The sequence below is a fragment of the Caulobacter sp. 17J80-11 genome, from assembly GCF_014349105.1.
In the GTDB taxonomy this organism is placed as follows: domain Bacteria; phylum Pseudomonadota; class Alphaproteobacteria; order Caulobacterales; family Caulobacteraceae; genus 17J80-11.
Genome location: NZ_JACSJI010000005.1, coordinates 1 through 221,077, shown reverse-complemented (window position 1 = coordinate 221,077; position 221,077 = coordinate 1). Strand labels below are relative to the sequence as shown.

Here is a 221,077-nt window from a genome sequence, read left to right as displayed (position 1 = left end):
GCGACCATGGCGCCATGGAGCTGCAGGTGGCCGACACCGGCGTGGGACTGTCGCCCGACGACCTGCAGCGTGTCGGCCGCCCGTTCGAACAGGCCGGCCCGGCCGGCGCGCGCGGCATGGGTACGGGGCTGGGCCTGTCGCTGGTGCGCGCCTTCTCCCAGCTGCACGGCGGCGAGACCACCATCGAGAGCACGCTGGGCGAAGGCACGGCGGTGACCGTGCGCCTGCCGGTGGTGAAGCGTGAGGCCGGCGGCGCCTCGACCGGCGCCAAGATCATCCCGCTGCACGCGCCGCGCTAGGCGGCGGACCTCACGCCCTGGCGCTCGCCACCACAGGCCCCTCGATGACCCGCGGCGGGTTCGGAATGAGGGTCGGCGCGTGCTCGGCCACCCACGCGCGCGCGATCTGGACCGATTTGTCCGCCCCCTCCCGGGTCTCGAAGACGCTCAGGGAAGCCATCACGCCGTCGCCGGCGTCGATCCAGTAGTAGGCGACGAAGCCGGGGACATCCTGAAGGAGGGGCACGAAGCTCTCCGCAACGAGACGCCCGGCTTCCGCGTCGTTAGTGATCCCTTCGTAGCGCCGCACAGCCGCGTACATGAGCAAGCTCCCTCACTGGCTCAGGGCGGATCGGCACGGCCTGCCTCCGCGCCCTCGGACGGTCGACAACCGCCGAGGTCTCGTGACGGATGCGCCGGATCGGGAATGTCCGCTTTTCATTCCGAGTCGCCGTCGAGTCCCTGGCCCTTCGGCGAGTTCAGGACGACGGCCGGAGGGTCGGCGGATGCAGCCTCAGGCTGGGAGGCGTCAGAACTTGTCGGCGAAGATGAAGCCGACGGCGCCGACCAGGCAGACGAAGGCCGCCGCGTGGTTCCACTTCAGCGGCTCGCCCATGATCCAGACGGCGAAGACGGCGAACACCAGAAGCGTGATCACCTCCTGCATCACCTTGAGCTGGCCGACGGAGAAGCCCGACGTGTAACCGATCCGGTTCGCGGGGACGGCGAACCAGTACTCGATGAAGGCGATGGCCCAGCTGGCGATCACCACGATCCACAGCGGCTTAGACGTGAACTTCAGGTGGCCGTACCAGGCGAACGTCATGAAGATGTTCGACGCGAACAGCAGGAGGATGGTCTTCACGGCGCCTACTCCGCCGCCGGCGCCGCAAGCTTGGCCAGGGGGCGCACGGCCGTCTCGACCGGCGCCAGTTCCGGCAGGGCCTTGCCCTCGTGGTCGACCTGCAGCTCCTCGAAGCGGCGGGCCTGGGTCAGGACCTGGCTCTCCAGCGAGCCGACGAAGGCGTTGTAGCGGTCGACGGCGGCGGAGAGCGCCTTGCCGACGCTGCCGGCGTGGCCGCCCATCACCGACAGGCGCTTGTAGAGCTCCTTGCCGAGCTCGGCGACCTTGCCGGCGTTGGCGGCCTGCTCCTCCACCCGCCAGCCGTAGGCCACCGCCTTGCAGAGCGCGAACAGGGTGGTCGGCGTGACGATCAACACCCTCTTGTCCATGGCCTCGGCCATCAGGTCCGGCTGGCGGTCCAGCGCCGCGGCCAGGAAGCCGTCGCCGGGCACGAACATGGCCACGAAGTCGGGCGAGCCCTCCTCCTTGAACTGGTCCCAGTAGGCCTTGGCCGACAGGCCCTGCATGTGGGTTTTCAGGCTTTGGGCGTGGCGCACCAGGGCCGCCTCTCGCGCCGCGTCGTCGACCGCGTCCTGGGCCTCGAGGAAGGCGTTCAGCGAGGCCTTGGCGTCGATCACGAACACGCCGCCGCCGGGCATCATCACCTTCACGTCGGGGCGGCGGCGGCCCTCCTCGGTGTCGACCGAGAACTGCTCCTGGAAATCGAAGCGGCTGTTGAGGCCCGCGGCCTCCAGCACGTTGCGGAGCGTCTCCTCGCCCCAGCGGCCCTGCACGCCGGCGCCGCGGCGCAGGGCGGCGGACAGCTTGCGCGCCTCGGCCTGGGTGGCGGCCGAGGCCTCCATCAGCGAGGCGATCTGGGCCTTCAGCCCGCCGGTGTCCTCGGCGCGGGCTTTTTCGACGGCGGCGACCTGGGCCTCGAACTTGGCGAGGGTCTCGGCCACCGGCTTCAGCTGGGCCTCCATGCGCTCGCGCGCGACCCGGTCCTGCGCCTGGAACGTCTCGGTGGCGCGCTGCACCAGCTTGGTCGCCACCGTCTCGGCCGAGGCGGCCGCCTGGGCGCGCAGCATCTCGGCCAGCTGCTCGGGCTGGCTCTCGGCGGCGCGCAGCCGCTCCTCGGTGCGGGCCAGCTCGACCGACAGCTCCTGGGCCAGCGCCCGCTGGCGGCCCAGCGCCAGGAAGGACCACAGGAAGGCCCCGCCCGAGAGGGCGGTCGTGCCGGCGAGAAGGTAGACGAGCGCGTTCATGCTCCGTTCCGTAGCCGGAGTCGCGCCCGCGGTGAAGCCGGCGCGACGCCGCGCGACCGCCTCAGCTCAGGCGCGCCTTCACGGCCGCGCGGTCGGCCGCGGACAGATCCAGGGCCAGCGCCATGCGCCATTGGGCGCGCGCCTGATCGAGCCGGCCGGCGCGCTCGAGGGCGTCGCCCCAGGCCAGCCGCAGCGCGCCCCAGTTCGGCGCGCGTTCGGCCGCCGCCGCGTAGCGGGCCAGGGCGGCCTCCGGCTTGCCGAGCCGCGAGAGGGCGTCGCCGTCGAACTTCAGCGGATCGGCGAAGCGGGGCCCCTTGGCCATCGCCAGCTTGAACTGGCGCCGCGCGCCCTCGGCATCGCCGCGCGCCAGTAGGGCGCGGCCCCAGGCGGCGTGGGCGGCCGGCAGGTCCGGCCCCATCGCCACCGCCCGCGCGAAGGCCGCGTCGGCGCCTTTCGGATCGCCGGCGCGGGCGGCGATCGCGCCGCGTTCGATCTGGCAGGCGTAGCAATCGGCCGGCGTGGCGCCGATCAGCGCCTTCGCCTCGGCCGCCTGGCCGGTTTCGGCCAGGGCGCGCGCCAGCAGCGGAGTCAGGGCCGTTTGCGGTTCGCCGACGATGGCCGCCGTGGCCGGCGCCGCGGCCGGGCGGCGGGCCAGGGCCACGACCGCGGGCCAATCCTCGACCGCGCGCGCCAGGCGCAGGTCCGTGAGCAGAACGGTGGCCTCGACGTAGGATGCGTCGGCCATGGTCGACAGCCCCTGCGCGCGCAGTCGGCGCATGGCCGCGCCGTCCCGGTTGCTGGCGTGGGAGGCGCCCGCCCATAGCAGGGCGCTGCCGGCGCACCGGCGACAGGCGATCACCGGCTGGTCGACGGTCGGATCGCCCGCGATGGTCAACAGGCGCGCCGCCTCGGCGTAGTCGCCCAGCTCCTCGGCGACCGTCGCCTCGGCCGAATTGCGCGAGAGGTGCGCGACCCACGGGGCGAGATCGGCGGCGCGGCGGCCGTTCAGCAAGGCCGCCGTCCGTCGCGCGCCCTCCAGCGCCGCCTGGTCGTGACCGACGGCGCCCTGGCGTTCATAGAGCCCTTCCCACGCGGTCGGCAGCTCCGGGTCCAGCCGGCGGGCCAGGTCGAATTCCGCGAGGGCGGCGCGATGGTCGTCTTGCATGGACGCCAGCGCCGTCCGCGCCCGGGCGCGCTGGGTGCGCGAGCCCGAGACCGCCAGCCGGTCGAAGATGGCCGTCGCTTCGGCGGCGCGGCCGTGCTGGTGCGCCCAGGCGGCGTACCGCTCCGGCTGGGTCATGCGATAGACCTGCTCGGCCGCTTTCAGGACGAGGGCGTCCAGCTCGGCCTCGGAGCCCTCCAGGCGCACGCCGGGCTGGCCGCCGGCGCGGGCGATCACCGCCACGCCGGTGGGCGTGCGGGTGACCTCGCCAGAGATACGGACCTCCTCGCCCAGCCAGCCGCGTAGGTAGGCCTGGAGTTCGCCCAGCGACACGCCGGTGCTGGGGATCTCGACCCGGGCCCGCTCGCCCCAGCCGTTGTCGTAGCTGTCGGCCGCGCGCGACGACAGGGTCTGGTCCTGCAACTCGGTCAGGCCGTCGACCAGCCGGCTGGCCACCGCCTGGCCGGTCAGGCCGCGCCCGGCCAGGTCGGCGGGGGTGGAGAACGGCTCGACGATCAGCGAGCGCGACCCGGCGGCGTCGAAGGCCATGGCGGCCAGCACGCCGGCGGCGACCAGGCCGGCCAGGCCGGTCAGCAGCTTCAGGCCCAGGCCCGCGCGTTCGGAGGCCAGCTGCCAGCGCAGGTGATGGCGCTCGGCCCGGATCAGTTCGATCTGTTCGAGGATCAGCCGGCGCGCCGGGCTCTCAGGCGCGGGATCGTCCTGCACCATCTCCAGCGCGATCTCGATCGGGTCGGACGTGGTCGGATCGGGCTCCGGCTTCGGCGCCGGCTTGGATGCAGAGCGGCGGCGCGGCGCGCGGACGGTGTCGGTCATGGCTCCCCCCGAAGCTGACCGCCCCTAATAAGCGGCGCCGCCTAACGGGGTCTAGGCCCGTGCCGCGGCGGAGCACCTCAGCGGCGCAGGGCGACTTCTTGCCAGGCCGAGCTTTCAGTCCCACGGCGCGGACGAATCCGGCTCCGGGCCTTCGTCGGGGCCGACCGGCTCGGGCTCGAGTTCGGGCGAGGGCGCCGGTTTTTCTGCGCTCGGGGCGGGCGCCGCCGCGCCAAGCCGGCGCTCGATCAGCATCAGGGCGTTGCCGTCGGGATCGTGGAAGGTCACGCACGACAGGCCCGGATGCGGCTGCCGGACCGGACCGACACGACGGGCGCCCAGCTGGACAAGGCGGGCGCGCGCCCGCTTCAGGTCGTCGGTGGCGAGGCTCAACACCGGATGCGGGGCCGGCGCGAACTGGAAGGACTCGTCGTTCTGGTGGGCGTCCAGTGTGATCCACGGCCGCTGGTCGGGATCGTTCAGGGTGTAGTAGCCGCGCTCCAGCTCGTCGGCCTTCACCGGCTTGCCCAGCAGGGCCGCGTACCACTCGGCGGCCTGGCGCAGGTCACGCACGTGGATGAAGACGCCGTCGACGACGCTGGAGATCATGGACAGGCTCTTACGCCGACGGAAACGAGGATCGAGGCCCCGTTGCTAGCGAGATTCGCCCGCTGACAAAGTAGCGCGCAGCCCCTCCGCGAAGGCCTCGATGAGCCGCCGCTTGGGCGAGCCGCCGTTCCAGACGCACCAGTAGCCGTACTCGGCCGAGGCCTCGCGTTCGAACAGGCGCACCAGTCGACCCGCGGCCAGATCCGGCTCGGCCAGCCGCACGCGGGCCAGGGCCACGCCGCAGCCGGCGACGGCCGCGTCCAGCACCGCGCCGGCGTCGTCTATGGCCAGGCCCGTCGGCAGGCGCGCCTCGTCGATCCCGACCGGGTCCAGCCACAGCCGCCAGGCGCTCTCCGGGTGGCGGATCACCGGACAGTCCAGCAGGTCCTCGACCGTGCGCGGCGGGCGGCCGCCGCGGAAGTCGGGGCGAGCCACCGGGACCAGGCGCTCGTCGGCCAGGGCCAGGGCCTGCACGCCGGCCCATCCGCCGGGACCGAAGCGCACCGCCACGTCGGCCTCGCCGGCCGCCAGGTCGGCCAGGGCGCTCGAGCAGCGGAGGTCCAGCTCCAGTCCGGACAGAGCCGTCTGCAACTCGGCCAGGCGGGGGATCAGGATGCGGCTGGCCACCGCGGGCATGAGCGACACGCGCAGCCGTTCGCGACCGTGCGCGGCCGGCGCGAACGCGTCGCCCAGCAGGTTGAGGCTGAGGCGCACGCGCGCCGCCAGGCTGCGGCCGTCCGCGGTCAGGGTCACGCCGCGCCCCCTGCGCTCGAACAGGGTCTGGCCCAGCCTGGCCTCCAGCTTGCGGATGGCGTGGCTGATCGCCCCGTGGGTCAGGTTCAGCTCGTCGGCGGCCTTGGCGAAGCTCTGATGACGGGCGGCGGCCTCGAAGGCGGCGACGGATTGCAGCGAGGGCGGACGCACGGGCATGGGGCGAGCCTAGCAGCTAACGCGCCCGTCGCGACGCAGACTCGCCGAAACAGGTGAATTCGGCTCACGCAAGTCGCGAACAACCCTCCAGACCGCTCGAGCGCCGGCGAGGCTAGGAAGGCTCCTGCGCAACGGGGCCGCCGCATGCAGATCACCGCTTACGACCACGTCGGCCTTCGGGTCGTGGACCGCGCCCGGTCCCTGGTCTTCTACGAGAGCCTGGGCTTCGTCCTGGACGCGCCGCATTCGAACGAGCGGGCCCTGGAGCTGGTCGCGACGGGCGGGGTGCGCATCAACCTGATCCTCAACGGCGAAACCCCGCCGGACGGGCGCAACGTGCTGATGGACGTCGACGCCCGCTGGCCCGGCTACACCCACGCCGCCTTCGTGGTCGACCGGCTGGACGCGCTGCTGGCCTGGGCGGCGGCGCGGGGCGTTCCGATCACCGAGGGCCCGGTCGACTGGGGCCGGCGGCGGACCTGCTTCCTGCGCGACCCGGACGGCAACGTGCTGGAATTCAACGAGCTGACGCCGGCCGCAACCGCCCACACCCTGGTGACCGGCAACAAGAACTACTCGTCCTGGTCGATGCGGGCCTGGATGCTGATGAAGTTCGCCGGCGTGCCGTTCGAAGAGGCGGGCGTGCTGCTCTATCGCCCCGGCTCGCGCGAGGCGGTGAAGCGCCTGGGCGGCGAGACGGGGCTGGCGCCCGTGCTGCTGGCCGGCGACCACGCGATCTGGGACACCCTGGCCATCTTCGAATACGTGGCCGAGCTCAATCCGGCGGTCTGGCCTCGTGATCAGCTTGCGCGCGCCCGGGCGCGCAGCTGGTGCGGCGAGGTGCATGCCGGCTTCAACCACCTGCGCGCGGCCATGCCGGCGAACGTGCGCGGCCGCAACCGCAAGGCCGAGATCACCCCCGAGGTCGAGGCGGATATCGCCCGCGCCGCGCACATCTGGTCGCAGGCCGGCGGGGAGGACGGGCCCTGGCTGTTCGGAGCGTTCAGCGGCGCCGACGTCATGTTCGCGCCGGTGGCGGCGCGCTTCGTCACCTACGGCGTGCAGTTGGACGGCCGCGCGCGCGAGTACCATCAGGCCCTGCTGGCGCACCCGCTCTCTCGGGAATGGGCCGCCCTCGGGCAGACGGAAGCCGACGTCATTCCCGACGCGGAGCTGCCGGAGGCGTAACGCCTGGTCAGGGCGTCAGGCCGGCCGGCGCGCGCGCAGGGCCTGGGCGATGGTGCCGTCGTCCAACCAGTCGAGCTCGCCGCCGACCGGCACGCCGCGGGCCAGGGTGGTGACCGCCACCTGCAGCGGCGCCAGGCGCTCGGCGACGTAGTGGGCGGTGGTCTGGCCGTCGACGGTGGCCGGCAGGGCCAGCACCACTTCCGCCACGCCCTCGGCGCGCACGCGCTCGACCAGCGGACCGATGCGCAGGGCTTCGGGGCCGATCCCGTCCAGCGCGGACAACAGGCCGCCCAGCACGTGGTAGCGGCCGCGGAAGGCCCCGACCCGCTCCATGGCCCACAGGGCGCCGGCCTCCTCGACCACGCAGATCAGGGTGCGGTCGCGCTCGGAATCCGAGCAGATGGCGCAGGGGTCGCGGGTGTCGGGCGCGCCGCAGACCGAGCAGGGGCGAACCCGCTCGGCCGCCACGGTCATGGCTTCCGCCAACGGCACGAGCAGCTGGTCGCGCTTCTTGAGCAGCGCCAGGGCCGCGCGCCTGGCCGAACGCGGGCCCATGCCCGGCAGCTTGGACAGGAGCCCGATCAGGCGTTCGATTTCAGGTCCGGCGGAAGCGGCCATTCACCCTCGGAATTAGAACTTCAGACCCGGCATGCCGGGCATGCCGCCGGCGAACGGGCCGGCCGCCTCGCGCATCAGCTCGGCCTGGGCGGCGTCGAGCTTTTTCTTGGCGTCGGCGTGGGCGGCGACGATCAGGTCGGACAGGATCTCGCCCTCGCCCGGGGCCAGCAGGCTCTCGTCGATCTGCAGGCCCTTCAGCTCGCCGGTGCCCTGCAGGGTGACGGTGACCATGCCGCCGCCCGAGGAGCCCTGGGCGGTGGTGTCCTGCATCTTCGCCTGCGCGGCCTGCAGCTTCTCCTGCATGGCCTGGGCCTGCTTCATCAGGGCGGAGAGGTCTTTCACGCGAAACTCCTGAGCATCCGTACGACCGGCGTTCTATCGGCGAGCGCTGGCGAAGCAAGATTGATCAATCGTCGTCTTCGTCGTCAGTGGTTCCGGCCGAAGGCGCGGCGGTGGGGGTGACCACCATGCGGCGCAGGCCGACGATCTCGGTCCCCGGGAAGGCGGCCATCACGTCGCGCACGAAGGGGTCCTGCACCAGCCGCTCGCGCTCCTCGGCCTTCTCGCGCTTTTCGCGCTCGAGCAGGCTCTCCGCGCCGCCGCCGCCTTGAGCTGCGATCAGCCAGGGCCGGCCGGTCCATTCGCGCAGGCGCGAGGCCAGCTTGCGGGTCAGGTCCTCGGGGCAGCCGGGGGCGGGTTCGAACTCGATCGCGCCGGGCTTGAACGACACCAGGCGGACGTACTGCTCGACCTCCAGCTTCAGGCGGATGTCGCGCTTCTCGCCCAGCAGGGCGACGACCTGGTCGAAGCTGGTGAGTTGCGGCAGCGCCTGAGGCTGGGCCGCGGCCTTCACCTGCATCTGGGCGCGGGCGCCGCCGCCCCCGCCCGACGGCGCGGGCGCGCCGGGACCGCCGCCGGTCAGCGGCTGGCCGGACTGCAGGCGCTTCATCGCCTCCTCCGGTCCCGGCAGGTCGGCGGCGTAGGCCAGCCGCACCAGGGCCATTTCGGCCGCGGCGGCCGGATCGGGGGCGCGGCGGACCTCGTCGTAAGCCTTCAGCAGCATCTGCCAGACCCGCGCCAGGGCGCCGGCGGAGATGGTGGCGCCCAGCGCCGTCAACCGCTGGGCCTGTTCAGCCGGCAGGCGGGTGGCGTCGGGGCCCAGCGTCTTGCCGATGGTGGCGGCGTGGGCGTGCTCCAGCAGGTCAGACATGACCTGGGCCGGATCGGCGCCGAAGCCGAACAGGGTGCGGAAGGCTTCCAGCGCTTCCCCGGTGCGGCCGCCCATCAGGCTCTCGAACAGACCGATGGTCTGGCCGCGGTCGGCCAGGCCCAGCATGTCGCGCACCACCTCGGCCTTCACCATCTGGCCGCGCTCGGCCTGGACCAGGGCCTGGTCCAGCAGCGACAGGCCGTCGCGCACCGAGCCCTCGGCCGCGCGGGCCAGCAACGCCAGGCCCTCCTGCTCGACCAGGGCCCCTTCGCGCGAGGCCACTTTCTCCAGGTGCGGGCCCAGCACGTCGGGCTCCACCCGGCGCAGGTCGAAGCGCTGGCAGCGGGACAGGATGGTCACCGGGACCTTGCGGATCTCGGTGGTGGCGAAGATGAACTTGGCGTGCGGCGGCGGCTCTTCCAGCGTCTTCAGCAGCGCGTTGAACGCCGCCGTCGACAGCATGTGGACCTCGTCCAGCACGTAGACCTTGTAGCGGGCCTGGACCGGCGCGTAGCGCACGCTCTCCAGGATGTCGCGGATGTCGTTGACGCCAGTGTGCGAGGCGGCGTCCATCTCCATCACGTCCATGTGCTGGCCGGCCATGATGGCCTGGCAGTGCCGCCCCTCGACGGTCAGGTTCACGGACGGCTGGTGGACGGTGTCGGTGTCGTAGTTCAGCGCGCGCGCCAGCAGGCGGGCGGTGGTGGTCTTGCCGACCCCGCGGACGCCGGTGAGCATGAAGGCGTGGGCGATGCGCCCCGTCGCAAAGGCGTTGGTCAGGGTCCTGACCATGGCCTCCTGGCCGATCAGGTCCTCGAAGGTCTTCGGACGGTACTTGCGGGCCAGCACCGTATAGGCGTCGGCCTTGCCGGCGGGCTCGGCCGCGGCGGCCGGCGCGCCGAACATCTCGGCGGTGTTCTCGTCCCGCTCGGCTTCGACGTCCGGCGAATAATCGGTGTCGGTCATGGGCTCGGCGCGCTCGACTCAGCACTCGCCCCAGGCGCGGGCGCGCGCATCGTAAAGGCCTCAAGGCTTGAGAAAAAGCCTGGGCGCCCGGCTTTCGCCAGCGTGCGGACCGCTTGTGGGGAAGGTGGAGACTGGACGCGACCCGAAGGGGATCTCGTTACGGCTGCTTCCTTCCGGACCTGACCGGGTTGGCGAGGCCTCCGCCCGCGCCAGTCTCCGCGGCCTATATCGTCTCCAACGCGGGAAGACGCAAGCGCTCTGGACGAGAGGTCGCGGGCGAAATCTTCACCCGGCCGCGCGGTAGCCGCGCACGACGTAGCGGCACTTCACTTCCTCGCAGCGCTGGAAGCCCAGGTGCAGGGTATAGTCGCCCGGCGCCAGCTGCGCCTTGAAGCCGGGGACGCCACGGGTGACGACGTGGCCGTCGGCGGCCTTCAGCAGCAGGCCCACGTCGGCGCAGTCGCCGCCGCAGCCGGCGACGAAGGCGTAGGCGCCGCGCGAGGTCACGCTGACGTCGATGGCCTTGACCTCGGTCGCGGTGGCGGCGCCTTCGAAGGTCATGCCCTCGACCGGCCGGCCGAAGCCGAAGGCGTCCATCTCGGCGACCTGCGGGGCGGCCCAGGCCGAGACCTCGGGCGCGGCGACCACGGCGGTGGACAGGGCGAACATGGCCGCGGCCACGGCTAACACCTTCAACGACATTCCATCCCCCTCTTCCCCCGCACACGAACGCTAGCGAACGATGTTCCGCGAGACTAGCGCGCGAAGGACACAGGACGATGACGTCGGCGACGCTTCGCGCCGCGCCGGAACGGCGCTATGGGAACGGCATGCCCTTGACCGCCTACGCCAACACCTTCTCCGGCAATCCGCTCGACCGCGCGGGCGACCGCCGGGTCGACCCCGCCTGGCTCGCCGCCCACATGGCCAGCCCCGACGCCCTGGCGGTGGCGGTCTGGAACGGCCGGCCGCTGGTGGAGACCGGCGGCGACGCCGGCGCCCGTTTGGCCTACCTGCGCGCCGACCTGGTCTCGGAAGCCGCCGGCGGCGACGAGCGCATGGTGTTCCTGGGCCTCTGGAAGAACGCGCCGGTGTTCGCCGCCGAGTTCGAGGGACCGGCCGATCCCGCCGAAGGCCCGCTGCGGGGTCTGGGGCGCTTCGAGGAACTTCGGGGCCTGGCTCTGACGCTGCCGGCGCACGAGGCGGCGATCGCGGCCACGGCGAAGAGCCTGCTGGAATGGCACCGCCGGCACGGCTTCTGCGCCGCCTGCGGCCAGAAGAGCGACATCGTCGACGGCGGCTGGAAGCGGCTCTGCCCGGCCTGCAAGGCCGAGCACTTCCCCCGCGTGGACCCGGTGGTGATCATGCTGCCGGTGCTGGGCGACCGCTGCCTGATGGGCCGCCAGAGCGCCTGGCCGCACGGGCGCATGTCGGCCCTGGCCGGTTTCGTCGAGCCGGGCGAGTCGATCGAGGAGGCCTGCGCGCGCGAGCTGAAGGAGGAGGCCGGCCTGATCTGCACCCGGGCGGCCTATCACTCCAGCCAGCCCTGGCCGTTTCCCTCGACCCTGATGATCGGCCTGATCGCCGAGGTCGAGAACGATCACGCCACGCCCGACCAGACCGAGCTGGAGGAGGTGCGCTGGTTCACCCGCGACGAGCTGCGGATCATGCTGGAGCGCGGCGAGTTCGACGGCATTCACCCGCCGCCGCCGCTGGCCATCGCCCACCACCTGCTGAAGGCGTGGGTCGGCGGGTTCGGGGGCTGATCGGCCCCCGGCCTTACTTCTGGATGTCCATGATCTGCAGGATGGCCGGGCCCAGGATCACCACGAACAGCACCGGCAGGAAGAACAGGATCATAGGCACGGTCAGCTGGGCCGGGAGGGCCGCGGCCTTCTTCTCGGCGGCGGCCAGGCGCAGTTCGCGGTTTTCCTTGGCCATCACGCGCAGCGCGGTGCCGAGCGGCGTACCGTACTTTTCAGCCTGAACCATGGCGGTGGCCACCGACTTGATGCCCGGATGGTTGGTGCGCTTGGCGAACCCCTCGTAGGCCTGACGGCGTTCGGGCAGGTAGCTCAGCTCGGCGACCAGCAGCGACAGCTCTTCGGCCAGCTCGATGGAGCTGCGGCCCACCTCGGCGCTGACCTTCTGCAGGGCGGCTTCGACCGACATGCCGGACTCCACGCAGATCAGCAGCAGATCGAGCGCGTCGGGGAAGGCGGCCATGATCTTGTCGCGACGCTTGGAAGCGACGTTGGCGATGTAGAGGTTCGGCGCGTAGTAGCCGGCGACGAAGGCCCCCATGACGAAGACCAGCTTCGTCATGGCCGGCAGGTTCCCCACCTTCAGGACGTACAGGTAGAAGGCGGCGAAGCAGGCCAGCACGAACGGCGTGGCGAAGCGGAAGAAGTAGAACAGGGTCACCGGCCGCGGCCCGCGGTAGCCGGCCTGGGCCAGCTTGTCGACGACCTTCGGGTCTTCCAGCAGGGTCTTCAGGTTCAGCCGGTTGACGACGTTGGTGTAGAAGCCCTCGTCCTGGTGGCGCAGGCCGCCGTCCTTGGCCATGGTCTGGCGCGACCGGCGCTTCAGCTCCTCGCGCCGCGAGGCCACCGACTTCATCCGGTCTTCGAGCTTCTCGCGCCCGAACATGGGCGCCATCAGGCTCACGACGGTGCCGAACACGAGCAGCGCCACCAGCGCTGCGATGATGTTGTCCCGGTTGGTGAGGACGCTGACGATGTTCATGTTCCCGCCCTCAGATCTTGAACGAGATCATTTTCTTCATGACCAGCACGCCGGTGGTCATCCACAGGACGCCGCCCAGCAGCATCAGGTTGCCGCGCGGGTCGGTGAACAGCATGCCGATGTAGCCGGGGTTGACCAGCGACACCATGAGCATCACGCCCGGCGGCAGACAGCCGATGATGCCGGCCGAGGCCGTCGCTTCCGACGACATGGCCTTGATCTTCTCCCGCATCAGCGCGCGCGAGCGCAGCACCGTCGACAGGTTTCCCAGGGCTTCGGCCAGGTTGCCGCCCGCCTTCTGCTGGATCGCGATGACGATGGTGAAGAAGCGCAGCTCCGACGTGGGCATGCGCTCGTACATCTTCTCCAGCCCCTGCTCGAGGCTGACGCCCATGCCGATGTTCTCGACCAGGCGCTGGAACTCCGGGCCGAGCGGGGCCGTGCTCTCCCTGCCGATGATCTTGAGACAGTCGTGGACCGGCAGGCCCGACTTGATGCCGCGCACGATGACGTCGACGGCGTTGGGGAACTCGGCGGTGAACTTCTTGGCGCGCTTCTTGGCGAGGAAGCCGAGCACCCAGCGCGGCAGGCCCAGCCCCGCGGCGAACCCGCAGCCCAGGCCGATGAGCGGCTTGTGGCTGACCAGGGTCAGGACGGCGGCGATCGCCAGGCCGACGCCGAGGCTGATCAGCCAGAAGGTGCGCGGCGCCATGGCCACGCCGGCCTGACGCAGCTTGGCGGCGATCGTGACCCGCGCCTTGCGGTCGCGCTCCTCGACCTCCTTGAGCTGCGCCATGATCTGCTTGCGGCGGCTCTCCGGATCGCCGGCCTTGCCCTCGCGGCGCGCGGCGGCGCCCGGCTTGGTCCGCCGGCCCGTGTCGGGCGCGGTGAAGGTCTGGGCGCGCTTCAGCGCGGTCTCGGAGCTGTCGCCGCCGCCGGCGAAGGCGAAGCCCAGGCCGGCGATGGTGACGAAGCCGAGGACGGCCGCGAGGATGGTCATCAGCATGCGCGCTACTCCGCCGCGTCCAGGGCCTCGGCCAGCTCGCGCTCCAGGCCGTAGTAACGGGCGCGGTCCCAGAACCGCGGCCGGGCGATGCCGGTGGAGCGGTGACGGCCCAGCACGCGGCCGTCCTTGTCCTCGCCGTTGATCTCGTAGACGAACAGGTCCTGGGTGATGATCACGTCGCCTTCCAGGCCCAGCACTTCGGTGACGTGGGTGATGCGACGCGAGCCGTCGCGCAGGCGGGCGGCCTGCACGATCACGTCGACCGAGCCGACGATCATCTCGCGGATGGTTTTGGTGGGCAGGCCGTAGCCGCCCATGGTGATCATCGATTCCAGACGGCTGACGGCTTCGCGCGGGCTGTTGGCGTGCAGCGTGCCCATCGAGCCGTCGTGGCCGGTGTTCATGGCCTGGAGGAGATCGAACGCCTCCGGGCCGCGGACTTCGCCGACGATGATGCGTTCGGGACGCATACGCAGGCAGTTCTTCACCAGGTCGCGCATGGTGATCGTGCCCTGGCCTTCGAGGTTCGGCGGGCGGGTTTCCAGGCGCACCACGTGCGGCTGCTGCAGCTGCAGTTCGGCGGCGTCTTCGCAGGTGATGACGCGTTCGGTCGGGTCGATGAACGCGGTCATGCAGTTCAGCAGCGTGGTCTTGCCCGAACCCGTGCCGCCGCTGATCAGGATGTTGCAGCGCGACGCCCCGATCACGCCGAGCACGCGCGCGCCTTCCGGACTGATCGAGGCCCACTCGACCAGGTTGCGCATCGTAAGCTTGTCTTTTTTGAACTTACGAATGGTCAGGGTCGGGCCGTCGAGGGCCAGCGGCGGCGCGATAACGTTGACGCGGGAGCCGTCGGCGAGACGGGCGTCGCAGATCGGGCTGCTCTCGTCGACGCGGCGGCCGACCTGCGACACGATCCGCTGACAGATGTTCATCAGCTGGGTGTTGTCGCGGAAGCGGATGTTGGTCAGCTGGACCTTGCCGCCGACTTCGATGAACACCCGGTTGGCGCCGTTGACCATGATGTCGGCGATGTCGTCGCGGGCCAGCAGGGGCTCCAGCGGACCATAGCCGAGCACGTCGTTGATGATGTCCTGGACCAGGTTTTCCTGTTCCGCGACGGACATCTGGACGTTCTTGATCGACACCAGCTCGGCGACGATGTCGCGGATCTCCTCCGCGGCCTGCTTCGGGTCCAACTGGGCCAGCTGGGCCAGGTCGATGGTGTTCAGCAGCGCGTTGAAGATCGTGGTCTTCGTCGCGTGGTAGTAGTCGCTCTGCTCCCGGACGATCTCGGTGACCGTCTGGGCCGCGCGCAGCTGTTCGAAGGCGGCGGTGGCCTTCGGGCCGCCGGCGCCGCCCTTGGGCGCTTCGCCGCCGGCCGGCTTCGGCTTGGGCGCGAGAGCGTCGAGCTTCGGCTCGGCGGCCGGCGCGGCCCGTTGCGCTGAAGGCGACGGCTGCGCCGGGGACTGGGGAGCCGCACGCGCCGCGGCCTGGCCGAAACCGGCCGGCTGCGGATCGCTCCCGTTAGTGCGCTTGCCGAACACCCTCGCCGGCTCCCCTTACCGCTTGAAGATCTTGGAAAGGACCGACGGCTTGGCGGCCGCCTTGGTCGGCGCCGGCAGGGCCAGGATCTCGCGCTTCGAGACCACCTGGGCCAGATGCGCGAACCCTTCGGCCGGCTTCGACTTGGAGCCGATCTCCAGGATCATCTGGCCGTTGTTGGCGGCCTGGCCGAACAGCTTGGCGTCGAACGGCATGACCAGGCACGGCGGCAGGCCGAGCGCGTTGCCGAATTCCTTGATCGGGATTTCCGGACGGCCGGGGACGCCGACCTGGTTCAGCACCAGGCGCGGCGGCGCGTCGTTCGGCCGGGCCGCGCGGGCCAGGTCGATCATGTTCTTGGCGTTGCGCAGGGAGGCCAGGTCGGGCGTGGCGACCACCACCACCTCGTCGGCGGTGATCATCATGCGGCGCATCCAGGCGTTCCACTGGTGCGGCAGGTCCAGCACCACGAAGGGGGCGGTGCCGCGGATGCGGGTGGCGACCTCCTCGATGGCCTCGGGCGAGACGTCCCAGTCGGAGTCGAGGCTGGCCGGCGCGGCGAACAGGCTGAGCCGGTCGGTGCAGCGGACCATCATGCGGTCCAGCAGCACGGGATCCAGACGCTCCGGCTCGTTCAGCGCGTCGGCGACGCCCTGCACCGGGTCCTGGTTGAAGTCGAGGCCGGCGGTGCCGAACGGCAGGTCGAAGTCGACGATCACCGTCTGGGCCGACAGCCGCTCGCTGATGGCGTAGGCGGTGTTGTGGGCCACGGTCGAGGCGCCCACGCCGCCGCGCGCGCCGACGAAGGCGATGGTGCGGCCCACGAACGGCGCGGCCGGGTCGTTGTAGAGCGAGCCGATGGCGCTGATCAGCTGCATCGGCTGGACCGGCGCGACCAGGTACTCGCTGACGCCGCGGCGTATCAGCTCGCGGTACAGCGCGATGTCGTTGGCGGCGCCGATGACCACCACCTTGGTGCCCGCGTCGCACTGCTCGGCCAGCTCGTCGAGCTCGGCGATCATCTGCGCGGCCGAGGTCATGCTCTCGACGATGATCAGCGAGGGCGTGGCTTCGTGGCTGTAGGCGGTCAGCGCGGTCTGCAGACCGCCCATGCGCACCGTCGTGCTGGCGCGCGACAGGCGGCGGTCGCCGGCGGCGCGCTGGGCCGACTCGAAGGTGTCGCTGCGCTCGGCGAAGATATGGATGCCGATGCGCGGGACGTTCACCTGGCCCAGGGCCGACTCGGCCCCGGCCTGCATGTCGCCGACCGGGTTGAAGGCGTGGCCGCCGTGCGAGGACGACACCGGGGCCGCGATCTGCAGGGCGCCCGCGCTCGGCTGCAGCTGCGACGGCGGCGGCAGGATCTCGACCTCGGCGGCGCCGGGCTCGTCGTTGCCCACCGGCATGATGCGGGTGCGCGGATCGTCGGCGCCGGGGAAGACCAGCTCGTCGTCGACGTGGAAATCGTCTTCGTAGGGGTCCACGGTGCTATAGGCCCTGCTCATCTGCTCCGCCTCACTGCACGACCTGGGCGACCTTGCCGTCGGCGTTGGTGTCCTTCGCCGAGGCGGTGATCTCACCCTTGCGGTACTTATCGAGCACCACGCTGCGGCGGCCGGCGTCGGCGGGGTCCGCCGCGGCGGGGCCGCCGATGTCGCGCGGGTTGGCGATCTGCGCGGCCAGGTTGGCCGTGACCGAGCAGCCGAAGTCCGCATAGCTGCGGTTGTCGCGGGTGGCCGTCAGGTCGTTCCACTCGCGCCCGCACTGCGGGACGACCGCGGACACCACCTTGAAGCTGGCCAGAACGGGGGCGGCGGCGGGATCGGCGGCGGTGTAGGCGCCGAGACGCACCCGCTCGGCCGGCACGCCGGCCTGCTCGAGGGCGGCCTTGACGTTCCAGGCGCTGCGCGTGGCGGTCTCGTCGCCGCCGGTGGCGCTCTGCACCGTGATCACCTCGCCGCCTGAGCTGTAGAAGCGCTGCGCCAGGTCGGCGACCGCCGCGCGCTGGGCCGCGGACAGCCCCTCGGCGTGCGGCGCGAGCGCGATCTGGTCGACCGTCGACGCCGTCTGCAGCTTGAAGTTCTCGCTCGGCAGCGCCGGGGCCGGGTGGTCGCCGGCGGCGGTCGCGCAGGCGCCCAGCAGCATGGACAGCCCCAGGATCGAAGCTTTGCGGATCATGCCCTCGCCCCCTCTACTCGATGACGTAGCCGACCGGGCCCTGGTAGGCCTCGGGCGGCGCCGCGGCGGCGTCGCCGCGATAGACCTTGTTCAGACGGCCCAGCAGGATGGTCGACGCGTCGCTGGCCATCTGCAGGTTCTGGCCGGGCGACTGCAGCCGGTCCGGATCCGTCGCCCGGACCAGGTACGGGGTGACGATCACCACCAGCTCGGTCTCTTCGTTGAGGTAGTCGCGCGAGCGGAACAGGGCGCCCAGCACCGGCACCTCGGTCGCGCCCGGCAGGGCGTCGAGGTTCTGCTTGGCCTTCTGCTGCAGCAGGCCGGCGATCATCAGGCTGCCGCCGGACGGCAGTTCGACGGCCGTCTCGGCGCGGCGGACGCTCAGCGCGGGAAGCACCAGCGTCGTGCCGCCGCCGCCGGCGGTGAAGGCGCCCTCCTGCGAGAGCTCCGACACCTCGGTCGAGATCTTCATCGAGATCCGGCCCTCGGACATCACCACCGGGGTGAAGCCGAGGCCGACGCCGAACGGCTTGTACTCGACCGTGACCTTGCCGGTCTGGTCGATCGCGACCGGGACCGGGAACTCGCCGCCGGCGAGGAACTTGGCCGACTCGCCCGAGATCGCCGTCAGATTCGGCTCGGCCAGGGTGCGCACCAGACCGGTGCGCTCGAAGGCCTGGAAGCAGGCGTCGATGTTGGCGCCGGACACGAGCTGATAGGCCGAGCTCACCGCGTTGGTGACGTCCTGGATGCTGCCCGGGGCGGGCGTGCTCGTGGTCGTCGTCTTATCCGTGTTGGTGATGGCCGTGGTGCGGGCCCCGTTCTGGCCGTAGCACACGCCGCCGCCGCCCATGGCGGAGCCGTTCACGCCGTAGGTGTTCACGCGGCCGAAGGCGTAGGAGTGAATGCCGTTGTTCGAAACGACGTCGGCCGACAGCCCCAGCTGCTTGATCACCGAGCGCCGCATCTCGACGACGCGGACCTTCAGCGTCACCTGGTCCTCGCCGGCGATGCTGAGCATGTTGATCACCTGCTCGGGCTTGGCGACGAACTGCTCGGCCACCCGGCGCACCCGGTCGGCTTCGCCGGCGTTGGCGACCGTGCCGGTCAGGATCAGGCTGTCGTTGACCGGCTCGACCGTGACCTTCGCCCCCGGAACCACGCGGCGCAGGGTGTCCTCCAGCGCGCCGGTGCTCTGGTCGACGCGGATCGCCAGGCTGAGGATCTGGCGGCCGGCCCCGTCGAAGAACACCGCGTCGGTCTGGCCGGACTTGACGCCCAGCACGTAGATGCGGCGCGGGGTGCGCAGGACGGCGTCGGCCACGGTCGGATCGGAGACCAGCACGTCGCGGGCGTCCACCGGCAGTTCGACGATGGCCGACTTGCCGCGCGGCAGCGACAGCGACTGGGCCGCGGCCCCGTTCCCGCCCAGCTGGACGCTGACCGTGGACTGGGCCAGGGCGGCCGAGGCCGGCGCGACGGCCGCCAAGGCGACGGCCAGGGCCGCGGAAGTACGCAGGAGTTTGGAGAAATTCCGGCTCATCACATCACCGCCACGTCGGTAACTTCGTTGCCGCGGAACACGCGGACCGATCGCACCGCAGCCGACTGCGCGTCGCGCGCCACCTGCGGGGTGCGGCCGGAGGGACCGCTGGCGTCGGCGTAGGAGCGCAGGGTCAGCGAGAGCTTGCCTTGCGCCTGGGCCAGGGCCAGGGCTTCGGAATCCGGGGGAGCCAGTTCGAGGGTCGCGGTCGCGCCGACCACCGTGGTGGCCCCCTTGTCAGGCTGGGTCACCTGGTCGATGGCCAGGACCCGGACGTTACGCAGGACGGTCTCGCTGACATAGGCGTTGCGGCTGCCGCTCTGGCCCTTCACCTCGACCTCGTGCGCCAGCAGCACGTCGACCCGGTCGCCGGGGAGGATGAAGCCGCCGGCCGCGGTTTCGACCGACACCGACACCGACATGGCGCGCATGCCGGGCTGCAGCACGACCGCGAGGTAGCCGCTTTCACCGGCCCGCACGAGCTTGCGGGCGACGATCGGCTCGCCGGCCATGAACGCCTCGCGCACCACCGCGCCGACGAATTGCGCCTTGGGGCTGTCGCCGGTGAGGACGGCGGCCACCTTGTCGACCGTGCCGTCCGGCTTCTTGGCGGCGACGGCCGCCGTCTTGGTCTTGGCGTCGGCCTTTTCGGTCTTGTCGGGTTTCGCGGCCTTGTCGTCGGCCTTGTCCTTACCGTCCTTGCCGTCCTTCGCGTCCTTGTCCGCGTCGGCGGCCGGCTCGGCGTCGCCCAGAGGCTTGGCGACCTCGACGGAGCCGTCGGTGACGAAGGCCTGGTTGACGGCCTCGACCGGCCAGTCCTGCCAGTCCATGTCGGCTTCGGTCAGGCGGTCGCCGATCTTCAGGTCGCGCTTGGCCACCAGCACGCGCGCCATCGGCTTCACGTTGGCTTGGGAAATGGGGACCGCGGCCTCGGCCTGGGAAGTCGGCTTTCCGGACAGCGCCCCGCGGACGATCAGCGCCAGGCCGACCGCGGCCACAGCCGCCACCGCGAGAATGACAATTCGAACAGGCTTCATTCGGTACGCCCCCTCCTGGGGCTCGCCCGCCTGCCTGTGCGAGGCCCGCGGAACAACGCCTTTTCCAGTCTTTGGGAGGGTCGCCCCTCAGGGGTTAACGCCCACCTAAATCCCAAGGCTACGCAAAGATTTACGAGGGCGCCGGACGGGGCCTCAGAAGGCGGCCGACCAGCTGGTGACGAGGTCGGAGACCGGGTAGGCCGCAAGCGCGCCGATCGCGATGGCCACGCCGTAGGGGATGTCGCCCTTCGGCTGCAGCAAACGCCCGACCCAGCCCTGCCCCTGCACCGCGTAGGCGTGGGCGACGAAGCGGGCCTGGATCAGGATCAGCGCGAAGGCGCCGCCGGCCAGGGCCGTCCAGGTCAGGAATTCCGGCAGGGCGCTGAAGCCGAGCCAGAGGCTGGCCGAGGCCAGAAGCTTGGCGTCGCCGCCGCCGATCCAGCGCAGGGCGAACATCCCCATCGCGGCGACCAGGACCCCGAGGGCGATCGCCAGGTGGGACATCATCTCGACCGGCGCGAGCCCCGCCGCCAGCGCGGTGGGGAAGAAGCCGCCGATCAGCACGACGGACATCCAGTTCGGGATGGTCATGGTGGTCACGTCGCGCAAGGCGGCGGCGATCGCCACCACCGGGAATACGCAGAGCAACAGCGCCGTCACCAGGTTCAACACGCGCGGGCCTCCCGTGAATTCGTCGGGGGCAGTCTAGGTTCGAGGAGTAAATTCGAACCTAAGCCCCAGTAAGCGAAAGGGCCGCGGCGGTTTCCCGCCGCGGCCCCCTAAACGCACGACCCGGAAGCTTACGCCGGCGGGTTGGCCATGCCGGTCTCGGCGGCGGTGAAGGTCGCCTTGACCTGCTTGCCCAGGGCGCCCACGGCGCCGATGATGGCGACGGCGATCAGAGCCGCGATCAGGCCGTATTCGATGGCCGTGGCGCCCGACTCGTCCTTGATGAAGCGGGTGACGAACTTGGTCATGTGACTTCTCCTGTTCAGCAAGCAGACAGCGAGGACTTCCTCACCGGGGCCCGAGCTGTCTTGCTCGCTTGCCCCCAAACGCACGATCAACTTGCACCACCCTGCGTTAACGGGTGGTGAAAACTAGAAGTCACTCAAATTATTTCTATGGTGAATAGATATTTACAGTTAAATTCTGATAACCATGCGTTTAATTTCTCAACGATTCCATGGGGCGACGCGGCCGACGCACGACGAACCGCGCGGTTTCAGTTTTTTTTGACGAATGACCGGTGATCCTTCGCTCGCGCGGGCCCGCCCGCGTAAGATTCAAAAGGAGTGGCCCGATGCGCCGCCTGATGTTCGCCAGCCTGGCCCTGATCCTCGCCGCCGTCCCCGGCGTCGCCTCCGCCCTGAACGTGCCGCTGAACCACACCGAGCGCCTGAACCTGTCCGGGGCCGCCGCCTCGGTGATCGTGGGCAATCCCAGCGTGGCCGACGTGACCGTGGTGGACGAGCGCACGCTCTACGTCGCCGGTCGCGGCTACGGCGTCACCGAAGTGGTGGTGATCGATAGCCTGGGCCGCACGATCTATAAGGGCGAAGTGGTGGTCACCGCGCCGTCGTCCGGCCAGGTGTCGGTCTATCGCGGCGCCGCGGTCACCGAGATGACCTGCGCCTCGAAGTGCGTCTCCACCGTCGCGGGCGCGAAGGCTCCCTGATCTCGTCGGCCGGCGGAAGCGCGCGCATGACCTGCCTCGTCCGCAAATACGCCGCCCGGGCGCGCGCCTTCGCGCGCGACCTGATCCGCCGCGACGACGGCGCGACGGCGGTCGAGTTCGCCTTCGTGATCGGCCCGTTCCTGTTCATGCTGTTCGCGACGCTGGAGCTGGCGCTGGTCTTCTCGGTGTCGGTGATGCTGGAAAACGCGACGGCCGACGCCGCGCGGCGCATCCGCACCGGCGAGCTGCAGACCGCAGGCGGCGCGACCAAGACGACCTTCCGAAACGACATCTGCGCGCACATGCCGTGGATGGAGACCCAGTGCCGCGAGCGGCTGCAGATCGACGTGCGCACCTACCAGCAGTGGGCCGACGCCCAGCCGGTCGATCCGATCCAGAACGGCAAGCTCGACGACAAGGCGCTGATGTTCGACGCCGGCAAGGCCGGCAGCATCGTGCTGGTGCGCGCCTACTACAGATGGCCGCTGCTCACACCGTTCCTGAACCAGGCGCTCGCGCGTCTGGACGGCGGCGTCGCGGTGATCCAGTCGACGGCCACCTTCCGCAACGAGCCGTACTGATGATGCGCCGTGTCCGATCCTGGCTGACGCGGCTGGCGCGGGCGGAAGAGGGCGTCTCCGCGGTCGAATTCGCCCTGATCGCTCCGCTGATGATCCTGTTCTATTTCGGCCTCGCCGAACTGAGCCAGGGCTACATGGCGCAACGCCGGGTCAATCACGCCGCGGCGGCGATCGCGGACCTGGTCGCCCAGCAGCAGGCGGTCAACAACCAGGACATGCAGGACATCTTCCTGGTCGGCGGCCTGACCATGGCCCCCTTCCCCACCGACACGCTGAAGCTGCGGATCAGCAGCGTCGTCGCCGACGCCAAGGGCGTGCCCAAGGTCGCGTGGAGCGACGGCAGCCACATCGTCGCCCGCACCAAGGACGAAGTGGTGACCGTGCCCGCCGGCCTGATCGCCGCCGGCGCCAGCGTGATCATGGCCGAGGTCGAGTACGACTATCACTCGACGGCCGGTCAGGTGATGCCCTCGCTCACCCGGCTGAAGCACACCTACTACCTGGCGCCGCGCCTGTCGCAGACGGTCACCCGCAAGTAAGCGCCACGGCGCGCGCCAGCGCGTCCTGAGCCGGGTGGGGCGCGACCGCCCGGCCGTCCAGCCCGGCGACCGGGCGAAGGCCGATCAGGCTGTTGGTCAGGAACAGGCCCGCGGCGGCGTCCAGCCGTTCGCGCGAGGCCAGAACCTCGGCCGTCTCCAGCCCCAGCCCGCGGGCGGCGCGCAGGACCTCGGCCCGCACGACGCCGGCCAGCACCCCGCAGTCCAGCGCCGGTGTGACCAGCCGTTCGCCCTCGAACCAGAACAGGTTGGCGACCGCGGCGCAGGCGACCTCGCCCTGCCCGTTCAGCATCAGGGCCTCGTCGGCCCCGGCCGCGCGGGCCTGCCGGCGCGCGAGCACGTTGTCGAGATAGTTCAGCGTCTTCAGCCGCGAAGTCGGCGAGCCGGCGTTGCGGCGCACCTCGACCGTGGCCAGAACGGCGGGCGCGGCTGGGGGCGTCGATGATGCGGCGGCGGCGTAGAGCACGGGACGCACAGGATCCGGCCGATCCAGCCCGCGTCCGCCCGATCCGGCGCTCCAGGTCAGCCGCACCGCCGCGCGGCGGGGGGCCAGCCCCGCGGTCTCGATCGCCGCGAGCGCGGCCGCGCGCAGGGCGTCGCGGTCCGGCGCGGGCAGGGCCAGGATCGCGCAGCCGGCGGCCAGCCGGTCCGCGTGCGCCTCGAACTGCATCAGCTCGCCGCCGCGCCAGAGCAGGGTCTCGAACAGGCCGTCCCCCAGCAGAAAGCCGCGATCGTCGATCGGTACGCTCATCCGCCCTCCGTCAGCGCCCGGCGCAGGGCGTCGATCTTGGCCTCGGTCTCGCGCCGCTCGGCGGCGGGATCGCTGTCGGCGACGATGCCCGCCCCGGCCGAGGTGCGGAAACGCCAGCCGTCGCGCTCCACGAAGGCGGCGGTGCGGATCAGCACGCTGGAATCAAACGCGCCGTCGAAGCCGGCCCAGAACAGCGAGCCGCACCACGGCCCGCGCGGCGGCTCGTGGGCGGCGATCACCTTCATGGCCTGCACCTTCGGCGCGCCGGTGATCGAGCCCGGCGGGAAGGTGGCCGCGAACAGGTCGGCCAGGTCGCGCCCCTCGGACAGCCGCCCACGCACGGTGGAGACCAGGTGGTGGACGTTGACGTAGGTCTCGACGCGGAACAGCTCCGGCGCGCCGACCGAGCCGACCGCGCAGACCCGCGCCAGGTCGTTGCGCATCAGGTCGACGATCATCAGGTTCTCGGCCCGGTCCTTCTCGCTCGCCAGCAGGGCGTCCGCCGCCGCCGCGTCGGCGGCGGGATCGGCCCCGCGCGGGGCGGTCCCCTTGATCGGCCGCGCCTCCACCGTCAGCCCGCCGTCCTGCGGCCGCACGCCGAGAAAGCGCTCCGGCGAGTTCGAGACCAGCGCCCGCCCGGGCAGGGCCAGATAGGCGGCGAAGGGGGCGGGGCTGCCGCTCAGCAGGCGACGGAAGACGTCGAACGGCACGGCGCCGTCGCGCAAGCGCCCTCGCCAGCTGCGCGCCACGTTGGCCTGAAAGATTTCGCCCGCGCCGATCCGCGCGATCACGTCGGCGACGGCGGCCTCGTAGGCGCCTCCCGAGCCCTCAGGCTCGAACGACGCCGCGGGCGCTCCGGACGGCGCGTCTTTGGCGACGCCGTCGGCCGCCAGCCACTGCAGCGCCTCGTCCGCGCGCCGTTCGGCGGTTTCCGCATCCGCGCCACGCCCGACCGCCAGGACCTCGCCGCGCGCATGGTCGAAGGCCAGGACGGCCGGATAGCGGATCAGCTCCAGGTCGGGCCAGTCGGGGTCGCGCGGCAGGTCGACCGGCTCGAACCGCGCGCCCAGCTCGTAGGCCGCCAAGCCCACCACGCCGCCCTGAAAGGGCGGACCGTCCTGCGCCGCCGTCCGGGGCCCCAGCAGGTCGCGCAGACGGCCGGCCGGATCGGCCGCCTCGATCCGCTCCACCCGGTCCGGGTCGAGCGCCAGATAGGACCAGCGCCCCTGCGGGCCGCCGTCGGAGATCAGCGCCAGGGTGTAGGGGCGCGCGGCGAACGGCGCGGCGGCCGAAGCCGGATCGCGCCAGCCGGTCCGCCGGATCGCCGTCGCGTGCATGTCCGCGGACTCGCTCACCCGCAGAGGCGGGCCTCGATGCGGGCGCGCAGCTCGGCCCCGACGCCCAGCACGTCGCGCAGATAGGCGTCGAGCGAGCCGTGCCGCTCGCGCACCGCCGCGAAAGCCGCGGCCAGATACTCCGCCTCGACGCCCAGGAAGGCGCGGGTCGCCGCGTCCGACGGCCGCCGGCCGAAGTTGCGCTCGATCACCGCGGCCACCTCGGGCGCGCGCGCCTCCAGGTTCACCGCCGTGTTGGTCAGCAGGTAGTCTTCAAGCGCGTCCGCCTCGCCCACCCCGGCCAGATGGTGGGTCAGGGCGGCCAGCAGGCCGGTGCGGTCCTTGCCGGCGGCGCAGTGGATCAGCACCGCCCCATCGCTCTCGGCCAGGGCCGCGAAGTAGCGGGTGAACAGGTCCACGTGCCGCGCGTCGAACGGCATGGTCCGATAGGTCTCGGTCATGAAGCCGCGCACGCTGTCGGGCGTCAGGTCGGTCGAGCGCAGGAAAGCGATGTGCGGGGCCTCGCCGAGGTCGGCGTCGCGGCTTTCGATCACCTGGCCGGCGAAGCCCTGCGGCCGGCGCGAGGGCTGGGCCGCGCGCTCGCTGGCGCGGCGCAGGTCGACCACCACGTCCACGCCCAGGGCGCCGAAGGCGGCGAGGTCGGTGTCGCTGGCCCGGGCGTGGTGGCCCGAACGCAACAGCCGCCGCCGTACGAGCCGACGCCCCGCCGCGGTGGCGTAGTCGCCGTAATCCCGGAAATTCTCGACGCCGTCAAAGGCCAGCAAACGCGTGCTCATGCGCCGTTAGATAGCGGCGCGCGGGGCGCGGCGCGAGTTGAACCTTCAGCTTGTGGCGAAAGCTTCGTTTTCCCCCGGGGGTTGTGCTACAAGCTTGGCGGGGCTGACGCCCTCGGGGGCCGGGGATGGACTTGCGAGGGACATTTTCGCGCGTGCTGCCGGCGCGTCCGATGCGGACGGCCGAGGCGGCTGCAGCGATCGCCGCCGCAAGCGGCGTCGCCACCCTGCTGCGCGTCCTGCTCGAACCCATTCTCGACGCCGGCCAGATCATCTACTCGACCTACCTGCCGGTGGTGTTCCTGGGCGCGCTGTGGGCCGGCTGGCGGGGCGGGGTGTTCGCCTACGTCGTCGCCCACCTGTGCGTCTGGGCCTTCCTGGCGCATCCGGACCTGCCGCTGCACGCGCCCGCCCCCAATGACGTCACGCGTGGCGCGATCTTCGCCCTGCTGTGCGTGATGATGACGGCGATCGGGCTGCGCATGCGCCTGCTGATCGCCGACGCGGACGCCCGCGAGCGCGAGCTGAGCCGCGCGCAGGCGCGCCAGAAGCTGCTGATCGAGGCGGTCTCGGCCATCATGTTTCGCGCCAGCGCCGACGGCGAACCGCAGGAACCCGAGCGCGGCTGGACCGAGTTCACCGGCCGCCCGTGGGTCAACGCGGGCGAAATGGCCTGGAACCGGGCGATCCATCCGGAAGACTGGAAACCCAGCCGCCAGGAATGGGAGCGCTGCCGCGAACTGGGCCTGCCGCTGCGCACCGAGCTTCGGCTGTGGAACGGCGCGCGGTCCGACTGGTCCTGGGTGAACGTCACCCTCGTCCCGATCCGCGAGGGCGAGCAGGTGGTCGAATGGCTGGGCGTCGTGCGTGATGTCCACGTGCGGCGCGAGGCGCAGCGGGTGCAGGAGCTGCTGCTGGGCGAGCTGGACCACCGCGTGAAGAACCTGATCCTGGTCATCCAGGCCATCGCGCGCCAGACCGTGCGCGGCGCGCGCGACCTGCCCGGCTTCGAGGAGGTGTTCAACCACCGGCTCGACGCCCTGGCCGCGGCGCACGGCCTGCTCACCCGCGAGCGCTGGAACGGGGCTCGGCTGGGCGACCTGGTCAAGCGGGTGTTGATGTCCTTCGACCTCGACGAGGGCGGCGCGGTGCGCACCGACGGGCCCGACGTGTTCCTGCAGCCCAGCACGACGGTGGCGCTGTCGCTGGCCCTGCACGAGCTGGCCACCAACGCCTCGAAGTACGGCGCCCTGTCGGCCGGGGGCGGAACGGTCGAGCTCACCTGGCGGATCGATCCCGTCGGCCGGTTCCGGCTGACCTGGATCGAGAGCGGCGGCCCGCGGGTCAAGCCGCCGACCCGGAAGGGCTTCGGCACCTTCCTGATCGAAGAGGCGCTGGCCACCGAGACCGGGCGGCGCGTGCAGCTGGACTACCCGCCCGAAGGCCTGCGCTGCGAGATGTCCTTCGACCTCGGCCACGCCGAAGCCGACCTGGCGGAAGTCGCGGCCTGAGCCGACGCCGGCCTCAGCGCTGCTCGGAGACCAGCCGGCTCATGGCCTCGAGGTACTTCACGAAGGCGGTCCGGCCGGTGTCGGTCAGCATGGCGCGGGTCAGCGGCTTGCGGCCGGCGAAGCTCTTGTCGATCACGACGTAGCCCGCCTCCTCCAGCTTGCGCAGGTGGACCGAGAGGTTGCCGTCGGTGACCTGCAGCTTGGCCTTCAGCTCGTTGAAGTCGGCCGTCTCCGCGCCCGCCAGGAAGGCCATGATCCCGAGCCGCACCCGGCCGTGGATCACCTCGTCGATGTCGTCGATGTCGAACCCGTCCATGGCGCTCACACGATATCGGAGGGTTCTTTGCGCATCAGCAGCATGCCGGGGACGGCCGCCAGGAGCAGCAGCGCGGCGGCGTAGGCGAGGTACTGCTCGGGCTCGCCGGCGAACCAGGCCAGGGCCGGCGCGCCCACGAAGGCGCCGATCGCCACGACGTTCAGCCACTTCTGGCCGCTCATCGCCGCCGAGACGCTCCAGCCCAGGCCGTAGAGCGCCAGGATCATCGACGGGAACAGCATCCAGACGAGGTGCGTCTGCAGCCGCCAGTCGGCGACCATGAGCGCGACCCACAGTGCGAAGATCGCAAAGCCGGCGGCCGACCAGGCCGTACCGAAGGCGCGATTGGCCGGAGTCGAGGCGCCCGGCTGGCGCTTCACGCGCCGGGTCAGCACGACCAGGGCGACCACGAAGGCGACCATGGCGAAGCCCCAGACCACGAAGTAGCCCATCGGCCCGACGGCCAGTCGGCCGGTCCCGATCGCCCAGTTGGCGACGCTGGCCCCCGCGAAGATCGCGCCGGCGTTGGCCAGGATGGCGCCGCCCAGCAGGGGCGCGCGGCGGCCCTCCTCGGCCATCGCCTTCATGAAGGCGATGTCGTCGCGGATGGTCTGGATCTGGTCGTCGGTCATGGATGCTCTCCCCTTGTCGCGAGGAGTAGCTCAAGCACTTTGCAATGTAAAGTCATTTGTCGCCGGTCAGCGGAACGGCGGCTCGTCAAAGGCGCGCAGCTTGCGCGAATGCAGGCGCGAGCCCTCCTGGCGCAGCAGGTCGACGGTGGCGATGCCGATCTGAATGTGCTCGGAAATCGCCCGCTCATAGAAGCGGTTGGCCTGCCCGGGCAGCTTGATCTCCCCGTGCAACGGCTTGTCCGACACGCACAGCAGGGTCCCGTAGGGCACGCGGAAACGATAGCCCTGGGCGGCGATGGTCGCCGACTCCATGTCGATGGCCACCGCCCGCGACTGCGAGAAGCGCAGGGCCGACAGCGAGTAGCGGAGCTCCCAGTTGCGGTCGTCGGTGGTGACCACCGTGCCGGTGCGCAGCCGCCGCTTGAGGGTGTCGCGGTCCTCGCCGGTGACGATCTCGGCCGCGCCCTGCAGGGCCTGCTGCACCTCGGCGATCGGCGGGATGGGGATCTCCACGGGCAGGATGTCGTCCATCACGTGGTCGTCGCGCAGATAGGCGTGGGCCAGCACGTAGTCGCCGATGATCTGGCTGGGGCGCAGGCCGCCGCAGTGGCCGATCATCAGCCAGGCCTGGGGGCGCAGCACCGCCAGGTGGTCGGTGATGGTCTTGGCGTTGGAGGGCCCCACCCCGATGTTGACCAGGGTGACGCCGCGTCCGCCGGGCGCCATCAGGTGCCAGGCCGGCATCTGGTGGCGCCGCCACGCGCCCTCGGCCACGACCCGCTCCGGATCGGCCGTCTCGGCCGTGACCATCACGCCCCCCGCCCCGGACAAGGCCTCGTACGGCCCGCCCTCGGCCAGCCGCGCGCAGGCCCAGCGCACGAACTCGTCGACGTAGCGGTGGTAGTTGGTGAACAGCACGTATTGCTGGACGTGCTCGGGCGGCGTCCCGGTGTAGTGGCGCAGGCGCGCGAGCGAGAAGTCGGTGCGAAGGCCGTCGAACAGGGCCAGCGGCCGCGGCTCGTCGGGCGCGGGGAACCAGATTCCGTCGGCCACCTCGTCGCCGATGTGGGCGAGCTCGGTGGTCGGGAACCAGCGCGCCAGATCCGAGGTGATCGCCCCATCCAGGGCGACGTCGCCGCCGTCCAGCACGTAGGGGTAGGGGATTTCCTGAAGCGAACGCCCGACCTCGAAGGAGACGTCGTAGTCGCGCTCCAGCAGGCTCAACTGCTCCATCAGATACTCGCGGAACAGCTCCGGCCGGGTGACGGTGGAGGCGTAGACCCCGGGCTTGTTCAGCCGCGCATAGGCCCGGTTCAGCCGGGGGCCGGCGGTTTCGGCCGCATAGGCGATGCGCAATTCCGGATACGAGAACACGCCGGCGGCCCGGGCGGCCGGATCGGGGCGCTCGCCGCGATCGAGATAGGCCCTAAGCGCTGATCTCAGCGCGTCGACGGAGCGGGCGTAATGGTCCTGCAGGCGGTCCACCGCCGCCTTCGCGTGTGAGTAGTCCGACATTGTCGGAGACTAGAGCGCGTTCGCGACAAGGGGAATCCGTTTTTCAGTCCAGCTGGGCGGTTTGGGAACCACTACCGCTCCGAGCCGTTTCAACCGTTGCGCGTAGAGAAGCTTAGCAGGAGTCCGGACCGATGGCCGGCACGCCTCTGCCGTATGTGCTGAACCGCGCGGCCGCCGCCTTGTCGCTGGCCGTGCTGGTGACGGGCCTTTGGCTCCTCGCCGACGGCCTGCACGCGTTGCCCCGAACCGCCGGCTGGATGGTGCTGGGGGCGGTGATGGTCGGCGTGTCGCTGTTCGGCCGCGGGCCCATCCTGGCCATGTTCCCCAAGGCCGCGCCCCAGGCCGACGCGCCCGAAGGCCGACCGGACAACGTGGTCGGGGCCGGGGGCGCCCACCTTCATGTCGAGCGTTACGGGCCGGCCGACGGCTGGCCGATCGTGCTGGTGCAGGGCTTCGAGACCGACCGCACGATCTGGTCGCCGACGGTGTCGGCGCTCGCGGGACAGTGGCAGGTGGTGGTCTGGGACCAGCCGGGCCTGGGCCGCTCCGAGCGCCCTTACGACGAGATCTACGGCCTCGACCGGGCCGCCGCCGACCTGGCCGCCGTGCTCAAGCTGCTGGACGGCCGCCCGGCCCTGCTGGTCGGCTGGTCGACCGGCGCCGCCGCCGTCCTGGCCTACTGCCGCGACCACGCCCGCACCCTGGGCGCCGAGGTGGCGGGCGTCGCCCTGCTCAACCCGACCACCGCCCCGCCCGCCACCGGCGCGATGGTGCGGGCCGACATGATGCTCGCGCCGGTCGTGCAGGCGATGAACTGGGCCGGCTATCTGAACGGCGCCCTGCATCTGGCCGCCCGTTCGACGGCGCTCGGCCAGGCGCCCTCGCGCGAAGCGGCCGACGCGGCCGCTCGGCAAACGGCCGAGACCTCGCCCTGGGTGCAGGCCAAGGGCGCGCTCGCGCTCCGTGACGCGGACCTGAGCAGCGGACTGGCGCGACTGACCACGCCGGCCCTGGCGGTGGCGGGCGGCTACGACGTGGTCGCGCGCCCCGACGAGGTGCGCGCCTTGGCCGAGGCCCTGCCCGACGGGGAGTACGTGCTGCTGGAGGAGGTCGGTCACGCCGGCCCGCTGGAGCGCCCGGACCTCTACGCGCGCACGCTTTGCGCTTTCGCGGAGAAGGTGTTCGGGCGGCTGGAGCAGCTGGCGCGCCCGCGCCACGCCGAGGTCCTGCGCCGGCCGTCCGCGCTTTACGAATTCCGGCCCGAGCCGCGCAACTTCGACGACGGGTTCGAGCCGGTCCCGGTCAAGGACGACGACGAGCGCCCGTTTGAAGGCTACGGCCCGACAGCCGGGCGCGCCTGATCAGCCCGCCGGCTGCGCCGTCCAGCGGCCGAACAGCTCCAGCATGTGCGCCTTGGCCGCGCCATCCCAGGTCTTGATGTGCGCACAGCCCCGCCGCACCACCATCTCCTTGGGCTCGCCGGCCGCGCGGTACAGCCGCCGGGCCTGGGCCAGCGGGATCTGCTGGTCGGCGTCGCAGTGGACGATGAACACCGGCGCCCTCACCCGCCCGATCCATTCCTCGCTGCGATACTGGTCCTTCAGCAGCCAGCGGCTGGGCAGGAACGGGTAGTAGGTTTCCGCCACGCCGACGATCGAGGCGTAGGGCGAATCCAGCACCAGGCCCGCCGCCGGCCGCTCGCCGGCCAGGTGGACCGCGACGCCGGTGCCCAGGCTCTCTCCGAACAGGGCGATCTTCGAGCCCTGCGCGTGGCCGGCGGCCCAGTCGTAGGCGGCGCGCGCGTCGGTCAGCAGGCCGGTCTCGCTAGGCGCGCCTGTGGAGCCGCCGTAGCCGCGCCAGTCGATGGCCAGCACGCCGAAGCCGGCCTCGGCCAGATCGCGCAGCCGCTCGGCGCGGGTGCTGAGATTGTAGCCGTTGCCGTGGAGATAGAGCACCACGCCCTTCGCCGGCGCCGGCGGCTTCCACCAGCCGACCAGCGTCTCGCCGTCCGGCGTGGCGATCGCCACCTTCTGGAAGTCGGTCAGACCGACCTCGGCCGGCGCGACGTCATGCCGGTCGGGGAAGTAGGCCAGCGAGCGCTGGTTCGCATAGAACCAGCCGCAGACGCCGAGGTAGGCGAGCGCGACCACCGCCGCGCCGATCGCCACGAATTTCAGGATCCCGCCCCGCACGGACTTCGCCACGCCCCTACTCCACGATCCGGCTGTGCTTCTTGGTGTCGCGCATTCCGACATAGACGAGCAGCGACAGGGCGATCATGCCGGTGACGTAGCCGTAGAACCAGGTCTCGTGGCCGGCCTGCTTGAACCACAGGGCGACGTACTCGGCCGTGCCGCCGAACAGGGCGTTGGAGATGGCGTAGGGCAGGGCCACGCCCAGCGCCCGGATCTCGGTCGGGAACATCTCGGCCTTCACCACCGCGTTCACCGCCGTGTAGCCCGAGGTGATCCCCAGCGCGGCCACGAGCAGGAAGAAGGCCGCCATCGGGTCGCTCGCGCCGCCCAACGCGCGCAGGATCGGCCAGGTGAACAGCGTGCCCAGCACCCCGAAGGCGATCAGCACGGGCCGGCGGCCGACCTTGTCGGAGATCGCGCCGACCAGCGGCTGGATCAGCATCATGACCAGCAGGGCCGCGGCGCTGATCTGGCTCGCCTGCTCCTTGCTGAAGCCCGCGGTGTTGGCGAGGAACTTCTGGGCGTAGATCGTGAAGGTGTAGAACGACAGGGTGCCGCCGGCGGTCAGGCCGATCACCGTCAGGCTCTCCTTCGGGTGACGCAGCCACAGCCAGCGCGTGCGGCCCCGCTCCTTGGTCTCGACCGCCTTGTAGGAGTCGGTCTCGTCGATCCCCCGCCGCAGCCAGAACACCGACACGGCCAGCAGCCCGCCGATCACGAACGGCACGCGCCAGCCCCAGGCTTCCAGCTCCGCCTTGGGCAGGATCGCCTGCAGGACCAGCAGCACGCCCAGCGCGGTCAGCTGACCGGAGATCAGCGTCATGTACTGGAAGCTGGACCAGAAGCCGCGCCGGTCGCGGCCGGCCATTTCGCTGAGATAGGTGGAGCTGGTGCCGTACTCGCCGCCCAGACTAAGGCCCTGCACCAGCCGCGCGAGGGTCAGGATCACCGGCGCCGCCACCCCGATGCTCGCATAACCTGGGCAGAAGGCGATGATCAGCGAGCCCAGGCACATCAAGGCCACCGACAGGGTCAGCGACGCCTTGCGCCCGCGCCGGTCGGCGTAGCGGCCCATCAGCCAGGCGCCGACAGGCCGGGCGAGGAAGCCGACGGCGAACACCGCCGCGGCGCTCAGAAGCTGAGCCGTCTGGTCGCCCTTGGGGAAGAACACCCCGGCGAAGTAAAGGGCGAAGGCCGAGTAGGCGTACCAGTCGTACCACTCGACCAGATTGCCGGCCGAGCCGCCGAGGATCGAGCGCAGCCGCCGAAGCCCGCCGCTCTCCGCCGCCGTTCGCTGGAGTTCCGCCGTCGCCATGCGCACGCCCCCCGGATGCATTCCCGGGGAGCCTAGTGTCTTTCGCGCACGGGTGAAACTTGCGGCGCCGCCGGCGCGCAAGACTTACTCCGCCGGAACCTGATCGCCGCGCTTGGACATCAGCTTGTCGAACTCGCCCCAGACGCCTTCGGCGCCGTGCCATTGGCCCTTGGTCGCGGCCTTGGAGTACTCGGTGGCGCGCGCCTCGAAGAAGTTGGCGTGCTCCACGCCCGACAGCAGCGACTGCAGCCAGGGCAGCGGGTTTTCCTTCACGCCGTAGACTTCCGGCAGCTCCAGCTGACGCAGGCGCCAGTCGGCGATGAAGCGGATGTAGGCCTTGATGTCGTCCGGGGTCATGCCCTGCACCGGGCCCTGCTCGAAGGCCAGGTCGATGAACCGGTCCTCAAGGCCGACCACGGTCTTGCACATGTCGACGATGTCGTCGCCCACCGACTTGGTGACCGCGCCGGTCTCCTTGTTGAAGGCGTGATAGAGCTTGATGATGCCTTCGCAGTGCAGGCTCTCGTCGCGCACCGACCAGCTGACGATCTGGCCCATGCCCTTCATCTTGTTGAAGCGCGGGAAGTTCATCAGCATGGCGAAGGACGCGAACAGCTGCAGGCCTTCGGTGAAGCCGCCGAACATGGCCAGGGTGCGGGCGATGTCGGCCGGCGTGTCCATGCCGAAGGTCTGCATGTAGTCGTGCTTCGCCTTCATGGCCTCGTATTCCATGAAGGCGCCGAACTCGGCCTCGGGCATGCCGATGGTTTCGAGCAGCAGGGCGTAGGCCGCGATATGGACGGTCTCCATGTTCGCGAAGGCCGACAGCATCATCTTCACTTCGGTCGGTTTGAACACCCGGCCGTAGCGTTCCATGTAGTTGTCCGCGACTTCCACGTCCGACTGGGTGAAGAAGCGGAAGATCTGGGTGAGCAGGTTGCGCTCGCCGTCGTTCAGCTTCGCCGCCCAGTCCTTGCAGTCCTCGCCCAGCGGCACCTCTTCGGGCAGCCAGTGGACCTGCTGCTGGCGCTTCCAGAACTCGTACGCCCACGGATAGCGGAACGGCTTGTACGAATAGCTCGGGGTCAGCAGACCAGGGGTCGAGGCGGTGACCAGGGCGTTCATGGCGGCGAATCCGATTCGTACGGCGGGACGTGCTAGAGATAACGCCGACCGGACCCGGCCGCTACGGCTCGTGGTGTCACGCCGCCAACCATCAACATCTAGTAGGGGGCTGTGGACAGATGGCCGAGCCGTTGAAGCTTTACAGCGCCAAGGGTTCCGGGTCCGTCGCGGTCGAAGCGGCCCTGACCCTGCTGGGTCGCCCTTACGTAATCGTGGCCGAGGCCCCGACCTGGACGCAGGCCGGACGCGAGGCGGTGCGCCCGGTCAACGCGATGGAGCAGTTGCCGGTGCTGATCACCCCGCAGGGCGAGGTGATGACCGAGAGCGCCGCCATCCTGATCTGGCTGGGCGACCTGCACCCGCAGGCCGGGCTGGCGCCGCCGCCGGACCATCCCGACCGGGGCGCCTACCTGCGCTGGATGGTGTTCGTCCCCGCGGCGATCTACGCCATGTACTACCTGCTCGACGACCCGGCCCGCATGGTCGACGGCGAGGCGGCTCAGCACGAGCTGCGCGAGCGCGCCCTGGAGCGGATCAAGTTCTGCTGGAAGGTGATGGAGGCGCAGGTCGAGCCCGCGCCGTTCGTCTTCGGGCCACAGCTGTCCTTGCTGGACGTCTATCTGACCGTGGTTTCGCGCTGGAACCCGCGCCGCCGCTGGTTCGAGGAAGCCTGCCCGAAGCTGGCCTCGGTCGCGCGGCGAGTGGACGCCCTCCCCGAGCTGCAGGCCCTGTGGGCCGAGCGCATGCCGTTCGAGCCCGGCTGGGAAGGCTAGAGCCTTCCCGCTTCGAACGGCGTCATTCGAAGCGGCGCGAAAGCTCTAGATTCTTGGAGTTGGAGCGCGATGGCCGCCGAAACCGGCGTCCACTTTCGGCTATCGCGCTCTAGATCGCGAACTGGATCCGCGCCTGCAGGATGTCGGCGATCTGGTCGTCGTCGTTGAAATCCGGGTCCGCCACCGCGTTGATGTACTCGAACATGAAGCGGATCTTGCTCGTCCGCCACCAGGTCACGCCGACCGAGGCGTCGCGCTCGACCCCGCCGCTGACGGTCTTGTCGGTGAGGTCGATCATGCTGTAGCGGGCGCGGATCTCCCAGGCGCCCTTGCTGGTCTTCGGCGTCACCGGGCCGAACAGGCCCGCGCTCTTGCTGTAGCGGCGCTCCTCGCCGGTCGGGATCCAGCTGCCCTCGACGTACCAGCCGTCGAAGTCCGGATCGGGCCGGTTCTCGCGGTCCAGCATCATGCGCACGTACTGGCCCTGGGCCATCAGATTGCCGCGGCGCCAGGCGGCCTCCAGGCTGACGTTCACGAACTCGTTCACGCCGCGCAGATTGCCGGTGTTCACGAAGCGCACCGGCGACTGGAAGGCCTCGGGCTTGGAGTCGATGCGGAAACCGCTGCCGGCGTCGAGGAAGCGCCACTCCAACCCCACGCCGAAGTGCAGGATCTGGTTTGCGGCCAGGTCAGGGTCGTAGGTGAACCGCCCCACCAGGCTGTCGCCGTTGGTCCCGCGCGCGTCGACGTCGGAATCGATCGGATCGTTGAAGGCGCCGAAGGTGGCGGTCCAGTTGCGCCCGTAGGCCCCCAGCTCGCCGCCGACCGTGTAGCCCGGCGCGAAGGCTTGGGGCAGGGCCCGCTCCAGGAACATGATATTGTTGGAGCTCTGCAGGTCTTCCATGCTGAACGCGGGGATGAACTGGCCCAGCCGGACGTCGACCGTGTCGGCCACCTGGTAGCTGGCCCAGACGTTGTTCCAGTCCCCGTCGTCGGTGAACTCGTAGTCGACCCGGACGCGGACCTTGTCGCCGAGCTGGCCGGCCAGCTCCAGGCGGGCGCGGCGCACGTCGGCGTTGTCGACGAACTCCTCCTCGTCCTCGAACAGCATTCCGTCCAGGTGCAGGCGTCCGCCCAGTTCGAACTCAGCGGCGCCGTTCGCGAGGGACAGGGTCAGCCCGTCCTGGCCGAAGCCGAACCCGTCCTCGGCCCGCGCCGCCCCGGCCATGGCGCAGGTCGACGTCAGGACGAGCGCCACCCACCCTGATCTGCGTCCCCCGGCCATGTCCCCTCTCCTCCCGCGCGCGGCTCAGGCTGAGACGTGCAACGCTTCGAACTCGAACAGGCCGAACACTTGTTCCCCGAGCCCCCACCGCGTCGCCGCCGCCGTGAACGAATGGTCGGCGCCGGGCAGCTCGGTGAAGCTGAACCTCCCCCCGTCCAGGCCGCGGCCTTCCGAGGCGGCGCGCATGGCCTCGATCCAGCGCCGGCCGCGCTCGACGCGGTTGCGGCCCTGCAGGCGGTCCAGCCGCTTCGATTTGCGCAGCGCCGGGTCGCGGTCGACATCGCGGGCGCCGACGATCACGTGCGCGGGGACCCGCAGGAACCGCTCCGGCTCGAACCGCAGCTCCGCGGAGCCGCCCTCGAGGCCGAGCCCCCACGGATAGCGCAGGGACGGATCCGGCGCGGTGTACCAGCCGGCCGCCCCGACCACGGCCGCCGCCACCCGCTCCGGCCAGGCCATGGCGAAGCGGTGTACGAACTGGCCGCCCCCGGAAAAGCCGAACATGTGGAGCCGCCCGGCGTCCGCGCCGGTGATCCGGGCCGCCTCGTCGGCGATGGCGTGCAGCATCAGGTCCGCGCGCAGCAGCCCAGTCCCGCCCGGCAGCAGCTGCTGGTACTGGCCGAACCGGTCCCGCCGGAACAGCGGGGCGACCAGCACGCAGCCGGTCCGCTCGGCCCAGTCCCGGAAGCGGAAGGCGTGCTCGACCGCGTTGCGGGCGATGCCGTGGACGCTGACCACCATCGGGGCGTCACGCGCGGGGGCGGTGCGCGGTACGTAGAGGAAGTATTCGACCTGCGGGTGCTGCGGCAGGCTCTGCTGGACCACCTTGCCGACCGGCGCGCGCAGGCGGCGGGGCGCGGCGAGCGCATTCACGGGGATCGGGTGCACGGTCACGGCTCGACGGCTCCTGCCAGGGGGACGACGTTGGAGGCGGGGATGGCGGACGGCTTGGCTTTGGCCTTCGCCCTGGTCTCGCCCTTGGCCTTGATCTCGACCAGCCGCCCGGCCTCGAGGCGCCAGACGACGTCGGCGCGCGCCAGCCAGCTGGGGCGCTGGGTGACCATCAGCACGGTGCCGGGATAGCCCTCCAGGGCGGCGGCGATCGCCTCGGCAACCGGCTCGTCCAGATTGGCGTCGGCCTCGTCGAGCAGCAGCAGGCGCGGGCGGCCCAGCAGGGCGCGGGCCAGCAGCACGCGCTGGCGTTCGCCCAGCGACAGATTGCGCCCGCGGTCGGCGACGGCGAACCGCTCGCCCTTCGGCAGGCGGGCGATAAGCTGATCCACCCCGCACAGGGCCGCCACCCGCTCGACCTCCTCGCGCGATACGCCGGGGGCGCGATAGCGCAGGTTCTCTCCCAGACTGCCGCGCAGCAGCGGAACGTCGGCCCCGACCAGGGCGACGGCGGAGCGCAGCGAGCGGGTGGTCACCCGGCGCAGGTCGCGGCCGTCCAGACGCACGCAGCCGGAGTCTGGATCCATCAGCCGCGTGGCCAGGGCCAGCAGGGTCGACTTGCCCGCGCCGTTCGGACCGACCAGGGCCACCACCGAGCCGGCCGGCACACGGGCGCTGAGCCGGCGGAACACCCGACGCATCGAGACCTTGCGGAACTCCAGCTCGCCGCGGCCGGGCGCAAGCGGACGCGCCCGGCGGGCCTGGGAGACCAGCGGGCCGGCGGCCAGCAGGCCGGCGACCTTCTCGCGGCAGACCCGGGCCGCGTGCCACAGTTCGAACACCCGCCCGCAGCCGTGCACGGCCGGCGTCAGCAAGCCCATAAGGCTCATCGCCGCCACCACCGAACCGGGGGTCGTGCGCCCGCCGGTGACCTCAAGGACGCCGACGGCCAGGACGGCGAAGCTGGCCAGACCCATGGTCAGCTGACTGACCGCGCGCATGCGTCCGGCCGCCCGCGCCCGGCCCAGCGCGGCGGCTCTGAGGCCGGCGGTCTGGCGGGCCAGACGGCGCACTTCGCGGCGGCGCCCGCCCATCACGCGGACTGCGCGCATGGCCACCACCCGCTCGGCGACGAAGGCGGACAGCCGCGCGCGCCGTCGCCGGGCCAGGCGCACGGCCCGGTCCAGCGGCTTGTTCAGGGGAACCGACAGGGCCGCGCCGACGCCCAGGCCCGCGCCGGCCGCCAGAGCGATCGGCCAGTTCAGCACGCCCAGCGCCGCCAGGGCGGCGACCACCGTCACGCCGGCGACCGTCACCTTGGCCAGGCCGTAGCTGACCCACTGCTTGAGGGCGGCGAGGTCGCCGACGAAGCGCAGCAGCACCTCGCCGTCGCTGCGCCGCTCCAGCGCGAAGGGCGACAGCTTGGTCAGCCGGTCGAACAGAGCGGCGCGCAGGTCGGCGGTGTAGTCGAAGCCCAGCTTCTCCGCGTCGACCCGTTCACGCACCCGCAGCCACGCGCCGAACGCGATCGCGGCCACGAAACCGATGGCCAGCGGCCACAGCCCGGCGGCCGCCGAGGAGGAGCCGGCCACCACGCGGTCGAAGCCGGCGCGCACGCACATGGCGCCGCTCGCGGCCGCGGCCGCCTGGCCGAGGCCGTTGGCGACCAGCGCGGCGAACACGCCGCGCCGGCGGCCTTTCAAAACAGACAGCGTCGACATGCGCTCAGGCGGTCAGGGCGGCGACGCCGATCGGTTCGGCCCGCGGGCGCAGCACCAGGCCCGGCGCCACCTCGGGATCGGACAGCTCCTGGCTGGTCAGCACGGCCGCGCCGGTGGCGGCGACCGCCTCGCGCGCGGCCAGCGGGGAAGCGCTGAGCAGGCCGGTGACGCCGACCACCGGCAGGCCGCGCCTGCGCAGCCAGTCGACCCCGTGCGCCGCCCCCGCCGCCTCGCCGGCGGCGAACAGCACCGCGTCGACCCGTTCGGTGAAGGCCGGGGCCGACAACAGGGCGGCGGTCTCGGCCTGGAACAGGCCGTCGGCGATCTCGATCACCGCCGCGTCCACCTCGGCCGCCGCCAGGTGGTCCAGCAGGGCCGTCGCCACGCGCACAAGTTCAGCCTCCGGCACCTTGAAGGTGGAGGCGTGGCCGAGGTCGGTGAAGTCCATGGCCGGCCTGGCGCCCGCGTCGACCATGGCCCACAGGTCGCCGCCCGAGCCGGTGCCGGTGACCTTGGCCGCGCCGACCCGCAGGCCCGCGCGCTTGAGGCCGCGGATCAGGCAGGCGGCGGTGGTGGTCTTGCCGGCGTTCATGGAGGTGCCGGCGACCACGATCACGGTCGGCCGGCCGCCCGGGGCCGGGGTGGAGACGGCCCAGCGGGCCAGGTTGAGCGGCCGGCCCTCGGAGTCGGCCAGCAGGCCGCAGGGCGCGATGCGGGTGGGCGCGCCGACCTGGCGATGGCGCTTCAGCACCCGTCCCGCCAGGCCGCCGCCGGCGATCAGGTCGCAGGGGCCGAGATTGGAAGGGACCTCGGCCTCGAACTGGTCGGGGGCGTAGCGGGCGCCGTAGGCGACGACGATCTCGTCGCCCTCGTAGAGGCGACTGCGCCGGCCGTCGGGAAGCTCCAGCCGCGCGTGGTGGCCGACCTGCTCGACGCGGGCCAGCACGAGGTCGCCCGCCGCCGGGCGGACGCCGGCGACCAGCAGGCCGCGCGTTTCGGCTAGCATGGCCCGCCGGGTGGCGAACGACTGCTTCGCCTCGCCCAGGCGTGTCAGGTCCAGCGGACTTGTCATGGGTCTTGGACGACGACGGCGGTCCTTAACGGTTCGAGCCTCGTCGCGCACCAGCCGACCGACGTCGGCGATCTGCCCCTCGGCAATCATTGAACAGCCCTCTTTTTTGTCGCTCACGCTGTGCTCGTGAGGGAACCGCGGAGCCCCGTCGAAGCGGGATTCCCAACGGTCGGAAGGCCTGTTTTCACCTGCCCCCGCCTGCGGTTTCCGAGGGCTGAGACAAGCCAGCGGGGGTGTTTGTTCCTAGGTCCCGCTTCGTCGTTCGGCCGCCTCAGAGACGTAGCGTTAAGGCCCGGGCATGCCTAAAGTGCGCGCACGAGAATGATGGCGCACAAACAAAAACTCGGGAGGGAATTTTGCGCAGCACAGTAATGTCGGCCCTGGCCGTCGCCGTCCTGGCGCTCGGCTCGGCCGGACCGGGCTTCGCCCAGGACGCCAAACCGGAGGCCGCCGCCAAGGCCAAGCCGGATCGCCTGCCGGCCGACGCCAGCGTCCATGAGACGGTGAAGCTTCTGAACGGCAAGTCCGTGGCCTACACCGCCACCGCCGGCAGCCTGCCGGTGAAGGACGCCGAAGGTAACGTGATCGGCGAGGTCGCCTTCACCGCCTTCACCCAGGACGGGCCGCGCTCGCCCGACCGCCCGGTGACCTTCGCCTTCAACGGCGGCCCCGGCGCGGCCTCCGTGTACCTGGATCTCGGCCTGATCGGCCCGAAGACCGTTCCGTTCGGCGCCCAGGGTCAGTTCCCCTCGTCGGCGACGCGGGTGTCGGACAATCCGCAGACCTGGCTCGAGTTCACCGACCTGGTGTTCATCGACCCGATCGGCACCGGCTTCTCGCGCTCCTACGTCTCCGAGGACAAGACCAAGAAGGCGTTCTACGGCACCGAGCAGGACATCAAGTACCTGTCGCGGATCGTCTACGACTGGCTGCTCAAGAACCAGCGCATGGGCTCGCCCAAGTACCTGGTCGGCGAGAGCTACGGCGGCTTCCGCCTGCCGCGCCTGGCCTACACCCTGCAGAGCGACCTGGGCGTCGGCATCTGGGGCATGACCCTGGTGTCGCCGCGTCTCGACTATCACGCCAACGGCGGCCGCGACCTGTCGCCGATGGTCTGGGCCAGCACCCTGCCGTCGATGGCCGCGGCCAAGCGCGAGCGCGACGGCGCCGTCCTGACCGCAGCCGACATGACCGACGTCGAGGAATACGCCCGTAGCGAATACACGGTGGATCTGCTGCGCGGCGCGCGCGACGCCGCCGCGGTCGATCGCGTCTCCAAGCGGGTGGCCGCCTACACCGGTCTCGACCCGGCGCTGGTCCAGCGCATGGGCGGGCGGATCGACCTGCAGACCTTCGTGCGCGAGTTCCAGCGCGACAAGGGCGTCCTGGCCAGCCGCTACGACGTGAACGTCACGGCCTATGACCCCTTCCCGTGGTCGGCCCAGAACCGCGCCGGCGACCCGATCCTGGAGGGCATCATCGCGCCGACGACCAGCGCCATGGTCGACTACGTCACCCGCCAGATCGGCTGGAAGGTGGACGGGACCTATGAGGCGCTGAGCAACGAGGTGAACCGGATGTGGGAGCGCAACGACACCGCCGAGTCGTCGACCGCCCTGCGCCAGGCCCTGGCCCTGGATCCCAGCATGAAGGTGCTGATCGTCCACGGCTTCACCGACATCCAGACGCCCTACTTCCAGAGCCGGCTGATCATCGACCAGATCCCCGTGATGGGCGCCAAGGACCAGATTCAGCTGAAGGTCTATCCGGGCGGCCACATGTTCTACAGCCGTCCCGACAGCCGCGCCGCCCTGCGCCGCGACGTGCAGGCCGTCTACCGCTAAGGCCTCAAACAGGGCCACGAGCCGAGCCTCCGCTTCGCGAGAAGCGGAGGCTTTCGTGCTTCTGGAGGAGACGTGAGGGCCGGGTCAGCGGCCGAGCTTGGCCACGGCCGTGCGGGCGAGCTCCTGGACCCGGCCCCAGTCCCCGGCGTCCATCAGCTCGTCGGGCGCGAGCCAGGAGCCGCCGACGCACTGCACGTTCGGCAGGGCCAGGTAGCGGGCCGCGTTCTCGATGTTGACGCCGCCGGTCGGGCAGAACTTGGCCTGCGGCAGCGGGCCGGACAGGCCCTTCAGCAGGGCCGCGCCGCCGGCCGCCTCGGCCGGGAACAGCTTGAAACGGGTGTAGCCCTGCTCCAGCCCGGCCATCAGCTCCGAGGCCGTGGCGATGCCGGGCAGCAGCGGGATCGCGCTCTTGAGCCCCGCCTGCAGCAGCGGCGTGGTCGCCCCGGGCGAGACTGCGAAGACCGCGCCGGCGTCGGCCGACGCCTTCAGGTCGGCCGCGGTCAGGCAGGTGCCGGAGCCGACCACCGCGCCCTCGACCTTCGCGGCGGCGCGGATGCTGTCCAGCGCGGCGGGCGTGCGCAGGGTGATCTCCACCGCGCGAATGCCGCCGGCGACCAACGCCCGGGTCAGCGGCTCGGCGTGGGCGGCGTCGCGGATGGTGACCACGGCGATCACCGGCGACAGGGTCATGATTTCGTCGAGCTGCACGGCGGCCTCCTGCATCGGCGACGCCGCGACGGGGAGGTCGCAGGCACGCGTCGTCGTGGGGTGAGGTCCCCTTCTAGCGTGGGAGACCGCCGGTCCGAAAGCGGAAGCGCCGACGCGCCCCTATCAGGCCTTGGCCACCCGGTCGGTGACCTCCCACAGGCCGTCGATCACCGACTTCAGCACCGGCGTGGTCTCGTAGCCGGCGGTCAGCAGGAAGCGCAGGGCGCGCACGTGCACCTCGACCCCGGCCCACTCCCACTCGCCGCGCGAGCGCAGCCGGTCGGCCAGTTCGCACAGGCTCCAGGACGCGTCGCACAGGGGCTGGGCCCCGAACAGGCCGGCGATGTCGAGAATCTCGGCCGACAGGTCGTAGATGCGGTCGGGCGTCGTGGTGTCGCGCTCGGCGCCGGCCGCGGCCTCCAGCTTCACGACGGTGCGCTCGATGGCCGTCATGGCCCCGGCGCGGTGCGCCTCCAGGGCCGTGCCGGCGCGGCTCAGCGCCTGCTCGACGGTCAGGCCGCCGGCCCGGCGCATCTGGGCGCTCAGCCGGTGCTTCACCGGGATGATCTTCACGACGCTCATCGAGGGGCCTTGGCGGGCTTAAGCAACAGGTCGATTTCGGCCTGGGCCATGTTGGGGTCGATGGCCTCGCCGACTTCGAAGGGCAGGTCGTCGCGCCGGCGCGGCGCGATCCCGATCGGCGGACCCGCGTTCTTGAACCGGCGGTCCGGGCCGGCGTAGGCGTCGCACACGACGAAGGGCCGCTCCTCGCGCGCCACCCAGACGATCCGCTCCAGCAGGACGGCCGGGGTGATCGGCTTGGAGACCACGAAGCTGGCCCCGCAGTCGCGACTTTTCTCGATCTTCGACTGCGCGGGGTGGCCCGTGACCATGATCGTCGGCGTGAAGGCGGCCGGGCGCAGGTCGCTGCGCCGCAGCCAGCGGACGAAGTCGTAGCCGTCCATCTCCGGCATGGAGCAGTCGATCACGATCAGGTCGAGCTGGGTGGTCTTGACGATGTCCACCGCCTCGAGCGCGGAGCCGCACTTGATCTGCTGCTTGACCCCGAAGCCCTGGAACACCGAGCCCATGATGTCGAGGGCCTGGGGATTGTCGTCGACCAGCAGGACGACAGATTGATCCAGGTTGATCCTTAGCCGCGCCGGCAGGCCGAAATCACTCACCGCGGGGCTCAGAACAGGTCCAGGTCGCCGGCCCGTGCGCCGTCGCCGGAAGAGGCCGCTTCGCCGCCGCAGGCCGCCGAAAGCCGCGCCGCCAGGTCGGCCAGCGGCACCGCGCGCAGGGCCTCGGCCGGGGCCACCACGCCCTCGGCGCGATCGGCCAGGCGGCCGGCGAAGGCCGCCAGCGCCGCCAGGTGCTGGGTCAGGGCGTCGACCGCCTGGGCCTCCTGCATGGCGATCTTCAGCTCCTCGCCCTCGCAGGTGCGCACCAGCCGCTCGACCAGGTCGCCGAGCCGCTCGCACATCTCGCCGGCGCGCACCGTCTCGACCGCCAGGGCCTGCAGGGCCGCGGCGGCGCTGACCTGGGTTTCGTCCTCGCGGGCGTGCGGCGGGCGCATCAGAACAGCTCCACCGCGCCGTGGTCGACGACCGGAGCCGGAACGGGCGCGCGCACGACCTCGGGCTGGTCGGTGACCGCCTTCTGCTGGGCCCGGCCGGACACCGGCCAGAACTGCACCCGGCGCGCGCCCGAGCCGCCCAGGCTGGAGCCCACCACCGGGATGCCTTCGTCGCGGAGGAATTTCTCGGCGAAGGCGGCGTTGGCGCCGCCCACGTCGGTCAGGCCGTCGAACATGCGTCCGCCGCCGAACAGCTTCGCCTCCAGCCGCTCGCGGCGGCCGCCCCGGCGCAGGATGTCGTTGATCAGCAGTTCCATGGCGTGCGCGCCGTAGCGCTGGGCCACGCCGCCGTCCTTGACCCCGTCCGGCAACAGGAAGTGGTTCATGCCGCCGATCCCGGCCACGGGATCACGCAGGCACGCGGCCACGCAGCTGCCGAGAATGGTGGTCAGAACCACCTCGGGATCGCTGGTGACGTGCTGCTCGCCCTGCACGACATGAATGCGTTTGCCGGCCCGAGCGGCGCTCTGGGCGGCGGCGGTTGCGGTCATGTCAGTTGTCCGAACACGGCCTCGATCTTCTCCTTCAGGGTTTGCACCGTGAAGGGTTTCACGAGGTAGTTGTTGACGCCGTACTGCACCGCGCGCTGCACCAGCTCACGGTCGGCCCGGCCCGTCAGCATGATGAAGGCCGTGGTCTTCGTCGGCGGATGCGAACGGATGGCGCGCAGCAGGCCCAGGCCGTCCAGCTTGGGCATGTTGTAATCGGAGATCACCAGGTGCACCGGCTTGCTGATGATCTCGCGCAGGGCCTCCTCGCCGTCGGCGCATTCGCGCGTGTCGGTGATGCCCAGCTGTTGCAGGCCGGTGCGCACCAGCGAACGCATGGTCAGCTGGTCGTCGACGATCAAGGTTCGGATCGAAGAAGCTGCGGGCATTACTGGTCCCTCCCCGGCGCAGCCGCCGAGCACAAGTCGAGAATTGCCGGGCCGATACGGCCCAGCGGGAGTTGCTTTTCCACCGCGCCCAGCTCGAAGGCCGCGCGCGGCATGCCGTAGACGACACAGCTGGCCTCGTCCTGGCCGATCGTGCGCGCGCCTTTTTCCTTCAGGGCCAGCAGCCCCTGCGCGCCGTCTCGGCCCATGCCGGTCAAGAGCGCGGCGACGACGCGCGGGCCGTGCTTGGCCGCGGAATTGAACATCACGTCCACCGACGGACGGTGTCCGTTGACCGGGTCGGCCGGCACCAGACGGCAGCGCGGATGCGCGCCGGAGGTGATCTCCAGGTGGGTGTGGCCGCCCGGGGCCAGATAGACCCGTCCGGTCTCCAGGGGCGCGCCCTCCACCGCCTCGGTCACGTGCGCGGCCGAGGCGCGGTCCAGGCGCTGGGCGAAGCTCTTGGTGAAGGTCGCCGGCATGTGCTGGGTGATGACCGTCGGCGGGCAGTTCTCCGGGAAGGCGGAGATCACCGTCAGCAGGGCCTCGACCCCGCCGGTGGAGGAGCCGATCGCGACGATCTTGTCGCCGCCGGAATAGCCTTCGCGCTTCTCGACCACCGGCGCGCTGCCCAGCGGGCGCACGCGAGCCCGGGCGGCCGCCTTCACCTTCATGGCCAGATCGCCGAACGCCTCGGCGGCGGTCACGCCGGCGCCCGGCTTGCCGACGCAGTCCACCGCGCCGATTTCCAGCGCCGCCAGGGTCACTTCGGCCCCGGCCTGGGTCAGGGTCGAGACCATGACCACCGGGGTCGGGCGCAGGCGCATGATCTTCTCAAGGAAGGTCAGGCCGTCCATGTTCGGCATCTCGACGTCGAGGGTGACGACGTCGGGGTTGAGCCGCTTGATCGCGTCGCGCGCCTCCAACGGATCGTTGGCGAAGCCCACGACCTCGATGTCGGTGTCGCGCCGCAGGGTGGCGGCGATCAGGCTGCGCATGGTGGCGGAGTCGTCGACCACCAGGACGGAGATGCGGCTCATCGCGCGCCTCCCAGCCGGTAGGTGGTCAGGCCGCAGGTCTCGAGCCGGCCGGCCGCCGGGCCGGTGACCCGTTCGGAGTGGCCGATGTACAGCGTAGCCCCCGGCGTCATCACCGGGATGAAGCGCGACCACACCCGCTCCTGGGTGGTTTCGTCGAAGTAGATCACCACGTTGCGGCAGAACACGACGTCGAAGCGGCCCTTCATGGGCCAGTCTCCGATCAGGTTGAGTTCGCGGAAGGCGACCAGTTCGCGCAGCTCGGGCGCGACCTCCCAGCGGCGGTCGCCGCCGTGGGGCGCCTTGCGGAACCAGCGCCCGCGCAGGTTCAGCGGCACCGGCTCGACATGGTCCTCTCGATAGAGGCCGTCGCGGCCCTCGGCGACCATGTTGGGGTCGATGTCGGTCGCCAGGATCTTCACGTCGTGATCCAGCGCGTCCGGCATGGCCTCCAGCACGGTCAGGGCCATGGAATAGGGCTCCTGGCCGCTGGAGCAGGCCGCCGACCACAGGCGCACGCGTCCGCCCTGGCGCGCCCGCTCGGCCAGCTTCGGCATGACCTCGTCGCGCAGGTGCTCGAAGTGGTGCGGCTCGCGGAAGAAGCGGGTCACGTTGGTGGTCAACGCCGCCATCATGGCCTGGCGCTCGTCCAGGCCCTCGCGGCCCTGCACCAGGTCGCAGTAGTCGCGGAAGCTCTTCAGCCCCAGCGAGCGCAGACGTTTGGCCAGCCGCGAATAGACCAGGGCCGCCTTGGCCTCGGTCAAGGCGATCCCGGCATGCGAATGCAGGATCGACGCGATCTGACGGAAGTCGTCGTCGGTGAAGGCGAACTCGCCCTCGACGATGGGACGCTTGCGGGATCGGTCGCCGGTGTCGGCGACGAAGCTCATGCGGCCTCCGCCTCCTGCTCCGGCAGCACCTTGTCCAGCGCGATCAGGCTGACCATGCGGCCCTCGACCGCGAACAGGCCCTTCACGAAGGTCTTCACCTGGTCGCAGGCGACGTCCGGGGTCGGCTGCACCTGATCGTCGGTAAGCTCGATGATGTCCGACACCGCGTCGACCAGCAGGCCGACGGTGCGCTCGCCGATGCGCACGACCATGATGACGTGGCGGGCGGTCGGCTCGGCGGTCTTCAGGCCGAGGCGCGCGCCCAGGTCTACGATCGGCAGGACCGCGCCGCGCAGGTTGATCACGCCCTTCATGAAGGCGGGCGAGCGCGGCAGCGGCGTGGCCGGGGTCCAGCCGCGGATCTCGCGCACGGACATGATGTCCACGCAGAACTCCTGCTCGCCGATGCGGAAGGAGATCAGTTCACGACGCGCGCCGGCGCCGGTGGTGACGACTTCGGTCATGGTCATCCTGCCATTCGCTTTTCGGTACGCGCCGGCTTGCGCCGGGTGGAGACGAGGGCGTCGACGTCGAGGATCAGGGCCACGCGGCCGTCGCCCAGGATGGTCGCGGCAGCCACGCCCTCGACCTGCTGGTAGTTGGACTCCAAGCTCTTGATGACGACCTGGCGCTGGCCCTGGATGGAGTCGACCAAGAGGGCCGCCTTGCCCCCCGCCTCGCTCTCGATCAGCACGGCCACGCCCGTGGCGGCCGGGATCGGCTCGTCGCGGAAGCCCAGCGCCACGCCGACGTCGACCAGCGGCACGAAGGTGTCGCGCACGCGGATCACCGCGTCGCGGCCGCCCACCAGGTGGACGTCCTCGGCCTTGGGCGTCAGGCTCTCGACGATGGTGGTCAGCGGGGTGACCAGGGTCTGGCCGGCGGCGGTGACCACCATGCCGTCCAGCACCGCGAGCGTCAGCGGCAGGCTCAGGGTGAACTTGGAGCCCTGGCCGGGCACGCTCGAGATCGAGATGCGGCCGCCCAGCGCGCCGATCGAGCGCTTGACCACGTCCATGCCCACGCCGCGGCCGGAGATGTCCGAGACCGTGTCGGCGGTCGAGAAGCCGGGCAGGAAGATCAGGTTGTCGACCTCGTCGTCGGTCAGGATCGCATCCTCGGCGATGAGGCCCTTGTCGACGGCGATCTTGCGCACGCGCGGCCGGTTGATGCCGCGCCCGTCGTCCTGGACCTCGATGATGATCCGTCCCGAGCGGTGCAGGGCCGCCAGGCGCACCACGCCCTCGGCCGGCTTCCCGGCGGCGGCGCGCTCGTCGGGCGTCTCCAGCCCGTGGTCGATGGCGTTGCGCAGCATGTGGGTGATCGGGTCGGACAGCCGCTCGATCACCGTCTTGTCGACCTCGGTGCCCTCGCCCTCGGTGACCAGGCGGACCTTCTTGCCGGTCATGTCGGCGACTTCGCGGACCAGGCGCGGCATGCGCTGGAACACCGACTTCACCGGCTGGGCGCGGATGGCCATGACGCTGTCCTGGATCTCGCGCGTCAGTTGCTCGAGGTCCTCCAGGCCGACGGCCACGTTGGACGAGCGGGCCAGGCCGCTCTCGCCCACGCGCTGGGACAGCATGGCCTGCTGGATCACCAGCTCGCCAACCAGGTCGATCAGGCGATCGACGCGCTCCAGGTCCACGCGGATGGTCGCCTGGACCGGCGCGGCCGGGCCCTTGGTCTCGTTGGCGGCGGCCGGCGCCGCCGGCTTCGGCGCGGGCTTCGCCACCGGCGCGGCCGCCGGTGCCGGCGTGTCGACCGGACCGGCGGCCTGGGCCTTGGCGATCAGGGCGGCGATGTCGAATTCGACCGGATCGGCGGCCGGCGCGGAAGCCACGGCAGGCTCAAGGGGCGGCAGCTCGGCGATCGAGGCGGGCGCAAAATCCAGCGGCGGCAGGTCCAGAACCGGCAGGTCCAGGGCGGGCAGGTCGGGCAGGGCCGGCGCGGACGCGGCGTCGGCGCGCACGATCTCCAGGTCGCAGTCGCCCTCGACCCACTCGAACACTTCGCGGACGGCCGCCTCGTCGACCTCGCCGGTCAGGCGCACGGTCCAGCCGAGATAAGCCTGCTCGGCGGCCATCTGGTCCAGCGGCGGCAGGTTCGACGCGTCCAGCTCGACCTCGGTCTCGCCGAGGCGCGCCAGTTCGCGCAGCAGCAGGCCGGACTCGTTGGCCTTCAGGTACATGTCCGCCCGCGGACGGAAGGTCACACGCCAGACGTCGCCGGCCGCAGCCGCGGGCGCGTCGAGGTCGGGCAAGGCGATCGGGCCGGGCAGCAGGGCGTCGAGGTCGGGCAGGCCGGCCGGGGCGTCGAAGTCGGCAAGGGCCACCTGCATGGGCTGGAACACCAGCCCGTCGATCTCGGCGTCGTCCTCGCCGGCCGCGCCCAGCGCGTCGCCGCCGATCCAGCCTTCCAGCTCCTCGACCAGGGCGGCGCTACGGCCGGCGTCGACCTCGGGACCGCCGCGGGCCGCGCCAACATGGTCGGACAGCACGTCGGCGGCGCGCAGCAGGGATTTGACGACCTCCTCGCGGACCTCCATCCGGCCCGAGCGCAGCTCGTCCATCAGGGTCTCGAACACGTGGGCGAAGCGCACCAGGGCGTCCAGCCCGAAGGCCCCGGCGCCGCCCTTCACCGAGTGGACCGCGCGGAACACCGCGTTGATCGTCTCGGGATCGGCGTCGCCGCCTTCCATGGCCAGCAGACCCGTCTCCAGGTCGGCGAGCAGCTCCTCGCACTCCTGGAAGAAGGTGGCCTTGATGCTTTCGAAGGCGTCCACGGACGAAACCCCGCTCGGCGTTCAGATCAGGCGGCGACGCGACGGACGGCGTCGACCAGCTTTTCCGGGTTGAAGGGCTTCACGATCCAGCCGGTGGCGCCGGCCTGACGGGCGCGCTCCTTCTTGGCCGGGTCGCTCTCGGTGGTCAGCACCAGGATCGGGGTCGAGCGGTGCTTGGGGTCCGAGCGCACGCCCTCGATGAAGCCGAAGCCGTCCAGCCGGGGCATGTTGATGTCGGTGATGACCACGTCGGCGCCTTCCAGCGCCAAGGTCTCCAGCCCGTCCACGCCGTCCACGGCCTGGATCACGCGGTAGCCCGCCTCGACCAGCGCCAGCTGCAGCATGTCGCGCATGGTGCGGGAGTCGTCGACGGTCAGAACGGTCTTCGTCACGAAATCACCCCTTCGGGTTCGAATTGCAATTCAGGGTTTCCGAACAGGGCCAGCTGGTCGGCGAACTCGGTGGACACCTGGCCGAGGACGAAGGCGCGCCCCTCCTCGGCCCAGGCCGCGCGGGCGGCCAGCAGCACCTGCAGGCAGAGCCCGCCCAGCCGCGTGACCCGCGAAGCGTCGAGCGTCACCGCCCGGCCCCGCAGCAGCATCAGCGACTGGCGCAGCGGTTCCGCCGCGTTGAGGTCGAGCACCGGCGCGAGCGGCAGCACGGCGGACTCGGAGGTGGAAAGCGACATCGGTTAACCCTGACTCTGGGCCGTGTTCCGTTTCTGGACGCCACGTCGATAACGAAGGATTACCGCCGCCGAGATTTGGCGCCCCGGACCGGGTCGGCTCAGAACTCCTCCCAGCTGTCCGCCTCGGGCCGGTGCGCCAGGGCGGCGCCGCCGCGGCCGGTGTGCTTGAGGGCGGGACGCGTAGCGTGCGCCGCCGCCGGCCGGGCGCGGGCCGGGGCGTAGCCGCGCGCTTCGCGCTCGCCGATGCGGAAGCGGCCGACCGACCCGGCCAGGCTTTCAGCCTCCTGGGCCAGGGTGTGGCTGGCGGCCGTGGATTCCTCGACCATGGCGGCGTTCTGCTGGGTGACCTGGTCCATCTGGTTCACCGCCGTGTTGACCTGCTGCAGGCCGGTGGCCTGTTCCTGGGCCGAGGCGGCGATCTCGCCGACCAGGGCGTCGATCTCGGCCACCCGGCCGACGATGCGCGACAGCGCCTCGCCGGTCTGGCCGACCAGGGTGACGCCCGAACCCACCTGCTCGGAGCTGGCCGAGATCAGGGTCTTGATCTCCTTGGCGGCCGCGGCGGAGCGCTGGGCCAGGGCGCGCACTTCCGAGGCCACGACCGCGAAGCCCTTGCCGGCGTCGCCGGCGCGGGCGGCTTCCACGCCGGCGTTGAGCGCCAGCAGGTTGGTCTGGAAAGCGATCTCGTCGATGACGCCGATGATCTGGCTGATCTGGCGCGCCGACTGCTCGATCTCGCCCATGGCCGAGACGGCCTGACGCACGACCTTGCCGCTGGTCTCGGCGTCGCCGCGCGCGGCGGCGACCGCGTCGGCGGCCTGGCGGGCGCCCTGGGCGGTGCGCTTCACCGTGGCGGTTATCTCGTCCAGGGCCGCGGCGGTCTCCTGCAGGCTGGCGGCCTGCTGCTCTGTGCGGCGCGACAACTCGTCGGCGGTGCCGGAGATCTCGCCGGCGCCATTGCGCACGCCGTCGACATTGCCGGCCACCCCGATCATCGCCGACTGCAGCTGCTCGATGGCTTCGTTGAAGTCGGCCTTCAGCTGAGCGTAATCGGCCGGGAAGGACTGGGTGACGCGGTAGGTCAGGTCGCCCTGGGACAGCCGCGACAGCGCCTCGGCCAGGGCGGCGACGGTGGCCTGCTGCTCGCGCTGGGCCGCCTCGCGGGCCTCTTCGGCCGCCCGCCGCTGCTCGTCGATCGCCTCGATGTAGGTCGAAATGGCCAGGTCCATGTCCAGCAGGGCGGCGCGCATCACGGCCGAGACGGTGTCGGCCTGCCGGACCGTGTCCTTGCCTTTCCCGAACATCCCTTTGCTCTTGCCGTCGGCCAGCAGGGCGCGGATCAGGCGGTCGACCACGACCGCGTAGCCGCCGATGTACCACTGCGGTTCCAGCCCGATGCGGGCGTGGGTCTGTCCGATGACCTGGGCCCGGCGGGCGTATTCGGCGTCGAAGCGGGCGTGGGCGATGGTGCGCCAGTGCTGGGCCTGACGGGCGCGGGCGCCGGCCATCTGCCCCTCGCTCGCGAAGAACCGGGCCGTCGCCGGCGTAGCCCGCACGCGGTCGTAGAAGGCCGCCATGGCCGCGTCGATCTCCCGTTCGATCACCGGCGCCGCGTCGCGCAGCGCCGCGCGGCTGGCGTCGTCGAACTCCATGAAGTTCAGGCGATCGTGGACATTGACGGGCTTGGACATGCTGATGCTCGGCGAAACGCGCTCACGGCGAACGTGAGTAAGGCGTATTGCGGCCTTGCCGTGTGGTTAACGTCCGGCTGCCGGGGCGAACCGCGCCGACCCAGGGCAGGTCGGGCGCCCCGCAAATCCGTCGCGGCCAAGGGGTCCCCGGCCGTCAACTCCGTAAAGATCCTGAAGCCTTGCGGCCCACGTCACCGGCCCAACGCGGCTCAGAATTCGGCCTTGAGGGTGACGACGACGCGCGGGTCGGCGGCCGCGCCCAGGTCGTTCGCGTCGGCGGCCCAGCCCCGCAGGTCAAGCGACACCCGCTCGGTCATGGACCAGGTGAGGCCCAAGTTTACGACGACATAGGCGTCCTCGCCCTCGACGGTCTGGCGCGCGACGCCGCCCCCAAGCCCGAGCCGGTCCGAGATTTCCCACCCGCCGACGACCTCGACATAGGTCGCCTCGCCGCCGCCGAAATAGGCCGGAGCCCACGCCAAGGCCGCCCCGAACGTGGCCGGCCCGATCTCGCGCTCCGCCGACAGCCGGGCTTCCAGGTAGTCGTAGTCGGCGCCGGCCGGCTTGTCGGGGTAGGCGTAGAGGGCGGCGCCGACATCCCAGCTCAGGCCGAAGGCTTCAGGGCGCCAGCCGGCGTAGAGGTCGACCTCGGCCGAAGTCGGATCGCCGCCGCCGAAGTCGACGTTGGAGGCCCAGGCGCCGGCGTACCAGGCATCCCCCTCGAGGTCCGCGCCGGCGAACGCCTGCGGGGCGCCGTCGGTCTGGCTGACCCCGCGATAGACGTAGTCGCTGGCGGCCCCGAGGTTGACGCTCAGTTCCGGCGCGCGCGCCAAAGCCGCCCCGGCCCAAAGACCGAGCGCCGACGTCAGAATGAGCGCGAACAGCCCCCGCGCGAACATTCGAGCGCCCCTGCCCGCAACGTTCTCCCGGTCCGACCTTAGCCAGACCGACGTTCTGCGGGCAAAGCAAAACGGCCGCGCCCTTTCGAGCGCGGCCGTCCTGAAGTCTGAAAGCGGCCAGGCGCTTATTGCTTGGTCCAGCGGTCCAGCCAGCCCAGCACGGTGTCGTGCCACTGCACCGAGTTCTGGGGCTTCAGCACCCAGTGGTTCTCGTTCTCGAAGTACAGGAACTCGCTGGGGATCTCCTTGCTCTGCAGAGCGGTGAAGGTGCCCAGGCCCTGTTCGAGCGGGATACGGAAGTCCTGGCCGCCCTGGACCACCAGCATCGGCTTGTTCCAGGCCGCCACGTGGTTGACCGGGTTGAAGCGCTCGTAGCCCTCCGGGTTCTGCCAGGGCATGCCGCCGTTCTCCCACTCGGTGAACCACAGCTCCTCGGAGGCGTAGCCCATCATGCGCTGATCGAAGACGCCGTCGTGGTTGACCAGGCACTTCCAGGGGCCGGACCAGTTGCCGGCGATCCAGTTGACCATGAAGCCGCCGTAGGAGCCGCCGAGCGCGCAGGCGCGGTCGCCGTCCAGGAACGAGTACTTCGACAGGGCCGCGGACCAGCCCTTCTGGAGGTCTTCCAGCGGGCGGTCGCCCCAGTGCTTGCTGATCGAGTCGGTGAAGGCCTGGCCGTAGCCGGTCGAGCCGTGGAAATCGATCATCACCACCGCATAGCCCGCACCGGCGTAGGTCTGGGCGTTCCAGCGGTAGTGGAACAGGTTGCCGAAGCTGCCCTGCGGGCCGCCGTGGATCAGGAAGGCGACCGGGTACTTCTCGCCTTCCTTGTAGTTGGCCGGCTTCACGACGTAGCCGTAGACGGTCTCGCCGTTCCAGCCGGCGAAGCTGAACTGCTCGGGCTGGCCCATGGCGACGCCCGCCAGCTTGTCGGCGTTGACGTTGGTCAGCTGGGTGGCCTTGCCGCCCTTCTTCAGCGGCATGGTGAACAGCTGGGCCGGCTTGGTCAGGTCGTCCTGGACATAGACCAGGTTCTGGCCCGAGACCTGGAAGCCCGACACGTGGCCCGGGCCGGTCACCGGCGTGACCTTGTCGGTCTTCACGTCGATGGCGAAGACGCGGGTCTGGCCGACGTCGCCGGCGAGCACATACAGGGTCTTGCCGTCCGCCGACCACTTCAGGTCGTCGGCCGAACGGTCCCAACCGGCCGCCACTTCGCGCTCGGTCTTGGTGGTCTCGTCCCACAGCATGATGTGGAAGCGGTCAGCCTCGAAGCCCGGACGCTTCATGGCGCGGTAGGCCGCCAGCTTGCCGTCCGGCGACATCACCATGCCGGCGTCCCAGGCCGGGTTATGGGCGGTCAGGTCCTTCGGCGCGGCCGAACCGTCCACCGGCACGGACCACAGGTCGAAATTGGTGCTCCACGGCTCGGTCTTGCCGGCCACCCGGGCCGAGAACCAGACCTCCTTGGAATCCGGCGAGAAGCCGTAGTCGGCGTCGTCGCCGAACGGCTTGGTCGGCGCGTCGCCGTCGAAGCCCTTCATCAGCGCCACGGGCTCGCCGGTCGCCACGCCCGCGGCGTCCAGGCTGAGCGAGTAAAGGTGGTTCTGGGTGCCGTCCGCCCAGGTGTCCCAGTGGCGCACGAACAGCTTGTCGTAGAGAACGCCGGTCGCCTTCGACGCCGCCTTCTCGGCGGTGCGGTCGGTCGTGCACTTCAGGGTGTCGCAGTCCGGGAAGACGGCCAGGCCGACCACCATGGTCTTGCCGTCCGGGCTCGTGCGGAAGGCCTGGACGTCGATCGGCAGGTTGGTGACCTGCACGGCGTTCGCGCCAGTCGCGTCGGTCTTCCAGACCTGCATCGAGCCCGAGCGCGCCGACAGGAAGTAGATCGACTTGCCGTCGGCCGACCAACGCGGCGACAGCGCGCCGCCGTCCGAGGCGCCCATGCGGGCCGGCTGGGCGCCCTTGGCCTTCAGGTCGACGATCCAGAGCGAATTGACGCCCTTGTTCTTCTCCCAGTCGGTCTGCCGCAGCGAATAGACGGCGAAGCGGCCGTCCGGCGACACCTGCGGATCGGAGATCCGCTCCAGCATCACCATGTCCTTGGCGGTGAAGCCGCGCCCGTCGGCGGCGGAAGCCGCGCCCGCGGACAGGGCGAGGGCGGAAACGGCCGCGCCGGCGAGAAGCGCCAGGGCGGACTTACGGAACGACTTGGTCATCGATGGTCCCGATGCGGATTATACGTCGGGGTTCCACCTATCATGAACGGCCACGCCCGTGAAACGGCCGCGGCTGCGACCCTTGCGGCGCACGACGGCCCCGACCATGATCCGCGCCCGAATGGTTATCTCCGTCCCCGCCGAGGCCCCGGCCCGCGTGCTCGCTCCCGGCGCCCACATCGTCGACGTGCTGATCGCCGAGCGCGCGCCTCGGCTGACCGCGTCCGCGGCCTGGCCGATCGTGCGCCCGGTGCTCTACGGCCTGCTCGACTACGGCCGCGCCCGGGCCATGGCCGACGCCATCGTCGACCTGTCGGGCGACGAGGCCATGGCCTACGCCTCGCGCCTGCTGGACCTGAAGACCTCGGCCCTGTTCCTGGAGCGCGTGCCGGCCAAGGGCCGCTGCGTTGTGGTCTGCAACCACCCGACCGGCATCGCGGACGGCGTGGCGGTCTACGACGCCCTGCGCCGCGTGCGCGAGGACGCCATCTTCTTCGCCAACGCCGACGCCCTGCGGGTCTGTCCGCGGCTGGCCGAGAGCATCATCCCGGTCGAGTGGGTCGAGGCCAAGCGCACCCGCGAGAAGACCCGCGCCACCCTGCACGCCGCCAAGGAGGCGTTCGAGGCCGAGCGCGCCGTGGTCATGTTCCCCGCCGGGCGGCTGGCCAGGCGGGCCAAGGACGGCTCTCTGACCGACCCGCCGTGGGCGGCGACCGCCGCCTCGCTGGCCCGCAAGTACGACGCGCCGATCGTGCCGGTGCACGTGGCCGGGCCGTTCTCCACCCTGTTCCACGCCTTCGACAAGGTGTCGCCGGAGCTGCGCGACGTCACCCTGTTCCACGAGCTGCTGAACAAGCGCGGCAAAGCCTTCCAGCTGACCGTCGGGCCGGTGATCCCGACCTCCAAGCTGGACGTGGACGCCGCCAAGGCGATCTACGCGCTGAAGGCCTATGTCGAGCGCGTGCTGCCGGCCGCGCCGGACGCGGAGTTCGCGTGACCCTCGACCATCCGATCGACCTGCCGCTGGCCGACGCCGAGGCGACCACGCGCCTGGGCGCGGCGGTGGCCGAGCTGCTGACGCCCGGCGACGCGGTGCTGCTGACCGGCGACCTGGGCGCGGGCAAGTCCACCCTGGCGCGCGGCCTGGTGCGGGCCCTGACCCGGCCGGACGAGGACGTGCCCTCGCCGACCTTCACCCTGGTGCAGTTCTACGAAGGGCGGCTGCCGGTCGCCCATTTCGACCTCTATCGGCTGACCGATCCGGACGAGGCCTACGAGCTGGGGCTGGACGAAGCTTTGGACGAAGGGGCGGCGGTGGTCGAATGGCCGCAGCGTCTCGGCTCTCGCCTGCCCCCCGACAGACTGGATATAGACCTGAGTGAGACGGGGGAGGGCCGCACGGCGCGGCTCGTTCCGCACGGGTCGTGGAAGGGGCGTTCGCTTGAGTTCTGACCGTGAGGCGGTGAAGTCCGCGTTCCTGGCGCAGGCCGGCCTGGCCGACGCTCAGCGTCATCCCTTGCCGGGCGACGCCTCCACGCGCCGCTACGAGCGGCTGCAGCTGGCGTCGGGGACCTCCCTGATGCTGATGGACGCGCCGCCCTCGGCCGAAAGCCAGCCCTGCCCGCCGGACGCCACCCCGGAAGAGCGCAAGGCCGCCGGCTACAACGCCATGGCCCGCCTGGCGGCCGGCCGGGTCGACGCCTTCGCCGCCTGCGCCGGCTTCCTGCGCTCGCGCGGCCTGTCGGCGCCGGAGATCGTGGCGCTGAACGCAGGCGAAGGCCTGGCGGTCACCGAGGACCTGGGCGACGGCCTGTTCGCCCGCCTGATCGAGACCGGCACCGACGAAAAGCCGCTCTACTTCGCCGCGGTCGAGGCGCTGGCGTCCCTGCACGCCGAGGCCCCGCCCGCGGTGCTCGGCGCCGACGGCGCGCGCTGGCCGCTGCTGGCCTACGACGACCTGGCCCTGAAGACCGGCGGCGACCTGTTCGTCGAGTGGTTCGGCAAGTTCGACCCGCGCGTCGACCTCTCGGACGACGCCCGCGCCGAGTGGGAAGGCCTGTGGGCCCCGATCCGCGCCCGCGCCGACGCCGGGGCCAGCGTGTTCACCCACCGCGACTACCACGCCGAGAACCTGCTGTGGCTCTCAGGCCGTCAGGGCGCCGCGCGCGTGGGCATGATCGACTTCCAGGACGCGGTGCGCGCCCACCCGTCGTGGGACCTGCACAGCCTTCTGCAGGACGCCCGCCGCGACGTGTCCCCGGAGCTCGAGGCCGCCAGCCTCGACCGCTATTTCGCCGCCCGTGGCGGCGGCGTCGACCGCGAGGCCTTCATGGCCGACTACGCCGGTCTGGCGGCGCTGAACGAGGCGCGGATCCTGGGCATCTTCGCCCGCCTCGTCGTCCGCGACGGCAAGCCCCGCTACAAGGCCTTCATGCCGCGCATGTGGCGCCACCTGAACGCCAACCTGACCAAGCCCGGCATGGAAGGCCTGGCCGCCTGGTTCGAGCGGCACGTGCCTTCGGAGGTGCGCGCATGAGCGGCGGTCCCAAGACGGCGATGGTGCTGGCGGCAGGCCTCGGCACCCGCATGCGTCCCCTGACCAACGACCGGCCCAAGGCCCTGGTCGAGGTGGCGGGGCGCACCCTGATCGACCACGTCCTGGACCGCCTGGCCGACGCCGGGGTCGAGAAGGCCGTGGTCAACGTCCACTGGTTCGCCGACCGGCTGGAGGGCCACCTCTCGGGCCGCACGCGCCCGGAGATCGTCATCTCCGACGAGCGCCGCCAGCTGCTGGAGACCGGCGGCGGCCTGAAGAAGGCTCGCCCGCTGCTCGGCCCCGATCCGGTCTGGGTCGCCAACATTGATTCCGTGTGGATCGACGATGGCGACGCGCTGGGCGAGCTGGCCCGCATGTGGGATCCGGAGAAGATGGACGCCTGCCTGCTGCTGGCGCGGCGCGAGGCCTCGATCGGCTTCGAGGGGGCGGGCGATTTCTTCCTGGCCGACGACGGCCGCCTGACCTTCCGCGGCGAGGCCGCGAGCGCGCCCTTCGCCTACATGGGCGTGCACATCACCAAGCCCGGCATCGTGGCCGACCAGCCGAAGGGGCCGTTCTCCCTGACCAAGGTCTGGCGCCGCCTCGCCGACGAGGGCCGGCTGTACGGCCGGGTGCTGGACGGCTTCTGGATGCACGTCGGCGATCCACAGGCCCGCGACGCCGCGGAGGCGAAGCTGAAGGAGCCGGCGTGACGAGCGGCGTGACCCCGGGCGGTCCGTTTTCCGCAACCGGGCCGCGCTGGTTCACCGTCTCCTCCCACCGCCCGTTCGTCGACGATCTGGCGTCGGTCCTGCACGCCAGCCTGGCGCCGCTCGGCCCCGAGGCCCTGACCGACGCCATCGTGCTCACCCCCACCCGCCGCGGCGCGCGCGCCCTGGCCGACGCCTTCGTGGGCGCGGCCGGCGGGCGGGCAGTGCTGCTGCCGCAGATCCGTCCCGTCGGCGACCTCGACGAAGGCGAGCCGCCGTTCGAGCCGGGCGACCTCGCTTTGGACCTGCCGCCGGCCGTCGCGCCGCTGCGCCGCCGCTTCGAGCTGGCCCGACTGATCGTCGACCACGCCCCGCCGGAGGGCCGGGGCGAACTGGACGCCGCCGCGGCGCTGGAGATGGCCGACGCGCTCGCCGCCTTCCTCGACTCCGCCCAGATCGAGGAGCGGCTGGATCCCGACCGCATCGAGCGACTGGTCGAGGGCGATCACGCCGAGCACTGGCGCCGCTCCGCCACCTTCCTGGCCGTGGCCACCCGCAAGTGGCCCGAGCGCCTGAAGGAATTGGGGCTGATCGACCCGACCGAGCGGCGGGTGCGCCTGCTGCGCCGCCTGGCCGAGCAGTGGGACCGCAATCCCCCGACCATTCCGCTCATCGCCGCCGGCTCGACCGGCACGGCCCCGGCCACCGCCGACCTGCTGGGCGTGGTCGCCCGCGCGCCGCTGGGCTGCGTGGTCCTGCCCGGCCTCGACCTCGACCTCGCCGACGAGGCCTGGACCCTGGTCGACGAGCAGCATCCGCAGGGCGCCATGAAGCGCCTGCTGGACCGCCACGGCGTCGCCCGGGACGAGGTGAAGACCTGGCCGGCCGAAGAGACCGAAGCCGAGCGCAACCGCGGCCGCTCGCGCCGGCGCCTGGTCAACGAGGCCCTGCGCCCGGCCGAGGCCACCGCCGACTGGCTGCAGCAGATCCGCAAGCTGCAGGAAGAGGGCGTGAAGACCGGGGTCGACCCGCTGGCCGAGGGCCTGCAGGGCCTCTCGACCGCCGCCGCGCGCACCGAGGAGGAGGCCGCCGCCGTCGCCGCGCTTCTCCTGCGCGAGGCGCTGGAGACGCCCGGCCTGACCGCCGCCCTGGTCACCCCCGACCAGGCCCTGGCCCGGCGCGTGTCGGCGCGGCTGTCGCGCTGGGGCGTGGAGGCCGACTCCTCGGCCGGTGCGCCGCTGTCGAGCTTCCCGGTCGGCACGCTCGTGGCCCTGCTGGCCGAGATCCTGACCGATCCGCTGTCGCCGGCCGCCCTGCTGGGCCTCTTGAAGCACCCGCTGGTGCGGTTGGGCGTCGGCGAGGGCGAACTGGCCCGCCGCCGCGTGGCGCTGGAGGAGTTCGGCCTGCGCGGGCCGCGGCCGAAGACCTGGACGGCCCTGCAGGCCCGGCTCGAGAAGGCCGCCGACGACGCGCGCGCCCGCGGCCGCGAGGCGCGGGTCACCGCTCTGGCCCAGGCCGCCGAGATCGCCGCCAAGCTGCAAACCGCCGTCGAGACCGCGATCGGACCGTTCGCTGCCGGCGCGGCCGAGGTGCCCGAGGCGGCGACCGCCTTCGCCCGCGCGCTGGAGTTCCTGGCCCGCGACGCGGTCGGCTCGACCGGATCGCTATGGGGCGGCGGCGGGGGCGAGACCCTGGCCGCCCTGCTGGCCAGCCTGATCGAGGAATCCGCCTGCCTGCCGCCGGCGAAGGCGTCCGGCTTCAAGGCCCTGCTGGAAACCCTAATCGCCTCGGAGACCGTGCGCACCGGCGGGGCGACGCATCCGCGCCTGCGGGTGCTGGGCGCCATTGAGGCCCGCCTGATCCGCGCCGACCGGCTGATCCTGGCCGGGCTGGAGGAAGGCGTCTGGCCGCAGGGCGCGCCGATCGATCCCTTCCTGTCGCGGCCCATGCGCGCGGCCCTGAAACTGCCGCCGCCGGAGCGCCGCATCGGCCTGTCGGCCCACGACTTCGCCCAGGCCGCCTGCGCGCCCGAGGTGATCCTGCTGACCACCGAACGCCGCGGCGGCCAGCCGGCCGTGCCCTCGCGCTGGCTGTGGCGGCTGGAGACCCTGGCCAAGGGCGCAGGGCTCAGCCTGCCCGGCCGCGACGACGCGCTGGGCTGGGCCCGCGCGCTGGACCGCCCGCGCGCCGAGAAGCCGCGCTACGCTCCGCGCCCGAAGCCGACCCCGCCGGTCGACGCCCGCCCGCGCGCCCTGTCGGTCACCCGGGTCGAGCGCTGGGTGCGCGACCCCTATTCGATCTACGCCGACAAGGTGCTGCGTCTGAAGGCGCTGGACCGGCCGGACGCGGCGGCCGAGGCCCGGGCCCGCGGCGACGCCGTGCACAAGGCGCTGGAGCGGCTGGTCCAGCGCTGGCCCGAGGCCCTGCCGGCCGACGCGGACGTCGCGGTCGAGACCCTGCTGCTGGACGCCCTGGCCGAGTACGGCTTCGACGGCCCGGCCATGGCGCGCGAGGCGCCGCTGGCGCGAAACCTCGCCCGCTGGATCGCCGACTTCGAACGTCGCCGCCGTCAATCCGCCCCGCGCCGGCTGATCGAGCAAAAGGGCGAGCTCAAATTCCTGGTCGAGGGCCGCGAGTTCACCATCGACGCGCGGGCCGACCGCATCGAGCTCAGCGACGTCGGCGCCGCCGTGCTGGACTTCAAGACCGGCCAGGCCGCCTCGCGCGAGCAGGTCGAGAGCGGCTTCGCGCCCCAGCTGACCCTGACCGCGGCGATCCTGGCGGCCGGCGGCTTCGCCGAGGCCGGCGAGGTCGAGGCCTGCGAACTGACCTACGTGCGCCTGACCGGCCGTCGAAAGCCGGGCGAGGAGCTGACACGGGCCGGCCCCGGCGAGGCGGCCGAATGGGCGCGCGACGCCTTCGACGGCCTGATGCGCCGCATCCGCCGCTTCGACGATCCGGCCACGCCCTACGTCTCCTGGGCCGCGCCGCAGTACATGGGCCGTTACGGCGGCGACTACGACCACCTGGCGCGCGTGTGGGAATGGCACGTAGTCGGGGCCGACGGCGACGAAGGGGGCGAGGGATGAGCAAGCCGCACAGCCCTCAGACCCAGGCCGCCGACCCGTCCCTGTCGGTGTTCGTCACCGCCAACGCCGGCTCCGGCAAGACCTCGACCCTGGTGAGCCGCGTGGCGCGTCTGCTGCTGCGCGGGGTCGATCCGGCGGCCATCCTGTGCATGACCTACACCAAGGCCGCCGCCGCCGAGATGCAGCGGCGCCTGTATCAGCGCCTGGGCGGCTGGTCGGTCCTGCCCGACGCCGAGCTGCAGAAGGAGCTGGCCAAGCTCGACGAGAGCGAGCCGGCCCGGTTCGACGCGGCCATGCTGTCCCAGGCCCGCGCCCTGTTCGCCCGGGCGCTGGAGACACCCGGCGGGCTGAAAATCCAGACCATCCACGCCTTCTGCGAGAAGCTGCTGCGCCGCTTCCCTCTGGAGGCCGGCGTGTCGCCGCGCTTCAAGGTGCTGGAGGACGCCGCTGCGGCCGAGGTCTCCGCCGAAGCCCGCGACGACGTCGCCCGCCTGGCCCTGGCCGAACCGGGCGGCCTGGTCGGCCGGGCCTACGCCCACTTCGCCGTCGAGCTGGACGGCGGCGCTTTCGAGGGCCTGTTCGGCGCGATCGAGAACAAGCGCGCCGACTTCCAGGCCTGGTTCGACGAAAGCGGCGGCCCCGGCGCGGCGGTGGAGCGGATCTGGAAAGCCTGCGGCTTCGACCAGCCGGTCGAGCCCGAGGCGGTCGAAACTGACACCTTCGCCGCGATCGACTGGAACGCCTGGCGCCGGGTGGTCGACGCCATGGCCGAGGGCTCGGCCCAGGACCAGAAGTGCGCCGACAAGATGCGCACCCTGGCGGAAGCGGCCGAAGGCGGAAGCTTCGACTTCGCCAAGCTGGTGGACGTGTTCTGCACCGCGGCCGGCGAGCCCCGGAAGAAGCTGGCCACCAAGTCGGTCGCGCCCTGGGCCGGCGACTGGCTGGTCGGCGAGCAGGGCCGGATCTGCGAGGCCCTGGCCAGCCTGCGGGCCGCGCGCGTGGGGCGCGACAGCGCCTATGTGGCGGCCCTGGCCTACGCCTACCTGACCCTCTACGCGACCGCCAAGGCGGCCTCCGGCGGGCTGGACTTCGCCGACCTGATCGCGCGCACCCGCGATCTGCTGGTCGACCGCGCCGACGCCGCCTGGGTGCTCTACAAGCTGGACGGCGGGGTCGAGCACGTGCTGGTCGACGAGGCGCAGGACACCGCGCCCGAGCAGTGGGACATCGTCCAGGCCCTGACCGCCGAGTTCTTCGCCGGCGACGGCTCGGCCCGCGACGAGCGCCTGTTGGCCCGCTCCATCTTCGCCGTCGGCGACGAGAAGCAGTCGATCTACTCCTTCCAGGGCGCGCGCCCCGAGCGGCTGGCCCAGGAGCTGGAGAATTACCAGACGATCGTGCGCGGCGCCGGCGGCGCCTTCGAGCCGGTGCCGCTGCTCAAGTCCTGGCGCTCCACGCCGGAAGTGCTGGCCTTCGTCGACGCGACCTTCGCCGCCGAGGCCGCCCGCGCGCTCAGCCCGCTGAAGGGCGAGGCGCCGGTGCACGTGGCCGCGCGCAAGGACCACGCCGGCTGCGTGGACCTGTGGCCGCTGTTCAAGGACGAGCCGGCCGAGAAGGCCGAAGCCTGGGACGCGCCCGTCGACGCCGAGCCGAAGGAGAGCGCCCGAAAGCGCCTGGCGCGGCGCATGGCCGAGGAGATCGCCGGCCTGATCGCCCGCGGCGAGGCGGTGCACGACAAGGACGAGAACCGCTGGCGCGCCGCCAATGCGGGCGACGTGCTGATCCTGGTCCGCCGCCGCGACGCCCTGTTCGAGGAGATCATCCGCGCGCTCAAGCAGAAGGGCGTGCCGGTGGCCGGCGCCGACCGGCTGAAACTGTCCAGCCACATCGCCTTCGACGATCTGATCGGGTTGGGCCGCTTCCTGCTGTTCCCGGACGACGACCTGACCTTGGCCGCCCTGCTGCGCAGCCCGTTCTGCGACGTGGACGAGCAGTCGCTTTACGACCTTGCGTACTGCCGCAAGGGCGGCCTGTGGCGCACCTTGCGCGAGCGCGCGGGCGCGCGCCCCGAATGGGCCGCCGCCGCCGACCTGCTGGCCTGGGCGACGGAGGCCGAGGCGGGGCGCACGCCGTTCGACTTCTATTCGCGCTTCCTGAACCGGCTGGACGCGCAGGGCCGGTCCATGCGCGCCCGCGTGCTGGAGCGGCTCGGCCGCGAGGCCGAGGAGGCGGTCGACGAGTTCCTGGCCCAGGTGCTGAACGCCGAACAGCGTGGCGCCGCCGCCATGGAGACCGTGGTCGCCGCCCTGGAGCAGGCCGAGGTCGAGGTGAAGCGCGAGATGGAGGGCGCGCACGGCGAGGTGCGGGTCATGACCGTGCACGGCGCCAAGGGCCTGGAGGCCCCGATCGTCTTCCTGCCCGACACGACGGTGAAGGCGACGGCCCAGGGCGCGCCCCTGTTCCGCACGCCCGACGGCGTCTTCCTGTGGGCCCCGCGCAAGGACGACGACTGCGAAGCCTCCGCCGAGGCGCGCCGGCTGCGCGACGACCGCATCGACGACGAGAGCCAGCGCCTGCTCTACGTGGCCCTCACCCGCGCGCGCGACCGCATCGTGGTCTGCGGCCGGGTGGCGGCCAAGCGCACCCCGGCCGAGGGCTCGTGGTGGGACCTCTGCAGCCGCGCCTACGACCACGACAGTGTCGACGCCCGCGCCGTGGCGCTGTCCGACGGTATGGAAATCACCCGCTTCGGCCCCGACCCGGTCACGGCTTCAGCCGAGGCGGCGAAGGCCGCGGCCGCCCACCTCCTTCCCGGCTGGACCTGTCGGATCGCGACGCCGGAGGCCCTGCCCCGCTGGGCTTCGCCGACCAGCCTGGTCGAGGATGTCGGCCGCGCGCCGGCCCCCTCGCCGCTTTCGGCCCGGGGCGGCCTGGGCCGCTTCCGCCGCGGCGAGCTGATCCACAAGCTGTTCCAGATCCTGCCCGACATCGCGCCCGCGGCCCGGGCCGAGGCGGCCGAACGGCTGCTGGCCCGCGAGCCCGGCCTGTCGGACGACCAGCGGAGCGAGATGGCCGCGGCCGCCTTCGCCGTGCTGGAAGATCCGAAGTTCGCCGCCGTGTTCGGCCCCGGCTCGCGGGCCGAGGTGGCCATCGCGGGCAAGTCGCCGGAACTCAAAGCGGGCCTGGCCATTTCAGGCCGGCTGGACCGCCTGGTGGTCACGCCCGACCGGGTGCTGGTGGTCGATTACAAGACCAACCGCCCCGCCCCCGACCGGGCCGAGGACGCCGATCCGTCCTACCTGGCTCAGATGGCGGTTTACGCGGCGGTGCTGCGGACCATCTATCCGGGGCGGAGCGTCGAGGCGGCGCTGGTCTGGACCGACGGCGCCAAACTGACGCCGCTTTCGGCGGAGCTACTGGACGCCACCTTGGCCGCTCTGCGTGCCGCCTGAGTTGCCGAGGGTCACATGCGACCCCACATGGGCTGACGAAGAATCGCGCTAGCTAGGGCGCGAACTGTGAGGAGAGATCTCTGATGGCCACTGTGAAGGTCACGGACGAATCGTTCGAACTCGACGTCCTGAAGTCGGGCAAGCCCGTGCTGGTCGACTTCTGGGCCGAGTGGTGCGGCCCCTGCAAGCAGATCGCTCCCGCGCTGGAGCAGATCTCCGAAGAGCTGGCCGACCAGGTGACCATCGCCAAGGTCAACATCGAGGACAGCCCGTCGGTCCCGACCCGCTACGGCGTGAAGGGCATTCCGACCCTGATGCTGTTCAAGGACGGCCACATGACCTCGATGAAGGTCGGCGCCATGCCCAAGCAGAAGATCCTGGAATGGCTGTCGGAGACCGGCGTCGCCTCGGCGGCGTGAGCCCCGACCGATTTTCGCTGAAAGTTTGAGGGACGCCTTCGGGCGTCCCTTTTGCTTTTTCCCTCTCCCCTTGCGGGAGAGGGAGGGGCCCACGCGAAGCATGGGAGGGTGAGGGGTCGAGCCGAGGCCTGAAAGGTCGTGCAACCCCTCATCCTCCCACCGGCCTGCGGCCGGCGGGCCCCTCCTTCTCCCGCAAGGGGAGAAGGTTAGTTGGGCCAGGTCTCCGGCGACCGCGCCAGCACTTCTCCAGCCAGATAGAGCGAGCCGCAGATCACCACCCGGGCCCGCTCGCCGGCCGCCGCCAGCGCCTGATCCAGCGCCTCGTCGACGCTCTCGCAGGCGGTCGCCGCAAGGCCGGCCTCGCGCGCGGCCCCGGCCAGCGCCTCTGGCTGGGTGGCGGTCTCGCTCTCGAACGGGACGGTGAAGATGCGCGGGCCGAGATCGGCGAAGGCCCCGAAGAAGCCGGCCGCGTCCTTGTTGGCCAGCAGGCCCGCGATCAGCACCGGCGGACGCCCGTCGCGGCGGGTCAGGGCGGAAAGCGCGTCGGCCACGGCGCGGGCGGCGTGGGGATTGTGCCCACCGTCCAGATAGAGCTCCGCCCCGGCTGCGCGCGCCCGCTCGGCCAGCGGACCGGCGGCCAGCTTCTGGAACCGGGCCGGCCACACGGCCGAGGTCAGGCCGCGCGCGATCGCCGCCTCGTCGATCTTCGGATGGTTCAGCAGCACGGCGGCGGCGACCGCCGCGCCGGCGTTGTCGATCTGGTGCGCGCCCGGCAGCGACGGGAGGGGCAGGTCCAGAAGCCGGTCGGCGCCCTGGAACACCATGCCGCCGCGCTCGGAGAAGGCGTCGAAGTCGCGGCCCAGCACGGTCAGGGGCGCGCCGATCCGCTCGGCCTGGGCTTCGATGACCGCGAAGGCGGCCTCGGACTGGCGGCCGATCACGGCCGGTCCGCCGCGCTTGAGGATGCCGGCCTTCTCGGCGGCGACCTCCTCGATGGTGCCGCCGAGGAATTCGCGGTGGTCCAGGTCGACGGGCGCGATCACGCTGACCGCTGGCGCGCCGATCACGTTGGTGGCGTCGAGCTTGCCGCCCAGCCCGACCTCCAGGATGCAGAGATCCGCGGGCGTGTCGGCGAAGGCGGTGAAGGCGGCCGCGGTCGTCACCTCGAAGAAGGTGATCGGCTCGCCGGCGTTGGCCTGCTCGACCCGGTCCAGCACCGCGGCCAGTTCCTCGTCGCTGATCAGCCGGCCGGCCACGCGGATGCGCTCGGCGAAGCGGACCAGGTGGGGCGAGGTGTAGACGTGGACCTTCAGGCCCGCGGCTTCCGCGATGGCGCGCACGAAGGCGACGGTCGAGCCCTTGCCGTTGGTGCCGGCCACGTGGACCACCGGCGGCAGCTTGAGCTCCGGATCACCCAGCGCGCTGCAAAGGCGCTGCATGCGCCCCAGCGACAGGTCGATCTTCTTGGGATGCAGCGCCTTCAGCCGCTCCAGCGCGGCGTCGTGGGGCAGGAGGCGGTCGGTCATTCTACTCCTCCCCTGTGGAGCGCAGCGGAACGGGGGAGGGGGACCGCCCGCAGGGCGGTGGAGGGGGCGAACCGCCGCCCCGACCCGTTCGAGTTCAACGAGATGTAGCCAAACGAAAGGGGGCGCGCACCGGCTCGCCCCCTCCACCACACTTCGTGTGGTCCCCCTCCCCCGCTACGCAGGGGAGGAGAAAATCACGCCGCCCGGCGCTTGCCGCCCAGCAGCATGCCGAGCACCGCGCCCAGCACGTCGCGCATTTCGTGGCGGTGGACGACGCGGTCGACCATGCCCTTCTCGACCAGGTACTCCGAGCGCTGGAAGCCCGGCGGCAGCTTTTCGCGGATGGTCTGCTCGATCACGCGCGGGCCGGCGAAGCCGATCAGCGCGCCCGGCTCGCCGAAGTGCACGTCGCCCAGCATGGCGTAGGAGGCGGTGACCCCGCCGGTGGTCGGGTCGGTCATGACCACGACGTAGGGCAGCTGGGCGCGCTTCAGCTCCTGGATGGCCAGGGTGGTGCGGGCCATCTGCATCAGCGACAGGGCGCCTTCCTGCATGCGCGCGCCGCCGGCGGCGGTGAACACCACCAGCGGGACGCCGCGGGCGACCGCAGCTTCGGCGGCGGCGATGAAGCCCTCGCCCGCGGCCATGCCCAGCGAACCGCCCATGAAGGCGAAGTCCTGGACCAGCACGACGGTCTTCACGCCCTTGATGGTCCCATAGCCGATGGCCATGGCGTCCTGGGCGCCGGTCGCCTTGCGGGCGGCGGCCAGCCGCTCACGGTAGGGACGGCCGTCGAAGAACTTCAGCGGATCTTCCGGAACCGGCGGGGTGGGCAGCTTTTCCCACTCGGCGCCGTCGAAGGTGTAGCGGAACCGGGCTTCCGACCCGATCCGCATGTGCCGGCCGGACGGGGTGACCCACTGGGCCGCCTCCAGGTCCGGGCGGTAGATCATCTCGCCCGTGTCCGGGCACTTGACCCAGAGGTTCTCGGGCGTGTCGCGTTTCGCGAAAGCCTTGCGGACGCCGGGCGCGATCTTGGCCAGCCAGCCGCCGCGCTCACGGCGCTCGCCAGCCTTGGTCCCGCGTTCGCCGCCCTTGTCGTCGAATTTCTCGGCCATCACCATTCGTCAGGCCCCCGCCTTACTGACACGCGCAGACCGCACAGCCTTAGCCAATTGCGCAGCCCTTTCCACAACTTTCGACACTGGCGCTTCGTTCGCCGCCAGCGCCACAGCGATCTCGTCCACCAGCGCCGAGCCGACCACGGCGGCGTCGGCCACCCGCGCCACTTCGGCGGCGCGCTCGGGCGTCTTGATGCCGAAGCCCACCGCCACCGGCAAGCCCGACGCGGCCCGAACCCGCTCCACCGCGGGCGCCACGGCCGAGGCGTCGGCCTCGCGCACGCCGGTCACCCCGGCGACGGACACATAGTACACGAAGCCCGACGTCCGGCGAACCACGACCGGCAGGCGCCGGTCGTCGGTGGTCGGCGTGGCCAGGCGGATCAAGGAAATCCCGGCCGCGTCCAGTTCGTCCGCCAGCGGGTCGGCCTCTTCCGGCGGACAGTCGACCACGATCAGGCCGTCCACGCCGGCCTCGGCCGCCTCGCGGGCGAACCGGGCGTAGCCGTAGGAGAAGAGCGGGTTCAGGTAGCCCATGAGCACCAGCGGCGTCTCGGCGTCCCCGTCACGGAAACGGCGGACCAGCGCCAGCGTTCCGGACAGCGTCATGCCGGCCTTCAGCGCGCGCAGCGACGCCTTCTGGATCGGCGGGCCTTCGGCCATGGGATCGGAGAACGGGAAGCCCAGCTCGATCACGTCGGCGCCGGCCCCGACCAAGCCCTGCATGATCTGGAACGAGGTGTCGGCGTCGGGGTCGCCGGCCATGACGTAGGCGACGAAGGCGGCGCGGCCCTCCGCCTTCAGGGCGGCGAAGCGCGTGTCCAGGCGCGTCTTGGTCAAAGCTTGGTCCCCAGCGCGTCGGCCACGGTGAAGATGTCCTTGTCGCCACGGCCGGACATCATCAGCACCACCACGCCGTCCTTGCCGATCTCGCGGGCGACCTCGCCGACACGGGCGATGGCGTGCGACGGCTCGAGCGCGGGGATGATGCCCTCGAGCGAGGCGCACAGCTGGAAGGCCTCCAGCGCCTCGGTGTCGGTGGCCGACACGTACTCGGCCCGGCCGATGTCGTTCAGGTGCGCGTGCTCCGGCCCGATGCCCGGATAGTCCAGGCCGGCGGAAATCGAGTGGGCGTCGATGATCTGGCCGTCGGGGTCCTGCAGCAGGTAGGTCTTGTTGCCGTGCAGCACGCCCGGGCGGCCCCCCTTCAGCGAGGCGGCGTGGGCGCCGGTGTCGATGCCGTGGCCGGCGGCCTCGACCCCGATCAGGCGCACGCCCTCGTCCTCGATGAACGGGTGAAACAGGCCGATGGCGTTGGAGCCCCCGCCGATGCAGGCCACCACGGCGTCGGGCAGGCGACCTTCCGCTTCCATGATCTGCTGCTTCACCTCGCGGCCGATCACCGTCTGGAAGTCGCGGACCATGGCCGGATAGGGGTGCGGGCCGGCGGCGGTGCCGATGATGTAGAAGGTGTCGGCGACGTTGGTCACCCAGTCGCGCATGGCCTCGTTCATGGCGTCCTTGAGGGTGCCGGTGCCCGAGGTGACGGGGATCACTTCCGCGCCGAGCAGGCGCATGCGGAAGACGTTGGGCTTCTGCCGCTCGACGTCGGTGGCGCCCATGTAGACCACGCAGGGCAGGCCGAAGCGGGCGCAGACGGTGGCGGTGGCCACCCCGTGCTGGCCGGCCCCGGTCTCGGCGATGATGCGGGTCTTGCCCATGCGGCGGGCCAGCAGGATCTGGCCCATGCAGTTGTTGATCTTGTGCGCGCCGGTGTGATTGAGCTCGTCGCGCTTGAAGTAAATTTTCGCCCCGCCGAAGTGCTCGGTCAGGCGCTCGGCGAAGTACAGCGGACTCGGCCGGCCCACATAGTGGGTCAGGAAGCCGTCCAGTTCGGCCTGGAACGCCGGGTCGGCCTTGGCCGCCGCGTAGGCGCGGTCCAGCTCCAGCACCAGCGGCATCAGGGTCTCGGCGACGTAACGGCCGCCGTAGTCGCCGAACCGGCCGTCAGCGTCCGGCCAGGCGTAGGCGTTCGATAGCGATGCGTTCACGCGGTCTCTCGTCCTGGGCGCCCCCGCCCGAGCGATGCTCAGATCCGACCCACGGCTTCGAGGAAAGCCTTGATCAGAAGCGGGTCTTTTAAGCCCGGCCCACGCTCCACGCCAGAGGAAACGTCCACCATCGGCGCGCCGGACGCCTTCACGGCTTCGGCGACGTTCCAGGGATCCAGCCCGCCGGCCAGGAACCACGGCCGGTCGAACCGGCGCCCCGACAGGATGGTCCAGTCGAACCGCGCCCCCACCCCGCCCGGCAGGTCGGAGTCCTTGGGCGGCCTGGCGTCGAACATCAGGTGCTCGACCACCGGCTGGTAGGCGCGCGCCGCCTCGACGTCGGAGCTGTCGGAGACGGACAGGGCCTTGACGATCCCCGCCCCGGACCGGGCCGCGATCTCGCGCGCCCGCGGCGGCTTCTCGGCCCCGTGTAGCTGGATCAGGTCGGGGCGCAGGGCCCGCGCCACCGCGTCGACCTCGGCGTCGGAAGGGTCGACCATGACGGCCACCACCTTTACGCCGCCGCGCTGGCGCACCGGCTCGACCAGGCGGGCGGCGACCTCGGGCGCGACGTTGCGCGGACTCTTCGGAAAGAACACGAAGCCGAGGTGCGCGGCGCGGCCGTCCACGGCGGCGCGGACGGCTTCCGGCGTGGACAGGCCGCAGATCTTGGCGAGGGTCATCCGCGCCTCGTGTCCCTCGATCGCGCCTTCGTCAAGGCCGATCCCGGACGGAGCGCCCTGCGGTTTCGCCGCGCGACGTCGGCCTTCGCCGCAACAGCCTTGCCGGCGGAGTCACGGCGCTCCAGCGTCCCGCCATGCTGGACGCCCTGCTCCTGGCCGCCACGGTCGCCGCCTCTCCCGCCTGCTCCGCCCCCGAGCACCGGCAGCTCGACTTCTGGATCGGCCGCTGGACCGTGATCGACGCCAGGACCGGCGCGATCGCCGGCGAAAGCGTGGTCGAGCCGGCCTGGGAAGGCTGCGCCGTGCGCGAGGAGTTCCACAGCCCGGACGGCTTCGTCGGCGGCAGCCTGAACGCCTGGGACAAGGCGGCCGGCCAGTGGCGGCAGTTCGGGGCCGGCTCGACCGGGGCCGCCCGGGCGTTCGCCGGCAGCTGGACCGGCGAGGCGATGGAGTTGCACACGAGCCAGCCCCGCCCCGGCCAGAGCGACCTGCTGATCGTCATGCGCCTGCAACCGCTGTCCGACGGCGGCCTGCGCCAATGGTCCGACGTCTCGCGCGACGGCGGGGCCACCTGGAGCCCCCGCTATGACTATTTCTACCGCCCGAGGCCCTGACCCGCTTTTCGCGCGCCACGCGTAGTCCTAAATGGACCTCGGCCGCACCTCCCCGCGGCCCTCTCGCCTTTTCAGGAGCCTTCCATGGGCTATCGGGTCGCCGTCGTGGGCGCCACCGGCAATGTCGGCCGGGAAATGATGAACATCCTCGAGGAGCTGGAATTCCCGGTCTCCGAAATCCACGCCGTGGCCTCGCGCCGCTCGCTGGGCGTCGAGGTCTCGTTCGGCGAGAAAATCCTCAAATGCCAGGACATCGAGCAGTTCGATTTCTCCAAGGTCGACCTCGTCCTGATGAGCGCCGGCGGCGACGTCAGCCGCGCCTGGTCTGAAAAGATCGGCGCCCAGGGCCCGCTGGTGATCGACAACTCCTCGGCCTTCCGCATGGACCCGGACGTGCCGCTGATCGTGCCGGAGGTGAACCCCGACGCGATCGAGGACAGCTACCGCAAGAACATCATCGCCAACCCGAACTGCTCGACCGCCCAGCTGGTGGTGGCGCTGAAGCCGCTGCACGACGTCGCCCCGATCAAGCGGGTGGTGGTGTCGACCTACCAGTCGGTGTCCGGCGCGGGCAAAGCCGGCATGGACGAGCTGTGGGACCAGACCAAGGGCGTGTTCGTCCTGGGCGCCCCGCCGCCCAAGAAGTTCACCAAGCAGATCGCCTTCAACGTCATCCCGCACATCGACGTCTTCATGGACGACGGCTCCACCAAGGAAGAGTGGAAGATGGCGGTCGAGACCCAGAAGATCCTCGATCCGTCGATCCAGGTGACCGCCACCTGCGTGCGCGTGCCGGTGTTCGTCGGCCACTCCGAGGCGGTGAACCTAGAGTTCGCCAAGCCGCTGGACGAGGACGAGGCGCGCGACATCCTGCGCGCCGCGCCGGGCGTGGTGGTGATCGATAAGCGCGAGGACGGCGGCTACGTCACGCCCAAGGAAGCCCAGGGCGAGTTCCCGGTCTACGTCAGCCGCATCCGCAAGGATCCGACCATCGAAAACGGCCTGAACCTCTGGGTCGTCGCCGACAACCTGCGCAAGGGCGCGGCGCTGAACGCCGTGCAGATCGCCGAGCTCGCCCACGAGCGCGGCCTGCTCAACCGGGCGACGGCGTGAGCGACGAGCACGCGCAGGCGCGCACGGCGCTGGTCGCCGGCGTCGCCTGCTACGCGCTCTGGGGCCTGGCGCCGCTGGTCTACCAGCCGATGGGCCGGGCCGGCGCCGACGCCTGGGAGATCATGGGCCACCGCGCCGTCTGGTCGGTGCTGTGGGCCGGCCTGCTGGTCGTGCTGGCCAGGCAGGGCCCGCAGGTCGTCCGGGTGCTGAAGACCCCGCGCGTGGTCGGTCTGCTGGCCGTCTCCACCGTGCTGATCGCCATCAACTGGACCCTGTTCGTGTGGGCGGTGAACTCCGGCCGCACGCTGGAGACCAGCCTCGGCTACTACCTCAACCCGCTGCTCAACATGGCGCTGGGCGCCTGGATGTTCCGGGAACGGATCGACCGCTTCGGTCGGGCCGCCATCGGCCTGGCGGCGGTCGGCGTGGTGTTCCAGGGCGTGGCGCTGGGCCACCTGCCCTGGGTGTCCCTGACGCTCGCGGTCTCGTTCGCCGCCTACGGCGTGATCCGCAAGAAGGTGTCGGCCGAGGCCCAGACCGGCCTGTTCGTCGAGTGCCTGCTGCTGACCCTGCCCGGCGCGCTTTACCTCGCCTGGCTGGAAGGCTCGGGCCAGGGCCACTTCACCCGCAGCGCCTCGGCCGCCTTCTGGCTCAGCCTGGCCGGGCCGATGACGGTGTTCCCGCTGGTGCTGTTCAGCTGGGCGGCCCGGCGCATGCCGCTGTCGACCATGGGCTTCCTGCAGTTCCTGGCGCCGACCATCAGCTTCTTCATCGGCGTCAGCCAGGGCGAGCGCTTCGACTGGCTGCGGGGCGTGTCCTTCGCCTTCATCTGGCTGGGCGCGGGCGTGTTCGCCTTCGGCGCCTGGCGCAAGGTGCGCGAACGCAAGCTGGCGGCGGCGGCGATCGAGGCGGAGGGGGCGGCCGAAGCAGAACCGGCGACGGGACGGCCGGCGGCGTAACTGCCCCTCCAACCGTCATCCCGGAAAGCGCGCAGCGCTTATCCGGGACCCAGCAAGCTCGACATCAACACTGCGAAGCCGGCCCGCAACAAGCGCGGCGCTTGCTGGGTCCCGGCTCTCCGCTGCGCTTCGCTCCGCTGCGGCCGGGATGACGATCCCAGAGTGGGGAAAGGACGCGCCTACCGCGCGTCCTTGAACACCTTGCCGTCCTTCATGACGAAGCCGACCGACTTCAGCACCTTCACGTCGGCCAACGGGTCGCCGGCCACCGCGATGAGGTCGGCGCGCTTGCCCGGCTCCAGCGAGCCGATCTCGGAGGACAGGCCCAGCAGGTCGGCGGCGTTGGTGGTGGCGGCCTGGATGGCCTCCGACGAGGTCAGGCCGTACTGGACCAGCAGCTCGAATTCGTCGGCGTTGCGGCCGTGCTTGGAGACGCCGGCGTCGGTGCCGAAGGCGATCTTCACGCCGCGGTCGTGGGCCAGCTTCAGCGACTTGCCGGTGATGCCGATGCGCCATTCGATCTTGGCCTTCACCTCCGGCGCATAGGCGTTCGGATCCTTGGCCAGGCGTTCCTTGTAGCCGTTCACGGTCGACAGGGTCGGCACGTAGTAGGCGCCGGTCTTGAGGAACAGCTTCACGCTCTCCTCGTCCATCAGGGTGCCGTGCTCGATGGAGTCCGCGCCGTAGCGCAGGGCCAGCTTGATGCCGTCGGCGCCGTGGGCGTGGACAGCGACCTTCTTGCCGTAGAGGTGCGCGGTCTCGATCAGAGCCTTGGCCTCGTCGTCGAACATCTGAGCGCCCAGGCCCGCGCCGAGCCGGCTGTTCACGCCGCCGGTGGTGGCGATCTTGATCACGTCGGCGCCGCGGCCGATCTGCAGGCGCACCGCCTCGCGGCAGCTTTCCGGCCCGTCGCAGACGTTGTCGTGCGGAATGGCCTCGTAGAAGTCGTCCTTGAAGCCGAGCCGGCCGTCCATGTGGCCCGAGGTGGTCGAGATCGGGGTGGCGGCGTCGACGATGCGCGGGCCGGCGATCCGGCCGGCGGCGACCGCGTCGCGCAGCGCCAGGGTCACGCCGTCCTCGTCGCCGAGATTGCGCACGGTCGTGAAGCCTGCGGCGAGCGTCTTCTGGCCGTTCCAGGCCGCCTCGTAGGCGAAGTCGGCCACCGAGTCGGTGACGCTGGCCAGCTGGCCCTCGGCGCCAGCGCGGTCGGAGGTCAGGTGCACGTGGCTGTCGATCAGGCCCGGCAGGACGAAGCGGTCCTTCAGGTCGACGATCTGCACCGAGGCCGCGTCGGCGCCGAAGGCCTCGGGCCCGACGAAGCCGTCGCGCACAGCCTCGATCTTGCCGTTGCGGATCAGCACCGAAGCGTTGGTGCGCGGCGCCTGGCCCGGACGGTCCAGCAGCTTGCCGGCCTGGACGATGGTCAGCTGGTCGGCGGCGCTGGCGGCGCCGGCCGCGACAGACAGGACGGCGGCGATCGCGGCGGCGCAGGCCGCGCGGGCGGACAACTTCATGGGACTCCCCCTCGACGTATTGTTTTGCGGGAGACTAGCGCGGCTGGCGAAATGCGAAAGACGGTTTGGCGTCCAACTGAACCCACGCCTCGCACTGCGGGCGCTCGGAACAATCATATAAAGATATCTTTATATCCCGATTGCGGGTCCCGGCCGCGGCCGCTATAGAGCCCGAAACGCCGATTAGCGGAGACAGCGATGACCGATTTCGCCGTGATGGACCGTACTGCGCCGGAGACCGCCGTGACCGACTACATCGTGAAGGACATCTCGCTCGCCGACTGGGGTCGCAAGGAGATCGAGATCGCCGAGACCGAGATGCCCGGCCTGATGGCGGTGCGCGCCGAGTACGGCAAGGCGCAGCCGCTGAAGGGCGCGCGCATCGCCGGATCGCTGCACATGACGATCCAGACGGCGGTGTTGATCCAGACGCTGGAAGCGCTGGGCGCCGAAGTGCGCTGGGCCTCGTGCAACATCTTCTCGACCCAGGACCACGCCGCCGCCGCCATCGCCGCCGCCGGCACGCCGGTGTTCGCGATCAAGGGCGAGACGCTCTACGAGTACTGGGAATACGCCCACAAGATCTTCGAGTGGCACGACGGCGGCTACCCGAACCTGATCCTGGACGACGGCGGCGACGCCACCCTGTTGACCGTGCTCGGCCCGAAGGCCGAGAAGGATCCGTCGATCCTGAACAATCCGCAGAACGACGAGGAGGAAGCCCTCTTCGCCGTGATGAAGCGCTATCTGGCCGAGAAGCCGGGCTTCTATTCGGCCATCCGCGCCGCCATCCAGGGCGTGTCGGAAGAGACCACGACCGGCGTGCACCGTCTGTACCAGCTGGCCGCCAAGGGCGAGCTGCCGTACCCGGCGATCAACGTCAACGACAGCGTCACCAAGTCGAAGTTCGACAACCTGTACGGCTGCCGCGAGAGCCTGGTGGACGCCATCCGCCGCGGCACCGACGTGATGCTGGCCGGCAAGGTCGCCGTGGTCTGCGGCTACGGCGACGTGGGCAAGGGCTCGGCCGCTTCGCTGCGTAACGGCGGCGCCCGCGTGATCGTCACCGAGATCGACCCGATCTGCGCCCTGCAGGCGGCGATGGAAGGCTATTCGGTCCAGACCCTGGATGAGGCGGCCGAGCACGCCGACATCTTCGTCACCGCCACCGGCAACAAGGACGTCATCACCGTCGACCACATGCGGCGGATGAAGAACAACGCCATCGTCTGCAACATCGGCCACTTCGACTCTGAGATTCAGGTCGCAGGCCTGCGCAACTTCAAGTGGGACGAGATCAAGCCGCAGGTCCACCACGTGGAGTTCCCGGACGGCAAGAAGATCATCCTGCTGTCGGAAGGCCGCCTGGTGAACCTGGGCAACGCCACCGGCCACCCGTCGTTCGTGATGTCGGCCAGCTTCACCAACCAGACGCTGGCCCAGATCGAGCTGTGGACCAACATCAAGGCCTACGAGAACCAGGTCTACACCCTGCCCAAGAAGCTGGACGAGAAGGTCGCGGCCCTGCACCTCGACAAGCTGGGCGTGAAGCTGACCAAGATGTCCAAGGACCAGGCCGACTACATCGGCGTGTCGCCGGAAGGTCCGTTCAAGCCGGATCACTACCGCTACTGAGCGCGGCCGGCGCGAGCTTCGAAGGGCGCGGAGGGAGACCTCCGCGCCCTTTCTCGTATCCGGTGCATGCGTTGGACGGCCGCCGCGCGCGTGCTAGCGAAAGACGGCGAGCTGCTCGGGGGAGGGGCGCATGTCTTTGATGTTTAAGCCGCTACGGCGCTACGCCGACTTCCAGGGACGGGCCTGCCGCACGGAATTCTGGCTGTTCCAGTTGTTCATCATGATCCTGGCCATGGCCTTCCTGGCCGTCCTGGCGACCGTGACGATCATGAACCCGACGGAGAAGGGCGAAGTACCGTCGGTCGCCTTCACGGTGGCGGTGCTGGCCGCCGTCGTGACCTACCTGGCCCTGTTCATCCCGCGCCTGGCGCTGATCGTCCGGCGGCTGCATGACAGCGACAACTCCGGCTTCTGGGTCCTTGTCAGCCTCATTCCGGGCGCCGGCGTGGTCATGCTGGTGTTCAGCCTGCTGCCCGGCACCATCGGCCCGAACGGTCACGGCCCGGACCCGCGCGGCCGCGGCGCGCCGACGACCCGGCAGGCGACCATGACCCTGGATTCGGTCGCCTGAGCGAACACGGGGTGGCGCGCGCGGTCGGTACGGCTTAGCTGTCAGCCATGCCCCTCGCGCTGATCCTCTCCAGCTACGTGGCCGGCAGCCGGGTCGGCGGCATGGCCCAGGCGCTGGCGCTCGCGCCCTTCAAGATCGACCCCGTGGTCGCGCCGACCGTGCTGTTCGGCCGCCACCCCGGCTGGGGCCCGCCCGGCGGCGGCGCCGTGGGCGCCCAGACCTTCCGGGGCGTGGTCGAGGGCGTCGAAGCGAACGGGCTGCTGGCCCTGACCGACGTGCTGATCACCGGCTACTTCGCCTCGGCCGAACAGGTTTGGATCGCGGCGGAGGCCATCGACCGGGCCCGCGAGGCCACGCGCGACCCGCGCGCCTACGGCCCCCGCCTGACGGTGATCGTCGACCCCATCATGGGCGACGCCGACAAGGGCCTTTATGTGAAGGAGGAGGTGGCGCAGGCCATTGCGCTCGACCTGGTCCCGCGCGCCGACATCCTGACCCCCAACGTGTGGGAACTGTCGCAGCTGACCGGCCTTGAGGCCGACTACCCGCGCGACATCGCCCAGATCGCCCGCACCCTGGACAAGCCGGTGCTGGTCACCTCCGTGCCGGTCGAGGACGACGACCAGATCGGGGTGCTCTACGTCGACCGCGGCGCCTCGCTTTTGGCCTCGCACGCGCGCCTGCCGGACATCCCACGCGGCACCGGCGACCTCATGACCGCCCTGTTCGGCGCGGCGATGGTCGAGGGGCTGGCCCCGCACGACGCGCTCTATCGCGCCGTTCAGGGCGTGGCCGAGACGGCCGAGGCCTGCGTCGTCTGGAAGGCCTTCGAACTGCCGATCGTGGCGCTGGGCGAACGGCTGGCGCGACCGACCGCAAGCGTGCGAATAGAGACCCTCTCGTAAAGTCGGGCCCCTCCCCCATGACCGAAATCCACGGGACCTGTCCGGACCGCTTCGCGCGGGTGAAGGACGCCTTCGCCGCCAACTTCGCCGAGGGCGCCGAGCTCGGCGCCCGTTTCGCCGTGGCCATCGACGGCCAGGTCGTGATCGACCTCTGGGGCGGCTACGCGGACCGGCCGAAGACGAAGGCGTTCGGGCCCGACACCCTGACCCCGGTGTTCTCGACCACCAAGGCGGTCACCGCCCTGATGATCGCCGCCCTGGTGGAGCAGGGTAAGCTCGACTACGAGCAGCGCGTCGCCGAGCTGTGGCCGGAGTTCGGTCAGGCGGGCAAGGACCGGCTGACCGTCGCCCAGGTGCTCTCGCACCAGGCCGGCCTGCCGGGCTTCACCCGCGAGCAGGATCCCTCCATCTGGTTCGACCGCGAGGCGGTGCTGCGCGAGCTGTGCGCCCAGGCCCCGATGTGGGAGCCGGGCACGGCCTCGGGCTACCACCCGGTGACGGTCGGCTATCTGGCCGGCGAGATCTTCCGCCGGGCGGACGGGCGCAGCGTCGGCCAGGCGCTCCGCGAAGACTTCGCCGTCCCCTGCGGCCTGGATCTGTGGATCGGCCTGCCGGAGAGCGAGCACGCCCGCGCCGCCGACATGCAAAAGCCGCCGGCCGCGCCGAACCTCGGCGAGCTGGACCCGATCAAGAAGGCGGCCTTCCTCGACAAGGGCTCTTCGCCGGGCGGCAAGGGCACGGCCGAGTGGCGCAAGATCGAGATCCCCTCGGCCAACGGGCACGCCACGGCCCCGGCCCTGGCCCGCTTCATGAGCGTGATCGCCAACGGCGGCCGGATCGACGGCCGCCAGGTGCTGTCGCCCGCGACCCTGGCCCACGCCATCAAGGAACGCATCTTCGGACAGGACAAGGTGCTGCCCTACAAGCTGTCCTGGGCGGCCGGCTTCCTGCGCAACAAGGCCATCAAGATCTACGGTCCGGGCGAGCTGAGCGTCGGCCACTCCGGCTGGGGCGGCAGCTGCGCCTTCGCCGATCCGGAGACGCGGGTGTCGGCCGGCTACGTCATGAACAAGCAGTCCCCGCACCTGATCGGCGACCCGCGCGCCGTGCGCCTGATCGACGCCTTCTACGCCGCGCTCTGACGCGGTCGCACGCCGGCCAGCGCGACGAAGGCGACCAGCCCGCCGGCCGCCGCGCAGCCGCCGGCGACGAACATCACCGTGCGGATGGCGACATGGAACTCGTCCATCGAGCCTGACGCGCCCTGCGCCTGACCGGCCATCACCGCCGACAGCTCGGCGCGCGCCTTCGCGGGATCGCCCCCGCGGGCTGCGACCGCACGCGTGAAGCTGACCGACAGGACGATGCCCAGCACGGCCACGGCCAGCAGGCCCGCGACCCGGGCCACGGCGTTGTTGACGCCTGAAGCCAGGCCGGCGTGGCGCGGCTCGACCGCCCCCATGACCGTGGCGGTCAGCGGCGCGACCGCCGTGGTCACGCCCACCGCCATCACCAGCAGGGCGGGCAGCAGGCGGGTCAGGTAGGGCGCGCCGGGCTCGACCAGGCCGATCAACACAAGGCCGACGCCGGCCACGATCGGCCCGACGGTCAGCTGTAGCCTGGGCCCGATGCGGTCGCCCAGCCGCCCGGCCAGGGGCGAGAACACCCCCATCACCGCCGAGAACGGCAGCAGGGCCGCGCCGGCCTGGGTGGCGCTGTAGCCGGAGCTTCTGATCAGGTCGTAGGGCAGGAAGAACATCGCCCCGCCGAGCGCGAAGTAGAGCAGCAGGGTCAGAAGGTTGGTCGCCGAGAAGGCGCGCGAGCGGTAGAGCGCCAGCGGCATCATCGGCTGGCGCTCGCGCGCCTCGGCCAACAGAAAGCCGGCGAACAGCAGCACGCCCCCGGCCAGGGCCGCCCGCACCACGGGATCGCCGAAGCCCCGGTCGGGCGCGGCCGTCAGGCCCCAGGTCAGCGCGCCCAGACCGCCGGCCGCCAGGCCCGCGCCCAGCAGGTCCAGCCGCCCGGCCTCCGGGTCGCGGCTCTCCGGTACGAAGCGCAGGGTCAGCAGGACCGCGACCGCGGCGACCGGCAGGTTGATCAGGAACACCGCCCGCCACGAGATCGCGTCGGTCAGCCAGCCGCCCAGCGGCGGGCCCAGCGCCGAAGTCAGCGAAGCGAACCCGGCCCAGGCCCCGAACGCCCGGCCCCGCTCGTTCTCCGGAAAGGCCGCGCCCAGCAGGGCCAGGCTCGCCGGGGTGAGCAGGGCCGCCCCGAAGCCCTGCAATGCGCGCGCGGCGATCAGCAGGCCTGAGCTCGGGGCCAGGCCGCAGGCGGCCGAGGCCACGGCGAAGATCCCGATGCCGATCAGGAACACGCGTCGGCGGCCGAACCGGTCGCCAGCCGCGCCGCCGATCAGCACGAAGGCGCCCAGCACCAGCAGGTAGGCGTTGACGATCCACTGCGCCCCCGCGGCGCCGGCGGCGAGGTCGCGCTGGATCTGCGGCAGGGCCACGCCCACCACCGAGCTGTCGATGAAGGCCAGGCTGGAGCCCAGCACGGAGGCGCCCAGCACCAGCCGCTTGCGCCCCGGCGACAGGGCCGCTTCCGCCGGGGACGGCGGGGGCGCCGCCTGGACGACGCCGCGATCGCAGGGCGGGCGGCTGGGGCCGTACATCCGCCATCAAGCGTCCGGGGCCGACGCGGGTTGCAGACGTGCGAAGGCCCTCCCCGCCGGGCGGAGAGGGCCTTCGTTCGTTCAGCGCTCGCCTTAAGCGCCGGCGTGCGTGGTGCGGGTCGCGCCCTGCAGGGCCGGGCCGACATAGCCGGCCATGGAGGCGGCGCAGGCGGCCCGCTTCTCGGGCGTCATGTTCGGGGCCAGGACGATCTCCTGCAGGGTCATCGTCTGGCGGCCCTCGGGCTTGTAGCGGATCACCCGCTCGCCCTGGGCGTCGCTGACCCGGTAGATCAGGTCCACCCGCGAGTCGCCGTTCTGACCGCCCTCGCGCTTGAGGATGCGCATGCCGTTGCGCAGGCCCGCGGCGTAGGCCGGGCCGGCCGGATCGACGCCGTCGACCACGCCGAAGCGGGCGCTGGTCTTGGCGGTGTCGAAGCCGCGGTCGAACACCGGCGACTGGATGGTGCGAACCTCGGCGCAGTCGCCGAACAGGTCGGCCGGCAGCAGCACCCGGCCGCCGGCGTCGACGTAGTTGGCCACGTCCTTCATCAGCGAGCCGCCGCCGAGCGCCGGATAGGCCGCCTCCAGACGGGCGATGGCGCCGCCCTCGCGGCCGCGCATGGCGCGCACCACGTCGTCCAGGCCCTTCTGGCCGCCGGTCGCCTGACGCAGCCGGTGATCCCAGGTCGCGGCCAGCAGCAGGCCGCGCTGGTAGGGCTGGTCGGCCATGGCCCGGTCGGTCCAGTAGGCCTTGGCGATCTGGGCGTTGGTCGCGCCCAGGGCCGGCGAGGCCGAATAGTTGCGCAGGATGCGGTTGAAGTCGGTGACGAATTCTTCGGGGCTGTACACGCCGGCCCGCAGCAGCAGGCGCAGGGTGTAGAAGTCGGTGAAGCCCTCGCTGAACCAGTAGTCCAGCGGCTCTTCCGCGCCGCCGCGCACGCCGCCGAAGCGACCCGGGAACCAGGTGTGCTGGTGCTCGTGCGCCAGGATGTGCTTCAGCGTCGTCAGCTCGACGTTGGGCGTGGCCCACAGGGCGAAGGAGTCGCCCAGGCCCAGGCCGTACTGCACGGTCGAGCCGCCCGGCGCGTTCAGCGGGGTCAGGGCGACGAAGAAGTCCTCGCCCTTGTCGCCCCAGAACTGCGAAGAGGCCTCCGCGATCTTGCCGGCCAGGTCAGCCATGCTGGCTTCCGTGAAGCGCCATTGGCCGCTCGGGACGACCACACGCAGGCGCCCGCCCGCCACCTGGCGCTCGGTCACCTGCAGACCCTCGCCGCCGACCAGCACGCTGTCCAGCAGGTCGATCATGCGCCGGCCGTTCGGGGCGGCGTGGTCGAGGTCGGACGCCTGGGCCCAGCCGGCCGGGGCCGCGCCCCAGGAGAAGCTGACCGGGTCGTTGACCCGCCCCTTCACCTCGCCGAACAGGGTCCAGCCCACGCTGGAGAACCACTTGGGCCGGGTCACGGCGCGGAACGGCGGGCCGCCGGCGCTGACCGCCGGGTCGCCGGCGAAGTCCTGCACCACGCGGTAGCGCAGGGTCACCGGCGCGTTGGGCGCGTGGCGCAGCACGACCTCGGCCGGGCCGTTCATGGACAGGGTCGCGCCCTCGGCCCGCAGGTCGTGCACGGCCTTGTACAGCTCGTGCGCGCCGGACCACTCGTTGGGCATGGCGATCTTGGTCTCGCCGTCGGCGTCGCCCTGCAGCTTCACCTCGACGGCGAGGTCGCGCAGGGTCCCGTCCACCGTTTCGGGCGTGACCGTGTAATGGGTCGGCTGCGGCGGAACGGCCTGAGCCGAGCCCGCCGTCAGGGCGAAGCCGCCGACGGCGGCGAGAAGGATGCGCTTGGCGTCGAAACGCCCCCGGAACAACGTCATGCCGGGACGATACCGACGATCGTATTCCAAAGGTCTGTGACGCGGCGCCGCTGCGACAACCCGTGCAGGGCTTGGGTTTCAGGCGCCCGACATGGACCGCGCGCAGGCCGCGCGGGCGGCCTCGCCGAGGCCCGGGGCCAGCACGACCGTCTGGCGCGTGATCTCGCCCTGCCCCACGGGCTGGAAGCGGATCAGCCGCTCGCCGGCGCCGTCCGACACGCGCAGCACGTACTCGACCCGGGAGTCGCCCGGCTGGCCGGCCTCACGCTTGATGATCTTCATGCCCTCGCGCAGGCCTGCGGCGTAGGCCGGACTGTCGGTCCTGAGCCCGATGATCACATTGCCGGCCGCCGCAGTCTTCTCCGCGTCAAAGCCGCGATCGAAGGCGGGAAAGGTCTCGGTGCGGATCTCGGCGCAGGTCCCGAACAGGTCGGCCGGCAGCAACACCGCCGCACCGTCGGTGACGTACCGCGTATAATCGGCCGAAAGGTCGACCCCGGACATCTCTCTGTAGGTCGCGAAAAACCGATCGGACGCGAGCGTGGCGTCCGCGCTGTCGGCGCGCACGCCGTCGCGCATGCGCAGAAGCACGTCGTCCAGGTCGAGGCGCCCGCCGGTGGCCTCCCGCAACCGCCGGTCCCAGGTCCAGGCCAGGAGCATGCCCCGTTGGTAAGGGAGTTTCTCCACCGCATAGTCGGTCCAGAAGTCGGCCACGACACGCGCGTTCGGCGCCGTGCGCGCCGGTGACGCCGCATAGGCGCCGAGCGTCTCGTTCAGACGCGCCACAAACTCCTCCGGCGACCACACGCCCGACCGCAGCAGGCTCCGGTAGGCCTGGAAGTCGGTGAAGCCCTCGCTGAACCAGTAGCCGGACGCCTCCTGCGCGCCCTCCGGCATGCGCCCCAGCGCCCGTGGCACCCAGGTGTGGCTGTGCTCGTGAGCCAGCAGATACCGGTAGGCGGCGAGATCGACGTTGGCGGTTCCGTACAGCGCGAAGCCGTCGGCGCGCCCGGTGCCGCGGTAGACGCTGGCCGCCGGCGCATCCTCCAGCGGCGTCATCGCCACGAAGAAGGGCTCGGCCGTGTCGTTCCAGAAACTCCGGTCCGCGCCGATGATCTGTGCGGCCAGGTCGGCGAGCTCCGCGTCGGTGAACGGCCGTCTTCCCCGCGCCGCCACCCGCAGGCGCCCTCCGGGGATGTCCCGCTCCTGCACCGTGACGTCGGCGCCGCCGAGCGACACGCTCTCCACCACGTCGCCGACGGACAGCGGCCGCCCCATGGCGCCGTGTTCGGCGTCGGACGCCGCGGTCCAGCCGCGCGGCACACTCCCCCAGGTGAAGCTGGCGGGCCGGCCGGCGCTGTCGGCGGGCAAGGCGAACACTGTCTCGCCCAGGACGCTGAACCAGCCTGGGCTGACGACCGGCCGGTAGGGGGCGCGGGGATCCGCGGCGGCGCCGGAGGACACGCGGTAGCGCACGGTCAGCGGCGCACCCGGCCGATGCTTCAGGATCCGGGCCTCGGGGCCGTCTTCCGCCACGCTCGCGCCCGCGACGGTGAGGCCCGACAGGCGGCGCCACAACTCAGTCTCGCCACCCCACGCGTTCGGCAGTTCCAGGCGCGTCTCGCCGTCTGCGTCGCCGCGAAACCGGATTTCGATCTCCAGGGCCTGCAGATCCGGGCCCTGCATCACCGGCGTAACCCGGTAACGCACCGGATCGGGCTCGGAGGGCCGGGCCGCCGCGCTGGTGGTGAGGGCGGCCGCCGCCAGCAGGCCGATGCGGAACGACGCGAACATTGCTTCCCCCTTGTGTCGCGGAGCCTCGGCGGCCATCAAAGCGCCCGAACGCAGGTGTGTCAGCTTAACAGTTGGAGAGCCTGCGCCGAGGAGCTTAGCCGATGACCGCCCGCGACGCCGCCCTGCCCCGCCACGACTGGACGCTCGCCGAGGTGGAGGCGCTGTTCGACCTGCCGTTCATGGAGCTGGTGTTCCAGGCGGCGAGCGTGCACCGGCGCTGGTTCGACCCGAACGAGGTGCAGCTGTCGCAGCTGCTGTCGGTGAAGACCGGCGGCTGCGCCGAGAACTGCGGCTACTGCAGCCAGTCGGCTTCGTTCGACACCGGCCTGAAGGCGACCAAGCTGATGGAGCCCGACGCGGTGATCGCCGAGGCGAAGCGCGCCCGCGAGGGCGGGGCCCAGCGCTTCTGCATGGGCGCGGCCTGGCGCGAGGTGAAGGACCGCGACCTTCCCAAGCTGGAAGCCATGATCTCCGGCGTGAAGGCGCTGGGCATGGAGACCTGCGCGACGCTGGGCATGTGCACGCCCGACCAGGCCAAGGCCCTGAAGGCGGCCGGCCTCGACTACTACAACCACAACCTGGACACCGGGCCGGAGTACTACGCCGAGGTCGTCACCACCCGCACCTACCAGGACCGGCTGGACACCCTGTCGGCGGTGCGCGAGGCCGGCATGTCGACCTGCTGCGGCGGCATCGTTGGGATGGGCGAGAAGCGCCGCGACCGCGCCGGCCTGCTGCACTCGCTGGCCACCCTGCCGGCCCATCCGGACAGCCTGCCGGTCAACGCCCTGGTGCCGATCGCCAACACCCCGCTCGGCGCCAAGGCCAAGCGCGAGGGCGAGATCGACCCGATCGAGTTCGTGCGCACGGTGGCGGTCGCCCGCCTGGTCTGCCCGAAGGCCATGGTGCGCCTGTCGGCTGGCCGCGAGGGCATGAGCCGCGAGCTGCAGGCCCTGTGCTTCCTGGCCGGGGCCAATTCGATCTTCGTCGGCGGCAAGCTGCTGACCACCCCGCTGCCGGAGATGGACGAGGACAGCCGGCTGTTCGCCGACCTCGGCCTGCGCCCGATGGGGGCGAAGGCGGAAGCGGCGGCCTAACCCACCAGCACCTCGCCGCGGCGCCAGTCGCAGGCCAACTGCAGGGCGGCGAGCGCCGCCGCCTCGGGGTCGGTTTCGGAGTCGAGGGCCGCGGCGGCGCGGGCGAAGTGGGCGCGCATGGCCACGCCGCGGCCGGCGGCGGCGGCGAACAGGCCCAGCTCCCGCTCGCGAAACACCTCGGGCTCGTCGAAGCCGTCGCGCGCGGCGGTGAGCGCCTCGTAGAGCTCGCCCGCGCCGGCGCGGTCCCCGGCCTCGATCAGCCTGTGCTTGATCTCGTCCAGGCCGGCCAGGTCGCGTTCGGCGATCACCCACCCGATGTCGGGCGTCTCCACCCCCGTCTCGGTCGCGTCGCGCCAGCGGTCCATGGCCCGGATGCGCCCGGTCGCGAGCGCCTCGTCCACCCGCCCGGCCCGATACAGAGCCCGCGCCGGCGCGACGCGCAGGAAGCGCAGGTGATGTTCGGCGTCGGGGTCGCCCGCCTCGATCCGGCGGGTCCACTTTGCGACCAGCCGCTCGAGGTATTGCAGGCCCTCGCGCGCAGCGGCGTCGGCGGCGTCGAAGTCGCCGGCCAGACGGAAGGCGTCGGACGCCAGCCCGGCCCAGTCGCCGCGCGTCTCCGGCCCCTCGTGCGGCAGCGGCGCGCGGGACCGCTCCAGGTACAGCTCGGCCAGGCACCGGACATCGGCCTCCGCGCCGGCGGCGGCCAGGACCCGCAAGAACTTGGTCAGCTCTTCCGCCCAGACCACGTGCGCGGCGCTGGTCTGAGCGAGGTCGTGCTCCAGCCAGCGGACGACCGCCCCGACCGCGGCCGGGTCCGCGCCGCGGGCCAGCCGCGCCGCCGCGATCCTCGCCGCCAGGCGCAGGTCGCCGTCGGCCGGCATGAGCCGATGCGCCTCGTCGACCCCGCCCCGCCACAGCAGCCGCTCGGCTGCGTGAGCGCGGACGTCCGGGCCGGCGTCGCCACGCGCCGCCACGCGCCGCAGCAGGGCCAGCCCCGCCTCCGGATAGCCGCGGTTGAGCGCCGCCTCGCCGAGCCAGATCAGTCCCCAGGCGTCGTCCCTGGCGTGCGCCTCGGCCGCGGCGAGTACGGCGAGCAGGCCGGCCGGACGCGGCGCCAGCCCGCCAGTGCGCAGGTCGACGGTGCTGATCGCGCCGCGGATCACCTCGGCGTCGTCGCCGGCCGCCGCCATGGCGGCGCGCACGGCCGCATCCGCCAGCGGGTCGGGGTCGCGGACCAGCGTCGCCGCCAGCAGCACGCTGGCGCGGTCGCGCGCATCGGAAAGCTCGACGAGGCGGGCCAGCTCAGGCGCGCCCAGCCCGACGATCGCGGTCTCCAGCAGCTCCTCGCGGCCGTCGACGGCCGGGGCGGCGCGCTCCAGCAGGCAGCGGGCCGGATCGGGCGCGTTCGCGCAATCGGCGTAGAGCGTTCCCATCAGTCCATCGACGGGCGGCCCCGCCCGGCCTTCACGCCCGAACGCTTGGCCTTGCCCTCCAGCCGCCTCAGCTTGGAGGCGTAGGTCGGCTTGGTGGCCTTGCGCGGCTTTGGCTTCTCCGTCGCCCGGCGGACCAGCTCGACCAGGCGGGCGATCACGTCCTGGCGGTTCATCTCCTGGCTGCGGAACCCTTGCGCGAACAGCACCAGCACCCCGTCCTGCGTCATTCGGCTGCCGGCCAGACGAGTCAGCCGCTCCTTCACCTCCTCGGGCAGGGACGGCGAGTTGCGCGCGTCGAAGCGCAGCTCGATCGCGGTCGAGGTCTTGTTGACGTGCTGGCCCCCGGGGCCGGAGGCGCGGGCCGCCTTGAAAACCAGCTCGTCCTCGTCGAGCGCCAGGTTGGGGGTGACTTCGATCATCGCCGCCGCGCCTTCACCACCGCGGTGTCCAGCGCCTGCAGGAACTTCGAGCGGTCAGCCTGGCCGAACGGCTTCGGGCCGCTGGTGTTCAGCCCCATGGAGCGCAGGTGCTCGCCGATCTCGCGGCCGGCCAGGGCCGAGCCGATGGAATCCGCCGTGAACGGATCGCCCTTGGCGCCGATCACTTGGGCCCCTGACTTCAGGCAGCGGCTGGCCAGCGGGATGTCGTTGGTGATCACGACGTCCTTCGGGCCGGCCCGCTCGGCGATCCAGTCGTCGGCGACGTCGGGGCCTTCCTCGACGATCACCCGGCGGATCAGCGGCTCGCCCTGCGGGATCATCATGAAGGCGTTCGAGACCACGTGCACCGCCAGGCCGTAGCGGCGCGCGACGCGGTACACCTCCTCCTTTACGGGGCAGGCGTCCGCGTCGACGTAGATCTGGGGCTCGGCCGCCTCGGTCAGAACGCGCTCTCGCCGGTGATGGCGCGACCCAGGATCAGCGCGTGCACGTCGTGGGCGCCCTCGTAGGTGTTCACCGTCTCGAGGTTCATGGCGTGGCGCATGACGTGGTGCTCGCCGGTGATGCCGGCGCCGCCGTGCATGTCGCGAGCCTCGCGAGCGATGGCCAGGGCCTTGCCGCAGTTGTTGCGCTTCATCATCGAGATGGCTTCCGGCACCCAGGCGCCCTGGTCGAGCAGACGCCCCAGCGCCAGCGCGCCCTCGAAGCCGAGGAAGATCTCGGTCTGCATGTCGGCCAGCTTCTTCTGCACCAACTGGCGCGCCGACAGCGGCCGGCCGAACAGGATGCGCTCGGAGACGTAGTCGCGGGTGGCGTGGAAGCAGAACTCGGCCGCGCCCATGGCGCCCCAGCTGATGCCGTAGCGGGCCTTGTTCAGGCACGAGAACGGACCACGCAGGCCCTTCACGCCGGGCAGCAGGTTCTCTTCCGGCACGATCACGTCGTTCAGGCCGATGTCGCCGGTGATCGAGGCGCGGAGCGAGAGCTTGTCGCCGATCTTGGTGGTGGTGAAGCCGTCCATGCCGCGCTCGACCACGAAGCCGCGGATCTCGCCGTCCAGCTTGGCCCACACCACCGCCAGGTCGGCGATCGGCGAGTTGGTGATCCAGTACTTGCCGCCGTTCAGCTTGTAGCCGCTCGGGACCTTCTCGGCCTTGGTCTTCATCGAGGCCGGGTCGGAGCCGCCGTCGGCCTCGGTCAGGCCGAAGCACCCGACCAGCTCGCCGGCGGCCATCTTCGGCAGCCAGCGCATCTTCTGCTCTTCGGTGCCGAAGGCGTAGATCGGGTACATGGCCAGGGACGACTGCACGCTCATGGCCGAGCGGTAGCCGCTGTCGACCGCCTCGATCTCGCGGGCGATCAGGCCGTAGGCCACGTGGCTGACGCCGGCGCCGCCGTATTGTTCCGGCAGGGTCGCGCCCAGGAAGCCCATCGCCCCCATCTCGGTCATGATCTCGCGATCGAACCGTTCCTCGGCGAAGGCGGTTACCACCCGCGGCAGCAGCTTCTCGCGCGCGTACTGGCGGGCGGCGTCCTGCACCATGCGCTCCTCGTCGGTGAGGCGGCCCGTCAGGTCCAACGGGTCGTCCCAGCGGAAGGTCTTCTGGCCGGCGTCGAGCGGCATGGCGGTCTCCGTAAGCGCGGTCGCGCGCCGCGTGTCAGCGCGCGTGTCGCATGATATGGGAGTGAGTCTCCGGTTCCCGAGCGTCTACGGGAAAAACACGGGTCTAGGTAGGGGGATGGGACGCGGCTGATCCGCGCCTTGGAGAGAAGATGGCCAACGTGCTGCACCGGCTTTTCATCCAGCATCCCCGCGAGGTCGAGGAAACCTACCTCGAACACGCGGGCGCGGCCTCGCGCTACGGCTGGCGGCTGCTGAAGGCCAGCCTGGCCGCCTACACTCACGCCCTGATCCCGGGCCTGTGCAAGACCGCCGCGTCGGACTGCGTGCGCGAGATGGCCGGCGAGCTGAACGGCCGCGCCGTCACCGCCCGCGAGGAGCGCATGCGCCAGGCCGGCGTGTGGGATCCGGGCCTCTAAGGCTCAGAACAGCTTCGGCACCAGCCGGTAGGGCACGCTCGCGGCGTATGCCCGGTACGCCGGATCTTCGCCCAGCACCCGCTCCTCGGCCAGGATGCGCATGACCTGCAGCGCGGCGCCGACGCCGAACATCGCCAGGTTCCAGGCGCTGGGATTGAGCAGCAGGAAGCCGGCGTTGATGATGAAATAGCCGACGTACATCGGGTGGCGCACGAAGCGGTACGGTCCGCCGATCCGCACGCCGCGGTTGGCCGCCACCACGCCGAAGCTGCGGCGGAGCGCGATCTGGGCGGCCATGCTGACGACCAGGCCGTAGATCATGACGACCAGGCCCGTGAACTGGGGGATCAACGCCCCGTCGGCGGGCGCGGCCAGCATCGGCGCGGCGGTGCCTCCGAACGCGATGATCCAGTCCAAGGGCCGCAGGCTCAGCTGGTCGGCCGGACGCCGCACCAGCAGCAGCCCCAGGACGATCGCCTCCGACAGCAGCAGGACCACGTTGTAGGGGTTGTGCTGGACGACGGCCAGGATGCGCATCACCAGCGAAACATATAGCGCGATCAGGACGATGCGTTCGGCGAAGTCGAACACCAGCGGCCAGCGCACAGAGCGAACAGTCTTGTCCATAGCGACCCCCGTTCCCCCGGACCTAGAGAACACCATTCGCCCCGGAACCGCCAAGCCCCATCTCGACGCTGGAGTCAGGCGACGGGCGGGCCTATTCAGGCCCCATGAGTGAAGCAAAGGCAGCCACCGGCCCGTTGGCGGGCGTCACCGTGCTCGACCTGTCGCGCGTGCTGGCCGGGCCCTGGGCGACCCAGTTGCTGGCTGATCTCGGCGCGGACGTGATCAAGGTCGAGCGGCCCGGGGCCGGCGACGACACCCGCGCCTGGGGCCCGCCGTTCACCGACACCGCCGAGGGCGAGCGGGGCGACGCCGCCTATTTCATGTGCGCCAACCGCAACAAGCGCTCGGTCACGGTGGACATGGCCCGCCCCGAAGGCGCGGCCCTGCTGCGAGAACTGGCCGCCCGGGCCGACGTGGTGGTCGAGAACTTCAAGGTCGGCGGCCTGAAGAAGTACGGCCTCGACTACGACAGCCTGCGCCAGGTCAACCCGCGGCTGGTCTACTGCTCGATCACCGGCTTCGGGCAGAGCGGCCCCTACGCCGAGCGGGCCGGCTACGACTACATGATCCAGGCCATGGGCGGACTGATGTCGATCACCGGCCAGCCCGAGGGCGCGCCCGGCGACGAGCCGATGAAGGTGGGCGTGGCGGTGGCCGACCTGTTCACCGGACTCTACGCCTCGAACGGCATCCTCGCCGCCCTGCTGCACGCCCGCATGACCGGCCAGGGCCAGCACGTGGACCTGGCCCTGTTCGACGTGCAGGCGGCCATGCTCGCCAACCAAGCGACCAACTTCTTCGTCTCGGGCCGCGCGCCCCAGCGCCTGGGCAACGCCCACCCGAACCTGTGCCCCTATCAGCCCTTCGCCACCGCCGACGGCTCGATCGTGGTGGCGGTCGGCAACGACGGCCAGTTCCGCGCGCTGTGCAAGGCGCTGGGGGACGAGGCGCTGGGCGAGGACCACCGCTTCCTGACCAACGCGCTCCGCGTCGCCAACCGGGCCGAGCTGATCCCCCTGCTGACCGCCCTGACCGAGGCCGGGACCACGCACCACTGGATCAAGGCGCTGGAGGCCGCCGGCGTCCCCTGCGGGCCGATCAACACCATCGACGGCGTGTTCGCGGAGCCGCAGGCCAAGGCGCGCGGCCTGGTGGTCGAACAGGTCCGCGGCGACCTGGCCCGGCCGATCAAGACCGTGGCCAGTCCGGTGCGGCTGTCGCAGACCCCGGTCGCCTACGTGACGCCCCCGCCCGCCCTGGGCGAGCACACCGACAAGGTGCTGGCCGAGCGCCTTGGCCTGACCCCGGAGCGCATCGCCGAACTGCGCGCCGCCGGAGTGGTTTAGGCCCCCAGCCAGGTCTGGAATTCGCGCAGTCCCGAAGGCTTGAAGCGTACGATCCGCGTGCCGGCCTCGCGGTCGGCCCAGCCGAGCTCGAGGAAGCGACCCATCAGCGCCCTGGCGAGCGGGCCGCCCAGGTGCGAGCGGCGTTCGCTCCAATCCAGGCAGGTCCGGCAGAGGGGGCGTCCCCGCGGCAGGCTTTCCGGCGTGACGCCCAGGCGGGCGATCCGCACCGCGCCCGCGCCGGTCAGGTCCACCCGTTCGCCCTCGACGGCGATGGCGCCGTCGGCGGCCAGGCGGTCGAACATCAGCACGCCCAGTTCGCCGGCGAGGTGGTCGTAGCAGACCCGGGCGTGGCGCAGGGCCGGCTCCTTCGGGCCGATGCGCACGCGCCGGGCGCCGGTGGCGGCGGCCAGGCCCATCAGGCCCTCAAGCGCCCTGGCCACCTCCGGCCCGGCCAGAGAGACGTAACGGTGCCGGCCCTGCTTGCGCGGGACGACCAGGCCGCCGGCCTCCAGCTTGCCCAGGTGGTGGCTGGCGGTCTGCAGGCTCACGCCGGCCTCCGCGGCCAGTTCGCCGGCGGTGAGCGCCTGGCCCGACAGGAGGGCCACCAGCATGTTGGCGCGGGCCGGGTCGCCGATCAGGGCGGCGGCGACAGCGATGTCAGGTCCGAGCTTCATGGGCCGATCCTAGCCCAAACCGCCCACCCGTCGCTTCCACCGGCGTCGAAGCATCCGACCGCCTGGAGGACCTAGGAAGGACGCGCACAAGGAGGCCCCGAGGATGCGCGTCACCTGCTTCATCCGCTACGAGATCGAGCCGCACCAGCGCGAGGCGTTCGAAGCCTACGCCGGCCGCTGGCTGGAGATCATTCCCCGCTGCGGCGGCGACCTGCTGGGCTATTTCCTGCCGCACGAGGGGACCAGCGACGTCGCCTGGGGGCTGATCGGCTTCGACAGCCTGGCCGCCTACGAAGCGTACCGCGCCGCCCTGAAGCGCGATCCGGAAGGCGCCGCCAACTTCCGCTTCGCCCAGGAGCGTCGCTTCATCCGGCGCGAGGAGCGCACCTTCCTGACGCCGGTCGTGGCGGAGGCGGCCGCGTGATCGCCGTCCTCTTCGAGGCCTGGCCGGCCGAGGGCCGGGCGCAGGACTATTTCGACATCGCCGAGGTCCTGCGCCCGACGCTGGAGCAGATCGACGGCTTTGTCTCGGTCGAGCGCTTCGTCAGCGTGTCGGACCCCGGCAAGCTGCTGTCGCTGTCGTTCTGGCGCGACGAGGCGGCGGTGACGCGTTGGCGCGATCTGGCCGAGCACCGGCAGGCGCAGGCGCGGGGTCGCGCGGGCGTGTTCGCCGATTATCGGCTGCGGGTGGCGCAGGTGTCGCGCGACTACGGGCTGACCCGCCGCGGCGAGGCGCCGGCGGACAGCCGCCGGGCGCACGCGCTCTAGGCGTCGTCGATGTCGAGGATGCAGCGGGCGTGGTCCTCGGCCCGACGCCACGGACCGTAGTGTTCGGCGCGCAGGCGCCGGCGGCACGGCCCGATGTAGCGGTCGGCGATGACGAACGGCCGCTCCGACTGGATCACGGCCTCGAGCCGCTGCAGCAGGCCGCGCGCGGTGAGCGGCTTGGTCAGCACCTCGTCTACCCCGGCGTCGCGCGCCGCCAGCACCTGGGTCAGCCCCGAATGGCCGGTGACCATGATCATCGGCACCTGGCGTTCGACCTTGGGATCGCGCCGGGCCCGCCAGGCGAATTCAACCCCGTCGAGGCCGGGCATGGCCAAGTCGAGGATCACCAGATCCGGCCGGAAGATCGCCAGTTGGCGCAGGCCTTCCTCGCCGTTGTCCGCTTCCTGGATTTCCTGGACCCCGATGCCGCGCAGGACGGTCGCCAGGATGCGGCGCATGTGGTCGTGATCGTCGACGACGAGAACCCGGACGCGCGCGAAAACGTCGCCAGACAAGCACGATCCCCAGGCTCAACCTAAACGGGCGACCCCTGTTACGCGAGATTCGTTATCAATGTAAACCGTTGGCGCGAAAACGATCCGCGCGCTCAGCGCTCTTCGTCGAAGCGGCACTCGACCAGATTGGCCAGGGCGTCGACGGCGGCTTCCGCCTCGGGCCCGTCGGCCTCGATCTCGACGGTCGAGCCGATCGCCGCCGACAGCATCAGGAGGCCCATGATCGAGCGGGCGTCGACCGTCTGGCCGTCGCGGCTGACCCTGACCTCGGCGTCGAAGGTCGAGGCCATCTTTACGAACTTCGCGGAAGCGCGGGCGTGCAGACCACGCTCGTTGCAGATCTCCACCGTGCGCTTCAGCGGCCCGCTCATCACTTCTCTCCGGCCAGGACGTAGGAGGCGACGGAGATGTACTTGCGCCCGGCCTCCTGGGCGTGGGCGACGCAGGACTCCAGCGTCTCGCGGTGACGCACGCTCGCCAGCTTGATCAGCATGGGCAGGTTCAGGCCGGCGATCACCTCGGCGCCGGTCTGCTCCATAACCGAGATGGCCAGGTTGGAGGGCGTGCCGCCGAACATGTCGGTGAGCAGGATCACGCCGCGACCTTCGTCCACGGCCGCGCAGGCGTCGAGAATGTCCCGCCGACGACGCTCCATGTCGTCGTCCGGTCCGATGCAGATCGCCGCCACCCCGCGTTGCGGTCCGACGACGTGCTCCATGGCCGAAACAAACTCGGCCGCGAGCCCGCCGTGAGTGACGATCACGAGCCCGATCATCTGAGCCTCTTAACCACGCCCCACCTGCGCCCGGCCTGTCACAGCTCTGTCGCGCGGGGGCTTAATAGGCCGAACCCCGTTCAGGTCCAAGGGTCCTTCCGTGGGTCGAAAGCGCGCGGTCCAGTTTCGCCAGCGCTGAGGCTTCTACGGCACGTAGGTGGAAGCGCGGCACGTTAACCGTTTCCAGCTCGATCTCTTCCGCTTCGGGCAGGCGTTCGGGGGCCTCGGCCTCGCATTCGACGGCGCACGCGACCGGCGCGAGGCCGAGCGGAACGGTCGTGAGGATGCCGACCGCCCGCGCCTCGATCAGGCCCTCGATGGTCTCCGGCGCGCGGGCCCAGAGCACGCCGCCCGACGCCCAGACGCGGGTGTAGTCGTCCGACACCAGCCGCCAGCCGGCCGCCATGGCGCGCAAGGCGAGGTCGCTCTTGCCGGCGCCGGAGCGGCCGAACAGCAGGGCGGCGCGCCAGCCGGCCGGCGTGAACCGCGCGACCGAGGTGGCGTGGACGATCACCGCGCCGCTTCCGGCAGGGCGACCGACAGGCGCGCACCGCGCACCTCGCCGTCCGGACCTGTCAGGTTCTCGGCCCAGATCCGGCCGCCGTGCGCCTCGACGATCTGGCGCGAGATCGACAGGCCCAGGCCCGAATTGCCGCCGAACGCCGCCCCCTTCGGGCGCGAGGTGTAGAAGCGCTGGAAGATGGTCTCCAGGTTCTCGACCGGCACGCCGGGGCCGTCGTCCTCGACCCGCAGCAGCACCGAGCGGGCCGGATCGACGTCGGAGCGCTGCAGCGCCACCGTCACCTTGCCGCCCGGCTTGCCGAACGAGCGGGCGTTGTCGATCAGGTTGCGGAACACCTGGCCCAGCGGGCCCTCGCGTCCCGCCACGCGCAGCGGCTCGGACGGCAGCACCAGCTTCACCACCGGCTCGCCCTCGCGGGCGGCGTCGTTGTAGGCGGCCGTCAGGTCGCCGAGCAGGCGGCCCAGATCGACCGGCTTGGGCTGGTCGCGCGACAGCTCCGCGTCGAGGCGCGAGGCGTTGGAGATGTCGGTGATCAGGCGATCCAGCCGCTTGACGTCCTGCTTGAGCACGCCGGTCAGGCGATCCTTGGCCTTGTCGTCCTTGACCAGGTCCAGCGTCTCCACCGCCGAGCGGATCGAGGTCAGCGGGTTCTTGATCTCGTGGCTGACGTCCGCGGCGAACCGCTCGATGGCGTCCATGCGGTCCGACAGGGTGGCGGTCATGGTCTCGAGCGAGCGCGCCAGGTCGCCGATCTCGTCGTTGCGGGCCTCGAGGTCCGGCAGCGAGATGGCGCGCGCGCGCGACAGGCGCACCTGGTCGGCGGCGGCCGACAGGCGCATCACCGGGCGGGCCACCAGCACGTGCAGCAGCAACGACGACAGCAGGGTCACGCCCAGCGCGATGGCCGCGAACGGCAGCAGGGCGCGCCGCTGGGCCGCCACGATGGCGTCGACGTCGCCGGCCTCCAGCGTCAGAACGCCCAGGACCGCCTCGACGCGCTGCACGGGAATGGACACCGAGACCACCCGCTCGCCGGTCTCCGAGTGACGCACGTCGGCGACCCGCTCGCCCTTCAGCGCCCGCGCCACCTCGGCGTCGAGGTCGGCCCGCGCGTCGGCCTCCAGCTTGGCCTCCTTGGCCAGGTCGGGCTTGCGGGGCGGACGGGCGTCGGGCTTGCGCGCCGGCGGCAGGGCTTTGACGTCCACGTCCTCGGACACGACGTAGCTGTCGGCCAGCAGGTTGCCCTCGGCGTCGAACAGGCGCGCGCGCTGCCCCTGCGGGATGAACCGCTGCAGCACCAGCACGGCGATCGGCTCCAGCTCCGGCTGCGGCTCGCCACGGGTCGCGCCCTCGGCGATCACCTCGGCCAGCAGCTCGGCCTGGGCCGACAGGGAATCCAGCCGGGTCTGAATGAGCCCCTGGCGGAACTCGTTCATGACCAGGGCGCCGACGACGAGCACGACCAGGCCGACCAGGTTCAGGCCGACGATCAGCCGGCCGAGCCGCGACCCCCCGAACCAGCGCCAGGCCACCCGCTCGCGCGGGGCCGGCTCAGCTTTCTCGATAACGGTATCCGACGCCATACAGGGTTTCGATCGCGTCGAACTCGGGGTCGACCACCCGGAACTTCTTGCGCATGCGTTTGACGTGGCTGTCGATGGTGCGGTCGTCCACGTACACCTGATCGTCGTAGGCCGCGTCCATCAGGTTGTCGCGGCTCTTCACGAAGCCCGGACGCTGGGCCAGGGCCTGCAGCAGCAGGAACTCGGTGACGGTCAGCTTCACCGGCCGGCCGTCCCAGGTGCACTCGTGGCGCGCCGGGTCGAGGGCCAGCTTGCCGCGCTTGAGCGCCTTGTCCTGGGCGACCTCGGCCCCCACCGGCTCGAGCCCCTCGATGCCGGCGCGGCGCAGCACCGCCTTCACCCTCTCGAGCAGCAGGCGCTGCGAGAAGGGTTTGTGGATGTAGTCGTCGGCGCCCAGGTTAAAGCCCAGGATTTCGTCGATCTCCTCGTCCTTCGAGGTGAGGATGATCACCGGCATGTTGGAGGTCTGGCGCAGGCGGCGCAGCACTTCCATGCCGTCCATGCGCGGCATCTTGACGTCGAGGATGGCCAGGTCCGGCGGATCGCTCTCCAGCGCCTGCAGACCGGTCACGCCGTCGTGGTAGGCCTTGATCTCGTGGCCGGCGCTCTCCAGGGCCAGCGACACGGACGCGACGATGTTCTCGTCGTCGTCGACCAGGGTGATGTTCGCCATGTCGTCTCCGGCGCCCTGACTGCGGGCGCGCACGGCGCAAAGCTAATGGCCGCTGCGCCCTGAAGCAAACCCGCGTTTCTCAACCCGGTCTTAAGCATGCCGGTTCACCATGATCGATCGTTGATCGACATCCGGGGCACACGCGGGCGCATGGCCGGCCAGGTTCATTACGAAGTCTTCGCCCGGCGCACGCCCCAGGCGCCGTGGACGCTTCAGGGCGCCACCGAAGATCGCGCCCATGCGCTGCAGACGGCCGAGGAGCTGATGGCCGAAGGACGCGTCGCGGCCGTACGGGTGACCAAGGAGACGCTCGACCCCGAGACCATGGAGTTCGCCAGCGTCACCCTGATGAGCAAGGGCGCGCCGGACACCCGCCGACGCCGCGCCGCGGCCGAAGCGCGCACCGAGCCGGCCTGCACGGGCGTGGCCGACCTCTACCAGGCGCACGGGCGCGAAACGATCGCGCGCCTGCTGGACGACTGGCTGCGCCGCCACAAGGTCACCGCCTTCGAGCTGATGCACCGGCCCGACCTGGCCGAACGGCTGGAGGCGACCGGCATGGAGCTGCGTCACGCGGTGCAAAAGATCTCCGTGCCCGAGAGCCAGGCCACCGGCCGGCCCGTCCACGAGATCATGCGCGAGTACGAGCGGCTGGGCGCCCAGGCGATCGAGCGGGTCATCCAGGCGCGCCGGCAGGCGCAGTTCCCGAGCCTGGCCACCGAGTCTCTCTCCGCCGTCGCCCGGCGGCTGGCCAGCCACCCCGACCGCGCTTTCCTGCTGGGCGGGGCGCTGGCGGCCGACCTGGCCCCGCTGGAGACCTGGGGCGCGAAGGTGGACCGGCTGCTCGACCGCATGGACGAGGCTCCGGACGAACCGCAGCCGCGCGCCCTGTGCTTCATGGTGGTCGAGCAGATGCTCTGCGAGATCCTCGGCTCGCGCGGCGGCCTGGCCGACCTGCTCGGCGCGGACCTCGACCTGGGGGCCAGCCTGGCCGCCCTGACCCGCCTGGCCGCGGGGCCGGAGGTGGAGCTTCTGGCCCGCCACGACCCGTCGGTGTCGCGCATGCTCCCGCCGCTGGAAGGTCCGGCCGCGCGCCTGGGCCGGCGGGTCGCCGCTGGCGATCTCAAGATCTTGGCTGGCAGTGTCGCGCGCCGCGTCGTGCGCGAGCTGAACGGGCCGCGCCGGCTGCGTCCGGGCGACGCCGACGGCGAGATCGACATCCTGCGCGCCCTGGCCATGGCCCTGACCGCTGCGACCGGGCGGCTGCTGAGCCAGGACGAGGTGCAGACCGCCTTCGTGGAACGCTCGCGCGCCCTGGTCGCCCCCGACTTCGTGACCGTCTACCTCGGGCAGGGGCGCGGCGGCCTGGCGGAGGCCGAAGCCTTGCTTCGACTATGCGAGAACGTGGCCGGCGCCGCCAACAAACGCGCCGCCTCCCGCTGGCTGGCGGCCAACGTCGCGGCTCTGCGGTTCGAGACCGAGCTGCGCGGCGGGGCGGCCGCTCCGACGGCCAAGCTGGCCGCCCTGGCCGGCCTGCAGCGCGCCGCGGCCCGCGCCGATTTGTCGGAGAAGGACCTTGAGGAGATCACGACCAAGCTCGGCGAAGTCGGCGGCCTGATCGAGGCCGACGCCAAGCTGGTCGCCCAGATCGTGCGGGCCCCGGCCCCGGCCCTGCAGCGGCTGTCGATCCTGCTGAAGCTGGCCGGGGGCCAGACCGGGCCGTCCGGCCCGGTGGCCGAGCGGGCCAAGGTCGAGGCGATGAAGCTGGTGCGCACGCCCGAGGTCCGGGCCGAACTGGCCGCCGCGCCGGAACGGACGGCCGAGATGCGTCCGCTGCTGCAGGCCATCGGCCTCGCCGCGTAAGATTTTTGGGAGCGCGGCGGCCGCCGAAACGGCCCCCACTTTCGGCTGCCGCGCTCTTAGAAGAACAGCTCCCACATCAGCCGGCCGGGCAGGAAGGCCAGCAGGCCGGCCAGGATCAGGCCGCCGACGAACATGCCGGTCATCGAGCGGCGGTGCTGGGCCACCTTGTGCCGGCGCGCGGCGTAGACCGCCATCGGCAGGCCCACGATGGTCCAGCCGGACAGCAGGTGAATGAAGCTGAGGGCGCCGTGGTTGAGCTCGCGAATGAACAGCGAGCTGACCGCCGTGGTCGCCATGGCGATCACCCAGGTCCAGCCCAGCGCGCGGTGCAGCCGGTTCCCCTTCACGCCCAGCAGCAGGATAGTCCCGATCGCCAGCGCCAGCAGGGCGGTGGCCAGGTGCAGCTGGATGGCCGGCTTGGCGGCCGCGACCAGGGCGAAGTCCGGCACGTGCGGGTGGATCTCCAGACGGGCCAGGGCGTCCTGGTAGGCGTCGAACTTTCCGAAGGTGGCGGTCGTCACGATGGCGGCCACCAGGGCCAGGACGAAGACGGTTCGGCGGACGAGCATGCTGCGGGCGGGGGCGGTCACGGCGGGTCTCCAGCAAGGGGCGGGGTTTCTCCCGCGGTCCCGCTTCTCCTGGCCCGGACGGGAAGGCGCCGCAGCCGCCTCTGCACAGACCGCCGCGCCGGCTTCGCGAGCGGCGGGCGGGCGCCGTTCACGCTTCGCGGATCGCCGTCTTCAAACCGACGCCGGATCGTGGTCTTGAGGGATCGAGGGAGGCGAAGCATGCGACGGACGTCGGCCGCACCGAACGACACGCCCGGCCGGAGCCCGGCCGAATGGCTGCGCGGCGTGGGTATAGCCGCGGCCGCGGGCCTGTTCATGGGCCTGGCCGGCGCGTTCGGCTCGGACGCGGCCCCGCTGCCGCTGCGGCTGGCCTACTGGGTCGGCATGATGGTGGTCGGCGGCGTCTGGGGCCATGTCGCGGCCGGCTTCGTCCAGCGGCGCGGCTGGTTCAGCGAGCGCGTGTGGCTGCAGGCCGCGCTGATGATCGCGGTCATGACCCCGCCGCTGACCGTCAGCGTCTGGCTGGCCACAGCCTGGGCCTTCGGCTTCCCGCTGACGCCGGGCGCCCTGCCCGGGTACTTCCCGCCCGTGCTGATGGTCGCGGCTGTGATGACCGGGGTGAACCTGCTGGCCGGTCGCGCGCACGCCGGCGCGGCGTCGACGCCCGAGCAGCCGGCCGCGCCGCCCCGCTTCCTCGAGCGCCTGCCGCCGAAGCTGCGCGGGGCGGAGCTCTACGCGGTGGAGTCCGAGGACCATTACCTGCGGCTGCACACCGAGCGCGGCTCGGACCTGATCCTGATGCGCCTGTCCGACGCGGTGGCCGAACTGGAAGGGATCGAGGGCGCCCAGACCCACCGCTCCTGGTGGGTGGCGAAGGCGGCGGTCGCCGACGTACGGCGCGGCGACGGCAAGGCTCAGCTGACCCTGAAAAACGGCGTGGAAGTCCCGGTCAGCCGCACCCACGCGCGCGCCCTGCGGGCGGCCGGCTGGTACTAGCCGACCGCGGTGGCGACGTGGGCGCCGACGCCCGCGTCAACCCGTTTGACGGTCCTCTGATCTCGGCTTCCGGCGGCCAGGCCCAGCGCCCAGGCGAGCGCCAGCAGCACGAACACTCCACCGGCGACCCTGACCACGGCTGGCTCCTTTCGCGACCGGGGCGACCCTAGTCTCCAGGCGGCCGGCGCAAACGACGCCCAGGCGTCAATTCCGGCCACGATTGCGGCCGGCCTTAGCCGCCGAACCGCTCGCGGTAGGCGCTGGGCGCCACGCCCAGGCGGCGCTGGAACACCCGGCGCAGGTTCTGCTCGTCGGCGAAGCCGCACTGGCGGGCCACGTCCTTCAGCTGGAAGCCGCCGCTCTCGATGCGCCGGCGCGCCTCCTCCAGCCGCAGGTCGGCCAGCCAGGCGGCCGGGGTGCGGCCGACCTGGGCGCGGAACTGGCGCGAGAAGTGGCGCGGGCTCATGCCCACCACCTCGGCCATGCGCTCGACCGAAAGGTCCTGGTGCAGCCGGTCCAGCACCCACAGCTGCAGCTCGCCGAAGCGGTCGTTGCGCCGCTCCGCCTCCAGGAAACGGCTGAACTGCCCCTGCCCGCCCGGCCGCTTGCGATAGACCACCAGCTCCTGGGCGACGGCCAGCGCCACCGCCTTGCCCCAGTCCTCCTCGACCAGGGCCAGGGCCAGGTCCATGCCGGTGGTCACGCCGGCGGAGGTGTAGAACCGGCCGCTGCGCACGAAGATGGCGTCCGGGTCGACCCGGCAGTCGGGCGCCAAGGCGGCCAGCCGGTCGCAATAGGCCCAGTGCGTCGTCGCCTCGCGCCCGTCGAGCAGGCCGGCGGCGGCCAGCACCAGGGCGCCGCTGCAGATCGAACCGATCCGTCGCGTGGCGCCCGCCCGTTCGCGCAGCCAGGCCAGCATCTCCGGGTCGCCGGCGGCCGTCGCGTAACCGATGCCGCCGGTGACCAGCAGGGTGTCGACCGGGCCCAGCTCGGCGTAGCGGCGGCGCACCATCATCTCCAAGCCGCTGGACATGGCCACCGGGCCGGGCGCGGCGCCGACCAGCTCCACGATGTAGGCGGGGACGGCCGCTCCGCCATGCTCCGCCAGCCAGCGCGCGGTCCGGGCGAACACCTCCAGCGGGCCGGCGACGTCCAGCAGCTGGGCGTCCGGATAGACCAGCATGGCCACATGACGGGTCTGATCCATGGTCCCTCCGATTCCCTCGTCTCGGCTAGCGCCGCCCGAGGCGCCGAGCAATCGGGTGGCCGAAATTGAAGGCCCGGCGTCCTTAGCGCCACGACGGACCCGCCTTAGGCGTAAGCCGCACAGCTGAGGAGCAAACAGATGAACAGGCGCGAAATCCTGGGCGTCGCGGCCGGCGCGGGCGCGCTGGCGGCCCTGGCCGGGGCTGCGGCCGCCGGCTCGAACATCCTGCCCCGCCGCGAGAAGGTGCGCGTCGCCTTCATGCTCGGCGACTCCACCAACGTCATCGACACGGCCGGTCCGTGGGAGGTGTTCCAGGACACGTCGGTGACCGAAGGCGGGCGCGAGCGGAACCCGTTCGAACTCTACACCGTCGCCCCCACGTCGGAGCTGGTGCGCATGACCGGCGGGCTGAAGCTGAAGCCCGACTACGGCGTGGCCGACGCGCCGCAGCCCCACGTCATCGTCGTGCCGGCCCAGCGTTCGACCGAGGCGTCCCGCGAGTGGCTGAAGCGCGCCAGCGCCGGCGCGGACCTGACCATGTCGGTGTGCACCGGGGCCTTCCAGCTGGCCCGGGTCGGTCTGCTCGACGGGCTGGCCGCCACCACCCACCACGAGTTCTGGGATTCGTTCGCCGAGAAGCACCCGAACATCGAGCTGCGCCGAGGCGCCCGCTTCGTCGACAGCGGCCGGATCGCCACCGCCGGCGGCCTGACCTCGGGCATCGACCTGGCCCTGCACGTGGTCGCCCGGTACTTCGGCGAGGACACGGCCGCGGCCACCGCCCGCTACATGGAACACGCCAGCGACGCCTGGCGGACGGCCTAGGCCCGCCGGCGCGCCCGCCAGTCCTCGGCGCTCTGCCCCCAGGCGATCGACTCGACCTGGTCGTAGGGCGGCGGGCACTGGATCGGGCCCAGCCGGCGCGAGCCCAGCCGTTCGGCCACCCGGATCGAGGGTTCGTTGTTCGGATCGATGCAGTGGATCACCTCGGTCCAGCCGAGGTGGTCGAAGGCCCAGTCCATGGCCGCGGTCGCGCCCTCGACCGCGTAGCCCTTGCCGATGCCCCGGCGCGCCAGGGTCCAGCCGATCTCGTTGCCGGGCCATTCGGCCGGTTTCCAGGGGCCGAGCTGGCCGACCCAGGCCCCGGTCTCCTTCTCGATCAGGGCGAACATGCCGTAGCCGCGCATGGCCCAGCAGCCGACCATGGTCGCCAGCCCTCGCCAGGCCAGGGCCGGCGGCTTCACCCCGCCGATGAAGCGGGTCAGCTCCGCGTCGCCCATCATCTCGGCGAAGGGCGCGTAGTCCGCCTCGCACGGCGGGCGCAGCAGCAGGCGCTCGGTCTGAAGGGTGGGACCCAACATCAGGCGCGCCTCCGCAGGCGCGCGCGCCACTCGTCGCGGCTCTGGCCCCAGATGTCGACCGGCGCGGCCTCGAACGGCGCGGGCAGCTTGCCCGGCCCGAGGTTGCGCGCGCCCAGCCGCTCGGCGACCTTCTGCGAAGGGACGTTGTCCGGGTCGATGCAGTGGATCACCTCGGTCCAGCCCAGGTGGTCGAAGGCCCAGTCGATCGCCGCGGTCGCGCCCTCTGTGGCGTAGCCCTTGCCCCAGGTCTCACGGAGCAGGCCCCAGCCGACCTCGGTGCCGGGCCAGCCCTCCGGCGTCCAAGGGCCGAGGCGGCCAACCCAGCGGCCCGACGACTTCTCGATCACCGAAAACATGGCGTGGCCGCGCGTCACCCACGAGCCGGCCATGGTGCACATCGACCGCCAGGCGGCCGCGCGCGCCTGCACGCCGCCGATGAACCGCGACGCTTCCTCGTCGCCCATCAGGGCGGCGAAGCCGTCGAGGTCCTCCCCCGAGGTCGGGCGCAGGATCAGACGTTCGGTTTCAAGCGTAGGGCCGGGGGCGATCATGGGCTCTCCTGTTCCGCTGTGCAGGACTAGCGCATCGGCGCCGCCGCTCGCCAGCCATCCGCCGGTCACCACCACCGTAAGGCATGGGCCGGCCGGGCGCCGCCCCCGGCCGCCGGCCCGTCACTTCGCCCAAGCCTCCAGCCGCGCGACGATCTCAGGCGCCACCGCGCCCACCGGCGCCTTGCGGGCGGCGTCCAGAGCCGCGCGGGTCACCTGCGGATCGCGGCTGGCCGCGACCAGCAGCAGGAAGGCGCGCTGGGTGTCCGCGCCGGCGTCGGCGGCGGGGAAGCCGTTCTTCTCGATCTCGTCCTTGAGGACGTTCTTTCCCCTGAGGGCGAAGTCGCACTTGATCCCGGTCCACAGGCCGAAGGCGTAGGCGGTCTCGAACTCCTTGGGGTTCTGCATACGCTGGCGGTCGATTTCGAGCGTGAGCTGGTCGAGCACCACCAGCCACTCCCCCCGCTGCCGGATCGCGGCGGCGGCGTCGGCGGGGAAGCCGCCCAGGGTCTCGCCGTCCCGAAGGAACCTGGCCTGTCCTGGCGGCGGCAGGCTGTCGCGCACGCGCATCAGGTGACGCGGCAGCATTTCCTTGAAGTTCCTGGCGACGCCGAGCTTGCCGTCGCGCATCGCGAAGCCGGCGCCGTCGCGCCGGCCGGAGCGGTCGAGCCCGGGATCCCGATAGTTCTCGGTGAGATATCGACCCAGCTCGGAATCGAACTCCCCACGACCGCACAACGCGTCCAGGCGCTGGCGTAGCGTCGCGTCCGGCACGCCAGCCGCGCTGCCGGCGGGCAGGTCGCCGCCGTAGGCCATCGAGGTCCGCGTTTCCCAGCCGTTGAACTCGAGATTGCGGCGCAGCTCGAGATAGCTCGGCGACAGCTTTTCCGACGCGGCGGGAACCGGCGACGCGGCCACGAGCGCCGTCGCGAGGACGGCGCAGAACGCTACAGCTTTCATGAGAACTCCTCCCCTGACGCCATCTTGCCGTGTGGCGGGGAGGCCGCGCAACCGACGTTACGCGAACGGCGCAAATGAAAAGGGCGCGGGACCGAAGCTCCGCGCCCTTCAGGTCTCGCCCTGGACCGGCGCTTAGGCGGCCAGCGAGGTGTCGATCTGCTTGCAGGCGGCGACCAGGCCCTGCACCGAGGCGACCGAGGTGGCGAACATGGCCTTCTCGGCGTCGTCCATCGGGAACTCGACGATCTTCTCGACGCCGCCCTTGCCGATCACCACCGGCACGCCGACGTACATGTCCTTCTGGCCGTACTGGCCGTTCAGGTGCGCGGCGCAGGGCAGCACGCGCTTCTTGTCCAGCAGGAACGACTTGGCCATGGCCACGGCGCTTTCGGCCGGGGCGTAAAAGGCGGAGCCGGTCTTCAGCAGGGCCACGATCTCGCCGCCGCCCTTGCGGGTGCGCTCGACGATGGCGTCCAGTTCGGCCTGGGTCAGCGCGCCCTGGGCCACCCATTCCGGCAGCGGCAGACCGCCGACGGTCGAGTAGCGCACCATCGGGACCATGTCGTCGCCGTGGCCGCCCAGGGTCCAGGCGTGGATGTCCTCGACCGACACGCCGAACTTCTCAGCCAGGAACCAGCGGAAGCGAGCCGAATCGAGCACGCCGGCCATGCCGACGACCATGTTGTGAGGCAGGCCCGAGAACTCGCGCAGCGCCCAGACCATGGCGTCCAGCGGGTTGGTGATGCAGATCACGAAGGCGTTCGGGGCGTACTTCTTGATGCCCTCGCCGACCGCCTTCATGACCTTCAGGTTGATGCCCAGCAGGTCGTCGCGGCTCATGCCGGGCTTGCGCGGCACGCCGGCGGTGACGATGCAGACGTCGGCGCCGGCGATGTCGGCGTAGTCGTTCGCGCCCTTCAGGTGCGAATCCTTGCCGAACACCGGCGAGGCTTCGGCGATGTCGAGGGCCTTGCCCTGCGGCATGCCTTCGGCGATGTCGAACAGGACCACGTCGCCCAGTTCCTCGCGGGCGCAGACGTGGGCGAGCGTGCCCCCGATCATGCCCGAACCGATCAGAGCGATTTTCGCGCGCGCCATGGGGGTCTCCTGAAATGGGAAGCTTAAGGGGAGGATCGCGTCGGCGCGCGGTCTAATCCCCCGCGCGGCGCCGGGCAAGGGCGCCGCGCTGATGCGCCGGCGCCACGGCCAAGCTTGTTCAGACACTGCAACAGTTTGTGACCGCCAGTTGAACGATCTTTCTGCCCGCCTCGTCGCTTGATGACCGTTCGCGGCGGAGGGAGTGCGTCTCGCGGTAGCCGTGGACGACGTCACGCGCCCCTGCCGGGGGCTCGCCCGGTTACAATAGGAGAGCCGTATGAAGCTCCAACTTCTGGCCGCCGCGTCCGCCGCCGCGGCGCTGATCGCCCTTCCAGCCGCAGCCCAGACCGAAGCGGGCCGCTGGAGCTTTTCGCTGGAGACCGGGGCCGACTTCCCCGTCGAGGGCGAGCTGAACGGCGGCCGCAGCGTCCAAATTCCGGACTTCGGGGTGGTCAATCCCGACTTCGCCGGCGCGCCGGTGATCATCCGGGTCAATCCGGTCAACTTCAACGACGTCTACGACACCGGCTGGGCGATCGGCGGCGAGGTGGGCTACGGCCTGTCGGACAATTCCGAAGTGTTCGGCGCCCTGCGCTACAGCTCGGCTTCGGGCAGCACCACCCAGTGGGGCCGGCTGCAGGATGTCGAGACCACCCAGACGGCGGTGATCAACGCCAGCTTCGACGACCATGAGGTCTGGACCCTGGACCTCGGCTATCGCCACTACTTCGGCGAAGGCAACTGGAAGCCGTACATGGCCGGCCGCATCGGCGCGGCCTACACCAACGGCATCACCGCCGACTTCTTCACCCCGGGCGGCGAGCTCGTGGAGAACGGCGTGACCTTCTACGACGACTCCTGGTCGTGGACGATCGGCGCCGACCTGGGCGTCGACTGGTCGCTCAACGAGCGCTGGAGCATCCAGGGCGAGGTGGGCCTGCGCTACATCTCCGACCTGTCGGACGAGACCGGCCCGGGCCTGGTCAACCTCGGCCTGGCCGAGCTGAACCAGGACAGCGGCTCGACCATCACCGCCCCGGTGATGATCCGCGGCAAGTACACCTGGTGATCTGAGACGGGGCCGGCGGGCGTTCCGCCGGTCCCGCTCCTCGCCCGCTTGACCGGCGGCGCGAGACCATCACCTTGGCGGCATGTCGACGCCTGACTTCTCCCTGCACCCGAACCTCGAGGCGACCAGCGACCGGCTGGCCGACCTGCCCCTGTCGCAGGCCCGGCTGCAGCTGGACGCGCGCTTTCCCTGGATCGTGCTGATCCCGCGCCGCGCCGGCGCCGGCGAGATCGACGACCTGTCCCCCGAGGACCGCGCCCGGCTGATGGAGGAGATCAGCCTCGCCTCGGCCGCCGTTCGCGCGGTCGGCGAGGCCCTGGGCCGGCCCGTCGAGAAGCTGAATGTCGGGGCGCTGGGCCTGGTGACGCCGCAGCTGCACGTTCACGTGCTGGGCCGACGGCGCGACGACGGCCTGTGGCCCGATCCGGTGTGGGCGCGCGGCGCGCCGATCGCCTACGCGCACGGCGTGCTGGACCACGCCAAGGCCGCGGCCCTGGCCGCGCTGAAGTCCTGCCTGCTCTAGAAGCGGGTCGCGGTCACCCGCTGGACGCCGCCCGAGCCGGCGTGCAGGGAGCCGACCAGCCGGCTGTCGGTCGCCGTGCTGAGCCGCAGCTCCGACGCGTGCGCCTGACCGCGCGGGGTGAAACGGATCACCAGTTCGCCGCCCTGGCGCGTCACCGAGTCGAGCAGGTCCGAGGCGGGCGTCCCGGGCCCGGCCCGCAGATCACGCCAGGCGCCGTCGATCTCGCCGGCTCCGGGATCGCTGAGCAGCAGCACCATCAGCGGCCGTCCGTCGGCGCCGGTCACCCGCCATTCGCCGTCCAGCCGGCCCATGCGCACCTGGGCGGACTCGAACGCGCCGCGCACGCCGCGCTCGTAGACCTGCTCGGTCACCGTCTTCGGGCCTTCGTAGGAGCGGGCGTAGGCGTCGAGCTGGACCGACTGGGCCGCGACCGGGTCGCTGATCTGCGCGCCCGGCGGATCGTAGGAGACGCCAGACGGCATTTCGAACGGCCGCACCGCGGGCGGGGTGTAGAGGGGCTGGGTGTCGGTCGGGAACGTGACAGCCGGATCCGGCTCCTCGGTCGAGCCGGGGTCTTGCGCGGCGAGCAACAGCACGGCCAGGAGAAGCGGCGTCGACACGGCGGTTCACATCACATGGTTCGCCAAGAACGCTATCGCCCGACCTTGGAAGGCGCAACGGTCAGCCGATCAGGCGCAGCTCGCCGATCCGCTCGGCGATGTCCCGGAAGGCGTCCTTCAGCGCCGCGTTGGAACCGGCGTCGTAATACATGTCCTCGCGGGTGGCGCAGGCCTTGAACGCGTCCTTGGCGGCCTTGTTCGGCACCTGCAGGATGATGGTGTAGATCTCGATGCCCTTGGCCTTCATGTTGGCGCAGATCTTGAGCATCTTGGCGTTGACCGGGGCCGTGGTCGCGTCGGGATCGGTGGTGCCGAGCCGGTTCTTGCCGAGGTAGCCGTAGGCCCCGTAGTCGGACTTGTTGTACCAGGCGGAGTTCTCGCCCACGCCGTCCGGGTTTGAGCCGCCGTACAGGAAGTTCTCCCCGTCGGTCATGATCACCGCGATCTTCTTGACCCGGTCGACGTTGTAAGGGGCGCCCTCGGTGAAGGGCGCGGTCGGGGAAAGCGTCGCCCAGCCCCAGAACAGGCCCTCGGAGGTGATGGTCCCGCCGTTGTGCCAGGGAACCATGCCGCGCACCTTGGTCACCAGCACGCCCTTGTCGGTGGTCAGCGGCTGAATGGGGTCGCCGCAGGACTTGTTCGGGCCGTAGGTGCTGACGTCGGCGCCGCCAGTCTCCCTGAGAGCGTGGTCGACCTTGCCCGGGATTCTCAGGTCCTGGTCATACTTCGACGTGTCCGCCTGCAATTGCGCCCACTTCTCGTCCTTCCTGAAGTCCTTGGCCGCTTTGCTCTTGTCGTCGTCCTTGATGTAGCTGTTGGAGGAGTTGTCCTCCTTGCTCGGCTCGTCGGGCCAGAGGTAGGGCACCCACCGCGTGTCGCCCGTCCCGGGCGGCGTGTCCTCGGTGTCGTAGGGCGCCGGGCGCGCCTCGACGCATCCCTTCCAGGCGACCTTCATCTGTTCGAACAGCGACCACGGGTTGACCCGCTTGTCCGCCGCCGAGGCCGTGAAATTCTCGCCCTCGTACGTGGCGGCCGTCGCGGCGAGCACCTCCGCCGTATTGCCGGTTCCCCAAGGGTTGGTCACCGTCGGATTCTTCGGCCCGCCCTCGACCATCCAGGCGTAGTCGAAGACGCCCGGAGCCTTGATGTTGACCGAGGCGACGTAGGGCACGACCGAGACCCTCACGCCGCCGTTGGCGTTCTCGAACACGATGTCGAGGAAGTCCTCGGCGGCCGTGCGCAGGGCGTCGATCTTGCCGCCGTCCTTCATGGAGCCGGTGTTGTCGAGCACCAGGGCGACCTCGACCACGCGCTTCAGCCCGATGCTGTCGGCCGCGACGTCGGTCACGCTCGACCCGAACACGCTGGCCAGGGTCAGGGGCAGGGGATTGCTGCGGCTGCCCGTGCGGCCGGCCGCCACCCGCACGGCGTTCGCCGTGCCGCCCTTGGTGAACCTGCGGGTGTCCGGGTCCCAGTTGCCGAACTCGATGTCCGAGGCGCGCAGGACAGCCCCGTTCTGGGCCGCCGGCATGTTCGCCTCGGCGACCGCCAGGGCGGAGGCCGTGGCCTTGGTCGTGTCCGGCAGTTCCTGAGCGGCGGCGAGCGCGGCGGCGTCGGCGACGATCTGAAGTCGGGTCTTCGTCGTGTAGATCTGGGCGCCGTCCACGGCCAGGGCGCCGACCCCCAGCAGCACCCCGAGCGTCAGGGCGGCATAGGCCAGGACAGCGCCGGAACGATCCGCCGCCAGCGCCTTCAGTCGAGCCCGCCCCTTCACTTCTCGATCCTCATGGTGACCTGGGCGGTCAAGGTCGCGGGCATCGGCACGAGGTTGATGATCGCGGCTTTCGAGGACGGCGTGCTGATGGTCAGCCGCACATGGTCGTCGCCATTGATTTTGACCTTGTCGTCAGCGGTCACCGTCCATGGGGCGGGCCAGGTCACCAGCATGGTCTTGGCGAAGTCCGGCGCGGCGGCCGCCTTCACCGAGCCGATCGCCACGCTGCGCGCGGTCTCGCGCGCCGCGTTGAGCATGTTGTTGTAGGTGTAGAGCAGCAGGCCGTACTGGATGACGCCGAAGGTCAGGCTCAGCAGGATCGGCGCGACCAGCGAAAACTCGACCAGGGCCGCCCCGCGCTCGTCGCGTCCGATCCGCAACATCCGTCGCCTGCGCATGTCGTCCTCGCTTACGGCGAAGTTCGACCGCCAACCGCGCAGCTTTTCCCACTGTTCCGCTTGAAACGAAGATTCCCTTTGCCAGGCGCGCTCAGGGGCGGATTCACGGCTCCCTGAGGGCACTCAGGAGGCCGCGCTTTCGTTGACAGCCGAGTCGCACGGACTAAAACCGCGTCGCCGGTCGTATCCGGCCGAGAAGGATTGAGCGAAGCATGTCGAACGCGAGTGCGGGCGCGGCGGGCAAGACCCGCAAGAAGCCCATCGTCCGGCCGATGTCGCCGCACCTGCAGGTGTGGCGCTGGCACGTCACCATGCTGGGGTCGATCCTCCACCGTGCCTCCGGCGTGGCGCTGTACGTCGGCGCCTTCGCGGTGGTCGGCTGGCTGGCCGCGCTGGCCGCCGGTCCGGCGGTGTACGCGCAGTTCCTGCAGTGCGCCTCCTCGCCGCTGGGCCTCCTGATCTGGTTCGGCCTGAGCGCGGCGGCCTTCTATCACCTGGCCTCGGGCCTGCGGCACCTGCTGTGGGACACCGGCGCGGGCCTGTCGCCGAAGACCGCCAGCACGCTCTCCACCCTGTCGATCTGGTTCGCCGTGATCGCCACCGTCGCCTTCTGGGCGGCTCTGTTCGCCAGCGGAAAGGTCGTGCTGTGAGCTTCGAGACCGACAAGAAGAAGGTCGAGGGCCTGGGTTCGGCCCACCACGGCGCCGGCGTGTGGATCAAGGAACGCGTCAGCTCGCTGATCCTGGTCCCGCTGACCGTCTGGGGCCTGTGGGGCGCCTGGACCATCGCGAACACCGGCTACGACGGCGCCTGGGCCTTCGTGCGCAACCCGATCAACGCCGCCCTGCTGGCCGTGACCGTGCTGGTCTCGATCTACCACATGCACCTGGGCATGCGGGTGGTGATCGAGGACTACCTGCACAAGACGCTCGGCAAGGGCCTCTCTCTGTTCCTGAATTTCGTCGTCTGCGCCGCTCTGGCCGTGGCGACGGTGATTTCCATCCTTATGGTCGCCTTCGGCGGCTTCGGAGTCTGACCATGGCCGCCTACGAGTTCGTCGACCACGCCTACGACGTGGTGGTGGTGGGCGCCGGCGGTTCGGGCCTGCGCGCCGCGCTCGGCTGCGCCCAGGCCGGCCTGAAGACCGCCTGCGTGACCAAGGTCTTCCCGACCCGTTCGCACACGGTGGCCGCCCAGGGCGGCATCTCGGCCGCGCTCGGCAACATGGGTGAGGACGACTGGCGCTGGCACATGTTCGACACCGTGAAGGGGTCGGACTGGCTGGGCGACCAGGACTCCATCGAATACCTGTGCCGCAACGCGCCGGCCGCGATCTACGAGCTCGAGCACTGGGGCGTGCCGTTCTCGCGCACCGACGAAGGCAAGATCTACCAGCGCGCCTTCGGCGGCATGACCCGCAACTTCGGCGAGGCCCCGGTGCAGCGCACCTGCGCCGCCGCCGACCGCACCGGCCACGCCATCCTGCACACGCTGTACGGCCAGTCCGTTCGCAACGACGTCGACTTCTTCATCGAGTTCTTCGCGCTCGACCTGATCATGGAAGACGGCGCCTGCAAGGGCGTCACCGCCTGGAAGCTCGACGACGGCACCCTGCACCGCTTCCGCGCCAAGCTGGTGATCCTGGCCACCGGCGGCTACGGCCGCGCCTATTTCTCGGCCACCTCGGCCCACACCTGCACCGGCGACGGCAACGCCATGGTGCAGCGCGCCGGCCTGCCGCTGCAGGACATGGAGTTCGTGCAGTTCCACCCGACCGGCATCTACGGCGCGGGCTGCCTGATCACCGAAGGCGTCCGCGGCGAAGGCGGCTACCTGACCAACTCGCAGGGCGAGCGCTTCATGGAGCGCTACGCGCCGACCGTGAAGGACCTGGCCCCGCGCGACATGGTCAGCCGCTCCATGACCATCGAGGTGCGTGAAGGCCGCGGCGTGGGTCCGAACAAGGACCACATCTTCCTGCACCTGGACCACCTGGATCCGGCGATCATCCACCAGCGCCTGCCGGGCATCTCGGAAAGCGCCAAGATCTTCGCCGGCGTCGACGTGACCAAGGAGCCGATCCCGGTCATCCCGACCGTCCACTACAACATGGGCGGCATCCCGACGAACTTCCACGGCGAGGTCGTCACCAAGCACGGCGACAACCCGGACGCGGTGGTGCCCGGCCTGATGGCCGTGGGCGAAGCGGCCTGCGTGTCGGTGCACGGCGCCAACCGCCTGGGCTCGAACTCGTTGATCGACCTGGTGGTGTTCGGCCGCGCCGCCGGCCTGCGCGCCGCCGAGATCGTCGACCGCAACTCGGCCGTGCCGGACGTCGCCCAGGCGGCGACCGACGGCCACCTGGCCCGTCTGGATCGCTTCCGCAACGCCTCGGGCGGCACGCCGACCGCGGAGCTGCGCCTGCGCATGCAGAAGGCCATGCAGGAGGACGCCGCGGTGTTCCGCACCGGCGAGACCCTGCAGCAGGGCGTCGACCGCCTGGCGAAGATCTGGGACCAGTCGAAGGACATCCAGGTCACCGACCGCGGCATGATCTGGAACACCGACCTGGTCGAGACCCTGGAGTACGACAACCTGATCGGTCAGGCGGTCGTGACGGTGAACGGCGCGCTGAACCGCACCGAGAGCCGCGGGGCCCACGCGCGCGAGGACTTCCCCGAGCGCGACGACAACAACTGGATGAAGCACACCCTGGCCTGGCTCGACCAGTCCACGGGCGCGGTGAAGATCGACTACCGCCCGGTCCACGCCTACACCATGACCGACGAGGTCAGCTACATCGCGCCCAAGGCGCGGGTGTATTGAGTTTCAGGGATACCGTCTGATGGTCGAGCTCACGCTCCCCCGCAATTCCAAGGTCAAGAAGGGCAAGGTCTGGAAGGCCGCGGCCGGCGCCAAGTCGGTCAAGACCTTCAAGATCTACCGCTACGACCCGGAAGCCGGCGGCAACCCGCGCTGGGACACCTACGAGGTGGACACCACCCGTCACGGCCCGATGCTGCTGGACGCCCTGATCCACATCAAGAACGAGATCGACCCGACCCTGACCTTCCGCCGGTCCTGCCGGGAAGGCATCTGCGGCTCGTGCGCGATGAACATCGACGGGCGCAACACCCTGGCCTGCACCAAGGGCTGGGAAGAATGCGGCTCGGGCGACATCACCATCTCGCCGCTGCCGCACATGCCGGTGGTCAAGGACCTCGTTCCGGACCTGAACCTGTTCTACGAGCAGTACGCCTCGATCGAGCCGTTCCTGCAGACTGAGACCCCGGCCCCGGACAAGGAGCGCCTGCAGTCGCCGAAAGAGCGCGAGAAGCTCGACGGCCTGTACGAGTGCATCCTGTGCGCCTGCTGCTCGACCTCGTGCCCGAGCTACTGGTGGAACCAGGAGAAGTACCTGGGCCCGGCCGCGCTGCTGCAGGCCTATCGCTGGCTCGCGGACTCGCGCGACGAGGCCACCGGCAAGCGCCTCGACGACCTCGAGGACCCGTTCAAGCTCTATCGCTGCCACACCATCATGAACTGCGCGCAGGTGTGCCCGAAGGGTCTGAACCCGGCCAAGGCCATCGCCGAAATCAAGAAGATGCTGGCGAAGCGGGCGGTCTGACTTGGCGAAGATCACCTACATCGAGCACGACGGCAAAGAGCACGTCGTGGAGGTGAAGACCGGCCTGTCCGTCATGGAAGGCGCGGTGCGCAACAACATCCCGGGCATCGACGCGGACTGCGGCGGCGCCTGCGCCTGCGCCACCTGCCACGTCTATGTCGACGACGCCTGGATCGCCAAGACCGGCACGGCTTCGGCCATGGAGGAGTCGATGCTCGACTTCGCCGAGGAGGTGAAGCCGACCTCGCGCCTGTCCTGCCAGATCCGCGTCAGCGACGAGCTGGACGGCCTGGTCGTGCGCATGCCGGAAAACCAGCACTGAGCCTCTAGATCTCCCCCCGAGCGTCAGCGCTGGGGGGAGCAGGCGGCGCTAGCCGCCGAGGGGGGCTCCAGCGGAGTGCGCGGGCTCCGTCGCGCCAAGGCGAGCCCCCTCCACCACGCTTCGCGTGGTCCCCCTCCCCCACTGCTCGCTTCGCTCGCTCGGGGGAGGATGTGCGGCTCACTCCGCCGCGTCGCGCTCCATGACCGCCTGCTCGGGCAGGTGCATGGTGAAGGTCGCTCCCGCGCCCGGCTCGCTCTGCAGCGCCACCCAGCCGCCGTGCAGCTCGACCAGCGCCTTGACCAGCGCCAGACCCAGGCCCGGGCCGCCGCGGTCGCGGCCGACGAAGCGGTCGAACACGTGGGCCTGCTGGTGGTAGGGGATGCCCCGGCCGGTGTCCCGCACCGTCAGCTGCACGCCCGAAGCGGTGCGCTCGGCGGCGAGCGTCACCACGCCGCCGGCCGCGGTCGCCCGCGCGGCGTTGTCCAGCAGATGGTCCAGCGCCTGGCCGAGCCGGCGCGCGTCGGCGCGGATGGTCCCGGCGTCGGCCGCGCAGCTCACCACCAGCGCGCCGCCGCGGCCCTCGATCTCGGCCCGCACGCGCTGGGCGGCGGCCTCCAGGGCGTCGCACACGGCCACGTCCTCGATCGCCAGCGCCATTTCGCCGGCGTCGATCTGGGCCATGTCCAGCACGTCGTCGATCGAGCGGGCCAGCTGGGCGGCGGCGGTCTTGATCGCGCCCAGATGGTTGCGGGCCCGATCCGGCAGGGCCTGCCCTTGCGCCTCCAGCAGCTCGGAATAGCCGACGATGGTCGTCAGCGGCGTACGCAGCTCGTAGGAGACGTTGCCGACGAAGTCGCGCTTCAGCCGCTCGGCCTCGACCAGGGCGGCGGAGCGTTGCTCGAGGGCGCGCACCAGCTCCTTGGTGGCGGTCACGTCGTCGAAGCCGATCAGGGTCGCGCCGTCCGGCAGCGGCCGCGACTGGTAGGCGACCACGCGGCGGTCGGAGGTGCGCGCTTCGCCGGTCATCGGCGCGCGCGCCCGCGGGTCGGTGTCGGCGACCTTGCCCTTCAGTTCGGTCCACAGGGCCGCGTCGTGCAGCAGCGGCCGGCACAGCTCGGCCACGCGGTCGAAGTCGCCGGCCTCGCCGATCTGCTCGCCCGTGACGTTCCAGAACCGCTCGAAGGCCTCGTTGTGCAGGCGTAAGCGCCCGTCCGAACCGAACACCGCGACCGCGTCGTTCAGCTTGTCGAGCGTGGCCTTCTGCACCTGGATCAGGGCGTTGTACTGGGCCCGCAGCTTCAGCTCGCCGGTGATGTCGGAGAACAGCAGCAAGAGGCCGCCCATCGGGTGCGGCTGGCGAACCACGCGAAGCGTGCGCCCGTCGGGCAGGCTCCACAGGTCGTCGGGCGCCACGGCGGTCGAGCCATAGAACTCCAGCTCGGCCGCCTTCCACTTGGTGTACTCGACCGTCTCGGGCAGACGGCGGCGCTGGCGCAGGCGGTCCAGCAGCTCGCCGTGGGTCGGCCGTTCGGCCAGCCAGCCGGCCTCCAGCGCCCACAGCTCCTGGAAGGCGGTGTTGTGATAGCTGAGCCGCTTCTCCGGCCCGAAGATCGCCACCGCGTCGGCCAGGTGGTTCAGGGTCTCGTCGTGGGCGGCGACGTGGCGGCGCAGGGCCTCGCGGGTCTCCTCCGCCTCCGTGACGTCGATCGCGAAGGCGGCGACCTCGTCCTCGCCGACCGGCTCGGCGGCGACCCGGTAGGCGCGCCGCTGGCCGCCGACCGTCACCCAGCGGAAGCCCTCGCGTCGCGCGCGCAGTTGGAAGGCTTCGGACAGCAGGGCGTCGGCGCCGCGGTCGAAGGTGGCGTTCCTGGCCCGCGCGTCGTCCAGCGAGGTGGCTTCCGCCGCCTCCAGCCAGGCGCGGTTGGCCCACACCAGGGCGCCGCGGCCGTCGGTGATCCAGGCCGGGTTGGGCAGACGGTCGGCCAGACCCGCGAACTTGCCGCCGGGCACGGCGTCGCCGGCCGGGGTGATGCGCACCCAGGCGATGGCGCCGGACGGGCGGCCTTCGACCACCAGGGCGCCGCGCGAGGTCTGCACCAGGAAGCGGCAGGGCTCGCCGCGCTCCAGCAGGGTGCGCAGCTTCACGCCGTATTCGGGGGCGATGCGGGCGACGGCCTGCAGGACCGACGCGGAGTCGGCCTCGACCTCCAGGGCGGCGGCGGCGGTCTCCAGCGCCTCGTCGCCCCAGACCAGGCGGGCTTCCTCGCCCTCCACCGCGACCAGCGCGCCCTCGAAGGCGGCGGTGGCGGCCTCGGCTTCCGACAGGGCGGCCTGCACGGCGGCCAGGCGGGCTTCCAGGTCGCCGGCGCGCGCCTCCGCCCGGCGGCGGAACCGCCAGGTCCAAAGGGTGGTCGACAGCGCCAGCGCGGTCGCCCCGGCGGCGGCGGCGAACGCGATGTCTGAAGCGGCCATGGGCGCTCTGCTCTTCCGAATCAGAGGTCAGCATAACGTGCACGCGCGCCCTTGTCGGCGCGACCCGCCGACCCGATAACCGGTGTCGATGACCGTGCTCTATCCCGTCGCCGACAGTGCCGAACGCGCGCTCGCCGCCCCGGTGGCCCGCGCCGCCCGCGAACGCGAGGCCCGCACCCGCGGCAAGGGCGAGGTGCGCTTCGTGGTCGAGGAGGCCGGCCCGGCCTTCGAGACCCGCGAGGCGGCGCTGGACGCCTACGCCGGCCGGCTGGAGGACGACCGGCCGGGCAAGCGCACGGTCCTGGCCCCCGAAGACCGCTACTGCAGCCTGCGCGAAGTGTTGGCCGCCGAGCGCGGCCGCCGCCCGGCGCTGGGGCCGATCAGTCCGACCTACGAGGACGGCCGGCGCTGGCCGCAGCCGGCCAAGCACCACCGCACGGTCTGGCGGCTGTCGGTCGCCTACTGGAAGCTGGTCGGAGCCGAAGAGGCCAAGGCGCTGATCCAGGCCCGCTCGGCCCGGCGCGACCCGCAGGCCGAGACCCTGGAGCCCGACGCCCTGCGCGCCATGGCCCGCCAGCCGCTGAAGCCGGTGAAGCCGCAGCAGCCGCTGGACGTCGGCCTGTTCGAGTATCGGCCGCCCGAAGCGCCCGACACCATCATTCCGGACGAGTGAGGCACCGCCCTCGTCCTTCGACAGGCTCAGGATGAGGGCTACTCAAAGCACAGTAGAAATCCTCATCCTGAGCTTGTCGAAGGACGAGGATTTCGGATCCGAAAATTAGCCGATGCGCGCGGCGATCGCGCGCGCCAGCCGCTCGGCGTCGGCCTGCCCGGCGGCGCCCAGCCGGCCGCAGTCGGCCCGCAGGTTGGCGACGTCGGCGCCGGACGGGCCGCGCGCCTCGGCGATCACGATCCGCCACGCGCACGCCCTCACCGGCGCGGCGGCGACCCCGTCGGCGCCACGGGCCAGGATCGCGGCGAGGTCTCGCTGAGCCACGCGGTCGCCCGCCATCGCCATTTTCCAGCTTCGGGCGGCGGCCGCCTGGTTCGCGGCGCAGGCGGCCTTCGGTCCGGCGCAGGCGCTCAGGTGCGGGGATTCCGCGGCCGGCTCGGGCGTAGGCGCGGCCACGGCGGTCCCGGCGATCAGAAAGGCGATCGTCGAAGCGACGAGCGTGCGCGAATTCATGATGTCCCCCTCGGGTCCGATCACTGATCGGACCCGAAGCGGCGCGTCAGATCAATAGAAGAGGTTCTCGTCCGACTTCTGCGGGGTCGGCGCGTTGGCGGCCTTTTCGCCCTGCAGCTGGTCGTAGGGGATCGGGGCGTCGGGCAGGCCGTCCGGATCGGCGGCTCCGGCCTCCGGCGCGGGCGCGGCGGCTTCCGGCTCGGGCGCGACCGGCTGGGTGGCCGGCTCCGGCGCGAACTCCACCACCGCGGCGTCCCCACGGGCCTCGTCGTCGCCGCCGCCCGAGCAGGCGGCCAGCGCCGCGGCCAGACCCACGACGGTCAGCAGGGTGCGGGAAGCGCGCAGGATCATTCGTCGGCCTCGTAGTCAAAGTGCGCGGCCTTCATAGCGCGAACGAAGGCCCGCGTCGCGCCCTTCGCAAGCGCGGCTTAAGCCCGCATATGTGAGGCATGCGCCGACACATCGACCTGCACGCCCCGACCCTCGACGAGTTCACAGCCCTGGCCGAAGAGGCCTACGCCCGCCTGCCTGAGGAATTTCGCGCCGCGGCCGGCGAGGTGCAGTTCCGGGTCGCGGACTTCGCCGACGAGGAGACGCTGGACTCGCTGGGCATCGAGGACCCGTTCGAGCTGACCGGGCTCTACCACGGGGTCGACCTGGCGCGCCGCTCGGTGCTGGACCCGCTGCCGCACGCCTCGATGGTGTTCCTCTACCGCCGACCGATCCTGGACGAATGGGCCGAGCGCGGCGACGTGACCCTGGGCGCCCTGATCGAGCACGTGCTGATCCACGAGATCGGCCACCACTTCGGCCTGTCCGACGACGACATCCACGCCATCGAGGACGCGACGGACTGAGGCGACGGAGCCCTTGGCGCGGACGCCGGGTTGATGCCATCGTCGCGGGACGGACGGAACGGGGAAGCCTCGTGCGAATGCTGAAAGGTGCGTGTGCAGCGCTGGTGGTCGTCGCGACCGCGTTCCCGGGCGTGGCGGGCGCGGCTCCGGACGTTCCCACCGCCGCCGAGGTGGCGCGGCTGGAGTCCGCCCTGACCCTGCCGAAGGGCGCCCGCGCGCTCTACGACTATGACCGCTACTACGCGCGCTCGGTGGTCGACGGCCGCCCGGTGATCCTGGGCCTGTACCAGCGCACCTGGATCCGCGACGTCAAAGAGCACCAGCAGCGCAATCCCCAGAACTGGAACATGGCCTCGCCCCAGCGCGTGGGCGAGGTGCAGCGCGTCCGAAAGGCCGGCCTGCCGCGCGAAATTTCGGACGGCGGCTGCGAGCAGATTCGCGTCGTCTTCGACCTGGAAGCGAACAAGGTCTCCGAGGCCTCCTGCAACGGCGCGGCCCCGCCGCCGGCCCCGGCCGCTCCGACCGCCCCCGCCACCCCGGCGGCTTGACTCTCTGGTCTTACGCGCGCATAGGCGCGACCTTCCGGCGCAAACTCGTTCTGCGCCCTCCACCGCCACGACCCCGACCACCATATCGGACGAGGGCGGCGAGGCCCCCCGTCGACGTGATCGTCCACGGGGGTCGAACGTGTTTGGGCGATAGGTGGACTTGATGTTCGACGCACTTAACGAGCGACTGTCTGGCGTTTTCGACCGGCTGACCGGTCGCGGCGTGCTGACCGAAAAGGACGTCGACGAGGCGCTGCGCGAAGTGCGCGTGGCCCTGCTCGAGGCCGACGTCGCCCTGCCGGTGGTCAAGGACTTCATCTCGAAGGCGCGCGAGCGCGCGACCGGCGAAGAAGTCATCCGCTCGGTCAAGCCGGCCGACCAGGTGGTCAAGATCGTCTACGACGGTCTGGTCGAGATGCTGGGCGGCGACGAGGCCGAGCCGCTGAACCTGAACGCGGTGCCGCCCGCCGTCATCCTGATGGCCGGCCTGCAGGGCTCGGGTAAGACCACCACCTCGGCCAAGCTGGCGCTGCGGATCACCAAGGCCGAGCGCAAGAAGGTCATGATGGCCTCGCTGGACGTGCGTCGTCCGGCCGCCATGGAGCAGCTGCAGACGCTCGGCGAGCAGATCGACGTCGCCGTCCTGCCGATCGTCGCCGGCCAGCCGCCGGCCGACATCGCCCGGCGCGCCCTGCAGGCCGCCAAGCTGGGCGGCTATGACGTCCTGATCCTGGACACCGCCGGCCGCACCACGCTGGACGAGGCGATGATGGCCGAGGCGGCGGAGATCGCGAAGATCTCCAACCCGACCGAGACCATCCTGGTCGCCGACAGCCTGACCGGCCAGGACGCGGTGCGCACCGCCCGCGCCTTCCACGAACGCCTGCCGCTCACCGGCCTGATCCTGACCCGCGCCGACGGCGACGCCCGCGGCGGCGCCATGCTCAGCATGCGCGCGGTCACCGGCCTGCCGATCAAGTTCCTGGGGGCCGGCGAAAAGACCGACGCGCTGGACGTGTTCGACGCCCGCCGCGTGGCCGGCCGCATCCTGGGCCACGGCGACATCGTCTCGCTGGTCGAAAAGGCCGCCGCCGATCTCGACGCCGCCAAGGCGGAGAAGATGGCCCGCAAGCTGGCCAAGGGCCAGTTCGACATGGACGACCTGGCCGACCAGCTGAAGCAGGTCCGCAAGATGGGCGGCATGCAGGGCATCATGGGCCTGCTGCCCGGCGTCCAGAAGATCAAGAAGCAGCTCGAAGAGAACAACGTCGCCGACAAGATGCTGGGCCGCCAGGAGGCCATCATCTCGTCGATGACCAAGGCCGAGCGGAAGAAGCCCGACCTGCTGAACGCCTCGCGCAAGCGCCGCATCGCGGCCGGCGCCGGGGTCGATGTGGCCGAGATCAACCGCCTGCTGAAGCAGCACCGGCAGATGTCGGACGCCTTCAAGATGATGAGCCGCGGCGGCGGCAAGGGCCTGGCCAACATGGCCCGCATGATGGGCATGGGCGGCGGCGGCATGCCGGGCGGCATGCCCGGCGGAATGCCCGGTGGTCTGGGCGGCCCCGACCTCGCGCGCCTCAAGGCTCTGGGCGGCGGCAAGCTGCCTCAAGGAGACACCACCGAAGCCCCGGGCGGCCTGCCCGGTCTCGGCGGCGCACAACTTCCCGGTCTGGGCGGGGGCTTCCCCGGCCTGCCCGGCATGAAACCCAAGAAATAAGACGATCCCCCGAAAGGAACCCCAATGCTGAAGATCCGTCTCGCCCGTGGCGGCGCCAAGAAGCGCCCGTACTACTCCATCGTCGTCGCCGACAGCCGCGCCCCGCGCGACGGCCGCTTCCTGGAGAAGGTCGGCGCCTACAACCCGATGCTGGCCAAGGACGGCCCGCAGCCGCGCGTCACCCTGAAGCTCGATCGCATCCAGGAGTGGCTGGGCAAGGGCGCCCAGCCGACCGACCGCGTCGCGCGCTTCCTGGCCGCCGAAGGCCTCGTGAAGTGGGAGCACGGCAACAACCCGCAGAAGGCCCAGCCGGGCAAGAAGGCCCAGGAGCGCGCCGCCGAGCGCGCCCAGCGCGAAGCCGACCGCGCCGAAGCCGAAGCCGCCGCCAAGGCTGAAGCCGCCGCCGCCGCGGCCGCCCCGGCCCCGGCTCCGGAACCGGAAGCTCCGGCCGAAGAAGCTCCGGCCGCTTCGGAAGAAGCCTGAGCCTGATCTGAACGACCTCCCGCTTCGGCGGGAGCGAGGCGCGCTGCGGTCGCGGGGAAACCCGGGGCCGCAGCGTTCTTGTTTGGGGCCCGCGGAGTGAGGCGATGAGCGATACGAACCCGGAGAAGCGGCTGGTCCAGGTCGGACGCGTGGCCGGCTCGTTCGGCGTGCGCGGCGAGGTGCGCATCTCGACCTACACCGAGGATCCGATGGCGCTGAAAACCTACCGCGCGCTCAAGCGCGAGGACGGGTCGCCGGCCCTGACCATCGCCAGCGCCCGCGTGGTGAAGGACGGCATCGTCGCGCGCGTGCCGGAGATCGAGACCAAGGAGCAGGCCGACGCCCTGCGCGGGCTTCGCCTCTACGTGTCGCGCGAGGCCCTGCCCGAGCCGGACGAGGACGAGTTCTACCTGACCGACCTGATCGGCCTGTCCGCCGTGACGCCCGAGGGCGATGTGCTGGGCAAGGTGAAGGCGGTGCCGAACTTCGGGGCCGGCGACCTGCTGGAGATCGACTCGGGCGACGGCCGTCCGACCTGGTACCTGCCCTTCACCCGCGAAGCCGTGCCCGAAGTGCGCGTCGCCGAGGGCAAGGTGATCGCCGTGCGCCCGGCCGAGACGTCCGAGCGCGAGCCGGACTGAGTAAGCCAGCCGGCTTGGCGCCGCGTTGCGGAGTTCCCCCGCCACGCTTCCCGTCTTCTGCCCGACCCGGCTTTGCGGTAACCATGTTCCCCGGATTGTGAGGGGAGCCGGGACATGAAAGCCCTGCGCTGGATCGTCGTCGTTCTGATCCTGGCCTACGTGGCCTGGATCGCCGTGCCGGGCGTGGTCGCCATGTTCTCGGGCCCGCAGCCGCCGACCCACAACCGCTCGGTCGCGGCCGACCCGATCGACGTCGGCGGGCCGGGGATGAGCGAGCCGGGCGGCGGGATCGCCACCCTGGCCGAAGGCTCGGTGCAGGGCCAGGCCGCCGCCGAGGCGGTGGAGACCCACGACTTTCCGGTAATCGCGCTGTGGGCCGGGGCCATCGCGCTCTACCTGATCGCCGCCGTCCTGTTCGCCAACGGCAGCATGCGCGCCACCCTGGCCTACGGGGCCGCCTTCGCCGCCGACCTGGTGCTGAACCTGCTCGGCGGCGGCCAGCAGGGCGGCGTGTTCTCCGGCGTGCTCGACGCGCTGGCGGCCGGCGACCTGCGCTACACGGTGATCGTGGGCGCGGTGCTGATCGGCCTGTTCATGATCGCGTCGGGCCGGCCCGACCGAGGTCGGCTCGCTTGAAAAGCTCGGGCGGGTCGCGGCGAGGCTGCAGATCCGCTCACAAGCGATTATGTGGAGCCCGCGGCCACGCCGGCTCCCGACGCGGCCGTTGACGCGGCGGCGCGCGGCACTAGTGTGCGCCCGCTTTTCGAACAGGACCGAACGATGGCTGAAGCGGCGCAGTACGACGTGGTGATCATCGGCGGCGGACCGGGCGGCTACAACGCCGCGATCCGCGCCGGGCAACTGGGGCTGAAGGCGGCCTGCGTGGAAGGCCGCGAGACCCTGGGCGGCACCTGCCTGAACGTCGGCTGCATGCCCTCCAAGGCCCTGCTGCACGCTTCCGAGCTGTTTGAAGCCGCCGGCAAGGACTTCGCCTCGATCGGCATCGAGGTCGCGCCGAAGCTGAACCTCGGCCAGATGATGAAGTCCAAGGCCGAGAGCGTCACCGCGCTGACCAAGGGCATCGAGTTCCTGTTCAAGAAGAACAAGGTCGACTGGGTGAAGGGCTTCGGCCGCATCGCCGGCCAGGGCCAGGTCGAGGTGACCGCCGCCGACGGCTCCAAGACCATGCTGGCGGCCAGGAACATCGTCATCGCCACCGGCTCGGAGCCCACGGGGCTTCCGGGCGTGGCCTTCGACCAGAAGCAGATCGTGGACTCCACTGGCGCCCTGTCGCTGCCGGGCGTGCCCAAGAGCCTGATCGTCGTCGGCGCCGGCATCATCGGCCTGGAGCTGGGTTCGGTGTGGCGTCGCCTCGGCGCCGAGGTCACCGTGATCGAATTCCTCGACCGCATCACGCCGGGCATGGACGCCGACATGGCGACCGCCTTCCAGCGCGCCCTGACCAAGCAGGGCATGAAGTTCAAGCTGGGCACCAAGGTCACCGCCGCCAAGACCGGCAAGGACGGCGTCGAGCTGACCGTCGAGCCCTCCAAGGGCGGCGCGGCCGAGACCATCAAGGGCGACGTCGTTCTGGTCGCCATCGGCCGCAAGCCGTACACGGCGGGCCTCGGCCTGGAGAGCGTGGGCGTCGCCACCGACGCGCGCGGCTTCATCCCGACCGACCACTTCAAGACCGCCGCGCCGGGCGTCTGGGCCATCGGCGACGTCATCCTGGGCCCGATGCTGGCCCACAAGGCGGAAGAAGACGCGGTCGCCTGCATCGAGATGATCGCGGGCAAGGCCGGCCACGTGGACTACAATCTGGTCCCGAGCGTCGTCTACACCTTCCCGGAGGTGGCCTGGGTCGGCAAGACCGAGGACGAGCTGAAGGCCGCGGGCGTCGCCTACAAGACCGGCAAGTTCCCGTTCACCGCCAACAGCCGCGCCAAGATCAACCACGAGACCGAGGGCTTCGTGAAGGTCCTGGCCGACGCCACCACCGACAAGATCCTGGGCGTCCACATGATGGGCCCGCAGGTCGGCGAGATGATCGGCGAGGCCTGCGTGGCGATGGCCTTCGGCGGCGCCTCGGAAGACGTGGCCCGCACCTGCCACCCGCACCCGACCCGCTCGGAAGCCGTCCGTCAGGCCATGATGGGCGTCGAAGGCTGGATCATGCAGGCGTAAGCCTAGTCGAAAGCCGAGAATGCGAGGGGCGGACCGAAAGGTCCGCCCCTTTTTCGTTCTGTCGGCCCTTGTGGCCGAGCGACAGCGCCCACCTATTTACCCGGATAAAATATCGACCTATATCGCCCGGGTGAAATGTGGAGACCGTCATGGACCAGCGTGCTGAGAAGGCCGTCGTCGCGGGCGATGATCGAGCGCAGGCCTACGGTGTCTATGCGGTGATCTGCTGCGACACGGGCGAGGTCTGGATCGGGCGCGGCGGCGATCTCGACCTCCAGCAGACCGATCTATGGCGGGCCCTCAGCCAAGGGGGCAGCGCCTATTGCGACCTGCAGGCCGCGTGGGACGAGCACGGGGCGGACGCGTTCAGGTTCGAGGAGCTCGAGCGCCTGCGCGACGACTTCCCAGCCCAGACCCGTGACGGCGAGCTGAAGCTTCGCCAGACCATCTGGCTGGCCAGGCTTCACGCCCAGCCGCTCGGAGTTCACCCCCGCGGATGCGCCTTGGCGTAGGCGCTGAGCAGGCGTTCGGCGTCCACCGCCGCGTACTGCTGAGTGGTCGACAGCGAGGCGTGGCCGAGCAGCTCCTGGATCGAGCGCAGGTCGGCGCCGGCCCCCAGCAGGTGGGTGGCGAAGCTGTGGCGGAGCGCGTGCGGGGTGGCGCTGTCGGGCAACCCCAAGCGCCCGCGCAGGCGCTGCACGGTGGCCTGCACGTGGCGCGGCGACAGCGCCCCGCCACGCTTGGCGCGGAACAGCGGCTGGTCGGGGGCCAAGGCGAACGGGACCTCGGCCAGGTAGGCGTCGACCGCGGCGCGCACGGCCGGCAGCACCGGCACCATGCGGGTCTTGCCGCCCTTGCCAGTGATGCGCAGGGTCTCGGGCAGGGGCGCGTCGGCGCGGGTCAGCGACAGGCCCTCGGAAATCCGCAGGCCGCAGCCGTACAGCAGGGTCAGGACGGCGGCGTCGCGCGCGGCTTCCCAGTCCTCGCGGTCGGGATCCAGTTCGGGCTCGGCCAGCACGCCTCTGGCCTGGTCCTCGGTGATCGGCCGTGGCAGGGACGGCGGCACGCGCGGGCCCTTCACCAGAGCGATCTGCGCGTTGGCGATCCCCTGCCGGCGGTCCAACCAGCCGTAGAAGCTGCGGATGGCGGCCAGGGCCTGGCCCAGCGAGCGGGCCGACAGGGCGTCCTCGCCGCGCCGCCGGAAGGCCAGGTAGGCGCGCAGGTCCCCAGCCGACACGTCGCCGAGGTCACGGGCCGACAGCGGCCCGCCCTTGTGGCGTTCGAGGAAGCTCAGGCAGGTTCCGACCTGGTGCGAATAGGCCTCCAGGGTGCGGGGCGAGCAGCGGCGCTCGTGGGCGAGGTGGTCGAGCCAGGCCCGGACCGCCTCGCGGGCGGTCACAGGACCGGCCACCGCTCGGCGGTGCGCTCGACGACGCGGGCGAGGAAGGCGACCAGTTCGGCGCCCATCTCGGGGCTGAAGCCCTCCGGGTCGGGGGAACCGAAGGCGACCACGGCGTGGCGGGCCGGCTCCCACAGGGCCAGGCGCACCAGGGCGGCGCTCTTCACCGCTTCCGCTTCCTTGCCGAACAGTTCCTCGTCGACCGGGGCCGGCCCCAGGCGCGACAGGCCGTGCGGGCCGAGCACGGCGTCGACGTCGCCCTCTTCCAGGGAGCGCCAGCCGAACGGCACCCCGCCCGGCTTCTCCAGCGCGATCACGCCGGTGACAAGGCCGAAGCGGTTCTTGGCGGCGGCGTCGAGCCGGCGGGCGAGGTCCGCGTGATTGCGGCTCTCCAGCAGGTCGACGACCACGGCGTGGGTCTGGGCCTGGGCGGCGAAGTTGGCGCGGGCGACCTGCTCGATCGCCTTGCGCGTGCTGCTCTCGCGGGCGGCGGCTTCCTCCAGCCGGGCCAGGGCGGCGCGGCCGAAGTCGACCACGTTGCCGGCCAGGCTGGGCTTCAGCTGCAGCATCTCGAGCAGCTGCTGGTCGCCCAGCAGGTGCTCAGGGTTAGCCTGGATGAAGGCGCGCACCTGCGGCCAGGAAAGCTCCTCGCGCGCGGCGGGCGGGATTTCCGTCGGGGCCTCGGCGAACAGGTCCTGGGTGGTCACGGCGCGCGCTCTCGAAGCTAGAGGATCGACTGGCCGGTCTTGGCCCAGTCGGCCAGGAATTGTTCAAGCCCCTTCTCGGTTAACGGGTGCTTGACGAGGTCCTTGAAGACCTGCGGCGGCAGGGTCGCCGCGTCGGCCCCGGCGATGGCCGCGTCCTTGACGTGCACGGTGTTGCGCAGCGAGGCGGCCAGGATTTCGGTGTCGAAATCGTAGTTGTCGAAGATGGCGCGGATCTCGCGGATCAGCTCCATGCCCTCGGCGCCGTGGTCGTCCAGACGGCCGACGAAGGGCGAGACGAAGGTGGCGCCGGCCTTGGCGGCCATCAGCGCCTGGGCGGCCGAGAAGCACAGGGTCACGTTGGTGTGGATGCCCTGCTCGGAGAAGGCGCGGGTGGCCTTCAGGCCCTCCCAGGTCAGCGGCACCTTCACCACCACGTTCGGGGCGATCTTGGCCAGCTTCTCGCCCTCGGCGATCATCTGCTTGTGCTCGGTCGCCGCCACTTCTGCGCTGATCGGCCCCTCGACGAGCTCGCAAATCTCGGCGATGACCTCGGCCATGGGGCGGCCGGCTTTGGCGATCAACGTGGGATTGGTGGTGACGCCGTCGACCAGGCCGGTTTCGGCCAGCTCGCGGATCAGACCGGTGTCGGCGGTGTCGACGAACAGCTGCATGTCGCTTCCTTATCTCTCGCGTGGGCGCCTTCTACATAAGGCCGGGGTCACGCGCCATGCGGCCCGGAGCATGAAATGAAGGCCGCCGCCGTCCTGATGCCTTTGCCCCTGCCGGAGCCGTTCGACTACGCGGTGCCTGAAGGCCTGGAAATCGCGCCCGGCGATCACGTGGTGGTGCCGCTGGGGCCGCGCCGCATGCGAGGCCTGGTCGCCGGCGTGCGCGACATGCCCGGCCTGAACCGGCCGCTGAAGCCGGTGTTGGAGCGCATCGACGAGCCGTCCCTTCCCGCCGGCACGCTGAAATTCGTGACCTGGGCCGCGCGCTGGACCTGCTCGCCGCCGGGCGAAGTGGCGGCTCTGGCGCTCCGCGGCCTGCGCGCGCCGCCGCCCAAGCCGGAGAAGCGGCTGGTCCCGACCGGCGTGCAGCCGGCTCGCGCCACACCCGCCCGCACCCGCGTGCTGGAGGTCGCCGCGGAATTCGCCCGCGCGCCCGCCGACCTGGCCCGCGCCGCCGGCGTGTCGTCCGGCGTCGTAAAGGGCCTGGTCGACGAGGGCGCGCTGGAAGTGGTCGAGGTGATCGCGCCCGCGGCCTTCCCGGAGCCCGATCCGAACCACACGGCGTCCTCGCTCAACCCCAGCCAGGCGGCCGCGGCCAAGGCCCTGAACGCGGCGTTCGACGCCGGCGGCTTCCAGGCCGCCCTGCTGGACGGCGTCACCGGGGCCGGCAAGACCGAGGTCTATCTCGAGGCGGTGGCCCACGCCCTGGCCGCCGATCCGGCCGCCCAGGTGCTGGTGCTGCTGCCCGAGATCGCCCTGACCCAGGCGGTGATCGCCCGCTTCGAACAGCGCTTCGGCGTCACCCCGGCCGAGTGGCACTCGGGCGTGTCCCTGCCCAAACGCCGCAAGGTGTGGGAGGCGGTGGCGGCCGGCCGCTGCCGCATCGTGGTGGGCGCCCGCTCGGCCCTGTTCCTGCCGTTCCAAAGCCTTCGCCTGCTGGTCGTCGACGAGGAGCACGACAGCTCCTTCAAGCAGGAAGAGGGGCTGATCTACCACGCCCGGGACCTGGCGGTGGCGCGGGCCAAGATCGAGGGCTCCGCCGTGGTGCTGGCCTCGGCCACCCCGTCGCTGGAGACGCTGGCCAACGCCGAGGCCGGCCGCTACCGCTGGCTGCGCCTGGCCAGCCGCCACGGCGCCGCGCGCCTGCCCGACGTCGACCTGATCGACATGCGCGAGACCCCGCCCGAGCGCGGGCGCTGGCTGTCGTCCCGGCTGGTCAAGGCGGTGGGCGAGACCTTCGCCCGCGGCGAGCAGTCCCTGCTCTTCCTGAACCGGCGGGGCTACGCGCCGCTGGTGCTGTGCCGGGCCTGCGGCGAGCGCATGACCGCGCCGGACACCGACTCCTGGCTGGTCGAACACCGCTACACCGGCCGGCTGGTCTGCCACCTGACCGGCTTCTCCATGCCCAAGCCGAAGCGTTGCCCGCACTGTTCGGCCGAGGAGTCCCTGGTCTCCGTAGGCCCCGGCGTGGAGCGGGTCGAGGAGGAGGTGCGCGAGCTGTTTCCGCAGGCGCGGGTGGCGGTGTTCTCCTCGGACACCGTGCCCGACGGCGAGAGCGCGCGCGCCCTGGTGCGCAGCATGGCCGAGGGCGAGATCGACATCCTGGTCGCCACCCAGGCCGCCGCCAAGGGCCACAACTTCCCCAACCTCACCCTGGTGGGCGTGGTCGACGCGGACTTAGGCCTGCGCGGCGGGGACCTGCGCGCCGGCGAGCGGACCTTCCAGCTTCTGGCCCAGGCCACCGGCCGGGCCGGCCGCGCCGACAAGCCGGGGCGGGCCTTGCTGCAGACCTACATGCCCGAGCACGGAGTGATGCAGGCGCTGAAGGCCCAGGACCGCGACGCCTTCGTCGAGGCCGAGACCGCCGAGCGCAAGGCCGCGGGCCTGCCGCCGCACGGGCGGCTGGCCGCCATCGTGCTGTCCAGCCCCGACGGCGCGGCGCTGGAGGCCTACGCCCGGGCTCTGGCCGCCGCCATTCCGAACGCCGAGCGGCTGGAGGTTTACGGCCCGGCCGACGCGCCGCTCAGCCTGGTGCGCGGGCGCCGGCGCAAGCGGTTGCTGGTCCGCGCCGACCGCGACGTCGACATCCAGGCCTTCCTGGGCACCTGGCTGGCCCAGGTGAAGGTCCCCGGCAGCGTGCGGGTGACCGTGGACGTTGACCCGTACAGCTTCCTCTAAATCACCCTTCTCCCCTTGCGGAGAAGGGTCAGCTCAGCGCGTTCCTGACCGCCGCGCCCATGGCCAGCGGGGTGAGCGCCACGGCCGCCAGGCTGTAGGCGGCCAGGAAGGCGAAGCCCGGCGTCCAGTTCAGTCCCGCGGCGAAGGCCTCGATCGTGCCGGCCCCGAAGATCACCGGCGGCGCGAACAGCGGTAGCACCACCACCGCCACCAGTACGCCGCCGCGCCGGGCGCCGAGCGCCAGGGCGGCCCCGGTGCCGCCGACGAAGGCGAAGCCCAGGCCGCCGATCAGGGCGCAGGCGAGCGTCAGGGGCACGACCTCGACCGGCGCGCCCAGAGCCACCGCGGCCAGCGGCGCGAACACGGCCAGGGGCAGGCCGTTGGCGGTCCACTGGGCCAGGCATTTCACGAAGGCGACCGCCTCGATCGGGGCCGGGCCCAGGGTCAGCAGGTCCAGCGCCCCGTCCTCGTAGTCCCGCTCGAACAGCCGCTCGAGCGACAGCAGCGAGGCCAGGGCCAGGGCCAGCCAGGCCGAGCCCGGCGCGACCGCGGCCAGTCGCTCCGGCGACGGCCCGGCCGCCAGCGGAAGCAAGGTCGCCACGCAGGCGTAGAAGGCGCAGGCCAGCAAGGGCCCGCCGCCCCGGCCCCAGGCGAGATCGAGCTCGCGGCGATACAGTGTCCAGAGCGACTTCACGCGACCGCCGCTCCGATCTCGACCGTCTTGGCCGGCACCGGCAGCGGGTCGTGCACCGCGGCCAGGATCATGCCGCCGCCCGCCAGGTGGGCGGCCATCAGCTCGCCCATGCGGGCGCGACGCTCGGCGTCCAGCGGGGCCAGCGGTTCGTCCAGCAGCCACAGCGGGCGCGGCGCGGCGGCCAGCCGGGCCAGGGACACGCGCCGGCGCTGGCCGGCCGACAGCTTGCGGATCTCCAGATCCAGCAGCGGCTTCAGCTGCAACTTTTCGACGGCGGCGCGGGCGCTCGCCTCGGTGCCGCCCGCCCACAGGGTCTGGAAGCGCAGCTCCTCCCAGGCGGTGCGCCCCGGCTTCAGACCGTCGTGGTGGCCCAGCAGGTGCAGGCCTTGGCTGCGCGCCTCGTCCGGCTCGCGCTCGCCGTCCGCGCCCTCGAACCGGACCAGGCCGTGAAGCGGCCGCACGAAACCGGCGACCGCGCGCAACAGGCTGGTCTTGCCCGCCCCGTTGGCCCCGATCAGGGCCACGGCTTCGCCCGCCGCAAGGGCGAAGGACAGGCCCTGGAACAGCACCCGTTCGCCGCGGCCGACCGACAGGTTTTCGACGCTCACGCGCGCGATCATGCGAACGACTCGCGTGTAATACGGTACGCCTCGACGCCGGGCTGAGCTGCGTCTAAACAACGCGCGGCCGTGCGGGACTGACGCGGCGCGGACCGGGAACCTGTGCGTCCCGGTCTGAAGCGCGCGATCCCGCTCCCCGCCTTGGGGCGGCCTGGTGAAGAAAGAGGATCGTTCATGCCGTCCATCGACAGCTTCAGCACCCGTCGGGATCTTTCCGTCGGTCGGAAGAAGTACGTCTATTACAGCCTCGCCGCCGCGGAGGAAGCCGGTCTGACGGGAATTTCCCGTCTCCCGGTGTCGCTGAAGGTGCTGCTGGAGAACCTGCTGCGTAACGAAGACGGCGTTTCGGTCACCGGCGCCGACGTCAAGGCCATCGCCGCCTGGCTGGAAAACAAGGGCAAGGTCGAGCACGAGATCGCCTTCCGCCCGGCCCGCGTGCTGATGCAGGACTTCACCGGCGTTCCGGCCGTGGTCGATCTCGGCGCCATGCGCGACGCCATGACCAAGCTCGGCGCCAACCCGGACAAGATCAACCCGCTGAACCCGGTCGACCTGGTCATCGACCACTCGGTCATGGTCGACTTCTTCGGCAAGCCGACCTCGTTCAAGTCCAACGTCGAGAAGGAATACGAGCGCAACATCGAGCGCTACCGCTTCCTCCGCTGGGGTTCGTCGGCCTTCAACAACTTCCGCGTGGTGCCCCCGGGCACCGGCATCTGCCACCAGGTGAACCTGGAGAACCTGGCCCAGACCGTCTGGACCTCGGAAGAGGGCAAGGTGGTCACCGCCTATCCGGACACCGTGGTCGGCACCGACAGCCACACCACCATGATCAACGGCCTGGCCGTGCTGGGCTGGGGCGTGGGCGGCATCGAGGCTGAGGCGGCCATGCTGGGCCAGCCGATCCCGATGCTGATCCCCGAGGTGATCGGCTTCAAGCTGACCGGCAAGCTGCCGGAAGGCGCGACCGCCACCGACCTGGTGCTGACCGTCACCCAGATGCTCCGCAAGAAGGGCGTGGTCGGCAAGTTCGTCGAATTCTACGGCGACGCCCTGTCCCACCTGACCATCGAGGACCAGGCGACCATCGCCAACATGGCCCCCGAGTACGGCGCCACCTGCGGCTTCTTCCCGGTGTCGCGCGCCACCATCGACTACCTGACCGCCACCGGCCGGGCCAAGGACCGGGTCGCGCTGGTCGAGGCCTACGCCAAGGCCAACGGCCTGTGGGTCGACGACTCGACGCCGGAGCCGGTGTTCTCCGACACGCTCGAGCTCGACGTCTCGACCGTCCAGCCGTCGCTGGCCGGCCCGAAGCGTCCGCAGGACCGCGTGCCGCTGGTCGAGGCCGCCTCGCAGTTCGCCACGGCCATGAAGGACGTGTTCGGCAAGACCGATGAGAAGAGCGTCCCGGTCGCGGGCGCCGACCACGCGGTCAGCGACGGCGACGTGGTGATCGCCGCCATCACCAGCTGCACCAACACTTCCAACCCGTCGGTGCTGATCGCCGCCGGCCTGGTCGCCCGCAAGGCGCGCGCGCTGGGCATGAAGGTGAAGCCGTGGGTGAAGACCTCGCTGGCCCCCGGCTCGCAGGTCGTGACCGACTACCTCGAGAAGGCCGGCCTGCAGGACGACCTGGACGCCATGGGCTTCAACCTGGTCGGTTACGGCTGCACCACCTGCATCGGCAACTCCGGCCCGCTGCCGGCCCCGATCTCGGCCGCCATCGCCGAGGGCGACCTGGTCGCCGTGTCGGTGCTGTCGGGCAACCGCAACTTCGAGGGCCGCGTGAACCCGGACGTGCGGGCCAACTACCTGGCCTCGCCGCCGCTGGTCGTCGCCTACGCCCTGGCCGGCTCGATGAAGATCGACGTCTGGAAGGACCCGATCGGCACGGGCGAAGGCGGCCAGCCGGTCTATCTGAAGGACGTGTGGCCGAGCTCGGCGGAGATCGCCGAAATCCAGCGCAGCGCCGTGTCCGGCGACATGTTCGCCAAGCGCTACAAGGACGTCTTCAAGGGTGACAAGGCCTGGCAGGGCATCAAGGTCGCCGGCGGCAAGACCTACGCCTGGGACGACAAGTCGACCTACGTGAAGCACCCGCCCTACTTCGAGGGCATGGGCATGGAGCCCAAGCCGGTGACCGACATCGTCGAGTCCCGGATCCTGGGCGTGTTCGGCGACTCCATCACCACCGACCACATCAGCCCGGCCGGTTCGATCAAGAAGGCCTCGCCGGCCGGCGAGTATCTGATCGCCCACGGGGTCGACCCGGCGGACTTCAACTCGTACGGCGCGCGTCGCGGCAACCACGAAGTGATGGTGCGCGGCACCTTCGCCAACATCCGCATCCGCAACAAGATCACCCCGGAGATCGAAGGCGGCGTGACCAAGCACTTCCCGTCCGGCGAAGTGATGTCGATCTACGACGCGGCCATGCGCTACCAGGCCGAGGGCCGTCCGCTGGTCGTGTTCGCGGGCAAGGAGTACGGCACCGGCTCGTCGCGCGACTGGGCGGCCAAGGGCACCAAGCTGCTGGGCGTCCGCGCGGTCATCGCCGAGAGCTTCGAGCGCATCCACCGCTCCAACCTGGTCGGCATGGGCGTGCTGCCGCTGCAGTTCAAGGTCGACGGCTGGGCCAAGCTGGGCCTGACCGGCGAGGAGATCGTCACCATCCGCGGCCTGACCGACGTGAAGCCGCGTCAGGAACTGTGGGTCGAGCTGTTCCGCCCGTCGGACGGCAAGATGGCCCGCTTCCCGGTGCGTTGCCGCATCGATACCCCGACCGAGCTGGAGTACTTCAAGTCGGACGGCGTCATGCCGTACGTGCTCCGCAACCTCGCCCGCGCGGGCTGATCTGCGCGTGAGACCCCGCCTCCGGCTCCGGCTGGAGGCGGGTCATACGGCCGCGCTCACGCATTGGTGAGGCGCGCTCAAGCTCCGGATTCGTTAATCAGCGAACCATGCGTCGGATCGCGCCCCTGTTTCTGATCGCCGTGCTGGCGAGCCCCGCGGCGGCAAAGCCGTCGGCCGCGCGCGAGCCCGTGGTGGTCGAGCTGTTCACCAGCCAGGGCTGTTCCGGCTGTCCGCAGGCCAACGAAGTGCTGATGGAGCTGGCCGACAAGCCCGGCGTCATCGCCCTCACCTTCGCCGTGGACTACTGGGACTACCTGGGCTGGCGCGACACCTTCGCCAAGCCGGAGTTCACGGAACGCCAGCGCGCCTACCAGACGTCGATGAGCCTGCGCGACGTCTACACCCCGCAGTTCGTGATCGACGGCAAGCGCCAGCTCTCGGGCGGCAAGCCGGACGACGTCGCCGCGGCGGTGCACGAAGAAGCCGTCCACCGGGCCTATCCGCCCGACATGGCCTTCCCCGGCGGCGACCGCGTCGCGGTCGGTTCCGGCAAGTCGCCGCGCGGCGGGGCTCAGGTCTGGCTGGTGCGCTACGAGGACGCCGACCAGGAGGTCGCGGTCAAGCGCGGCGAGAACAAGGGCCAGGTCGTCCGCCACGGCAACGTCGTGCGCGAACTGGTCAAGCTCGGCAGCTGGAAGGGCCGTCCGGCCGTGTTCCGCATGCCCAAGGCCGAGGAGCCCGGACTGAAGACCGTCGTGCTGGTCCAGGCCCGCGACGGGCGTATCCTGGCCGCCAAGCAGCGCTGAGCGGCGCCCCCGCCCTCAGCCGCCGTTCCGCAGTTCCTCAAGCAATCGCTCGCAACAGGCGCGCTCGCGCCGCAGCCCGCGCTCGCGCCAGAACGCCCAACCGGCCGCCGCGGCCGCGCTCGCCAGGAGCGCGGCGGTGACGATCCCGAGACCAGCGTCGACCTCGCCCCAACCGAACAGGGTCAGCGCCCACAGCGCCACGACCGTGCCGGCCAGGGTCCAGGCCTGCCACAGGGCGAGGCTCATCAGCCGCCGGGTCGCGTCGACCTGGGCGAGCATCTGCGCCACCACGCCGGCCGGTTCGTCGTCGGCCCAGCGCGGCTCCCGCCGTCGCACCCGCCACGCGGCCCAGGTGAGCAGGGGCAGAAGCACCAGCAGCACCGCCGCGGCGACGATCAGGCGGGCGTCGCCCTGCACCACGCCCGTCCAGGCGAAGCCGAGGCCAGCCGCGACGGCGACGCCCGCAGCGACGAACTCGCCGCCCTGCATCAGCCGCTGGAACGCCAGGTCGCGACGCAGGCGCGTCGACACCCCCGCGATCTCCGCATCCTGAGCGCGCCAGTTACGCCGCGCCTCGTCCAGGAAATCGTCAGCCATCCAGCATCGCCTTCAGTTGCGCCTTGGCGCGGTTCAGCCGCACGCCCACGTTGGAGACGGACAGCCCCAGCGCCTCGGCGATGTCGTCGTAACTCAGGTCCTCGAGCGCCAGGGTGACAACCTGGCGGTAGGCCAGCGGCAGGCGGCGCACCGCCTCGACCAGCCGCTCTGACCGCTCCTTGCCGACCAGGCGCGCCTCCGGATCGGCCTCGCCGTCCCGCAGCGCCTCGGAGAGCTCGGCCTGCCCGGGACGGGCGGCCTGGCGGGCCACGTGGCTGACCGCGCGGTTGTGGGCGATGCGGAAGACGAAGGGCTTCAGCTTGGCCTGGTCCTGCAGGTTGGGCAGGGCCTTCCAGATCGCCACCGTGATCTCCTGCACGAGGTCGTCGCGCAGCGCGCGCTCCCGCTCGTAGCTGGCCGCGATACGCACCAGCGCCGGCCCGTAGGCGGCGATCACCTGTTCGATCGAGACCATCTCGCGCCTAGTCCCGCAGGTCGGCGCCTTCTTACAAAGAGAATCTTCGCCCGCCCGCCCGCCCGACAGGGAAGCCGACGCGGTGCTCCTGAATGCCCCTCCGGTGAAGGACATGGTCGGATCAGCTGAAAGCGGAGGCGACGCGCTGAGCGCTGGACGCCAGACGCGAAAACGCCCGCGGGACCGGAGGGGGGGAGGAGGTCGCGCGGGCGTTCGTCGCTTGGAGGAAAGTCGACCGACCGGAGCCCCGTTAAAGTCCAGGGGGGCTGGGGGGGCTGTTCAGGATCCGGGACCTCTTCGTGACCCCGACCGGCCGACGCTGTTAAGATGCTGGCGCAAACGGGCGCGCGATGGACCGAATTAGGGCCTTTTCGTGTTCGCGCCTGTTTTCTTCGTAACGTCGCTCGGCAAGCGTTGCGGGCGTGCAACGCCGCCTCAACCGCCCCGGGCTGGCGCCCGAACCCGGACGGGTTTAGGCTCGTTTCGGGATGAGCTTCGAAGCCTATTCTACGGCGGTCGCGGGGCCGGTGTTTTTCGAGCGGAAAGAGCTCGACGCCCTGATGCGCCTGTACGGGCGAATGGTCGCCGCCGGCGAATGGCGCGACTACGGCATCGCCGGCCTGAAGGACATGGCGGTGTTCTCGGTGTTCCGCCGCGCCTCCGAAGCGCCCCTCTACCGGATCGAAAAGCGCCCCGACCTGGCCCGCCGCCAAGGCGCCTGGGCCGTGGTCGGCCAGGGCGGCCACGTGCTCAAGCGCGGCCACGAACTGGGTCAGGTGCTGCGCCTGTTCGACAAGGGCAAGTTCAGCGTCGTGGAATGAAGAAGGCCCCGGCGGTCGCCCGCCGGGGCCTCTCCACGTCTCAGGTGCGCCTCGATCAGCGGCGCTGGCCGAACAGGACCAGCAGGAAGCGGAACAGGTTCACGAAGTCCAGGTACAGGTTCAGCGCGCCATAGTTGGTCGCCACGGCCAGCGAAGCCTCGTCGCCGCCCACGGCGTAGTAGGTCATCTTCAGCCGCTGCGTGTCATAGGCGATCAGGCCGGCGAAGATCAGCACGCCCACGCCGCTGAGGATCATCAGCATGGCGCCGGACTTCAGGATGAAGGCGTTGACCAGCAAGGCGACCAGCAGGCCCCAGGCGCCCATCACGAAGAAGGCGCCCATGCCCGTCAGGTCCTTCTTGGTGGTGTAGCCCACCAGGCTCAGGCCGCCGAAGGCCGCGGCGGTGATGAAGAAGATCGAGGCGACGCTCGCGCCGGTGTAGAGCAGGCCCACGGTGCCCAGCGAGGCGCCGATCAGCGCCACGATGGCCCAGTAGACGATGCCCGACGTCCTCGGCGTGACGTTCTTCATCAGGAAGCTGGCGCTGAGCAGGATGATCAGCGGGGCGAAGGCCACGATCGCGCCCAGGCCGGTGTAGCCGGCCAGCCGGCCTTCGCCGGTGATGCGGAACAGCAGGTCTCGCACCGGTTCGATCGACGAGGTCGCGAAAGCCAGCGCGCCCGACACGACCAGACCCAGGGCCATCTTGTTGTAGACGCCCAGCATGAAGCGGCGCAGGCCCGCGTCGACGGCCATGTCGCCGGTCGACGGGATCGGACGAGAATAGCCGTTGTTGAAATCGCTCATCGCGATGCAAGTCCCCTAAGCAGCCCGCCTCACGGGCCCTAGGCATGAAATATCGGGGGTCGCGCCTTCCAGCGCAAGGCGTCGCACCCTTAACGGCTAAGGCATAACGCGTTTGTCAGACGTCCCGGAACGCTTCGGCCAGCAGCTCGGCTTCGCGGGCGCGGCTGGAACCGGCCCGCCAGGCGACCACGATCTCACGCTTGGGGGCGTCGCCGCGCAGCGGCCGAACCGCCACCGCCGCGCCGTCGGCGAGACCCGCCTTGACCGCCATCTGCGGCAGGAAGCTGACCCCCAGGCCCGAGCCGACCATCTGCACCAGGGTGTGCAGCGAGGTGGCCGCGAACACGTCCTCGCCCTTAGGCGGTTCCAGCGCGCAGGCCGACAGGGCGTGCTCGCGCAGGCAGTGGCCGTCCTCCAGCAGGATCAGGTCGGCGACGTCGGACGCCTGCGGGTCGACCCGCTCGCCGGTCGCCCAGGGGTGGTCGGTGGGCGCGGCGGCCATGATCTCGTCGTCGCCGATGCGCGCGCAGTCCAGGCCAGCCGTGTCATACGGCAGGGCGATGACCGCGGCGTCCAGCGCGCCGGACTTCAGCGCCGCGATCAGGCGGGGCGTCAGGTCCTCGCGCAGGTAGAGGCGCAGGGCCGGCCAGCGGCGCTTCAGTTCGGGCAGCGCCTTGGGCAGCAGGAAGGGCGCGACGGTCGGGATCACGCCTAAGCGAAAGCGCCCGGAGAGGGGTTTGCCGGCCCCGCGGGCGGCCTCGACCAGGTCTTCGGTGCGGGCCAGCACGTCCTCGGCCCGGCGCACCGCCTCGGCCCCGACGGCGGTCAGGATCACCCCGCTGCGGGCGCGCTCCACCACCGGCGCGCCGAGGATGCGTTCCAGCTCCTGCACGCCGGCCGACAGGGCCGGCTGGGAGACGTGGGCGGCGTCGGCGGCGCGGCTGAACGAGCCGTGCTCGGCCAGGAGCTTGAGGTACTGGAGCTGTCGGAGACTGGGAAGCATGGCCGAGATATAGGCAGGATTTATGCCGGAGCCAAAAACAATCGATTGGAGTTTCGGTCCCGGGGTCTCTAAACCCCCCTCAGCGGCGGCCTCGCCGCACCACCATTCCAAGGAGATGCGCGATGATCGGCGTCGGAGAAAAGCTCCCCAATTTCGAAGTTGTCGGCGTGAAGCCGGGCTTCAACTCGCACGAAGAGAACGGCCACAGCGCGTTCGAGGCGATCACGCCGGAAAGCTTCTCGGGCAAGTGGAAGGTCATCTTTTTCTACCCGAAGGACTTCACCTTCGTGTGCCCGACCGAGATCGCGGAATTCGCCCGCCTGGGCAAGGAATTCTCCGACCGCGACGCGGTCGTGATGGGCGGTTCGACCGACAACGAGTTCGTGAAGCTGGCCTGGCGTCGTGACCACGCCGACCTGAACAAGCTGCCGATCTGGCAGTTCGCCGACAACGGCGGCCGCCTGGCCCGCGCGCTGGGCGTGCTCGACGAGACCGCGGGCGTGGCGCTGCGCGCCACCTTCATCGTCGACCCGCACAACGTCGTGCAGCACGTCACCGTCAACGGCCTGAACGTCGGCCGCGCCCCGGCCGACACCCTGCGCGTGCTGGACGGCCTGCAGACCGACGAACTGTGCGCCTGCAACCGCCCGGTGGGCGGCGAGACCCTCAAGCCGGCCGCCTAAACGGCTCGCTCGCCCGGGCGGCTCCTCCCCCAACCCCGGTCGCCGCCCGGGCCCCTTTCTTCTACCGACACTCAAGGAAACCCCATGTCGCTCGACGCCCTGCGCGAGACGCTGCCGTCTTACGCCAAAGACCTGTCGCTGAACCTCTCGTCGCTGGCGAACGAGACGGTGCTGAACGACCAGCAGAAGTGGGGAACCTTCCTCGCCTCGGCCCACGCCGGCGGCGTGCCGGAAGTGGTCCAGGCCTTCGAGGCCATGGCCGCCGGCCTGCCCGAAGAAGTGCGCGACGCGGCCCGCGCCGCCGCCGCCATCATGGGCATGAACAACGTGTACTACCGGGCGCTGCACCTGATGCACAACGCCGAGTACCGGACCATGCCGGCCAAGCTGCGCATGAACGTCATCGCCAATCCGGGCGCGCCGAAGGCCGATTTCGAGCTGTGGTGCACGGCCGTGTCGGCCATCAACGGCTGCGGCGCCTGCCTCGACGCCCACGAGAACGAACTGCGCAAGCACGGCGTGCCCTCGACCCAGATCCAGGCCGCCCTGCGCATCGCCGCGGTGGTCGCCGCCGCCTCCCAGGTCGTCCGCGCCGAGAGCGCCCGCAAGGCGGGCTGAGCGTCAGTCCGGACGCTTGTCAGTGGAAGAGCCCTCCCTTCGCCGGGAGGGCTTTTGTTTTTCACCCCGAGCCCGGTTGGGTCAGCCCCAGAAGCGCCACCACGGCTTCTTCGTCGCGCGAGGGGCCGGAGCTTCCGCCCAGCCTCCGTCCTCCAATCGGACCCACGCCCTGTCGACGCCGGCGACCGAAACCGTCATGCCCGCGCCGTGGTCCAGGAACTCGACCAGCTGTTCCGACAGCCAGTAGCCTTCGCCCAGATCGTCGAGGTGGACGTTCACCGCGTAATCGTCCTCGGCGACGCCCACGACCTCCACACCGGTCACCGACGGCGTCGTGTAGCCGTAGACCGTCCCGGTCTTGCCGGCGATCCCAAGCGCTTTGGTCTCCGCCGCCTCGCGGATCATGACCGTGTCGCCGAATGAAACTTGCTCGGTCATCTGCGCCCTTACAGCTTGCCCGTCACCGCGTAGCGCCCCAGGCGCTCGACCTGGGTCTTGAGCACGCCGTCGACCGGCGCCGCCAGGCCGGCGAGACCCTGGGGGGCGTAGCCGCCGACCGAATAGGTCGCGGTGAGCACCGTCCCCTCCCCCTTCGGCTGCAGCTTGAAGGTCATGGCCCCCGACACCGCCATCATCGACAGCGGGCCGAGCGCGCCGGCGGTCCGCAGCTCCCGGTTCGGCTGCACGAAGGTGACGGTCATGTGCTGGGCGGCGCCGTCCTTCCAGCGTTCGCACCAGCAGCCGCCGGGCTTCGGATCGATCGACAGGTTCTTCGCGTCGCCGGACCAGGTGTGGTCCGACGACCACCAGCCGCCGACGTCGACCAGGGCCTTCCAGACCGCGTCGGGTTTGGCCGCGACCTCGACCGTCTCGCGCACCTGGAAGCCGCCCGCCTGGGCGTCGACCACCTCGGCCCGAGCCGTCCCCGCCGCGGCGGCCAGCGCAGCCGCCAGGATCCACGCCCGCATGATCGTCCTCCCTGCCCCGAGCCAACCTCGGGCGAGCAAGAACGCCGGTCAAGCAAAAGGCCCCGGCGCAGCTCGCTCCGGGGCCTTCGCATTCAGGCAGACTCCTGGACGGATCAGTCCATCAGCTGCTGCGACAGGTACACGTAGTGGCGGGCCCAGCGCGCCGCGTTGGCGGTCGGGTCGGCGTCGTAGGAGTGCCCGCCGAAGTCGTCCTCGAAATAGATGTAGGGGACGCCCATCGCCTCGAGCTTGGCCGCGTACTTGCGGGCGTGGCCCGGGTGGACGCGGTCGTCCTTGGTGTTGGTGGTGATGTAGGCCTTCGGATAGGTCACGCCCGGCCGCAGGTTCTGGTAGCCGGAGTACTTGGAGATGTAGGCGGCCTCTTCCGGGATGTCCGGGTTGCCGTACTCGCCCACCCACGACGCGCCGGCCGAGAGCTTGTGGTAGCGCATCATGTCGATCAGCGGGCTCTCCACCACCACGGCGTTGAACAGCTCCGGGTGCTGGGTCATCGACACGGTGGTCAGCACGCCGCCGTTGGAACGGCCGTAGATGCCGAGGTGGCGGGCCGACGTGATCTTGCGCGAGATCAGGTCCTGCCCGACCGAGGCGAAGTCGTCGAACGCCTTCTGGCGGTCGGCCTTCAGCACGGCGTCGTGCCAGGCCGGGCCGAACTCGCCGCCGCCCCGGATGTTGGCGATGACGTAGGCGCCGCCGCGCTCCAGCCACAGCTTGCCGACTTCCGGCAGGTAGACCGGCGGCTTGGACACCTGGAAGCCGCCGTAGCCGTACATCAGGGTCGGCGTCGAGCCGTCCAGCTTGATGTCCTTACGGTGCACGACGAAGTACGGGATCTTGGTCCCGTCGGTCGAGGTGGCCCAGAACTGCTCGACCATGTCCTTCGAGGCGTCGAAGCGGGCCGGCAGGGCCTTCACCTTCTCGACCGAGCCGGTGGCGGCGTCGGCGAGCACCAGGGTGGTCGGGTCCAGGAAGCCCTGGGTGGTCAGGAACAGGCGGTTCGACGACTTGGACGTGTCGACGATGTTGACCGAGCTGTTCTTCGGCATGTCGAGGCGCTTGGCGCTCCACTTGCCCTTGGCGTAGCCGTAGACGTCGACGAAGCCGGTGACGTTCTCCAGGCCGGTCACGACCAGCCGGTCACGGGTGGAGGAGACGCCCTCGACCGCCTGTTTCGCATTCGGGCGGAAGATCAGGGCCGCCTTGGCCTGCGCCGGATCGCGCTTCAGGGCGTTCAGGTCGTAGGCGGCCAGGTCGCCGGCCTTCAGGCCGTTCCAGTCCTCCTCGACGGTGAACACCACCTGGCCGTTCACCAGGCTCTGGATGTTGGCCTTCTTCGGGAAGGGCAGCTTCACCGCGCCCTTGTCGGTGACCAGCAGGTATTCCTTCTCGAAGAAGGTCAGGCCGTGGTCGATCATCAGGGCCTGCAGCTTGCCGTCGGCGTCGCGCAGCGCGAAGGGCTGCACCCAGACGTCCTTGGCGTCGCCGCGGTAGATTTCCTTCGCCTGGTCGACGCTCTGGCCGCGCTTCAGGGTCTTCAGGACCATCGGATAGCCGGACTCGGTCAGCGAACCCGCGCCCCAGTCGCGCCCGACCACCAGGGTGTCGGCGTCGATCCACTCGGCGTACTGCTTGCCTTCCGACAGGGTGAAGCCGCCCTCGACGAAGGTCTTGGTCGCGGTGTCGAACTCACGCAGGGTCACCGCGTCCTTGCCGCCGTCGGACAGGCGCAGCAGGCAGCGCGTCTCGTTCGGCGGCAGGCAGATCGAGCCCTTCAGGAACCAGTCGCGGCCCTCGGCCTTGGCCAGGGCGTCGATGTCCAGGACGGTCTCCCAGGCCGGCTCGGCCGTGCGGTAGGACTCGATCGAAGCCTTGCGCCACACGCCGTGCGGACGCTTGTCGTCCTGCCACAGGTTGTCGACCGCGCCGGCGCGGAACGACGGATAGGGAATGCGGTCCTGAGCGGTGAAGATCGCCAGGCCTTCCTTGCGGAACGCCTCGAAGCGGGCGTCGCCTTCCAGCGTCGCCTTGGCCTTGGCGTTCTGGGCCTTCACCCACTCCATCGAGCGGGCGCCGTTGACGTCTTCCAGCCACTGGAAGGGGTCGGTCGCGCTGGCGGCCGGGGCGTTCGCGGCGGTGTCGGCGGCGGGGGTCTCGGCGTGGGCGCCCGCGGCGGCGAGCAGGGCGGCCGCGCAGACGGAGAGCAGGAGACGCATTGGTGTTTCCTCGATGATTTTCTTGCTGTCCCGGGCGGCGGCCCGGGTCAAAGGCGAAGGGCGGCGGATCGCTCCGCCGCCCCCGCTGGTCTCAGACAGGTCTTACTTGCCCGCCTTGGTGGTGGTCTCGGCCGGGACCGGGAAGCCGCGGTCGCGCATCAGGGCGTCGATCTTGACGTCCCGACCGCGGAACTTGCGGAAGCCCTCGGCCGGATCGATCGAGTTGCCGACCGACATGATGTTGTCGTGCAGCTTCTTGGCGGTGGCCTTGTCGTACAGGCCGCCCGGGCTTTCCTCGAAGGCCTCGGCGACGTCGGCGGTCAGGGTGTCGGCCCACAGGTAGCTGTAGTAGCCGGCCGAGTAGCCGTCGCCCGAGAACACGTGGCCGAACTGCGGCGTGCGGTGACGCATGACCAGTTCGTGCGGCATGCCGAGCTTCTCCAGCTCTTCACGCTCGAACTTGTCCGGGTCGATGGTCGCGTCGCCGGCCAGGTGCAGCTTCATGTCGATCAGGGCCGACGACAGGTACTCCACCGTGGCGAAGCCCTGGTTGAAGGTCGAGGTGGCCTTGATCTTCTTGACCAGCGCCTCGGGGATCGGCTCGCCCTTGGCGTTGACCGCGAACTTGTTCAGCACTTCCGGCGTGGACAGCCAGTGCTCGTTCAGCTGCGACGGGAACTCCACGTAGTCGCGGAACACGTTGGTGCCCGACAGCGACGGGTAGGTCACGTTCGAGTTCAGGCCGTGGATGGCGTGGCCGAACTCGTGGAACAGGGTCTCGGCGTCGTCCCAGGAGATCAGCACCGGCTCGCCGGGCGCGCCCTTCACGAAGTTCGAGTTGTTCGAGACGATGGTCGTGACCTCGCCCTTGAACCGCTCCTGGTTGCGATAGGCGTTCATCCACGCGCCCGAGCGCTTGCCCGGACGGGCGTACGGGTCGAAGTACCAGAGGCCGACGTGCTTGCCCTTGGCGTCGAGCACTTCCCAGACGCGGATGTCGGGGTGGGCGACCGGCACGTTGGTGATCGGCTTGAACTGGAAGCCGTACAGCTGGCCGGCCGACCAGAACATGCCCTCGCGCAGGTTCTCCAGGTTCAGGTACGGCTTCACCTCGTTCTGGTCGAGGTCGTACTTCGCCTTGCGGACCTTCTCCTGGTAGAAGCGGTAGTCCCACGGCTCGATCTTGACGCCGGCGCCTTCCTTGTCGGCGATCGCCTGCATGTCGGCGACTTCCTCGTGGACGCGCGCGACGGCCGGGGTCCAGACCTTCTCCATCAGCTCCATCGCCGCTTCCGGCGTCTTGGCCATGGAGTTTTCCAGACGCCAGTGGGCGTGGGTCTTGTAGCCCAGCAGCTTGGCGCGCTCGGCGCGCAGCTTCAGGATCTGGGTGATGATGGCGTTGTTGTCGTTGACGTCGCCGTTGTCGCCGCGATTGACGAACGCCTTCCACACCTTCTCGCGCATGGCGCGGTTGGTGGCGTAGGTCAGGTACGGATCGACCGACGAGCGGGTGTTCACGATCACGTACTTGCCGTCCATGCCGCGCTGCTTGGCCGAAGCGGCGGCGGCGGCCTTCAGGCTGTCGGGCAGGCCGGCCAGGTCGGCGGCGGACAGCTCGATGGTGGTGTTCTCGTCGGCCAGCAGGTGCTGGCTGAACTTGGTGTAGAGGCCGGCCAGCTCCTGGTTGATCTGGGCCATGCGGGCCTTGGCGGCCGGGTCCATCTTGGCGCCCTGGCGCACGAAGCCGGTGTAGGTCTGCCACAGCAGGCGCTGCTGCTCGGCCGTCAGCTTCTTCTTCTCGGGCGAGTTGTAGACCGCCTCGACCCGCTTAAAGAGCTTGTCGTTCTGGGTGATCTTGTCGCCGTGGGCGGCGAGCTTCGGATCCATCTCCTCCTCGACGGCCTGGAACTCCGGGGTCGACAGGGTCGAGCCCCAGATGCCGTAGTAGGTGTAGACGTCGTTCAGGGTGCGGCCGGAGTTCTCCAGCGCCTCGATGGTGTTCTTGAAGGTCGGCTTCGCCGGGTCGTTGGCGATGGCGTCGACCTCGCGCAGGTTCTCGGCCATGGCGGCCTCGAGCGCCGGCTTGAAGTCCTCGACCTTCACCTTGTCGAAGGCCGGGACGCCGCCGTACGGGCCGGTCCACTTCTGCAGCAGGGGGTTGGCGGCGGCCGGCGCGGTCGCGGCGGCGGCGGCGTGGTGGGCGTGATCCTGGGCCATGGCTTGACCGGCGAAAGCCACCGCGGCCGCACTGGCGCCCGCGAGCAGAAGGTTGCGCATGAGGTAGTCTCCCCGACTTGGTCTGGTCGTTTAGTTGGCCGCCAACCTACAGCGCGCAAGCGGTGCAGGAAAATGACGGACTTGTAATGGTTGCGGCCGGTCGTCGCAGACCGGCGCTTTCCGAGCCGGCGCGCCGCGACCGCGCGGCCTGTGGACGGCGCAGCAGAGCCGGTCTAAGCCGACAAGCATGGCCATCGGTGTTTTCGACTCCGGCGTGGGCGGCCTGACCGTCCACCGCACCCTCGTCGAGCGGTTTCCGACCGCCGACTTCGTCTATCTGGCGGACCAGGCCCGCGCGCCCTACGGGGGCCGCGCAGGCGAAGAGATCGTCGACCTGACCCGGGCCGGCTGCGAACGGCTGTTCGAGGCCGGCGCCAACGTCGTGGTCCTGGCTTGCAACACCGCTTCGGCCGTGGCGCTGCGGCGGCTGCAGCAGACCTGGCTGCCCGGCTACCGCAAGCAGCTGGGCCGGCCGGTCAACGTGCTGGGCATCATCGTGCCGACCATCGAGGCGGCCACCGGCCTGCCCTGGGAGCACGAGGCCGAGCGCCGCGGCGACAAGATCGAGAAGCTGGACGTGATCGGCGTGTTCTGCACCGTCGCCACCGCCGGCAGCCGCGTCTACGAGATCGAGATCGACAAGCGCCGTCAGGACCTGGCGGTGTTCTCGGAGGCCTGTTCGGGCCTGGCCGGCATGATCGAGCAGGGCGCCTCGCGCGAAGACCTGCGCGCCCTGATCCAGTCGCACGCCGACGCGCTGAAGACCCGCATCGGCCGCTGGCCGGACCGGGCCATCCTGGGCTGCACCCACTACGAGATCGTCGCCGACCTGTTCCGCGAGGTGCTGCCGCCCGGCACGCCGCTGATCGGCCAGCCGGAGGCGGTGGCCGACGCCCTATCGCGCTACTTCGAGCGCCACCCGGAATACGGCCCCGGCCAGGGCGGCGCGCGCCGCTTCCTGACCACCGGCCTCCCCGGCCACCAGTCGGGCCTGGTCGAGACCTTCTGGGGCGAGGCGGTGAAGTTCGAGGCGGCGTAATCTCCTCCCCCTGCGAAGCGGGGGAGGAGAAACAGTGTTCTTGACCCGCTCCGCCCCGGGCGCTCTGATCCCCGGGAGATGAACGCCCCCGTCCGCTCTCCCTTCGTCGCGCCGGCGCCCAAGACGCTGGCTCCGGAGAAGTTTCGCGATCCGCGGACCACCGCCAAGGGCGAGCCGCGCGCGCATGTGCAGCTGCAGCGGCTGGAGACGCTCTGGTTCAACACCGGCACGCTCTGCAACCTGACCTGCGCCAACTGCTACATCGAGAGCAGCCCGACCAACGACGCGCTGGCCTACCTGACCTCAGCCGAGGTCGAGGCCTTCCTCGACGAGATCGAGGCGCTGGGCCTGCAGACGCGCGAGATCGGCTTCACCGGCGGCGAGCCGTTCATGAACCGCGAGATCATCGCCATGATCGGCGCGGCCCTGGAGCGCGGGTACGACACCCTCGTGCTGACCAACGCCATGAAGCCCATGCGCCGGTTCGAGGCGGGGCTTAAGGCGCTGAAGGGCCGCCACGGCGACAAGCTCACCGTCCGCGTCAGCCTCGACCACTACACCGCCGCCGTGCACGAGGCGGAGCGCGGCGAGGACACCTGGGACAAGACCCTGGACGGCCTGATCTGGCTGGCGCGCGAAGGCCTCTCACTGGCGGTGGCCGGACGCCACCTGCCCGAGGAGAGCGACGCCGACGCGCGGGCCGGCTATGCGCGCCTCCTCGCTGAGCTGGGCGTGCCGGTCGACGCCGCCGATCCGGGCCGGCTGGTGCTGTTTCCCGAAATGGACGCCCGCGTCGACGTGCCGGAGATCACCGAGGCGTGCTGGGGCATCCTCCACAAGTCGCCGTCCGACGTCATGTGCGCGTCGAGCCGCATGGTGGTGAAGCGCAGGGGCGCGGACGAGCCGGTCGTCGTCGCCTGCACCCTGACGCCCTACGACCCCGGTTTCGAGCTCGGCCCCAGCCTGAAGGACGCGCTGGGCGAGGTCGCCCTGAACCATCCGCACTGCGCCAAGTTCTGCGTGCTCGGCGGCGCCAGCTGCTCCGCCAGATAGAGACCGAGATGATCCGACTGTTCGCCGCCGTCGAGCTGCCGCCCGAAATCGGCGAGGATCTGAAGCGCCGCCAGCAGGGCCTGCCCGGCGCCCGCTGGCGTCCGCTGGAGGCCCTGCACATCACCACCCGCTTCTTCGGCGAAGTGCCCGAGAACGTCGCCGCCGACCTGGACGCGGAGCTGGCCGCGATCTCCGGCGAGCCGATGGAGCTGGAGCTGGAGGGGGTCGGCGCCTTCGGCGAGGGCGAGCACCTGCGCGCCGTCTGGGCCGGGGTGGCCGAGAACGAGGCGCTGCGCCAGCTGGCCGCCCGCTGCGAGGCGGCCGCCCGGCGCGCCGGCCTGAAGCCGGACAGCAAGGCCTACAAGCCCCACGTCACCCTGGCCTATCTGAAGCACGCCGAGCCGGCTCGGGTGGCGGCCTGGATCCAGGGCCACAACCTGCTGAAGTCGCCGCCCTTCCGGGTGACCTGGTTCGGCCTCTATTCCAGCTGGCTCTCCCAGCAGGGCTCGCGCTACGAGCTCGAACGCGAGTATCCCCTGATCGGATGACCCGCCCCCTCCGCTCCGTCCTGTTCCTGCCCGCATCCAACGCCCGCGCGATCGAGAAGGCGCGCGGCCTGCCGTGCGACGCGATCGTGCTGGACCTTGAGGACGCCGTCGGCCCCGAACAGAAGGTCGAGGCGCGCGAGCGGATGTGGCAGGCCCTGCGCGACGGCGGCTTCGGCGACCGCACGGTGGCGGTTCGGATCAACGATCTGGACAGCGAGTGGGGCGAGGCGGACATGGCCGCCGCCGTGCTGGCCGCGCCGGACGCCATCGTCGCCCCCAAGGTGAGCGGCATCGGCGACCTGCGCCGCTACGACCGCCACCTGCTGGCCGCGCCCGGCCACGTGCGGCTGTGGGCGATGATCGAGACCTGCCAGGGCGTGCTGAACCTGCGCGACATCGCCGCCGAGGCGGGCACGACCCGCCTGTGCGCCCTGCTGTTCGGCCCCAACGACCTGGCCCGCGAAATGCGCTGCCGTCCCGGCCCCGACCGCGCGCCGCTACAGCCGGCCCTGGCGCAGACGGTCACCGCCGCGCGCGCCAACGGCCTGCACGCCTTCGACGGGGTCTACAACGCCTTCGAGGACGACGCCGGCTTTGCCGCGGAAGCCGCGCAGGGCCGCATGTTCGGCTTCGACGGCAAGCAGCTGATCCACCCGCGCCAGATCGAGCTGGCCCACGCCGCCTATTCGCCGACGCCGGCCGAGGCCGCCTGGGCGCGCGCCGTGGTGACCGCCTTCGAGGCGCCCGAGAACGCCGGCCGCGGGGCCATCAAGGTCGAGGGCCGCATGGTCGAGCGCCTGCACCTGGACGAAGCGCGCCGCACGCTGGCGGCGGCGTACCTGTCGATCAACGCTTGACCACGATGGACAGGCCGTCGCCGATGGTGGCGAGGGTCATGTCGACGCGCGGGTCGTCGTGGATCTCGCCCGCGAGGGTGCGCAGCGCCTCGGTGTCGGGGTCCCGCTTGGTCTCGTAGGCTACGTCGCCGCCCCAGAGCATGTTGTCGATCATCATCACGCCGCCGGGGCGCAGCAGCTGCAGGCAGAGCTCGTAGTAGTCGCCGTAGCCGGTCTTGTCGGCGTCGATGAAGGCCATGTCGAAGCCGCCCGCTTCGCCTTCGGCCAGCAGGCCGCGCAGGCTGTCGGCCGCGGGCCCGAGGCGCGCCTCGATCACGTCGGCGACCTTCGCCTCGGCCCAGTAGCCGCGGGCCCTGGCGACGTACTCTTCCGACAGGTCGAGCGCGAACAGACGCGCGCCCTCGCCGTGCATGGCCTTCAGGGCGAGCGCCGTGGCGGTGGAGGAATAGCCGGTGAACACGCCGACCTCGATCGCCCGGCGGGCGCGGATCATGCGCGCGACCACCTGCATGAAGCCGCCCTGCTCGGGACTGATCTGCATGCGCGATACGCCGCCCATGGCTTCTGTCTCGGCGCGGCAGCGGGCCAGCACCGGGTCTTCGCGCACGCCCAGGCGCTGGACGTAGGCGCGGACTTCGTCGGACAGGCCGAGGGATCGGGACATGCGGGCGGCTCCTTGCTGACGGCGCGAGCCCTGAACCCGTTCAGGCCTCCGCGCGCTCCACGTAATCGGCCGAGCGCATCTCCTGCAGGCGCGAGACGGTGCGCTCGAATTCAAAGGCGCCGTCGCCGGCGGGATAGAGATCGGCCGGTTCGCCCTCGGCCAGCACCACCAGCCTGGTCCCGGCCTCGTAGAGGGCGTCGATCAGGGTGACCAGCCGGCGCGCCTCGTTGCGCCGCTCCGGCCCCAGCTTCGGCACGCCGGCCAGGAACACGGTCTGGAAGCGCGCGGCGACGGCCAGATAGTCCTGCGGCCCGAGCGGCCGGGCGCACAGTTCTTCGAAGCTGGCGCGCAGCATGGCCCCGCAGGCGCGCGGGAACTCCAGACGTCGGCCGGCCACCTCGATCGTGGCGCCGACCTCGTGGGTGACCCGGGTCATGTCGCGCCAGAGGTGGTCGAAGGCCTTGGTGGTCTCGGGCGTGATCGGGCTGAAATAGACCTGCGCGCCCTTCAGCCGGTCGAGGCGGAAGTCCTTCGGCCCGGCCACCTCCAGCACCTCGCAGCGGCGCTTGAGCATGTCGATGAAGGGCACGAACAGCTGGCGGTTGATGCCGTCCTTGTAGAGGTCCTCGGGCGGGCGGTTTGAGGTGGCGACCAGCACCACGCGCCGCTCGAACAGGGCCTCGAACAGCCGGCCCAGGATCATGGCGTCGGCGATGTCGGTGACCTGCAGCTCGTCGAAGCACAGCAGACGCGCGTCGCGCGCGATCAGGTCGGCGACCGGCGCGATCGGGTCGTCGCCCTTGGCCGTGCCGAAGCGCTTCTTCCGCGCGCTGGCGTCGCCCTCGCGCCAGGCGCCGATCAGGGCGTGCACCTCGCCCATGAAGACGTGGAAGTGGGTGCGTCGCTTCTTCTGGACCGGGGCGGAATCGAAGAACAGGTCCATCAGCATGGACTTGCCGCGCCCCGGCGGGCCCCAGACGTACAGACCCTTCGGCGCCTTGCCCCGAGAGAAGAACGGCAGCGGGATCCAGGGATCGTTCAGGCTGTCGAGCTCGCCCTCCAGCCGCGCGAAGGCCTCCACCGCCCGGGCCTGGCCCTCGTCGGAATGGATCTCGCGCTTCTTCAGGAGGCGCTTGTAGGCGGTGCGGACGGACACGGGCATGGGTTCGCCGCATAGCAGCCGCGGCGGCTCGCGGCAAAGCGGCTCGCCTCAGGCGGTCTCGTCGAGCCGGCGAATGCGGGTGATCTGGACGTGCTCGTAGCCGGCCTCGGCGATGGTCTCGGACTGCTCGCTCTCCAGCTCGATCGCCCAGCCGGTCTCGGTGCAGAGGATCGTCGTCGTCTGGATCAGCTGACGTCCGTCGTCGCTCCGGGAGATCCGATCGCACCGGACGCGGCCAGGACCCACCGCCTCGTTCTCGAGCGTATGGGTCACCTTCACCCGCCGTCCGTCGGGCCGCTGGAACCGCTCCGCCGGCCGCTCTTCGCGTCCGGCCGGAACGGGACCGCTGGAGCGCGCGCCGCCCAATGCAATTAGATCGGCCCCGACCAGGTCGATGGCGGCGTCGGCGGACACCTGTTCCATGAACGCCTCGACCTCCGCCCGGTCGGGAGAAGGCCCCGGCGCCTCGCGCCGGAGGTTGACCAGCATCTGCGCTCGCGCCTCCGACCAGTTGGAGACGCGGAGCGGGAACCCGCGCCCGTCAGTCTCGAACACCGCGCGCACGCCGACCCAGGCGCGTTCATAGGGGTTCGGGCCGTCGCCGAGGCCGCCCTCGGCCCCGCTGATCGCGACCAGCGTGCGGGCGATCAGCAGGCCCTTCGGCTGCACCTCGACGATTTCGACCAGGATCTCGTGCCGACCTCGCCTGGCGGCGGCGCCCTTGGGCGACCGCTCGCGGACTTCCGTCTCACAGGCGTAGCGGTAGCGGTCGCCCGCTTGATCCGGCCGGGATTGAACAGTCAGCAGGTCGCCCTCGGGCCTGGGCGTGCCGCCGAAGGCGCCGAGCACAAACGACACAGGATTGCGCATCACGTCCCCCCAAGCTCCGCGAAACAGTCCCGTGTCCCGCGGCGGCTGGCAACGGGGAACCGCGCCGGGCGTCCGGACTTCCGCAGCCGTGAGCCCGCTGCGCCTGCTGTGCGACGAGATGCTGTTCCGGCTGGCCCGCTCGCTGCGGGCGGCGGGCTACGACACCGTGCTGGCCGCCGACGGGGCGCGGGACCGCGACCTGATCGAACGCTGCCGGCGCGAGGACCGGGTGCTGGTCACCCGCGACCGCAAGCTGATGGCCGCCGCCCTGCCCGCCGTGCAGGCGGTGCTGCTGGTCGACGAGGACCGCGAGGCGGAGGCGCGGGCGCTGTCGCGGGCGCTGGACATCGACTGGCTGCTGGCCCCGATGAGCCGCTGCATGGTCGACAACACGCCGCTGTCGCCGGCCGGGCCGGCCGACCTGGCGCGCGTGCCCTCGACGGTCGAGGCCGCGCCGGAGGCGGTGAAGGTCTGCCGAACCTGCGGACGGGTCTACTGGCCGGGCAGCCACGTGAAGCGGCTGATGGAGAAGCTGTCATGCTGGGCGGGCGAGCGCCGGGCCTGACGGATCAGCCCTGCTTGCGCAGCTCGTCGCGGATCTCGGCGAGCAGCGTTTCGCTGGGCGTGGGGGCCGCGGCGACGGCGGGGGCCGGCGGATAGAGGCGGTTGATCGCCTTCACCAGCAGGAAGACGGCGAAGGCCACCAGGACGAACTGGATCACCGTGTTCAGGAACGCGCCGTACTGGATGGCCACCAGCTCGTTGGTGGGCGTGGCCGGATCGTCCTTGCGCAGCACCACCTGCAGGTGGGCGAAGTCGATGCCGCCGATCAGCAGGCCCATCGGCGGCATGATCACCTGGTCGACCAGGCTGGAGACGATCTTGCCGAAGGACGCGCCGAGGACGACGCCGACCGCCAGGTCGACGACGTTGCCCCGCATGGCGAAGGTGCGGAATTCGCCGAAGAAGCTCATAGGGCGGTCAGGCCGCGTCTTCGTCGCCCGACAGGTTCAGGCGCTCGCGCAGTTCCTTGCCGCTCTTGAAGAAGGGGACGTGCTTGGCCGGTACGGAGACGGTCTCGCCGGTGCGGGGATTGCGGCCCGCGCGCGCCGGGCGCGAGCGCACCGAGAAGGCGCCGAAACCGCGCAGTTCGACCCGGCCGCCGCTCTCCAGCGCCTCGACCATACCGTCGAGGATGATGTTCACCACCCGCTCGATGTCGCGGTGGGTGAGATGCGGATGCTCGGCCGCCAGCCTGGCGATCAACTCGGACTTGATCATACGGGCTCCCCCGAAAAGGCGGGCGATCCTGCGTCAGGCGAACGCCGATCACAAGCCCGCCTCGTCTCATAACACCCGGCGGCGCCTCGGAAAAAGGCCCGATCCTGCACAACAGCCAAGCTTTCGTCCTTAACGGCGCCGCTTCCGGGGCCGGACAAACGAAAAGCCCGCGCGGATCGCTCCGCGCGGGCTTCGTCTTCAAGCCTGAGGCTTCGAGAGGAGATTACTCCTTCGAGGCGCGCTCGCGCAGGGCGGCGCCCAGGATGTCGCCCAGCGAAGCGCCGGAGTCCTGGCTCCCGTACTGTTCGATGGCCTGCTTCTCGTCGGCCATTTCGAGCGCCTTGATCGACACCGAGACGCGGCGCGCGGCCTTGTCGATGTTGACGATCTGGGCGTCGACGCGGTCACCCACGGCGAAGCGCTCGACGCGCTGCTCGCCACGGTCGCGCGACAGGTCCGACTTGCGGATGAAGGCGGTCATCGGGGCGGCTTCGTCGCCGAAGCGGACTTCGATGCCGCCCGAGGTCACTTCCGTGACGGTGACGGTCACGGTCTGGCCCTTGCGGTACACGTCGCCGGCCATCGGGTCGCCCGACAGCTGCTTGATGCCGAGGGAGACGCGCTCCTTCTCGATGTCGACGTCCAGGACGCGGGCCTTGACCACGTCGCCCTTCTTGTAGCGGGCGATGGCTTCTTCGCCCGAGGCGTTCCAGTCGATGTCCGACAGGTGCACCATGCCGTCGATGTCGTTGTCCAGGCCGATGAACAGGCCGAACTCGGTGGCGTTCTTCACTTCGCCTTCGACTTCAGTGCCGATCGGGTGAGCGGCGACGAAGGCCTCCCACGGGTTCGACTGAGCCTGCTTCAGGCCCAGCGAGATGCGGCGCTTGGAGGCGTCGACGTCCAGCACGACCACGTCCACTTCCTGCGAGGTGGAGACGATCTTGCCCGGGTGGACGTTCTTCTTGGTCCACGACATTTCCGACACGTGCACCAGGCCTTCCACGCCGGCTTCCAGTTCCACGAAGGCGCCGTAGTCGGTGATGTTGGTGATGCGGCCGGTGAAGCGGGCGTTGACCGGGTACTTGGCGTCCACGCCGTCCCACGGGTCGGCCTGCAGTTGCTTCATGCCCAGCGAGATGCGCTGGGTGTCCGGGTTGATCTTCACGATCACGACCTTGACGGTGTCGCCGACGGCCAGGACCTGGCTCGGGTGCGACACGCGCTTCCAGCTCATGTCGGTGACGTGCAGCAGGCCGTCGATGCCGCCCAGGTCCACGAACGCGCCGTAGTCGGTGATGTTCTTGACCACGCCTTCACGGACTTCGCCTTCCGACAGCTGGCTGACCAGCTCGGTGCGCTGCTCGGCGCGGGCTTCTTCCAGGATGGCGCGACGGGACACGACGATGTTGCCGCGCGGACGGTCCATTTTCAGGATGGCGAACGGCTGCTCCTTGCCCATCAGCGGGCCGACGTCGCGGACCGGACGGATGTCGACCTGCGAGCCCGGCAGGAAGGCCGAGGCGCCGCCCAGATCGACGGTGAAGCCGCCCTTCACGCGGCCGACGATCGAGCCGACCACCGGCTGGCCTTCGGCGAACACGCCTTCCAGGCGGGTCCAGGCTTCCTCGCGGCGAGCCTTCTCGCGGCTGATGACGGCCTCGCCCATCGCGTTCTCGACGCGCTCCAGGTAGACCTCGACGGTGTCGCCGACCTTCGGCGCGTCGGCGAGCAGGCCGAACTCGCGCACCTGGATGCGGCCTTCGGTCTTCAGGCCGACGTCGACGATCAGGAAGTCCTTTTCGATGCCGACGACGCGGCCGTGGACGACCTGGCCTTCGATGATGTCACGGCCGGCCAGCTGTTCGTCGAGCAGCGCGGCGAAATCGTCGCGCGAGGGAGAGAAAACGTCAGTCATAAGGGTCTTTCGGTTGTCGGAACGGAGAAGCGCGCGCAGCCATGCGGCGGCGGTCGCTTCACGCGCGGTTTTTTGGGCTCATAACCGAAGGGGGTCGCGGGTCTCGATGATCCCGCACCCTGCTTGGTTGTCGCCCGCGGCCGTCCGAGGCGCGGCACGGTGAGATTTAGCCCTGTCGGGCCCGCGCCGCCTCGACGATGCGGCGGGCCGCATCGGTCGCGGCCTCTATATCCAGATCGCTCGTATCCAGCAAGACGGCGTCGTCGGCGCGCACCATGGGCGCGGCGCCGCGGCCGGCGTCGCGCTCGTCGCGGCGGCGGATGTCGGCCAGCACGGTCTCGTAGGCGACGTCCTCGCCCTGGCCGACCAGCTGCTTCCAGCGGCGCTCGGCGCGGATCTCGGGCGAGGCGGTGACGAACAGCTTGGCCTGCGCGTGCGGGGCGATGACCGTGCCGATGTCGCGGCCGTCCAACACCACGCCGGGCTCGCGGCCCGCAAAGGCGCGCTGCAGGTCCAGCAAAGCCGCGCGCACGCCCTCGAACACCGCCACCCGGCTGGCCGCCTCGCCGGCCACGCCGCCGCGCAGGCCCGGGTCGCTCAGCCGGTTCAGGTGAAGCCCGCGCGCGACGGCCTCCGCCGCCGCCGCGTCGTCGAGGTCCTGGCCGGTCTCCAGCAGCTCCACGCCGACCGCCCGGTAGAGCAGGCCGGTGTCGAGATACTCGTAGCCGTAAAGCGCGGCCAGGCGGGACGCGACCGTGCCCTTGCCGGAGGCGGCCGGACCGTCGACCGCGATGACGAAACTCATGACTCTGAAATCTCCACGCCCCGAATCTCAGCACCCAGGCCGCGCATCAGGGCGACGAAGCCGGGGAAGCTGGTGGCGATCATGCCTGGCTCGTCGACCGTGACCGCCTGCTCGGCGGCCAGGCCCAGCACCAGGTGGGACATGGCGATGCGGTGGTCGCCGGCGGTGGCCACCTCGGCCCCGCCGCGCGGCGCGGACCCGCGGCCGTGGACGATCAGGCCGTCCGGCTCCTCCTCGACCTCGACGCCGCACGCGGCCAGGCCGCGCGCCATCAGCGCGATGCGGTCGCTCTCCTTGACGCGCAGCTCGCCGATGCCGCGCATGACCGTCGCGCCTTCGGCGAAGGCCGCGGCGACCGCCAGGATCGGATACTCGTCGATCATCGACGGCGCGCGCTCGGGGGGCACGACCACGCCCTTCAGGCGCGAGGCGCGGGCGACCAGGTCGCCGACCGGCTCGCCGCCGGCGTCGCGGCGGTTCTCGATGGTCAGGTCCGCGCCCATCTCGACCAGGGTGTCGTAGAGGCCGGTGCGCAGCGGGTTGAGCAGCACGCCTTCGACCCGCACCTCCGAGCCCGGCACGACCAGGCCGGCCACCACCGGGAAGGCGGCCGAGGACGGGTCCCCCGGCACGTCGACGGGCGCGCCGGTCAGGCTCGAACGGCGCACGGTGACGGCGCGGCCGTCCGGGCGATCCAGCACCTCCACGCTCGCCCCGAAGGCGCCCAGCATGCGTTCGGTGTGGTCGCGCGACGGCGCGCCCTCGACCACCGTGGTCTCGCCGTCGGCGTGCAGCCCGGCCAGCAGGATGGCCGACTTCACCTGGGCGGAGGCGACGGCGGAGACATGCTCGATCCCCTGCAGCCCGCCGCCGCGCACGGTCAGCGGCAGGCGATCGCCGCCTTCGAAACGCGCGCCCATGCGCATGAGCGGCTCGGTCACCCGGCCCATCGGGCGCTTCTGCAGGGAAGCGTCGCCGGTGAAGGTGGTGGCGTGGGGGAAGCCGGCGGCCGCGCCCATCAGCAGGCGCACGCCGGTGCCGGAGTTGCCGCAGTCGACCACGCCGGTCGGTTCGCGATAGCCGCCCGCGCCCTCGACCCGCCAGCGGCCCTCGCCCCGGCGCTCGACCGTCGCGCCGAAGGCGCGCACCGCGTCCGCCGTACGCAGCACGTCCTCGCCTTCCAGCAGGCCGGTGATCTCGGTCACCCCGCGGGCCAATCCGCCCAGCATCAGGGCGCGGTGGGAGATCGACTTGTCCCCCGGCGCGCGCACGGTTCCGGCCAGCTTCGCGCCCGGCCGCGCGGTCAATCGTTCCGGCCCGGCCGCGGTCACGCGCGATCCCTCCTGGTCCAAGGGGGCGAAAGAACAAACGAGGCTTTTGACAGCGGCCCGGACGCGTGGCAAGGGAGCCGCCCGCTTCCCATATCTGCCCCCTTCTCGGAGACAGGTGAGCCCTTGGCCAATCCCGAACTCGGCAGCAAACAGATCTGCCCGAACTGCCAGGCGAAGTTCTACGACCTCGGTCGTCGCCCGGCCCACTGCCCCAAGTGCGGAGAGGAGTTCGACCCCGAAGAGGCGGTGAAGTCCCGTCGCATCCGCGCCCGCGCCGTCACCCCGGACTACGACCTCGACGACGAAGCCGAGGACCAGGTGAAGGCCAAGAAGGCCGCCACCGACGAAGAGGAAGAGGACGAAGGCGCCCCCGAACTCGACGAAGCCCTGGACGAGGAAGTTCCCGGCGACGAAGACGAAGCCGAGGAAGCCGCGGCTCCGGCCGAGGACGTCGACCTCGAAGAGGACGTCGAACTTGAGGAGGAGGACGACGCGGTGCCCTTCCTCGAGGAGGAAGAGGACGCCGACTTCGACGACGAGATCGAAGGCCTGCCCGAAGAGGGCGACGAAGACGACCGCTAAGCGCGGCGAAAAAGGCGACGGAGAGCTCCTCCGTCGCCTTTTTTGTAAGCGTCTGAGAGTTATCCAAAACGTCGCACCAACTTAGTGCGAAAAGGGGCTTGATCCCCGAAATCCCTCAGCGTAGATACGCGGCCTCGCCGGACACCAGAACGGCGAGGGACTTCAAGACTACGGGGCTATAGCTCAGCTGGTAGAGCGCTTGAATGGCATTCAAGAGGTCAGCGGTTCGACTCCGCTTAGCTCCACCATCGAAGGCCCGCCGGACCGCCGGCGGGCCTTCGCCACATCTGGGCCCATCCGCCCCAGCTTGGCTTTGCCGCAACTCATAGCGACAATGAGCACTGGCCAGCGACGGCGCGTCCATGAACCTGTGGTCTAAAATCAAGCCCCCGTCGCGGGACGATACCTGGAACTATGTTCGGGCCTGGGACTACACGCAGACAAACAGCGACGACCTTTGGTCGCTCGACCCGGCTAGCGACGGAATAGGCGAAGCCCTCGACCTCGAAGCCGAGGACCCCGCCCGCGCCTTCACGCTCCTCCTCGATCTGGCTGAGCAGGGATCAGTGTGGAGCATGAGCCGCGTGGGCTGGTGCTATCGGGCCGGGCGCGGCGTCGCCCAGGACGCGACGCGTGCGGAAGAGTGGTCGCGCCGGGCCTACGAAGGCGGCTCCACGCGCGCTCTGCTGGACTACGCGCAGATGCTGGAGCAACGCGGTCAAACCGAGGCGCAGGAAGCCGTCTATGCGAGCGGCGCCGAGATGGATTGGGCCCCGGCTTCATGGCGCTTGGCGCTCATGCGGCTTCGCCGGGCGAGGACACGACAGGACTGGCTCGAGGTGCGCGCCCTGCTCGAACGGGCCGCCGAGCAGGGCAGTCCGGCCGCGCGGTGGCTGCTGTTCAAGCATATGGCCCGGGGACGGTTCGGCCTTCGCGAGATCGGCCGCGGATGGCGGATGCTGAAGGCCTGGTGCGACGAGACCCTCGTTGAGATGGAGCGGGCCGGAAAGGCGTAAGCCCCGCTATCGAGCCAACCGTCCAACAGAAAAGCCCCCGCCGCGGCGGGGGCTTTTCGCTGTCCAGAGCCCAGGCCTCAGCGCGACTCCGCCTTGGCGGTCTCGGCCTTCTTGGCGGGCCAGGTGCGGACGATGACGGCGACCAGGATGGCGCCGATCACGGCCATGGCCGAACCGCCCCACTGGACCGGGCTCATGCCCTTGGCGGCGTAGGAGCCGACGATGGCCCCCACGACGTAGACGAGAAGGGCGGAGAGGCGTTCGGCCGTGCAGACGCCGATGATGCGATCGAGCATTGGGACCCCGACGGGAAAAACTGACTGGGGCCAAAAAGCCAGATTTCGCCGGTCGCGTCGCTGCGACCCGGCCGCGCACCCGCGTTATGCGGAGCCGTGCGCGCTTGCGGCAGCGTTGAAATCGGCCCCCCGGGTTCACAAATAGGACCCTGAGGGCCCGGACGGTCCGCGCCGACAGGGCGGGCCGGGGACCGGGCTCTCGAGTCGCTTGATCGCGAGGACTCGTGAAGACCATGACCCGGCCGGCGCCGTTCGACAGCCCGTTCCTGCTCGGCTTCGAGCACACCCGCGCCCTCATCGAGCGCGCCGCCAAGGCGGCCGCGGAGAGCTATCCGCCCTACAACGTCGAAGCCGTGGACGAGAACCGCGTGCGCATCACCCTGGCGGTGGCGGGCTTCACGCCCGCGCAGCTGGCGGTGACGGTGGAGGGCAACCAGCTCACCGTGCGCGGCGAGCGGGACGCGGAGGACCGGGCCTTCCTGCATCGGGGCATAGCGGCCCGGGGCTTCACCCGCGCCTTCGTGCTGGCCGACGGCATGGAGGTGGAGGCGGCGACCCTGGAGCACGGCCTGCTGCACGTCGACGTGGCGCGCCCCGAGGCGGCCCGGGCGGTCAGGCAAATCCCCATTCGAGTCGCCGGCTGAACCGGCGGCGGCTCGAGACGTTCCTTAGTTCAGGAGGTGGTCGAAATGACGCCGATGTTCACCAACGAAGCTTTCGCGGCGCTTGGGGGACCCGATCTGGTGTACGTGCGTGAAGTGAAGGCGAAGGAAATTCTCGCCGGCACCCCCGTGGAAGCCATAAAGGGGTTCTCTCTCGACCCCGATCAGACTCTCTACGCCGTTCATAGCGCCGACGGATCTCGTCTCGCGGTGCTGATCGACAAGGAATCTGCCGTCGCCGCGGCGATGGCGCATGAATTGAAGCCGGTGTCCGTCCACTAAGACCTGACCGGCGACCTTCCCGAGACTTCGTCAGGCCGCGTTCGGCTCCGCCTCGCGGGCCAGCAGGGCGTAGACCGCGTCCGCGGTGCGCGCCTGGCGAAGCTGCTCGCGCAGGTCCTTCTGGCGCAGCAGGCGCGACACGCGGGCCAAGGCCCGCAGATGGTCGACCCCGGCGTCCCGCGGTCCGAACAGGCCGAACAGCAGGTCGACCGGACGGTCGTCGACCGCGTCGAACGCCACCGGCGTGTCCAGCTTCACGAACACCCCGACCATGCGATCCAGGCCGTCCAGCCGGGCGTGCGGCACCGCCACGCCCTGGCCGACGCCGGTCGAGCCCAGTTGCTCGCGCTCGAGCAGGGCTTCCAGCAATTCGGCAGGTTCGCGCTTCAAGCGTCGCGACGCCACTTCGGCCAGAACACCCAGGGCCTGGCGCTTGGAGGACGCGCTCACGCGCACGGCGATGCCGTCGCGCTGCAGCAACTGTGCGATCTCCATCACTCCCCCGACTGAACGCACGCCCGCGGTACGCTGGGCGCCGCTCTAACACGCGGCGCCCCTAGGTTGTTTCCCGGACACGTGGTCGCAGCCGTGTTCGCCGCAGTCAGCGCGTCCGCTCCGGGTCGATCCATCCGATGTTCCCGTCGGGCCGGCGATATACCACGGCCAAGCCGCCGTGCGCGGCGTTTCTGAACAGAATCACGGGATAGTTAGACAGGTCGAGATCCATCACCGCCATGGAGACGGTCATGGTCCGCACAGGGCGCTCGGTCTCGGCGATCACCATGGCGGCCGGCGGGACGCTGGCGTCAGCTTCGGCGAGGTGGTCGTCGTAATCCTCCTCCAGCACCTCGTCGGGGGCGCGCAGGACGGTGACCGGCGCGGTCTCCTGCCCCGACTTGCCGTTGGAGGCGTGGTGGTTCTTCAGCCGCCGCTTGTAGCGGCGCACGCGCTTCTCGATGCGTTCCAGCATCCCGTCGAAGGCCCCGTGGGCGTCGGCGCCGTAGGCGTGGCCCACCAGCTGCTGCCCCGAGGCGAGGGTGACGACCGTATCCATCCGGAACATGTGGCCTTCGCGCGTGACCACGACGTCGGCGTCGCCGCCGCGTTCGAAGTACTTGCCGATTCCGTTGGAGAGCTCCGTGACGATCCGCGAGCGTAGCGCCTCGCCGACGTCGACATGCTTGCCGCTGACTTGGACTTGCATGCCCACATCAACGCGCCGCGGAGGGGGTGGTGTCAAGCGCGGCAAGCCCTGACGGTCTTCGTACCGATGATGCGGGAACGCTCAGCAGGCTTCCTTCAGGAGCCGCTTGCGCTCGACCGAAGACGGAATGCGCATAGCTTCCCGATACTTGGCGACGGTTCGACGGGCGATGTCGACCCCGGCCTCCTTCAGGATCTCGACGATGCGGTCGTCGGACAGCACGTCGCCCTCGCCGCGCTCGCCGTCGATCAGCTGCTTGATCTTGTGGCGGACGGACTCGGCCGAGTGGGCGGCGCCGCCGTCGCTGGCGGCGATGGCCGAGGTGAAGAAGAACTTCAGCTCGAACACCCCGCGCGGGGTGGCCAGGTACTTGTTGGAGGTGACCCGGCTGACGGTGGATTCGTGCATGCCGATGGCGTCGGCGACGGTCTTCAGGTTCAGCGGGCGCAGGTACTCGACCCCGAAGGCCAGGAAGGCGTCCTGCTGGCGCACGATCTCGGCGGAGACCTTGAGGATGGTGCGGGCGCGCTGGTCCAGGCTCTTCACCAGCCAGTTGGCCGAGGCCAGGCAGTCGGAGACGAAGGTCTTCTCGGAATCGGAGCGCGAGGCGCCGGCCACCTTCTGGTGGTAGCGCTGGTCGACCAGCAGCTTGGGCAGGGTGTCGCTGTTCAGGTCCACGCGCCAGCCGCCGGCCGGGTCGGCGCGGACGAAGACGTCGGGCACCACGGCCTGCACGGCCTCGGTCCCGAAGGCGGCGCCGGGCCGGGGCGTCAGGCCCTTCAGCTCGGCGATCATCTCGCGCAGGTCCTCGTCGTCGACGCCGCAGACCCGCTTCAGGCCGGCCAGGTCGCGCCGGGCCAGCAGTTCGAGGTGGTCGACCAGGGCCGCCATGGCCGGGTCGAAGCGGTTCATCTCTTTCAGCTGCAGGGCCAGGCACTCGGGCACGCTGCGGGCCATGACGCCGGTGGGCTCGAAGCCCTGGCAGCGTTCCAGCACGCGCTCGACCACCGCCTCGGGGCAGCCCAGCCGGTCGGCGATCTCGGCCGTCTCGGCGCGGAGGTAGCCGCCCTCGTCGACCGCGTCGATCAGGGTCAGGGCGACGGCGTGCTCGGCTGGGGTGAACCCGGCCATCAGGGCCTGTTCGGCCAGGTGTTCGTGCAGCGACTTGCCGGTCGGCGCGCGCTCGAAGTCCTCGCCGCCGTCGTGGTCGAACGAGCCTCCCTTGCCGGTGCGGCTCCAGTCGGTGGCCGGCCCGGCGTCGGCGGCGCTCTCGGCGGCTCGCTCGGCGGCGCGGTCGGCGGCCCGTTCGGCCAGGGACTCGTCGGCGTAGAGATCGTCGTGGCGGGCGTCGACGGCCTCGTGGGCCTCGGCGGCGCTCTCGCCAGTAAATTCCAGCTCGCGGCTCTCGGCCTCGGCGCGCGGCGCGTCCTCGGCTTCCGGGCGGATTTCGGATTCGTCGCGCTGCAACAGCGGGTTACGTTCGAGCTCGGCCTCGACGAAGGCCTCCAGCTCCAGGTTGGAGAGCTGCAGCAGCTTGATCGCCTGCTGGAGCTGGGGGGTGATGACCAGCCCCTGCCCCTGCCTGAGTTCGAGTCGAGCCCCGAGCGCCACCTGCCGCTCCCCCTTGGCCTGTTTCTTGCGTGCACCATGGCAGGGCGTTGGTTAACGGACGGCGAAGAGCCGTGCGGCGCCCCCGCGCACCCCGCTCAGGCGCGCTCCAGCACCTTCTCGACCCAGGCCGGCAGGGTCTCGGTCGCCGGGCCGTAGACGACCTGATCGAAGCGACGCGCGTTGTCCGAGGGCTGCAGATTGATCTCGCAGGTGCGGACCTTCGCCCGGCGCGCCTCGGCCACGAAACCGGCGGCCGGATAGACCGAGCCGGAGGTGCCGATCGAGACGAACAGGTCGGCCTGGACCAGTTCGCGCTGGATCATCTCCATGTCGCGGGGCTCCTCGCCGAACCAGACGACGTCGGGGCGCAGGCCGCCCGCCTGGCGGCAGGCGGGGCACAGGGTGAAGACCGACAGGTCCTCGCGCCAGTCGCGGGCGTCGCCGCAATGCACGCAGCGGATGCGGAACAGTTCGCCGTGCATGTGGTGGACGGCCCTGGAGCCCGCCCGCTCGTGCAGGTCGTCGACATTCTGGGTGCACAGGAACACGCGGCCGCCCTTGCCCGGCAGTTCCTGCTCCAGGCGGGCCAATGCGGCGTGGGCGGCGTTGGGCTCGGCGGCCAGCAGGTTCCTGCGCCGGGCGTTGTAGAACTCGTGCACCAGGACCGGATTGCGGGCGAAGCCCTCGGGCGTGGCGACCTGCTGCAGGTCGTAGCGGGTCCAGATCCCGCCGGCGTCGCGGAAGGTGCCCAGGCCGCTTTCGGCGGAAACCCCCGCCCCGGTCAGAATAAACAGCTTCACCGTAGCCTCCGTCCGGGCGATCCTAGAGGAACGAGGCCCGGCAGGGCACGTTCGACTCATCGGCGTCTTACCGGGGATTTGCATGATGCGCGTTCGTACAGGCCTCGTCGGCCTCTGCGCGGGGCTGCTGCTGGCCGCCGCGGTCCAGGCGGCCGCGCCCCAGCCGGCCAAGCCCGTCGACATCGATCGCTTCATGGGGCGCTGGTACGAAATCGCCCGCACGCCCAACCCGAACCAGAAGGACTGCTGGGCGGCGACCACCGACTGGGCCCGCAAGGCCGGCAACCGGTTCACCTTCGTGCAGACCTGCCGGCGCGGCTCGCCCGACGGCCCCAAAAAGATCTGGCAGGGCGCGGCCACCATCGCCGACCCGCGCACCCGGGCGAAGCTCGACCTGAGCTTCCTCGGCGGCGTGATCAAGCAGGAGTACTGGGTGCTGGACCGCGCCGACGACTACAGCTGGGCGGTCGTCGGCACCCCGGGCGGCAACTACGTCTGGCTGTTCTCGCGCCAGCCGAGCGTGCCCGAGGCGGAGCGCGCCCAGCTGCTGCAGCAGGTGCGCGCGCTGGGTTACGACACCGGCAAGCTGCAGTTCGCGGCCCGATCGGACGCCAAGGCCGGCGGCTAGGGGTCACACGCGACCCGGCTTGCCCGCCGAACGAAAAGCGAACATTTTAGCAGCATGTCCGCCGCCATCGAGCTCGCCTTCAGCCGCCCCGAGACCACGCTCGCGGTCACGCGCGGGACCGCCCGGCTGATGACCGCGCTGGGCTGGGCGCCGCTGTACGAGGTGTGCCTGCCGAACGGCCGGCGCGCCGACGTGATGGCCCTGAGCCCCAAGGGTCAGCTGGCGATCGTGGAGGTGAAATCCTCGATCGAGGACTACCGGACCGACCGCAAGTGGGGCGAGTACCTGGAGTTCTGCGACGAGTTCTATTTCGCCGTGGCCCCGGAGTTTCCGCGCGAAATCCTGCCGGAGGGGCCGGGCCTGATCGTCGCCGACGGCTTCGGCGGGGCGGTGCTGACGCCCTCGCCGGTCAGCCCGCTGGCGGGCGCCAGGCGCAAGGCCCTGACCCTGGCGTTCGGGCGATTGGCGGCGCTGCGGGCGACGCCGACGGGCTGAGCCCCTTACTTCGGGGCGCGCTTGGCCAGGATCCGCTGCAGGGTGCGGCGGTGCATGTTCAGCCGGCGCGCGGTCTCCGAGACGTTGTGCCCGCACAGCTCGTAGACGCGCTGGATGTGCTCCCAGCGCACCCGGTCGGCCGACATCGGGTTTTCCGGCGGCGCGGGCTTGTCCTCGGGGCGGGCCAGCAGGGCGCGGACCACGTCGTCGGCGTCGGCCGGCTTGGACAGGTAGTCGACCGCGCCCGCCTTCACCGCCGCCACCGCGGTGGCGATGTTGCCGTAGCCCGTCAGCATGACGACCTTGGCGTCGGGGCGGCGCTCGTTGATCGCCTGCACCACCTGCAGGCCGTTGCCGTCCTCAAGGCGCATGTCCAGCACCGCGAAGGCCGGGGGCTTGGCGCGCACCTGCTCAACCGCCTCGGTCACGGTGCCGGCCTGCACGACCTCGAACCCACGGGTTTCCAGAGCCCGGCCCAGGCGCGTGCGCAGCGGCGCGTCGTCGTCCATGACCAGCACGGTCTTATCAGGCAGTTCGGAAACTACCGTACTGAGGTCCGTCATCAGCCAAGCTCCTCTCGGGGGCTCAGGTAGAACGCACACCGCGGCATCTTCGTTCGCTTGGTTCCACGCCTCAAGCGGCTAGAGGGCCGGCTCAGCCTCGAGGCGGGCCCGCGGCCAGCGCGCCTCGACCACCGCGCCGCCGTCCCGGTCGTTGCCGAAGGTCACCTTGGCGCCGGATCGCTCCAGCAGGGTCTTGGCGATGAAGAAACCCAGGCCCATGCCGTGGTGGTGCGAGCGCGAGCCCTCGCCGTGCGGGCGCGAAGTGACGTAAGGCTCGCCCAGCTTGACCAGCACGTCGGGCGAAAAGCCCGGGCCGTCGTCGCGCACCTCCACCCAGATCGACTCCTCGTCGAAGCGTCCGGTCACGCCCACCACGCTGTGGGCGAAGTCGGCGGCGTTCTCGACGAAGGAGGCCAGGGCGTGGATCACCTCCGGCAGGCGCCGGACGTCAGGCACGAACTCGCCGGGCGGGCCCTTGATCTCGGTGACGATGGTCGGGCCCATCTCGCGATAGGGCTCGACCACCTCGTCCAGCAGCTGGGCCAGGCCCAGGCGGGCGTAGACCACGTCGCCGGTCTCGGGTTTCTGGGCCAGGGTCTTGAGGATCTCGCGGCAGCGCTCGGCCTGCTGCAGCAAGAGGCGCGCGTCCTCGGCGACGGGATCGTCGGCCGGGGAAGACCGCAGCAGCTCCTTCGCCACCACCTGAATGGTGGCCAGCGGCGTGCCCAGTTCGTGCGCCGCCGCCGCGGCCAGACCGCCCAGCGCCGCCAGCTGCTGCTCGCGCGCCAGCACCCGTTGAGTGGCGGCGAGCGCCAGCTCCATGCGCGAGGCCTCGGCCGCCGCCGTCCAGGCGTAGCCGGCGGTGAAGCCCATGCCGGTGACCAGCGCCGCCCACATGCCGGTCTCGTACAGCCTGGGCAGCTCCAGCGTCCGCCCCGGAAACCAGGGCAGGGGCGCCTTGAAGAACAGCAGGAGGGTCACGACCACGAAGCCGACCAGGGCCACGCCCAGCACCTGGCGGGTGGGCAGGGTGGCGGCCGCGACGGTGACGGGGGCCAGCAACAGCAGGCAGAACGGATTGGCCACCCCGCCGGTGAGGGCCAGCAGCACGCCCAACTGGGCGGTGTCGAAGGCCAGCTGGGCCGCCGCCTCCCAGTTGCGGGCCAGGCGCTGGCCCGGCGAGACGACGCTGAGGAAGACGTTCAGCCAGGCGCTCGCGGCGATCACCCCCAGGCACCAGCCCAGCTTTATGTCGAAGCCGAAGACCAGGGCGACCATCAGGACCGCGGCGGTCTGGCCGGCCACCGCGAGCCAGCGCAGGCCGAGCAGAGTCCGCAGCCGCAGCCGGCCGCGCCGCTGGAGCTCGACGTCCCAGTCCAGCGGCTCGGGGCCCGCCGATCCGATCGGCTCGGGCTCCGCGCCGAAGCGCGGTTGGGAAATGGCCATACGCCGCCTATACAGTCGCCTGCGCCTGAAAACGACTCCACCGCCTCCGGGGGTTCCGCCGTGTCCCGTTTCCGCATGATCTTCGCCGCCGGCTGTCTGGCCCTGGCCGCCCTGCTGGGCGTGACCGTCTGGAGCGTGACGCGCCACGGGGCGAACGCGCCGGCCGAGACCGGCCAGGCCGCCGTGGGCGGCCCGTTCCAGCTGGTCGATCAGAACGGCCGGCCGCAGACCGAGGCCCTGCTGAAGGGCAAGTGGACGGCGGTGTTCTTCGGCTTCACCTACTGCCCGGACGTCTGCCCGACCACGCTGCAGACGCTCGCCGCGGTGAAGGACCGGCTGGGGCCGCAGGCCGACAAGCTGCAGATCGTGTTCGTCACCGTCGACCCGGCCCGCGACACCCCGGCGCAGTTGAAGGCCTATCTGGACAGCGACGCTTTCCCGCGCGGGGTGATCGGCCTGACCGGGACCCCTGCGCAAATCGACGCGGCTGCGAAGGCCTATCGGGCGCCCTACGCCAAGGTCGGAGAGGGTCCCGACTATCTGATGGAACACTCGGCGTACGTTTATCTGATGGGGCCTGACGGGCGTTTCGTCCGGATTCTGGGCCACGATCTGGGCCCCGACGAGATCGCCGAACAGATCAAAAAGGCCATGCGCGAGCAGCGTTGACGATACGCCGTTCGCGCTAATCCTTTTGCAGCCTCGCGCGTTTCATGATGCGCTCGTGCTTCCCATATGAGGCTGCGAGTCGGGAATTCATGCTCTACGCGCTGCACGAATACGCTTACTACACCGCTTCCCCCCTGCGGATGGCCGCGCAGATGGCGCGCGATTTCTGGGGCTCGCCCGCCAATCCCGCCTCGGACACTCAATTCGGCCGCACGCTCTACGCTTCGGCCGAGCTGTTCGCCAATCTCACCCGCCGCTACGGCAAGCCCGCCTGGAACCTCGACAAGATCGAGATCGACGGCAAGGACGTGCGCGTCCGCCAGGTCGAGGCCTGGAGCTCGCCGTGGTGCCGGCTGACCCACTTCGCTCGTGACCGCAACGACCTGCGCCGCGCCGGCCGCGCCGGCTTCGAGCCGGCCGTGCTGATCGTGGCCCCGCTGTCGGGCCACTACGCCACCCTGCTGCGCGGCACGGTGCAGGCCTTCCTGCAGGACCACGAGGTCTACGTCACCGACTGGGTCAACGCCCGCCAGGTGCCGATGCAGGCCGGCCGCTTCGACTTCCACGACTATGTCGACCACATCCGCTCGATGCTGCAGGCGCTGGGCCCCGACGTACACGTGGTGGCCGTCTGCCAGCCGGGCCCGCCGGTGCTGGCCGCGGCCGCGCTGATGGCCGAGGACGGCGATCCGTGCCGCCCGGCCTCGATGACCTTCATGGGCTCGCCGATCGACGCGCGCCTGGCCCCGACGGCGGTGAACAAGCTGGCGGTCGAGAAGCCGTTCGCCTGGTTCAAGTCGAACATGATCCACACCGTGCCGCCGCCGTATCCGGGCGTGGGCCGGCGGGTCTATCCGGGCTTCGTGCAGCTCTACAGCTTCATGAGCATGAACGAGGACCGCCACGTCGACGCCCACTGGGAGTACTTCAACCACCTGGTGGAAGCCGACGGCGACGGGCAGGCCAAGCACCTGGAGTTCTACGACGAGTACCTGTCGGTTCTGGACCTGACCGAAGAGTTCTACCTCCAGACCATCGACATCGTGTTCCAGGACCACCTGTTGCCGCGCGGCCTGCTGAAGTACCGCGACGAGCGGCTGGTGCGGCCCGAGGCGATCACCGACATCGCCCTGATGACGGTCGAAGGCGGCAAGGACGACATCTCCGGCGTCGGCCAGACCCAGGCGGCCCACGTCCTGTGCCCGCGCATCCCGACCGACATGCGCGAGCTCTACGTGAACCCGGACGTCGGCCACTACGGCGTGTTCAACGGCCGCCGCTTCCGCGACGAGATCTACCCGCGGGTGCGCGACTTCATCCGCCGCCGGGAAGCCGTGCCCGCGGCCGCCGACGCGGCGTGACCGCGCCCGCCGCGTGAGCCTGCTGAAGCCGAAACTGGCCCACGGCGACGTGGTGGAGATCGAGGGCGTGCCCGTGCGCCTGAAGGTGCACGCGCGCGCCCGGCGGGTGTCGCTCAGGGTCGACGCGCGCGGCGAGGTGGTGGCGATCGCGCCCAATCCGCGCCGCCTGCACGACGCGCTGGCCTTCGCCCGCGAGCGGGTCGACTGGATCACCTCGCGGGCCGCCGCGGTGCCCTCGGGCGTGGCCTTCGCGCCCGGCTCGACCGTGCCCGTGCGCGGCGAGACCGCCCGCCTGACGGCCGTTCCCGGCGCGTCCGCCGCCCGCCTGCTGCGCGACGACGCGGGCCTGAACATCGTCTCCGGCGGCGAGGGCGCGGCCTTCGCGCGGCGGGTCGACCGGTTGCTGAAGACCGAGGCGCGGCGGGATCTCGAGCACCGCACGGAGCTGCACGTGCGGGCGCTGGGTCTCGACCTGCCGAAGGTGGCCCTGGGCGATCCCAAGAGCCGCTGGGGCTCGTGCACGCCGGCGCGCGGCTCGATCCGCTATTCCTGGCGGCTGATCCTGGCCCCGGCCTTCGTGCTGGACTACGTCGCCGCCCACGAGGTCGCCCACCTGGTCCACGCCGACCATTCGCCGCGCTTCTGGGGCGTGGTGCGCGACCTGCTGGGCGACGAGAAGGCCGGCCGCAACTGGCTCAAGGCCCACGGCCGCACCCTGCACGCCTACGGGCGCTAAATCTCCTCCCCTGCGAAGCGGGGGAGGGGAACCGCCGAAGGCGGTGGAGGGGGCGAACCGCCTCCACCGCGTCGAAGCCACCCTTTCCCGAAAACAGAAAAGGCGAGCTCGCGGCTCGCCCCCTCCACCATGCTTCGCATGGTCCCCCTCCCCCGCTCGCTTCGCTCGCAGGGGAGGAGAATTCAGCGGCCGTCCCAGAACGTCAGGTCGCCGTATTCCCATTTCCAGGGCGCGCCGGTCTCGCCCAGCACGATCTTGGTGAGCACCGGGAAAGCCGCCTCGGCGCGGACGTCGTTGGCCAGGATGACGACGCAGCGGCGGCCCCGCTCGACGCACATCCAGACGTTGCCCGTGGTGTCGTTGTGGCCGGTCTTGAAGAAGCCCCGCCCCTGCGGACCGTCGAACACCACCACGCCCAAGCCCGCGGCCAGATCGGCGCGGCGCTCGGCCAGCGGCAGCTCCGGCTGCAGGGTCGGGAACTGCGAGGCGGTGGTGATCGGCCGCTGGGGCCGGACCAGTTCGGCGCGGCCCTCCGACGACAGGCCCTCGCCGCGCACGTAGGCCGCCGCGAAGCGGGCGAAGTCGGCGATGGTGGTGTCCATGGAGCCGGCCGCACGCACCCGGCCACGCTCGTCGTGCGGCTCGGTCCGGCCCTCCAGGTCCCAGCCGTCGGCCAGGTTGGACGCAAAGTCCGGCCGCCAGATCATGCTGGTGTTCGTCATGCCGAAGCGGTCGAACACGCGGCGCTGCATCTCCTGGCCGACGTCGAGGCCGAGGCCCCGTTCCAGCACGAACTGCAGCAGGATCAGGCCCTCGCCGGAGTAGGCGTAGCGGGTCCCCGGATCGAAGTGGAAGCGCAGCTTCTCATCCGGCTCCAGGAAGGCGAAGTTGGCGAAGCCCGAGCCGTGCGACAGCAGGATGCGCGGCGTGAGGGCCCGCCAGCGCTCGTCGCCGGCCAGGTCGCGCCAGGGACCGTACCTGTCCTCGTTCGGGTAGTCGGTGAGCGGCTTGTCGAGATAGGTGGCGATCGAGGCGTCGAGATCGATCACGCCCTCCTCGGCCAGCTGCATGACGGTGTAGGCGAACACCGCCTTGGTCAGGGACGCGCCGTACATGATGGTCTGCGGTTCGAGCGGCGCGCCGACGGCGTTGCGATCGCCGTAGCTTTTCACATAGGCGACCTGGCCGTCCTCGATCACGGCCAGGGCGAGGCCTTCGGCCCGGGTGGCGGCCATGGCGCGGACGACGGCGGCGTCGATCTCCGCGGCCCGCTTCGCCGGAACAGCCGCCGAGGCCGAAGACGCGGCGAGCACCGCCGCAGCCGCCAACGCGATCCTGATCATGCGCCCCTCCCCGATCGGCCCGAGAGTGCGCGGAAGAACGCCGGTAGTCAAAGCGATGGCGGCCCACCAAAACAGAAAGGGCGAGCCGGCGGCTCGCCCTTTCCTTCGTTCGTTCTGCGTCGTCCCGATCAGTAGAAGGTCGGGTCCGCCTGCGGTTGGGTCGGCTGCCCCCCCTGCGGCGGCGGGACCGGCTGGGGTCCCGGGTCGCCGTCCGGCGCCGCGTCGGGCGCGATCTCGCCGTCGGCGGGCGCGTCGCCGCCGCCGAACAGGCCGCCGGCCGAGCTGAGCAGGTCGCCGATCGGGTCGCCGACAGCCTGGGCGGCCTGCGGGCCGCTGGGGATGGCCGAGACCTTCAGGCGCGGCAGGGTCGAGGACATGAAGGTCTTCCAGATCGCCGCCGGCGAGCCGCCGCCGGTGACCTTCTTCATCGGCTTGTTGTCGTCCTTGCCGACCCACACGGCGGTGACGAAGCCGCCGGTGTAGCCGACGAACCAGGCGTCCTTGTAGTCGCTGGTGGTGCCGGTCTTGCCGGCCAGGTCGTAGCCGCCGATCGCCGCGCCGCGCGCGGTGCCCGAGGCCACCACCTGACGCAGCATGCGGTTCATGTAGGAGAGCGGCGGGTTGCCGATCACCGAGGTCCTGCCGGCCTCGTTCGGGCGGTGCTCGTACAGCACCTTGCCGGACTTGGTGCGGATCCGGTTGATGCCGTAGGCCTGCACCCGCAGGCCGCCGTTGGAGAACGGCGCGTAGGCCTGGGCCATCTCCACCGGGCTGACCTCGACCGCGCCCAGCGCCATCGACGGATCGGTGCCGATGTTGGAGGTGATGCCGACCCGCTTGGCGGCGCGCGCGACGTTGTCGCGGCCGACCTCGTCGGCGACGCGCGCGGCCACCGTGTTGATCGACTGGGCCAGGGCCGTCTCCATGGTGATCGGGCCGAGGTAGGTGTTGGTGTAGTTGGACGGGGTCCAGTTGCCGATCGTCACCGGTTCGTCGACCACCGGGGTGTCCGGGGTGTAGCCGGCTTCCATCGCCGCCAGGTAGACGAACGGCTTGAAGGCCGAACCGGCCTGGCGGCGCGCGTCGACCGCGCGGTTGAACTCGCTGTCGGCGTAGTCGGCGCCGCCGATCATGGCGCGCACCCGGCCCTCGCCGTCCAGGGCCACCAGGGCGGCCTGCTCGACGCCCTTCTTCTGGTCGCGCTCGACGATCGAACGCACGGCGCGCTCGGCGTTGGTCTGGATCGGGAAGTCCAGCGTGGTCTCGACGATCAGGTCCTCGGTCGGCTCGCCGACCAGGGCGCGCACTTCCTGGTGGACCCAGTCGACGAAGTACTGGGCGTGTTGGGTGGCCAGCGTGCGCGACACGCGCACCGGCTTGCTCACCGCCTCGATGCGCTGCTCGGGCGTGATGACGCCGGCCTGTTCCATCTCGTCCAGCACGATGGTGGCGCGGGTGGCGGCGCGCTTCTGGTCGGACAGCGGGCTGTAGCGCGACGGGCCCTTCATCAGGCCGGCCAGCATGGCGGCCTCGCCGACGGTCAGGTCCTTGGCGTGCTTGTCGAAATAGCGCTGCGAGGCGGCTTCGATGCCGTAGGCGCCGGCCCCGAAGTAGACCCGGTTCATGTAAAGGCCGAGGATCTCCTTCTTGGAGAACTTCGCCTCCAGCCATACGGCCAGCATGATCTCCTGGATCTTGCGCCGGTAGTTCTGGGCCGGGGTCAGGAACAGGTTGCGGGCGAGCTGCTGGGTGATGGTCGAGCCGCCCTCGACCTTGCGCCCGGCCTTGATGTTGCGGCCCATGGCGCGGGCGATGCCGATCGGGTCGAAGCCGGGGTGGTGGTAGAAGCGCCGGTCCTCGACCGCGACGAAGGCGGCCGGCACGTAGGACGGCAGGTCGTCGACGTTGACCGGCGGCGCGAACTGATTACCGCGCACGGCCAGGAGCGCGCCCGAGCGGTCGAGATAGGTGATCGACGGCTGGCGATCGACTTCGTTGAGCTTCGAGGTGTCGGGAAGACCCCAGGCGAACACGGCGAAGAAACCGATCATGAAGATCAGTCCCCAGACGCCCACCACCGTGGTCCAGTACATCACCGCCTGCAGCGGCGTGCGCTTGCCCGAACTCGGCCCGCTCATGCGTGAAACTCCAAGCAGGCCCCCGGGCCTTTCGATCATTGTTAGCCGAAGAGCCTAGCGGTCGCTACGGGCTAAACGGTGACGGAAAGACGACGGTTTCTTAGGTCCAGGACAGAAACCGGACGACTTTCGCCGCAGAATTCCGCGGACCTCGCCGACAAGGCAAGTGAAAGCCTTGTCACGTGCGCTCCCACGTCGAAGGAGGTCATGTAAGGAGCACGGATCGCCCAGTCGAACCCCTGCGACGGAAGGTCTCGGCGCGACCGCATCCCCGCTCTGAAGAGCTGGCGGCCGGAAATCGGGCGGCGTGCACATTCGTCCTCTCCCCGATCCGGGCGAAGCGGCCTAGACAGCGCCCGTGACCCGAGCCCCCGACCTCAGCGAAGCGCGCGAGATCCTGCGCCGCGTTTACGGCCACGCCGACTTCCGCGGCCGCCAGGCCGAGGTCGTTACCGAGGTGCTGGCCGGGCGCGACGCCCTCGCCGTGCTGCCGACCGGCGGCGGCAAGAGCGTCTGCTACCAGATCCCCAGCCTCATGCGCCCGGGCGTGGGCCTGGTGGTCTCGCCGCTGATCGCGCTCATGGCCGACCAGGTCGCCACCCTGCGCCAGCTGGGCGTGCGCGCCGCGCGCCTGGACTCCTCCACCCTGCCGGCCGAGCGCCGGGAGATCTGGGAGGCGGTGCAGGAAGGCGCGCTGGACCTTCTCTACATGTCGCCCGAAGGCCTGATGACCAACGGCACGGTCGACCGGCTGTCGCGCGTGCCGATGGCGCTGGTCGCCATCGACGAGGCCCACTGCGTCAGCCAGTGGGGCCACGACTTCCGGCCCGAGTACCGCATGCTGGGCCGGCTGGCCGAGGCCTTCCCGGGCGTGCCGCGGCTGGCGGTCACCGCCACCGCCGACGCGCGGACCCGCGAGGACATCAAGGCCAACCTGAAGCTGGAGAGCGCCGCCGAGTTCGTCGCCAGCTTCGACCGCCCGAACCTGGCCCTGACCGCCGAGCGCAAGCGCGGCGCCGCCCAGAAGCGCGTGCTGGAGCTGGTCGAGGAGCGCCGCGGCCGCTCGGGGATCGTCTACGCCGGCTCGCGCGAGGGCACCGAGCGGCTGGCCGAGGCCCTGCGCGACGCCGGCGTGCCGGCCACCGCCTATCACGCGGGCCTGGAGAAGGGCGAACGCGACCGGCGGTTGACCAAGTTCCTGGAGGCCGACGAGGCGGTGATGTGCGCCACCATCGCCTTCGGCATGGGCGTCGACAAACCCGACGTCCGCTTCGTCATCCACGCCGACCCGCCGTCCTCGATCGAGGCCTACTGGCAGGAGGTCGGGCGCGCGGGGCGCGACGGCGAGCCGGCCGAAGGGTTCACCCTTTACGGGGCCGCGGACCTGGCCTGGGCGCTGCGGCGCATCGACGGCCGCGAGATGGCCGAAGAGGTCAAGACCGTTCAGGTCGGCAAGGCCCGGCGGCTCTACGCCATGCTCGACGGCATGGGTTGCCGCCCGGCGGCCGTGCGCCGCTACTTCGGCGAGGTCGAGGTGGAGCCCTGCGGCCGCTGCGATCTGTGCGTCAGCCCGCCGGAAGCCGTCGACGCCACCGAGGCGGCCCAGAAGGCGCTGGCCGCCGTCCACCGGCTGGGCGGCCGTTTCGGGCGGGGGCGCGTGGTCGACCACCTGCTGGGCAAGACCAAGGAAGTCACCCCCTGGGAGGCCGGCCTGACCACCTTCGGCATCGGCCAGGAGTTCAGCCCGGCCGGCTGGCGCGAGCTGATCGAACAGCTGCTGTTCGAGGGCCTGCTGCGCGAGGATCCCAACGACGGCCGCCCGCTGGTCACCCTGGGCGACCCGGACCAGGTGAAGGCCGTCTATCGCGGCGAGCGGCGGCTGCAGATCCGCCGCGAGATGGAGGGGCACGACCCGACCACCCGCTCGGGCCGGCCGCGCAAACGGACGCGCGACGCCCTGGCGGCGGTGCCGGCCGAGGCGCAGCCGCTGTTCGAGGCGCTCAAGGCCTGGCGGCGCGAGCGCGCGGCCGAACAGGCCGTGCCGCCCTACGTGATCTTCCACGACCGCACCCTGCTCGACATCGCCAACGCCCGCCCAGGCGGCCTGGGCGAGCTGGCGCGCCTGGGCGGTGTGGGCGAAAGCAAGCTGGCCCGCTATGGCGAGGCGGTGCTGAAGGTCGTGCGCGACAACTAGCGCTCAGGACCCCATGTCCAGCCCCTGGCCCAGCGCGTCCAGCATGCCGTCGGCGGAGAACAGGCCCGGCAGCTGAGCGCCTGCCAAGGCGCAGCCGTAGATCCGCTCCAGCCGGTCCACGCTGGCCTCCCAGCTGTAATTCTTGGCGGCTCGCAGAGCCTCGTCGGAGAGCTGGGCGCGCAGGCCGGCGTCCCCGACCAGCGCGCCCATGGCCGCCGCCAGTCCGGGCCGGTCGTACGGATCGACCAGCAGGCCGTTCTTGTGGTCCTGCACCAGTTCGCACAGCGCGCCCATGCGGGTGGCGACTGCGGGCCGGCCGAGCGCGAAGGCCTCGACCACGACCAGGCCGAAGGCCTCCGGAATGATCGAGGGCAGCACCACGGCGTCGACCGCGGCCATGATCGACGGCATCTCCTGATGCGAGCGCGGCCCGAGGAAGACGACCCGTCCCTCGTCGATCAGCGGCTGCAGGGCGCCCAGCACCCGCTCTTCAAAGGCTTCGGATTCCTCCGGATCGGCGTCGATCCACAGGCGATGACTGCCGACGATGACCAGCCGGGCCTGCGGCTGCGCCGCCGCGACCTCCGTGAAGGCGGCGGCGAGATGGTCGACCCCCTTGGCCTCCTGGATCGCGCCGGCGAACAGGAAGACGACGTCGTCCGACGCGAACCCCCACCGGCGCCGCCACAGGTCGCGGTCGCCCGCGCGGGTCTGGGCCCGGAAGTTCTCGAGGTCCACGCCGTTGGGGCACACGCCTACGTTCGCCTGGGCCCTGGCGGACGTGCCGAGGCTGTCCAGGGCGCGCACGAACCGGCCGGCCAGGTACTCGCTGACCCCAAGCTGGACATGCCCGCGCCGCGCGCCCGACCAGAACCGCCGGGCGGCGCCGTCGAACTCCTGCGTGCCCGGGTCGCCGATGATGTCGTTGTGCGCCTGCACCACGACGGCGCGGGCGCGCACCAGGCGTGCGTGCGGGTGCTCGTGCAGGTGCACGACGTCGAACCGGCGGGTCCAGGTCAGGGCGGCCAAGGCGAGGTGATTGGCGAATTTCCGCGGGGCGAGCCGTCCGGCCGCCGCCGCCAGCCGCTGGACCGTGACCCCGCGCCATTGGCGCTGCGACGGCGCCTCGGCCGGCCCGGCGACGCAGACCTCGGCCCCTCGGGCGGCCTGCACCCGGGCCAGTTCCAGGGCCACCCGCTCGGTGCCGCCGACCGCTTCGGCGTCTGGATCACTCGGCAGCAAACCAATCCCGACGAAGTGCAGAATCCGCATCGGTCAGGCCCCCGGAACGCGCATGGCGCGCGCCCTCACCGCCGAGATTGCGCCGGTCCGTGAAGCTCCGGAAGCCCGCAATCGCTGCTGGCCAGACTCCCCTAGGGAAATGCCGTCACGCGAACCGGCGGGGCCCCTCGCCCGTTCTCCGGACTCCTGCTTGAGGACGCCATGCTGACCAAGTCCGACGTGAAGGAGACGCGCCTGCGCCTCCATCATCCCGACCACGGCCTGCTGTCGCGGGCCGACCGCCCGCGGACGCAGACGACCGGCGCGCTGGCGCTCGGCGCCGCGGCCTGGGGCGCGCTGGCGCTGGGCGCGATCGCGGTCGGCGCCCTGGCCATCGGCCGGCTGCGCGTCGGTCGGGCCGCGGCGGACCGGGTCAAGATCCGCCAGCTGTCGGTCGACCGGCTGGAGGTCGGCGAGCTGACCGTACGCCACTCAACGGGCCTGGGCCCGAGCGCGCTGGCCGCCACACCGGCCCAGCCGTCGCCGTCGATGTTCGACAATCCGTCCGTCCCGCCGGGGACCGCCTAGCGGTCAGACGTCGAGCAGGCCTTCGAAGCCGCCGTAGATCATGCGCTTGCCGTCGAACGGCATGTCGTGGGCGGCCATGCGGGTGTCCTGCATCATCCTGGCCCAGCCCGCGTCGCGCGCGGCCTTGTCGGGCCAGGTCACCCACGAAAACACCACGGTCTCCTCGGGCGTCGCCTGCACCGCACGTCGGAAGTCGGTGACCTTGCCCTCGGGCACGTCGTCGCCCCAGGTCTCGACCACCCGAGTCGCGCCGTACTCCTTGAAGATCGCCGCCATGGCGCGGGCGTGCGCCAGGTAGGCGTCCTTGTTGGCGGTGGGCACCGCGGCGACCATTCCGTCGACGTAGCTCATGAAGTCCTCCCGGCGCCGGGCGCGCAGCGCGGCCAGCGCCGGAGGATCGTCAGACGTCGACCTCGGCGTCCAGCGCGTTTTCCTGGATGAACTCGCGGCGCGGCTCCACCACGTCGCCCATCAGCTTGGAGAACAGGTCCTCGGCGTCGTCGGCGTGGTCGACGCGCACCTGCAGCAGGGTGCGGGCGTTCTCGTCCAGCGTGGTCTCCCACAGCTGTTCCGGGTTCATTTCCCCCAGGCCCTTGTAGCGCTGGATCGACAGGCCCTTACGGCCGGCTTCCAGCACCGCGGCCACCAGGTCCAGCGGACCGCGGATGGTGGTCGACTTGTCCTTGCGGCGGAACACGCCCGGCTTGGCGAAGGCGTCCTTCAGGCCGGCCGCGCGCTCGGCCAGGCGGCGCGCGTCCTGCGAGTGCATCAGCTGGTCGTCCAGCACCACCCGCTCGGTGACGCCGCGGCGCACGCGCGAGAACACCACCGCGCCCTGCTCGCCGCGTTCGCCGGTCCAGGGGCCGTCGCCTTCCTCGTTGTAGAGGTTCAGGCGCGCGGCCGCGGCCGCGGGGTCGCCGCCCTCGGCGAACAGGCCGGCCAGGGCCGACTGCTCGATGGCGAAGGCCGGGGCGCGGGCCGACAGACGGTCGACCAGGGACTTGGCGGCGCGGGCCTCGCGGACCGCCTGGATCAGGTCCTGGCCGGTGCGGCGCTCGCCCGAGGCGAGGTCGTACTCGGCCCCGTCGGAGCCCTCGTCGATCAGGAAGGCCTCCATTTCGGAGTCGTCCTTCAGGTAGCGCGAGGACTTGCCCTTGCTGGCTTTGTAGAGCGGCGGCTGGGCGATGTAGAGGTAGCCGCGCTCGATGACCTGCGGCATCTGCCGGTAGAAGAAGGTCAGCAGCAGGGTGCGGATGTGGGCGCCGTCGACGTCGGCGTCGGTCATCACCACGATCTTGTGGTAGCGCATCTTCTCGATGTCGAAGTCGTCCCGCCCGATGCCGGCGCCCAGCGCCGTGATCAGGGTGCCGATCTGGTCGGACGACAGCATCTTGTCGAAGCGGGCGCGCTCCACGTTCAGGATCTTGCCGCGCAGCGGCAGCACCGCCTGGTTCTCGCGGTTGCGGCCCTGCTTGGCCGAGCCGCCGGCGGAGTCGCCCTCGACGATGAAGATCTCGGACTTGGCCGGGTCGCGTTCCTGGCAGTCGGCGAGCTTGCCGGGCAGCGAGGTGATGTCGAGCGCCGACTTGCGGCGGGTCAGTTCGCGGGCCTTGCGCGCGGCCTCACGGGCGGCGGCGGCCTCGACGATCTTGCCGACGACGTGCTTGGCCTCGTTCGGGTGCTCCTCGAACCACTGGGCCAGGCCTTCGCCGACCAGATTCTCCACGGCCGGACGGGCTTCGGAGGAAACCAGCTTGTCCTTGGTCTGCGAGCTGAACTTCGGGTCAGGCAGCTTGACCGACAGCACGCAGGTCAGGCCTTCGCGGGCGTCCTCGCCCGAGACGCTGACCTTCTCGCGCTTGGCCAGGCCGGAGCTTTCGATGTAGCCGCCGATCACCCGGGTCAGGGCGGCGCGGAAGCCGGCCATGTGGGTGCCGCCGTCGCGCTGCGGGATGTTGTTGGTGAAGCACAGCGTGGTCTCGTGGTAGCTGTCGTTCCACCACAGGGCCAGTTCCAGCTCGACCCGGTCGCGCTTGCCGCGGACCACGATCGGCTCCTTCATCAGCGGGTGCTTGGACTTGTCGAGGTGGCGCACGAACGCTTCGACGCCGCCGTCGTAGAGCAGTATCTCCTCGAACGGCTCGGCCCCGCGCAGGTCCTTGAAGACGATCTTCACGCCCGAGTTCAGGAAGGCCAGCTCGCGCAGGCGGTGCTCCAGCGTCTTCCGGTCGAACTCGATCATCGAGAAGGTGTCGGTCGACGGCATGAAGGTGACCGAGGTGCCGGTCAGGTACTCGCCGTTGTCGCGCCGGGGCGCCTCGCCGGTGACCTTCAGCGGCGAGACCGCGTCGCCGCGCTCGAAGCGCATCTCGTGCACCTGGCCGTTGCGCCAGATCTTCAGCAGCAGATAGTCGGACAGGGCGTTGACCACCGACACGCCCACGCCGTGCAGGCCGCCGGAGACCTTGTAGGAGTTCTGGTCGAACTTACCGCCGGCGTGCAGCTGGGTCATGATGACCTCGGCCGCCGAGACGCCCTCGCCCTCGTGGATGTCGGTGGGGATGCCGCGGCCGTCGTCGGTGACGGTGACCGAGCCGTCGGCGTTCAGGGTGACGCCCACCAGGGTGGCGTGGCCGGCCAGGGCCTCGTCGATGGCGTTGTCCACCACCTCGTAGACCATGTGGTGCAGGCCCGAGCCGTCGTCGGTGTCGCCGATGTACATGCCCGGCCGCTTGCGCACCGCGTCCAGGCCCTTCAGCACCTTGATCGAGTCCGCGCCGTATTCGGCGGCGGCGTTGCCTGCGGTTTCGTCGGTCATGTCAGTCCAGAACTGTGAGGCGACCCGCGTCGACACGGACACCCAATGCGCGACCTTTCAGGTCCTCGAAGAGCGCCTCGTCGGTCCCGGTCAGGAAGGCCTGCAGACCCAGCGCGGTGATTTCGTCGAAGAGCGCCGCGCGCCGGGACCGGTCCAGGTGCGCCGCGACTTCGTCTAGCAATAATATAGGATTCGGCTGGGCTTTCGCACGCGAAAGTCGCGCAGCCTGGCCCAGCACCAGGTTCAGGATCAGCGCCTTCTGCTCGCCGGTGGAGCACTCCGCCGCAGGCCGGCCGCGTTCGCGGTGCACGACCTCCAGATCGGTGCGGTGCGGGCCGGCCAGCGCCCGTCCGGCGGCGGCGTCGCGATCGCGTGAACGGCGCATGGCCTCGGCGATGTCCGCGGCCAGCGCGTCATAGCCGGCCCCGGCCGCGGCGGCCCGCTCGAACGGACCGGACAGCGACAGCGCCGCCTGCGGGAAGGGCCGGTCGACGCGGGCGTCGATCTCCGCCTGCAGCGCGGCCAGGGTCGCGGCCCGGGCCGACGCCATGCGCGCGCCGGCCTCGCCCAGGCGGGCTTCCAACGCGCCCAGCCAGGCCGGGTCGGCCGGGCCGTCGACCAGCAGGCGGGTGCGTTCGCGCAGCGCCTTCTCGTAGGCGGCGACCGCCGCCGCGTGGCCGGCGTCGTCGGCGAACACCAGCCGGTCGTAGAACTTCAGCCGGTCCGAGCGCCCCTCCAGGAACAGCCGGTCCTGGGCCGGGGTCAGCCACACCGGGCGCACCAGGTCCAGCAGCCGGCCCGGCGCGACCGTCTCGCCCTCCAGCCGCACGGTGCGACGCGCGGCGGTCGGAGTCTCGACGCCGGTGCCCAGGCGATAGGGCTCGCCGTCCAGCTCGACCTCGGCGGCGACGCTCCAGGCCCGGCCGGTGCGTTCGTCCGGCGCGCGCCGGCCGACCTCGACCACGGCGGCGTTGCGCAGGCCCCGCCCGGGCGTGAGGAAGCTGACCGCCTCCAGGAGGTTGGTCTTGCCCGCCCCGTTCGGCCCGAACAGGAACACGCTCGCACCGCCGGGCGCGAGCTCGGCGCGGTCGTAGGACCGGAAGTCGGTCAGGGCGAGGCGGGAGATCGAAGAGCGCATCGGGACGCGCCCTGCGTAGCACGGTGAGAGCGAGGCGCCAGCGCAGACTTCCCGTCTCGCCACGGGCCCTATTGCTTCGGCGTCAGCCCCAGCACCTTCTGCAGGAACAGCGCCTCGGCCTCGCGGCGGCGGTCGTTGTTGGCCTTCTTCAGGAAGCCGTGGCCTTCGTCCTTGAACACCACGTACCAGGTGTCCACGCCGTTGGCGCGCAGCTCGCGGACCACCTGGTCGGACTCCGACTGCGGCACGCGCGGGTCGTTGGAGCCCTGCATGACCAGCATGGGCTTTCTGATTTTTCCAACGTTCTTCAGCGGCGAGATCTTCTCGAACACCGCCCGCATCTTCGGGTCGCGCTCGTCGCCATACTCCACCCGGCGCAGGTCGCGGCGGTAGGCCTCGGTGTTCTCCAGGAAGGACACGAAGTTGGAGATGCCGTAGCGCTCGACGCCGCCGGCCAGGCGGTCGGAATAGTGGGTCATCACCGCCAGGCTCATATAGCCGCCGTAGGACTGGCCGTAGACCACCACCCGCTCGGGATCGAGGTCCGGCTGGGTTTTGATCCAGTCCAGCAGGGCGCCGATGTCCTTGACCGAGTCCTCGCGCTTCTCGGCGTTGTCGAGGCTGAGGTACTTCTTGCCGTAGCCGTCCGAGCCGCGGACGTTGGGCTGGATCACCGCCACGCCCAGCTCGCCGGCGAAATACTGGGCCCCGGCGTTGAAACCCGGGCGGGTCTGGCTTTCCGGGCCGCCGTGGATGTCGATGATCACCGGCAGCTTAGCGGTCGCGCCCCTCGGCTTGTACACGAAGGCCGGCACCGACAGGCCGTCGAACGACTTGAAGCGCACCAGCTGCGGCTCGACCAGGGCGGCGGCGTCCAGGCCGCCGAGCTCGGAATTGGTCCAGCGGTCCAGCCGTCCCGTCGCCACGTCCCACGCCCACACGTCGCCGTAGGTCGACGGCGTCGACAGGCCGATGGCCAGCTTGCCGCCGTCCGGCGAGAACGCCAGTCCGCCGATCACGCCCGTCGGCAGCTGCGGCTGCGGGAGCGCGCGGCCGGTGCGAAGGTCGAGGATCGACACCGTGGAATAGCCGTCCTCGTTGACCGCGTAGGCCAGCAGGTTTCCGTCCTCGGACAGGTCGAAGCTCTCCACGCCCCACTTCAGGTCGGGCGTGAGCGCGGTCTCCTTGGCGGTGGCGAGGTCCAGCCGCACCAGACGCTTCACGTCCGAGCCGCGGTCCGACAGCATCAGCACGCTCTTGCCATCCGGCGTGAAGACGCCGCCCTCCCAGGCGACCTTGTCCTTGGAGGCGGCCAGCTCCTTCGCCACGCCCGTGCTCAGGTCCAGCAGGTAGCGCTTGGATTCCGCGGCCGAGACGTAGCGGCCCAGCAGCACCGTCCGGCCGTCCGGCGACACGTCCAGCGGCTGCACCTGCCCCTCGCCCTTGAACAGCACGCGCGGCTCGGCGGGCGTGTCGAGATCGACGGCCACGATGTCGGAATTGGCGGAGCCCTTCACCTGGCGCGACCAGATGGCGGTCTTGCGGTCGGGCGAGAACACCAGGCCCTGGTTGCGCGTGCCGGCCTCGGTCAGGGCGACGTCGCGGCCGTCCAGGCCCGCCAGGTGCAGCTGGAACCACTCGTCCCCGCCCCTGTCCTTGGTGAAGACGAAGCGGTCGGAGCCCGGCACGGTCTGCGCGCCGGCCACCGGCTCGTCGAAGAAGGTCAGCTGGGTGCGGTCGGCGCCCGGCGCGGTCACCCGGTGCAGCTGGTTGGTCGAGCCGAAGCGGGTGGTGACCAGCATGGAGCCGTCCGCCAGCCAGTCCTGGAAGGAGGCGGCGCGGGCGTTCTGGTAACGGCGCAGGCCCTCGCGCACCTCGGCCGGCGCGTCCGGCACGTTCTCCAGGATCTGGTTGCCGACCTCGCGGCGCTGGACCGCGGCCGGCTCGGCGCTGGCGGCCCCGGCGAGGCAGAACAAAAGAACGGCGACGGACGCGGCTGTGCGGCGCATGAAGGCGACCCCCGAATTGATTGGGCGCCAGCTAAGCACAGCGGCGGGCAAAGAAAAAACCGCTCGTCGTGCGACGAGCGGCTTTTGTCTCAGACCGGCGATCGGGAGCGGATCACACCCGCAGCGGCATCAGCACGTACTGCACGCCCTGATCGGCCGGGTCGATGACCAGGGTGGGCGAGGCCGGGTCGGCGAAGCGCAGCTCGGCGTTCTCGCCGGTGATCTGGCCGGCCACGTCCAGCAGGTAGCGGGCGTTGAAGCCGATCTCGAACGGCTCGTGGTCGTAGTCCATCTCGACTTCTTCCACGGCCTGGCCGGCTTCCATGTTGCGGACGGTCAGGACGACCTTGCCGGGCTCGACCGCCAGCTTCACCGAGCGCGACTTCTCGGCCGAGATGGTCGCCACCCGGTCCACCGCCTTGGCGAACAGGACGTTGTCGACCACCGCGATCTTCTCGTTGTTCTGCGGGATGACGCGCATGTAGTCGGGGAAGGAGCCGTCGATGACCTTGGAGGTCAGAGCGGCGCGGCCGAACTCGAAACGCACCTTGGCCGGCGAAACCTGGATGTCGACCGGGCCCGAGCCGTCGTCGAGCAGGCGGCGGACCTGGTCCACCGTCTTGCGCGGAATGATCACGCCGGGGCCGCCGACCGCGCCTTCCGGCGCCGGCATTTCAGCCAGCGCCAGGCGATGGCCGTCAGTGGCCACGGCGCGCAGCTTCGGCTGGCCGTTCTCGACCACGGTATGGAGGTAGAGGCCGTTCAGGTAGTAGCGGGTCTCTTCGGTGGAGACGGCGAAGCGGGTCTTGTCGATCAGCCGGGCCAAGTCTTCCTTCAGGATGGTGTAGCGCACGCCGGCGCTTTCCGAGGACATGACCGGGAAGTCGCCGGCCGGCAGGACCGGCAGGTTGAAGCGCGAGCGGCCGGCCGAGATGGTCAGGCGCGGGTCGTCGCCGGTGAAGCTGAGCTGGACGTCCGCGCCGTCCGGCAGCTTGCGCACGATTTCGTACAGGGTGTGCGCCGGCGCGGTGATCTGGCCTTCGGCGTCGACCATGGCGTCGGCCTCGTCCAGGATCTCCATGTCGAGATCGGTCGCGGCGAAGGACACGCCGTTACGGCCGGCCTGCAGCAAGACGTTGGACAGGATCGGAATGGTGTTGCGACGCTCCACCACGTTCTGGACGTGACCGAGGGCCTTCAGGAGCGCCGCGCGCTCGATCGTCAACTGCATCTCGACTTTGCCCCAGGGCCGCCCCCCGAATCCGGCGGCCGAAAAAGAAAGGGCTGCGATTAGTAGCCAAAATGACGCCGCAGGGAAGCCCCGCGAGGGCGGATTCCCCTTGCGGACGAAACGAAAAGGGCCGGAGCGTCGCCGCTCCGGCCGTGTCTTAAACCTGCGCCCGGTGTCAGCCGCGCAGCTTGCGCGACAGGGTCTCGACGTCGCGGGCGATCTGCTCGTCCTTGCCCATCAGCTCCTCGATCTTCTTCACCGCGTGCAGGACCGTGGTGTGGTCCCGACCGCCGAAGCGCCGGCCGATGTCCGGGTAGGAGCGGGTGGTGTGCTGCTTGCACAGATACATGGCCACCTGGCGCGGACGGGCGACCGCGCGGGTGCGGCGCTCCGACAGCAGGTCGGCCTGCTTCAGGCCGAAGTGTTCGGCCGTGGTCTTCTGGATCTCGTCGACTGTGATCCGACGCTCCACCCCGCCGCGCAGGTTCGGCTGCAGGAGACCCTGGGCTTCCTCGACCGTCAGGCGGGACAGGCGCGAGCCGGCGCCCGCGGCGAGCGTGTTGATCGCCCCTTCCAGCTCGCGGATCGAACCCGGCACGCGGTCGGCCAGGAACTCGACGACGTCCGGACGGGCCGGCAGGTCGACAATCTGGCGCCCCGCGAGGGCTTCGAACTTGCGCTCGACCACGCCCAGGCGCAGCGGCTTGTCGGCCGGCTCGATGGCGCAGACCAGGCCGGCGCCCAGGTGCGAGCGCAGGCGCGGCTCGACCTCGACCATGGCGGACGGCGGTCGGTCGCCCGACAGCACGACGCGGCGGCCGTCTTCGACCAGGGCGGTCAGGGTGTGGAACAGCTCCTCCTGCGAGGAGGGCTTGCCGCCGATGAAGTGGACGTCGTCGATCAGCAGCAGGTCGGCCCCGCGCAGCTCTTCCTTGAAGGCGGCGGTGGCGCGGTCCATCACCGCCTTGACGAAGGTCGACAGGAAGCGCTCGGCGGTCAGGTAGATGACCTTGGCGTCCGGGCGCAGGCGCTGGGCCTCCCAGGCGATGGCGTTCAGCAGGTGGGTTTTGCCGTAGCCGTACGGGCCGTGGAAGAACACCGGGTTGAAGTGGCCGTCGACCCAGGTCGCCACCTGGCGCGCCATAGCGTGGGCGAAGTCGTTGCCGCGGCCGGGCACGAAGGTGTCGAAGGTCAGCCGCTCCTGCAGGCCGGCGGCGCGCACGGCGCGCGGACCGTCGGTGATCGGGATCACGGTGGCCGACTGGGCCGGCTTCGGGGCCTCGACCGGCGCGGCGGCGGCGGCGGCCGGGGCGGACTCCGCCTCGAACTCGACGCGCGACTTCACGTCCAGCTGACGGCCGTCCGGATCATGCTGACGCCACAGCTCCGCCACGCGACGCAGCGCGTTACGGCGAACCCAGTCGCGCGCATAGGCGGTGGGGGTCACCAGGCACACAGCGCCCGCATACCCCTCGCGCACCGCCGACGGCGCCACGTAGGAGTTGAACGCGCCCTCGCCGAGCTCGCCCCGGAGGGCGGCGGCGACCTTCGTCCACACCGTTTCAGCAGGCGTCACCGCCTCAAGCCTCACAGCCATAACCAGCCCGACCCCCGACCAAGGCTCGACCGTCGACAGGACGCACCGCGCCCTGCCTGAAAATCGAACCAAAACAATATGTTCTTATTTGCGGAACGCCCCGGTCCGCCGGTCATTCATCCGTGGCGGGATGAATGCCTTGTTGGGTTTTAAAGTAGCCAGCGAGCCCGGGGGGTCAACGAAGATTCTTGCCGCATACGGCTGATAATTTCGTTGACTCGGATAAGTCCCTCGCCCGTCAGGAGAAACCGAATTTTCGCGAACATGTTCAGTGAACGTGATTATTTGCGAGTTCTTACAGACACGAAAAAAGGTCGAACGAGGCGCGCTCGTTCGACCTAAAAATACCTGTAAAATCAGGTTTTCCCGAGATCAGACTCGCGGGACGCGCGCCGCCCCAGGCTGCGCGCGTGCTTCTACCGCGAGACCGACGGAAAGAGAGTCCGAGGCGACCCAAAACGGGTCGCCCGGAATTAGGCGGCGGTGGCCAGCTTCTTCAGGCGGGCGGCCAGGCGCGAGACCTTGCGCGAGCCGGTGTTCTTGTGAACCACGCCCTTGGTCACGGCGCGCATCAGCTCGGACTGGGCCTCGACGAAGGCGGCGGTGGCCACCTTCACGTCGCCCGCGGCGACCGCTTCTTCGAACTTGCGCAGGTAGGTGCGGACGCGCGAACGGCGCGCCTTGTTCACTTCCGTGCGGCGTTCGATCTTGCGGATCGCCTTCTTGGCGCCGGGGTTGTTGGCCATCGTCAAACCTCAAACGGGCACGCGCCACGACATCGTCCGCCGCGGCGCGGGAAATTCAGGAGGCGCGGATATAGCAGGGGCGGAGCGAGAGTCAACGCGACTCTGGTCGCCGCCCCTCCGATCAGCGCCCTTTGAAGGCGGGCTTCCGCTTCTCGACGAAGGCGGCCATGCCCTCCTTCTGGTCCTCGAAGGCGAACAGGGAGTGGAACAGCCGCCGCTCGAACTGGACGCCCTGGGTGAGCGTGGTCTCCAGCGCGGCGTTGACCATTTCCTTGTTCATCATCAGCGCCAGGGTCGACTGGGAGGCGATCTTGGCGGCGACGGCCCTGGCCTCGGTCATCAGCTCGGCCAGCGGCACGACCCGGCTGGCCAGGCCCGCGCGCTCGGCTTCGGCGGCGTCCATCATCCGGGCGGTCAGGATCATGTCCATCGCCTTGGACTTGCCGACCAGGCGGGTCAGGCGCTGGCTGCCGCCGATGCCCGGGGCGACGCCCAGGTTGATCTCCGGCTGGCCGAACCTGGCGTTGTCGGCGGCGATGATGAAGTCGCACAGCATGGCCAGCTCGCAGCCGCCGCCCAGGGCGTAGCCGGCGACCGCCGCGACGATCGGCTTGCGGAAGCGGGCGATGCGGTCGGAGGCCTGGGCGAAGAAGTTCTCGGTGAACATCTCCGCATAGGTCTTCGACGACATCTCCTTGATGTCGGCCCCGGCCGCGAAGGCTTTCTCCGAGCCGGTCAGCACCACGCAGCGCACGTCGGGGTCGGTCTCGAATGCGTCAAGCGCCAGGCCCAGCTCGCCCAGCAGGGTGCTGTTCAGGGCGTTCAGCGCCTCGGGCCGGTTCAGGCGGACGACGACGTAGCCCTCTTCCTTCTCGACGATCAGGGTGGCGTAGCTGGCGGTCATGGCGGGCTCCCGCTGCAAAGGGTCGCGGCCGTCGTAAGCGCGTTCGCGCGCGCCGATCAAGAGCAGCGGTCGGCGGGGCCCTCGACCTTGAGCCCGCGTGCCCGCAGCAAGGCCGGCAGGCCGTCCGGCCCCGCCAGATGGCCGGCCCCGACCACCACCACGACATCGCCGCCGCCACGGGCGACCTCCGCCAGTCGGTCGGCCCAGCGCCGGTTCCGCTCCACGATGAGGCGCTGGTAAATGGCCGGCGCGGCCCTCTGCAGCGGGTCGAGCGCCTCGTGCTTCAGCGCGCACACGTCCCCGTCGGCCCAGCTGCGGACCAGCCGGTCGAACAGGCCGGGGTCGTCCTCCATCTCCTTCAGTGCGTATTCCAGCGAGGCGAGCTGGGCCTGGACCGGCGCGCCGTCGAACAGGGCGATCTGGTCGGAGGCGGTCTCGAAGGCGCGGCGGCGCGCGCCCTCCGGCACAGCCTTCTCCACTGCCTCCTCGACGCCGGCGTCCTGCACCGCCCCGTGAGCGCGGTGGAAGGCCACGGCCAGCGCGATCTCCGCCAGCCAGGGCTCCATGCGGTCCAGCTGCTCCAGCGGCACGTTCAGCGACTTCGCCAGCCGCGCCAGGCGCTCGCGCCCCTGCGGCGACAGCTCCGCGATCAGGCTCTGGCCGGCCGGCAGGGCGCCCAGCCGTGCGGCCTCGGCGGCGGCGGCGCCGTTCCACGCAGGGGCGGGCGGGATCTCCGTCCAGATCTCGTCGGCGGAGGCCAGCGCCCGGTCCAGGCGGGCCGAGCGCCAGTCCAGGCCCGGCGGCAGCAGGTGCACCGAGCCGAACAGGGTGATCGTCCCGTCGGCGTCCTTGATCCGCCAGATCGCCGGCTCGGCCTGCGCCGCGGGGCCGCAGGCGGCGAGAAGAGCGGCGAGCAGGACGGCGGCGAACCTCACGGGAGCGGCCTCAGCGTTGGCACACGGGGCAATAGAAGGTGGAACGCCCGGCCTGCACGATCCGGCGCACCACCCCGCGACACCCTTCCGTGACGCAGGGCTCGCCCTCGCGGCCGTAGGCGCGGAAGCGGTGCTGGAAATAGCCGAGGTCGCCCTCGACGTTGGCGAAGTCGCGCAGGGTGGAGCCGCCGGCCTCGATCGCCTCGGCCAGCACCTCGCGCACGGCCACGGCCAGGCGCTCCAGCCGCTCTCGACTGATCTTCCCGGCCGGCGTCAGGGGCGAGACGCGCGAACGGTGCAGGGCCTCGCAGACGTAGATGTTGCCCAGCCCCGCCACGACCCGCTGGTCCAGCAGAGTGACCTTCACGTTCTGGCTCTTGCCGGCGAAGGCCTCGGCCAGCCAGGCGGCGCTGAAGGCGTTGCCCAGCGGCTCGGGCCCCAGGCCGCGGAACCAGGGGTCGTCCTCCAGCGCGGCGGTCGGGATCAGGCCCATGTATCCGAACCGCCGGGCGTCGGCGTAGCCGATGCGCGCCCCCGCCCCGGTCTCGAACACCAGGTGCTCGTGCTTCTCGTCGGCCGGCGCGGCGTGGGCGAAGGCTCCGGGCGTCACCGCGCCCACGGTGAAGCGGCCGGTCATGCCCAGGTGCGTGATCCAGGTCTCGCCGGTGTCCAGCTCCGCCAGCAGGTACTTGGCCCGGCGGTGAAGGCCCAGCACCTTGGCCCCGGTCAGCCGCTCCGCGAAGCGCTCCGGCAGGGGAAAGCGCAGGTCCGGCCGGCGCTGGACCACGCGGGTCAGGCGCGCGCCCTCCAGCGAAGGCTGCAGGCCGCGGCGGACGGTTTCGACTTCGGGCAGCTCGGGCATGATGATCAGATAGGCGGTCCGAACGCTCCGGCGAAGCATCTTCTCGCCGCATTCAGGGTGTCCTAGGGGCAGGTTGCCACCGACTCATGCCCCCGAAGGGGCGAGCGTTGTTGGCTCCTTAAGGCCCGCCCGTTAGGGTGCCGGCCGACTTTCACGTACGTATCTCGAATGCCGATCGACAAGCGAACCTTCACGGACGAAGAAGCCCTGAACTTCCACCGCCTCCCGCAGCCCGGGAAGATCGCGGTGGCGCCGACCAAGCCCATGGCGACTCAGCGCGACCTGTCGCTGGCCTATTCGCCGGGCGTGGCCGTGCCGGTTCGGGCGATCGCCGCCGATCCCGACGCCGCCTACGACTACACGTCTAAGGGCAACATGGTCGCCGTCATCACCAACGGCACCGCCATCCTGGGCCTGGGCAACCTGGGCGCCATGGCGGCCAAGCCGGTGATGGAAGGCAAGTCGGTGCTGTTCAAGCGCTTCGCCGACATCGACTCCTTCGACATCGAAGTGGCCACCCAGGACCCCGACGAGTTCATCACCGTGGTGAAGAACATCGGCGCGACCTTCGGGGGCATCAACCTCGAAGACATCAAGAGCCCCGAGTGCTTCGTCATCGAGAGCCAGCTGCAGGACCTGCTGGACATCCCGGTGTTCCACGACGACCAGCATGGCACGGCGATCATCTCGTCGGCCGGCCTGATCAACGCCTGCGAGGTCACCGGCCGCCGGCTGGAGGACGTGAAGCTGGTGCTGTGCGGCGCCGGCGCGGCGGGCCTGTCGTCGCTGAGCCTGATGAAGGCGATGGGCGTGAAGGCCGAGAACACCACGGTCGTGGATCTGCACGGGGTGGTCTATCGCGGCCGCTCCGAGGGCATGAACCAGTGGCTGGCCGCCCACGCCACCGACACCCCGCACCGCACCCTGGCCGAGGCCATGGTCGGCGCCGACGTGTTCATCGGCCTGTCGGCCAAGGGCGCCCTGACCAAGGAGATGGTCGCGACCATGGCGCCGCGGCCGATCATCTTCGCCATGGCCAACCCGGATCCGGAGATCACCCCGGAAGAGGTGCGCGAGGTCCGCGACGACGCCATCGTGGCCACCGGCCGCTCGGACTACCCGAACCAGGTCAACAACGTCCTGGGCTTCCCCTACATCTTCCGCGGCGCGCTCGACGTGCGCGCCCGCCGCGTGAACCACGAGATGAAGATCGCCGCCGCCCGGGCGCTCGCCCAGCTGGCGCGCGAGGACGTGCCCGACGAGGTGGCCGCCGCCTACCAGGGCCGCAAGCTGAAGTTCGGGCCGGAGTACATCATTCCGACCCCGTTCGACCCGCGGCTGATCTGGTACATCCCGCCGTTCGTGGCCCAGGCGGCCATGCAGACCGGCGTCGCCCGCAAGTCGATCGACGACATGGAGGCCTACAAGGCCCACCTGAAGCGCCGCCTCGACCCGTCGGCCGGCCTGATGCAGCAGATCACCGCCGCCGTGGTCTCCGCGCCGAACAAGCGCGTGGTGTTCGCCGAGGGCGAGGAGCCGGCGGTGATCCGCGCGGCCTACGCCCTGCGCACGCAAGGGCTGGGCAACCCGATCCTGGTCGGCCGCGAGGAGCTGATTCGCAAGAACAGCGAAGAGGCCGGCCTGCGCTTCGAGGAGCTGGGCCTTGAGGTCATCAACGCCCGGCTGTCGCACCGCAACGCCGAGTACGTCGATTACCTGTACCGCCGGCTGCAGCGCGACGGCTACCTGCGCCGCGACGTCCAACGGTTGATCAACCTAGACCGCAACAGCTTCGCCGCGGCCATGGTCGCCTGCGGCCACGCCGACGCCATGATCACCGGCGTCACCCGCAACTTCGACCAGGCGCTGGAGGACGTGCGCCGGGTGCTCGATCCCGTGGGCCGCCCGATCGGCGTGTCGATCGTGCTGGCCAAGGGCCACACCCTGTTCATCGCCGACACCTCGATCACCGAGCTGCCCGACAGCGCCGACCTGGTCGAGATCGCCATGCAGGCGGCCCGCGCCGTCCGCCAGATCGGCCACACCCCGCGCGTCGCCTTCCTGTCCTACTCGACCTTCGGCAATCCGAAGGGCCCGCGCGGCGAGAAGGTGCACGAGGCGGTGCGCATGATGGACCGTCGCAAGGACGTCGACTTCGAATACGAGGGCGACATGCCGCCGGACGTCGCGCTCGATCCGGCGCTGTGGACCAACTACCCGTTCCAGCGCCTGACCGCGCCGGCCAACGTGCTGGTCATGCCGGCCATCCACTCGGCCTCGATCGCCACCCGCCTGGTCCAGGCGGTCGGCGGGGCGACGGTGATCGGCCCGCTGCTGATCGGCCTGGAGAAGTCGGTGCAGATCGTGCCGCTGTCGGCCTCGGTCAGCCAGATCCTGACCGCCGCCACCTTCGCCGCCTACGAAGAAGGCGCCGGCGCCCCGCCGCAAGCGTAAGCTCGGCGCGAGCCCGAAACGACAAAGGCGCGGCGGTCCCGGACCGCCGCGCCTTTTTCTTTGTGCCGATGACGGGGCTTTACGCCGCCGCGGCCGCCGCCCCGCGCTTCTCCTTCAGCACGGTCAGCCACAGGCACAGCAGGATGGCCGGCAGGCCGATCACGCCCGCGCCCACGAAGAAGATGGCGTAGGACTGCATCAGGGTGTGGCCGCTGGCCTGCAGGCCCTCGACCATCTGGCCGGAAAAGCCCTTCATGATCTTGCCCACGAAGGTGTAGGCCGAGCTCAGCAGGGCGTACTGGGTCGCCGTGTAGCCGATGCTGGTCAGGGTCGACATGTAGGTGACCAGCGCCACCCCGGCGATCGAGACGCCGAAGTTGTCGAACATCATCACGCCGGCGAACAGGGCCGGATGCGGGCCGAAGATGGCCGGCAGGGCGAAGCCGGCGATGGCGAAGGCCTGGAAGAAGCCGCCCACGATCAGGCCGCGCAGGTAGCCCAGCTTGGCGACCAGCAGGCCGCCGACCGCGATGCCCAGGATCGAGCCGGCCAGGCCGAAGCTGAGGCGCACGCCGCCGACCACGTCCTTGTCGAGGCCGAGGTCGCTGTAGAACGGCGTGGCCATGGGACCCATCACGAACTCCGGCAGGCGGTACAGCGTGATGAAGGCGAACATCAGCAGAGCCAGCCAACCGTAGGTCTTGAAGAAGGCGACCAGCGGGCCCAGGCCCGGCTCGAAGGTCCGCCACAGCACCGAGCGCCACGGCATGGGCGCCGGCAGCTCGCCGAAGCGCTCGGCGCGCTTGGCCGAGCCCATCAGGCCGAGGTCGATCAGCCACCAGATCTGGCCGACGACCGGCACGAAGAACAGCGCCATCCACCAGCCGCTCTTGCCGCGGTCGTGGCAGCGGCGGATGCCGAACAGCACCAGCGGCACGACCAGCAAGGCCAGGGCGATGAGCTGGCCCGCGTGGGCGGTCTCCGGCTTCAGGCCCAGGCCTTCGATGCCGAACCCGTCGACCAGCAGCACGCGCAGCAGCCGCAGCAGCTCGATCACGCCGACCAGCACGGCGCCGGCGACCGCCAGGAAGGCGTTGTAGAGCCAGAACTCACGCCGGCTGAGGCGCTTGGAGCCGGCCTCGGCCGTCGGCCGCGCGGTGGCGTCCGGCTCGGGCGCGCGCAGCACGCCGAACACGCCCACGGCCATGAAGGCGGCCATGACGTAGTAGGAGATCGCCCAGCTGGTGTGGTTGGCGATGATCAGGATCAGCGCGTCGGAGACGATGATCGCGAAGCGGTAGCCCAGCTGGTAGGCGCTGGACAGCATGCCCAGCTCCTCGCTGTTCTCGGCCGCCTCGATCCGCCAGGCGTCGACGACGATGTCCTGGGTGGCCGAGGCGAAGGCGACCACCACGGCCGCCATGGCCATGGGCCCTAGCCCCCCGCCAGGCGTGATGGTGGCCATGGCGATGAGGCCCGCGCCGACCATCAGCTGGGCGATCAGCATCCAGCCGCGCCTACGTCCCAGCATCTTGCCGACGATGGGCGCGTCGAGGCGGTCGACGACCGGCGACCAGAGGAATTTCAGCGAATAGGCCAGGCCGACCCAGGACAGGAAGCCGATCGCCTTGAGCGACGTGCCTTCCTCGCGCAGCCAGTAGCCGAGCGTGCCGGCGGTCAGCAGGAAGGGCAAGCCCGAGGAGAAGCCCAGCGCCAGCATGACGGCCACCTTCGGCCGTCCCAGCGCGCGGAAGACGTCGCCCATCCCTGGCTTGCGCGGCTTGGCCGGCGCGGCCTCGGCGGTGATTTCGGTCATGGGACGCCCTTCGCCTTAGGCCGCCCCCGACGCGGCCCTTTAAGACGCCAGCTTTACCCGCATGTCGCGGTTCGTCCAGCGGGCCAGGGCGTGGCGCAGGGTCGCCGGGTCGATCGGCTTGGTCAGGAAGTCGTTCATGCCGGCCTCGATGCAGGCCTTTCGGTCGGCGTCAAAGGCGTTGGCGGTCAGCGCCACGATGGGGGCCGCCTCGCCCCGGGCCCGCAGCGCCCGGGTCGCGGCCATGCCGTCCATGCCGGGCATGCGCACGTCCATCAGGACCAGGTCGAAGCGGGCGCGGGTCATGGCGTCCAGCACCTCGCCGCCGGTGCCGGCCAACTCCACCGTGCAGCCCTCGCGGCGCAGCACGGTCTGGACCAGCAGGGCGTTGACCGGATTGTCCTCGGCCAGCAGCACGCGCACGCCGGCGATGGTGGCCGGCGCCACGCGGTCGTCGTCCAGCGGCGCGAGGCCGCCGGCGGAGGAGACCTGGCCGCTCAGCGCCGCCTTCACCCGTACGGCCAAGGACGAGCGGCGCAGCGGCTTGATCAGGTAGCCGCAGTAGCCGGCGCCCCGGTATTTCTCGATCAGCTCGCGCTGCTCCGGTCGCAGCAGGACGATGGCCTTGCGGTCGCGCGGCCGGGGCACCAGCGTGCCGGCCTCGACGGCCAGGGCGTGGTCGACCAGCACCACCGCGTCGGGGGCGGCGGTCACAGCCTCCATGGACGCGGCCGCGGCGATCGTGCCGCCGGCGGCCTCGACCTGCCGGCCGGCCGCTTCGCGGACCAGGGCCGAGGGCGAGGCGATGGCCACGGTCAGGCCCTCCAGCGGGGTCTCGCGCGGCTCGGCCGCCACGGTCGGGAAGCTCGCCTCGAACCAGAATTCGGAACCGCCGCCGGCTGCTGCGGAGACGCCGACGGCGCCCTCCATGGCCTCGACCAGGCGCTTGACCACCGCCAGGCCGAGACCCGCGCTGTCGTAGCGGCAGGCGTGCTGGGGCTGGGCGTGGCCGTATTCCTCGAACACCCGCTCGCGCGCCGCCTCGGGCACGCCCGGGCCGGTGTCGCGCACGGAAAAGCGCAGCTTGGCCTTCTTGCCGCGGCCGCCGGCGCGCCTGACCGAGATCAGCGCCCCGCCGGTCTCGGTGTACTTCACCGCGTTGCCGGCGAGATTGAACAGGATCTGGCGCAGCCGTCCGTCGTCGGCCAGCACGTCGGGGACGTCGGCGTCGACCGCCCAGGCCAGCTCCAGGCCCTTCTCGTGCGCCCGGGGCGACAGCAGCTCGGCCACGCTCTGCACCAGCCGCTCGACATCGACCGGCGCGGCCTCCAGCTCCAGCCGGCCGGCCTCGATGCGGGCGAAGTCCAAGAGGTCGTTGACCAGGGAGAGCAGGTGGTCGGCGCTCTCGCGCGCGCCGGACAGATAAGCCCGCTGGGCCCCGTCCATCTTGGTGCGGGCCAAGAGGCCCAGCATGCCGATCACGCCGTTCAGCGGCGTGCGGATCTCGTGGCTCATCAGGCGAAGGAAGTCTTCCCGCGCCTTCAACCGCTCGGCGGCCGCCTCTTCGGACATGCTTCCCTCCCCCGCTCGTCGCCGGAGGCTGGCATGGTTCGCGTTAACGTCCCCTCAAGCGCGAAGCGGGTTCGCCGAACGGGCGAATCGGGAGGCTTACCCAACGACCGCGAAAACGGCCCAGGCCGGGTCGGGATCGTCCGCGCCGGGCTCGGCCGGGCGACGCACGCGGGTCCTGGCCGAACGGCTGCGGCCGCCGCGCCGGCGGGAGACCAGGCGCTGAGCGACCAGGACCGCCTGATCGCGCAGGGACCGGAAGCGGGTGGTGGCGAAGACCGCGACGGCGACGAGAGCGACGTCGACGAGCAGGGCGATGTCGAACATGGCGAACCAAGCGGTCAGCTCAGGCGCGATGAAGCTGAACAGACGCAGGCCGTCGCCCTCGAAGGCCAGGAAGAGCCCGAGACCCAGGGCGACCATGGCCGCAGCCAGCACGAGGTGTCCGGACGACAGGCGGGCCAGGCTGCGCGCGAGGCCCTCGCCGGCTTCGGTCCGGGAAAACATCACCAGCACGATCGCGATCGCGGCCAGCAGAAACAGCGACACGGGAGCCCCCTCGAACGACGCCGGTTCAGCAGGTGGGCGCCGTAGTACGGCTCCGCTTCAAGGCGCCGCCGTTCAGCCCGCCGCCCCAGCCATCGCCCCCGGCGGCGCCTCCATCCCCGCCCGCCGGTAGATCAGCGCCTCGGCGCAGCACCGGGCCGCCTCCCCAGCGCCTGCGGGTAGCCATGCCGCCTTTGTCGAATCTTCGTCGCTGGCCCGACTTTCTCTGGCTGCGCGCTGACAAGCTGAGGCGGTCGAGAGGGCGCCATGAGAACGATCGCATTGGGTTTGGGTGGCTTGCTGATTTTGGGGATCTCCCCCGCCTACGGACAGCAGGCGCCCTCGGTGTCGCCGCTGGTCGCTGGGCTCGTGGAGGCGGTCAATTCCGACGATGAGGCCGCTATGCGGTCGTGGGTGACGGCCCACCGTGCAGCGGAAGGCAGCGACACCGCTGAGGAGATTCTGGGCCTCCTCAAACAGGTCGCGGCCAGCAGTGACGACCTGACGATCGTCCAGCCGACGCGGTCGTCATCACTGGTCGGCGCCTGGGTCCAGACGCCTCAGGGGCGACGCGGCGCCGTGCGCCTGCGGCCGAGCAAAGAAGATCCGGACAAGTTCGAGGCGGTGGTGTTGAGCGCCGCGCCGCGGCCTTATCCGCGACCGCTGCTGGACCGCCCTGCGACATCCGCGGAGCTGACGGCCGCAATCACGGATCGGATCGATTTCGCCGTCGCGTCGGGGGACTTCTCAGGCGTGGTCCTGGTCATGAAGGATGACCGGGTCATCCTGTCCCGGGCGGACGGCGATACGGGCGCCGGCGAGCCCATGAGTCTGTCGACGCGGTTCCACACAGGGTCGATGGGCAAGATGTTTACGGCGGTGGCGATCGGTCAGCTGATGGAGCGCGGCGCGCTTCGCCTCGACACCACGCTGGCCGAGATTCTCCCGGACTACCCAAACCGCGACTTCGCCTCGAAGGTGACGATCGGACAGTTGCTCAATCACACTGCAGGCCTGGGCGGTCTGTTCGAGCGGGCGAGCTATGACAACAACCGCCCCTACGAAAAAGTCGGCGATCTCCTGCCGAGCTTCGCCGCCGACGAGCTGCGATTCCAGCCCGGCGAAGGCGGGCTCTACAGCAACGAGGGTTTCATAGTTCTCGGCGCCGTCATCGAGAAGCTGAGCGGCGAAAGCTACTACGACTACGTTCAGCGCGAGATTTTCGCCCGTGCCGGGATGAAGGACACCGCATTCGATCGGGCTGGAGACGCGCCCAACCGCCGGGCCGTGGGCATGAAGTTCGACGACGCGGATCCGCTCGGACTGGGCCGCCGTCGACCGAACACCGAGATCATCGGATATCGGGGCAACTCGTGCGGTGGCGTCTTTTCCACCGCCGAGGACATGCTGCGATTTCTGCACGCCCTGAAAGCAGGCAAGCTGACGTCGTCGGCAATGGCTGAGCAATTGACCACGAAGACCAACGAGGTGAGCGGCGGCTATGCCTTGGGCTTCCAAGTGCGCTCGTCTCCTGGCGGCCGGACGATACGCGGGCATTCGGGCGGCGGCCCACACTCGGGCATCAACGCCGACGCCAGATTGATCTGGGAGAACGGCTACGCCTACGCGGTCTTGGGAAACTACGACTCGCCCTTCGCTCAGACCCTTGGTCGAGACATCGCCGACATGTTGGCCTCTCAAGAGTAGCGCGCTCGATCCCAGCATCGGCTCTGGAGATCCACATCCGGGCCCCGTTCGTCCGCTCCGCCTGGGCGCCCAATGCGGGTCACCCCGCCCCGGCCATCGCCCCCAGCGGCGCGTCCATGCCCGCCCGGCGGTAGATCAGCGCCTCGGCCACGTGGCGGCGCAGCACCGGGCCGCCGCCGTCGAGGTCGGCGATGGTGCGGGCCAGGCGCAGGGTGCGGGTCCAGCCGCGGGCGGTCAGGCCGCCGGCCTCGGCGGCCTTGGTGAGCAGGCCCTTGGCCGACGGGTCCAGGGCTGCGGCCTTCTCCAGGTCGGCCTGGGAGGCGCGGGCGTTGACGGCGGCGTCCGGCGAAAGCTCCAGCTCTTCGGCCCGGGCGGCCTGGGCCTCGCGCGCGGCGGCGACACGGGCGGCGACTTCGGCGGTGCCCTCGGCCGGGGGCGGCAGGGCGAGGTCGGCGGCGGTGACGGGGGGCACGTCGACCTGCAGATCGATGCGGTCCAGAAGGGGGCCCGACACCCGGCCCTGGTAGTCGCGCTGGCAGCGCGGAGCCTTGCCGCAGGCGCCGCGGCCCGGGCCGCCCACGCCGCAGCGGCAGGGGTTCATGGCCGCGACCAGCTGCACCCGGGCGGGATAGCGCACGTGGGCGTTGGCGCGGGCGACGATCACCTCGCCGGTCTCCAGCGGCTGGCGCAGGCTGTCCAGCGCCTGGGGGCTGAACTCCGGCAACTCGTCGAGGAACAGCACGCCGTTGTGGGCCAGCGAGACCTCGCCCGGCTTCACCCGCACGCCGCCGCCGGTGAGCGCGGCCATGCTGGCCGAGTGGTGCGGGGCGCGGAACGGCCGGGCGCGGGTCAGCTCGCCCTTGGCGATCAGCCCGCCCAGCGACCAGACCATGCTGGTCTCCAAGAGTTCGCGCGCGGTCAGCGGCGGCAGGATGCCCGGCAGGCGCTGGGCCAGCATGGACTTGCCCGACCCCGGGGGGCCCGCGAACAGCAGGTTGTGGCCGCCGGCGGCGGCGATCTCCAGGGCGCGCTTGGCCTGCTCCTGGCCCTTCACGTCGCGCAGGTCCGCCGACGGCGGCGCCTCGGCCAGGTCGCCGGCCCTGGGCGCGCCCATCACCTGCACGCCGCGGAAGTGGTTGACCAGCTGGATCAGCGAGCGCGGGGCCAGCAGGCGCACGTCTCCGGCCCAGGCGGCCTCGGCGCCGTTGCCCTCCGGGCAGATCAGCCCCAGGCCCATGCTCCCCGCCGCCACGGCCGCGGGCAGAGCCCCGGCCACCGGCGCGATCTGGCCGTCCAGGCCCAGCTCGCCGACCGCGGCCCAGCCGTCCAGCGCGTCGAGCGGGATCACCCCGATCGCCGCCATCAGGGCCAACGCGATCGGCAGGTCGTAATGCGAGCCTTCCTTGGGCACGTCGGCCGGGGCGAGGTTGGCGACGATGCGCTTGTTCGGCACGGCCAGGCCCAGGCCCGCGAAGGCGCCCCTGACCCGCTCGCGGCTCTCGGCCACCGCCTTGTCGGCCAGGCCGACGACCGAGAAACTGCCCTGGGTGGCGTGCGTGAGCTGCACCTCGACGTCGACGCGACGGGCGTCGACCCCTTCGAACGCCACCGTGACGACCCGTGCGACCATGCCCCGCTCCAGATACCGGAGTTATCCACAACTCTAGGCGCGACAGCGGGGCCGTTTCAAGAACGAAATGCGAACGATAAGTGAAGGCGGCCAGGGCGACGCGTTTCGATCCACGCGTCCACCGGTGTCATCAACAGGTGTAATCGACGCCGACAGCATTGATCAACACGGGCCGGCTTCGTCATGCAGATGACACAGGCCGACCCGGCGGCGACGACTCAGCGGGCGGCGCGTATGGCCTCGATCCGCGTCCACAGGATCGCCGCCGCATCGGCCCCGCCGAACCGCTTCAACTGCTGGGCGCCGGTCGGCGAGGTCACGTTGATCTCGGTCAGATAGCCGCCGATCACGTCCAGGCCGACGAACAGCAGGCCGCGTTCCTTCAGGAACGGCCCGACCTTGGCGCAGATTTCCAGGTCGCGCTCGTCCAGCTCGACCGGCTCGGGCCGGCCGCCGACGCGCAGGTTGGAGCGCACGTGGCCCTCGGCCGGCACGCGGTTGATGGCGCCCACCGCCTCGCCGTCGACCAGGATGATACGCTTGTCGCCTTTGACCACCGCCGGGATGAAGGCCTGCATGACCACGGCGTCGCGGCCGATCGAGGCGTGCAGCTCCAGCAGCGCCTCCAGGTTCGGGTCGTCCGCGCGCAGGCGCACCACGCCCGAGCCGGCCGCGCCGTGCAGGGGCTTCAGCACCACGTCGCCGTGGCGGCGATGGAAGTCGACCAGGGCCGCGACGTCCCGCGTTATCAGGGTCGGCGGCTGCAGCTCGGGAAATTTCTGGGCGACCAGCTTCTCGGGCGCGTTGCGCACCTCCACCGGATCGTTGACCACCAGGGTCTTGGGGTGGACGTGCTCCAGCAGGTAGGTCGAGGTGACGTAGGCCATGTCGAAGGGCGGGTCCTGGCGCATCAGCACCACGTCCATCTCCGACAGGTCGCGGCTCTCGAGCTCGCCGAGCGTGACGTGGTCGCCCTTCACCGCGCGCAGGGTCGCCGCCTGGCCGCGGGCGGACAGCCGGCCGCTCTCCAGGGCCAGGGTCTCAGGACCGTAGATCCACAGGCTGTGGCCGCGGTTCTGGGCCTCCAGCGCCAGCATGAAGGTGGTGTCCGCCTCGATGTTGACGGCGCCGATCGGGTCCATCTGGACCGCCACTTTCAAAGCCACGCGCCTTCTCCTTCCGCCGCTGCCCGCGCTGCTTAGCGCGGTTTCAGGGCAGGTGGGAACGCTAGGCCGAACCGCAAGGCTTCGAGAGGCGCCTTAGTTCAGGCGCAACCGCACCCGCTCGCGCGCGGCGTGGGCGGCGATGGCGGCGCCGCCGTCCAGCTCGCGGGCCTTGGCCAGGGCTTCCAGCGCGCCGGTCAGGGCGCCCTGCTTCTCGCGGGCCGAAGCCACGTCCAGCCACGGATGGTGGTCGTGCGGATCCAGCCAGGCGCGGCGCAGGGCCGAGCGCTCGGCCCCGTCGTAGTCGTGGGCGGCCAGGGCGCGGGCGAACAGGGTGTTCTGCAGGCGGACGAGCACCTGGCGGTCGCTGACCGGGGCCATCAAGACCTCCAGCCGGTCGGCCACGTCGGGCGTCAGGCCGGCGCGCAGCGCGCGGCGGGTCAACTCCGAGGGCAGGACCAGCCGGCCCTGGCTGAACGGATCAAGCGCGACGGGGCCGTCCGAGGTCTCGACCCGCAGCAGGAAGTGGCCGGGGAAGTCGACGCCGTCGGCCTTCAGCCCGCAGCGGCGAGCGGCGTGCAGATAGAAGATGCCCAGCGTCGCCGACAGGCCGCGCCGGCGGTCGGCGACGTCGACCACGTCGGTGTTGGCCGGGTCCTCGAAGGTCAGCAGGTCGCCGGCCAGGCGCAGATCGCCCGACAGGGTTTCGGCCAGGGCCTCGTCCGGGCTCTCCAGGTCGAGCCGCTCGCGCAGGCGCGCGGCCGCGGCCTCGGCCAGGGCGCGGGCGGGCGCCGGGTCGCGGAACGGATAGTCGTGGATGGCGCAGGCGATGGCGGCTTCCAGCAGCGGAAACTTGGCGTCCGGCTGACCGCCGGCCGCGACCAACGCCTCTTCGGCCTCTTCGCGGGTCATGCTTAAGCGAACGCTCCCTGCCGTGGGCGGCGCGGACTAGCCGCGCGCAAGGTCAGGCTTGGTGAACACGCTCTTAAGATGTCGCGGAAATCGACCCGGCGCCAGCGCGATCAGGTCGATTCGAACGTCGTGATGTCGCAGGGCCGGGCGTCGCCGCACGATCCCCTCGGCCGCGCGCAGCAGCCGTTCCCGCTGCGCTTCGCCCACCGCCTCGCACGCCAGCTCCAGGGTGGCGCGGCGCTTGACCTCGACCACCGCCAGCACCCGCCCGCGCCGGGCCAGCAGGTCGATCTCGCCCTGCGGGGTGCGCAGGCGAAAGCCCAAGATCTGCCAGCCCTTGGCCATCAGCAGCAGGGCGGCGAGCACCTCGCCGAAACGCCCCTGCTCGCGCCCCCGGCGGCCGCGCTCGGCGCGGACGTGGCGGCGCTGCAGACGCCGGTCGGCGGCGGTCACACCCGCCCCTTCAGTTCCAGCGCCCGGCGGTACAGCTCGCGCCGGGGCAGGCCCAGCGCCTTGGCGACCTCGGCCGCCGCGTCGGCCGGGCCCAGCCGGGCCAGCGCCTCGCTCAGGGCCGCGTCGGCGTCGGCCGGGGTGGCGGCCTCCTCGGCGCCCGGCCCGACCACCACGACGATCTCGCCCTTGGGCTCCTGCAGGCGCGGGTCGACGGCGAGGACGTCCAGCGGGCCGCGCACGGCCTCTTCGTAGAGTTTGGTCAGCTCGCGCGTGACCGCCGCCTCGCGCGGGCCGAACACGGCGGCCATGTCGGCCAGCGAGGCGGCCAGACGCGGGCCGGTCTCGAAGAAGATCAGGGTGGCGCGGCTGGCGGCCAGCTCCTCGAACATGGCCCGGCGCGCGCCAGACTTCACCGGCACGAAGCCGGCGAACAGGAAGCGGTCGCTGGGCAGGCCGGCCAGGGTCAGGGCGGCCAGCACGCTCGACGCGCCCGGGATCGGGTGGACCTTGAACCCGGCCTCCACGGCCGCGCGCACCAGCTTGTAGCCGGGGTCGGAGACCAGCGGCGTGCCGGCGTCGGAGACCTGGGCGACGATCTTGCCCTCGGCCAAGGCGTCCAGCACCCGCGGACGCACCCGGTCGCCGACGTGGTCGTCGTAGCGCTCCAGCGGCTTCTTCAGGCCGTAGGCAGTGAGCAGCTTGGCCGCGACGCGGGTGTCCTCGGCCAGCACCAGGTCGGCGGCGGCCAGCACGTCCAGCGCCCGCAGGGTCATGTCGCGCAGGTTCCCGATCGGGGTGGCGACGATGTAGAGCCCCGGGGTGACGGGCTTGGGCGGCGGCGCGGTGAAGGTCGTCATGTCGGCGCAAGGCTTAAGGCCTCGCGCTGGAACGGGCTAGTGCACCATCACCGTGCCGAGCAGCAGGCGCGCGCCCTTGCGGCCCAGGGTGCGGTCGGTGCTGGCCTGCAGGGCCTGGGCCAGCCGGTCGGCGTCCGGCGCCGCGCCGCGGCCGAGGCCCGTCGCGAACTGCTGCAGGGTTTCCATGTAGCCGGCGCGCAGGCGCGGGGTCAGCGCCTCGACCCGGGCCTTCAGGCCGGGGTCGGGCACGTCCAGCCCCGCCTCGACCGTGAAGATCGCCGGGCGGCCGTCCGGCCGCATGACGTTGGCGGTCAGGGCGGCCAGCTGGACGAAGCTCTCGCCCCCGCCCTTCTTCTTGTCCTTGGCCCCGGACGCGCGCGCGGCCCCGGGCAGGGCGGCGAGCAGGGCGGGCAGGACGAGCAGCAGGCGGCGGCGCATGGCGGATGCTGTGACGGCGGGAGATTGACGCGGGGTTTACGACCTCGGGTTCAGGCGGCGACCGCCACGCCCTCCTCGCGCAGCACCTCCAGCGCCGGCTCCAGCAGCTCGCCGTAGCGGCGCCAGCGGCCGATCGAACCGGGGTGCAGCGGCGAGCGGACCTGCACGGCGCTGGGCGTGGCCACCACGCCCTCGGCCTTGTGGAACTCCAGGCAGCGGTCGTCCCAGCCGAGGCCGCAGAAATCCAGCAGCCGGCGGGTCTCCCCGGCCTGGTCGGCGATCAGCGCCTCGTAGCCCAGCTCCAGATACCGGTCGGCCGGCAGGACGCCGCGCCAGTGGTCGGCCAGGTGGTGGAAGCGCGCATAGTGGCGGGCGGCGTTCCGCAGGTCGTAGACGCTGGGATAGGGATGGCGGCGGTTGAAGAAGATCTGCCGGTAGTAGCTCAGCACGCTGTCCATCGGATCGCGCCGCAGGCAGACCAGCCGGGCGTTCGGCAGGGCCTTCAGGATCAGGCCGGCGAACAGGATGTCGATCGGGGTCTTGTCGACGAAGCGGGGCGTCGCGCCGGCCGCCGGGCGGGCGCTCTCGATGTAAAGCCGGCCCAGCTGCTCGAAGTCGATCCCCGCCGCGCGCGCGAAGTTGGCCGGGTCGAGCATGCGTCCGCCCCCGCCCGCCAGCGCCGCCACCAGCGGCGGGAAGGTCGCCAGCTCGCCGACCGAGGTCACGTCGGGGTGGGCGGCCAGGATGCGATCGACCAGGGTGGTGCCGGTGCGCGGCAGGCCGAACACGAAGATCGGCTCGGTCGAGCCGAAGCCGGCGGAGGGCTTGCCGTCCCAGGTCGCCCTGGCGGCGGCGAAGGTCTCCGCCTCGCCCGCGGCGTCGTAGGCGGCCATGCGCCCGCGCTTCGCCTTGGCGCGGCCCAGCCACCCGAACGCGGCGCGCTCGTCGCCCAGGTCCTCGAAGGTCTTGGCCAGGGCGTGGCCCAGGTGCAGCGAGCGGTCGCCGTCGGCGTCGTCAGGCCCGGCGAACAGGGCTTCCAGGCGCTCCAGGTGATTGTCGTCGACGCTCTGGCGGCGCAACTGCACCAGCGACAGCCACGCCTGGTACAGGTTCGCATCGATCGTCACCGCCCGCAGGAAGGACGCGCGCGCGCCGGCGAAGTCGCCGGTGAACTGCTGGGCCGAACCCAGATTGTAGAAGCTGGCGGCGTGGCGCGGGGCCAGCTCGGCCGCCGCCCGGTAGAACGGCAGGGCGGTGTCGTGGGCGCCGATCTGGCTGTAGGCGGTGCCGATCCGGTTCATCACGTTGGGATCGCGCGCGTTCAGCCGCGCCATCTCGTCGGCCGCCGCCCGAACCAGGGCTTGGCGCCCCACGATACGCGTCAGGTTGTCCTGGATCTGCACGCGGCCCCCCGCACTCGAAGCAATTACTTCAGTCCCGGCCGCAACTTGCGCCGAAGCGCCCTGCGCGCGCAACCGCGCGCACGCGTCAGGATGCGCGGCCTGCAGTCATTTCGATCGCCAAGGAAAACCGTGCGAGGACCATCCTTGAAAGGATGGTGGAGCCGAGGGGAGTCGAACCCCTGACCTCCTCATTGCGAACGAGGCGCTCTACCAACTGAGCTACGGCCCCGCACGGGAGGCGGCACATAAAGACCCGAGACGGGGGGTGTCAAGGCGCTCCGGAAGCTCGCCTTGTCGCTACCGGAGCGGCGCCCTACAAGCCGGGGGTCGGAAGCACCACATTTGCGCTTTCCCCCCGAAGGACTCGCGATCACACCCATGGGCACCGCTATTATTTGGCTGATTGATACGGCCATCTTCTTCGTGAACGTCGTGGTGATCGCCTGGGCGCTGCTGAGCTGGCTGATCGCCTTCAACGTGGTGAACCCGCGCAACGCCTTCGTCTACCAGGTCGGGCGCTTCCTCGAGGCGGTGGCCGACCCGCTGCTCAAGCCGATTCGCAAGATCGTGCCGCTGCTGGGCGGCATCGACGTCAGCCCGGTGATCCTGCTGCTGGCGCTGCAGTTCCTGGGCATCGTGGTGCACAACACGCTCGCGCCGATCCTGGTCAGCGCGCTGGGCTGAAGCCCGTGCGCCTGGCCGTGCGCCTGACCCCGCGCGGCGGGGCCGACCGGGTGGACGGCTGGGACCGTGACGACGCCGGGCGCCTGTTCCTGAAGGTCCGCGTGCGCGCCGCGCCCGTCGAGGGCGAGGCCAACGCCGCGCTCGAAGCCCTGCTGGCCAAGGCGCTCGGCCTGTCGAAATCGGGGGTGAAGGTCGAGCGCGGCGCGACCCAGCGGCTGAAGCAGGTCGAGATCGCCGGCCTGGACGAAGCGGCGCTGCACGCCGCCTTCGGAACCCCGGACGCTTGGTCGCAATCCGGCGCTCGCTGAATCCTGCTAGGCGTAGCCGCTCGTCAGTAAAGTTCGTGCCCGGAGGCGCGTTGATGCCGATTCGTCCGGCCGCCTCCGGCCCGACCCTGCCCCTCGCCCTGCGTTCCAAGCTGGGCCGCGCCGCGCCCCTGGCCCTGGCGCTGGGGCCGCTGGCCGCCCTGCCCGTCCACGCCCAGACTCCGCCGCCGACCCGCTCGGAAGTGCTGCGCGTCCCGCAGCCCGCGCCCGTCGAGATCCCCGAGACCCGGGCCGCGCCGTGCACGGTGGCGCCGGTCGTCTCGCCCGCGAGCGCCGAGGGCGCGCCGCTGGCGCACGTGGCGCTGGAAGGCGTCACCGCCATGGATCCGGCCGTGCTGGAGGCCGAGTGGGCGCCGCTCATGGGCCGCCCCGTCGACCACGGGACCATGTTCAACCTGGCCGAACGGATCGCCTGCCGTTACCGCGAGGCCGGCTACGCCTTCGCCACCGCCCAGGCCCGCACCGACGACGGCGCCTGGACGCTGAGGGTCAACGAGGGCCGCGTCGCCCAGGTCGTGGTCGAGGGCGGGGACGAGAAAGCCCAGGCCTTCGTGCGCAAGGCCTTCGGCGCGCTCGAACCGGGCCGGCCGCTGCGCCAGGCCGACCTGCGCCGCGGCATGACCCTGGCGCGCGGCTACGGCTTCTGGAACGTGCGCCCGATGGCCCGGCCCAACGCGGCCGATCCCGAGGCCGTCGACCTGGTTCTGACCATCGTCCCCCCCAAGGCGGCGGTGTTCGTCAGCGCCCAGAACGCGTCGTCCGACACGGTCGGCGAGTGGAGCGCGGGCGCCAGCCTGATCGTCCACGGCCTGACGCCGCTCAACGAGAAGACCGTGCTGGGCGTGTTTTCCGGCGTAGGCTCCGACCGCCAGCGCGGCGCGCAGATCTCCTCCGACGCCCTGCTGACCGAGGGCGGCCTGGGCGTGCGCGGCGACCTGGCCTGGTTCGAGCAGAAGCCGCACGAGCGGCCGCCCAACCAGGACACCGTGGGCGTGACCAGGCTGGCCCGCGGCGAGCTGAACCATCCGCTGGCGACCCTCCCCGACGGCCTGGTCACCGGCCGGGTCGGCCTGGAGGCGGTCAACCAGGACACCGAACTGCTGACCGGCGCGGCGACCCTGCGCGACCGCTCGCGCGTGGCCTACGCCGGCGTGCGGGTCGAGGGTCAGGCCGGCGAGGTCTCCGGCTCGGCCGGCCTGACGGTTCGCAAGGGCCTGGAGGCGTTCGGGGCCAGCCGCGCCGGCGACGCCCTGCTTAGCCGCCCCGAAGCCGACCCGCAGGCGACGTCCGTGCGCTTCGACGCCGCCGCCACGCGCCCGCTGGGCCGCGGCCAGGTGGCGGTGCAGGCCAAGGGCCAGTGGGCCGACGCGCCGCTGACAGCCTTCGAGGAATTCACCTGGGGCGGGCTGGAGGGCGGCCGCGGGCTGGACCCCGGCGCGCTCTACGGCGACCGCGGCGTGGCCGCGTCGGTCGAACTGACCGGCGCGCCGCACGGACTGGGCGGTCGCTGGACCGTCAGCCCCATGGCCTTCGTCGAGGCGGCGGAGACCTGGAACGAGGACAAGACCTGGGGCGCGCGCGAGCAGAGCGCGGTGACCGGCGGCGCGGGCCTGCGCTTCAGCTGGAACGACCGCATCCACCTGGACGCGATCTACGCCCACCCGCTGGCCGAGACCCGCGGCGTGGCCGACGACCTGTCCGGGCCGCGCCTGCACCTGGGGATCTCCGCCGGCTACGAAATCAACTGGTGAGCCCCCAACAGAGAGGGCTTCCCTCCTAAGCCTTTGCGGTGTTCATATTCGCCCTTGAGTCCGAAAACGGACCGGGAGGGTAGATTTAAATGAAACACAGCACGGCTGTGGTCGCGCTCGTCGCGGCCGCGGTCCTGAGCGGGTGCGCCACCACCGGCGCCGCCACCAGCGGCCCGGACAAGGGCGCCAGCCAGACCGCCAAGAAATCCGAACCGAAAGCCATGCCCAAAGGCCTCGACGCCTGGGCCAATCCGGATCCGTTCCCGAGCACCTACAAGGCGCTGCCGGGCCAGCCGACCGCCATCGTGGGCGCGACGGTGCTGACCGCGACCGGCGCGAAGATCGAGAACGGCACCGTGCTGTTCCGTGACGGCAAGCTCGAGAAGATCGAAGCCGGCCTGGCCGCGCCGGCCGGCTACGCCGTGGTCGACGGCCGCGGCAAGTACGTCACCCCGGGCGTGATCGACGCGCACTCGCACCTCGGCGTCTATCCGTCGCCGGGCGTGCAGGGCATGTCGGACGGCAACGAGGCGACCAGCCCCAACACCGCCCAGGTGTGGTCCGAGCACTCGCTGTGGCCGCAGGACCCGGGCTTCAACGCCGCCCGCGCCGGCGGCGTGACCACCCTGCAGATCCTCCCGGGCTCGGCCAACCTGTTCGGCGGCCGCTCGGTGACCATCCGCAACGTGCCGTCGGTGACCATGCAGGGCATGAAGTTCCCCGGCGCGCCCTACGGCCTGAAGATGGCCTGCGGCGAGAACCCGTCGCGCGTGTACGGCGGCCGCAACCAGTCGCCGGCCACCGGCATGGGCAACATGGCCGGCTACCGCGCCGCCTGGATCAACGCCGCCGACTACGCCCGCAAGTGGGACGACTACCGCAACGGCACGGAAAAGAGCCCGCCGAAGCGCGACCTGCAGCTCGACACCCTGGCCGGCGTGCTGAAGGGCGAGATCACGGTGCAGAACCACTGCTACCGGGCCGACGAAATGGCCATGATGATCGATCTGTCGAAGGAATTCGGCTACAAAATCAACGCCTTCCACCACGCCTCGGAAAGCTACAAGATCGCTGACCGCCTGCGTGAAGAAGACATCTGCTCGGCCACCTGGGCCGGCTGGTGGGGCTTCAAGATGGAGAGCCTGGACGGCATCGAAGAGAACGCCGCCATGATCACCAAGGCGGGCGCCTGCGCCGTCATCCACTCCGACGACGACATCCTCACCCAGCGCCTGAACCAGGAAGCCGCCGTGGCCCTGGGCGCCGGCCGCCGGGCCGGGATCGACATCCCGGAGGAAGAGGCGATCAAGTGGATCACCGCCAACCCCGCGAAGATGATCGGCATCCTGAAGGAAACCGGCACCCTCGAGGCCGGCAAGCGCGCCGACGTCGTGGTCTGGAGCGCCGACCCGTTCAGCATCTACGCCAAGGCTGAGAAGGTCTACGTCGACGGCGGCCTCGCCTACGACCGCAACGACCCGAACTTCCAGCCCAAGTCCGACTTCCAGCTCGGCCAGGAGATCCGTTGATGCGCGGCCTCAAGAACTTCGCTGCGGCCGCCGTCCTGGCGTTCGCCGCCGCCGCCGCGTCCTCGGCCTGCGCCGAGACCGTCGCGGTCACCAACGCCCGCGTCCTGACCATGGGTCCGGCGGGTGAAATCCAGAACGGCACCGTGGTCATCCGCGACGGCAAGATCGTCGCGGTCGGCGCCGGCGTGGCGGCTCCGGCCGGCGCGCGCGTGATCGACGCCCAGGGCCAGATCGTCACCCCGGGCTTCGTGATCGCCGACAGCGCGCTCGGCGCCATGGAGGTCACCTCGGTGGGCGACGACCTGTCGCCCAACACCCCCGGCCTGACCGCCGCCTTCGACGTGCAGTACGGCCTGAATCCGGACTCCTTCCTCCTGCCGGTCGCCCGCCTCGGCGGCATCACCCGCGCGGTGGTGGTGCCGGCCTACGGCGGCGGCGGCGACGGCGGCCATGAGCACGACACGGCCGGCGCCTACGGCCACGACGTGCCCAAGAGCCTGTTCGCCGGTCAGGCCGCGGTCGTCGACCTCGGCCAGCACGACGACATGCTGACCAAGGCCAGGGTCGCCATGACCGCCCCAATGGGCGAAATGGGCGCCCGGGCGGCCGGCGGCGCGCGCGGCGCCGAGTTCGTGCTGCTCAAGACGGCGCTCGACGACGTCCGCTTCTACATGGCCAACAAGGCGGCCTTCGACACCGGTTCGGCCCGCGAGCTGAACCTGTCGCGCGCCGACCTGGAGGCCCTGATCCCGGTGGTCGAAGGGCGCATGCCCCTGCTGGTCTCGGTGCACCGCGCCTCGGACATCCGCCAGGCCCTGCGGTTCGCCAAGCAGCAGAACCTGAAGCTGATCATCGACGGGGGCGAGGAGGCCTGGAAGGTCGCCGACCAGATCGCCGCCGCCGGCGTGCCAGTGATCCTCAACCCGCTGGCCGACCTGCCGGGCAACTTCGAGACGCTCGGCTCGACCATGGAAAACGCCGGCGTCCTCGAGAAGGCCGGCGTCACCGTGGTGATCAAGGCCAACGAGGAGAACGCCCACCGTGCCCGCGAAGCCCGCTTCAACGCCGGCAACGCGGTCGCCCACGGCATGTCCTACGCCGGCGCGCTGAAGGCCCTGACCATCAACCCGGCCAAGGTGTTCGGCGTGGCGGACCGCTTCGGTTCGCTGGAAGCCGGCAAGGACGCCGACCTGGTGATCTGGAGCGGCGACCCGCTGGAGCCGCTCAGCCAGCCTCAGGCCGTGTTCGTGAAGGGCGAGCAGATGCCGCTCACCTCGCGGGCCCTGCAGCTGCGCGACCGCTACAAGTCGGCCGGCGCCATGCCGCCGGCCTACAGCAAGTAAGCCTGGGCATAAGCCTGACTTCGACGGCCCGGCGGTCTCCACCGCCGGGCCGTTTGCTTTTCACGCCGCTGAAAGCGGCGGTCACTTCAGCTATCGCGCTCTGAGCGTGACCGGGCCGCCACGGTCCTGTGAGATTTTCGCCGCCCCTCGCCGGCCGCCTCCTGACTCTTCAAGCGCTTACGGCGACGCAACCAACCCGGCGCCGGGCTGTCGCTTTCACGGCACAGTCGAGCTTGAAGCTTTGCCCTACAACCCGCGGGTGTCCGAGCGTCCATACGGCGGCGTCCGGCAACGACCGGCGCCGCCCTCACATCATCCAAGGGAAGTAAGGCGATGAAGTCAGTTCTCTCGGTGTCCGTGCTCGTTCTCGCCGCGGCGTTCGCGGCGCCCGCGATGGCCGCCGACGGCTATCTCGATCTCAACTACGGCCAGGTCGGCGGGTTCGGCACGGACCTCGACCGCATCCAGCTGGGCGGCGCCGTGTCGACCGAAGTCGGCGCCAGCGGCTGGAACGTCCAGGCGGACGCCCAGTTCAGCCGCCTCAGTGAAGGCGGCAGCTCGGTGAGCTACAGCGAAGGCGCCGTGCACGCCTTCTATCGCGACGACCGGTTCGCGGCCGGCGGCTATTTCAACGTCGGCGACATCGAGACCATCGCCGTCTACGGCCTGGGGATCGAAGGCAAGGCCTTCTTCGACCGGGCCACCATCTCCGGTTCGATCGGCTATGAAAGCCTGGAGGCCGGGCCGAGCGACGCCGACGGCTGGGACGGCTCGCTGGGCGCCAAGGTGTTCATCACCGACAACTTCACCCTCGGCGCCGGCTTCGACTACGCCGACGTCAACGACAGCAGCGTCACGACCTGGTCGGTGGGCGGCGAGTTCAAGCCGGACAGCATGCCGGTCAGCTTCTACGCCGGTTACGCCAACCACGAGGCGGACACGTTCTTCCCGATCGTCGGCGACGAAGCGGACATGTGGAAGATCGGGGTGCGCTGGAACTTCGGCGGCGGCACGCTGAAGGACCGCGATCGCAGCGGCCCGACCATGCGGACCGGCTCGTCCTTCCTGAACTCGGCGATCTAAGTCGAGCCCGAAGGATAGGAATTGGCGGCCCCGCGGCGCACGCCGCGGGGCCTTCGCCTTTTTCGGCGCTACTTGCCGCGGCCGGCGACCAGGTCGTCGACCACCGCCGGGTCGGCCAGGGTGGAGGTGTCGCCCAGATTGCCCGTGTCCCCCTCGGCGATCTTGCGCAGGATGCGGCGCATGATCTTGCCCGAGCGGGTCTTCGGCAGGCCGGGCGCCCACTGGATCACGTCGGGCGTGGCGATCGGCCCGATCTCGCGGCGCACCCAGGCGACCATCTCCTTGCGCAGCTCCTCGGTCGGGTGCTCGCCGGCCCGGAGCGTGACGTAGGACCAGATGCCCTGGCCCTTGATGTCGTGCGGGAAGCCGACCACCGCGGCCTCGGCCACCTTGGGGTGGGCGACGAGCGCGCTCTCCACCTCGGCCGTGCCCAGCCGGTGGCCGGAGACGTTCAGCACGTCGTCCACGCGGCCGGTGATCCAGTAGTAGCCGTCGGCGTCGCGGCGGCAGCCGTCGCCGGTGAAGTACTTGCCCGGATAGGTCGAGAAGTAGGTCTGCAGGAAGCGCTCGTGGTCGCCGTAGACCGTGCGCATCTGGCCGGGCCAGCTGTCGGTCAGGCAGAGGTTGCCCTCGGTCGCGCCCTCCAGGGGCTTGCCGTCGGCGTCGACCAGCTGGGGCTTCACGCCCGGCAACGGCTTGGTGGCCGAGCCCGGCTTCAGGGCGGTCGCGCCCGGCAGGGGCGAGATCAGGATGCCGCCGGTCTCGGTCTGCCACCAGGTGTCGACGATCGGGCAGCGCTTCTCGCCGACCACCCGCCAGTACCAGAGCCAGGCCTCCGGATTGATCGGTTCGCCGACCGAGCCCAGCAGGCGCAGCGACTTGCGCGAAGTGCGCTCGACCGGGGCCTCGCCGTCGCGCATCAGGGCGCGGATGGCGGTCGGCGCGGTGTAGAAGATCGACACCTGGTGCTTGTCGATCACCTGCCAGAAGCGACTGTTGCAGGGATAGTTCGGCACCCCCTCGAACATCAGGGTGGTCGCGCCGTTCGCGAGCGGACCGTAGACGATGTAGCTGTGGCCGGTGACCCAGCCCACGTCGGCCGTGCACCAGTAGACCTCGCCCGGCCGGTAGTCGAACACCGCCTCGTGGGTCCACGCCGCCCAGGCCAGATAGCCGCCGGTAGTGTGCAGCACGCCCTTCGGCTTACCCGTCGAGCCGGAGGTGTAGAGGATGAACAGCGGATCCTCCGCCCCCATCGGCTCGGCCGGGCAGTCGGCCGAGACCTTGGCGCGCTCGACCGCGTAGTCGTGGTCGCGACCCTCGACCATCGGCACGTCGGCGCCCGTGCGCGCCACGACCAGCACAGAGCGCACGCCCGGGGCCAGCTCAAGCGCGGAGTCGACGTTGAGCTTCAGCGGCACCCGCTTGCCGCCGCGCATGCCCTCGTCGGCGGTGATCACCACCTCGGACTCGCAGTCCTGGATGCGCCCGGCCAGGCTGTCCGGCGAGAAGCCGGCGAACACCACCGAGTGCACCGCACCGATCCGCGCGCAGGCCAGCATGGCGTACGCGGCCTCGGGGATCATCGGCAGATAGATGGTGACGCGGTCGCCCTTCTTGACCTTGTGCGCCTTCAGCACGTTGGCCATGCGGCAGACTTCGGCGTGCAGCTCGCGATAGGTGATCTTGCGCGAGGCGGCCGGATCGTCGCCTTCCCAGATGATCGCCACCTGGTCGCCGCGCTCGGCCAGATGCCGGTCGACGCAGTTGGCCGCCGCGTTCAGCACCCCGTCGGCGTACCAGCGGATGCGGAAATCGTTCAGGTCGAAGCTGACGTCCTTCACCGTCGAGAACGGCTTGATCCAGTCCAGCCGGCCCGCCAGCTCGCGCCAGTAGGCTTCGGGCTCATGCTCGACGCGCTGTAAGGCGGCTTCGTAGCCAGCGGCGGCGACGCGCGCGCCCTTGGCCCATGCGGCGGGCACCGGAATGCTCTGGTCCTGGGACACTTTCACGCCCTCGCCTTTTTCTCGTTGTGCCGCTTATGCCGCGGCGGGTATGCGAAGCGCGACTTTGGACCCTCGTTACGCCGGGGCTCAAGCCCGCACGGAGTTTTTCGCATGTTGCTCGCGCTTTCGACCTGGCCGGAAATCGAAGCCCAGCTGGGCCGCTCCAAGACCGTCGTGGTGCCGATCGGCTCCAACGAGCAGCACGGTCCGACCGGCCTGCTCGGCACCGACTGGCTGTGCCCGGAAATCATCGCGCATGCGGCCGAAAAGGTTGATGCGAATCTGCTGGTCGCGCCGACCTTCAACATCGGCATGGCCCAGCACCACCTGGCCTTCCCGGGCACCATCAGCCTGCGCCCGTCGACCTTCATGGCGGCGATCTCGGACTGGGTGTCGTCGCTGACCCGCCACGGCTTCGAACGGATCTATTTCCTGAACGGCCATGGCGGCAACGTCGCCACCATCGAGGCCACCTTCAGCGAGATCTACGCCGACTGGTCGTTCGCCGAGGAGCGCACGCCCTTCATCCTGAAGCTGAAGAACTGGTGGGACCTGGAAGGCGTCGACAAGCTGGCCTTCAAGATCTTCCCGACCGGCCACGGCAGCCACGCCACCCCGTCGGAGATCGCGGTCACCCAGGCCGCCTATCCGGACCGCATCAAGACCGCCGACTACAGCCCGCAGATCGCGCCGACCGGCCCGATCCGCGACGCGCTGGACTACCGCGCCCGCTTCCCCGACGGCCGCATCGGGTCTGACCCGGCCCAGGCCAGCCCGGAGAAGGGTCAACAGTTGATCGACCTGGCCGTCGAAAGCCTGCTGAAGGACATCGCCGCCTTCACCGGCGAGGTCCAGCCCTGAGCCGAACCGACGCCGCCGGCTTCGCCGAGACGATCGTCTGGGCGGCCGGCGGCGCGTGTCTGCTGCTGTTCCTGCACGTGCCGGCCGGCGCCCTCGTGGGCGCCATGGTCGGCACGGCCGCGGCCAGCCTGCTCGGCCGGCCGATGACCGCCCCACCCAGGGTCTACGCCGGCCTGCTGGCCCTGATGGGCGTCGCCACAGGCGCCTCGATCACGCCCGAAGCCCTGAAGGCGGCCGGCACCTGGCCGCTCAGCATCGCGCTGCTGGCCGTCGCCACCACCGTCCTGTGCGGCGCCGGCTTCCTGGTGTTCCGCCGTCTCGGCCGCTGCGACACCGCCACCGCCTTCTACGCCTCCGCGCCCGGCGCGCTCTCGGCGGTCCTGGCGCTCGCCCAGGCCGACGGCGCGGACATGAGCCGGGTCGCCGTGGCCCAGAGCCTGCGCCTGCTGGCGCTCGCCTGCGTCGCCCCCTTCGCGCTGGCCGGCGCGCACACCTTCGTGCCGCCGACGCCCCCCGAGGGCGGTCTCACCGGCCTGGCCGGCTGGGGCCTGCTGATCGCCGCCTCCGCCCTGGGCTGGCTGGCGGCCGCGCGCCTGAAGTGGCCCAGCGCCGCCTTCCTCGGGCCGATGGCCGGCAGCGGCCTGGTCCACCTCACCGGCGCGGTGGGGATCGCCATGCCCCATCTGATGGTGACGCTCGCCGGCGCCGGCCTGGGCGCCCTGGTCGGCACGCGCTTCCGCGGGGTCTCGCCGGGCGCTCTGATGCGCTTTCTTCCGGTCAGCCTGGCGGCGCTGGGCGTGATGGCGCTGGTGGGCCTGTCGGCCGGCTGGCTGGCCGGACACATGACCGGGGTCGGGCTGGCCGCCGGCATGCTGGCCTTCGCGCCGGGCAGCCTCGACGTCATGGTGGCCATCGCGGTGGCGCTGAACGCCAACCCCGCCTACGTCGCCGCTCACCACACCACCCGCTTCCTGGGCCTGATCGGCGCCCTGCCCTGGCTGGCCCAGAAGCTGCGGCCCAAGGCGGCCTGAGGCGGACGTTCTTACGGATTGTGCGCCGCCGCGCCCCGCCCTACAGCTTCGCCACAACCCCAGCGGAGCGCCGCCCGATGAAGCTCTACTACGCCGCCGCCTCGACCGTGTGCCGTCCGATCGTCCAGTTCCTGCTCGAGCACGATCTGCCGGTCGAACTGGTCCCGGTCGACATGATGAAGGGCGAGCACAAGAGCCCGGCGTTCCTCGCCGTGAACCCGAACGGCGCGGTGCCGGCCTTCGAGGACGGCGACCTGCGCATCCCCGAGTCCGCCGCCATCCTGCGGTATCTGGCGACCGTCGCCGGCTCGCCGGCCTATCCGACCGAGCCCAAGGCCCGCGCCCGCGTCGACGCCGCGCTCGACTGGTTCAACACCGGCTTCTACCGCGACCACGGATACGGCGTGATCTACCCGCAGGTCCTGCCGCACTTCCCGGCGCACAAGACCGCCGACCTGCTGGCCTGGCACACCGACAAGGCCAACGCGCGCCTCAAGGTGCTGAACGACCACATGATCGGCGACGGCACCTGGGTGGCGGGCGATCAGCCGACCATCGCCGACTTCTTCGGCGCCGCCCTGGTCTCGCTCAGCGAGATGACCGACTTCGACCTGACGCCCTATCCGAACGTGCGCCGCTGGCTGGCCGCCGTGCAGGCCCGCCCGTCCTGGGCCGAGGCCAACGGCGCCTTCAACGGCTGGTGCGCCTTGCTGAAGGGCGCCGCCCAGCCGGCGTAATCAGGCGGTCCTGACCACGCCCAGTTGATCAACCTTGACCGGCCAGGGGCGCAGCCTCTGGCCGCCGCAGGGCCCGCCCACGCACAGGCCGTCCTCGATCTCGAACAGGGCGCCGTGCCAGGAGCACATGATTAGGTCGCCGCGGCTGGTCAGGTATTTGTCCAACTCCTGGGCCAGCGGCAGGCCGGCATGCGGGCAGCGGTCGACATAGCCGTAGACCTGCTCGCCCTTCCTGACCACGAAGCCGTGGAAGTAGGCGTCGCGGATCTGCAGCACGAAGTTGCGCGCGCCCGGATCGGCCAGGCTGTCCAGCGTGCACAGCGGCACGCCGGCGGGGGTCTCCCACACCCGCTTGCGCTCCGCGCCCTCGTCGATTTCGCCTGAACCTTCCACGCCTAACTCCGTACGAGCGGGCCCGCCCTCGCCCCCCCTACCGCTCCGCCTTCAGCGGGCGGGTCATCAGGCCCTCGATGGCGCGGTCGACGTCGATCTCGCCGGCGATGACGGCGGCGACCGCCTCGCAGATCGGGGTCTCGACGCCCAGGCGCGCGGCCAGCTGGCGCACGGCCGGCGCGGACTCCACGCCCTCGGCGACCGAGCGCTTGCCGGTCAGGGCCTCGGCCAGGGTCTGGCCCTGACCCAAAGCGAGGCCCACGCTCATGTTGCGCGACTGCGGGGACGAGCAGGTCAGCACCAGGTCGCCCAGGCCGCACAGGCCGGCCACGGTGTCGGGCTTGGCGCCCAGCGCCACGGCGTAGCGGGTCATCTCGGCGAAACCGCGGGTGATCAGGGCGGCGTGGGCGCTGCGGCCCAGACCCCGGCCCTCGACGATGCCGGCGCCCACCGCCAGCACGTTCTTCAGCGCGCCGCCGGCCTCGGCCCCGATCATGTCGTCCACCCAGTAGGGGCGGAAGCTCGGCGAGGCGATCGCCTGCACCAGCTCCTGGCCCAGCTCCGGATCGGCGCAGGCGAGCGTCACGGCGCACGGCATGCCGCGCGCCACCTCGGCCGCGAAGCTCGGGCCGGACAGCACCGCCGGCCTCGCCTGCGGCAGGGTCTCGGCCAGCACGTCGGTCATCAGCTTCAGCGTGCCGCGCTCCACGCCCTTGGCGCACAGCACGATCGGCAGGCCGTCGCGGACGTAGCCCGCGAAGGCGGCGAGCGTCGAGCGCATGTGCTGGGCCGGCGGCACCGCCAGGATCAGGTCGCAGGCGGAGAGGTCGGCCATGTCGCCGGTCACCGTGATCGCCGGATCCAGCTTCACGCCGGGCAGGAAGGGCGTGTTCTCGCCGGTCGCCCGCACAGCCTCGACCACCTCGGGCTCGCGCGCCCACAGGAGGGTCTTCAGACCGGCCCGGACCGTCGCCTGCGCCAGGGCCGTGCCCCACGCGCCCGCGCCGATCACGCCCACGCTCTTGAATCCGTTCACGCCTTCGCCCCCTTGCGTCCCGGTTTATGGGTCGGATCGGCCAGCGCCGCCGCTTCGTCCAGCGGCCAGCGCGGTCGCGCCGCGACGTCGAGCCCCGAGACCAGGCCCTCCGCCAGCCGCTCCGCGCCCGCGAGGGCGATCATGGCGGCGTTGTCGGTGCAGTACTTCAGCGGCGGGGCCACGAAGGCGAAGCCGCGCGCCGCGGCCGTCTCCTCCAGCACCCGCCGGACGGTCCGGTTGGCCGCCACCCCGCCGGCCACCACGAACAGGCGGTGCGGGTGATGGGCGGCGTAGCGGGCCATGGCCCGGTCGCTGCGCTCGGCCAGCTGGCGCGCGATCGCCGCCTGGACCGAGGCGCACAGGTCGGCGCGGTCCTGGTCGGTCTTCACCGCGGCCTGGGCGACGCGCGCGGCGGCGGTCTTCAGCCCGGAGAAGGAGAAGTCGCAGCCCTGGTGGCCCAGCAGGGCGCGGGGCAGCGGGAAGCGGCTGGGGTCGCCGCCCTCGGCCAGCCGCTCCAGGTGCGGCCCGCCCGGATAGGGCAGGCCCAGCGCCTTGGCGATCTTGTCGAAGGCCTCGCCGGCCGCGTCGTCGATGGTCGAACCGTAGCGCTTGCACAGGCCCACGCCCTCGACCGAGAGCAGCTGGCAATGGCCGCCCGAGACCAGCAGCAGCAGGAAGGGATAGGCCGCCTTCGCGCCCAGCCGGGCCGACACGGCGTGGCCCTCCAGGTGGTTGACCGCGACCAGCGGCTTGCCGGCGGCCAGCGCCACCGCCTTGCCGAACGATAGGCCGACCATCACCCCGCCGACCAGGCCGGGGCCGGCGGTGGCGGCCACGCCGTCCAGGCTGTCGAAGCCGACGCCGGCCTCGCGCATGGCCTCGCGGACGATGCCGTCGATGCCCTCGACGTGGCTGCGCGCGGCGATCTCCGGCACCACGCCGCCATAGGGCGCGTGCTCCTGGATCTGGCTGGCGACGACCGAGGACAGCACCTCGACCGCTCCGTCGGGCGCGCGGCGCACCACGGCCGCGGCGGTTTCGTCGCAGCTGGTTTCAATGCCGAGGACGGTGAGGGATGACGCCATGATTGCGGGCGGGACCGCGCTCCTGTAGTCCGGCCGGGACTTAAAGCCTGAGAGCGCGACGAATTTGGCTGTCTCGCTCGTGTACCTGTCCGAGGTAGCCGCCGCATGGCCACCATGCAACCGCCCGTCCGCATCGGCACCCGCGCCTCCAAGCTCGCCCAGACCCAGACGCGCCACATGCAGGCGCGCATCGTGGCCGCGCTCGGCGCCGATCCGGCCGACGCCGACCGCGTCGCGCCGCTGGTGCTGATCACCACCACCGGCGACCGCATCCAGGACCGGCGGCTGCTGGAGGCCGGCGGCAAGGCCCTGTTCGTCAAGGAGATCGAGGAGGCCCTGCTGGCCGGCGAGATCGACGTGGCGATCCACTCGATGAAGGACGTCCCGGCCGAGCAGCCGGCCGGCCTGACCATCGCCGCCATCCCCGAGCGCGAGGACCCGCGCGACGCCTTCGTCAGCCTGCAGTGGGGCTCGCTGGCCGAATTGCCGCAGGGCGCGCGGCTGGGCACCGCCTCCCTGCGCCGGCAGGCCCAGACCCTGGCCGACCGGCCCGACCTCGAGATCCTGATGCTGCGCGGCAATGTCGACACCCGCCTGCGCAAGCTGGCCGAAGGCGAGTGCGACGCCATCCTGCTGGCCAAGGCCGGCCTGAACCGGCTGGGCATGGCCGACGTGGTGCGCGACCTGCGCGATCCGGTCGCCGCCCCGCCGGCGCCGGGCCAGGGCGCGCTGGCCATCCAGAGCCGCGTGGTCGACGCCGACGCCGCCTGGCTGCGCTCCCTGCACCACGCCCCGACGGCGCTGGCCGTCGCCGCTGAACGCGGCGCCCTGGAGGCGCTGGAGGGCTCCTGCCGCACCGCCGTGGGCGCCCACGCCCGCCTGGTCGGCGACCGGCTGGTCATGACCGTCGAGGGTCTGACCGCCGACGGAACGGTGCGCTGGCGCCGCGAAGGCTCGGTCGGTGCGAGCGCCTCCGACGCCGAGGCCCGCGAGCTGGGCCTGGACCTCGGCCGGCAGATCCGGCTCGAAGCCGGCGACCGGTTGATCGTGGCGTGAGCGCGCTGCGGGTCTGGGTCACGCGCGCCCGGCCCGGCGCGGACGAGACGGCGCAGCGCCTGACCGCGCTCGGCCACGACCCGCTGGTCGTGCCGGTGCTGGCCGTGCGCGAGCTGGAGCCGCAAATCGAGCTCTCCGGCGTCGCCGCCCTGGCTTTCACCAGCCGCAACGGCGTGGCCGCCTTCGCGCGCCTGAACCCCGAGCGCGCCCTGCCCGTCTTCACCGTCGGCGACGCGACCGCGCAGGCCGCCCGCGAGGCCGGCTTCGGCGACGTCCGCTCGGCCCACGGCGACGTCAACGCGCTCGCCGCCCTCCTGGCGGAGGAAGTCCCGGCGCTGAACGGCGCGGTGCTGCACGCCGGTGCGCGGGAGCCGGCCGGCGACCTGCCGGGCCTGCTGGCCGGGCGGGTGAACTTACGGACCGTGGCCCTCTACGAGACCGCCGCCGCCGATCCGGCTGACGCCCTGGCGCGGCTGGACACCCTGGACGCCGTCCTCGTGCATTCGCCCAAGGCCGGGCGTCGCCTCGCGGCGGTCCTGGACCCCGATGCGGCCGGCCACCTGAGCTTCGCCTGCATCTCGCCCGCGGCCGCCGAACCGCTGGCGGAGGGGGGCTTCAAAAAGCTGCACGCGGCGCGGTTCCCTGACGAAGGTCATTTGCTTAAGTTGTTGGCGGAGCCGCTGATCGAGACCCCATGACTTCGCCCGTCGTCGAACCCGTCGAGCCCAACGACCTGCCGGAGCTTCCGCCCCGGCGGCCGATGAACGCGGTCTGGTTCTTCGTGCCCTACACCCTGCTGCTGATCGCGGTGGCCCTGGGCGTGATCCTGAACGCCGAGCGGCTGGGCCTGAAGAAGCACCGCGCGACCGAGCCGGCCGCCGCCGAAGCGCCCGCCGCCGTCGCCACCGACGCCCAGCTGCGCGCCCGCATCGCCGACCTGGAGGCCCAGCTGGCCGCCGCCCGCGCCGCCGCGCCGACAGCGGGCGGCATGAACGACGCCACCGCCCAAGCCCTGTCGGAGCGCCTGACCCGGCTGGAGGAAGGCCAGGGCCGCGCCGTGCGCGCCGCCGCCGCCGCCATCGCCGCCGGCGCCCTGGCCGACGCGGCCGAAGAGTCCGGCCCGTTCTCGGCCGAGCTGGCCACCCTGGAGCGGCTCACGCCGGAGTCGCCGGCCCTGGCCCGCCTGCGCCCGTTGGCCGAGACCGGCGCGCCGACCCGCGCCGCCCTGGCCGCCGAATTCCCCACCGTCGCGGCCCGGGCCGCGGCCGCCTCGCGCACCTCCGGCGGCGGCAGCTTCCTGGCCCGCGCCATGGGCGCGCTGAACTCGATCATCACCGTGCGCCGGGTCGACGACCTGACCGGCGCCGAAGCCGACGCCGTGCTGGCGCGCGCCGAACGCCACGTGGCCGACGGCGACCTGGAAGGCGCGCTGAAGGAGCTCAAGGGCCTGCCGGCCTCCGGCCAGAAGGCGATCGCCCCCTGGACCGAGAAGGCCCGTCACCGGGTCGAGATCGAAGAACGCATCGCGGCCCTGCGCACCGACGCGCTGCGCGAACTGGCCGCCCGCACCTCCGGAGCCGCCGCGTGATCCGCGCCGCTTTCGTCTTCCTGTTCGTCCTGGTCGTTCTGGCCGTCGCCTTCGCGGTGGCCGGCGATCCCGGCTCGGCCCACCTGATCTGGGGCGGCTGGCGGGTGGACACCACCGCCGCCATGGCCGCCATCCTGATCGGCGTCCTGTCTCTGATCGCGGTCGCCTTCTGGCGCATCGGTCTGTGGATCGCCGAGGCCCCGCGCCGGGCCGAGCGCGCCCGCGCCGAGAACCGCCGCCGCCAGACCGCCGAGGCGCTCAGCCGCGGCTACCTGGCGCTGGCCGCGGGCGAGGGCCCTGAGGCCCGCCGCCTGGCCGCCAAGGCCGCCGACCTCGGCGAAGAGAATTCCGCCCTGACCCGCGTGCTGGCCGCCCAGGCGGCGGAGCTGGCCGGCGACCTGCCGACCGCCCAGTCGGCCTACGCCGCCATGCTGGGCTTCCCGGAGATGCGCCTGGCCGGCCACCGGGGCCTGATGAAGGTCGCCATCGCCCAGGGCGACACCCTCGAGGCGGTGAAGCAGGCCGGCCTGGCCTACAACCTGGCCAAGACCGCGCGCTGGGCCTGGCGGGCCCTGTTCGAGGCCAAGCTGCAACACGGCGAATGGGCCGAGGCGCTGGACCTGGTCGAGGGCGGCCTGTCGCGCAAGATCCTCACCCCGGCGGTGGCCGAGCGCGCCCGCGCCGCCCTGCTGGCCGCCTCGGCCGCCAGCCTGGAGACCGCCGCCGATCCGAAGCTGCGCGACCAGGCCGTCGACTACGCCGCCCGCGCCGCCAAGCTGCACCCCGGCTTCGCGCCGGGCGCGGTGATCGCCGCGCGCCTGCTGGCCGACGCCGGCAAGATCGGCAAGGCCGAGGACGTGCTGGAGAACGCCTTCGCCGCCGCCCCGCACCCGGCCCTGTGGCTGGCCTATCGCGACCTGCGCGAAGACGAGACCCCGCGCGAGCGCGCCAAGCGCCTTCAGAAGCTGGTCAACCGCAACCGCGAGCACCGCGAGGGCCGCATCCTGGCCGCGGAAGTGGCCCTGCTCGCCCACGATCCGGTCGCCATCTCCGCCGCCATGGACGCGCTGGCTGACGAGAAGCCGACCGCGCGCCTGTGCGGCCTGCACGCCCGCGCCGCCTGGGCGTCCGGCCAGTCCGACGAGGCCCGCGCCTGGGTCGCCCGCGGCTCGGCCGCGCCGCAGGAGCCCGACTGGTCCGACCTCGACCCCGAGGGCCGCGCCTTCGCCTACGGCCAGTCCGACTGGACCCGGCTGGTCTCCACCTTCGCGGAGACCGGCGAGCTGGTGCACCCGCGCTTCGAGCGCCGCGAGCGCGTGCTCAGCGACCTGCCCGAACTGCCGGCCCGCTACGAGATCAGCGCCCCGTTCGTCTCGGCCGCCGAAACCGGCGCGATCCCGGCCTACCTGCCGGACGATCCGGGCTTCTACGACGACGCCCTGGCCGGCCCGCCCGAGCCCGAGCCGGGCGGCCAGCCGGCCCAGCCGCGCCCCCGCGCCCCGGCCCGCCGC

221 protein-coding genes, 2 tRNA genes and 1 other RNA gene (1 of these 224 cut by a window edge) are annotated in these 221,077 nt (G+C 71.1%); 86 read left to right on the top strand and 138 right to left on the bottom strand.

Annotated features, from left to right (window positions below; translation table 11 throughout):
• Window positions 1-299, top strand: the end of a protein-coding gene (locus tag H8B08_RS07885) for a HAMP domain-containing sensor histidine kinase (protein WP_187449646.1). 1,384 nt of this gene lie to the left of the window's left edge; 299 of the gene's 1,683 nt are visible here — the last part of the coding sequence; the start codon falls outside the window, past its left edge; its stop codon occupies window positions 297-299.
• A 10-nt stretch (window positions 300-309) separates the two neighbouring features.
• Here H8B08_RS07885 and H8B08_RS07880 read toward each other — a convergent pair whose 3' ends face one another.
• From H8B08_RS07880 to H8B08_RS07855, 6 genes are all read right to left on the bottom strand, one after another.
• Complete coding sequence (locus H8B08_RS07880) at window positions 310-600, bottom strand: hypothetical protein (protein WP_187449645.1); 291 nt, start codon at window positions 598-600, stop codon at window positions 310-312.
• A 207-nt stretch (window positions 601-807) separates the two neighbouring features.
• Entirely contained in the window at window positions 808-1,143 is a 336-nt protein-coding gene (locus H8B08_RS07875; protein WP_187449644.1) for a DMT family protein, read from the bottom strand.
• Between the two features lie 5 nt (window positions 1,144-1,148).
• Window positions 1,149-2,387, bottom strand: a complete 1,239-nt coding sequence (rmuC, locus tag H8B08_RS07870; RefSeq protein WP_187449643.1) for a DNA recombination protein RmuC — start codon at window positions 2,385-2,387, stop codon at window positions 1,149-1,151.
• A 61-nt stretch (window positions 2,388-2,448) separates the two neighbouring features.
• Window positions 2,449-4,383, bottom strand: coding sequence for a hypothetical protein (locus H8B08_RS07865; RefSeq protein ID WP_187449642.1), 1,935 nt, complete (start codon window positions 4,381-4,383; stop codon window positions 2,449-2,451).
• 114 nt (window positions 4,384-4,497) lie between these two features.
• On the bottom strand, window positions 4,498-4,989 hold the full coding sequence (locus H8B08_RS07860) for a VOC family protein (RefSeq protein ID WP_187449641.1): 492 nt from the start codon (window positions 4,987-4,989) through the stop codon (window positions 4,498-4,500).
• Between the two features lie 45 nt (window positions 4,990-5,034).
• On the bottom strand, window positions 5,035-5,919 hold the full coding sequence (locus H8B08_RS07855; RefSeq protein ID WP_187449640.1) for a LysR substrate-binding domain-containing protein: 885 nt from the start codon (window positions 5,917-5,919) through the stop codon (window positions 5,035-5,037).
• A 144-nt stretch (window positions 5,920-6,063) separates the two neighbouring features.
• On the opposite strand from H8B08_RS07855, the gene H8B08_RS07850 reads away from it, so the two are divergent.
• A complete protein-coding gene (locus H8B08_RS07850; protein ID WP_187449639.1) occupies window positions 6,064-7,107 on the top strand; it encodes a VOC family protein in 1,044 nt (347 codons plus the stop codon).
• Between the two features lie 15 nt (window positions 7,108-7,122).
• Here H8B08_RS07850 and recR read toward each other — a convergent pair whose 3' ends face one another.
• From recR to H8B08_RS07825, 5 genes are all read right to left on the bottom strand, one after another.
• A complete protein-coding gene (gene recR / locus H8B08_RS07845; protein WP_187449638.1) occupies window positions 7,123-7,725 on the bottom strand; it encodes a recombination mediator RecR in 603 nt (200 codons plus the stop codon).
• Window positions 7,726-7,737: 12 nt separating this feature from the next.
• Entirely contained in the window at window positions 7,738-8,067 is a 330-nt protein-coding gene (locus H8B08_RS07840) for a YbaB/EbfC family nucleoid-associated protein (RefSeq protein WP_187449637.1), read from the bottom strand.
• A gap of 64 nt (window positions 8,068-8,131) precedes the next feature.
• Window positions 8,132-9,901, bottom strand: coding sequence for a DNA polymerase III subunit gamma/tau (locus tag H8B08_RS07835; protein ID WP_187449636.1), 1,770 nt, complete (start codon window positions 9,899-9,901; stop codon window positions 8,132-8,134).
• 121 nt (window positions 9,902-10,022) lie between these two features.
• Window positions 10,023-10,121, bottom strand: an RNA gene (gene ffs / locus H8B08_RS07830) — signal recognition particle sRNA small type.
• A 65-nt stretch (window positions 10,122-10,186) separates the two neighbouring features.
• Window positions 10,187-10,603: a hypothetical protein gene (locus H8B08_RS07825; protein WP_187449635.1), complete on the bottom strand. Its 417-nt coding sequence runs from the start codon at window positions 10,601-10,603 to the stop codon at window positions 10,187-10,189.
• Window positions 10,604-10,731: 128 nt separating this feature from the next.
• Between H8B08_RS07825 and nudC the strand changes: the two genes are divergently transcribed.
• Window positions 10,732-11,667, top strand: a complete 936-nt coding sequence (nudC, locus tag H8B08_RS07820; protein ID WP_187449634.1) for an NAD(+) diphosphatase — start codon at window positions 10,732-10,734, stop codon at window positions 11,665-11,667.
• Between the two features lie 13 nt (window positions 11,668-11,680).
• Here nudC and H8B08_RS07815 read toward each other — a convergent pair whose 3' ends face one another.
• From H8B08_RS07815 to H8B08_RS07775, 9 genes are all read right to left on the bottom strand, one after another.
• Complete coding sequence (locus H8B08_RS07815; protein WP_187449633.1) at window positions 11,681-12,646, bottom strand: type II secretion system F family protein; 966 nt, start codon at window positions 12,644-12,646, stop codon at window positions 11,681-11,683.
• 10 nt (window positions 12,647-12,656) lie between these two features.
• On the bottom strand, window positions 12,657-13,649 hold the full coding sequence (locus H8B08_RS07810) for a type II secretion system F family protein (protein ID WP_187449679.1): 993 nt from the start codon (window positions 13,647-13,649) through the stop codon (window positions 12,657-12,659).
• 8 nt (window positions 13,650-13,657) lie between these two features.
• Window positions 13,658-15,199, bottom strand: a complete 1,542-nt coding sequence (locus H8B08_RS07805; RefSeq protein ID WP_187449632.1) for an ATPase, T2SS/T4P/T4SS family — start codon at window positions 15,197-15,199, stop codon at window positions 13,658-13,660.
• 15 nt (window positions 15,200-15,214) lie between these two features.
• Entirely contained in the window at window positions 15,215-16,702 is a 1,488-nt protein-coding gene (locus H8B08_RS07800; RefSeq protein WP_187449631.1) for an AAA family ATPase, read from the bottom strand.
• A gap of 10 nt (window positions 16,703-16,712) precedes the next feature.
• The gene (locus H8B08_RS07795; RefSeq protein ID WP_187449630.1) at window positions 16,713-17,375 is read right to left on the bottom strand and encodes a CpaD family pilus assembly lipoprotein; all 663 of its coding nucleotides are present in this window, start codon (window positions 17,373-17,375) and stop codon (window positions 16,713-16,715) included.
• Between the two features lie 13 nt (window positions 17,376-17,388).
• Entirely contained in the window at window positions 17,389-18,918 is a 1,530-nt protein-coding gene (locus H8B08_RS07790; RefSeq protein WP_187449629.1) for a type II and III secretion system protein family protein, read from the bottom strand.
• A complete protein-coding gene (gene cpaB, locus H8B08_RS07785) occupies window positions 18,918-19,955 on the bottom strand; it encodes a Flp pilus assembly protein CpaB (RefSeq protein ID WP_187449628.1) in 1,038 nt (345 codons plus the stop codon). Before cpaB ends, H8B08_RS07790 begins: the two co-directional genes overlap by 1 nt.
• A gap of 153 nt (window positions 19,956-20,108) precedes the next feature.
• Complete coding sequence (locus tag H8B08_RS07780) at window positions 20,109-20,627, bottom strand: prepilin peptidase (RefSeq protein WP_370545438.1); 519 nt, start codon at window positions 20,625-20,627, stop codon at window positions 20,109-20,111.
• A 128-nt stretch (window positions 20,628-20,755) separates the two neighbouring features.
• Complete coding sequence (locus tag H8B08_RS07775) at window positions 20,756-20,932, bottom strand: Flp family type IVb pilin (protein WP_187449627.1); 177 nt, start codon at window positions 20,930-20,932, stop codon at window positions 20,756-20,758.
• 326 nt (window positions 20,933-21,258) lie between these two features.
• Between H8B08_RS07775 and H8B08_RS07770 the strand changes: the two genes are divergently transcribed.
• Genes H8B08_RS07770 through H8B08_RS07760 form a run of 3 tightly spaced genes read left to right on the top strand, consistent with a single transcriptional unit; the run spans window position 21,259 to window position 22,753 of the window.
• Window positions 21,259-21,633: a pilus assembly protein N-terminal domain-containing protein gene (locus H8B08_RS07770; RefSeq protein ID WP_187449626.1), complete on the top strand. Its 375-nt coding sequence runs from the start codon at window positions 21,259-21,261 to the stop codon at window positions 21,631-21,633.
• A 26-nt stretch (window positions 21,634-21,659) separates the two neighbouring features.
• Window positions 21,660-22,214 carry a TadE/TadG family type IV pilus assembly protein gene (locus H8B08_RS07765; RefSeq protein WP_187449625.1) on the top strand — a complete coding sequence of 185 codons (555 nt, stop codon included), beginning with the start codon at window positions 21,660-21,662 and terminating at the stop codon, window positions 22,212-22,214.
• A complete protein-coding gene (locus tag H8B08_RS07760; protein ID WP_187449624.1) occupies window positions 22,214-22,753 on the top strand; it encodes a TadE/TadG family type IV pilus assembly protein in 540 nt (179 codons plus the stop codon). Before H8B08_RS07765 ends, H8B08_RS07760 begins: the two co-directional genes overlap by 1 nt.
• On the opposite strand, the gene H8B08_RS07755 is transcribed toward H8B08_RS07760, so the two are convergent.
• Genes H8B08_RS07755 through H8B08_RS07745 form a run of 3 tightly spaced genes read right to left on the bottom strand, consistent with a single transcriptional unit; the run spans window position 22,740 to window position 25,653 of the window.
• The gene (locus tag H8B08_RS07755; RefSeq protein WP_187449623.1) at window positions 22,740-23,522 is read right to left on the bottom strand and encodes an aminotransferase class IV; all 783 of its coding nucleotides are present in this window, start codon (window positions 23,520-23,522) and stop codon (window positions 22,740-22,742) included. The genes H8B08_RS07760 and H8B08_RS07755 overlap by 14 nt on opposite strands.
• On the bottom strand, window positions 23,519-24,859 hold the full coding sequence (locus H8B08_RS07750; protein WP_187449622.1) for an anthranilate synthase component I family protein: 1,341 nt from the start codon (window positions 24,857-24,859) through the stop codon (window positions 23,519-23,521). The genes H8B08_RS07755 and H8B08_RS07750 overlap by 4 nt, the downstream gene beginning before the upstream one ends.
• Window positions 24,860-24,873: 14 nt before the next feature.
• A complete protein-coding gene (locus H8B08_RS07745; protein WP_187449621.1) occupies window positions 24,874-25,653 on the bottom strand; it encodes a tyrosine-protein phosphatase in 780 nt (259 codons plus the stop codon).
• A gap of 170 nt (window positions 25,654-25,823) precedes the next feature.
• Here H8B08_RS07745 and H8B08_RS07740 point away from each other — a divergent pair, with 170 nt between their 5' ends.
• Window positions 25,824-27,161, top strand: coding sequence for a sensor histidine kinase (locus H8B08_RS07740; protein WP_187449620.1), 1,338 nt, complete (start codon window positions 25,824-25,826; stop codon window positions 27,159-27,161).
• Window positions 27,162-27,174: 13 nt separating this feature from the next.
• On the opposite strand, the gene H8B08_RS07735 is transcribed toward H8B08_RS07740, so the two are convergent.
• The 3 genes from H8B08_RS07735 to H8B08_RS07725 form a co-directional block, all read right to left on the bottom strand.
• Complete coding sequence (locus H8B08_RS07735) at window positions 27,175-27,477, bottom strand: transcriptional regulator (RefSeq protein ID WP_187449619.1); 303 nt, start codon at window positions 27,475-27,477, stop codon at window positions 27,175-27,177.
• A gap of 5 nt (window positions 27,478-27,482) precedes the next feature.
• On the bottom strand, window positions 27,483-28,109 hold the full coding sequence (locus H8B08_RS07730) for a hypothetical protein (protein ID WP_187449618.1): 627 nt from the start codon (window positions 28,107-28,109) through the stop codon (window positions 27,483-27,485).
• Window positions 28,110-28,175: 66 nt separating this feature from the next.
• Window positions 28,176-29,624 carry an AMP nucleosidase gene (locus H8B08_RS07725; protein ID WP_187449617.1) on the bottom strand — a complete coding sequence of 483 codons (1,449 nt, stop codon included), beginning with the start codon at window positions 29,622-29,624 and terminating at the stop codon, window positions 28,176-28,178.
• A 131-nt stretch (window positions 29,625-29,755) separates the two neighbouring features.
• Here H8B08_RS07725 and H8B08_RS07720 point away from each other — a divergent pair, with 131 nt between their 5' ends.
• Window positions 29,756-30,985: an alpha/beta fold hydrolase gene (locus H8B08_RS07720; protein ID WP_187449616.1), complete on the top strand. Its 1,230-nt coding sequence runs from the start codon at window positions 29,756-29,758 to the stop codon at window positions 30,983-30,985.
• Here H8B08_RS07720 and H8B08_RS07715 read toward each other — a convergent pair whose 3' ends face one another.
• From H8B08_RS07715 to H8B08_RS07705, 3 genes are all read right to left on the bottom strand, one after another.
• The gene (locus H8B08_RS07715; RefSeq protein ID WP_187449615.1) at window positions 30,986-31,828 is read right to left on the bottom strand and encodes an alpha/beta fold hydrolase; all 843 of its coding nucleotides are present in this window, start codon (window positions 31,826-31,828) and stop codon (window positions 30,986-30,988) included.
• 4 nt (window positions 31,829-31,832) lie between these two features.
• Window positions 31,833-33,134 (bottom strand): MFS transporter, encoded by a 1,302-nt coding sequence (locus tag H8B08_RS07710; protein WP_187449614.1) that lies wholly within the window; start codon window positions 33,132-33,134, stop codon window positions 31,833-31,835.
• Window positions 33,135-33,218: 84 nt separating this feature from the next.
• Entirely contained in the window at window positions 33,219-34,259 is a 1,041-nt protein-coding gene (locus tag H8B08_RS07705) for a ribonucleotide-diphosphate reductase subunit beta (protein ID WP_187449613.1), read from the bottom strand.
• Between the two features lie 119 nt (window positions 34,260-34,378).
• On the opposite strand from H8B08_RS07705, the gene H8B08_RS07700 reads away from it, so the two are divergent.
• The gene (locus H8B08_RS07700) at window positions 34,379-35,032 is read left to right on the top strand and encodes a glutathione S-transferase family protein (protein WP_187449612.1); all 654 of its coding nucleotides are present in this window, start codon (window positions 34,379-34,381) and stop codon (window positions 35,030-35,032) included.
• A 109-nt stretch (window positions 35,033-35,141) separates the two neighbouring features.
• Here H8B08_RS07700 and H8B08_RS07695 read toward each other — a convergent pair whose 3' ends face one another.
• The 4 genes from H8B08_RS07695 to H8B08_RS07680 are packed head-to-tail and all read right to left on the bottom strand — an operon-like array spanning window position 35,142 to window position 40,091.
• Window positions 35,142-36,317, bottom strand: a complete 1,176-nt coding sequence (locus tag H8B08_RS07695) for an OprO/OprP family phosphate-selective porin (RefSeq protein WP_187449611.1) — start codon at window positions 36,315-36,317, stop codon at window positions 35,142-35,144.
• 24 nt (window positions 36,318-36,341) lie between these two features.
• Window positions 36,342-37,211, bottom strand: coding sequence for a hypothetical protein (locus tag H8B08_RS07690; protein WP_187449610.1), 870 nt, complete (start codon window positions 37,209-37,211; stop codon window positions 36,342-36,344).
• On the bottom strand, window positions 37,208-38,929 hold the full coding sequence (locus H8B08_RS07685; protein WP_187449609.1) for an ABC transporter ATP-binding protein: 1,722 nt from the start codon (window positions 38,927-38,929) through the stop codon (window positions 37,208-37,210). The genes H8B08_RS07690 and H8B08_RS07685 overlap by 4 nt, the downstream gene beginning before the upstream one ends.
• Window positions 38,930-38,933: 4 nt before the next feature.
• Window positions 38,934-40,091 carry a DUF1611 domain-containing protein gene (locus H8B08_RS07680; RefSeq protein WP_255500717.1) on the bottom strand — a complete coding sequence of 386 codons (1,158 nt, stop codon included), beginning with the start codon at window positions 40,089-40,091 and terminating at the stop codon, window positions 38,934-38,936.
• A gap of 266 nt (window positions 40,092-40,357) precedes the next feature.
• Here H8B08_RS07680 and H8B08_RS07675 point away from each other — a divergent pair, with 266 nt between their 5' ends.
• Entirely contained in the window at window positions 40,358-41,845 is a 1,488-nt protein-coding gene (locus H8B08_RS07675; RefSeq protein ID WP_255500716.1) for a S10 family peptidase, read from the top strand.
• Between the two features lie 84 nt (window positions 41,846-41,929).
• Here the strand turns inward: H8B08_RS07675 and eda are convergent, their stop codons facing one another.
• From eda to H8B08_RS07600, 15 genes are all read right to left on the bottom strand, one after another.
• Window positions 41,930-42,553, bottom strand: coding sequence for a bifunctional 4-hydroxy-2-oxoglutarate aldolase/2-dehydro-3-deoxy-phosphogluconate aldolase (gene eda, locus H8B08_RS07670; RefSeq protein WP_370545437.1), 624 nt, complete (start codon window positions 42,551-42,553; stop codon window positions 41,930-41,932).
• Window positions 42,554-42,676: 123 nt separating this feature from the next.
• Window positions 42,677-43,135 carry a hypothetical protein gene (locus H8B08_RS07665; protein WP_187449607.1) on the bottom strand — a complete coding sequence of 153 codons (459 nt, stop codon included), beginning with the start codon at window positions 43,133-43,135 and terminating at the stop codon, window positions 42,677-42,679.
• The gene (locus H8B08_RS07660; protein WP_187449606.1) at window positions 43,132-43,737 is read right to left on the bottom strand and encodes a response regulator; all 606 of its coding nucleotides are present in this window, start codon (window positions 43,735-43,737) and stop codon (window positions 43,132-43,134) included. The genes H8B08_RS07665 and H8B08_RS07660 overlap by 4 nt, the downstream gene beginning before the upstream one ends.
• Before the next feature lie 8 nt (window positions 43,738-43,745).
• A complete protein-coding gene (locus H8B08_RS07655) occupies window positions 43,746-44,132 on the bottom strand; it encodes a hypothetical protein (protein WP_187449605.1) in 387 nt (128 codons plus the stop codon).
• Window positions 44,132-44,683 carry a chemotaxis protein CheD gene (locus tag H8B08_RS07650; protein WP_187449604.1) on the bottom strand — a complete coding sequence of 184 codons (552 nt, stop codon included), beginning with the start codon at window positions 44,681-44,683 and terminating at the stop codon, window positions 44,132-44,134. Before H8B08_RS07650 ends, H8B08_RS07655 begins: the two co-directional genes overlap by 1 nt.
• Complete coding sequence (locus H8B08_RS07645) at window positions 44,680-45,069, bottom strand: response regulator (protein ID WP_187449603.1); 390 nt, start codon at window positions 45,067-45,069, stop codon at window positions 44,680-44,682. Before H8B08_RS07645 ends, H8B08_RS07650 begins: the two co-directional genes overlap by 4 nt.
• Complete coding sequence (locus H8B08_RS07640; RefSeq protein ID WP_187449602.1) at window positions 45,069-46,106, bottom strand: chemotaxis response regulator protein-glutamate methylesterase; 1,038 nt, start codon at window positions 46,104-46,106, stop codon at window positions 45,069-45,071. Before H8B08_RS07640 ends, H8B08_RS07645 begins: the two co-directional genes overlap by 1 nt.
• Window positions 46,103-46,993: a protein-glutamate O-methyltransferase CheR gene (locus H8B08_RS07635; protein ID WP_187449601.1), complete on the bottom strand. Its 891-nt coding sequence runs from the start codon at window positions 46,991-46,993 to the stop codon at window positions 46,103-46,105. Before H8B08_RS07635 ends, H8B08_RS07640 begins: the two co-directional genes overlap by 4 nt.
• Complete coding sequence (locus H8B08_RS07630) at window positions 46,990-47,457, bottom strand: chemotaxis protein CheW (protein WP_187449675.1); 468 nt, start codon at window positions 47,455-47,457, stop codon at window positions 46,990-46,992. Before H8B08_RS07630 ends, H8B08_RS07635 begins: the two co-directional genes overlap by 4 nt.
• Window positions 47,458-47,459: 2 nt before the next feature.
• Window positions 47,460-49,778, bottom strand: a complete 2,319-nt coding sequence (locus tag H8B08_RS07625) for a chemotaxis protein CheA (protein ID WP_187449600.1) — start codon at window positions 49,776-49,778, stop codon at window positions 47,460-47,462.
• A gap of 26 nt (window positions 49,779-49,804) precedes the next feature.
• Window positions 49,805-50,170, bottom strand: a complete 366-nt coding sequence (locus H8B08_RS07620; RefSeq protein ID WP_163263636.1) for a response regulator — start codon at window positions 50,168-50,170, stop codon at window positions 49,805-49,807.
• On the bottom strand, window positions 50,167-50,466 hold the full coding sequence (locus H8B08_RS07615) for an STAS domain-containing protein (RefSeq protein WP_187449599.1): 300 nt from the start codon (window positions 50,464-50,466) through the stop codon (window positions 50,167-50,169). The genes H8B08_RS07620 and H8B08_RS07615 overlap by 4 nt, the downstream gene beginning before the upstream one ends.
• A 98-nt stretch (window positions 50,467-50,564) precedes the next feature.
• The gene (locus H8B08_RS07610) at window positions 50,565-52,157 is read right to left on the bottom strand and encodes a methyl-accepting chemotaxis protein (protein ID WP_187449598.1); all 1,593 of its coding nucleotides are present in this window, start codon (window positions 52,155-52,157) and stop codon (window positions 50,565-50,567) included.
• Between the two features lie 209 nt (window positions 52,158-52,366).
• The gene (locus H8B08_RS07605) at window positions 52,367-53,056 is read right to left on the bottom strand and encodes a TorF family putative porin (protein WP_187449597.1); all 690 of its coding nucleotides are present in this window, start codon (window positions 53,054-53,056) and stop codon (window positions 52,367-52,369) included.
• 125 nt (window positions 53,057-53,181) lie between these two features.
• The gene (locus H8B08_RS07600; protein WP_187449596.1) at window positions 53,182-55,275 is read right to left on the bottom strand and encodes a S9 family peptidase; all 2,094 of its coding nucleotides are present in this window, start codon (window positions 55,273-55,275) and stop codon (window positions 53,182-53,184) included.
• 121 nt (window positions 55,276-55,396) lie between these two features.
• On the opposite strand from H8B08_RS07600, the gene H8B08_RS07595 reads away from it, so the two are divergent.
• The 7 genes from H8B08_RS07595 (at window position 55,397) to trxA (ending at window position 65,481) form a co-directional block, all read left to right on the top strand.
• The gene (locus H8B08_RS07595) at window positions 55,397-56,272 is read left to right on the top strand and encodes a 1-acyl-sn-glycerol-3-phosphate acyltransferase (RefSeq protein WP_187449595.1); all 876 of its coding nucleotides are present in this window, start codon (window positions 55,397-55,399) and stop codon (window positions 56,270-56,272) included.
• The gene (gene tsaE / locus H8B08_RS07590) at window positions 56,269-56,727 is read left to right on the top strand and encodes a tRNA (adenosine(37)-N6)-threonylcarbamoyltransferase complex ATPase subunit type 1 TsaE (protein ID WP_370545436.1); all 459 of its coding nucleotides are present in this window, start codon (window positions 56,269-56,271) and stop codon (window positions 56,725-56,727) included. The genes H8B08_RS07595 and tsaE overlap by 4 nt, the downstream gene beginning before the upstream one ends.
• Complete coding sequence (gene amgK / locus H8B08_RS07585) at window positions 56,717-57,811, top strand: N-acetylmuramate/N-acetylglucosamine kinase AmgK (protein ID WP_187449594.1); 1,095 nt, start codon at window positions 56,717-56,719, stop codon at window positions 57,809-57,811. The genes tsaE and amgK overlap by 11 nt, the downstream gene beginning before the upstream one ends.
• Window positions 57,808-58,524 (top strand): N-acetylmuramate alpha-1-phosphate uridylyltransferase MurU, encoded by a 717-nt coding sequence (gene murU, locus H8B08_RS07580; RefSeq protein ID WP_255500715.1) that lies wholly within the window; start codon window positions 57,808-57,810, stop codon window positions 58,522-58,524. Before amgK ends, murU begins: the two co-directional genes overlap by 4 nt.
• Window positions 58,521-61,610 carry a double-strand break repair protein AddB gene (addB, locus tag H8B08_RS07575; protein WP_370545435.1) on the top strand — a complete coding sequence of 1,030 codons (3,090 nt, stop codon included), beginning with the start codon at window positions 58,521-58,523 and terminating at the stop codon, window positions 61,608-61,610. Before murU ends, addB begins: the two co-directional genes overlap by 4 nt.
• On the top strand, window positions 61,607-65,062 hold the full coding sequence (gene addA, locus H8B08_RS07570) for a double-strand break repair helicase AddA (protein ID WP_187449593.1): 3,456 nt from the start codon (window positions 61,607-61,609) through the stop codon (window positions 65,060-65,062). The genes addB and addA overlap by 4 nt, the downstream gene beginning before the upstream one ends.
• 83 nt (window positions 65,063-65,145) lie before the next feature.
• Window positions 65,146-65,481 carry a thioredoxin gene (trxA, locus tag H8B08_RS07565; protein WP_163261438.1) on the top strand — a complete coding sequence of 112 codons (336 nt, stop codon included), beginning with the start codon at window positions 65,146-65,148 and terminating at the stop codon, window positions 65,479-65,481.
• A 206-nt stretch (window positions 65,482-65,687) separates the two neighbouring features.
• Here the strand turns inward: trxA and H8B08_RS07560 are convergent, their stop codons facing one another.
• The 5 genes from H8B08_RS07560 to H8B08_RS07540 form a co-directional block, all read right to left on the bottom strand.
• Window positions 65,688-67,007 carry a folylpolyglutamate synthase/dihydrofolate synthase family protein gene (locus H8B08_RS07560; protein ID WP_187449592.1) on the bottom strand — a complete coding sequence of 440 codons (1,320 nt, stop codon included), beginning with the start codon at window positions 67,005-67,007 and terminating at the stop codon, window positions 65,688-65,690.
• A gap of 194 nt (window positions 67,008-67,201) precedes the next feature.
• Window positions 67,202-68,131: an acetyl-CoA carboxylase carboxyltransferase subunit beta gene (locus tag H8B08_RS07555; protein ID WP_187449591.1), complete on the bottom strand. Its 930-nt coding sequence runs from the start codon at window positions 68,129-68,131 to the stop codon at window positions 67,202-67,204.
• A 3-nt stretch (window positions 68,132-68,134) separates the two neighbouring features.
• On the bottom strand, window positions 68,135-68,968 hold the full coding sequence (trpA, locus tag H8B08_RS07550) for a tryptophan synthase subunit alpha (protein WP_187449590.1): 834 nt from the start codon (window positions 68,966-68,968) through the stop codon (window positions 68,135-68,137).
• Window positions 68,965-70,179, bottom strand: a complete 1,215-nt coding sequence (gene trpB / locus H8B08_RS07545; RefSeq protein WP_187449589.1) for a tryptophan synthase subunit beta — start codon at window positions 70,177-70,179, stop codon at window positions 68,965-68,967. Before trpB ends, trpA begins: the two co-directional genes overlap by 4 nt.
• Before the next feature lie 38 nt (window positions 70,180-70,217).
• A complete protein-coding gene (locus H8B08_RS07540; RefSeq protein ID WP_187449588.1) occupies window positions 70,218-70,862 on the bottom strand; it encodes a phosphoribosylanthranilate isomerase in 645 nt (214 codons plus the stop codon).
• 134 nt (window positions 70,863-70,996) lie between these two features.
• Between H8B08_RS07540 and H8B08_RS07535 the strand changes: the two genes are divergently transcribed.
• From H8B08_RS07535 to rarD, 3 genes are all read left to right on the top strand, one after another.
• Window positions 70,997-71,476: a hypothetical protein gene (locus H8B08_RS07535; protein WP_187449587.1), complete on the top strand. Its 480-nt coding sequence runs from the start codon at window positions 70,997-70,999 to the stop codon at window positions 71,474-71,476.
• 84 nt (window positions 71,477-71,560) lie between these two features.
• Window positions 71,561-72,589: an aspartate-semialdehyde dehydrogenase gene (locus H8B08_RS07530; RefSeq protein ID WP_187449586.1), complete on the top strand. Its 1,029-nt coding sequence runs from the start codon at window positions 71,561-71,563 to the stop codon at window positions 72,587-72,589.
• Complete coding sequence (gene rarD / locus H8B08_RS07525) at window positions 72,586-73,548, top strand: EamA family transporter RarD (RefSeq protein WP_187449585.1); 963 nt, start codon at window positions 72,586-72,588, stop codon at window positions 73,546-73,548. Before H8B08_RS07530 ends, rarD begins: the two co-directional genes overlap by 4 nt.
• A gap of 179 nt (window positions 73,549-73,727) precedes the next feature.
• Here rarD and H8B08_RS07520 read toward each other — a convergent pair whose 3' ends face one another.
• On the bottom strand, window positions 73,728-75,062 hold the full coding sequence (locus H8B08_RS07520) for an amidohydrolase family protein (RefSeq protein ID WP_187449584.1): 1,335 nt from the start codon (window positions 75,060-75,062) through the stop codon (window positions 73,728-73,730).
• Window positions 75,063-75,305: 243 nt separating this feature from the next.
• Between H8B08_RS07520 and ahcY the strand changes: the two genes are divergently transcribed.
• The 4 genes from ahcY to H8B08_RS07500 all read left to right on the top strand — a co-directional run bounded on the left by ahcY (window position 75,306) and on the right by H8B08_RS07500 (window position 79,315).
• Complete coding sequence (gene ahcY / locus H8B08_RS07515) at window positions 75,306-76,697, top strand: adenosylhomocysteinase (RefSeq protein ID WP_187449671.1); 1,392 nt, start codon at window positions 75,306-75,308, stop codon at window positions 76,695-76,697.
• 130 nt (window positions 76,698-76,827) lie between these two features.
• Window positions 76,828-77,268: a DUF805 domain-containing protein gene (locus H8B08_RS07510; RefSeq protein ID WP_187449583.1), complete on the top strand. Its 441-nt coding sequence runs from the start codon at window positions 76,828-76,830 to the stop codon at window positions 77,266-77,268.
• Between the two features lie 47 nt (window positions 77,269-77,315).
• On the top strand, window positions 77,316-78,173 hold the full coding sequence (locus H8B08_RS07505) for a bifunctional hydroxymethylpyrimidine kinase/phosphomethylpyrimidine kinase (RefSeq protein ID WP_187449582.1): 858 nt from the start codon (window positions 77,316-77,318) through the stop codon (window positions 78,171-78,173).
• Between the two features lie 17 nt (window positions 78,174-78,190).
• Window positions 78,191-79,315: a serine hydrolase domain-containing protein gene (locus tag H8B08_RS07500; protein ID WP_187449581.1), complete on the top strand. Its 1,125-nt coding sequence runs from the start codon at window positions 78,191-78,193 to the stop codon at window positions 79,313-79,315.
• On the opposite strand, the gene H8B08_RS07495 is transcribed toward H8B08_RS07500, so the two are convergent.
• From H8B08_RS07495 to H8B08_RS07485, 3 genes are all read right to left on the bottom strand, one after another.
• Window positions 79,300-80,847, bottom strand: coding sequence for a DHA2 family efflux MFS transporter permease subunit (locus tag H8B08_RS07495; RefSeq protein ID WP_187449580.1), 1,548 nt, complete (start codon window positions 80,845-80,847; stop codon window positions 79,300-79,302). The genes H8B08_RS07500 and H8B08_RS07495 overlap by 16 nt on opposite strands.
• Before the next feature lie 93 nt (window positions 80,848-80,940).
• Window positions 80,941-82,719, bottom strand: a complete 1,779-nt coding sequence (locus H8B08_RS07490; protein ID WP_187449579.1) for a hypothetical protein — start codon at window positions 82,717-82,719, stop codon at window positions 80,941-80,943.
• A 78-nt stretch (window positions 82,720-82,797) separates the two neighbouring features.
• On the bottom strand, window positions 82,798-84,513 hold the full coding sequence (locus H8B08_RS07485) for a M61 family peptidase (protein ID WP_187449578.1): 1,716 nt from the start codon (window positions 84,511-84,513) through the stop codon (window positions 82,798-82,800).
• A 101-nt stretch (window positions 84,514-84,614) separates the two neighbouring features.
• Between H8B08_RS07485 and bioB the strand changes: the two genes are divergently transcribed.
• On the top strand, window positions 84,615-85,610 hold the full coding sequence (gene bioB, locus H8B08_RS07480) for a biotin synthase BioB (protein WP_187449577.1): 996 nt from the start codon (window positions 84,615-84,617) through the stop codon (window positions 85,608-85,610).
• On the opposite strand, the gene H8B08_RS07475 is transcribed toward bioB, so the two are convergent.
• The 4 genes from H8B08_RS07475 to H8B08_RS07460 are packed head-to-tail and all read right to left on the bottom strand — an operon-like array spanning window position 85,607 to window position 89,107.
• Window positions 85,607-87,043: a hypothetical protein gene (locus tag H8B08_RS07475; protein WP_187449576.1), complete on the bottom strand. Its 1,437-nt coding sequence runs from the start codon at window positions 87,041-87,043 to the stop codon at window positions 85,607-85,609. The genes bioB and H8B08_RS07475 overlap by 4 nt on opposite strands.
• Window positions 87,043-87,462 (bottom strand): alternative ribosome rescue aminoacyl-tRNA hydrolase ArfB, encoded by a 420-nt coding sequence (arfB, locus tag H8B08_RS07470; RefSeq protein WP_187449575.1) that lies wholly within the window; start codon window positions 87,460-87,462, stop codon window positions 87,043-87,045. Before arfB ends, H8B08_RS07475 begins: the two co-directional genes overlap by 1 nt.
• The gene (locus H8B08_RS07465) at window positions 87,459-87,902 is read right to left on the bottom strand and encodes a YaiI/YqxD family protein (protein WP_370545440.1); all 444 of its coding nucleotides are present in this window, start codon (window positions 87,900-87,902) and stop codon (window positions 87,459-87,461) included. The genes arfB and H8B08_RS07465 overlap by 4 nt, the downstream gene beginning before the upstream one ends.
• Before the next feature lie 20 nt (window positions 87,903-87,922).
• Window positions 87,923-89,107, bottom strand: coding sequence for an acyl-CoA dehydrogenase (locus H8B08_RS07460; protein ID WP_187449574.1), 1,185 nt, complete (start codon window positions 89,105-89,107; stop codon window positions 87,923-87,925).
• Window positions 89,108-89,256: 149 nt separating this feature from the next.
• On the opposite strand from H8B08_RS07460, the gene H8B08_RS07455 reads away from it, so the two are divergent.
• Entirely contained in the window at window positions 89,257-89,523 is a 267-nt protein-coding gene (locus H8B08_RS07455; protein WP_187449573.1) for a DUF6356 family protein, read from the top strand.
• 3 nt (window positions 89,524-89,526) lie between these two features.
• Here H8B08_RS07455 and H8B08_RS07450 read toward each other — a convergent pair whose 3' ends face one another.
• Window positions 89,527-90,150 carry an isoprenylcysteine carboxylmethyltransferase family protein gene (locus tag H8B08_RS07450; protein ID WP_187449572.1) on the bottom strand — a complete coding sequence of 208 codons (624 nt, stop codon included), beginning with the start codon at window positions 90,148-90,150 and terminating at the stop codon, window positions 89,527-89,529.
• Between the two features lie 104 nt (window positions 90,151-90,254).
• Here H8B08_RS07450 and H8B08_RS07445 point away from each other — a divergent pair, with 104 nt between their 5' ends.
• Window positions 90,255-91,496: a CaiB/BaiF CoA-transferase family protein gene (locus H8B08_RS07445; RefSeq protein WP_187449571.1), complete on the top strand. Its 1,242-nt coding sequence runs from the start codon at window positions 90,255-90,257 to the stop codon at window positions 91,494-91,496.
• Here H8B08_RS07445 and H8B08_RS07440 read toward each other — a convergent pair.
• Complete coding sequence (locus H8B08_RS07440) at window positions 91,493-92,170, bottom strand: helix-turn-helix transcriptional regulator (RefSeq protein ID WP_187449570.1); 678 nt, start codon at window positions 92,168-92,170, stop codon at window positions 91,493-91,495. The genes H8B08_RS07445 and H8B08_RS07440 overlap by 4 nt on opposite strands.
• Window positions 92,171-92,273: 103 nt before the next feature.
• Here H8B08_RS07440 and H8B08_RS07435 point away from each other — a divergent pair, with 103 nt between their 5' ends.
• Window positions 92,274-92,594, top strand: a complete 321-nt coding sequence (locus tag H8B08_RS07435) for an NIPSNAP family protein (RefSeq protein WP_187449569.1) — start codon at window positions 92,274-92,276, stop codon at window positions 92,592-92,594.
• Entirely contained in the window at window positions 92,591-92,938 is a 348-nt protein-coding gene (locus tag H8B08_RS07430; protein ID WP_187449568.1) for an antibiotic biosynthesis monooxygenase, read from the top strand. The genes H8B08_RS07435 and H8B08_RS07430 overlap by 4 nt, the downstream gene beginning before the upstream one ends.
• Here the strand turns inward: H8B08_RS07430 and H8B08_RS07425 are convergent.
• The 6 genes from H8B08_RS07425 to H8B08_RS07400 all read right to left on the bottom strand — a co-directional run bounded on the left by H8B08_RS07425 (window position 92,935) and on the right by H8B08_RS07400 (window position 97,007).
• On the bottom strand, window positions 92,935-93,453 hold the full coding sequence (locus tag H8B08_RS07425) for a response regulator (RefSeq protein WP_255500714.1): 519 nt from the start codon (window positions 93,451-93,453) through the stop codon (window positions 92,935-92,937). The genes H8B08_RS07430 and H8B08_RS07425 overlap by 4 nt on opposite strands.
• A 92-nt stretch (window positions 93,454-93,545) precedes the next feature.
• The gene (locus H8B08_RS07420; RefSeq protein WP_187449567.1) at window positions 93,546-93,824 is read right to left on the bottom strand and encodes an HPr family phosphocarrier protein; all 279 of its coding nucleotides are present in this window, start codon (window positions 93,822-93,824) and stop codon (window positions 93,546-93,548) included.
• Window positions 93,824-94,228, bottom strand: a complete 405-nt coding sequence (locus H8B08_RS07415; RefSeq protein ID WP_187449566.1) for a PTS sugar transporter subunit IIA — start codon at window positions 94,226-94,228, stop codon at window positions 93,824-93,826. The genes H8B08_RS07420 and H8B08_RS07415 overlap by 1 nt, the downstream gene beginning before the upstream one ends.
• A gap of 61 nt (window positions 94,229-94,289) precedes the next feature.
• Window positions 94,290-94,742 (bottom strand): serine kinase, encoded by a 453-nt coding sequence (locus tag H8B08_RS07410; RefSeq protein ID WP_187449565.1) that lies wholly within the window; start codon window positions 94,740-94,742, stop codon window positions 94,290-94,292.
• Complete coding sequence (locus H8B08_RS07405; protein WP_187449564.1) at window positions 94,739-96,334, bottom strand: ATP-binding protein; 1,596 nt, start codon at window positions 96,332-96,334, stop codon at window positions 94,739-94,741. Before H8B08_RS07405 ends, H8B08_RS07410 begins: the two co-directional genes overlap by 4 nt.
• On the bottom strand, window positions 96,303-97,007 hold the full coding sequence (locus H8B08_RS07400) for a response regulator transcription factor (RefSeq protein ID WP_187449563.1): 705 nt from the start codon (window positions 97,005-97,007) through the stop codon (window positions 96,303-96,305). The genes H8B08_RS07405 and H8B08_RS07400 overlap by 32 nt, the downstream gene beginning before the upstream one ends.
• Window positions 97,008-97,127: 120 nt before the next feature.
• On the opposite strand from H8B08_RS07400, the gene H8B08_RS07395 reads away from it, so the two are divergent.
• Complete coding sequence (locus H8B08_RS07395; protein WP_370545434.1) at window positions 97,128-98,870, top strand: hypothetical protein; 1,743 nt, start codon at window positions 97,128-97,130, stop codon at window positions 98,868-98,870.
• Between the two features lie 56 nt (window positions 98,871-98,926).
• On the opposite strand, the gene H8B08_RS07390 is transcribed toward H8B08_RS07395, so the two are convergent.
• Window positions 98,927-99,460 carry a DUF2306 domain-containing protein gene (locus tag H8B08_RS07390; RefSeq protein ID WP_370545433.1) on the bottom strand — a complete coding sequence of 178 codons (534 nt, stop codon included), beginning with the start codon at window positions 99,458-99,460 and terminating at the stop codon, window positions 98,927-98,929.
• Window positions 99,461-99,658: 198 nt separating this feature from the next.
• Between H8B08_RS07390 and H8B08_RS07385 the strand changes: the two genes are divergently transcribed.
• Window positions 99,659-100,435 (top strand): LytTR family DNA-binding domain-containing protein, encoded by a 777-nt coding sequence (locus H8B08_RS07385; RefSeq protein ID WP_187449562.1) that lies wholly within the window; start codon window positions 99,659-99,661, stop codon window positions 100,433-100,435.
• On the opposite strand, the gene H8B08_RS07380 is transcribed toward H8B08_RS07385, so the two are convergent.
• Together H8B08_RS07380 and H8B08_RS07375 are read right to left on the bottom strand one after the other, a co-directional pair.
• A complete protein-coding gene (locus H8B08_RS07380; RefSeq protein WP_187449561.1) occupies window positions 100,432-100,572 on the bottom strand; it encodes a hypothetical protein in 141 nt (46 codons plus the stop codon). The two genes, H8B08_RS07385 and H8B08_RS07380, sit on opposite strands and share 4 nt — an antisense overlap.
• A 95-nt stretch (window positions 100,573-100,667) precedes the next feature.
• Complete coding sequence (locus tag H8B08_RS07375) at window positions 100,668-101,642, bottom strand: GlxA family transcriptional regulator (protein ID WP_187449560.1); 975 nt, start codon at window positions 101,640-101,642, stop codon at window positions 100,668-100,670.
• A 138-nt stretch (window positions 101,643-101,780) separates the two neighbouring features.
• On the opposite strand from H8B08_RS07375, the gene H8B08_RS07370 reads away from it, so the two are divergent.
• Entirely contained in the window at window positions 101,781-102,467 is a 687-nt protein-coding gene (locus H8B08_RS07370; protein ID WP_187449559.1) for a DJ-1/PfpI family protein, read from the top strand.
• Here the strand turns inward: H8B08_RS07370 and H8B08_RS07365 are convergent.
• The 4 genes from H8B08_RS07365 to mdh form a co-directional block, all read right to left on the bottom strand.
• Window positions 102,464-103,003 carry a GNAT family N-acetyltransferase gene (locus H8B08_RS07365; RefSeq protein ID WP_187449558.1) on the bottom strand — a complete coding sequence of 180 codons (540 nt, stop codon included), beginning with the start codon at window positions 103,001-103,003 and terminating at the stop codon, window positions 102,464-102,466. The genes H8B08_RS07370 and H8B08_RS07365 overlap by 4 nt on opposite strands.
• Window positions 103,003-103,554, bottom strand: coding sequence for a GNAT family N-acetyltransferase (locus H8B08_RS07360; protein WP_187449557.1), 552 nt, complete (start codon window positions 103,552-103,554; stop codon window positions 103,003-103,005). Before H8B08_RS07360 ends, H8B08_RS07365 begins: the two co-directional genes overlap by 1 nt.
• Before the next feature lie 120 nt (window positions 103,555-103,674).
• Window positions 103,675-104,511, bottom strand: a complete 837-nt coding sequence (locus tag H8B08_RS07355; RefSeq protein ID WP_187449556.1) for a hypothetical protein — start codon at window positions 104,509-104,511, stop codon at window positions 103,675-103,677.
• Between the two features lie 132 nt (window positions 104,512-104,643).
• On the bottom strand, window positions 104,644-105,609 hold the full coding sequence (mdh, locus tag H8B08_RS07350; protein WP_187449555.1) for a malate dehydrogenase: 966 nt from the start codon (window positions 105,607-105,609) through the stop codon (window positions 104,644-104,646).
• Window positions 105,610-105,886: 277 nt separating this feature from the next.
• On the opposite strand from mdh, the gene H8B08_RS07345 reads away from it, so the two are divergent.
• Window positions 105,887-106,678 carry an outer membrane beta-barrel protein gene (locus H8B08_RS07345; protein WP_187449554.1) on the top strand — a complete coding sequence of 264 codons (792 nt, stop codon included), beginning with the start codon at window positions 105,887-105,889 and terminating at the stop codon, window positions 106,676-106,678.
• A gap of 82 nt (window positions 106,679-106,760) precedes the next feature.
• Window positions 106,761-107,201, top strand: a complete 441-nt coding sequence (locus H8B08_RS07340) for an HIT domain-containing protein (RefSeq protein WP_187449553.1) — start codon at window positions 106,761-106,763, stop codon at window positions 107,199-107,201.
• Here H8B08_RS07340 and H8B08_RS07335 read toward each other — a convergent pair.
• The 3 genes from H8B08_RS07335 to H8B08_RS07325 form a co-directional block, all read right to left on the bottom strand.
• On the bottom strand, window positions 107,198-107,821 hold the full coding sequence (locus H8B08_RS07335) for a hypothetical protein (RefSeq protein ID WP_187449552.1): 624 nt from the start codon (window positions 107,819-107,821) through the stop codon (window positions 107,198-107,200). The genes H8B08_RS07340 and H8B08_RS07335 overlap by 4 nt on opposite strands.
• A 61-nt stretch (window positions 107,822-107,882) precedes the next feature.
• The gene (locus H8B08_RS07330) at window positions 107,883-109,595 is read right to left on the bottom strand and encodes a pilus assembly protein TadG-related protein (RefSeq protein ID WP_187449551.1); all 1,713 of its coding nucleotides are present in this window, start codon (window positions 109,593-109,595) and stop codon (window positions 107,883-107,885) included.
• Window positions 109,592-109,993, bottom strand: a complete 402-nt coding sequence (locus tag H8B08_RS07325) for a TadE/TadG family type IV pilus assembly protein (protein WP_187449550.1) — start codon at window positions 109,991-109,993, stop codon at window positions 109,592-109,594. The genes H8B08_RS07330 and H8B08_RS07325 overlap by 4 nt, the downstream gene beginning before the upstream one ends.
• 212 nt (window positions 109,994-110,205) lie before the next feature.
• On the opposite strand from H8B08_RS07325, the gene sdhC reads away from it, so the two are divergent.
• Genes sdhC through H8B08_RS07300 form a run of 5 tightly spaced genes read left to right on the top strand, consistent with a single transcriptional unit; the run spans window position 110,206 to window position 113,943 of the window.
• A complete protein-coding gene (gene sdhC / locus H8B08_RS07320; RefSeq protein WP_187449549.1) occupies window positions 110,206-110,643 on the top strand; it encodes a succinate dehydrogenase, cytochrome b556 subunit in 438 nt (145 codons plus the stop codon).
• Window positions 110,640-111,029, top strand: coding sequence for a succinate dehydrogenase, hydrophobic membrane anchor protein (sdhD, locus tag H8B08_RS07315; protein WP_370545432.1), 390 nt, complete (start codon window positions 110,640-110,642; stop codon window positions 111,027-111,029). Before sdhC ends, sdhD begins: the two co-directional genes overlap by 4 nt.
• Before the next feature lie 2 nt (window positions 111,030-111,031).
• Entirely contained in the window at window positions 111,032-112,819 is a 1,788-nt protein-coding gene (gene sdhA, locus H8B08_RS07310; RefSeq protein WP_187449548.1) for a succinate dehydrogenase flavoprotein subunit, read from the top strand.
• Window positions 112,820-112,838: 19 nt separating this feature from the next.
• Window positions 112,839-113,621, top strand: coding sequence for a succinate dehydrogenase iron-sulfur subunit (locus tag H8B08_RS07305; RefSeq protein WP_187449547.1), 783 nt, complete (start codon window positions 112,839-112,841; stop codon window positions 113,619-113,621).
• Window position 113,622: 1 nt separating this feature from the next.
• Window positions 113,623-113,943, top strand: a complete 321-nt coding sequence (locus H8B08_RS07300; RefSeq protein ID WP_187449546.1) for a 2Fe-2S iron-sulfur cluster-binding protein — start codon at window positions 113,623-113,625, stop codon at window positions 113,941-113,943.
• A gap of 177 nt (window positions 113,944-114,120) precedes the next feature.
• Here the strand turns inward: H8B08_RS07300 and H8B08_RS07295 are convergent, their stop codons facing one another.
• Window positions 114,121-116,415 (bottom strand): PAS domain-containing sensor histidine kinase, encoded by a 2,295-nt coding sequence (locus H8B08_RS07295; protein ID WP_187449545.1) that lies wholly within the window; start codon window positions 116,413-116,415, stop codon window positions 114,121-114,123.
• 82 nt (window positions 116,416-116,497) lie between these two features.
• Here H8B08_RS07295 and H8B08_RS07290 point away from each other — a divergent pair, with 82 nt between their 5' ends.
• On the top strand, window positions 116,498-117,088 hold the full coding sequence (locus H8B08_RS07290) for a hypothetical protein (RefSeq protein ID WP_187449544.1): 591 nt from the start codon (window positions 116,498-116,500) through the stop codon (window positions 117,086-117,088).
• Window positions 117,089-117,193: 105 nt separating this feature from the next.
• On the opposite strand, the gene H8B08_RS07285 is transcribed toward H8B08_RS07290, so the two are convergent.
• Together H8B08_RS07285 and H8B08_RS07280 are read right to left on the bottom strand one after the other, a co-directional pair.
• A complete protein-coding gene (locus H8B08_RS07285; RefSeq protein ID WP_187449680.1) occupies window positions 117,194-117,601 on the bottom strand; it encodes a hypothetical protein in 408 nt (135 codons plus the stop codon).
• Window positions 117,602-117,652: 51 nt separating this feature from the next.
• Window positions 117,653-117,952, bottom strand: coding sequence for a hypothetical protein (locus tag H8B08_RS07280; protein ID WP_187449543.1), 300 nt, complete (start codon window positions 117,950-117,952; stop codon window positions 117,653-117,655).
• A gap of 98 nt (window positions 117,953-118,050) precedes the next feature.
• Between H8B08_RS07280 and H8B08_RS07275 the strand changes: the two genes are divergently transcribed.
• The 8 genes from H8B08_RS07275 to H8B08_RS07240 all read left to right on the top strand — a co-directional run bounded on the left by H8B08_RS07275 (window position 118,051) and on the right by H8B08_RS07240 (window position 124,549).
• Complete coding sequence (locus tag H8B08_RS07275) at window positions 118,051-118,458, top strand: metallopeptidase family protein (RefSeq protein ID WP_187449542.1); 408 nt, start codon at window positions 118,051-118,053, stop codon at window positions 118,456-118,458.
• Between the two features lie 77 nt (window positions 118,459-118,535).
• Window positions 118,536-119,006 (top strand): hypothetical protein, encoded by a 471-nt coding sequence (locus tag H8B08_RS07270; protein ID WP_187449541.1) that lies wholly within the window; start codon window positions 118,536-118,538, stop codon window positions 119,004-119,006.
• A 163-nt stretch (window positions 119,007-119,169) separates the two neighbouring features.
• Window positions 119,170-120,726: a signal recognition particle protein gene (ffh, locus tag H8B08_RS07265; protein WP_187449540.1), complete on the top strand. Its 1,557-nt coding sequence runs from the start codon at window positions 119,170-119,172 to the stop codon at window positions 120,724-120,726.
• 24 nt (window positions 120,727-120,750) lie between these two features.
• The gene (rpsP, locus tag H8B08_RS07260) at window positions 120,751-121,209 is read left to right on the top strand and encodes a 30S ribosomal protein S16 (protein WP_187449539.1); all 459 of its coding nucleotides are present in this window, start codon (window positions 120,751-120,753) and stop codon (window positions 121,207-121,209) included.
• A gap of 104 nt (window positions 121,210-121,313) precedes the next feature.
• Window positions 121,314-121,850: a ribosome maturation factor RimM gene (rimM, locus tag H8B08_RS07255; protein ID WP_187449538.1), complete on the top strand. Its 537-nt coding sequence runs from the start codon at window positions 121,314-121,316 to the stop codon at window positions 121,848-121,850.
• Window positions 121,851-121,964: 114 nt separating this feature from the next.
• A complete protein-coding gene (locus H8B08_RS07250; protein WP_187449537.1) occupies window positions 121,965-122,486 on the top strand; it encodes a hypothetical protein in 522 nt (173 codons plus the stop codon).
• A gap of 144 nt (window positions 122,487-122,630) precedes the next feature.
• The gene (lpdA, locus tag H8B08_RS07245; RefSeq protein ID WP_187449536.1) at window positions 122,631-124,037 is read left to right on the top strand and encodes a dihydrolipoyl dehydrogenase; all 1,407 of its coding nucleotides are present in this window, start codon (window positions 122,631-122,633) and stop codon (window positions 124,035-124,037) included.
• A gap of 149 nt (window positions 124,038-124,186) precedes the next feature.
• Window positions 124,187-124,549 (top strand): GIY-YIG nuclease family protein, encoded by a 363-nt coding sequence (locus tag H8B08_RS07240; protein ID WP_187449535.1) that lies wholly within the window; start codon window positions 124,187-124,189, stop codon window positions 124,547-124,549.
• Here H8B08_RS07240 and H8B08_RS07235 read toward each other — a convergent pair.
• Genes H8B08_RS07235 through fsa form a run of 3 tightly spaced genes read right to left on the bottom strand, consistent with a single transcriptional unit; the run spans window position 124,522 to window position 126,814 of the window.
• Window positions 124,522-125,436 (bottom strand): tyrosine recombinase XerC, encoded by a 915-nt coding sequence (locus H8B08_RS07235; protein ID WP_370545431.1) that lies wholly within the window; start codon window positions 125,434-125,436, stop codon window positions 124,522-124,524. The genes H8B08_RS07240 and H8B08_RS07235 overlap by 28 nt on opposite strands.
• Complete coding sequence (locus H8B08_RS19135; protein WP_370545439.1) at window positions 125,433-126,104, bottom strand: DUF484 family protein; 672 nt, start codon at window positions 126,102-126,104, stop codon at window positions 125,433-125,435. Before H8B08_RS19135 ends, H8B08_RS07235 begins: the two co-directional genes overlap by 4 nt.
• Before the next feature lie 56 nt (window positions 126,105-126,160).
• Window positions 126,161-126,814, bottom strand: coding sequence for a fructose-6-phosphate aldolase (gene fsa / locus H8B08_RS07225; protein ID WP_187449532.1), 654 nt, complete (start codon window positions 126,812-126,814; stop codon window positions 126,161-126,163).
• A gap of 75 nt (window positions 126,815-126,889) precedes the next feature.
• On the opposite strand from fsa, the gene H8B08_RS07220 reads away from it, so the two are divergent.
• Window positions 126,890-129,049 carry a primosomal protein N' gene (locus H8B08_RS07220; RefSeq protein ID WP_187449531.1) on the top strand — a complete coding sequence of 720 codons (2,160 nt, stop codon included), beginning with the start codon at window positions 126,890-126,892 and terminating at the stop codon, window positions 129,047-129,049.
• A gap of 28 nt (window positions 129,050-129,077) precedes the next feature.
• Here H8B08_RS07220 and ccmB read toward each other — a convergent pair whose 3' ends face one another.
• Both ccmB and ccmA read right to left on the bottom strand, forming a co-directional pair.
• Complete coding sequence (ccmB, locus tag H8B08_RS07215; protein ID WP_187449530.1) at window positions 129,078-129,743, bottom strand: heme exporter protein CcmB; 666 nt, start codon at window positions 129,741-129,743, stop codon at window positions 129,078-129,080.
• Window positions 129,740-130,363: a heme ABC exporter ATP-binding protein CcmA gene (gene ccmA / locus H8B08_RS07210; protein WP_187449529.1), complete on the bottom strand. Its 624-nt coding sequence runs from the start codon at window positions 130,361-130,363 to the stop codon at window positions 129,740-129,742. The genes ccmB and ccmA overlap by 4 nt, the downstream gene beginning before the upstream one ends.
• A gap of 174 nt (window positions 130,364-130,537) precedes the next feature.
• Here ccmA and acnA point away from each other — a divergent pair, with 174 nt between their 5' ends.
• On the top strand, window positions 130,538-133,219 hold the full coding sequence (gene acnA / locus H8B08_RS07205) for an aconitate hydratase AcnA (protein WP_187449528.1): 2,682 nt from the start codon (window positions 130,538-130,540) through the stop codon (window positions 133,217-133,219).
• Window positions 133,220-133,326: 107 nt separating this feature from the next.
• Window positions 133,327-134,025 (top strand): thioredoxin family protein, encoded by a 699-nt coding sequence (locus H8B08_RS07200; RefSeq protein WP_187449527.1) that lies wholly within the window; start codon window positions 133,327-133,329, stop codon window positions 134,023-134,025.
• A 15-nt stretch (window positions 134,026-134,040) separates the two neighbouring features.
• Here the strand turns inward: H8B08_RS07200 and H8B08_RS07195 are convergent, their stop codons facing one another.
• Window positions 134,041-134,622, bottom strand: coding sequence for a hypothetical protein (locus tag H8B08_RS07195; protein ID WP_187449526.1), 582 nt, complete (start codon window positions 134,620-134,622; stop codon window positions 134,041-134,043).
• Window positions 134,615-135,097: an RNA polymerase sigma factor gene (locus H8B08_RS07190; protein ID WP_187449525.1), complete on the bottom strand. Its 483-nt coding sequence runs from the start codon at window positions 135,095-135,097 to the stop codon at window positions 134,615-134,617. The genes H8B08_RS07195 and H8B08_RS07190 overlap by 8 nt, the downstream gene beginning before the upstream one ends.
• 488 nt (window positions 135,098-135,585) lie before the next feature.
• On the opposite strand from H8B08_RS07190, the gene H8B08_RS07185 reads away from it, so the two are divergent.
• Entirely contained in the window at window positions 135,586-135,918 is a 333-nt protein-coding gene (locus tag H8B08_RS07185; RefSeq protein WP_187449524.1) for a DUF2794 domain-containing protein, read from the top strand.
• 55 nt (window positions 135,919-135,973) lie between these two features.
• On the opposite strand, the gene H8B08_RS07180 is transcribed toward H8B08_RS07185, so the two are convergent.
• Both H8B08_RS07180 and H8B08_RS07175 read right to left on the bottom strand, forming a co-directional pair.
• The gene (locus H8B08_RS07180) at window positions 135,974-136,726 is read right to left on the bottom strand and encodes a Bax inhibitor-1/YccA family protein (RefSeq protein ID WP_187449523.1); all 753 of its coding nucleotides are present in this window, start codon (window positions 136,724-136,726) and stop codon (window positions 135,974-135,976) included.
• A 115-nt stretch (window positions 136,727-136,841) separates the two neighbouring features.
• The gene (locus H8B08_RS07175; protein ID WP_187449522.1) at window positions 136,842-137,729 is read right to left on the bottom strand and encodes a hydrogen peroxide-inducible genes activator; all 888 of its coding nucleotides are present in this window, start codon (window positions 137,727-137,729) and stop codon (window positions 136,842-136,844) included.
• 122 nt (window positions 137,730-137,851) lie between these two features.
• Between H8B08_RS07175 and H8B08_RS07170 the strand changes: the two genes are divergently transcribed.
• Complete coding sequence (locus tag H8B08_RS07170; RefSeq protein WP_187449521.1) at window positions 137,852-138,412, top strand: peroxiredoxin; 561 nt, start codon at window positions 137,852-137,854, stop codon at window positions 138,410-138,412.
• A gap of 84 nt (window positions 138,413-138,496) precedes the next feature.
• Window positions 138,497-139,030, top strand: a complete 534-nt coding sequence (locus H8B08_RS07165; protein ID WP_187449520.1) for a carboxymuconolactone decarboxylase family protein — start codon at window positions 138,497-138,499, stop codon at window positions 139,028-139,030.
• An 81-nt stretch (window positions 139,031-139,111) separates the two neighbouring features.
• Here the strand turns inward: H8B08_RS07165 and H8B08_RS07160 are convergent, their stop codons facing one another.
• The 4 genes from H8B08_RS07160 to H8B08_RS07145 all read right to left on the bottom strand — a co-directional run bounded on the left by H8B08_RS07160 (window position 139,112) and on the right by H8B08_RS07145 (window position 144,449).
• The gene (locus tag H8B08_RS07160; protein ID WP_187449519.1) at window positions 139,112-139,468 is read right to left on the bottom strand and encodes a hypothetical protein; all 357 of its coding nucleotides are present in this window, start codon (window positions 139,466-139,468) and stop codon (window positions 139,112-139,114) included.
• Window positions 139,469-139,476: 8 nt separating this feature from the next.
• Window positions 139,477-139,998 (bottom strand): SRPBCC domain-containing protein, encoded by a 522-nt coding sequence (locus H8B08_RS07155; protein ID WP_187449518.1) that lies wholly within the window; start codon window positions 139,996-139,998, stop codon window positions 139,477-139,479.
• Between the two features lie 113 nt (window positions 139,999-140,111).
• Complete coding sequence (locus H8B08_RS07150; RefSeq protein ID WP_187449517.1) at window positions 140,112-142,232, bottom strand: prolyl oligopeptidase family protein; 2,121 nt, start codon at window positions 142,230-142,232, stop codon at window positions 140,112-140,114.
• 102 nt (window positions 142,233-142,334) lie between these two features.
• Window positions 142,335-144,449: a M3 family metallopeptidase gene (locus H8B08_RS07145; protein WP_222934357.1), complete on the bottom strand. Its 2,115-nt coding sequence runs from the start codon at window positions 144,447-144,449 to the stop codon at window positions 142,335-142,337.
• Window positions 144,450-144,696: 247 nt separating this feature from the next.
• Here H8B08_RS07145 and H8B08_RS07140 point away from each other — a divergent pair, with 247 nt between their 5' ends.
• The 4 genes from H8B08_RS07140 to H8B08_RS07125 all read left to right on the top strand — a co-directional run bounded on the left by H8B08_RS07140 (window position 144,697) and on the right by H8B08_RS07125 (window position 148,006).
• A complete protein-coding gene (locus tag H8B08_RS07140; RefSeq protein WP_187449515.1) occupies window positions 144,697-145,548 on the top strand; it encodes a glutamate racemase in 852 nt (283 codons plus the stop codon).
• A gap of 78 nt (window positions 145,549-145,626) precedes the next feature.
• The gene (locus H8B08_RS07135) at window positions 145,627-146,601 is read left to right on the top strand and encodes a radical SAM protein (protein WP_187449514.1); all 975 of its coding nucleotides are present in this window, start codon (window positions 145,627-145,629) and stop codon (window positions 146,599-146,601) included.
• 8 nt (window positions 146,602-146,609) lie between these two features.
• Window positions 146,610-147,149, top strand: a complete 540-nt coding sequence (thpR, locus tag H8B08_RS07130; RefSeq protein ID WP_187449513.1) for an RNA 2',3'-cyclic phosphodiesterase — start codon at window positions 146,610-146,612, stop codon at window positions 147,147-147,149.
• Entirely contained in the window at window positions 147,146-148,006 is an 861-nt protein-coding gene (locus tag H8B08_RS07125; protein WP_187449512.1) for a CoA ester lyase, read from the top strand. Before thpR ends, H8B08_RS07125 begins: the two co-directional genes overlap by 4 nt.
• Here H8B08_RS07125 and H8B08_RS07120 read toward each other — a convergent pair.
• The 3 genes from H8B08_RS07120 to H8B08_RS07110 are packed head-to-tail and all read right to left on the bottom strand — an operon-like array spanning window position 147,996 to window position 150,702.
• Window positions 147,996-148,670: an O-methyltransferase gene (locus tag H8B08_RS07120; protein ID WP_187449511.1), complete on the bottom strand. Its 675-nt coding sequence runs from the start codon at window positions 148,668-148,670 to the stop codon at window positions 147,996-147,998. The two genes, H8B08_RS07125 and H8B08_RS07120, sit on opposite strands and share 11 nt — an antisense overlap.
• Before the next feature lie 40 nt (window positions 148,671-148,710).
• Window positions 148,711-149,832: a cell division protein ZapE gene (gene zapE, locus H8B08_RS07115; RefSeq protein WP_187449510.1), complete on the bottom strand. Its 1,122-nt coding sequence runs from the start codon at window positions 149,830-149,832 to the stop codon at window positions 148,711-148,713.
• A gap of 48 nt (window positions 149,833-149,880) precedes the next feature.
• On the bottom strand, window positions 149,881-150,702 hold the full coding sequence (locus H8B08_RS07110) for a hypothetical protein (RefSeq protein ID WP_187449509.1): 822 nt from the start codon (window positions 150,700-150,702) through the stop codon (window positions 149,881-149,883).
• An 88-nt stretch (window positions 150,703-150,790) separates the two neighbouring features.
• On the opposite strand from H8B08_RS07110, the gene H8B08_RS07105 reads away from it, so the two are divergent.
• Window positions 150,791-151,267, top strand: a complete 477-nt coding sequence (locus H8B08_RS07105) for a DUF5615 family PIN-like protein (protein WP_187449508.1) — start codon at window positions 150,791-150,793, stop codon at window positions 151,265-151,267.
• Window positions 151,268-151,271: 4 nt separating this feature from the next.
• On the opposite strand, the gene mscL is transcribed toward H8B08_RS07105, so the two are convergent.
• The 5 genes from mscL to aroA form a co-directional block, all read right to left on the bottom strand.
• Window positions 151,272-151,676: a large-conductance mechanosensitive channel protein MscL gene (gene mscL / locus H8B08_RS07100; RefSeq protein ID WP_187449507.1), complete on the bottom strand. Its 405-nt coding sequence runs from the start codon at window positions 151,674-151,676 to the stop codon at window positions 151,272-151,274.
• A gap of 7 nt (window positions 151,677-151,683) precedes the next feature.
• Window positions 151,684-151,983, bottom strand: coding sequence for an integration host factor subunit beta (locus H8B08_RS07095; protein ID WP_187449506.1), 300 nt, complete (start codon window positions 151,981-151,983; stop codon window positions 151,684-151,686).
• A gap of 223 nt (window positions 151,984-152,206) precedes the next feature.
• A complete protein-coding gene (gene rpsA, locus H8B08_RS07090) occupies window positions 152,207-153,901 on the bottom strand; it encodes a 30S ribosomal protein S1 (RefSeq protein ID WP_187449505.1) in 1,695 nt (564 codons plus the stop codon).
• 166 nt (window positions 153,902-154,067) lie between these two features.
• The gene (gene cmk / locus H8B08_RS07085) at window positions 154,068-154,706 is read right to left on the bottom strand and encodes a (d)CMP kinase (protein WP_187449504.1); all 639 of its coding nucleotides are present in this window, start codon (window positions 154,704-154,706) and stop codon (window positions 154,068-154,070) included.
• The gene (aroA, locus tag H8B08_RS07080) at window positions 154,703-156,037 is read right to left on the bottom strand and encodes a 3-phosphoshikimate 1-carboxyvinyltransferase (protein WP_187449503.1); all 1,335 of its coding nucleotides are present in this window, start codon (window positions 156,035-156,037) and stop codon (window positions 154,703-154,705) included. The genes cmk and aroA overlap by 4 nt, the downstream gene beginning before the upstream one ends.
• 123 nt (window positions 156,038-156,160) lie before the next feature.
• Here aroA and H8B08_RS07075 point away from each other — a divergent pair, with 123 nt between their 5' ends.
• The 3 genes from H8B08_RS07075 (at window position 156,161) to H8B08_RS07065 (ending at window position 157,635) form a co-directional block, all read left to right on the top strand.
• Window positions 156,161-156,619 (top strand): TIGR02300 family protein, encoded by a 459-nt coding sequence (locus H8B08_RS07075; RefSeq protein WP_187449502.1) that lies wholly within the window; start codon window positions 156,161-156,163, stop codon window positions 156,617-156,619.
• A 172-nt stretch (window positions 156,620-156,791) separates the two neighbouring features.
• Window positions 156,792-156,867: transfer RNA gene (locus tag H8B08_RS07070), tRNA-Ala, on the top strand.
• 114 nt (window positions 156,868-156,981) lie between these two features.
• Window positions 156,982-157,635 (top strand): tetratricopeptide repeat protein, encoded by a 654-nt coding sequence (locus tag H8B08_RS07065; protein WP_187449501.1) that lies wholly within the window; start codon window positions 156,982-156,984, stop codon window positions 157,633-157,635.
• 77 nt (window positions 157,636-157,712) lie between these two features.
• Here H8B08_RS07065 and H8B08_RS07060 read toward each other — a convergent pair whose 3' ends face one another.
• Complete coding sequence (locus H8B08_RS07060; protein WP_187449500.1) at window positions 157,713-157,931, bottom strand: hypothetical protein; 219 nt, start codon at window positions 157,929-157,931, stop codon at window positions 157,713-157,715.
• Between the two features lie 233 nt (window positions 157,932-158,164).
• Between H8B08_RS07060 and H8B08_RS07055 the strand changes: the two genes are divergently transcribed.
• Window positions 158,165-158,575, top strand: coding sequence for an Hsp20 family protein (locus H8B08_RS07055; RefSeq protein WP_187449665.1), 411 nt, complete (start codon window positions 158,165-158,167; stop codon window positions 158,573-158,575).
• A gap of 45 nt (window positions 158,576-158,620) precedes the next feature.
• Window positions 158,621-158,875, top strand: a complete 255-nt coding sequence (locus H8B08_RS07050; protein WP_163260920.1) for a DUF1150 domain-containing protein — start codon at window positions 158,621-158,623, stop codon at window positions 158,873-158,875.
• A 30-nt stretch (window positions 158,876-158,905) separates the two neighbouring features.
• Here H8B08_RS07050 and ptsN read toward each other — a convergent pair whose 3' ends face one another.
• The 4 genes from ptsN to H8B08_RS07030 form a co-directional block, all read right to left on the bottom strand.
• Window positions 158,906-159,370, bottom strand: coding sequence for a PTS IIA-like nitrogen regulatory protein PtsN (gene ptsN / locus H8B08_RS07045; RefSeq protein WP_187449499.1), 465 nt, complete (start codon window positions 159,368-159,370; stop codon window positions 158,906-158,908).
• A 106-nt stretch (window positions 159,371-159,476) separates the two neighbouring features.
• Window positions 159,477-160,079, bottom strand: coding sequence for a ribosome hibernation-promoting factor, HPF/YfiA family (hpf, locus tag H8B08_RS07040; protein ID WP_187449498.1), 603 nt, complete (start codon window positions 160,077-160,079; stop codon window positions 159,477-159,479).
• A gap of 81 nt (window positions 160,080-160,160) precedes the next feature.
• Window positions 160,161-161,690 (bottom strand): RNA polymerase factor sigma-54, encoded by a 1,530-nt coding sequence (gene rpoN / locus H8B08_RS07035; RefSeq protein WP_187449497.1) that lies wholly within the window; start codon window positions 161,688-161,690, stop codon window positions 160,161-160,163.
• A 95-nt stretch (window positions 161,691-161,785) separates the two neighbouring features.
• Complete coding sequence (locus H8B08_RS07030) at window positions 161,786-162,550, bottom strand: NAD-dependent deacylase (protein ID WP_187449496.1); 765 nt, start codon at window positions 162,548-162,550, stop codon at window positions 161,786-161,788.
• Window positions 162,551-162,575: 25 nt separating this feature from the next.
• On the opposite strand from H8B08_RS07030, the gene H8B08_RS07025 reads away from it, so the two are divergent.
• The gene (locus H8B08_RS07025) at window positions 162,576-163,118 is read left to right on the top strand and encodes a lipocalin family protein (RefSeq protein ID WP_187449495.1); all 543 of its coding nucleotides are present in this window, start codon (window positions 162,576-162,578) and stop codon (window positions 163,116-163,118) included.
• A 54-nt stretch (window positions 163,119-163,172) separates the two neighbouring features.
• Complete coding sequence (mmcB, locus tag H8B08_RS07020; RefSeq protein WP_187449494.1) at window positions 163,173-163,613, top strand: DNA repair putative endonuclease MmcB; 441 nt, start codon at window positions 163,173-163,175, stop codon at window positions 163,611-163,613.
• A gap of 5 nt (window positions 163,614-163,618) precedes the next feature.
• On the opposite strand, the gene H8B08_RS07015 is transcribed toward mmcB, so the two are convergent.
• Window positions 163,619-164,176 (bottom strand): ActR/PrrA/RegA family redox response regulator transcription factor, encoded by a 558-nt coding sequence (locus H8B08_RS07015; protein WP_187449493.1) that lies wholly within the window; start codon window positions 164,174-164,176, stop codon window positions 163,619-163,621.
• 78 nt (window positions 164,177-164,254) lie between these two features.
• Window positions 164,255-165,622 carry an ActS/PrrB/RegB family redox-sensitive histidine kinase gene (locus tag H8B08_RS07010; RefSeq protein WP_187449492.1) on the bottom strand — a complete coding sequence of 456 codons (1,368 nt, stop codon included), beginning with the start codon at window positions 165,620-165,622 and terminating at the stop codon, window positions 164,255-164,257.
• Window positions 165,623-165,682: 60 nt separating this feature from the next.
• Between H8B08_RS07010 and H8B08_RS07005 the strand changes: the two genes are divergently transcribed.
• From H8B08_RS07005 to H8B08_RS06995, 3 genes are all read left to right on the top strand, one after another.
• Window positions 165,683-166,291 carry an SCO family protein gene (locus H8B08_RS07005; RefSeq protein ID WP_370545430.1) on the top strand — a complete coding sequence of 203 codons (609 nt, stop codon included), beginning with the start codon at window positions 165,683-165,685 and terminating at the stop codon, window positions 166,289-166,291.
• An 89-nt stretch (window positions 166,292-166,380) separates the two neighbouring features.
• Entirely contained in the window at window positions 166,381-167,652 is a 1,272-nt protein-coding gene (locus tag H8B08_RS07000) for a polyhydroxyalkanoate depolymerase (protein WP_187449491.1), read from the top strand.
• Between the two features lie 13 nt (window positions 167,653-167,665).
• Window positions 167,666-168,388 (top strand): SprT family zinc-dependent metalloprotease, encoded by a 723-nt coding sequence (locus H8B08_RS06995; protein WP_187449490.1) that lies wholly within the window; start codon window positions 167,666-167,668, stop codon window positions 168,386-168,388.
• Between the two features lie 182 nt (window positions 168,389-168,570).
• On the opposite strand, the gene H8B08_RS06990 is transcribed toward H8B08_RS06995, so the two are convergent.
• Both H8B08_RS06990 and H8B08_RS06985 read right to left on the bottom strand, forming a co-directional pair.
• Complete coding sequence (locus H8B08_RS06990; protein ID WP_187449489.1) at window positions 168,571-169,731, bottom strand: serine hydrolase; 1,161 nt, start codon at window positions 169,729-169,731, stop codon at window positions 168,571-168,573.
• A gap of 128 nt (window positions 169,732-169,859) precedes the next feature.
• The gene (locus tag H8B08_RS06985) at window positions 169,860-171,869 is read right to left on the bottom strand and encodes a transglycosylase domain-containing protein (RefSeq protein WP_187449488.1); all 2,010 of its coding nucleotides are present in this window, start codon (window positions 171,867-171,869) and stop codon (window positions 169,860-169,862) included.
• Window positions 171,870-172,227: 358 nt separating this feature from the next.
• On the opposite strand from H8B08_RS06985, the gene recQ reads away from it, so the two are divergent.
• A complete protein-coding gene (recQ, locus tag H8B08_RS06980) occupies window positions 172,228-174,063 on the top strand; it encodes a DNA helicase RecQ (RefSeq protein ID WP_370545428.1) in 1,836 nt (611 codons plus the stop codon).
• A 3-nt stretch (window positions 174,064-174,066) separates the two neighbouring features.
• Here the strand turns inward: recQ and H8B08_RS06975 are convergent, their stop codons facing one another.
• The gene (locus tag H8B08_RS06975; RefSeq protein WP_187449487.1) at window positions 174,067-175,335 is read right to left on the bottom strand and encodes a glycosyltransferase family 4 protein; all 1,269 of its coding nucleotides are present in this window, start codon (window positions 175,333-175,335) and stop codon (window positions 174,067-174,069) included.
• A gap of 171 nt (window positions 175,336-175,506) precedes the next feature.
• Here H8B08_RS06975 and H8B08_RS06970 point away from each other — a divergent pair, with 171 nt between their 5' ends.
• The gene (locus H8B08_RS06970) at window positions 175,507-175,872 is read left to right on the top strand and encodes a hypothetical protein (RefSeq protein ID WP_187449486.1); all 366 of its coding nucleotides are present in this window, start codon (window positions 175,507-175,509) and stop codon (window positions 175,870-175,872) included.
• Window positions 175,873-175,875: 3 nt separating this feature from the next.
• Here H8B08_RS06970 and H8B08_RS06965 read toward each other — a convergent pair whose 3' ends face one another.
• From H8B08_RS06965 to mutM, 10 genes are all read right to left on the bottom strand, one after another.
• On the bottom strand, window positions 175,876-176,223 hold the full coding sequence (locus H8B08_RS06965) for a DUF1428 domain-containing protein (RefSeq protein ID WP_187449485.1): 348 nt from the start codon (window positions 176,221-176,223) through the stop codon (window positions 175,876-175,878).
• Between the two features lie 49 nt (window positions 176,224-176,272).
• Window positions 176,273-178,690 (bottom strand): DNA topoisomerase (ATP-hydrolyzing) subunit B, encoded by a 2,418-nt coding sequence (gene gyrB / locus H8B08_RS06960; protein ID WP_187449484.1) that lies wholly within the window; start codon window positions 178,688-178,690, stop codon window positions 176,273-176,275.
• A 1-nt stretch (window position 178,691) separates the two neighbouring features.
• Window positions 178,692-179,828, bottom strand: a complete 1,137-nt coding sequence (gene recF / locus H8B08_RS06955) for a DNA replication/repair protein RecF (RefSeq protein WP_187449483.1) — start codon at window positions 179,826-179,828, stop codon at window positions 178,692-178,694.
• A 68-nt stretch (window positions 179,829-179,896) separates the two neighbouring features.
• Window positions 179,897-181,837 (bottom strand): S9 family peptidase, encoded by a 1,941-nt coding sequence (locus H8B08_RS06950; RefSeq protein WP_187449482.1) that lies wholly within the window; start codon window positions 181,835-181,837, stop codon window positions 179,897-179,899.
• 112 nt (window positions 181,838-181,949) lie between these two features.
• Window positions 181,950-183,068: a DNA polymerase III subunit beta gene (gene dnaN / locus H8B08_RS06945; RefSeq protein ID WP_187449481.1), complete on the bottom strand. Its 1,119-nt coding sequence runs from the start codon at window positions 183,066-183,068 to the stop codon at window positions 181,950-181,952.
• A 175-nt stretch (window positions 183,069-183,243) separates the two neighbouring features.
• The gene (dnaA, locus tag H8B08_RS06940; protein ID WP_187449480.1) at window positions 183,244-184,665 is read right to left on the bottom strand and encodes a chromosomal replication initiator protein DnaA; all 1,422 of its coding nucleotides are present in this window, start codon (window positions 184,663-184,665) and stop codon (window positions 183,244-183,246) included.
• Between the two features lie 473 nt (window positions 184,666-185,138).
• A complete protein-coding gene (gene rpsT / locus H8B08_RS06935) occupies window positions 185,139-185,411 on the bottom strand; it encodes a 30S ribosomal protein S20 (RefSeq protein WP_187449479.1) in 273 nt (90 codons plus the stop codon).
• Between the two features lie 121 nt (window positions 185,412-185,532).
• Window positions 185,533-186,315 (bottom strand): enoyl-CoA hydratase, encoded by a 783-nt coding sequence (locus H8B08_RS06930; protein ID WP_187449478.1) that lies wholly within the window; start codon window positions 186,313-186,315, stop codon window positions 185,533-185,535.
• A gap of 56 nt (window positions 186,316-186,371) precedes the next feature.
• Entirely contained in the window at window positions 186,372-187,250 is an 879-nt protein-coding gene (locus tag H8B08_RS06925; RefSeq protein WP_187449477.1) for a TraB/GumN family protein, read from the bottom strand.
• A gap of 10 nt (window positions 187,251-187,260) precedes the next feature.
• Window positions 187,261-188,112, bottom strand: a complete 852-nt coding sequence (mutM, locus tag H8B08_RS06920; protein ID WP_187449662.1) for a bifunctional DNA-formamidopyrimidine glycosylase/DNA-(apurinic or apyrimidinic site) lyase — start codon at window positions 188,110-188,112, stop codon at window positions 187,261-187,263.
• 168 nt (window positions 188,113-188,280) lie between these two features.
• Between mutM and H8B08_RS06915 the strand changes: the two genes are divergently transcribed.
• Window positions 188,281-190,566 carry an NADP-dependent malic enzyme gene (locus H8B08_RS06915; RefSeq protein WP_187449476.1) on the top strand — a complete coding sequence of 762 codons (2,286 nt, stop codon included), beginning with the start codon at window positions 188,281-188,283 and terminating at the stop codon, window positions 190,564-190,566.
• A 79-nt stretch (window positions 190,567-190,645) separates the two neighbouring features.
• Here the strand turns inward: H8B08_RS06915 and H8B08_RS06910 are convergent, their stop codons facing one another.
• The 3 genes from H8B08_RS06910 to H8B08_RS06900 form a co-directional block, all read right to left on the bottom strand.
• Window positions 190,646-192,382: an MFS transporter gene (locus tag H8B08_RS06910; protein WP_187449475.1), complete on the bottom strand. Its 1,737-nt coding sequence runs from the start codon at window positions 192,380-192,382 to the stop codon at window positions 190,646-190,648.
• Between the two features lie 39 nt (window positions 192,383-192,421).
• Complete coding sequence (locus H8B08_RS06905) at window positions 192,422-193,951, bottom strand: response regulator (protein WP_187449474.1); 1,530 nt, start codon at window positions 193,949-193,951, stop codon at window positions 192,422-192,424.
• 96 nt (window positions 193,952-194,047) lie between these two features.
• Window positions 194,048-194,497 (bottom strand): hypothetical protein, encoded by a 450-nt coding sequence (locus H8B08_RS06900; RefSeq protein WP_187449473.1) that lies wholly within the window; start codon window positions 194,495-194,497, stop codon window positions 194,048-194,050.
• 264 nt (window positions 194,498-194,761) lie between these two features.
• On the opposite strand from H8B08_RS06900, the gene H8B08_RS06895 reads away from it, so the two are divergent.
• Window positions 194,762-196,201: a serine hydrolase gene (locus H8B08_RS06895; RefSeq protein WP_187449472.1), complete on the top strand. Its 1,440-nt coding sequence runs from the start codon at window positions 194,762-194,764 to the stop codon at window positions 196,199-196,201.
• 79 nt (window positions 196,202-196,280) lie between these two features.
• On the opposite strand, the gene H8B08_RS06890 is transcribed toward H8B08_RS06895, so the two are convergent.
• From H8B08_RS06890 to H8B08_RS06855, 8 genes are all read right to left on the bottom strand, one after another.
• Window positions 196,281-197,831, bottom strand: coding sequence for a YifB family Mg chelatase-like AAA ATPase (locus H8B08_RS06890; RefSeq protein ID WP_187449471.1), 1,551 nt, complete (start codon window positions 197,829-197,831; stop codon window positions 196,281-196,283).
• Between the two features lie 218 nt (window positions 197,832-198,049).
• On the bottom strand, window positions 198,050-198,997 hold the full coding sequence (gshB, locus tag H8B08_RS06885; RefSeq protein WP_187449470.1) for a glutathione synthase: 948 nt from the start codon (window positions 198,995-198,997) through the stop codon (window positions 198,050-198,052).
• Window positions 198,998-199,090: 93 nt separating this feature from the next.
• Window positions 199,091-199,906 carry a transglutaminase family protein gene (locus H8B08_RS06880; RefSeq protein ID WP_187449469.1) on the bottom strand — a complete coding sequence of 272 codons (816 nt, stop codon included), beginning with the start codon at window positions 199,904-199,906 and terminating at the stop codon, window positions 199,091-199,093.
• A gap of 36 nt (window positions 199,907-199,942) precedes the next feature.
• Window positions 199,943-200,359 (bottom strand): YraN family protein, encoded by a 417-nt coding sequence (locus H8B08_RS06875; RefSeq protein WP_370545423.1) that lies wholly within the window; start codon window positions 200,357-200,359, stop codon window positions 199,943-199,945.
• Window positions 200,356-201,216: a 16S rRNA (cytidine(1402)-2'-O)-methyltransferase gene (gene rsmI / locus H8B08_RS06870; protein WP_187449468.1), complete on the bottom strand. Its 861-nt coding sequence runs from the start codon at window positions 201,214-201,216 to the stop codon at window positions 200,356-200,358. The genes H8B08_RS06875 and rsmI overlap by 4 nt, the downstream gene beginning before the upstream one ends.
• A gap of 36 nt (window positions 201,217-201,252) precedes the next feature.
• Entirely contained in the window at window positions 201,253-201,654 is a 402-nt protein-coding gene (locus H8B08_RS06865; protein ID WP_187449467.1) for a Tat pathway signal protein, read from the bottom strand.
• A gap of 50 nt (window positions 201,655-201,704) precedes the next feature.
• On the bottom strand, window positions 201,705-203,057 hold the full coding sequence (locus H8B08_RS06860; RefSeq protein ID WP_187449466.1) for a sulfotransferase: 1,353 nt from the start codon (window positions 203,055-203,057) through the stop codon (window positions 201,705-201,707).
• A gap of 153 nt (window positions 203,058-203,210) precedes the next feature.
• Window positions 203,211-203,286 (bottom strand) — tRNA-Ala (locus tag H8B08_RS06855).
• Window positions 203,287-203,435: 149 nt separating this feature from the next.
• On the opposite strand from H8B08_RS06855, the gene H8B08_RS06850 reads away from it, so the two are divergent.
• From H8B08_RS06850 to H8B08_RS06825, 6 genes are all read left to right on the top strand, one after another.
• Window positions 203,436-203,741, top strand: a complete 306-nt coding sequence (locus H8B08_RS06850; protein WP_187449465.1) for a YggT family protein — start codon at window positions 203,436-203,438, stop codon at window positions 203,739-203,741.
• 5 nt (window positions 203,742-203,746) lie between these two features.
• Window positions 203,747-204,049 (top strand): DUF167 family protein, encoded by a 303-nt coding sequence (locus H8B08_RS06845; protein WP_187449464.1) that lies wholly within the window; start codon window positions 203,747-203,749, stop codon window positions 204,047-204,049.
• 53 nt (window positions 204,050-204,102) lie between these two features.
• Window positions 204,103-205,818 carry a ShlB/FhaC/HecB family hemolysin secretion/activation protein gene (locus H8B08_RS06840; RefSeq protein ID WP_187449463.1) on the top strand — a complete coding sequence of 572 codons (1,716 nt, stop codon included), beginning with the start codon at window positions 204,103-204,105 and terminating at the stop codon, window positions 205,816-205,818.
• 89 nt (window positions 205,819-205,907) lie between these two features.
• Complete coding sequence (locus H8B08_RS06835; RefSeq protein ID WP_187449462.1) at window positions 205,908-207,347, top strand: amidohydrolase; 1,440 nt, start codon at window positions 205,908-205,910, stop codon at window positions 207,345-207,347.
• Window positions 207,347-208,690 carry an amidohydrolase family protein gene (locus H8B08_RS06830; protein ID WP_187449461.1) on the top strand — a complete coding sequence of 448 codons (1,344 nt, stop codon included), beginning with the start codon at window positions 207,347-207,349 and terminating at the stop codon, window positions 208,688-208,690. Before H8B08_RS06835 ends, H8B08_RS06830 begins: the two co-directional genes overlap by 1 nt.
• 333 nt (window positions 208,691-209,023) lie before the next feature.
• Complete coding sequence (locus tag H8B08_RS06825) at window positions 209,024-209,773, top strand: outer membrane beta-barrel protein (RefSeq protein WP_187449460.1); 750 nt, start codon at window positions 209,024-209,026, stop codon at window positions 209,771-209,773.
• Window positions 209,774-209,841: 68 nt separating this feature from the next.
• Here H8B08_RS06825 and acs read toward each other — a convergent pair whose 3' ends face one another.
• The gene (gene acs / locus H8B08_RS06820; protein ID WP_187449660.1) at window positions 209,842-211,779 is read right to left on the bottom strand and encodes an acetate--CoA ligase; all 1,938 of its coding nucleotides are present in this window, start codon (window positions 211,777-211,779) and stop codon (window positions 209,842-209,844) included.
• Window positions 211,780-211,890: 111 nt separating this feature from the next.
• On the opposite strand from acs, the gene H8B08_RS06815 reads away from it, so the two are divergent.
• The 3 genes from H8B08_RS06815 to H8B08_RS06805 all read left to right on the top strand — a co-directional run bounded on the left by H8B08_RS06815 (window position 211,891) and on the right by H8B08_RS06805 (window position 214,408).
• Window positions 211,891-212,640 (top strand): creatininase family protein, encoded by a 750-nt coding sequence (locus tag H8B08_RS06815; RefSeq protein WP_187449459.1) that lies wholly within the window; start codon window positions 211,891-211,893, stop codon window positions 212,638-212,640.
• Window positions 212,637-213,671: an AbrB family transcriptional regulator gene (locus tag H8B08_RS06810; RefSeq protein ID WP_255500719.1), complete on the top strand. Its 1,035-nt coding sequence runs from the start codon at window positions 212,637-212,639 to the stop codon at window positions 213,669-213,671. The genes H8B08_RS06815 and H8B08_RS06810 overlap by 4 nt, the downstream gene beginning before the upstream one ends.
• A gap of 77 nt (window positions 213,672-213,748) precedes the next feature.
• Entirely contained in the window at window positions 213,749-214,408 is a 660-nt protein-coding gene (locus tag H8B08_RS06805; protein WP_187449457.1) for a glutathione S-transferase family protein, read from the top strand.
• On the opposite strand, the gene H8B08_RS06800 is transcribed toward H8B08_RS06805, so the two are convergent.
• Genes H8B08_RS06800 through tsaD form a run of 3 tightly spaced genes read right to left on the bottom strand, consistent with a single transcriptional unit; the run spans window position 214,409 to window position 216,922 of the window.
• The gene (locus H8B08_RS06800; protein WP_370545420.1) at window positions 214,409-214,801 is read right to left on the bottom strand and encodes a Rieske (2Fe-2S) protein; all 393 of its coding nucleotides are present in this window, start codon (window positions 214,799-214,801) and stop codon (window positions 214,409-214,411) included.
• A gap of 37 nt (window positions 214,802-214,838) precedes the next feature.
• On the bottom strand, window positions 214,839-215,837 hold the full coding sequence (locus H8B08_RS06795) for an NAD(P)H-dependent glycerol-3-phosphate dehydrogenase (RefSeq protein WP_187449456.1): 999 nt from the start codon (window positions 215,835-215,837) through the stop codon (window positions 214,839-214,841).
• Entirely contained in the window at window positions 215,834-216,922 is a 1,089-nt protein-coding gene (gene tsaD / locus H8B08_RS06790) for a tRNA (adenosine(37)-N6)-threonylcarbamoyltransferase complex transferase subunit TsaD (RefSeq protein WP_187449455.1), read from the bottom strand. The genes H8B08_RS06795 and tsaD overlap by 4 nt, the downstream gene beginning before the upstream one ends.
• Before the next feature lie 114 nt (window positions 216,923-217,036).
• Between tsaD and hemC the strand changes: the two genes are divergently transcribed.
• From hemC to H8B08_RS06770, 4 genes are all read left to right on the top strand, one after another.
• Window positions 217,037-217,978, top strand: a complete 942-nt coding sequence (gene hemC / locus H8B08_RS06785) for a hydroxymethylbilane synthase (protein WP_187449658.1) — start codon at window positions 217,037-217,039, stop codon at window positions 217,976-217,978.
• Window positions 217,975-218,676 carry a uroporphyrinogen-III synthase gene (locus tag H8B08_RS06780; protein ID WP_187449454.1) on the top strand — a complete coding sequence of 234 codons (702 nt, stop codon included), beginning with the start codon at window positions 217,975-217,977 and terminating at the stop codon, window positions 218,674-218,676. Before hemC ends, H8B08_RS06780 begins: the two co-directional genes overlap by 4 nt.
• Window positions 218,673-219,566 (top strand): COG4223 family protein, encoded by an 894-nt coding sequence (locus H8B08_RS06775; RefSeq protein WP_187449453.1) that lies wholly within the window; start codon window positions 218,673-218,675, stop codon window positions 219,564-219,566. The genes H8B08_RS06780 and H8B08_RS06775 overlap by 4 nt, the downstream gene beginning before the upstream one ends.
• Window positions 219,563-221,077, top strand: a 1,515-nt coding sequence (locus H8B08_RS06770; protein ID WP_187449452.1) for a heme biosynthesis HemY N-terminal domain-containing protein, incomplete at its 3' end; no start/stop codon positions are given. The genes H8B08_RS06775 and H8B08_RS06770, both read left to right, overlap by 4 nt.

Bases quoted from the DNA above. Each gene is read 5' to 3' on its own strand.
- H8B08_RS07880 (WP_187449645.1), bottom strand. From the start codon at position 600: ATGTACGCGGCTGTGCGGCGCTACGAAGGGATCACTAACGACGCGGAA.
- rmuC (WP_187449643.1), bottom strand. From the start codon at position 2,387: ATGAACGCGCTCGTCTACCTTCTCGCCGGCACGACCGCCCTCTCGGGC.
- H8B08_RS07865 (WP_187449642.1), bottom strand. From the start codon at position 4,383: ATGACCGACACCGTCCGCGCGCCGCGCCGCCGCTCTGCATCCAAGCCG.
- H8B08_RS07860 (WP_187449641.1), bottom strand. From the start codon at position 4,989: ATGATCTCCAGCGTCGTCGACGGCGTCTTCATCCACGTGCGTGACCTG.
- H8B08_RS07855 (WP_187449640.1), bottom strand. From the start codon at position 5,919: ATGCCCGTGCGTCCGCCCTCGCTGCAATCCGTCGCCGCCTTCGAGGCC.
- H8B08_RS07850 (WP_187449639.1), top strand. From the start codon at position 6,064: ATGCAGATCACCGCTTACGACCACGTCGGCCTTCGGGTCGTGGACCGC.
- recR (WP_187449638.1), bottom strand. From the start codon at position 7,725: ATGGCCGCTTCCGCCGGACCTGAAATCGAACGCCTGATCGGGCTCCTG.
- H8B08_RS07835 (WP_187449636.1), bottom strand. From the start codon at position 9,901: ATGACCGACACCGATTATTCGCCGGACGTCGAAGCCGAGCGGGACGAG.
- H8B08_RS07825 (WP_187449635.1), bottom strand. From the start codon at position 10,603: ATGTCGTTGAAGGTGTTAGCCGTGGCCGCGGCCATGTTCGCCCTGTCC.
- nudC (WP_187449634.1), top strand. From the start codon at position 10,732: ATGCCCTTGACCGCCTACGCCAACACCTTCTCCGGCAATCCGCTCGAC.
- H8B08_RS07815 (WP_187449633.1), bottom strand. From the start codon at position 12,646: ATGAACATCGTCAGCGTCCTCACCAACCGGGACAACATCATCGCAGCG.
- H8B08_RS07800 (WP_187449631.1), bottom strand. From the start codon at position 16,702: ATGAGCAGGGCCTATAGCACCGTGGACCCCTACGAAGACGATTTCCAC.
- H8B08_RS07795 (WP_187449630.1), bottom strand. From the start codon at position 17,375: ATGATCCGCAAAGCTTCGATCCTGGGGCTGTCCATGCTGCTGGGCGCC.
- H8B08_RS07790 (WP_187449629.1), bottom strand. From the start codon at position 18,918: ATGAGCCGGAATTTCTCCAAACTCCTGCGTACTTCCGCGGCCCTGGCC.
- cpaB (WP_187449628.1), bottom strand. From the start codon at position 19,955: ATGAAGCCTGTTCGAATTGTCATTCTCGCGGTGGCGGCTGTGGCCGCG.
- H8B08_RS07775 (WP_187449627.1), bottom strand. From the start codon at position 20,932: ATGACCAAGTTCGTCACCCGCTTCATCAAGGACGAGTCGGGCGCCACG.
- H8B08_RS07770 (WP_187449626.1), top strand. From the start codon at position 21,259: ATGCGCCGCCTGATGTTCGCCAGCCTGGCCCTGATCCTCGCCGCCGTC.
- H8B08_RS07765 (WP_187449625.1), top strand. From the start codon at position 21,660: ATGACCTGCCTCGTCCGCAAATACGCCGCCCGGGCGCGCGCCTTCGCG.
- H8B08_RS07760 (WP_187449624.1), top strand. From the start codon at position 22,214: ATGATGCGCCGTGTCCGATCCTGGCTGACGCGGCTGGCGCGGGCGGAA.
- H8B08_RS07755 (WP_187449623.1), bottom strand. From the start codon at position 23,522: ATGAGCGTACCGATCGACGATCGCGGCTTTCTGCTGGGGGACGGCCTG.
- H8B08_RS07750 (WP_187449622.1), bottom strand. From the start codon at position 24,859: ATGCACGCGACGGCGATCCGGCGGACCGGCTGGCGCGATCCGGCTTCG.
- H8B08_RS07745 (WP_187449621.1), bottom strand. From the start codon at position 25,653: ATGAGCACGCGTTTGCTGGCCTTTGACGGCGTCGAGAATTTCCGGGAT.
- H8B08_RS07740 (WP_187449620.1), top strand. From the start codon at position 25,824: ATGCGGACGGCCGAGGCGGCTGCAGCGATCGCCGCCGCAAGCGGCGTC.
- H8B08_RS07735 (WP_187449619.1), bottom strand. From the start codon at position 27,477: ATGGACGGGTTCGACATCGACGACATCGACGAGGTGATCCACGGCCGG.
- H8B08_RS07730 (WP_187449618.1), bottom strand. From the start codon at position 28,109: ATGACCGACGACCAGATCCAGACCATCCGCGACGACATCGCCTTCATG.
- H8B08_RS07725 (WP_187449617.1), bottom strand. From the start codon at position 29,624: ATGTCGGACTACTCACACGCGAAGGCGGCGGTGGACCGCCTGCAGGAC.
- H8B08_RS07720 (WP_187449616.1), top strand. From the start codon at position 29,756: ATGGCCGGCACGCCTCTGCCGTATGTGCTGAACCGCGCGGCCGCCGCC.
- H8B08_RS07710 (WP_187449614.1), bottom strand. From the start codon at position 33,134: ATGGCGACGGCGGAACTCCAGCGAACGGCGGCGGAGAGCGGCGGGCTT.
- H8B08_RS07705 (WP_187449613.1), bottom strand. From the start codon at position 34,259: ATGAACGCCCTGGTCACCGCCTCGACCCCTGGTCTGCTGACCCCGAGC.
- H8B08_RS07700 (WP_187449612.1), top strand. From the start codon at position 34,379: ATGGCCGAGCCGTTGAAGCTTTACAGCGCCAAGGGTTCCGGGTCCGTC.
- H8B08_RS07695 (WP_187449611.1), bottom strand. From the start codon at position 36,317: ATGGCCGGGGGACGCAGATCAGGGTGGGTGGCGCTCGTCCTGACGTCG.
- H8B08_RS07685 (WP_187449609.1), bottom strand. From the start codon at position 38,929: ATGTCGACGCTGTCTGTTTTGAAAGGCCGCCGGCGCGGCGTGTTCGCC.
- H8B08_RS07680 (WP_255500717.1), bottom strand. From the start codon at position 40,091: ATGATTGCCGAGGGGCAGATCGCCGACGTCGGTCGGCTGGTGCGCGAC.
- H8B08_RS07665 (WP_187449607.1), bottom strand. From the start codon at position 43,135: ATGAGCGTCGTGAAGATCATCCCGGTGAAGCACCGGCTGAGCGCCCAG.
- H8B08_RS07655 (WP_187449605.1), bottom strand. From the start codon at position 44,132: ATGCGCCCGCCGCACGCCCGCGAGGACGAAACCCAGGTCAGCGCCGCC.
- H8B08_RS07650 (WP_187449604.1), bottom strand. From the start codon at position 44,683: ATGACCGCAACCGCCGCCGCCCAGAGCGCCGCTCGGGCCGGCAAACGC.
- H8B08_RS07645 (WP_187449603.1), bottom strand. From the start codon at position 45,069: ATGCCCGCAGCTTCTTCGATCCGAACCTTGATCGTCGACGACCAGCTG.
- H8B08_RS07640 (WP_187449602.1), bottom strand. From the start codon at position 46,106: ATGAGCCGCATCTCCGTCCTGGTGGTCGACGACTCCGCCACCATGCGC.
- H8B08_RS07635 (WP_187449601.1), bottom strand. From the start codon at position 46,993: ATGAGCTTCGTCGCCGACACCGGCGACCGATCCCGCAAGCGTCCCATC.
- H8B08_RS07630 (WP_187449675.1), bottom strand. From the start codon at position 47,457: ATGACCGAAGTCGTCACCACCGGCGCCGGCGCGCGTCGTGAACTGATC.
- H8B08_RS07615 (WP_187449599.1), bottom strand. From the start codon at position 50,466: ATGTCGCTTTCCACCTCCGAGTCCGCCGTGCTGCCGCTCGCGCCGGTG.
- H8B08_RS07610 (WP_187449598.1), bottom strand. From the start codon at position 52,157: ATGTCCAAGCCCGTCAATGTCCACGATCGCCTGAACTTCATGGAGTTC.
- H8B08_RS07605 (WP_187449597.1), bottom strand. From the start codon at position 53,056: ATGTTCGCGCGGGGGCTGTTCGCGCTCATTCTGACGTCGGCGCTCGGT.
- H8B08_RS07600 (WP_187449596.1), bottom strand. From the start codon at position 55,275: ATGACCAAGTCGTTCCGTAAGTCCGCCCTGGCGCTTCTCGCCGGCGCG.
- H8B08_RS07595 (WP_187449595.1), top strand. From the start codon at position 55,397: ATGGTTATCTCCGTCCCCGCCGAGGCCCCGGCCCGCGTGCTCGCTCCC.
- murU (WP_255500715.1), top strand. From the start codon at position 57,808: ATGAGCGGCGGTCCCAAGACGGCGATGGTGCTGGCGGCAGGCCTCGGC.
- addA (WP_187449593.1), top strand. From the start codon at position 61,607: ATGAGCAAGCCGCACAGCCCTCAGACCCAGGCCGCCGACCCGTCCCTG.
- trxA (WP_163261438.1), top strand. From the start codon at position 65,146: ATGGCCACTGTGAAGGTCACGGACGAATCGTTCGAACTCGACGTCCTG.
- H8B08_RS07560 (WP_187449592.1), bottom strand. From the start codon at position 67,007: ATGACCGACCGCCTCCTGCCCCACGACGCCGCGCTGGAGCGGCTGAAG.
- H8B08_RS07555 (WP_187449591.1), bottom strand. From the start codon at position 68,131: ATGGTGATGGCCGAGAAATTCGACGACAAGGGCGGCGAACGCGGGACC.
- H8B08_RS07540 (WP_187449588.1), bottom strand. From the start codon at position 70,862: ATGACCCTCGCCAAGATCTGCGGCCTGTCCACGCCGGAAGCCGTCCGC.
- H8B08_RS07535 (WP_187449587.1), top strand. From the start codon at position 70,997: ATGCTGGACGCCCTGCTCCTGGCCGCCACGGTCGCCGCCTCTCCCGCC.
- H8B08_RS07530 (WP_187449586.1), top strand. From the start codon at position 71,561: ATGGGCTATCGGGTCGCCGTCGTGGGCGCCACCGGCAATGTCGGCCGG.
- H8B08_RS07520 (WP_187449584.1), bottom strand. From the start codon at position 75,062: ATGAAGTTGTCCGCCCGCGCGGCCTGCGCCGCCGCGATCGCCGCCGTC.
- H8B08_RS07510 (WP_187449583.1), top strand. From the start codon at position 76,828: ATGTCTTTGATGTTTAAGCCGCTACGGCGCTACGCCGACTTCCAGGGA.
- H8B08_RS07505 (WP_187449582.1), top strand. From the start codon at position 77,316: ATGCCCCTCGCGCTGATCCTCTCCAGCTACGTGGCCGGCAGCCGGGTC.
- H8B08_RS07500 (WP_187449581.1), top strand. From the start codon at position 78,191: ATGACCGAAATCCACGGGACCTGTCCGGACCGCTTCGCGCGGGTGAAG.
- H8B08_RS07495 (WP_187449580.1), bottom strand. From the start codon at position 80,847: ATGTACGGCCCCAGCCGCCCGCCCTGCGATCGCGGCGTCGTCCAGGCG.
- H8B08_RS07490 (WP_187449579.1), bottom strand. From the start codon at position 82,719: ATGACGTTGTTCCGGGGGCGTTTCGACGCCAAGCGCATCCTTCTCGCC.
- H8B08_RS07485 (WP_187449578.1), bottom strand. From the start codon at position 84,513: ATGTTCGCGTCGTTCCGCATCGGCCTGCTGGCGGCGGCCGCCCTCACC.
- bioB (WP_187449577.1), top strand. From the start codon at position 84,615: ATGACCGCCCGCGACGCCGCCCTGCCCCGCCACGACTGGACGCTCGCC.
- H8B08_RS07475 (WP_187449576.1), bottom strand. From the start codon at position 87,043: ATGGGAACGCTCTACGCCGATTGCGCGAACGCGCCCGATCCGGCCCGC.
- arfB (WP_187449575.1), bottom strand. From the start codon at position 87,462: ATGATCGAAGTCACCCCCAACCTGGCGCTCGACGAGGACGAGCTGGTT.
- H8B08_RS07460 (WP_187449574.1), bottom strand. From the start codon at position 89,107: ATGCCGCTCGACGCCGGCCAGAAGACCTTCCGCTGGGACGACCCGTTG.
- H8B08_RS07455 (WP_187449573.1), top strand. From the start codon at position 89,257: ATGGCCAACGTGCTGCACCGGCTTTTCATCCAGCATCCCCGCGAGGTC.
- H8B08_RS07450 (WP_187449572.1), bottom strand. From the start codon at position 90,150: ATGGACAAGACTGTTCGCTCTGTGCGCTGGCCGCTGGTGTTCGACTTC.
- H8B08_RS07445 (WP_187449571.1), top strand. From the start codon at position 90,255: ATGAGTGAAGCAAAGGCAGCCACCGGCCCGTTGGCGGGCGTCACCGTG.
- H8B08_RS07440 (WP_187449570.1), bottom strand. From the start codon at position 92,170: ATGAAGCTCGGACCTGACATCGCTGTCGCCGCCGCCCTGATCGGCGAC.
- H8B08_RS07435 (WP_187449569.1), top strand. From the start codon at position 92,274: ATGCGCGTCACCTGCTTCATCCGCTACGAGATCGAGCCGCACCAGCGC.
- H8B08_RS07420 (WP_187449567.1), bottom strand. From the start codon at position 93,824: ATGAGCGGGCCGCTGAAGCGCACGGTGGAGATCTGCAACGAGCGTGGT.
- H8B08_RS07415 (WP_187449566.1), bottom strand. From the start codon at position 94,228: ATGATCGGGCTCGTGATCGTCACTCACGGCGGGCTCGCGGCCGAGTTT.
- H8B08_RS07405 (WP_187449564.1), bottom strand. From the start codon at position 96,334: ATGGCGTCGGATACCGTTATCGAGAAAGCTGAGCCGGCCCCGCGCGAG.
- H8B08_RS07400 (WP_187449563.1), bottom strand. From the start codon at position 97,007: ATGGCGAACATCACCCTGGTCGACGACGACGAGAACATCGTCGCGTCC.
- H8B08_RS07385 (WP_187449562.1), top strand. From the start codon at position 99,659: ATGCGACGGACGTCGGCCGCACCGAACGACACGCCCGGCCGGAGCCCG.
- H8B08_RS07375 (WP_187449560.1), bottom strand. From the start codon at position 101,642: ATGGATCAGACCCGTCATGTGGCCATGCTGGTCTATCCGGACGCCCAG.
- H8B08_RS07370 (WP_187449559.1), top strand. From the start codon at position 101,781: ATGAACAGGCGCGAAATCCTGGGCGTCGCGGCCGGCGCGGGCGCGCTG.
- H8B08_RS07365 (WP_187449558.1), bottom strand. From the start codon at position 103,003: ATGTTGGGTCCCACCCTTCAGACCGAGCGCCTGCTGCTGCGCCCGCCG.
- H8B08_RS07360 (WP_187449557.1), bottom strand. From the start codon at position 103,554: ATGATCGCCCCCGGCCCTACGCTTGAAACCGAACGTCTGATCCTGCGC.
- H8B08_RS07355 (WP_187449556.1), bottom strand. From the start codon at position 104,511: ATGAAAGCTGTAGCGTTCTGCGCCGTCCTCGCGACGGCGCTCGTGGCC.
- mdh (WP_187449555.1), bottom strand. From the start codon at position 105,609: ATGGCGCGCGCGAAAATCGCTCTGATCGGTTCGGGCATGATCGGGGGC.
- H8B08_RS07345 (WP_187449554.1), top strand. From the start codon at position 105,887: ATGAAGCTCCAACTTCTGGCCGCCGCGTCCGCCGCCGCGGCGCTGATC.
- H8B08_RS07340 (WP_187449553.1), top strand. From the start codon at position 106,761: ATGTCGACGCCTGACTTCTCCCTGCACCCGAACCTCGAGGCGACCAGC.
- H8B08_RS07325 (WP_187449550.1), bottom strand. From the start codon at position 109,993: ATGCGCAGGCGACGGATGTTGCGGATCGGACGCGACGAGCGCGGGGCG.
- sdhC (WP_187449549.1), top strand. From the start codon at position 110,206: ATGTCGAACGCGAGTGCGGGCGCGGCGGGCAAGACCCGCAAGAAGCCC.
- sdhA (WP_187449548.1), top strand. From the start codon at position 111,032: ATGGCCGCCTACGAGTTCGTCGACCACGCCTACGACGTGGTGGTGGTG.
- H8B08_RS07305 (WP_187449547.1), top strand. From the start codon at position 112,839: ATGGTCGAGCTCACGCTCCCCCGCAATTCCAAGGTCAAGAAGGGCAAG.
- H8B08_RS07295 (WP_187449545.1), bottom strand. From the start codon at position 116,415: ATGGCCGCTTCAGACATCGCGTTCGCCGCCGCCGCCGGGGCGACCGCG.
- H8B08_RS07285 (WP_187449680.1), bottom strand. From the start codon at position 117,601: ATGAATTCGCGCACGCTCGTCGCTTCGACGATCGCCTTTCTGATCGCC.
- H8B08_RS07280 (WP_187449543.1), bottom strand. From the start codon at position 117,952: ATGATCCTGCGCGCTTCCCGCACCCTGCTGACCGTCGTGGGTCTGGCC.
- H8B08_RS07275 (WP_187449542.1), top strand. From the start codon at position 118,051: ATGCGCCGACACATCGACCTGCACGCCCCGACCCTCGACGAGTTCACA.
- H8B08_RS07270 (WP_187449541.1), top strand. From the start codon at position 118,536: ATGCTGAAAGGTGCGTGTGCAGCGCTGGTGGTCGTCGCGACCGCGTTC.
- ffh (WP_187449540.1), top strand. From the start codon at position 119,170: ATGTTCGACGCACTTAACGAGCGACTGTCTGGCGTTTTCGACCGGCTG.
- rpsP (WP_187449539.1), top strand. From the start codon at position 120,751: ATGCTGAAGATCCGTCTCGCCCGTGGCGGCGCCAAGAAGCGCCCGTAC.
- rimM (WP_187449538.1), top strand. From the start codon at position 121,314: ATGAGCGATACGAACCCGGAGAAGCGGCTGGTCCAGGTCGGACGCGTG.
- H8B08_RS07250 (WP_187449537.1), top strand. From the start codon at position 121,965: ATGAAAGCCCTGCGCTGGATCGTCGTCGTTCTGATCCTGGCCTACGTG.
- lpdA (WP_187449536.1), top strand. From the start codon at position 122,631: ATGGCTGAAGCGGCGCAGTACGACGTGGTGATCATCGGCGGCGGACCG.
- H8B08_RS07240 (WP_187449535.1), top strand. From the start codon at position 124,187: ATGGACCAGCGTGCTGAGAAGGCCGTCGTCGCGGGCGATGATCGAGCG.
- fsa (WP_187449532.1), bottom strand. From the start codon at position 126,814: ATGCAGCTGTTCGTCGACACCGCCGACACCGGTCTGATCCGCGAGCTG.
- H8B08_RS07220 (WP_187449531.1), top strand. From the start codon at position 126,890: ATGAAGGCCGCCGCCGTCCTGATGCCTTTGCCCCTGCCGGAGCCGTTC.
- ccmA (WP_187449529.1), bottom strand. From the start codon at position 130,363: ATGATCGCGCGCGTGAGCGTCGAAAACCTGTCGGTCGGCCGCGGCGAA.
- acnA (WP_187449528.1), top strand. From the start codon at position 130,538: ATGCCGTCCATCGACAGCTTCAGCACCCGTCGGGATCTTTCCGTCGGT.
- H8B08_RS07200 (WP_187449527.1), top strand. From the start codon at position 133,327: ATGCGTCGGATCGCGCCCCTGTTTCTGATCGCCGTGCTGGCGAGCCCC.
- H8B08_RS07195 (WP_187449526.1), bottom strand. From the start codon at position 134,622: ATGGCTGACGATTTCCTGGACGAGGCGCGGCGTAACTGGCGCGCTCAG.
- H8B08_RS07190 (WP_187449525.1), bottom strand. From the start codon at position 135,097: ATGGTCTCGATCGAACAGGTGATCGCCGCCTACGGGCCGGCGCTGGTG.
- H8B08_RS07185 (WP_187449524.1), top strand. From the start codon at position 135,586: ATGAGCTTCGAAGCCTATTCTACGGCGGTCGCGGGGCCGGTGTTTTTC.
- H8B08_RS07180 (WP_187449523.1), bottom strand. From the start codon at position 136,726: ATGAGCGATTTCAACAACGGCTATTCTCGTCCGATCCCGTCGACCGGC.
- H8B08_RS07175 (WP_187449522.1), bottom strand. From the start codon at position 137,729: ATGCTTCCCAGTCTCCGACAGCTCCAGTACCTCAAGCTCCTGGCCGAG.
- H8B08_RS07170 (WP_187449521.1), top strand. From the start codon at position 137,852: ATGATCGGCGTCGGAGAAAAGCTCCCCAATTTCGAAGTTGTCGGCGTG.
- H8B08_RS07165 (WP_187449520.1), top strand. From the start codon at position 138,497: ATGTCGCTCGACGCCCTGCGCGAGACGCTGCCGTCTTACGCCAAAGAC.
- H8B08_RS07160 (WP_187449519.1), bottom strand. From the start codon at position 139,468: ATGACCGAGCAAGTTTCATTCGGCGACACGGTCATGATCCGCGAGGCG.
- H8B08_RS07155 (WP_187449518.1), bottom strand. From the start codon at position 139,998: ATGCGGGCGTGGATCCTGGCGGCTGCGCTGGCCGCCGCGGCGGGGACG.
- H8B08_RS07150 (WP_187449517.1), bottom strand. From the start codon at position 142,232: ATGCGTCTCCTGCTCTCCGTCTGCGCGGCCGCCCTGCTCGCCGCCGCG.
- H8B08_RS07145 (WP_222934357.1), bottom strand. From the start codon at position 144,449: ATGGCCCAGGATCACGCCCACCACGCCGCCGCCGCCGCGACCGCGCCG.
- H8B08_RS07140 (WP_187449515.1), top strand. From the start codon at position 144,697: ATGGCCATCGGTGTTTTCGACTCCGGCGTGGGCGGCCTGACCGTCCAC.
- H8B08_RS07135 (WP_187449514.1), top strand. From the start codon at position 145,627: ATGAACGCCCCCGTCCGCTCTCCCTTCGTCGCGCCGGCGCCCAAGACG.
- thpR (WP_187449513.1), top strand. From the start codon at position 146,610: ATGATCCGACTGTTCGCCGCCGTCGAGCTGCCGCCCGAAATCGGCGAG.
- H8B08_RS07125 (WP_187449512.1), top strand. From the start codon at position 147,146: ATGACCCGCCCCCTCCGCTCCGTCCTGTTCCTGCCCGCATCCAACGCC.
- H8B08_RS07120 (WP_187449511.1), bottom strand. From the start codon at position 148,670: ATGTCCCGATCCCTCGGCCTGTCCGACGAAGTCCGCGCCTACGTCCAG.
- zapE (WP_187449510.1), bottom strand. From the start codon at position 149,832: ATGCCCGTGTCCGTCCGCACCGCCTACAAGCGCCTCCTGAAGAAGCGC.
- H8B08_RS07110 (WP_187449509.1), bottom strand. From the start codon at position 150,702: ATGCGCAATCCTGTGTCGTTTGTGCTCGGCGCCTTCGGCGGCACGCCC.
- mscL (WP_187449507.1), bottom strand. From the start codon at position 151,676: ATGAGCTTCTTCGGCGAATTCCGCACCTTCGCCATGCGGGGCAACGTC.
- H8B08_RS07095 (WP_187449506.1), bottom strand. From the start codon at position 151,983: ATGATCAAGTCCGAGTTGATCGCCAGGCTGGCGGCCGAGCATCCGCAT.
- rpsA (WP_187449505.1), bottom strand. From the start codon at position 153,901: ATGACTGACGTTTTCTCTCCCTCGCGCGACGATTTCGCCGCGCTGCTC.
- cmk (WP_187449504.1), bottom strand. From the start codon at position 154,706: ATGAGTTTCGTCATCGCGGTCGACGGTCCGGCCGCCTCCGGCAAGGGC.
- H8B08_RS07065 (WP_187449501.1), top strand. From the start codon at position 156,982: ATGAACCTGTGGTCTAAAATCAAGCCCCCGTCGCGGGACGATACCTGG.
- H8B08_RS07060 (WP_187449500.1), bottom strand. From the start codon at position 157,931: ATGCTCGATCGCATCATCGGCGTCTGCACGGCCGAACGCCTCTCCGCC.
- H8B08_RS07055 (WP_187449665.1), top strand. From the start codon at position 158,165: ATGACCCGGCCGGCGCCGTTCGACAGCCCGTTCCTGCTCGGCTTCGAG.
- H8B08_RS07050 (WP_163260920.1), top strand. From the start codon at position 158,621: ATGACGCCGATGTTCACCAACGAAGCTTTCGCGGCGCTTGGGGGACCC.
- ptsN (WP_187449499.1), bottom strand. From the start codon at position 159,370: ATGGAGATCGCACAGTTGCTGCAGCGCGACGGCATCGCCGTGCGCGTG.
- hpf (WP_187449498.1), bottom strand. From the start codon at position 160,079: ATGCAAGTCCAAGTCAGCGGCAAGCATGTCGACGTCGGCGAGGCGCTA.
- H8B08_RS07030 (WP_187449496.1), bottom strand. From the start codon at position 162,550: ATGAGTCGAACGTGCCCTGCCGGGCCTCGTTCCTCTAGGATCGCCCGG.
- H8B08_RS07025 (WP_187449495.1), top strand. From the start codon at position 162,576: ATGCGCGTTCGTACAGGCCTCGTCGGCCTCTGCGCGGGGCTGCTGCTG.
- mmcB (WP_187449494.1), top strand. From the start codon at position 163,173: ATGTCCGCCGCCATCGAGCTCGCCTTCAGCCGCCCCGAGACCACGCTC.
- H8B08_RS07015 (WP_187449493.1), bottom strand. From the start codon at position 164,176: ATGACGGACCTCAGTACGGTAGTTTCCGAACTGCCTGATAAGACCGTG.
- H8B08_RS07010 (WP_187449492.1), bottom strand. From the start codon at position 165,622: ATGGCCATTTCCCAACCGCGCTTCGGCGCGGAGCCCGAGCCGATCGGA.
- H8B08_RS07000 (WP_187449491.1), top strand. From the start codon at position 166,381: ATGCTCTACGCGCTGCACGAATACGCTTACTACACCGCTTCCCCCCTG.
- H8B08_RS06990 (WP_187449489.1), bottom strand. From the start codon at position 169,731: ATGATCAGGATCGCGTTGGCGGCTGCGGCGGTGCTCGCCGCGTCTTCG.
- H8B08_RS06985 (WP_187449488.1), bottom strand. From the start codon at position 171,869: ATGAGCGGGCCGAGTTCGGGCAAGCGCACGCCGCTGCAGGCGGTGATG.
- H8B08_RS06975 (WP_187449487.1), bottom strand. From the start codon at position 175,335: ATGCGGATTCTGCACTTCGTCGGGATTGGTTTGCTGCCGAGTGATCCA.
- H8B08_RS06970 (WP_187449486.1), top strand. From the start codon at position 175,507: ATGCTGACCAAGTCCGACGTGAAGGAGACGCGCCTGCGCCTCCATCAT.
- H8B08_RS06965 (WP_187449485.1), bottom strand. From the start codon at position 176,223: ATGAGCTACGTCGACGGAATGGTCGCCGCGGTGCCCACCGCCAACAAG.
- gyrB (WP_187449484.1), bottom strand. From the start codon at position 178,690: ATGACCGACGAAACCGCAGGCAACGCCGCCGCCGAATACGGCGCGGAC.
- recF (WP_187449483.1), bottom strand. From the start codon at position 179,828: ATGCGCTCTTCGATCTCCCGCCTCGCCCTGACCGACTTCCGGTCCTAC.
- H8B08_RS06950 (WP_187449482.1), bottom strand. From the start codon at position 181,837: ATGCGCCGCACAGCCGCGTCCGTCGCCGTTCTTTTGTTCTGCCTCGCC.
- dnaN (WP_187449481.1), bottom strand. From the start codon at position 183,068: ATGCAGTTGACGATCGAGCGCGCGGCGCTCCTGAAGGCCCTCGGTCAC.
- dnaA (WP_187449480.1), bottom strand. From the start codon at position 184,665: ATGGCTGTGAGGCTTGAGGCGGTGACGCCTGCTGAAACGGTGTGGACG.
- rpsT (WP_187449479.1), bottom strand. From the start codon at position 185,411: ATGGCCAACAACCCCGGCGCCAAGAAGGCGATCCGCAAGATCGAACGC.
- H8B08_RS06930 (WP_187449478.1), bottom strand. From the start codon at position 186,315: ATGACCGCCAGCTACGCCACCCTGATCGTCGAGAAGGAAGAGGGCTAC.
- mutM (WP_187449662.1), bottom strand. From the start codon at position 188,112: ATGCCCGAGCTGCCCGAAGTCGAAACCGTCCGCCGCGGCCTGCAGCCT.
- H8B08_RS06915 (WP_187449476.1), top strand. From the start codon at position 188,281: ATGCCGATCGACAAGCGAACCTTCACGGACGAAGAAGCCCTGAACTTC.
- H8B08_RS06910 (WP_187449475.1), bottom strand. From the start codon at position 192,382: ATGACCGAAATCACCGCCGAGGCCGCGCCGGCCAAGCCGCGCAAGCCA.
- H8B08_RS06905 (WP_187449474.1), bottom strand. From the start codon at position 193,951: ATGTCCGAAGAGGCGGCCGCCGAGCGGTTGAAGGCGCGGGAAGACTTC.
- H8B08_RS06895 (WP_187449472.1), top strand. From the start codon at position 194,762: ATGAGAACGATCGCATTGGGTTTGGGTGGCTTGCTGATTTTGGGGATC.
- H8B08_RS06890 (WP_187449471.1), bottom strand. From the start codon at position 197,831: ATGGTCGCACGGGTCGTCACGGTGGCGTTCGAAGGGGTCGACGCCCGT.
- H8B08_RS06880 (WP_187449469.1), bottom strand. From the start codon at position 199,906: ATGACCCGCGAAGAGGCCGAAGAGGCGTTGGTCGCGGCCGGCGGTCAG.
- rsmI (WP_187449468.1), bottom strand. From the start codon at position 201,216: ATGACGACCTTCACCGCGCCGCCGCCCAAGCCCGTCACCCCGGGGCTC.
- H8B08_RS06865 (WP_187449467.1), bottom strand. From the start codon at position 201,654: ATGCGCCGCCGCCTGCTGCTCGTCCTGCCCGCCCTGCTCGCCGCCCTG.
- H8B08_RS06850 (WP_187449465.1), top strand. From the start codon at position 203,436: ATGGGCACCGCTATTATTTGGCTGATTGATACGGCCATCTTCTTCGTG.
- H8B08_RS06840 (WP_187449463.1), top strand. From the start codon at position 204,103: ATGCCGATTCGTCCGGCCGCCTCCGGCCCGACCCTGCCCCTCGCCCTG.
- H8B08_RS06835 (WP_187449462.1), top strand. From the start codon at position 205,908: ATGAAACACAGCACGGCTGTGGTCGCGCTCGTCGCGGCCGCGGTCCTG.
- H8B08_RS06830 (WP_187449461.1), top strand. From the start codon at position 207,347: ATGCGCGGCCTCAAGAACTTCGCTGCGGCCGCCGTCCTGGCGTTCGCC.
- H8B08_RS06825 (WP_187449460.1), top strand. From the start codon at position 209,024: ATGAAGTCAGTTCTCTCGGTGTCCGTGCTCGTTCTCGCCGCGGCGTTC.
- H8B08_RS06815 (WP_187449459.1), top strand. From the start codon at position 211,891: ATGTTGCTCGCGCTTTCGACCTGGCCGGAAATCGAAGCCCAGCTGGGC.
- H8B08_RS06805 (WP_187449457.1), top strand. From the start codon at position 213,749: ATGAAGCTCTACTACGCCGCCGCCTCGACCGTGTGCCGTCCGATCGTC.
- tsaD (WP_187449455.1), bottom strand. From the start codon at position 216,922: ATGGCGTCATCCCTCACCGTCCTCGGCATTGAAACCAGCTGCGACGAA.
- hemC (WP_187449658.1), top strand. From the start codon at position 217,037: ATGCAACCGCCCGTCCGCATCGGCACCCGCGCCTCCAAGCTCGCCCAG.
- H8B08_RS06775 (WP_187449453.1), top strand. From the start codon at position 218,673: ATGACTTCGCCCGTCGTCGAACCCGTCGAGCCCAACGACCTGCCGGAG.